Origin of the sequence: Halobacterium sp. GSL-19 (assembly GCF_016917855.1) — an archaeon.
Lineage (GTDB): Archaea > Halobacteriota > Halobacteria > Halobacteriales > Halobacteriaceae > Halobacterium > Halobacterium salinarum.
This window is the reverse complement of record NZ_CP070377.1, coordinates 1-224,310: the sequence shown is the minus strand read 5'-3', so window position 1 is coordinate 224,310 and position 224,310 is coordinate 1. Positions and strand designations below refer to the sequence as shown.

222 protein-coding genes, 7 tRNA genes and 1 pseudogene are annotated in these 224,310 nt (G+C 67.5%); 119 read left to right on the top strand and 111 right to left on the bottom strand.

What is annotated here, in order from left to right; genetic code table 11:
- Positions 1–37: 37 nt before the first annotated feature.
- Positions 38–940: a hypothetical protein gene (locus JT689_RS02815; protein ID WP_010902219.1), complete on the bottom strand. Its 903-nt coding sequence runs from the start codon at positions 938–940 to the stop codon at positions 38–40.
- A gap of 90 nt (positions 941–1,030) precedes the next feature.
- On the opposite strand from JT689_RS02815, the gene JT689_RS02810 reads away from it, so the two are divergent.
- Positions 1,031–1,312, top strand: coding sequence for a DUF5789 family protein (locus tag JT689_RS02810; protein ID WP_012289142.1), 282 nt, complete (start codon positions 1,031–1,033; stop codon positions 1,310–1,312).
- An 80-nt stretch (positions 1,313–1,392) separates the two neighbouring features.
- Complete coding sequence (gene mpcT / locus JT689_RS02805; RefSeq protein ID WP_205251453.1) at positions 1,393–3,276, top strand: chemotaxis signal transducer protein MpcT; 1,884 nt, start codon at positions 1,393–1,395, stop codon at positions 3,274–3,276.
- A 12-nt stretch (positions 3,277–3,288) separates the two neighbouring features.
- On the opposite strand, the gene JT689_RS02800 is transcribed toward mpcT, so the two are convergent.
- The 4 genes from JT689_RS02800 to JT689_RS02785 all read right to left on the bottom strand — a co-directional run bounded on the left by JT689_RS02800 (position 3,289) and on the right by JT689_RS02785 (position 8,271).
- A complete protein-coding gene (locus JT689_RS02800) occupies positions 3,289–4,059 on the bottom strand; it encodes a type II CAAX endopeptidase family protein (RefSeq protein WP_205251452.1) in 771 nt (256 codons plus the stop codon).
- A gap of 38 nt (positions 4,060–4,097) precedes the next feature.
- Positions 4,098–4,316 carry a hypothetical protein gene (locus JT689_RS02795; protein ID WP_010902215.1) on the bottom strand — a complete coding sequence of 73 codons (219 nt, stop codon included), beginning with the start codon at positions 4,314–4,316 and terminating at the stop codon, positions 4,098–4,100.
- A 33-nt stretch (positions 4,317–4,349) separates the two neighbouring features.
- Complete coding sequence (gene nreA / locus JT689_RS02790; RefSeq protein ID WP_012289141.1) at positions 4,350–5,618, bottom strand: DNA repair protein NreA; 1,269 nt, start codon at positions 5,616–5,618, stop codon at positions 4,350–4,352.
- Between the two features lie 160 nt (positions 5,619–5,778).
- Positions 5,779–8,271: a DNA topoisomerase I gene (locus tag JT689_RS02785; protein WP_205251451.1), complete on the bottom strand. Its 2,493-nt coding sequence runs from the start codon at positions 8,269–8,271 to the stop codon at positions 5,779–5,781.
- Positions 8,272–8,493: 222 nt separating this feature from the next.
- Here JT689_RS02785 and JT689_RS02780 point away from each other — a divergent pair, with 222 nt between their 5' ends.
- Together JT689_RS02780 and JT689_RS02775 are read left to right on the top strand one after the other, a co-directional pair.
- Positions 8,494–8,874, top strand: a complete 381-nt coding sequence (locus tag JT689_RS02780; RefSeq protein ID WP_229373391.1) for a hypothetical protein — start codon at positions 8,494–8,496, stop codon at positions 8,872–8,874.
- A gap of 58 nt (positions 8,875–8,932) precedes the next feature.
- The gene (locus tag JT689_RS02775) at positions 8,933–9,325 is read left to right on the top strand and encodes a hypothetical protein (protein WP_205251449.1); all 393 of its coding nucleotides are present in this window, start codon (positions 8,933–8,935) and stop codon (positions 9,323–9,325) included.
- A gap of 45 nt (positions 9,326–9,370) precedes the next feature.
- On the opposite strand, the gene gatB is transcribed toward JT689_RS02775, so the two are convergent.
- Complete coding sequence (gene gatB, locus JT689_RS02770) at positions 9,371–10,858, bottom strand: Asp-tRNA(Asn)/Glu-tRNA(Gln) amidotransferase subunit GatB (RefSeq protein ID WP_205251448.1); 1,488 nt, start codon at positions 10,856–10,858, stop codon at positions 9,371–9,373.
- Between the two features lie 129 nt (positions 10,859–10,987).
- Between gatB and JT689_RS02765 the strand changes: the two genes are divergently transcribed.
- The 3 genes from JT689_RS02765 to JT689_RS02755 are packed head-to-tail and all read left to right on the top strand — an operon-like array spanning position 10,988 to position 15,719.
- Entirely contained in the window at positions 10,988–11,272 is a 285-nt protein-coding gene (locus tag JT689_RS02765; protein ID WP_205251447.1) for a hypothetical protein, read from the top strand.
- 21 nt (positions 11,273–11,293) lie between these two features.
- The gene (gene smc / locus JT689_RS02760) at positions 11,294–14,866 is read left to right on the top strand and encodes a chromosome segregation protein SMC (RefSeq protein ID WP_205251446.1); all 3,573 of its coding nucleotides are present in this window, start codon (positions 11,294–11,296) and stop codon (positions 14,864–14,866) included.
- A complete protein-coding gene (locus JT689_RS02755; protein ID WP_205251445.1) occupies positions 14,859–15,719 on the top strand; it encodes a ScpA family protein in 861 nt (286 codons plus the stop codon). Before smc ends, JT689_RS02755 begins: the two co-directional genes overlap by 8 nt.
- 4 nt (positions 15,720–15,723) lie before the next feature.
- On the opposite strand, the gene JT689_RS02750 is transcribed toward JT689_RS02755, so the two are convergent.
- From JT689_RS02750 to JT689_RS02740, 3 genes are all read right to left on the bottom strand, one after another.
- Positions 15,724–16,425, bottom strand: a complete 702-nt coding sequence (locus JT689_RS02750) for a hypothetical protein (protein ID WP_010902206.1) — start codon at positions 16,423–16,425, stop codon at positions 15,724–15,726.
- A gap of 72 nt (positions 16,426–16,497) precedes the next feature.
- Complete coding sequence (gene mtnP, locus JT689_RS02745) at positions 16,498–17,352, bottom strand: S-methyl-5'-thioadenosine phosphorylase (protein WP_205251444.1); 855 nt, start codon at positions 17,350–17,352, stop codon at positions 16,498–16,500.
- A 54-nt stretch (positions 17,353–17,406) separates the two neighbouring features.
- Positions 17,407–18,099: a phosphoribosyltransferase gene (locus tag JT689_RS02740; protein ID WP_010902203.1), complete on the bottom strand. Its 693-nt coding sequence runs from the start codon at positions 18,097–18,099 to the stop codon at positions 17,407–17,409.
- A 125-nt stretch (positions 18,100–18,224) separates the two neighbouring features.
- On the opposite strand from JT689_RS02740, the gene JT689_RS02735 reads away from it, so the two are divergent.
- Positions 18,225–18,377 (top strand): hypothetical protein, encoded by a 153-nt coding sequence (locus tag JT689_RS02735; protein ID WP_205251443.1) that lies wholly within the window; start codon positions 18,225–18,227, stop codon positions 18,375–18,377.
- Positions 18,374–19,279, top strand: coding sequence for a PhzF family phenazine biosynthesis protein (locus JT689_RS02730; protein ID WP_205251442.1), 906 nt, complete (start codon positions 18,374–18,376; stop codon positions 19,277–19,279). The genes JT689_RS02735 and JT689_RS02730 overlap by 4 nt, the downstream gene beginning before the upstream one ends.
- Here JT689_RS02730 and JT689_RS02725 read toward each other — a convergent pair whose 3' ends face one another.
- Complete coding sequence (locus JT689_RS02725) at positions 19,280–19,669, bottom strand: hypothetical protein (protein ID WP_010902201.1); 390 nt, start codon at positions 19,667–19,669, stop codon at positions 19,280–19,282.
- A 133-nt stretch (positions 19,670–19,802) separates the two neighbouring features.
- On the opposite strand from JT689_RS02725, the gene ppsA reads away from it, so the two are divergent.
- The 9 genes from ppsA to JT689_RS02680 all read left to right on the top strand — a co-directional run bounded on the left by ppsA (position 19,803) and on the right by JT689_RS02680 (position 31,088).
- Entirely contained in the window at positions 19,803–22,067 is a 2,265-nt protein-coding gene (gene ppsA / locus JT689_RS02720) for a pyruvate, water dikinase (RefSeq protein WP_205251441.1), read from the top strand.
- Positions 22,068–22,106: 39 nt separating this feature from the next.
- Positions 22,107–23,393, top strand: a complete 1,287-nt coding sequence (locus JT689_RS02715) for a M48 family metallopeptidase (protein ID WP_205251440.1) — start codon at positions 22,107–22,109, stop codon at positions 23,391–23,393.
- Positions 23,394–23,418: 25 nt separating this feature from the next.
- Entirely contained in the window at positions 23,419–24,486 is a 1,068-nt protein-coding gene (gene mfnA, locus JT689_RS02710) for a tyrosine decarboxylase MfnA (protein WP_205251439.1), read from the top strand.
- A gap of 60 nt (positions 24,487–24,546) precedes the next feature.
- Positions 24,547–26,616: a methionine--tRNA ligase gene (gene metG / locus JT689_RS02705; RefSeq protein ID WP_205251438.1), complete on the top strand. Its 2,070-nt coding sequence runs from the start codon at positions 24,547–24,549 to the stop codon at positions 26,614–26,616.
- An 88-nt stretch (positions 26,617–26,704) separates the two neighbouring features.
- Complete coding sequence (gene pyk, locus JT689_RS02700) at positions 26,705–28,444, top strand: pyruvate kinase (protein WP_010902196.1); 1,740 nt, start codon at positions 26,705–26,707, stop codon at positions 28,442–28,444.
- 37 nt (positions 28,445–28,481) lie between these two features.
- Positions 28,482–28,658, top strand: a complete 177-nt coding sequence (locus tag JT689_RS02695; protein ID WP_010902195.1) for a hypothetical protein — start codon at positions 28,482–28,484, stop codon at positions 28,656–28,658.
- A gap of 32 nt (positions 28,659–28,690) precedes the next feature.
- Complete coding sequence (locus JT689_RS02690; protein ID WP_010902194.1) at positions 28,691–29,200, top strand: NfeD family protein; 510 nt, start codon at positions 28,691–28,693, stop codon at positions 29,198–29,200.
- Between the two features lie 39 nt (positions 29,201–29,239).
- Complete coding sequence (locus tag JT689_RS02685) at positions 29,240–30,418, top strand: SPFH domain-containing protein (protein ID WP_010902193.1); 1,179 nt, start codon at positions 29,240–29,242, stop codon at positions 30,416–30,418.
- Between the two features lie 55 nt (positions 30,419–30,473).
- Positions 30,474–31,088, top strand: coding sequence for a winged helix-turn-helix transcriptional regulator (locus JT689_RS02680; RefSeq protein ID WP_205251437.1), 615 nt, complete (start codon positions 30,474–30,476; stop codon positions 31,086–31,088).
- A gap of 9 nt (positions 31,089–31,097) precedes the next feature.
- Here JT689_RS02680 and JT689_RS02675 read toward each other — a convergent pair whose 3' ends face one another.
- On the bottom strand, positions 31,098–31,340 hold the full coding sequence (locus JT689_RS02675) for a hypothetical protein (RefSeq protein WP_010902191.1): 243 nt from the start codon (positions 31,338–31,340) through the stop codon (positions 31,098–31,100).
- Positions 31,341–31,543: 203 nt separating this feature from the next.
- Between JT689_RS02675 and JT689_RS02670 the strand changes: the two genes are divergently transcribed.
- A complete protein-coding gene (locus JT689_RS02670; protein ID WP_205251436.1) occupies positions 31,544–33,388 on the top strand; it encodes a flippase-like domain-containing protein in 1,845 nt (614 codons plus the stop codon).
- A 1-nt stretch (position 33,389) separates the two neighbouring features.
- Here the strand turns inward: JT689_RS02670 and JT689_RS02665 are convergent, their stop codons facing one another.
- Positions 33,390–34,103: a cobalamin-binding protein gene (locus JT689_RS02665; RefSeq protein WP_205251435.1), complete on the bottom strand. Its 714-nt coding sequence runs from the start codon at positions 34,101–34,103 to the stop codon at positions 33,390–33,392.
- Positions 34,104–34,393: 290 nt separating this feature from the next.
- Here JT689_RS02665 and JT689_RS02660 point away from each other — a divergent pair, with 290 nt between their 5' ends.
- The 3 genes from JT689_RS02660 to JT689_RS02650 are packed head-to-tail and all read left to right on the top strand — an operon-like array spanning position 34,394 to position 36,552.
- A complete protein-coding gene (locus tag JT689_RS02660; RefSeq protein WP_010902188.1) occupies positions 34,394–35,353 on the top strand; it encodes a transcription initiation factor IIB in 960 nt (319 codons plus the stop codon).
- A gap of 60 nt (positions 35,354–35,413) precedes the next feature.
- Complete coding sequence (locus tag JT689_RS02655) at positions 35,414–36,094, top strand: type I 3-dehydroquinate dehydratase (protein WP_012289139.1); 681 nt, start codon at positions 35,414–35,416, stop codon at positions 36,092–36,094.
- A 47-nt stretch (positions 36,095–36,141) separates the two neighbouring features.
- Positions 36,142–36,552 carry a zinc ribbon domain-containing protein gene (locus JT689_RS02650; protein ID WP_012289138.1) on the top strand — a complete coding sequence of 137 codons (411 nt, stop codon included), beginning with the start codon at positions 36,142–36,144 and terminating at the stop codon, positions 36,550–36,552.
- Positions 36,553–36,558: 6 nt separating this feature from the next.
- Here the strand turns inward: JT689_RS02650 and JT689_RS02645 are convergent, their stop codons facing one another.
- Positions 36,559–37,722: a 3-dehydroquinate synthase II gene (locus tag JT689_RS02645; RefSeq protein ID WP_010902185.1), complete on the bottom strand. Its 1,164-nt coding sequence runs from the start codon at positions 37,720–37,722 to the stop codon at positions 36,559–36,561.
- Positions 37,723–37,824: 102 nt separating this feature from the next.
- On the opposite strand from JT689_RS02645, the gene JT689_RS02640 reads away from it, so the two are divergent.
- Entirely contained in the window at positions 37,825–38,130 is a 306-nt protein-coding gene (locus JT689_RS02640) for a hypothetical protein (protein ID WP_012289137.1), read from the top strand.
- Here the strand turns inward: JT689_RS02640 and JT689_RS02635 are convergent.
- Genes JT689_RS02635 through trpC form a run of 4 tightly spaced genes read right to left on the bottom strand, consistent with a single transcriptional unit; the run spans position 38,127 to position 41,820 of the window.
- Entirely contained in the window at positions 38,127–38,924 is a 798-nt protein-coding gene (locus JT689_RS02635; protein WP_010902183.1) for a 2-amino-3,7-dideoxy-D-threo-hept-6-ulosonate synthase, read from the bottom strand. The genes JT689_RS02640 and JT689_RS02635 overlap by 4 nt on opposite strands.
- Before the next feature lie 24 nt (positions 38,925–38,948).
- Positions 38,949–39,779, bottom strand: coding sequence for a tryptophan synthase subunit alpha (gene trpA, locus JT689_RS02630; protein WP_205251434.1), 831 nt, complete (start codon positions 39,777–39,779; stop codon positions 38,949–38,951).
- Complete coding sequence (trpB, locus tag JT689_RS02625) at positions 39,776–41,068, bottom strand: tryptophan synthase subunit beta (protein ID WP_205251433.1); 1,293 nt, start codon at positions 41,066–41,068, stop codon at positions 39,776–39,778. The genes trpA and trpB overlap by 4 nt, the downstream gene beginning before the upstream one ends.
- Entirely contained in the window at positions 41,065–41,820 is a 756-nt protein-coding gene (trpC, locus tag JT689_RS02620) for an indole-3-glycerol phosphate synthase (protein WP_205251432.1), read from the bottom strand. The genes trpB and trpC overlap by 4 nt, the downstream gene beginning before the upstream one ends.
- A gap of 81 nt (positions 41,821–41,901) precedes the next feature.
- Between trpC and JT689_RS02615 the strand changes: the two genes are divergently transcribed.
- Positions 41,902–42,357, top strand: a complete 456-nt coding sequence (locus JT689_RS02615; protein WP_205251431.1) for an MGMT family protein — start codon at positions 41,902–41,904, stop codon at positions 42,355–42,357.
- A 156-nt stretch (positions 42,358–42,513) separates the two neighbouring features.
- On the opposite strand, the gene lonB is transcribed toward JT689_RS02615, so the two are convergent.
- Complete coding sequence (gene lonB, locus JT689_RS02610) at positions 42,514–44,622, bottom strand: ATP-dependent protease LonB (RefSeq protein ID WP_010902178.1); 2,109 nt, start codon at positions 44,620–44,622, stop codon at positions 42,514–42,516.
- A gap of 176 nt (positions 44,623–44,798) precedes the next feature.
- Here lonB and JT689_RS02605 point away from each other — a divergent pair, with 176 nt between their 5' ends.
- The 4 genes from JT689_RS02605 to JT689_RS02590 all read left to right on the top strand — a co-directional run bounded on the left by JT689_RS02605 (position 44,799) and on the right by JT689_RS02590 (position 47,657).
- Complete coding sequence (locus JT689_RS02605; protein WP_205251430.1) at positions 44,799–45,332, top strand: nicotinamide-nucleotide adenylyltransferase; 534 nt, start codon at positions 44,799–44,801, stop codon at positions 45,330–45,332.
- A 50-nt stretch (positions 45,333–45,382) separates the two neighbouring features.
- Positions 45,383–46,147, top strand: coding sequence for an S-adenosyl-l-methionine hydroxide adenosyltransferase family protein (locus JT689_RS02600; protein WP_205251429.1), 765 nt, complete (start codon positions 45,383–45,385; stop codon positions 46,145–46,147).
- 14 nt (positions 46,148–46,161) lie between these two features.
- Positions 46,162–46,767: a TRIC cation channel family protein gene (locus JT689_RS02595; RefSeq protein ID WP_010902175.1), complete on the top strand. Its 606-nt coding sequence runs from the start codon at positions 46,162–46,164 to the stop codon at positions 46,765–46,767.
- A gap of 71 nt (positions 46,768–46,838) precedes the next feature.
- Entirely contained in the window at positions 46,839–47,657 is an 819-nt protein-coding gene (locus tag JT689_RS02590) for an amidohydrolase family protein (RefSeq protein WP_010902174.1), read from the top strand.
- Here JT689_RS02590 and JT689_RS02585 read toward each other — a convergent pair.
- Together JT689_RS02585 and JT689_RS02580 are read right to left on the bottom strand one after the other, a co-directional pair.
- Positions 47,654–48,571: a glycosyltransferase gene (locus JT689_RS02585; protein ID WP_010902173.1), complete on the bottom strand. Its 918-nt coding sequence runs from the start codon at positions 48,569–48,571 to the stop codon at positions 47,654–47,656. The two genes, JT689_RS02590 and JT689_RS02585, sit on opposite strands and share 4 nt — an antisense overlap.
- 52 nt (positions 48,572–48,623) lie before the next feature.
- Entirely contained in the window at positions 48,624–49,328 is a 705-nt protein-coding gene (locus JT689_RS02580; RefSeq protein WP_012289133.1) for a class I SAM-dependent methyltransferase, read from the bottom strand.
- 184 nt (positions 49,329–49,512) lie between these two features.
- Here JT689_RS02580 and JT689_RS02575 point away from each other — a divergent pair, with 184 nt between their 5' ends.
- The 4 genes from JT689_RS02575 (at position 49,513) to JT689_RS02560 (ending at position 51,815) form a co-directional block, all read left to right on the top strand.
- Positions 49,513–49,782 (top strand): helix-turn-helix domain-containing protein, encoded by a 270-nt coding sequence (locus tag JT689_RS02575; protein WP_010902171.1) that lies wholly within the window; start codon positions 49,513–49,515, stop codon positions 49,780–49,782.
- A 37-nt stretch (positions 49,783–49,819) separates the two neighbouring features.
- Positions 49,820–50,602: an MBL fold metallo-hydrolase gene (locus JT689_RS02570; protein WP_205251428.1), complete on the top strand. Its 783-nt coding sequence runs from the start codon at positions 49,820–49,822 to the stop codon at positions 50,600–50,602.
- A 45-nt stretch (positions 50,603–50,647) separates the two neighbouring features.
- On the top strand, positions 50,648–51,310 hold the full coding sequence (locus tag JT689_RS02565; RefSeq protein ID WP_010902169.1) for a YkgJ family cysteine cluster protein: 663 nt from the start codon (positions 50,648–50,650) through the stop codon (positions 51,308–51,310).
- Positions 51,311–51,386: 76 nt separating this feature from the next.
- Positions 51,387–51,815 (top strand): TRAM domain-containing protein, encoded by a 429-nt coding sequence (locus JT689_RS02560; protein WP_010902168.1) that lies wholly within the window; start codon positions 51,387–51,389, stop codon positions 51,813–51,815.
- Positions 51,816–51,867: 52 nt separating this feature from the next.
- Here JT689_RS02560 and JT689_RS02555 read toward each other — a convergent pair whose 3' ends face one another.
- From JT689_RS02555 to JT689_RS02540, 4 genes are all read right to left on the bottom strand, one after another.
- Positions 51,868–53,022: an RNA-guided endonuclease TnpB family protein gene (locus tag JT689_RS02555; RefSeq protein WP_010902167.1), complete on the bottom strand. Its 1,155-nt coding sequence runs from the start codon at positions 53,020–53,022 to the stop codon at positions 51,868–51,870.
- A gap of 1 nt (position 53,023) precedes the next feature.
- The gene (gene tnpA / locus JT689_RS02550) at positions 53,024–53,413 is read right to left on the bottom strand and encodes an IS200/IS605-like element ISH22 family transposase (RefSeq protein ID WP_205251427.1); all 390 of its coding nucleotides are present in this window, start codon (positions 53,411–53,413) and stop codon (positions 53,024–53,026) included.
- Positions 53,414–53,635: 222 nt separating this feature from the next.
- Positions 53,636–55,330, bottom strand: a complete 1,695-nt coding sequence (locus tag JT689_RS02545) for a radical SAM protein (RefSeq protein WP_136361084.1) — start codon at positions 55,328–55,330, stop codon at positions 53,636–53,638.
- A 35-nt stretch (positions 55,331–55,365) separates the two neighbouring features.
- Positions 55,366–56,193 (bottom strand): DUF429 domain-containing protein, encoded by an 828-nt coding sequence (locus tag JT689_RS02540; RefSeq protein WP_205251426.1) that lies wholly within the window; start codon positions 56,191–56,193, stop codon positions 55,366–55,368.
- A gap of 92 nt (positions 56,194–56,285) precedes the next feature.
- On the opposite strand from JT689_RS02540, the gene JT689_RS02535 reads away from it, so the two are divergent.
- Both JT689_RS02535 and JT689_RS02530 read left to right on the top strand, forming a co-directional pair.
- Positions 56,286–56,444, top strand: coding sequence for a hypothetical protein (locus tag JT689_RS02535; RefSeq protein ID WP_010902164.1), 159 nt, complete (start codon positions 56,286–56,288; stop codon positions 56,442–56,444).
- Complete coding sequence (locus JT689_RS02530; RefSeq protein WP_010902163.1) at positions 56,441–56,875, top strand: Hsp20/alpha crystallin family protein; 435 nt, start codon at positions 56,441–56,443, stop codon at positions 56,873–56,875. The genes JT689_RS02535 and JT689_RS02530 overlap by 4 nt, the downstream gene beginning before the upstream one ends.
- A gap of 1 nt (position 56,876) precedes the next feature.
- On the opposite strand, the gene JT689_RS02525 is transcribed toward JT689_RS02530, so the two are convergent.
- Positions 56,877–57,998 carry an FAD-binding oxidoreductase gene (locus JT689_RS02525; protein WP_205251425.1) on the bottom strand — a complete coding sequence of 374 codons (1,122 nt, stop codon included), beginning with the start codon at positions 57,996–57,998 and terminating at the stop codon, positions 56,877–56,879.
- 116 nt (positions 57,999–58,114) lie between these two features.
- Here JT689_RS02525 and JT689_RS02520 point away from each other — a divergent pair, with 116 nt between their 5' ends.
- Positions 58,115–58,285 (top strand): hypothetical protein, encoded by a 171-nt coding sequence (locus JT689_RS02520; RefSeq protein ID WP_157849916.1) that lies wholly within the window; start codon positions 58,115–58,117, stop codon positions 58,283–58,285.
- Here JT689_RS02520 and JT689_RS02515 read toward each other — a convergent pair.
- From JT689_RS02515 to JT689_RS02475, 9 genes are all read right to left on the bottom strand, one after another.
- Positions 58,272–59,072 carry an LLM class flavin-dependent oxidoreductase gene (locus tag JT689_RS02515; protein ID WP_136361672.1) on the bottom strand — a complete coding sequence of 267 codons (801 nt, stop codon included), beginning with the start codon at positions 59,070–59,072 and terminating at the stop codon, positions 58,272–58,274. The two genes, JT689_RS02520 and JT689_RS02515, sit on opposite strands and share 14 nt — an antisense overlap.
- 118 nt (positions 59,073–59,190) lie before the next feature.
- Positions 59,191–60,816, bottom strand: a complete 1,626-nt coding sequence (locus JT689_RS02510; protein WP_205251424.1) for an FAD-dependent oxidoreductase — start codon at positions 60,814–60,816, stop codon at positions 59,191–59,193.
- A 38-nt stretch (positions 60,817–60,854) separates the two neighbouring features.
- Entirely contained in the window at positions 60,855–61,460 is a 606-nt protein-coding gene (locus JT689_RS02505) for a CoA pyrophosphatase (RefSeq protein WP_205251423.1), read from the bottom strand.
- Positions 61,461–61,515: 55 nt separating this feature from the next.
- Complete coding sequence (locus JT689_RS02500; protein WP_205251422.1) at positions 61,516–61,983, bottom strand: hypothetical protein; 468 nt, start codon at positions 61,981–61,983, stop codon at positions 61,516–61,518.
- 27 nt (positions 61,984–62,010) lie between these two features.
- Positions 62,011–63,105: a glycosyl transferase family 2 gene (locus tag JT689_RS02495; RefSeq protein WP_205251421.1), complete on the bottom strand. Its 1,095-nt coding sequence runs from the start codon at positions 63,103–63,105 to the stop codon at positions 62,011–62,013.
- 27 nt (positions 63,106–63,132) lie between these two features.
- Positions 63,133–64,335 (bottom strand): MFS transporter, encoded by a 1,203-nt coding sequence (locus tag JT689_RS02490; protein WP_012289129.1) that lies wholly within the window; start codon positions 64,333–64,335, stop codon positions 63,133–63,135.
- Between the two features lie 59 nt (positions 64,336–64,394).
- A complete protein-coding gene (locus JT689_RS02485; protein WP_205251420.1) occupies positions 64,395–65,483 on the bottom strand; it encodes an aldo/keto reductase in 1,089 nt (362 codons plus the stop codon).
- Positions 65,484–65,503: 20 nt separating this feature from the next.
- Entirely contained in the window at positions 65,504–66,397 is an 894-nt protein-coding gene (locus JT689_RS02480; RefSeq protein WP_205251419.1) for an SDR family oxidoreductase, read from the bottom strand.
- Positions 66,397–66,828, bottom strand: coding sequence for a DUF5791 family protein (locus tag JT689_RS02475; protein ID WP_205251418.1), 432 nt, complete (start codon positions 66,826–66,828; stop codon positions 66,397–66,399). Before JT689_RS02475 ends, JT689_RS02480 begins: the two co-directional genes overlap by 1 nt.
- A gap of 121 nt (positions 66,829–66,949) precedes the next feature.
- Between JT689_RS02475 and JT689_RS02470 the strand changes: the two genes are divergently transcribed.
- Positions 66,950–68,023 carry a tubulin/FtsZ family protein gene (locus JT689_RS02470; RefSeq protein ID WP_010902152.1) on the top strand — a complete coding sequence of 358 codons (1,074 nt, stop codon included), beginning with the start codon at positions 66,950–66,952 and terminating at the stop codon, positions 68,021–68,023.
- A gap of 16 nt (positions 68,024–68,039) precedes the next feature.
- Here JT689_RS02470 and JT689_RS02465 read toward each other — a convergent pair whose 3' ends face one another.
- The 3 genes from JT689_RS02465 to JT689_RS02455 form a co-directional block, all read right to left on the bottom strand.
- Positions 68,040–69,398 (bottom strand): alkaline phosphatase family protein, encoded by a 1,359-nt coding sequence (locus tag JT689_RS02465; protein ID WP_010902151.1) that lies wholly within the window; start codon positions 69,396–69,398, stop codon positions 68,040–68,042.
- Between the two features lie 55 nt (positions 69,399–69,453).
- Positions 69,454–70,569, bottom strand: a complete 1,116-nt coding sequence (locus JT689_RS02460; RefSeq protein WP_205251417.1) for a bifunctional oligoribonuclease/PAP phosphatase NrnA — start codon at positions 70,567–70,569, stop codon at positions 69,454–69,456.
- Positions 70,570–70,830: 261 nt separating this feature from the next.
- On the bottom strand, positions 70,831–71,364 hold the full coding sequence (locus tag JT689_RS02455) for an inorganic diphosphatase (protein ID WP_010902148.1): 534 nt from the start codon (positions 71,362–71,364) through the stop codon (positions 70,831–70,833).
- Between the two features lie 111 nt (positions 71,365–71,475).
- On the opposite strand from JT689_RS02455, the gene JT689_RS02450 reads away from it, so the two are divergent.
- Positions 71,476–71,826, top strand: coding sequence for a PadR family transcriptional regulator (locus JT689_RS02450; RefSeq protein ID WP_205251416.1), 351 nt, complete (start codon positions 71,476–71,478; stop codon positions 71,824–71,826).
- Positions 71,827–71,882: 56 nt separating this feature from the next.
- On the opposite strand, the gene JT689_RS02445 is transcribed toward JT689_RS02450, so the two are convergent.
- Both JT689_RS02445 and rnhA read right to left on the bottom strand, forming a co-directional pair.
- Positions 71,883–72,434, bottom strand: coding sequence for a rnhA operon protein (locus JT689_RS02445; protein WP_205251415.1), 552 nt, complete (start codon positions 72,432–72,434; stop codon positions 71,883–71,885).
- Positions 72,427–73,026: a ribonuclease HI gene (gene rnhA / locus JT689_RS02440; RefSeq protein WP_205251414.1), complete on the bottom strand. Its 600-nt coding sequence runs from the start codon at positions 73,024–73,026 to the stop codon at positions 72,427–72,429. The genes JT689_RS02445 and rnhA overlap by 8 nt, the downstream gene beginning before the upstream one ends.
- A gap of 181 nt (positions 73,027–73,207) precedes the next feature.
- On the opposite strand from rnhA, the gene JT689_RS02435 reads away from it, so the two are divergent.
- From JT689_RS02435 to JT689_RS02410, 6 genes are all read left to right on the top strand, one after another.
- On the top strand, positions 73,208–74,179 hold the full coding sequence (locus tag JT689_RS02435) for a transcription initiation factor IIB (protein WP_010902144.1): 972 nt from the start codon (positions 73,208–73,210) through the stop codon (positions 74,177–74,179).
- 101 nt (positions 74,180–74,280) lie between these two features.
- A complete protein-coding gene (locus JT689_RS02430) occupies positions 74,281–74,991 on the top strand; it encodes a phosphoglycerol geranylgeranyltransferase (protein WP_205251413.1) in 711 nt (236 codons plus the stop codon).
- A gap of 55 nt (positions 74,992–75,046) precedes the next feature.
- Positions 75,047–75,886 (top strand): sugar kinase, encoded by an 840-nt coding sequence (locus tag JT689_RS02425; protein ID WP_205251412.1) that lies wholly within the window; start codon positions 75,047–75,049, stop codon positions 75,884–75,886.
- A 39-nt stretch (positions 75,887–75,925) separates the two neighbouring features.
- Entirely contained in the window at positions 75,926–76,675 is a 750-nt protein-coding gene (locus tag JT689_RS02420) for a 4-phosphopantoate--beta-alanine ligase (protein ID WP_205251411.1), read from the top strand.
- Between the two features lie 81 nt (positions 76,676–76,756).
- A complete protein-coding gene (locus tag JT689_RS02415) occupies positions 76,757–79,189 on the top strand; it encodes a DUF5059 domain-containing protein (RefSeq protein WP_205251410.1) in 2,433 nt (810 codons plus the stop codon).
- A 2-nt stretch (positions 79,190–79,191) separates the two neighbouring features.
- The gene (locus JT689_RS02410) at positions 79,192–79,956 is read left to right on the top strand and encodes a hypothetical protein (protein ID WP_010902139.1); all 765 of its coding nucleotides are present in this window, start codon (positions 79,192–79,194) and stop codon (positions 79,954–79,956) included.
- Here the strand turns inward: JT689_RS02410 and JT689_RS02405 are convergent.
- Genes JT689_RS02405 through JT689_RS02395 form a run of 3 tightly spaced genes read right to left on the bottom strand, consistent with a single transcriptional unit; the run spans position 79,948 to position 82,088 of the window.
- Positions 79,948–80,856, bottom strand: a complete 909-nt coding sequence (locus JT689_RS02405) for a thiamine-phosphate synthase family protein (protein WP_010902138.1) — start codon at positions 80,854–80,856, stop codon at positions 79,948–79,950. The genes JT689_RS02410 and JT689_RS02405 overlap by 9 nt on opposite strands.
- Entirely contained in the window at positions 80,853–81,440 is a 588-nt protein-coding gene (gene dcd / locus JT689_RS02400) for a dCTP deaminase (RefSeq protein WP_010902137.1), read from the bottom strand. The genes JT689_RS02405 and dcd overlap by 4 nt, the downstream gene beginning before the upstream one ends.
- Positions 81,441–81,473: 33 nt before the next feature.
- Entirely contained in the window at positions 81,474–82,088 is a 615-nt protein-coding gene (locus tag JT689_RS02395) for a YIP1 family protein (protein WP_205251409.1), read from the bottom strand.
- Between the two features lie 83 nt (positions 82,089–82,171).
- On the opposite strand from JT689_RS02395, the gene pth2 reads away from it, so the two are divergent.
- From pth2 to JT689_RS02350, 9 genes are all read left to right on the top strand, one after another.
- Positions 82,172–82,510 carry a peptidyl-tRNA hydrolase Pth2 gene (pth2, locus tag JT689_RS02390; protein WP_205251408.1) on the top strand — a complete coding sequence of 113 codons (339 nt, stop codon included), beginning with the start codon at positions 82,172–82,174 and terminating at the stop codon, positions 82,508–82,510.
- Entirely contained in the window at positions 82,510–83,814 is a 1,305-nt protein-coding gene (truD, locus tag JT689_RS02385) for a tRNA pseudouridine(13) synthase TruD (protein WP_205251407.1), read from the top strand. The genes pth2 and truD overlap by 1 nt, the downstream gene beginning before the upstream one ends.
- Before the next feature lie 52 nt (positions 83,815–83,866).
- Positions 83,867–84,589: a DUF2103 domain-containing protein gene (locus tag JT689_RS02380; RefSeq protein ID WP_205251406.1), complete on the top strand. Its 723-nt coding sequence runs from the start codon at positions 83,867–83,869 to the stop codon at positions 84,587–84,589.
- Positions 84,590–84,672: 83 nt separating this feature from the next.
- Positions 84,673–84,876: a hypothetical protein gene (locus tag JT689_RS02375; RefSeq protein ID WP_205251405.1), complete on the top strand. Its 204-nt coding sequence runs from the start codon at positions 84,673–84,675 to the stop codon at positions 84,874–84,876.
- Positions 84,877–85,013: 137 nt separating this feature from the next.
- Entirely contained in the window at positions 85,014–85,301 is a 288-nt protein-coding gene (locus JT689_RS02370; protein ID WP_012289127.1) for a 50S ribosomal protein L37ae, read from the top strand.
- An 8-nt stretch (positions 85,302–85,309) separates the two neighbouring features.
- Positions 85,310–85,444, top strand: a complete 135-nt coding sequence (locus tag JT689_RS02365) for a DNA-directed RNA polymerase subunit P (RefSeq protein WP_010902130.1) — start codon at positions 85,310–85,312, stop codon at positions 85,442–85,444.
- 5 nt (positions 85,445–85,449) lie between these two features.
- Positions 85,450–85,707, top strand: a complete 258-nt coding sequence (locus JT689_RS02360; protein ID WP_012289126.1) for a KEOPS complex subunit Pcc1 — start codon at positions 85,450–85,452, stop codon at positions 85,705–85,707.
- Between the two features lie 123 nt (positions 85,708–85,830).
- Complete coding sequence (locus JT689_RS02355; protein WP_010902129.1) at positions 85,831–86,208, top strand: prefoldin subunit beta; 378 nt, start codon at positions 85,831–85,833, stop codon at positions 86,206–86,208.
- Between the two features lie 6 nt (positions 86,209–86,214).
- On the top strand, positions 86,215–86,454 hold the full coding sequence (locus JT689_RS02350; protein ID WP_010902128.1) for a DUF3194 domain-containing protein: 240 nt from the start codon (positions 86,215–86,217) through the stop codon (positions 86,452–86,454).
- Positions 86,455–86,511: 57 nt separating this feature from the next.
- On the opposite strand, the gene JT689_RS02345 is transcribed toward JT689_RS02350, so the two are convergent.
- Genes JT689_RS02345 through JT689_RS02335 form a run of 3 tightly spaced genes read right to left on the bottom strand, consistent with a single transcriptional unit; the run spans position 86,512 to position 89,670 of the window.
- Complete coding sequence (locus JT689_RS02345; protein ID WP_205251404.1) at positions 86,512–87,195, bottom strand: MBL fold metallo-hydrolase; 684 nt, start codon at positions 87,193–87,195, stop codon at positions 86,512–86,514.
- Between the two features lie 42 nt (positions 87,196–87,237).
- Positions 87,238–89,112 carry a DUF2070 family protein gene (locus JT689_RS02340; protein ID WP_205251403.1) on the bottom strand — a complete coding sequence of 625 codons (1,875 nt, stop codon included), beginning with the start codon at positions 89,110–89,112 and terminating at the stop codon, positions 87,238–87,240.
- Positions 89,113–89,118: 6 nt separating this feature from the next.
- A complete protein-coding gene (locus tag JT689_RS02335; protein WP_010902125.1) occupies positions 89,119–89,670 on the bottom strand; it encodes a GMP synthase subunit A in 552 nt (183 codons plus the stop codon).
- A 91-nt stretch (positions 89,671–89,761) separates the two neighbouring features.
- Between JT689_RS02335 and JT689_RS02330 the strand changes: the two genes are divergently transcribed.
- Positions 89,762–90,124: a DUF192 domain-containing protein gene (locus JT689_RS02330; protein ID WP_205251402.1), complete on the top strand. Its 363-nt coding sequence runs from the start codon at positions 89,762–89,764 to the stop codon at positions 90,122–90,124.
- Here the strand turns inward: JT689_RS02330 and JT689_RS02325 are convergent.
- Positions 90,116–91,186 carry a trypsin-like peptidase domain-containing protein gene (locus JT689_RS02325; RefSeq protein WP_205251401.1) on the bottom strand — a complete coding sequence of 357 codons (1,071 nt, stop codon included), beginning with the start codon at positions 91,184–91,186 and terminating at the stop codon, positions 90,116–90,118. The two genes, JT689_RS02330 and JT689_RS02325, sit on opposite strands and share 9 nt — an antisense overlap.
- 113 nt (positions 91,187–91,299) lie before the next feature.
- Positions 91,300–91,384, bottom strand: a tRNA-Ser gene (locus JT689_RS02320).
- Positions 91,385–91,486: 102 nt separating this feature from the next.
- On the opposite strand from JT689_RS02320, the gene JT689_RS02315 reads away from it, so the two are divergent.
- Positions 91,487–92,443, top strand: coding sequence for an AAA family ATPase (locus JT689_RS02315; RefSeq protein WP_205251400.1), 957 nt, complete (start codon positions 91,487–91,489; stop codon positions 92,441–92,443).
- Here the strand turns inward: JT689_RS02315 and JT689_RS02310 are convergent.
- The 4 genes from JT689_RS02310 to JT689_RS12355 are packed head-to-tail and all read right to left on the bottom strand — an operon-like array spanning position 92,440 to position 95,733.
- The gene (locus tag JT689_RS02310) at positions 92,440–92,934 is read right to left on the bottom strand and encodes a hypothetical protein (protein ID WP_205251399.1); all 495 of its coding nucleotides are present in this window, start codon (positions 92,932–92,934) and stop codon (positions 92,440–92,442) included. The genes JT689_RS02315 and JT689_RS02310 overlap by 4 nt on opposite strands.
- Positions 92,931–94,193, bottom strand: a complete 1,263-nt coding sequence (locus tag JT689_RS02305) for a DUF58 domain-containing protein (protein ID WP_205251398.1) — start codon at positions 94,191–94,193, stop codon at positions 92,931–92,933. Before JT689_RS02305 ends, JT689_RS02310 begins: the two co-directional genes overlap by 4 nt.
- A complete protein-coding gene (locus JT689_RS02300) occupies positions 94,193–94,765 on the bottom strand; it encodes a hypothetical protein (RefSeq protein WP_205251397.1) in 573 nt (190 codons plus the stop codon). Before JT689_RS02300 ends, JT689_RS02305 begins: the two co-directional genes overlap by 1 nt.
- The gene (locus tag JT689_RS12355) at positions 94,765–95,733 is read right to left on the bottom strand and encodes a DUF4129 domain-containing protein (RefSeq protein WP_229373390.1); all 969 of its coding nucleotides are present in this window, start codon (positions 95,731–95,733) and stop codon (positions 94,765–94,767) included. Before JT689_RS12355 ends, JT689_RS02300 begins: the two co-directional genes overlap by 1 nt.
- Before the next feature lie 131 nt (positions 95,734–95,864).
- On the opposite strand from JT689_RS12355, the gene JT689_RS02290 reads away from it, so the two are divergent.
- The 9 genes from JT689_RS02290 (at position 95,865) to JT689_RS02250 (ending at position 104,686) form a co-directional block, all read left to right on the top strand.
- Positions 95,865–98,009 (top strand): type II/IV secretion system ATPase subunit, encoded by a 2,145-nt coding sequence (locus JT689_RS02290; protein WP_205251396.1) that lies wholly within the window; start codon positions 95,865–95,867, stop codon positions 98,007–98,009.
- Positions 98,006–99,838, top strand: a complete 1,833-nt coding sequence (locus JT689_RS02285) for a type II secretion system F family protein (RefSeq protein WP_205251395.1) — start codon at positions 98,006–98,008, stop codon at positions 99,836–99,838. The genes JT689_RS02290 and JT689_RS02285 overlap by 4 nt, the downstream gene beginning before the upstream one ends.
- Positions 99,835–100,557 (top strand): archaellin/type IV pilin N-terminal domain-containing protein, encoded by a 723-nt coding sequence (locus JT689_RS02280; RefSeq protein ID WP_205251394.1) that lies wholly within the window; start codon positions 99,835–99,837, stop codon positions 100,555–100,557. The genes JT689_RS02285 and JT689_RS02280 overlap by 4 nt, the downstream gene beginning before the upstream one ends.
- On the top strand, positions 100,554–101,057 hold the full coding sequence (locus JT689_RS02275; RefSeq protein ID WP_012289120.1) for a hypothetical protein: 504 nt from the start codon (positions 100,554–100,556) through the stop codon (positions 101,055–101,057). Before JT689_RS02280 ends, JT689_RS02275 begins: the two co-directional genes overlap by 4 nt.
- Positions 101,057–101,734: a hypothetical protein gene (locus JT689_RS02270; protein ID WP_205251393.1), complete on the top strand. Its 678-nt coding sequence runs from the start codon at positions 101,057–101,059 to the stop codon at positions 101,732–101,734. The genes JT689_RS02275 and JT689_RS02270 overlap by 1 nt, the downstream gene beginning before the upstream one ends.
- Entirely contained in the window at positions 101,727–102,095 is a 369-nt protein-coding gene (locus JT689_RS02265) for a hypothetical protein (RefSeq protein WP_205251392.1), read from the top strand. The genes JT689_RS02270 and JT689_RS02265 overlap by 8 nt, the downstream gene beginning before the upstream one ends.
- On the top strand, positions 102,092–102,760 hold the full coding sequence (locus JT689_RS02260) for a hypothetical protein (protein WP_205251391.1): 669 nt from the start codon (positions 102,092–102,094) through the stop codon (positions 102,758–102,760). The genes JT689_RS02265 and JT689_RS02260 overlap by 4 nt, the downstream gene beginning before the upstream one ends.
- Positions 102,761–103,268: 508 nt before the next feature.
- Positions 103,269–104,297 carry a lysylphosphatidylglycerol synthase transmembrane domain-containing protein gene (locus JT689_RS02255; protein ID WP_205251390.1) on the top strand — a complete coding sequence of 343 codons (1,029 nt, stop codon included), beginning with the start codon at positions 103,269–103,271 and terminating at the stop codon, positions 104,295–104,297.
- 128 nt (positions 104,298–104,425) lie between these two features.
- On the top strand, positions 104,426–104,686 hold the full coding sequence (locus JT689_RS02250; protein ID WP_205251389.1) for a hypothetical protein: 261 nt from the start codon (positions 104,426–104,428) through the stop codon (positions 104,684–104,686).
- Between the two features lie 405 nt (positions 104,687–105,091).
- On the opposite strand, the gene JT689_RS02245 is transcribed toward JT689_RS02250, so the two are convergent.
- Positions 105,092–105,165 (bottom strand) — tRNA-Tyr (locus JT689_RS02245).
- Positions 105,166–105,280: 115 nt separating this feature from the next.
- Here JT689_RS02245 and JT689_RS02240 point away from each other — a divergent pair.
- The 3 genes from JT689_RS02240 (at position 105,281) to ftsZ (ending at position 107,328) form a co-directional block, all read left to right on the top strand.
- Positions 105,281–105,799: a zinc-ribbon domain-containing protein gene (locus JT689_RS02240; RefSeq protein WP_205251388.1), complete on the top strand. Its 519-nt coding sequence runs from the start codon at positions 105,281–105,283 to the stop codon at positions 105,797–105,799.
- A gap of 177 nt (positions 105,800–105,976) precedes the next feature.
- The gene (locus JT689_RS02235) at positions 105,977–106,144 is read left to right on the top strand and encodes a ribbon-helix-helix domain-containing protein (RefSeq protein ID WP_010902100.1); all 168 of its coding nucleotides are present in this window, start codon (positions 105,977–105,979) and stop codon (positions 106,142–106,144) included.
- 2 nt (positions 106,145–106,146) lie between these two features.
- Positions 106,147–107,328, top strand: a complete 1,182-nt coding sequence (gene ftsZ / locus JT689_RS02230; protein ID WP_012289116.1) for a cell division protein FtsZ — start codon at positions 106,147–106,149, stop codon at positions 107,326–107,328.
- Positions 107,329–107,366: 38 nt separating this feature from the next.
- Here ftsZ and JT689_RS02225 read toward each other — a convergent pair whose 3' ends face one another.
- The 3 genes from JT689_RS02225 to JT689_RS02215 all read right to left on the bottom strand — a co-directional run bounded on the left by JT689_RS02225 (position 107,367) and on the right by JT689_RS02215 (position 111,273).
- Entirely contained in the window at positions 107,367–108,329 is a 963-nt protein-coding gene (locus tag JT689_RS02225; protein WP_010902098.1) for a TIGR00269 family protein, read from the bottom strand.
- Positions 108,330–108,384: 55 nt separating this feature from the next.
- A complete protein-coding gene (locus tag JT689_RS02220) occupies positions 108,385–109,824 on the bottom strand; it encodes an HD domain-containing protein (protein WP_010902097.1) in 1,440 nt (479 codons plus the stop codon).
- A 69-nt stretch (positions 109,825–109,893) separates the two neighbouring features.
- Positions 109,894–111,273, bottom strand: a complete 1,380-nt coding sequence (locus JT689_RS02215; RefSeq protein ID WP_205251387.1) for an MFS transporter — start codon at positions 111,271–111,273, stop codon at positions 109,894–109,896.
- A 95-nt stretch (positions 111,274–111,368) separates the two neighbouring features.
- Here JT689_RS02215 and JT689_RS02210 point away from each other — a divergent pair, with 95 nt between their 5' ends.
- Positions 111,369–112,016 (top strand): hypothetical protein, encoded by a 648-nt coding sequence (locus JT689_RS02210; RefSeq protein ID WP_012289115.1) that lies wholly within the window; start codon positions 111,369–111,371, stop codon positions 112,014–112,016.
- Between the two features lie 30 nt (positions 112,017–112,046).
- Here the strand turns inward: JT689_RS02210 and JT689_RS02205 are convergent, their stop codons facing one another.
- The 4 genes from JT689_RS02205 to JT689_RS02190 all read right to left on the bottom strand — a co-directional run bounded on the left by JT689_RS02205 (position 112,047) and on the right by JT689_RS02190 (position 115,867).
- Positions 112,047–113,138, bottom strand: a complete 1,092-nt coding sequence (locus tag JT689_RS02205; protein ID WP_205251386.1) for an aminopeptidase — start codon at positions 113,136–113,138, stop codon at positions 112,047–112,049.
- Between the two features lie 49 nt (positions 113,139–113,187).
- Entirely contained in the window at positions 113,188–114,000 is an 813-nt protein-coding gene (locus JT689_RS02200; protein ID WP_012289114.1) for a class I SAM-dependent methyltransferase, read from the bottom strand.
- 171 nt (positions 114,001–114,171) lie between these two features.
- Entirely contained in the window at positions 114,172–114,999 is an 828-nt protein-coding gene (locus JT689_RS02195; RefSeq protein ID WP_010902092.1) for a deoxyribonuclease IV, read from the bottom strand.
- 49 nt (positions 115,000–115,048) lie between these two features.
- Entirely contained in the window at positions 115,049–115,867 is an 819-nt protein-coding gene (locus JT689_RS02190) for a biotin/lipoate A/B protein ligase family protein (protein WP_010902091.1), read from the bottom strand.
- A 107-nt stretch (positions 115,868–115,974) separates the two neighbouring features.
- On the opposite strand from JT689_RS02190, the gene hop reads away from it, so the two are divergent.
- From hop to JT689_RS02165, 5 genes are all read left to right on the top strand, one after another.
- Positions 115,975–116,799, top strand: coding sequence for a halorhodopsin (gene hop, locus JT689_RS02185; protein ID WP_010902090.1), 825 nt, complete (start codon positions 115,975–115,977; stop codon positions 116,797–116,799).
- Positions 116,800–116,883: 84 nt separating this feature from the next.
- Positions 116,884–117,786 carry an RIO1 family regulatory kinase/ATPase gene (locus JT689_RS02180; protein ID WP_010902089.1) on the top strand — a complete coding sequence of 301 codons (903 nt, stop codon included), beginning with the start codon at positions 116,884–116,886 and terminating at the stop codon, positions 117,784–117,786.
- Between the two features lie 223 nt (positions 117,787–118,009).
- A complete protein-coding gene (locus JT689_RS02175) occupies positions 118,010–118,990 on the top strand; it encodes a restriction endonuclease (protein WP_010902088.1) in 981 nt (326 codons plus the stop codon).
- A gap of 132 nt (positions 118,991–119,122) precedes the next feature.
- The gene (locus JT689_RS02170; protein ID WP_010902087.1) at positions 119,123–119,713 is read left to right on the top strand and encodes a 50S ribosomal protein L15e; all 591 of its coding nucleotides are present in this window, start codon (positions 119,123–119,125) and stop codon (positions 119,711–119,713) included.
- A gap of 151 nt (positions 119,714–119,864) precedes the next feature.
- Positions 119,865–120,605, top strand: a complete 741-nt coding sequence (locus tag JT689_RS02165; protein ID WP_010902086.1) for a GNAT family N-acetyltransferase — start codon at positions 119,865–119,867, stop codon at positions 120,603–120,605.
- Positions 120,606–120,619: 14 nt separating this feature from the next.
- Here the strand turns inward: JT689_RS02165 and JT689_RS02160 are convergent, their stop codons facing one another.
- On the bottom strand, positions 120,620–121,306 hold the full coding sequence (locus JT689_RS02160; RefSeq protein WP_205251385.1) for a TrkA family potassium uptake protein: 687 nt from the start codon (positions 121,304–121,306) through the stop codon (positions 120,620–120,622).
- 5 nt (positions 121,307–121,311) lie between these two features.
- Positions 121,312–123,708: an amino acid permease gene (locus JT689_RS02155; protein ID WP_229373389.1), complete on the bottom strand. Its 2,397-nt coding sequence runs from the start codon at positions 123,706–123,708 to the stop codon at positions 121,312–121,314.
- Between the two features lie 285 nt (positions 123,709–123,993).
- On the opposite strand from JT689_RS02155, the gene mutS (JT689_RS02150) reads away from it, so the two are divergent.
- Positions 123,994–126,585 (top strand): DNA mismatch repair protein MutS, encoded by a 2,592-nt coding sequence (gene mutS, locus JT689_RS02150; RefSeq protein WP_205251383.1) that lies wholly within the window; start codon positions 123,994–123,996, stop codon positions 126,583–126,585.
- Here the strand turns inward: mutS (JT689_RS02150) and nucS are convergent.
- Positions 126,557–127,279, bottom strand: a complete 723-nt coding sequence (gene nucS / locus JT689_RS02145; RefSeq protein WP_205251382.1) for an endonuclease NucS — start codon at positions 127,277–127,279, stop codon at positions 126,557–126,559. The genes mutS (JT689_RS02150) and nucS overlap by 29 nt on opposite strands.
- Positions 127,280–127,480: 201 nt before the next feature.
- Here nucS and JT689_RS02140 point away from each other — a divergent pair, with 201 nt between their 5' ends.
- Positions 127,481–128,110: a DsbA family protein gene (locus JT689_RS02140; RefSeq protein ID WP_010902081.1), complete on the top strand. Its 630-nt coding sequence runs from the start codon at positions 127,481–127,483 to the stop codon at positions 128,108–128,110.
- Between the two features lie 151 nt (positions 128,111–128,261).
- Complete coding sequence (locus JT689_RS02135; protein WP_205251381.1) at positions 128,262–128,966, top strand: DNA-directed RNA polymerase subunit epsilon; 705 nt, start codon at positions 128,262–128,264, stop codon at positions 128,964–128,966.
- Here the strand turns inward: JT689_RS02135 and JT689_RS02130 are convergent, their stop codons facing one another.
- On the bottom strand, positions 128,967–129,299 hold the full coding sequence (locus JT689_RS02130; protein ID WP_205251380.1) for a thioredoxin family protein: 333 nt from the start codon (positions 129,297–129,299) through the stop codon (positions 128,967–128,969). It abuts the gene before it with no gap.
- A 68-nt stretch (positions 129,300–129,367) separates the two neighbouring features.
- Positions 129,368–130,129, bottom strand: coding sequence for an archaeal proteasome endopeptidase complex subunit alpha (gene psmA, locus JT689_RS02125; protein WP_205251379.1), 762 nt, complete (start codon positions 130,127–130,129; stop codon positions 129,368–129,370).
- 134 nt (positions 130,130–130,263) lie between these two features.
- Between psmA and JT689_RS02120 the strand changes: the two genes are divergently transcribed.
- On the top strand, positions 130,264–131,283 hold the full coding sequence (locus JT689_RS02120) for an AIR synthase-related protein (RefSeq protein ID WP_205251378.1): 1,020 nt from the start codon (positions 130,264–130,266) through the stop codon (positions 131,281–131,283).
- Positions 131,284–131,354: 71 nt separating this feature from the next.
- Complete coding sequence (gene mutS / locus JT689_RS02115) at positions 131,355–133,970, top strand: DNA mismatch repair protein MutS (protein ID WP_205251377.1); 2,616 nt, start codon at positions 131,355–131,357, stop codon at positions 133,968–133,970.
- Between the two features lie 15 nt (positions 133,971–133,985).
- On the opposite strand, the gene JT689_RS02110 is transcribed toward mutS (JT689_RS02115), so the two are convergent.
- The 4 genes from JT689_RS02110 to JT689_RS02095 all read right to left on the bottom strand — a co-directional run bounded on the left by JT689_RS02110 (position 133,986) and on the right by JT689_RS02095 (position 139,649).
- On the bottom strand, positions 133,986–135,602 hold the full coding sequence (locus tag JT689_RS02110) for an AMP-binding protein (protein ID WP_205251376.1): 1,617 nt from the start codon (positions 135,600–135,602) through the stop codon (positions 133,986–133,988).
- A gap of 68 nt (positions 135,603–135,670) precedes the next feature.
- Positions 135,671–136,960: a glutamate dehydrogenase GdhB gene (gdhB, locus tag JT689_RS02105; RefSeq protein WP_205251375.1), complete on the bottom strand. Its 1,290-nt coding sequence runs from the start codon at positions 136,958–136,960 to the stop codon at positions 135,671–135,673.
- Between the two features lie 3 nt (positions 136,961–136,963).
- Complete coding sequence (locus JT689_RS02100; RefSeq protein WP_012289109.1) at positions 136,964–137,110, bottom strand: rubrerythrin-like domain-containing protein; 147 nt, start codon at positions 137,108–137,110, stop codon at positions 136,964–136,966.
- A 76-nt stretch (positions 137,111–137,186) separates the two neighbouring features.
- The gene (locus tag JT689_RS02095; RefSeq protein ID WP_205251374.1) at positions 137,187–139,649 is read right to left on the bottom strand and encodes a bacterio-opsin activator domain-containing protein; all 2,463 of its coding nucleotides are present in this window, start codon (positions 139,647–139,649) and stop codon (positions 137,187–137,189) included.
- 117 nt (positions 139,650–139,766) lie between these two features.
- On the opposite strand from JT689_RS02095, the gene mutL reads away from it, so the two are divergent.
- Both mutL and kdgK1 read left to right on the top strand, forming a co-directional pair.
- Positions 139,767–141,749 carry a DNA mismatch repair endonuclease MutL gene (mutL, locus tag JT689_RS02090; protein ID WP_205251373.1) on the top strand — a complete coding sequence of 661 codons (1,983 nt, stop codon included), beginning with the start codon at positions 139,767–139,769 and terminating at the stop codon, positions 141,747–141,749.
- Positions 141,750–141,772: 23 nt separating this feature from the next.
- Positions 141,773–142,729, top strand: coding sequence for a bifunctional 2-dehydro-3-deoxygluconokinase/2-dehydro-3-deoxygalactonokinase (gene kdgK1 / locus JT689_RS02085; RefSeq protein ID WP_205251372.1), 957 nt, complete (start codon positions 141,773–141,775; stop codon positions 142,727–142,729).
- Positions 142,730–142,749: 20 nt separating this feature from the next.
- Here kdgK1 and JT689_RS02080 read toward each other — a convergent pair whose 3' ends face one another.
- Positions 142,750–143,982 carry an MFS transporter gene (locus JT689_RS02080; RefSeq protein WP_205251371.1) on the bottom strand — a complete coding sequence of 411 codons (1,233 nt, stop codon included), beginning with the start codon at positions 143,980–143,982 and terminating at the stop codon, positions 142,750–142,752.
- A gap of 93 nt (positions 143,983–144,075) precedes the next feature.
- Positions 144,076–144,774, bottom strand: a complete 699-nt coding sequence (locus JT689_RS02075; protein ID WP_010902069.1) for a helix-turn-helix domain-containing protein — start codon at positions 144,772–144,774, stop codon at positions 144,076–144,078.
- A 115-nt stretch (positions 144,775–144,889) separates the two neighbouring features.
- On the opposite strand from JT689_RS02075, the gene JT689_RS02070 reads away from it, so the two are divergent.
- From JT689_RS02070 to JT689_RS02050, 5 genes are all read left to right on the top strand, one after another.
- Positions 144,890–146,287, top strand: coding sequence for an NAD(P)/FAD-dependent oxidoreductase (locus JT689_RS02070; RefSeq protein WP_205251370.1), 1,398 nt, complete (start codon positions 144,890–144,892; stop codon positions 146,285–146,287).
- Between the two features lie 78 nt (positions 146,288–146,365).
- A complete protein-coding gene (locus tag JT689_RS02065) occupies positions 146,366–147,454 on the top strand; it encodes a rod shape-determining protein (RefSeq protein ID WP_010902067.1) in 1,089 nt (362 codons plus the stop codon).
- A 255-nt stretch (positions 147,455–147,709) separates the two neighbouring features.
- Positions 147,710–148,378, top strand: coding sequence for an SCO family protein (locus JT689_RS02060; RefSeq protein WP_010902066.1), 669 nt, complete (start codon positions 147,710–147,712; stop codon positions 148,376–148,378).
- Positions 148,375–148,908, top strand: a complete 534-nt coding sequence (locus JT689_RS02055) for a TlpA disulfide reductase family protein (protein ID WP_205251369.1) — start codon at positions 148,375–148,377, stop codon at positions 148,906–148,908. The genes JT689_RS02060 and JT689_RS02055 overlap by 4 nt, the downstream gene beginning before the upstream one ends.
- On the top strand, positions 148,905–149,576 hold the full coding sequence (locus JT689_RS02050; RefSeq protein WP_205251368.1) for a cytochrome c biogenesis protein CcdA: 672 nt from the start codon (positions 148,905–148,907) through the stop codon (positions 149,574–149,576). Before JT689_RS02055 ends, JT689_RS02050 begins: the two co-directional genes overlap by 4 nt.
- 14 nt (positions 149,577–149,590) lie before the next feature.
- Here JT689_RS02050 and JT689_RS02045 read toward each other — a convergent pair whose 3' ends face one another.
- A complete protein-coding gene (locus JT689_RS02045; protein ID WP_205251367.1) occupies positions 149,591–151,864 on the bottom strand; it encodes a cation-translocating P-type ATPase in 2,274 nt (757 codons plus the stop codon).
- 144 nt (positions 151,865–152,008) lie between these two features.
- Between JT689_RS02045 and JT689_RS02040 the strand changes: the two genes are divergently transcribed.
- Both JT689_RS02040 and JT689_RS02035 read left to right on the top strand, forming a co-directional pair.
- Entirely contained in the window at positions 152,009–152,212 is a 204-nt protein-coding gene (locus tag JT689_RS02040; protein WP_205251366.1) for a hypothetical protein, read from the top strand.
- 66 nt (positions 152,213–152,278) lie between these two features.
- The gene (locus tag JT689_RS02035) at positions 152,279–152,707 is read left to right on the top strand and encodes a CopG family ribbon-helix-helix protein (protein ID WP_012289104.1); all 429 of its coding nucleotides are present in this window, start codon (positions 152,279–152,281) and stop codon (positions 152,705–152,707) included.
- Positions 152,708–152,711: 4 nt separating this feature from the next.
- Here the strand turns inward: JT689_RS02035 and JT689_RS02030 are convergent, their stop codons facing one another.
- Together JT689_RS02030 and JT689_RS02025 are read right to left on the bottom strand one after the other, a co-directional pair.
- Positions 152,712–152,948 carry a hypothetical protein gene (locus JT689_RS02030; protein ID WP_010902060.1) on the bottom strand — a complete coding sequence of 79 codons (237 nt, stop codon included), beginning with the start codon at positions 152,946–152,948 and terminating at the stop codon, positions 152,712–152,714.
- Between the two features lie 465 nt (positions 152,949–153,413).
- A complete protein-coding gene (locus JT689_RS02025; protein ID WP_205251365.1) occupies positions 153,414–153,851 on the bottom strand; it encodes a DUF302 domain-containing protein in 438 nt (145 codons plus the stop codon).
- A 343-nt stretch (positions 153,852–154,194) separates the two neighbouring features.
- Here JT689_RS02025 and JT689_RS02020 point away from each other — a divergent pair, with 343 nt between their 5' ends.
- Positions 154,195–154,599 (top strand): helix-turn-helix domain-containing protein, encoded by a 405-nt coding sequence (locus tag JT689_RS02020; RefSeq protein ID WP_205251364.1) that lies wholly within the window; start codon positions 154,195–154,197, stop codon positions 154,597–154,599.
- Between the two features lie 149 nt (positions 154,600–154,748).
- Positions 154,749–155,159, top strand: a complete 411-nt coding sequence (locus tag JT689_RS02015; RefSeq protein WP_229373387.1) for a hypothetical protein — start codon at positions 154,749–154,751, stop codon at positions 155,157–155,159.
- A gap of 480 nt (positions 155,160–155,639) precedes the next feature.
- Here JT689_RS02015 and JT689_RS02010 read toward each other — a convergent pair whose 3' ends face one another.
- From JT689_RS02010 to JT689_RS01990, 5 genes are all read right to left on the bottom strand, one after another.
- Positions 155,640–156,083 (bottom strand): hypothetical protein, encoded by a 444-nt coding sequence (locus tag JT689_RS02010; protein ID WP_205251363.1) that lies wholly within the window; start codon positions 156,081–156,083, stop codon positions 155,640–155,642.
- Complete coding sequence (locus tag JT689_RS02005) at positions 156,083–157,813, bottom strand: ABC transporter ATP-binding protein (protein WP_205251362.1); 1,731 nt, start codon at positions 157,811–157,813, stop codon at positions 156,083–156,085. The genes JT689_RS02010 and JT689_RS02005 overlap by 1 nt, the downstream gene beginning before the upstream one ends.
- Positions 157,814–158,266 (bottom strand): hypothetical protein, encoded by a 453-nt coding sequence (locus JT689_RS02000; protein WP_205251361.1) that lies wholly within the window; start codon positions 158,264–158,266, stop codon positions 157,814–157,816.
- 295 nt (positions 158,267–158,561) lie between these two features.
- A tRNA-Ile gene (locus JT689_RS01995) sits at positions 158,562–158,670 on the bottom strand.
- Between the two features lie 89 nt (positions 158,671–158,759).
- Positions 158,760–158,832: transfer RNA gene (locus tag JT689_RS01990), tRNA-Asn, on the bottom strand.
- A 102-nt stretch (positions 158,833–158,934) separates the two neighbouring features.
- On the opposite strand from JT689_RS01990, the gene cca reads away from it, so the two are divergent.
- Positions 158,935–160,293, top strand: a complete 1,359-nt coding sequence (gene cca / locus JT689_RS01985; RefSeq protein ID WP_205251360.1) for a CCA tRNA nucleotidyltransferase — start codon at positions 158,935–158,937, stop codon at positions 160,291–160,293.
- On the opposite strand, the gene JT689_RS01980 is transcribed toward cca, so the two are convergent.
- From JT689_RS01980 to JT689_RS01970, 3 genes are read right to left on the bottom strand one after another with little or no spacing between them, the layout of a single operon-like run.
- A complete protein-coding gene (locus JT689_RS01980) occupies positions 160,272–161,288 on the bottom strand; it encodes a histone deacetylase (protein ID WP_010902051.1) in 1,017 nt (338 codons plus the stop codon). The two genes, cca and JT689_RS01980, sit on opposite strands and share 22 nt — an antisense overlap.
- Positions 161,285–161,737: a histone family protein gene (locus tag JT689_RS12470; protein WP_205251359.1), complete on the bottom strand. Its 453-nt coding sequence runs from the start codon at positions 161,735–161,737 to the stop codon at positions 161,285–161,287. Before JT689_RS12470 ends, JT689_RS01980 begins: the two co-directional genes overlap by 4 nt.
- A 53-nt stretch (positions 161,738–161,790) precedes the next feature.
- Complete coding sequence (locus JT689_RS01970; protein ID WP_205251358.1) at positions 161,791–163,218, bottom strand: single-stranded DNA binding protein; 1,428 nt, start codon at positions 163,216–163,218, stop codon at positions 161,791–161,793.
- A 150-nt stretch (positions 163,219–163,368) separates the two neighbouring features.
- Between JT689_RS01970 and JT689_RS01965 the strand changes: the two genes are divergently transcribed.
- A tRNA-Arg gene (locus JT689_RS01965) sits at positions 163,369–163,441 on the top strand.
- An 838-nt stretch (positions 163,442–164,279) separates the two neighbouring features.
- On the opposite strand, the gene JT689_RS01960 is transcribed toward JT689_RS01965, so the two are convergent.
- Positions 164,280–165,353 carry a hypothetical protein gene (locus JT689_RS01960; RefSeq protein ID WP_205251357.1) on the bottom strand — a complete coding sequence of 358 codons (1,074 nt, stop codon included), beginning with the start codon at positions 165,351–165,353 and terminating at the stop codon, positions 164,280–164,282.
- Positions 165,354–165,826: 473 nt separating this feature from the next.
- On the opposite strand from JT689_RS01960, the gene JT689_RS01955 reads away from it, so the two are divergent.
- Positions 165,827–166,441, top strand: coding sequence for a hypothetical protein (locus tag JT689_RS01955; RefSeq protein WP_205251356.1), 615 nt, complete (start codon positions 165,827–165,829; stop codon positions 166,439–166,441).
- 2 nt (positions 166,442–166,443) lie between these two features.
- Here JT689_RS01955 and JT689_RS01950 read toward each other — a convergent pair whose 3' ends face one another.
- Positions 166,444–166,707 carry a hypothetical protein gene (locus JT689_RS01950; RefSeq protein WP_229373386.1) on the bottom strand — a complete coding sequence of 88 codons (264 nt, stop codon included), beginning with the start codon at positions 166,705–166,707 and terminating at the stop codon, positions 166,444–166,446.
- Positions 166,708–166,711: 4 nt separating this feature from the next.
- Positions 166,712–167,581 carry a M48 family metalloprotease gene (locus JT689_RS01945; RefSeq protein ID WP_010902046.1) on the bottom strand — a complete coding sequence of 290 codons (870 nt, stop codon included), beginning with the start codon at positions 167,579–167,581 and terminating at the stop codon, positions 166,712–166,714.
- A gap of 249 nt (positions 167,582–167,830) precedes the next feature.
- Here JT689_RS01945 and JT689_RS01940 point away from each other — a divergent pair, with 249 nt between their 5' ends.
- Entirely contained in the window at positions 167,831–168,538 is a 708-nt protein-coding gene (locus tag JT689_RS01940) for a hypothetical protein (protein ID WP_205251355.1), read from the top strand.
- A 575-nt stretch (positions 168,539–169,113) separates the two neighbouring features.
- On the opposite strand, the gene azf is transcribed toward JT689_RS01940, so the two are convergent.
- The gene (gene azf, locus JT689_RS01935; RefSeq protein ID WP_205251354.1) at positions 169,114–169,881 is read right to left on the bottom strand and encodes an NAD-dependent glucose-6-phosphate dehydrogenase Azf; all 768 of its coding nucleotides are present in this window, start codon (positions 169,879–169,881) and stop codon (positions 169,114–169,116) included.
- A 98-nt stretch (positions 169,882–169,979) separates the two neighbouring features.
- On the opposite strand from azf, the gene JT689_RS01930 reads away from it, so the two are divergent.
- Together JT689_RS01930 and JT689_RS01925 are read left to right on the top strand one after the other, a co-directional pair.
- The gene (locus JT689_RS01930; RefSeq protein WP_205251353.1) at positions 169,980–170,309 is read left to right on the top strand and encodes a dihydroneopterin aldolase family protein; all 330 of its coding nucleotides are present in this window, start codon (positions 169,980–169,982) and stop codon (positions 170,307–170,309) included.
- Positions 170,310–170,352: 43 nt separating this feature from the next.
- Positions 170,353–170,739: a DUF5790 family protein gene (locus JT689_RS01925; RefSeq protein ID WP_136361073.1), complete on the top strand. Its 387-nt coding sequence runs from the start codon at positions 170,353–170,355 to the stop codon at positions 170,737–170,739.
- 11 nt (positions 170,740–170,750) lie between these two features.
- Here the strand turns inward: JT689_RS01925 and JT689_RS01920 are convergent, their stop codons facing one another.
- The 3 genes from JT689_RS01920 to JT689_RS01910 all read right to left on the bottom strand — a co-directional run bounded on the left by JT689_RS01920 (position 170,751) and on the right by JT689_RS01910 (position 174,025).
- Positions 170,751–171,494, bottom strand: a complete 744-nt coding sequence (locus JT689_RS01920) for a creatininase family protein (RefSeq protein WP_136361072.1) — start codon at positions 171,492–171,494, stop codon at positions 170,751–170,753.
- 46 nt (positions 171,495–171,540) lie between these two features.
- On the bottom strand, positions 171,541–173,466 hold the full coding sequence (locus tag JT689_RS01915) for an ABC transporter ATP-binding protein (protein ID WP_205251352.1): 1,926 nt from the start codon (positions 173,464–173,466) through the stop codon (positions 171,541–171,543).
- 67 nt (positions 173,467–173,533) lie between these two features.
- Positions 173,534–174,025, bottom strand: a complete 492-nt coding sequence (locus JT689_RS01910; protein ID WP_205251351.1) for a DUF192 domain-containing protein — start codon at positions 174,023–174,025, stop codon at positions 173,534–173,536.
- Between the two features lie 82 nt (positions 174,026–174,107).
- On the opposite strand from JT689_RS01910, the gene JT689_RS01905 reads away from it, so the two are divergent.
- A tRNA-Val gene (locus tag JT689_RS01905) sits at positions 174,108–174,181 on the top strand.
- A 435-nt stretch (positions 174,182–174,616) separates the two neighbouring features.
- Here the strand turns inward: JT689_RS01905 and JT689_RS01900 are convergent.
- The 3 genes from JT689_RS01900 to JT689_RS12350 all read right to left on the bottom strand — a co-directional run bounded on the left by JT689_RS01900 (position 174,617) and on the right by JT689_RS12350 (position 176,614).
- Positions 174,617–175,399 (bottom strand): SDR family oxidoreductase, encoded by a 783-nt coding sequence (locus JT689_RS01900; protein ID WP_010902034.1) that lies wholly within the window; start codon positions 175,397–175,399, stop codon positions 174,617–174,619.
- A 104-nt stretch (positions 175,400–175,503) separates the two neighbouring features.
- On the bottom strand, positions 175,504–176,181 hold the full coding sequence (locus JT689_RS01895; protein ID WP_205251350.1) for a helix-turn-helix domain-containing protein: 678 nt from the start codon (positions 176,179–176,181) through the stop codon (positions 175,504–175,506).
- 64 nt (positions 176,182–176,245) lie between these two features.
- Entirely contained in the window at positions 176,246–176,614 is a 369-nt protein-coding gene (locus JT689_RS12350) for a type IV pilin N-terminal domain-containing protein (RefSeq protein WP_229373385.1), read from the bottom strand.
- Positions 176,615–176,921: 307 nt separating this feature from the next.
- On the opposite strand from JT689_RS12350, the gene JT689_RS01885 reads away from it, so the two are divergent.
- Positions 176,922–176,995 (top strand) — tRNA-Phe (locus JT689_RS01885).
- Positions 176,996–177,276: 281 nt separating this feature from the next.
- On the opposite strand, the gene JT689_RS01880 is transcribed toward JT689_RS01885, so the two are convergent.
- The 3 genes from JT689_RS01880 to JT689_RS01870 all read right to left on the bottom strand — a co-directional run bounded on the left by JT689_RS01880 (position 177,277) and on the right by JT689_RS01870 (position 180,207).
- Positions 177,277–177,525, bottom strand: a complete 249-nt coding sequence (locus tag JT689_RS01880; protein WP_205251349.1) for a hypothetical protein — start codon at positions 177,523–177,525, stop codon at positions 177,277–177,279.
- A gap of 778 nt (positions 177,526–178,303) precedes the next feature.
- Positions 178,304–179,221: a hypothetical protein gene (locus JT689_RS01875; RefSeq protein ID WP_205251348.1), complete on the bottom strand. Its 918-nt coding sequence runs from the start codon at positions 179,219–179,221 to the stop codon at positions 178,304–178,306.
- A gap of 650 nt (positions 179,222–179,871) precedes the next feature.
- A complete protein-coding gene (locus JT689_RS01870) occupies positions 179,872–180,207 on the bottom strand; it encodes a tyrosine-type recombinase/integrase (protein WP_205251347.1) in 336 nt (111 codons plus the stop codon).
- A 214-nt stretch (positions 180,208–180,421) separates the two neighbouring features.
- On the opposite strand from JT689_RS01870, the gene JT689_RS01865 reads away from it, so the two are divergent.
- The 6 genes from JT689_RS01865 (at position 180,422) to JT689_RS01840 (ending at position 184,652) form a co-directional block, all read left to right on the top strand.
- Entirely contained in the window at positions 180,422–180,850 is a 429-nt protein-coding gene (locus JT689_RS01865) for a hypothetical protein (protein ID WP_229373384.1), read from the top strand.
- Positions 180,851–180,972: 122 nt separating this feature from the next.
- A complete protein-coding gene (locus JT689_RS01860; protein ID WP_205251346.1) occupies positions 180,973–181,944 on the top strand; it encodes a C-terminal binding protein in 972 nt (323 codons plus the stop codon).
- Positions 181,945–182,000: 56 nt separating this feature from the next.
- A complete protein-coding gene (locus tag JT689_RS01855) occupies positions 182,001–182,657 on the top strand; it encodes an HAD family hydrolase (protein WP_010902025.1) in 657 nt (218 codons plus the stop codon).
- A gap of 115 nt (positions 182,658–182,772) precedes the next feature.
- Positions 182,773–182,967 carry a cold-shock protein gene (locus tag JT689_RS01850; RefSeq protein WP_012289092.1) on the top strand — a complete coding sequence of 65 codons (195 nt, stop codon included), beginning with the start codon at positions 182,773–182,775 and terminating at the stop codon, positions 182,965–182,967.
- 201 nt (positions 182,968–183,168) lie between these two features.
- The gene (locus JT689_RS01845) at positions 183,169–183,699 is read left to right on the top strand and encodes a 50S ribosomal protein L16 (protein WP_010902023.1); all 531 of its coding nucleotides are present in this window, start codon (positions 183,169–183,171) and stop codon (positions 183,697–183,699) included.
- A 95-nt stretch (positions 183,700–183,794) separates the two neighbouring features.
- A complete protein-coding gene (locus JT689_RS01840; protein WP_010902022.1) occupies positions 183,795–184,652 on the top strand; it encodes a RimK family alpha-L-glutamate ligase in 858 nt (285 codons plus the stop codon).
- A gap of 5 nt (positions 184,653–184,657) precedes the next feature.
- Here JT689_RS01840 and JT689_RS01835 read toward each other — a convergent pair whose 3' ends face one another.
- Together JT689_RS01835 and JT689_RS01830 are read right to left on the bottom strand one after the other, a co-directional pair.
- Positions 184,658–185,044 (bottom strand): Hsp20/alpha crystallin family protein, encoded by a 387-nt coding sequence (locus JT689_RS01835; protein ID WP_010902021.1) that lies wholly within the window; start codon positions 185,042–185,044, stop codon positions 184,658–184,660.
- Between the two features lie 80 nt (positions 185,045–185,124).
- On the bottom strand, positions 185,125–186,132 hold the full coding sequence (locus tag JT689_RS01830) for a type II glyceraldehyde-3-phosphate dehydrogenase (RefSeq protein WP_205251345.1): 1,008 nt from the start codon (positions 186,130–186,132) through the stop codon (positions 185,125–185,127).
- Between the two features lie 123 nt (positions 186,133–186,255).
- On the opposite strand from JT689_RS01830, the gene JT689_RS01825 reads away from it, so the two are divergent.
- The 6 genes from JT689_RS01825 (at position 186,256) to JT689_RS01800 (ending at position 192,832) form a co-directional block, all read left to right on the top strand.
- Entirely contained in the window at positions 186,256–187,197 is a 942-nt protein-coding gene (locus tag JT689_RS01825; protein WP_205251344.1) for an aminopeptidase, read from the top strand.
- Between the two features lie 59 nt (positions 187,198–187,256).
- Positions 187,257–187,922, top strand: coding sequence for an HVO_0476 family zinc finger protein (locus JT689_RS01820; protein ID WP_010902018.1), 666 nt, complete (start codon positions 187,257–187,259; stop codon positions 187,920–187,922).
- 64 nt (positions 187,923–187,986) lie between these two features.
- Complete coding sequence (locus JT689_RS01815) at positions 187,987–188,901, top strand: hypothetical protein (RefSeq protein ID WP_136361063.1); 915 nt, start codon at positions 187,987–187,989, stop codon at positions 188,899–188,901.
- A 22-nt stretch (positions 188,902–188,923) separates the two neighbouring features.
- A complete protein-coding gene (locus JT689_RS01810; RefSeq protein ID WP_205251343.1) occupies positions 188,924–189,661 on the top strand; it encodes a protein-L-isoaspartate O-methyltransferase in 738 nt (245 codons plus the stop codon).
- Positions 189,662–189,716: 55 nt separating this feature from the next.
- Positions 189,717–190,940 carry a gephyrin-like molybdotransferase Glp gene (glp, locus tag JT689_RS01805; RefSeq protein ID WP_205251342.1) on the top strand — a complete coding sequence of 408 codons (1,224 nt, stop codon included), beginning with the start codon at positions 189,717–189,719 and terminating at the stop codon, positions 190,938–190,940.
- Positions 190,937–192,832, top strand: coding sequence for a molybdopterin biosynthesis protein (locus tag JT689_RS01800; RefSeq protein ID WP_136361060.1), 1,896 nt, complete (start codon positions 190,937–190,939; stop codon positions 192,830–192,832). The genes glp and JT689_RS01800 overlap by 4 nt, the downstream gene beginning before the upstream one ends.
- Positions 192,833–192,841: 9 nt before the next feature.
- Here JT689_RS01800 and moaA read toward each other — a convergent pair whose 3' ends face one another.
- Positions 192,842–193,915 carry a GTP 3',8-cyclase MoaA gene (gene moaA, locus JT689_RS01795; RefSeq protein ID WP_205251341.1) on the bottom strand — a complete coding sequence of 358 codons (1,074 nt, stop codon included), beginning with the start codon at positions 193,913–193,915 and terminating at the stop codon, positions 192,842–192,844.
- A 124-nt stretch (positions 193,916–194,039) separates the two neighbouring features.
- Between moaA and moeB the strand changes: the two genes are divergently transcribed.
- Entirely contained in the window at positions 194,040–194,876 is an 837-nt protein-coding gene (gene moeB, locus JT689_RS01790) for a molybdopterin-synthase adenylyltransferase MoeB (RefSeq protein ID WP_010902012.1), read from the top strand.
- A 3-nt stretch (positions 194,877–194,879) separates the two neighbouring features.
- Here moeB and JT689_RS01785 read toward each other — a convergent pair whose 3' ends face one another.
- The 7 genes from JT689_RS01785 to JT689_RS01755 all read right to left on the bottom strand — a co-directional run bounded on the left by JT689_RS01785 (position 194,880) and on the right by JT689_RS01755 (position 201,538).
- On the bottom strand, positions 194,880–195,671 hold the full coding sequence (locus tag JT689_RS01785) for a molybdopterin synthase (protein ID WP_205251340.1): 792 nt from the start codon (positions 195,669–195,671) through the stop codon (positions 194,880–194,882).
- Between the two features lie 165 nt (positions 195,672–195,836).
- Positions 195,837–196,268, bottom strand: a complete 432-nt coding sequence (locus JT689_RS01780; protein WP_136361057.1) for a VanZ family protein — start codon at positions 196,266–196,268, stop codon at positions 195,837–195,839.
- Positions 196,269–196,309: 41 nt separating this feature from the next.
- Positions 196,310–196,726, bottom strand: coding sequence for a hypothetical protein (locus JT689_RS01775; protein WP_136361056.1), 417 nt, complete (start codon positions 196,724–196,726; stop codon positions 196,310–196,312).
- A 59-nt stretch (positions 196,727–196,785) separates the two neighbouring features.
- Complete coding sequence (locus JT689_RS01770) at positions 196,786–197,880, bottom strand: DUF4330 family protein (protein ID WP_136361055.1); 1,095 nt, start codon at positions 197,878–197,880, stop codon at positions 196,786–196,788.
- A gap of 81 nt (positions 197,881–197,961) precedes the next feature.
- On the bottom strand, positions 197,962–198,891 hold the full coding sequence (locus tag JT689_RS01765) for an SDR family oxidoreductase (RefSeq protein ID WP_205251339.1): 930 nt from the start codon (positions 198,889–198,891) through the stop codon (positions 197,962–197,964).
- 553 nt (positions 198,892–199,444) lie between these two features.
- Positions 199,445–200,260 (bottom strand): glycosyltransferase, encoded by an 816-nt coding sequence (locus tag JT689_RS01760; protein WP_205251338.1) that lies wholly within the window; start codon positions 200,258–200,260, stop codon positions 199,445–199,447.
- A 102-nt stretch (positions 200,261–200,362) separates the two neighbouring features.
- Positions 200,363–201,538 (bottom strand): glycosyltransferase family 4 protein, encoded by a 1,176-nt coding sequence (locus JT689_RS01755; RefSeq protein WP_205251337.1) that lies wholly within the window; start codon positions 201,536–201,538, stop codon positions 200,363–200,365.
- A 175-nt stretch (positions 201,539–201,713) separates the two neighbouring features.
- Between JT689_RS01755 and JT689_RS01750 the strand changes: the two genes are divergently transcribed.
- The gene (locus JT689_RS01750; RefSeq protein ID WP_205251336.1) at positions 201,714–201,866 is read left to right on the top strand and encodes a hypothetical protein; all 153 of its coding nucleotides are present in this window, start codon (positions 201,714–201,716) and stop codon (positions 201,864–201,866) included.
- A 275-nt stretch (positions 201,867–202,141) separates the two neighbouring features.
- The gene (locus JT689_RS01745; protein ID WP_205251335.1) at positions 202,142–203,437 is read left to right on the top strand and encodes an O-antigen ligase family protein; all 1,296 of its coding nucleotides are present in this window, start codon (positions 202,142–202,144) and stop codon (positions 203,435–203,437) included.
- Positions 203,438–203,514: 77 nt separating this feature from the next.
- On the opposite strand, the pseudogene JT689_RS01740 reads toward JT689_RS01745, so the two are convergent.
- Positions 203,515–204,894, bottom strand: a pseudogene (locus JT689_RS01740) (sulfatase); the annotation flags it as partial.
- 231 nt (positions 204,895–205,125) lie between these two features.
- Between JT689_RS01740 and JT689_RS01735 the strand changes: the two are divergent.
- The 5 genes from JT689_RS01735 (at position 205,126) to JT689_RS01715 (ending at position 211,356) form a co-directional block, all read left to right on the top strand.
- Complete coding sequence (locus JT689_RS01735) at positions 205,126–206,448, top strand: sulfatase-like hydrolase/transferase (protein WP_205251333.1); 1,323 nt, start codon at positions 205,126–205,128, stop codon at positions 206,446–206,448.
- A 117-nt stretch (positions 206,449–206,565) separates the two neighbouring features.
- Complete coding sequence (locus JT689_RS01730; RefSeq protein ID WP_205251332.1) at positions 206,566–207,618, top strand: glycosyltransferase family 4 protein; 1,053 nt, start codon at positions 206,566–206,568, stop codon at positions 207,616–207,618.
- Positions 207,619–207,745: 127 nt separating this feature from the next.
- Positions 207,746–208,597 carry an FkbM family methyltransferase gene (locus JT689_RS01725; RefSeq protein ID WP_205251331.1) on the top strand — a complete coding sequence of 284 codons (852 nt, stop codon included), beginning with the start codon at positions 207,746–207,748 and terminating at the stop codon, positions 208,595–208,597.
- A 199-nt stretch (positions 208,598–208,796) separates the two neighbouring features.
- On the top strand, positions 208,797–209,831 hold the full coding sequence (locus tag JT689_RS01720; RefSeq protein WP_205251330.1) for a hypothetical protein: 1,035 nt from the start codon (positions 208,797–208,799) through the stop codon (positions 209,829–209,831).
- 19 nt (positions 209,832–209,850) lie between these two features.
- Entirely contained in the window at positions 209,851–211,356 is a 1,506-nt protein-coding gene (locus JT689_RS01715) for a flippase (protein WP_205251329.1), read from the top strand.
- A 1,102-nt stretch (positions 211,357–212,458) separates the two neighbouring features.
- On the opposite strand, the gene JT689_RS01710 is transcribed toward JT689_RS01715, so the two are convergent.
- Together JT689_RS01710 and JT689_RS01705 are read right to left on the bottom strand one after the other, a co-directional pair.
- Entirely contained in the window at positions 212,459–212,650 is a 192-nt protein-coding gene (locus JT689_RS01710; protein ID WP_205251328.1) for a hypothetical protein, read from the bottom strand.
- A 247-nt stretch (positions 212,651–212,897) separates the two neighbouring features.
- Positions 212,898–214,331, bottom strand: a complete 1,434-nt coding sequence (locus JT689_RS01705; protein ID WP_205251327.1) for a sugar transferase — start codon at positions 214,329–214,331, stop codon at positions 212,898–212,900.
- Between the two features lie 119 nt (positions 214,332–214,450).
- Between JT689_RS01705 and glmU (JT689_RS01700) the strand changes: the two genes are divergently transcribed.
- The 3 genes from glmU (JT689_RS01700) to glmS are packed head-to-tail and all read left to right on the top strand — an operon-like array spanning position 214,451 to position 218,665.
- A complete protein-coding gene (glmU, locus tag JT689_RS01700) occupies positions 214,451–215,656 on the top strand; it encodes a bifunctional sugar-1-phosphate nucleotidylyltransferase/acetyltransferase (RefSeq protein ID WP_205251326.1) in 1,206 nt (401 codons plus the stop codon).
- A 13-nt stretch (positions 215,657–215,669) separates the two neighbouring features.
- Entirely contained in the window at positions 215,670–216,857 is a 1,188-nt protein-coding gene (gene glmU, locus JT689_RS01695; protein ID WP_205251325.1) for a bifunctional sugar-1-phosphate nucleotidylyltransferase/acetyltransferase, read from the top strand.
- Between the two features lie 2 nt (positions 216,858–216,859).
- Positions 216,860–218,665, top strand: coding sequence for a glutamine--fructose-6-phosphate transaminase (isomerizing) (glmS, locus tag JT689_RS01690; RefSeq protein WP_205251324.1), 1,806 nt, complete (start codon positions 216,860–216,862; stop codon positions 218,663–218,665).
- A 2-nt stretch (positions 218,666–218,667) separates the two neighbouring features.
- On the opposite strand, the gene JT689_RS01685 is transcribed toward glmS, so the two are convergent.
- From JT689_RS01685 to JT689_RS01670, 4 genes are all read right to left on the bottom strand, one after another.
- Positions 218,668–220,989 carry an STT3 domain-containing protein gene (locus JT689_RS01685; RefSeq protein WP_205251323.1) on the bottom strand — a complete coding sequence of 774 codons (2,322 nt, stop codon included), beginning with the start codon at positions 220,987–220,989 and terminating at the stop codon, positions 218,668–218,670.
- Positions 220,990–221,056: 67 nt separating this feature from the next.
- Positions 221,057–222,166: an ABC transporter permease gene (locus JT689_RS01680; protein ID WP_205251872.1), complete on the bottom strand. Its 1,110-nt coding sequence runs from the start codon at positions 222,164–222,166 to the stop codon at positions 221,057–221,059.
- 29 nt (positions 222,167–222,195) lie between these two features.
- Positions 222,196–222,861 carry an ABC transporter ATP-binding protein gene (locus tag JT689_RS01675; RefSeq protein ID WP_010901944.1) on the bottom strand — a complete coding sequence of 222 codons (666 nt, stop codon included), beginning with the start codon at positions 222,859–222,861 and terminating at the stop codon, positions 222,196–222,198.
- The gene (locus JT689_RS01670; RefSeq protein ID WP_205251322.1) at positions 222,858–224,063 is read right to left on the bottom strand and encodes a COG1361 S-layer family protein; all 1,206 of its coding nucleotides are present in this window, start codon (positions 224,061–224,063) and stop codon (positions 222,858–222,860) included. The genes JT689_RS01675 and JT689_RS01670 overlap by 4 nt, the downstream gene beginning before the upstream one ends.
- Positions 224,064–224,310: the final 247 nt, after the last annotated feature.

Below are 224,310 nucleotides of genomic sequence, written 5' to 3'. Positions count from 1 at the left end.
CGGTGTGGCGTTCTCGGGCCGCCCCCACGGGGGGCTGTCAGTCGCTGTTTTGCTCCCACCACTCGCAGGCCTCCATGTCGTCCATGCGCTCGTCGTAGAGGCCACAGTACGGCTGCATGCCGTCCTCCGTGTCGACGTAGTCGAAGTGCGTGCAGTTGCCACAGTATTCGTCCGGCCCCGGACCGTCACGGGAGTCCGAGCCGTCGAGCGGCGAGGAGATGTCGGTCTCGGTCGCGCCGCCGTCAGAGACCGACGCTCCCCCGGGCGGGGAGGGTTGCGAGCGCGGGGTCGACTGCGCGCTGGGTTTCGGCTCGGAGGCGTTGGCGCGGGTCTCCTGGGCGGGGTCTTCGACGCCGCCGAACACGCCGACCCCGCCGAACCCCTCGGCGTCGAGGGCTTCCCGGGCGGTTTCGACGTCCGTCGTTGGCACCTCGACGGTGCGCGTTTCGCCGTTCTGTTCGACGGTCATGGTCACGGTGCCGCCCGGATCGTTGCGGGTTTTGAACGTCGCGACCGCGGTGAACAGACACCAGAAGGTGGTGATGATGCCGGCCGCGTAGACGACGATGAACGCCAGCGTCTCGGTGCTGGCGGCCCCGGCGTCGTACCACTTGTAGGGGTAGGCGATGCGGAACAGCATCACGCCGAGAACGGTCAGCCCGGAGCCGAGAGCGGCGGCCGCGCGCTGGAGGCGGTTGGCGGGCAACACCGTGAAGATCCCCACGAAGACGGCGGGGATGCCGAGCCCGCCGAGCACGCCCGCGATCTCACGGCTCTCATAGGTTCCGAACCCCCGCGATAACAGGAGTTCGGTCGCGCCCGCGAGGATTCCTCCGGCCACGAGCAGCGCGCCCGCAGCGAACAGTCCCATGCCGAGATACACCCGGCGGGTGCTCGCTTCGCCGCCACGGCTGTCGTACGCTTCCCCGAGGCTCGTCATGCATTCGCCTTGTCGTCGCAAGGTAAAAACACTACGTCAGACGCGGCCCGCTTCGAAAGCTTGAATCCGAGGCCTCCCGAAGCCGCGGACATGAGCGATGACAACGACGAGGACGCACCCGCCGTCGAACTCGGGGAGGGGGCGCGCGTCGCTGGGGCACCGATCGCGCGCGTGGCGTCCCGGCTGACGTGGGCGCTCCAGAAGAGCGAGGTCGTCCGTAAGGAGGGAGACACGGTGGTTCGGACGCCCGACGGTCCCCGGGATCTGGACGCCGTGCTCGAAGACGTATCGACGCCGTATTTCGAGACGCGCCGCGAGTTCGAGCGCGACGTGCGTGCCGCGATGGGTGCCGGCCCGGTGCCGACTGAGTAACGGCACGAGACGGGACGCTGGTTCCCACCCCACGGGAACCACAGGATAACCATTTTGTCGGGGGACATAGACGATTAGGCATGAACATAACACAGGCATACAAGCGCTCGCTGTGGTGGTCGATGGACGTGGTGGGGGCGACCGGCAGCGTCGAGCGGAAGATGCTGACCGCCGTTGGGCTGCAGTTCCTCGCAGCCGGCGGGATGGCGTTCCTGACCGTGTTCACCGCCGGCACCGTGCAACTGATCGGTGTCGGTGGGATGCTCGCGTTGTCCGTCGTGGCGTTCTACAACACCTACCTCATCGCCGAGGCGGACTTCGTGGAGCCCCTGGTTGCCCTGGAGGACGCCGCCGACGACATCGCGGCCGGGGAGTTCGAGCGCGCGGACATCCCGTCCTCGAAGCGCGACGACGAGATCGCGAGCCTGGTCGCGTCCTTCGATGGGATGCAGTCGAACCTCGAAGTGGCCTCCCGGCAGGCCGACGCACTGGCGCGCCAGGCGTTCGACGACCCCGCACTCGACGAGTCGGTGCCGGGGGCGTTCGGGGAGAGCATCACGGAGATGGCCGACAGCCTCGAAGCGTACACCGCAGAACTGGAGGATAAAACCGCCGAGTTGGAACACCAGCAGGCGGAACTAGAGCGCCAATCCGAGCAGCTGCGGGCGCTGGTGGATGCGCTGTCGGAGGCGACCGACGCCGCGCGCGCCGGGGACTTGACCGCGACCGTGGACGCGGCCGCGCTGGACGTCACCGACGACCATCGGGCGGCGGTTGAGGACTTCAACCAGTTGCTGGAAACGCTTGCGGACACCATCAGTGACATCCAGTCGTTCTCGGACGCGGTGCTTGCGGTGTCACGGACGACCGACGAGCGCGTCGACGCGGTGGCGGACAGGAGCGCGGCCGTGAGCGAGAGCGTCACCGAGATCGCGGACGGCGCGAACCAGCAGACCAACCAGTTGAACAACATCGCCGCCGAGATGGACACCGTCTCCGCGACCGTCGAGGAGATCGCGGCCAGCGCCAACGACGTGGCGAAGACCGCGCAGGCGGCGGCGGACCGCGGCGAGGACGGCCGCGGCGAGGTCGAGGAGACCATCGAGGCGTTGCGCGCGCTGCGCGAGCAGAGCCAGGCCGTCGCGGAGACCGTCGAGTCACTGGCTGCGGAGGTCGAACGCATCGACGGCATCACGGCGCTCATCGAGGACATCGCCGAGGAGACGAACATGCTGGCGTTGAACGCCTCCATCGAGGCCGCCCGCACTGGCTCCGACGGCGACGGGTTCGCGGTCGTCGCCGACGAGGTCAAGGACCTCGCCGAGGAGACCCGCGAGCAGGCGGCCGACATCTCCGAGATCGTCGATGCCGTGACCGAGAAGGCCGAAGACGCCTCGATCGCCATCGGGGAGGTCGACGCCGAGGTCGAGCGCAAGATCACGAAAGCGGAGGGCGTGTTGCGGGATTTCGAGGCGATCGTCGACGAGGTGGCGAACGTCAACCACGCAGTCCAGGAGATTTCGGACGCCACCGACCAGGGCGCGCAGTCGGTCACTGATGTCGTGGGGATGGTCGAGGAGGTCGCGTCGGTCAGCGAGGAGACGGCCGCCGAGTCGGATACGGTGGCGGACAACGCCGCCGAGCAGACGGACGCCACCGACGAGGTCGCCGACCAGATGGACGAGCTGGCCGAGCAGACCGCGGCGCTGGCGGGGATGCTGGATGACTTCACGGTGCCTGCGGACGCGGGCACGGCCGACCAGTCGGTGGCTGATGACAGCCCGACTGCACAGCCTCCGGCGGCGGACGACGAGCCGGCTGCCGCCGTTGTTGACCAGCCACAGCCGGCGAGCGACGCCGAGGACGAGGAGGGGGTTCCGGATTCGGGTGGCGAGTCGGTCGCCGTCAGCGACGGCGGCTGGGCGGACGACAGGTCGTCGTTCACGTGGGCGGACAGCCAGTAGCGGCCCCGCCAGTCAGAAGAGGTGGATGAGTTCGGGTGCGTCGACAGTGGTCGAGAGGTAGGTCAGCCCGAACAGAGTGCCGTTGTAGAGGCCGTGTGTGAGTGCGGGGACAGCGAGGTTGCCGGTTTTCTCGTAGAGCACGCCGAAGACGATGCTCGGCACGAACAGGATGGCGATCGTGGCGGCCGCCGCCGGGAGGCCACCGGAGAGCGCAAGGATGTGTATCGGTGCGAACATCATCGACGCCAGCAGGATCGCCGGCCCGGCGCTGAACCGCTCGCGCAGCGAGCCCTGAATGATGCCGCGGAACAGCAGCTCCTCGCCGGGGCCGACGAGCAGGAACTGGCAGACCACGAGGAGGGGGATGATGCCGGGGTTTTGGGCTGCCGTTTCGCCGACGGAGTTCGGCGCCGTCTCGACGGAGAGCGCGGTGAGCACGATGCTGATGATGAACAGACCCGTGAACGACGCCAAGAACCCGCCGAGGGCGTAGCCGATGTCGCGCAGTGACGGCACCGAGACGTTCAGCAGCGACCAGCCGTCACCCCGCCACCGGAGGTACGCCCACGCGACCAGCGGGAACGACAGCCCTTGGAGTGCGATCAGGGAGACGCCGATCTCGACGATCGGGCCGACGTTCCCCGTGGCTGCCGGGGTGAGCCGCATGTATCCGATCAAGAGTGAGACCGCTAGGATCGATCCGAGGGCGATGGCGACGATAGTGAGGAGGACCGCAATCCCGACCGCCCGAAGCTGTGGACGATACGAAGTGGCCGAGGTCATGCACCAGCGTTGGCGGCGGTGCTCAAAAAACCCCAGTGCTACGGCTCCTCGCGATTGCGGCGGTCCTCGCGCAGCGCCGCGACCTCTCCTTCGAGGTGCTCGACGCGGGCTTCGAGGTCGCTGCCCCCACGATCCGAAACGGCGCGGACGACCCAAACGGTGCCGTAGGCGACTGCTGCGATCAGAATCAGGAGGAAGGCCATGACTGCGAGCTCCATGCCACTCGGGACACCACCGATGAACACTGGGGGGACCATGTGGTCAGCGATGGACAGGGAACTAGATAAAGGTTAGGCGAACTCCGAGAGCGCGCTTTGGACGCCGGCAACCATGTCGGACTTACGGCGGAGGGCGGCCAGCGAGACCGGGAGGTGGTCGCTGATCTCCGCGACCGCGCCGTGGAAGGTCTCGGCCTCGCCCGGCTGACCGTCGAAGGCGTTGCGGACGCTCTCTCGGACCTGCCAGACGCCGACGGGTGCCCAGTAGTCGTCGCTGACCTCCCGGAGCACCAGCGCCTTCGCCTGCCGGCCGATGTCCGAGAGGTGTTCAAGGACGCCGAGGCGGGCGGCGTAGTACGCGCCCGCCGTCTCGTCGACGTAGCCGGTCCGGCCCTCGTAGCCCTCGCTGGCGGCCGCCATCCAGAGGTCCCCACCCGGGTCCGGGTTCCAGATGCTGCCCGGGGCTTTCATCTCCACGAGTTCGTGCTCCCAGCGGCCGGGCGCCAGCACCACCCAGTAGCGGTTCCCCATGTACTCGTTGACGTGGACGGTGACCTCATCGACGCTGGGTGCGTCCCGGATCGTTCCGCGGAGGTACTGGCCGACCGTGTCGTCGACGGCCGTGATCGACCACCGCGTGGGGACGAGGCGGCGGTGGTGGCCCTGCCCGAGCGCGCCCACCGAGAGCACGCGGTTGATCTGGTAGACGTCTAACCCCCGCCGGTAGAGGTACGTCATCGCGCCCTCGGCCGCCCAGTCGTCGTCGGCGAGGGTTTTCTCCACGTACCGCGGCACGTGGGGGTTCTCCCCGAGGGCGGCGGATTCGGCGCTTGCGTTCGGCCCCGACGGCGCGTTCGCCGCCGGGCTCGTGTACTCCTCGCGGTCGAACGTCGGGGCGTCCGACAGCCCGATTTCGACGTCCACCGGCCGGTCGGCCATCGCGACTTCGCGCTGCGTGCCGACGAAGCCGTCCCAAACGTCGTGGACGTTCACGTTCGCCGCCCGACGGGAGTTCAGCAGGCCGGTCCGGTACTGGAGGACGTTGTCGATGCCGAGGCCCTGCTGGTACCACTCGCCGCTCGTCGCGAACTCCGCGGGGTCGGCGTCCCCGGCGACCGGCGAGAGGATGCCCGCCGAGACGTCCGGGTACGCCGACCGCCCGACGAACACCGACGGCGCGGTCGCCCCAACGAGGGTGTCGCCCTGCAGCGCCTCGGTGACGCCCTGTTCGACGTCCGCGACGAAGTCCAGGATCTCGTAGGATTTCTCGGCAGCGAGTTGCTGGCGGCGCTGGTGCTCGCTGTCCGGCTGGAGGTCGTCGATGTACTCGTCGAGGTGCACGCCCGACCGTAGTGTGGCCATTCACTTGACCGCGGCGCTACTGGCGGCCCGTTCCGCCGCAACCAGAACACACCCATCACGGGGGCACGTAGGCGGCGATACGACACGCAATCCGTGTCGTATGTCACACGCTTGGCGGCCCGGATCGAGCGGGCGGCTGTCAGTCCGCCTGCGCTTGCCACTCTCGGATCGTGTCGGCGCTGACGCCCGAGACCGCGTCGGCGATCCCCTCCGGGTCGGCGTCGGCGAGCGCGCCGACGTCCTCGACCCCGGCCGATTCGAGTTTTGCAGCGGTTTTCGGACCGACGCCGTCCAGTGCTTCGAGTCCCTGCTGGCGCTGGCGGGCCTGGTACTCCTCGTAGTTGCAGATGGGGCAGCCGAGCTCCCAGGGGTCGTCGTCGTCCTCGCCGTCGTGGACGACGAGTTCGGGGAGGTCGTGCTCGTCGCAGTACGTCTCCGTGACCTCGATGTCGCCGCGTCGGGGCAGCGGCAGCGAGTACTCGCAGTCCGGGTAGCGGTCGCAGCCGACGAGCCGGCTGCCCGACTGGAGCTGCTTGATGGCGAGTTCGCCGCCGTGGGGTTCGCCGCAGTCCGGACACGGCCCGATGAGTCGGTCCTCGGACTCGTCGGCCGCCTCGGCCGCGCACAGCGGGCAGCCGTGGACGAACGTGTTCCGGCCGGCGAGCATCTTCACGTCGTGGAGGTCGTGATCCTCACAGACGGCGTCCATGACGAGTGGGTCGCCGGTCGACGGCAGCGGGAGGGTGAACTGGCACTCCGGGTAGCCATCGCAGCCCACGAAATGCGATCCGGTGCGGGACTGCCGGAGCAACAGCGTGTCGCCACACTCCGGACAGGGGCCGAGTGATTTGTCGGCCTTCAGTGACGTGCGGAGGTGGTCGCCGATCTCAGCCCGGGAAGCGGTGAGTTCGTCGAACACCCGGTCGAGCATCTCCCGGGACTCCGTGGTCACGTCGTCGAGTGTCGTTTCGCCGTCGGCGATGGCGGTCATGTCCGCCTCCAGTTGGCTGGTCATCTCCTCGCTGACCACGACATCGGCGTAGTCCTCGGCGGCCTCCACGACCGCCTCCGCGAGCGTCGTCGGCCGCGGGGGGTCGTTCTCGATGTAGCCGCGGTCGTAGAGCTTCTCGATGGTGTTGTGCCGCGTGGACTTCGTCCCGATGTCCATCGACTCCATCGTCTCGATGAGCCGGCTCTGCCCGTACCGGCGCGGTGGCTGGGTCTGTTTGGCGTCCAGTCGGGCGTCGGTGATGGCGAGCGTGTCGCCCTCCTCGACGGGCGGCACGTGGTTCTCGGAGCTGTCGTAGTACGGGTAGACCGCGTGGTAACCCGCCTCGACGAGGCGTTTCCCGTTGGCCTTCAGGGACTCGCCGTCGGCGTCCGCGGTGACGCGGAGATGCGCCCACTCGGCGGGCGCGGCGACCGTCGCGAAGAACCGCCGCACGACGAGTTCGTAGACCGCCCATTCGTCCTCGGAGAGCTGATTGCGGTCGGGGAAGTCCGTTGTCGGATGGATCGGCGGGTGGTCGGTGGTCTCCTCGTCGCCGCTGGTCGGCGAGAGGCGGTCCTGGTCGAGCAGCGAATCGGCGTCGTCGCCGAACACCGTCTGCTGGAAGGCTTCCAACAGGTCGCGCTCGTCGAGGTCGTCGGGGTAGACGGTGTTGTCGGTGCGGGGGTACGTGATGTAGCCCGCGGTGTAGAGGTCCTCGGCGATGCTCATCGCGCGGCCCGCCGAGTAGCCAAGCGAGCCCGCGGCGCGGATGAACTGCGTGGTATTGAACGGCGCGGGCGGATCGTCGGTGCGAGTCCGGCGGGACACGGAGTCGACGACCGCCTCGCCGGCCTGCCGGAGGGCGTCGAACGCGGCGTCGGCGTCGCCCTCGTTCCAGACGCGCTCGGCCTCGGTGCCGTCCGCGGGGTCCTCGTAGAAGTACTGCGCCTCGAAGGTCGTCTGGTCTTTCCGGAGGTCCGCGAACAGCTCCCAGTAGTCGTCGGGGTCGAACGCCTCGATCTCGCGTTCCTTGTCCACGATGAGCTTCAGCGTGGGCGACTGCACCCGGCCCACGGAGATGAAGTCCTCGCCCATCTGGCCCGCCGACAGCGACAGGAACCGGGTCAGCGACGCCCCCCACATCAGGTCGACGATCTGGCGGGCTTCGCCGGCGGCCGCGAGGTCGAAGTCGATGTCATCGGGGTCCGCGAACGCCGACCGCACCTCGGTGTCCGTGATCGAGGAGAACCGCACGCGGTTGACCGGTGCCTGCTCGTTCACCTCGCGGACGAGCTCGTAGGCCTCCTTCCCGATGAGCTCGCCCTCGCGGTCGTAGTCGGTCGCGATGACCACGTCGTCGGCCTCCCGAGCGAGCCGCTGGAGCGCGTTCACGATGTCCTCCTGGGTCGGGTCTTTCACCACGTCGGCGTGGATCAGTTCCGCGGGCTCGACGTCCCGCCAGTCGTTGTACTCCGGCGGGAAATCAACCCCGACGACGTGGCCGGACAGCCCGATGCAGCGCCGGCCACCCCACTCGTAGACGTTCACGCCCGCGGTCTGTGTCGTCGACGCCCCTCCCTCGGAGAGGATGTCGGCGATGCGCCGCGCGGCGTTGTTCTTCTCTGTGACGATGAGTTCCACGGTGTGCTACCTCCACCCCTGCGGGTGTCGTTGGGGACTGTACGCTGGGACTCCGGGTAAAGATTTCGTACGCGAGAACCGCAGGCAAGCGTCGGGACAAGGCGCGCTCGGGCGTTCGCGATGCCGGGTGGCCGTGGGTGCGCAGGCGAGTGCTCGCGCGGCCGCTCGCAGCGCCTGCGATCGCACGAAAGAACTACCCCCATGGGTTGTCTCACCACGCGTATGAACCGCTACCAGTACGCTCGCGTTCTCGGGCTCGTACTCGCCGTGCTCGGGGCGTGTGTCGTCGCCCTCTCGTACCCGCCGCCGAGCTGGCTCGCCGCAGAAGCCGTGCTTCTCATCGCCGCCGGTGTGCTCATGATACTCTCCGGGACGCCGAGCGCGCTCCGTGACCGCGTCGGTCCCCACCGACTGCTCGGCGCGGGGAACGCCGTACTCGGCGCGTGGCTGGTCGTCTCCAAGCTGGGTGACACCGGAACCGACGCCGAGCTCGCGTACGCCATCGCCGTCGGGCTGGGCGGCGCAAGCCTTGCGTTCGTCGGGCTGGCGTACGTCTTCCGGCCGGGCGACTTCGGCCTCGGGTCGGACGGCTTCCCCGAGTGATGTCGGTCGGGTCCAGAGGCACAGCAGAGTTATCCCGACGCCGGCTGTCGTCGCCACCGTGACGTGGAGCGAAGCGACACCGGTGTTCGGGGCGTTCCTGGTGTGTCTCGGGAGCGGGCTGCTCGCGGTGTCGGCCGTCTCGGGCCACCCAGCCGGACTCACCGAACAGTCGGGGCTGCTCGTCGCGGCCGGCGTCGCGTTCGTCCTCGCTGGCACCCCGGAGAGACGCCCCGAGTTCGTCGACGAACACTGGCTCGCGGGTGCGGGGTACACCACACTCGGCGTGGTCATGCTCATCTCCGGATACACCAAAACCGGGTTTGGAGCCACGCTGGCGGCGGGGACCGGCACCGGCTGGCTGCTCGCCGGCTGCCTCAGTGTCGCTCTCGGTGTCGTCACTGGTGTGCGGCCAGCAGTCGTCGGGTCCGACCGGACGGACGCAGGATCGTAGCCGCCAGCGGCGGCGAAGGCGAGCGATGAGAGGTCGCGGCGAGGGTTACGCCTGCGCCAGTTCGTCGCGCAGCAGTTCGTTGACCTGGCCGGGGTCGGCGCTGCCGCCGGTCTTCGCCATCACCTGTCCGACGAGGAAGTTCAGGGCGTCGCCCTCGCCGTCGTGGTAGTCCGCGACGGCGTCGGGGTTCTCCGCGATGGCCTCGGCGACGGCGTCCGCGACCGCGTCCCCCGAGGTCTTCCCGAGTCCCTCGGCATCGACGATCTCGTCCGGGGCTCGGTCCTCGTCGAGCATCGTGCGCAGCACGACTTCCTCGGCGTTCTTCGCCGTGATCTCGTCCTCGGCGACGAGTTCGACGAGGCGTTCGAACTCGTCGTCGCGGTCGGCCACGTCGTCCAGCGAGAGGTCGCGGTAGTTGAGTTCGCCCAGAACGTTGTCCGCGACCCACGTCGCGGCGAGGGCGGCGTCGTACTCGTCGGCGAGTTCCTCGAAGAGGTCCGCGACGGCTTTCCGGGAGGTGAGCTTCGACGCCGTCTCGTCGCCGACCCCGTACTCGGTCCGGAAGCGCTCGCGGCGCGCGTCCGGCAGTTCCGGGATCGGGATCTCGTCTTTCCAGTCAGAGACCTCCAGGGGCGGGATGTCGGCCTCCCGGAAGTACCGGTAATCTTTCTCCTCCTCCTTGGAGCGCATCGAGACGGTGACGCCGCGGGCCTCGTCCCAGTGGCGGGTCTCCTGGGCGACCGCCATCCCCCGTTCGAGCTGGTTGCGCTGGCGCGTGGTCTCGTAGGCAAGCGCCTTCTGGGCGGCGCGGTGACTGGAGATGTTTTTCACTTCGGTCCGGTTCGCGGCTTCGAGCACGTCGTCGCTGGGACCGCCCTCGCCGGCGAGTTCCGCGCTGTCCACCATCGAGATGTTGGCGTCGACGCGCAGGCTGCCGTCGCGTTCGGCGTCGAAGACGCCGAGATACTCCAGGACCGACGTGAGCTTCGCGAGGAACGACCGGACTTCCTCGGCGGCCCGGAAGTCCGGCCGGGTGACGATCTCCATCAGGGGCGTGCCGGCGCGGTTGTAGTCCACGAGCGTGTAGTCGGCGTCCTCGATGCTGCCGCCGACGTGCTGGAGGCTGCCGGGGTCCTCTTCGAGGTGCGCGCGCTCGATGCCGATGGCGCGCCGTTCGTCGGCGGTGCCGACCTCGAGTTCGCCGTCCTGGCAGATCGGGGCGTCGTACTGCGTGATCTGGAACCCCTTGGGGAGGTCGGGGTAGAAGTAGTTCTTCCGGTGGAAGCGCGTTCGCTCGGGGATGTCGGCGTCGATCGCTTTCCCGAGTTTCACGGCGGCTTCGACGGCCCCCTCGTTCAGTGTCGGGAGCGCCCCCGGAAGCCCGAGGCAGACCGGACAGGTGTGCGTGTTCGGGTCTGCGTCGTCGGTGTCCGTCGAACACCCACAGAAGATCTTGGTGTCCGTCTCCAGTTGCACGTGGACCTCCAGCCCGATGATGGCCGTGAGATCCCGTTCGGCTGCCTGCGCACTCATTACCAACGGATTCTCGGTGCGTCCGCTTAGGAGTAACGAAGCCCCGAACCCACAACCAGTAGGACCGCTAATAGGTGTCTGACGCACGTCCGATACATCCTTTTACGTATCGAGGCCGGTTCCCAGGATATGAGCGACGACGCCACCGACCTCGAAGACCGAGTCGCTGAACTGGAAGCGACCGTGCGCGGCCTCACCGAGGAGCTGGTCGATGCGGGCGAACGCATCCGGGCGCTCGAAGCCGAACTCGACCAGCCACCGTCAACCGACGCGCTCAGGCAGGCCCGCGACCAGTCCGCCATCGAGCCGGCCGACGACCAGCCAGCCGACGGGACGGACGCCGACGACACCGAGGACGACGCCGCCACCGACGACACCGACGACTCCGGGCTCGACGACATCATCGTCGCTTGAGGCTGGCCGCCCCCTTTGCACATGTACATAGAGGAACTCGTCGTTGAGAACTTCAAGAGCTTCGCAGGGACCACCCGAATCCCGTTCTACGAGGACTTCACGACGATCAGTGGTCCCAACGGCTCCGGGAAGTCGAACATCATCGACGCCATACTGTTCGCGCTTGGGTTGGCCCGCACCACCGGGATGCGCGCCGAAACGCTCACTGATCTCATCTACAACCCCGCTCACGAGGGCGCTGATGGAGCCGCGGGGCCGACGGAGGCCAGCGTCGAAGTCGTGTTGAACAACGACGCGGGCGTGGTCTCCCGGTCGCAGGTGACCACCGCCGCCGGCTCCGAGAACGTCGGCAGCGTGGACACCATCACGATCAAGCGCCGCGTCAAGCGCACCGACGACAGCCACTACTCGTACTACTACCTGAACGACCGGTCGGTGAACCTCGCGGACATCCAAGAGCTGCTCGCGCAGGCCGGGATCGCCCCGGAGGGATACAACGTGGTGATGCAGGGTGACGTCACTGGCATCATCAACATGACCGCCGGCGAGCGCCGCGAGATCATCGACGAGATCGCGGGTGTCGCGGAGTTCGACGCGAAGAAGCGCGACGCGTTCGAGGAGTTGGACGTCGTCGAGGAGCGCATCGGGGAGGCGGAGCTGAAGATCGACGAGAAGCGCGACCGCCTCGACCGCCTCGCTGACGAGCGCGAGACCGCCCTCGAATATCAGGACCTACAGGAGGAAAAACAGGAGTACGAGGGGTACGCCAAGGCCGCCGAGTTGGAGGAGAGGCGCGCCGACCTGTCGTCGACGCGGGCGGACATCGACGAACAGGAGCGCGAGTTGGAGGGGCTCACCGCCGAGTTGGACGAGCGCCGCGACACCGTGGGCCGCATCGAAGCGGATTTGGCGGCGTTGAACGCCGAGATCGAGCGCAAGGGTGAGGACGAACAGCTTGCGATCAAGCGCGAGATCGAGGAGATCAAAGGCGAGGTGTCGCGGCTCGAAGACACGGTCGCGGCCTGCGAGGATCGCGTCCAGGACGCGGACGCCGAGCGCCGAGAGGCGGTCGTCGAGATCGACCGCAAACGCGAGCGGATCGACGCCCTTGAGACCGACATCAGGGAGGTGAAAGTCCAGAAGGCGTCGGTGACCGCGGAGATCCAGGAGCGCCGCGACGAGCTCGCCGACATCGAAGCCGAGATCGAGTCCGTGGACACCGAGTTCGACGAGCTGAAAGCCGCGCTCGCGGACGAGAAGACCGCCCTGGAGGACGCCAAACGCGAGCGCAACGACCACCAGCGGGAGCAAGACCGACTGCTGGACGAGGCCAAACGCCGCAGCGAGGAGCTGGCCGACGCCGAGGCCGACTTGGAGGACGCCCGGGCCGAGCTCCCCGAGGTGGACGCCACGCTGGACGAGCTCGCGGACGAACTGGAGAAGGCAACGCGGAACCGCGAGCAGATCGTCGACGTGGTCGAGGACCTCAAACAGGAGAAACGCCAGCGCCAAGGGGACCTCGCGGCGGTCGAGGACGAGCTGTCGGCGGCCCAAGAGGAGTACGCGCGCCTGGAGGCGCAGGCCGACCAGTCGGGAGACTCCTCGTACGGGAAGGCGGTGACGACGGTGCTGAACGACGACCGGGACGGCGTGCACGGCACTGTCGGCCAGTTGGGTGGCGTGCGCGAGCAGTACGCGACCGCCTGCGAGACGGCTGCGGGCGGGCGGCTGGCGAACGTGGTGGTGGACGACGACGGCGTCGGGCAGCGCTGCATCGAGTACCTCAAGCAGCGCAACGCCGGCCGCGCGACGTTCCTCCCGATCACCGAGATGCAGCAGCGGTCGCTGCCGAGCGCGCCGGCGATGCCCGGCGTGGTGGACTTCGCGTACGACCTCGTGGACTTCGACGAGCGGTACGCGCCGGTGTTCTCGTACGTGTTGGGGAGTACGCTGGTCGTGGAGAACATGGAGACCGCACGCGACCTGATGGGCGAGTTCCGGCTCGTGACGCTGGCGGGCGATCTCGTCGAGAAATCCGGTGCGATGACCGGGGGGAGTCGGTCGGGGTCGCGGTATTCGTTTTCGAAATCCGGGAAGGGGCAGCTCGAACGGGTCGCCGAGCGCATCCAGGGTCTCGAAGACGACCGCGAGGACTGCCGCCAGGAGGTCCGCGAGATCGACCAGCGCCTGGATTCGGCGCGGGACCGCCGCCAGGACGCCACCGAGCAGGTGCGGACGATCCAGGCCGACATCGAGGCCGCCGAGGCCGACCGGGAGGCCGCCGTGGAGCGCATCGCGGACCTCGAAACGCGCATCGAGGAGCTGCAGGACGAGCGCGAGGCCGTCGACGCGGAGATGCAGACCGTCGACGCGGAGATCGACGCACAGCAGGAGACGATCGCAGCCATCGAGGCCGAGATCGAGTCGTTGGAGGCGGAGTTGGCGGAGTCGAGGATCCCCGAGCTCACCGCCGAAAAGGAAGACATCGAGGCGACCGTCGCGGACCTAGAGGGTCGTGTCGACGAGCTCGATGGCGAGCTGAACAGCCTCACGCTCGAAAAAGAGTACGCCGAGGACGCCGTCGAGGACCTCCAGGCTGACGTGGCCGACGCCGAGAGCCGGAAAGCCGACGAGCAGGCGCGAATCGAGGCGTTGAACGGCGACATCGAGGCCAAGCAGGCGGAGCTCGCTGAGAAGGAGGCGGCGGTTGAGGACCTCGAAGCCGAGCTGGCGGACCTGAAACGCGACCGCGAGGAGCGCAAGGCCGACCTCAGTGAGGCCGAAGACGCCCGCGACGAGCAGGCGGCCGCGGTCGAGGACGCACGACACCGCCTGGAGCGCCTGCAGGCGGCAGCGCAGACGCTCAGCGAGGAGGTCGCGGAGCTGGACGACGCCGTCGGGGAGTACGATCCGGCGGAGATTCCGGACGCCGACGTGGTCGCCGAGAACGTCGAGCGCCTCGGCGCGCGCATGGAGGCGTTGGAGCCGGTGAACATGCTCGCGATCGACGAGTACGAGTCGGTCGCCGACACCCTCGATAGCCTGGAGGCGCAGCGAGCGACGCTCACCGAGGAGGCCGACGGGATTCGGGAGCGCATCGCGCGCTACGACGAGCAGAAGAAGTCGACGTTCATGGCGGCGTTCGAGGCGATCAACGACCACTTCCAGCGCATCTTCTCGCGGTTGTCAGCCGGCACCGGTGGGCTCGAACTCGAAACCCCCGACGACCCCTTCGACGGGGGGTTGACGATGAAGGCACAGCCCGGGGACAAACCCGTCCAGCGGTTGGACGCGATGAGCGGCGGCGAGAAGTCGCTGACCGCGCTGGCGTTCATTTTCGCCATTCAGCGCCACACCCCCGCGCCGTTCTACGCGCTGGATGAGGTGGACGCGTTCCTCGACGCGGTGAACGCGGATCGCGTCGGCGAGCTCGTGGACGAGCTTGCGGGCGACGCGCAGTTCGTCGTGGTCAGCCATCGGTCGGCGATGCTCGACCGCTCCGAGCGCGCCATCGGGGTGACGATGCAGGCTGACAACCGCAGCATCGTCACCGGCATCGACCTCTCGGCGCAGGGGGCGGTCACGGATGACTGATCGGGACGCGGTGCCGGTGGCCAGTCCCGGCCACGAGGAGCGGAGTGACGCCGACGGCGATGCGGTCGAGCCGGTGGCGGTGCTGGTGCGGTTGGCCGAGCGCGGCGAGATCGAGCCCTGGGACATCGACATCGTCGCGGTGACCGACAAGTTCCTGGCGGCACTCGACGAGGCTGATCTGCGGACGTCGGGGCGGGCGCTGTTCTACGCCAGCGTGCTGTTGCGGATGAAAAGCGAGGCGATGCTGGACGACGACGACGACGAGGACGCCGACGACGGTGACGACGAGCGCGCGCCCTGGGAGCCGCCGGACGGGGACGACGCACAGCCGGCGTCGGATCCGGTGGCGTCCCTGGAGGCCGAAATGGAGCGGCGCCTGGACCGCAAGCAGGCGCGGGGCAGCCCACGGACGCTGGACGAGCTCGTGCGCGAGCTCCGGGAGGCCGAGCGGGGGTCGTGGTGGAAGGAGTCCAGGGAGTACGACACCAGCGACAGCCCACAGGGGTTCCGGCGGGGCGTCAATGAGATGGAGTACCGCAGCGGTGACGCGGGCCGGATGGCTGACGAGCCAACCACCGCGGAGACGCTCGGGAACGCCCACGGGGAGGACATCGAGGCCACGATCACCGACGTCCGGGGGGCGCTCGCCGCGCAGTACGAGGCCGGCCGGGACGAGGTGTTGTACGCCGAGATCGCGGCTGCCGGGCCGTCCCGAGTGGAGACGTTTCTGGCGGTGTTGTTTCTCGCACACCGGGGCGCGGTCACGCTCGCCCAAGACGAGTTGTTCGGCGACCTCTGGGTGCAGGCGACCGAGGAGTTCCCCGCGCAGGCGGCGACAGTGCCGCCGGCGTGAGAGGCTACAGCTGGAACCAGCCGGTCTCCCGGCCGGAGCTGTGGAGGTGCCAGCGCTGGCGGGCGTGTTGGCCGGCCGTCGTTTCGATCTCGACGGTCGCGTCGAACAGCGGCTCGATGGTTCCGAGCACGTCGTCGTCGGCCGACGCCGAGACGTGGACGTGGCCCATGCCGTCGACGCGCCGGATCGCGCCACAGAGCAAGTGTAGGAACCGGAACAGCTCGGTTTCCGCGATGGTGCCGGCGGTGGTGGCGTCGATGTAGGTGTCGAGGCGGTCGAGGCAGACGCGGAGCTCACCCGGGCCGTCGGCGTCCGCAGCCACCCGGTCGATGGCGGCCTTGGTTGTGGTGTAGACGGCCTCCAGATCCAGGTGATCGGGGGCGCGCTCGTACCACTCCGTGGTGGCAGTCGGGCCGGTGGGGGCGGCGCTGGTCGTCGTGGTTGTGCTTCGCGTGTCGGAAGTGGCGTCGACGACGGCGAACGATCCGGGATCCGTGCGTCGTGGGCGGTGGCGCGTGAGGATCGTCGGAACGTCGACTGCTGTCGAGAGGAAGACGTGGCTGCGGTCGAGCTCGGGAGCGCCGAGCAGGCGCTCGCAGGCGGTGCCGTGGCCGGGCGCGTCACTGGCGACAAGCAGTGTACAGCCGCCGCGTTTCAACTCGGCGAGCTCCGCCGAGAACGCCTGTGCATCCACGTCACCCTGCATATACACTAACGAAGTCGGCTCACGTATTTACATTTTATGTCTACGGATTCGAATCTTAGTGTATTGTGACCGCTATATGTGGTCGCCGAGCAGCGGCGCGACGCGGTCGCGGGTCTCCTCGGGGATGGCCTCCGGGGGCGTGTTGACCGTGCCGTCGAGGCTGTGGCCGCAGTCGCAGTCGCGCTCGTCGGGCAGCGTCTCGATGGCGCGCTCGACGGTCGCCTTGATGGCGTCCTCGTTGGCGGCGGCGTTGGCGAGCACTTCGTCGAGCGTGACTTCGCTGTCCGCTTTCCAGACGTCGTAGTCGGTGACGCCGGCGACCGTCGCGTAACACATCTCCGCCTCCCGCGCGAGCTTCGCCTCGGGGATGGCGGTCATGCCGACGAGGTCCCAGCCCTGGGCCTTGTAGAACTCCGACTCGGCGCGCGTCGAGTACTGGGGGCCTTCGATGCAGACGTACGTGCCGCCCTGCTGGGTGTCGGCGTCGGTGGCGTCGGTGGCGGCGTCGTGGAGGTGCTCGACCATGTGCGGACAGTAGGGGTCCGCGAACGGCTGGTGGACGACGACGCCGTCACCGAAGAACGTCGCGTCGCGGTGGTTCGTCCGGTCGAAGATCTGGTCCGGGACGACCAGCGTCTGGGGGGACAGCTCGTCTCTGAGGCTGCCGACGGCGTTGGACGCGAGGATGCGCTCGACGCCGAGCTGCTTGAACGCGTAGATGTTGGCGCGGTACGGGAGGTTCGTCGGCGACCGCTGGTGGTCGGAGCCGTGGCGCGGCAGGAACGCCACCTCGGTGCCGGTGTCGCCGAACTCGCCGATGGTCACCGGCGCGCTCGGGTCGCCGTACGGCGTCGAAACGGCTGTTTCCCGGACGTCGTTCAGTGGCAGTGCGTCGTAGATGCCGGAACCGCCGATGAAGCCGATCACACCAGGATGTGAGCGGGCCCCACACCTAAACGATGCGGTGGCGGCCGGCGGGCGTCACACGAGCGCCCAGCGGTCGGCGTCGGTGGCGGCGAGCACGTCCCGGCGCACCATCTCGGAGCGGACTTCAGTGAGGCGGTCAGGCTGTGCGATCTCCATCTGGATGCGGTCGACGTCGTGGTAGTCCGCGAGCAGGTCGCGGATGCCGGCCGTGGTGTAGGGGCCGTCGTCGTCGGTGGCCATCACGCCGGCGATGATGTCGATCATGTCCTCGATGAAGTTCCAGGGGTAGACGATCCACGCCCACTCGTCGAGGCGTTCGCCCACGTAGTCGGGCTCGAAGGCGCTGGTCTGCAGCAACTGGAGGGTTGCCGTTCGGACCGCGTTGGCGTCCCGGTCTTGGACGTACTCGTGGGCGTGTTCGATGGAGCCGCCGGTGTCGGCGATGTCGTCGATGATGAGCACGTCCTTGTCTTCGACGGAGCCCTCCGGCATCGGGTACCGGACTTCGGGCTCGGCGGATTTCTCCGCGGTGCCGACGTAGTGCTCCATTTTCAGGCTCGTGAGGTCGTTCAGGCCGAGGAAGTCACAGAGACACCGGCCCGCGAACCAGCCGCCGCGGGCGAGCGCGACGACCACGTCGGGCTCGAAGTCGGCGGCTTTGACCTGGTCGCTGACGTCCCGGCAGAGTCCGTAAATATACTCCCAGTTGGTGATCGTGCAGTTGAAATCGTCCGGGAGGTCACTCATTGCGTGTCAGCACTCGCTCGCGTCGCTACTTAACGGTTTACAGGCCGGCCGAGCGGACCCTGGGCCCGAACCGAGCGCGCTCGGGCCCAGGAACGCAGAAGTGGCCTCCACCCGGGAGCGGGCGTATGACGGCACCACGACGGACCGCCTGCGGAGATCAGTCGGCGGCGGTCGTCGCGGCACTCGCAGGCTGGCTGGATCGGAGTGACGCCGCGGGGGGCCGGAGCGACGCGAGGAGGAAAACAGGCAAGCCCGAGGACCCCGAATCGGGGCCATGACCGAGACGCGAGCGCTGCTCGTGGACGCGTTCACCGACGACTCGTGTGCGGGCAACGCCGCGGGTGTGGTGCCGGACGCCGGGGGACTGACCGACGACCAGATGCAGGCGATCGCGGCCGAGCTCGGCGCCAGCGAGACGGCGTTTCTGCGGCCGAGCGACGCGGCCGACCGCCGACTCCGGTATTTCACACCGACCACTGAGGTCGACCTCTGTGGGCACGCGACCATCGCGAGTCACGCGCACCTGTACGACGACGGCGCGCTCGCCGCCGGCGAGCACACCCTGGAGACGAACGTCGGGGTGCTCGACATCGAGGTGGCCGAGGACGGGACCGTGTGGATGGCCCAGAACCCGCCGACGGTCCGCGAGGTGGAGCTGTCCTACGAGCGGGTCGCGGAGGCGACCGGGACCGAGGCGGCCGCGCTGCGGGGTGCCAGCGACGACATCCCGCTTGCGGTCGCCGACACCGGGCTGCCGTTCCTGATCGTGCCCATCACGTACCTCTCGGATCTCGGCGACGCCGACCCCGATTTCGATGCCGTCGAGGCGCTCGCCGACGACGTGGGCGCGGCGGGCGTCTACATGTTCTCGTTCGACGCGCTCGACCGGGCGTCGACGGCGCATGGGCGGGCGTGGGTGCCTGGTGTGGGCGTCGATGAGGACCCCGTGACGGGCACCGCGAGCGGGGCGGCGGGCGCGTATCTGGCGCGGTTCGGGGCGTTCGACGGGGACGCGCCGGCCGAGATGGTGTTCGAGCAGGGGCATTTCGTGGATCGGCCGGGGCGGGTTCGGGTGCGGGTCGCTGGCGATGCGCCGATGGTCGGCGGGCGTGGCGTGTCGACGCTCGACGGGACGCTGGCGGTGCCGGCCGAGACCGAGGAGGAGATCCTGGAGGCGTAGTCAGTCGTCGTCGCGCTTGAGCTCGCGGAGTTCGCGGTTGGCCGACTGGAGGTCGGTCTGCATGTCCGAGAGGCGGTCGTCGAGCACGCTGACGATGTCGGATTTCACGCGTGCGGTGTCGAGGGTGTCGTCGAGTGCGTCCTCGTGGGCGGCAGTGAGCGTCGTGTACAGCGCCCAGGATGCGCCGAACCGGTAGATGACGACGCCGGCGGCCGCGAGCGCGAGCCCGGGAACGGCGTCAGCGAGGTGGGGGCCGGATGGGAGACCGTGTTCGAACGCGGGCTGTGCGAGGACCCCGCCGTAGCCGATGAGCGCGAGCGCGACGATGCCGAGGATCGTCGTGGCGAGGAAGTATTTGCTTGAGTGTGTGGCGGCGCGTTTCGCGTCCATGCGCGGTCTCACGGAGTGCGCCGGGTAAAACCCATCGAGTAGAAACGACAACTCGGTTCCGAGTACCATATGTCAGTTCTCCAGAGGGGTTCGGAATATTCATAGGGGCATTGCGTGACTGTACAGACGCCACATGGCTGTACGCTGGCTGGAAGACGTACGCGCCGACGACATCGACAGTGTCGGCGGCAAAGGGGCATCACTCGGCGAACTCACGGATGCCGGGCTCCCAGTCCCACCGGGCTTCGTCGTGACCGCCGGCACCTACCGGACGTTCATCGAGGAGGCAGGGATCGACCAGGAGCTGTTCGACGCGGTGGGCGTCGACGCCGAGGACTCCGACGCGCTCGCCGACGCCGCGGCGCACGCGAGCGACCTCATCCTGAACACCGACTTCCCGGCGAGTCTCCGCGAGGACATCCTCTCGTCGTACGACGCCCTCGACGACGGGGCGGCGTTCGTCGCGGTCCGGTCCTCGGCGACCGCCGAGGACCTCCCGGACGCGAGCTTCGCCGGCCAACAGGAGACGTTTCTCAACATCACGCGTGAGGCGCTGCTCGACCACGTGAAACGCTGCTGGGCGAGCCTGTTCACGGAGCGCGCGATCTACTACCGACAGGAACAGGGCTTCGATCACGACCGCGTGAACATCGCCGTCGTCGTCCAGCGCATGGTCGACGCGGAGAAATCCGGGGTGTTGTTCACCAGCCACCCCTCGACGGGCGCACACGAGGCCATCGTCGAGGCCGCCTGGGGGCTCGGCGAAGCGGTCGTCTCCGGGGCGGTGTCGCCGGACAACTACGTCGTCGACCGCGACACGGACACCGTCGAGGAGGCGACGGTCGCCGACAAGAAGGTGATGCACGTCAAGGACGACGACACCGGCGAGACCGTGTCCCGCGACGTGCCCGACCGGAAGCGCACCCAGCGCGTCCTCGACGACGCCGAGATCAGCGACCTGGTCACCATCGGGGAGCGCGTCGAAGCCCACTACGACGCCCCACAGGACGTGGAGTGGGCGATCGTCGACGGCGACGTGTACATGCTGCAGTCCCGGCCGATCACGACCATCGAGGACGACACCGACGGGGCGGTAGCGAACACCGACGGTGGTGGCGGCGACGGCGACGCCGTCGTCACCGGACTGGGCGCGAGCCCGGGTGTCGCGTCGGGGCCGGCACGCGTCGTCACGAGCCTCGACGAGCTCGACAAGATCGGCGAGGGCGACATCATCGCCACCGAGATGACGACCCCCGACATGGTGCCGGCGATGAAGCGGGCGGCGGGCATCGTCACCGACGAGGGCGGGATGACCAGTCACGCCGCCATCGTCTCCCGCGAACTCGGCTGTCCGGCGGTCGTCGGCGCGACGGACGCCACGGCCACGCTGTGCGACGATCAGGCGGTCACGCTCGACGGTGACCGTGGCGTCGTCCGCGACGGCCGCGAGGAGACCACCACCGAGCACGACCCCATCGAGGACGCGCGACCGACGACGCCGGTGAAGCCGATGACCGCCACCGAAGTCAAGGTCAACGTCTCCATCCCGGAGGCCGCCGAGCGCGCCGCCGCGACCGGTGCCGACGGGGTCGGGCTGCTCCGCATGGAGCACATGATCCTGTCCACGAACAAGACGCCCAAGCGGTATATCGACGACCACGGCGAGGACGCCTACGTCCAGGAGCTCGTCGACGGCATCCGGGGCGTCGCCGAGGAGTTCTACCCGCGGCCGGTGCGGGTTCGCACGCTCGACGCACCGACCGACGAGTTCCGGCAACTCGAAGGCGGCAACGACGAGCCCCACGAGCACAACCCGATGCTCGGCTACCGCGGGGTTCGGCGCAGCCTCGACCGCCCGGACGTGTTCAAACACGAGCTGTCGGCGTTCCGGCGGCTCTACGAGATGGGGTACGACAACGTGGAAGTGATGTTCCCCCTGGTCAACGACGCCCAGGACGTTGCGCGGGCCCGAGACCTGATGGCGGACGCCGGCATCGACGTCGAGAAGCGATCGTGGGGCGTCATGATCGAGACGCCGGCGGCCGCGCTCGCCATCGAGGAGATCGCACAGGAGGGCGTGGACTTCGCGAGCTTCGGTACGAACGACTTGACCCAGTACACGCTGGCCGTCGACCGCAACAACGGCAGCGTCGCCGACCGGTTCGACGAACTCCACCCGTCGGTGTTGACGCTCATCGAACGCACCATCGACGCCTGCCGCGAGCACGACGTCGCCACCAGCATCTGCGGGCAGGCCGGCTCGAAACCCGAGATGGTGGATTTCCTGGTGGAGACCGGCGTGTCCTCGATCTCCGCGAACATCGACGCCGTTCGCGACGTCCAACACGAGGTCAAGCGCGTCGAGCAGCGACTCCTGCTCGAGTCGGCCCGTGAGTGACCGCCGGGATTAGGGAGGCGCGGAACCGACACTGAGGGGATGCTCGTCCACCACGTCGTCTTCCTCGCGCTCGTCGCCGGGACGACGCTGTTGTTCGCGTCGCTGGCGGCACTGAACGTCCGGTACGCGGAGCGCACAGTCCGCGAGCGCAGCGCCTGGCTGGCCACGCATATCGGCGTCGACGACCCCGGGGAGCTGCTGGCGTACCACCGACTCGGGACGGCGGTGAGCCAACTCCGGTCGGTCGTGCTGGCCGGCGCTGTGTTGGGTGTCCTATACACCGGCGCGTTCGGGGCCGCCGTGGCGTTCGTCTACGACGCCGTCGGCAGCGACGTGCTGGCCGGCGTCGCGCTGCTCGTGGGGGCGACGGTCGCCATGCAGGTGGCGCGCGTGCCGTTCGACGCCGTCGAGACGTTCGGCGTCGAGTCGGCGTTCGGGTTCAACGAGCAGTCGCCGGCGCTGTTCGCCCGGGACGCGCTGTTGAGCGCCGGGCTGGCGGGCGTGTTCGTCGCAGTGCTTGGCGGGGCCGTCCTGGTGGCTGTGGCGGCGCTCCCCGAGTGGTGGTTCGTCGCCGCGACCGGGATCGTGGGGGTGTTCCTGCTGGCCACGCAGGTGCTGGTGCCCCGGGTGGTGATGCCGTTGTTCTACGACTTCGACCCCGTCGACGAGGGCGGACTGCGGGACGCCATCGAGGACGTCTTCGACCGCGCGGGGTTCGCCTGCGAGCAGGTGTACGTCATGAACGCCTCGTCGCGGTCGGGGCACTCGAACGCGTTTTTCACGGGGTTCGGCGCGACCAAGCGGGTGGTGTTGTTCGACACGCTCATCGACCAGATGGGCGAAACGGAGCTTCAAGCCGTGCTTGCCCACGAGCTCGCCCACTGGAAGAACGGCCACATCTGGCAGACCATCGGGGCGGCCACGCTGCAGGCTGGGGTGGTGTTGTTCGTGGCGTCCCGGCTGCTCGATGCCGGCTGGCTGTACGGCATGTTCGGGGTGCCCGAGCAGCCCGCGGCCGGGCTGTTGCTTGCGGGGGTGTGGTTGCAGCCGCTGAGCCGGCTCACCGCGCCGCTACAGAACAGACTCTGGCTGGCAAACGAGCGGGAGGCCGACGCGTTCGCCGTGGACGTGATGGGGGACGGTGAACCGCTCGCGGACGCCCTGGGGGCGCTCACGAGCCAGAACCTCGGCAACCCGTTCCCGCATCCCTACTACGAGGCGTTCCACTACCAGCATCCGCCGGTGCCCGAGCGCATCCGGTATCTGACCGCGGCCGACAGCGGGGCCGCTGCGGAGCGGTCGGCGTGCCGAGAGCGGAACCGCTAAACGGCTGCTGTCGTTGCATGCGGGTATGACGCGTGGGGAAGCGCGGCGGCCGCCACAGGAGTTCGACCGGGTGCTGTCCTCGATGTGCACGACGCCGCATCCCGCGGCCCGCGAGGCTGCACAGGCGTTTCTGGCGACCAACCCGGGCGACCCGGAGACGTATCCGGCGGTGGCCGAACGCGAGCGCGACGCCGTTGCACTGCTCGGAGAGATCGTGGGGTTGTCGTCGCCACACGGCTACATCGCTGCCGGCGGCACGGAGGCGAACCTCCAGGCCGTCCGGGCCGCGCGCAACCGCGCCGACGCCGACGCCGTGAACGTGGTTGCGCCGGCGAGCGCGCATTTCAGCTTCCAGAAGGCCGCTGACGTGCTCGGCGTGGAGTTGCGGCTCGCGCCCACTGACGGGGATCACCGGGCGGACGTGGCTGCAGTGGCGGACCTCGTGGACGGCGACACCGCCGTGGTGGTCGGGGTGGCCGGAACGACCGAGTACGGGCGGGTGGACCCGATCCCGGCGCTGGCGGACATCGCAGCCGGGGTGGACGCGAACCTCCACGTCGACGCGGCCTGGGGTGGGTTCGTGTTGCCGTTCACCGACCACGACTGGAGCTTCGCCGACGCGCCGGTGGACACGATGGCCATCGACCCACACAAGATGGGGCAGGCACCGGTTCCCGCAGGGGGGTTTCTAGCGCGGGATCCCGAGACGCTGGACGCGCTCGCCATCGAGACGCCGTATTTGGAGTCCGACACCCAGCCGACGCTGGGCGGGACGCGGTCGGGGGCCGGCGTCGCGGGCGCGCTCGCCAGCCTGCGGGCGCTGTGGCCGGACGGCTACCGCGAGCAGTACGAGCGCACGCAGGGCAACGCTGAGTACCTCGCCGCGGAGCTCGCCGCCCGCGGATACGACGTCGTCGACCCCGAGTTGCCGCTGGTCGCTGCCGACATGCCCGACGCCGAGTTCCAGGCGCTGCGCGAAGAGGGGTGGCGGATCTCCCGGACGGCGTCGGACGCGCTGCGCGTGGTCTGTATGCCCCACGTCACGCGGGAGATGCTGGCGGCGTTCCTGGACGACGTCGACGCGCTGGCGTGACCCTGGTGGGCAGTGACGCAATCAGCGGGCTTTAGGCCCGCGGCACGGCAACAGGGACACATGACAGACGAGGACTACCCCACGGACGATCCGGCGGTGGTGACCTGTGGGCTCCCCTATCCGACCGGGGACTTGCACATCGGCCACCTGCGGACGTACGTGAGCGGCGACGCGTTCAGTCGCGCGCTCCGAAAGCTCGGCCAGGAGACGGTGTTCGTCTCGGGGACGGACATGCACGGGACGCCGATCGCCGTCCAGGCCATCGAGGCCGGGGTTGGGCCGCTCGACCTCGGGCTGGAGCGCCACGAGCAGTACGCCGACACGTTCGAGGAGTTCAGCGTCGCGTTCGACACCTACGGCCACACCGACGAGGAGACCAACGTCGAGCTCACCAGGGAGTTCGTGGGGGCGTGGGAGGACAACGACCACGTCTACGAGACGGAGATCCAGGTGGCGTACGACCCCGACGCCGACCAGTGGCTGCCCGACCGGTACGTCGAGGGGACGTGTCCGTACTGCGGGGAGCACGCGCGCGGCGACGAGTGCGACGAGGGCTGCCAGCGCCACCTCGAACCGGGGGAGATCGAGGCGCCGGTGAGCACCATCACGGGCAACAGCGCGGAGTACCACGAGCGCGCGCACAAGTTCCTCCGGCTGTCGGACTTCCAGGAGTATCTGGAGGGGTTCATCAACAGGATGGAAGGGACGAACAACGCGAAAAACCAGCCCCGCGAGTGGATCGAGGGCGGGCTGGAGGATTTCTGCATCACGCGGGACCTCGACTGGGGGATCGACTACCCCGGGGAGGGTGGCGACGACCTCGTGTTGTACGTCTGGGTCGACGCCCCCATCGAGTACGTCGCCGCCACGAAGCAGTACTCCGAGCGCGTGGGCACCGAGGAGTTCGACTGGGCGTCCGTCTGGAAGGACGGCGACGGCGAGATCATCCACGTCATCGGCCGCGACATCATCCAGCACCACACCGTGTTCTGGCCGTCGATGCTGGCGGGCGCGGACTACGCCGAGCCGCGGGCGGTGTGTGCGACCGGGTTCGTGAACATCGACGGGCGGGGGTTGTCGACGTCGAAGAACCGCGCCATCTGGGCGGCGGAGTACCTCGATGCGGGGTTCCATCCGGACCTGCTGCGGTATTACCTGGCGACCGCGAGCGGCTTCGAGCGCGACGTGAACTTCTCCTGGGAAGAGTTCGCGCAGCGCGTGAACACGGAGCTCGCGGACGCCGTGGGGAACTTCGCGTACCGGGCGCTGTTGTTCGCGAACCGGAACTTCGACGGCACCCCCCAGGAGGTCAGCCTCACGGACGACGTCGAGACGGAGATCGCGCAGGCGATGGACGACTACGAGGACGCGCTGAACGAGTACGATCTGCGGACCGCCGGCGAGCGCGCGGTGGCGCTGGCGCGGTTCGGCAACGAGTACATCCAGCACAACGAGCCGTGGAACCTCGACAGCGAGGCGGCCGCGCCGGTGATGCGGGACTGCGTGCAGCTCGTGAAGGCGGTTGCAGTGCTCCTGCAGCCGTTCCTGCCGGAGAAGACCGAGACCCTCTGGGCGCAGCTCGGTGAGGACGGGCGTGTGAGTGACGCGACGATCGCGGACTGCCTGCAGGCGCCGCCCGCGGAGTTCGGGGAGCCCGCGGAGCTGTTCGAGAAGATCGAGGACGACCGGGTCACCGAGCTCGACGAGGCGCTGGCCGCGAAGATCGAAGCTGCTAGTAGCGAGGACGCCGATGGGGAGGGTATGGCCGACGAGACAGCCGACGACGGGATCGAGCTCGAACCGCTTGCCGAGGACGATATCAGCTTCGAGGAGTTCCAGGCGCTGGATCTGCGGGTGGGGGAGGTCGTCGAGGCCGAGGGCATCGAGGGCGCTGACGATCTGGCGCGCCTCGAAGTCGACATCGGCCACGAGGTGCGCCAGATCGTCGCCGGCATCAAGCAGCTCCACGACCTCGACGCGCTGCCGGGGACGCGGGTGGTGGTGGTGGCGAACATGGAGCCGTCGGAGCTGTTCGGCGTGGAATCCAACGGGATGGTGTTGGCGGCCGGGGAGGACGCCGACCTGCTGACGACCCACGAGGACAGCGAGCCCGGCACGAAGGTGATGTAGGGCGGGCGGCCACCGCCCCGCACGCGAATGGAACTCAGTATCGAGTAAAGAGCGTGGGTTTTTGCCGGGCGGCGGTGTACCGTCGCGTATGAGAAACGCGAAGATCGTCTGTACGCTCGGCCCCGCGACCAACGACGACGCGTCGGTGCGGGCGCTCGCGGACGCCGGCATGACGGTAGCACGGATCAACGCCAGCCACGGCGACGCGGCCGCGCGCCGGGAGCTCATCGAGACCACGCGGGCCGTCGACGCCCAGACCGACAAGCCGCTTGCGGTGATGCTCGACACCCAAGGCCCGGAGGTCAGGACCGCACCGATCGACGACGACGGCACCATCCACATCGAAACCGGCAGCGACGTGGCGTTCGTCGAGGGCGACACCGCGACCCCCGATCGGATCGGGATCTCCACCAGCATCGCGGCCGCCGAACCCGGTGACACGGTGTTGCTCGACGACGGCCGCATCGAGGCCGACGTCGACCGCGTCGCCGGCGACACGGTGCACGCCACCGTGGTGTCCGGCGGGAGCCTCGGCAGCCGGAAGGGCGTCAACGTGCCGGGCGTCGAGCTGGACGTGGACGTCGTCACCGAGAAGGACCGCCGCGATCTGGCGTTGGCCGCCGAGCTGGACGTCGATTACGTGGCGGCGAGCTTCGTCCGGGACGCCGACGACGTGTTGGCCGTCAACCGCGTCCTGGAGTCCCACGGTGCCGACATCCCCATCGTGGCGAAGATCGAGCGGGCGGGTGCCGTGGAGAACCTGGACGGCATCATCGACGCCGCCCAGGGCGTGATGGTGGCGCGCGGCGATCTCGGCGTGGAGTGTCCGATGGAGGACGTGCCGATGATCCAAAAGCGCATCATCGCGCAGTGCCGGGACGCGGGGGTGCCGGTGATCACCGCGACCGAGATGCTGGACTCGATGGTGCACGCCCGGCGTCCGACGCGCGCGGAGGCCAGCGACGTGGCCAACGCGGTCCTGGACGGCACCGACGGCGTGATGTTGTCCGCGGAGACCGCAGTGGGGGACAACCCCACGCGGGTTGTCGAGACGATGGACCGCATCGTGCGGGAGGTCGAAGGCAGCGCGGAGTACAGCGAGCGCCAGGAGCAGGCGGTGCCGACGGCCGACGGGACGGCGAAGACGGACGCGTTGGCGCGGTCGGCGCGGTATCTGGCCCGCGACATCGACGCCAGCGCGGTGGTGGTGGCCTCCGAGTCGGGGTACACCGCCCGGAAGGCCGCGAAGTTCCGGCCCAGCGTCCCGGTGGTCTGTGCGACGCCGTCCCACGACGTGCGCCGGCAGCTCGCGCTCAACTGGGGGGTCCACGCCAACTACGCGGCGGTCGCGGAGGGCGACGCGACGACGGTCGTCGAGCGCGCGGTGCAGGCGGCCGTCGACTCCGGCGTGGTGGCGAGCGGCGACACCGTGGTGGTGCTCGTGGGCATGATGACGGAGCTTGAGGGCGCATCGACGACGAACACGCTGAAAGTGCACGTGGCCGCGGAGACGCTCTCGACCGGGCGGGCGGTCGTCGACGGGCGGACGACCGGCCGGACGTACCGTGCCGACAGCGGGGATCTCAGCGACGCCCCGGAGAACGCGGTGGTGCTGTTGGCGCACGGGTTCGACGGCGAGTTCGACGGCGATCTCTCGAAGATCGGGGCGATCGTGAGCGCGGACGCCGGGCTGACCGGGTATCCGGCGGTGATCGCGCGCGAACTCGACGTGCCGATGGTCGGCGATGTCGACGTGGACGCGGTGCCGGCTGGCGATCTGGTGACCGTGGACGGCGAGCGCGGCGTCGTCTACGAGGCCGATCAGTGACCCCGATGCTTTTGGCCGTTGACGGCCAACCCGGGGTATGAGTCAGACGGACGACGACCGCGAGTGGCGGTTCACGCTGAACGAGGTGGGCGAGGACGCCACCACCAGCCCGGAGACGATCGAAGCGGGGTCGCCGGCCGCGGAGAACGTGGCGTTTTTCGTGCTCGGCGTCGCCACGATGGTGGGCGCGATCGGCCTGCTGTTGTTCGGGTAACGGTTTTCACTGCGGTAGCCTAACGCACGGGTATGGAGGGCGTGTTCGGTCAGTCGCTGTCGTTCGTGCTCGTGGTGATCGGGGCGGTGTTATGCATCGCCGAGGCGTTGGCACCCGGCGCGCACCTCATCGTGTTGGGCGTGGCGTTGCTCGCCGCCGGGCTGGCCGGGATGTTCGTGTTGTCCGGCGCGACGGCGTTCCAGCTCGCCGGCCTGGTGTTAGTGGTGGGGATGGTGGCGCTGTACGTCTACCGCTACTACGAGATCTACGAGGGCACGGGTAGCGGGCAGACCCAGTCCTCAAGCGACCTGCGCGGAAAGCGCGGGTACGTCGTCGACCCCGTGACTCCGCGTGAGGGGCGCGTCGACCTCGAACACGGCGGCTTCGATTCGTCGTACGCGGCGCGCACGACGACCGGCACGATTCCAGCGGACACCGAGGTCGTGGTGGTGGATCCGGGCGGCGGGAACGTGGTGACCGTCGAGCCGGTCGCTGACGCCGCAGCCGCGGGCAACGACGCCGAAGACGGGGTCCCGGGCTGAGGCGAACACTTATTGTGTAGTCGCCGGACGGTTGAGACGATGTATACAGCACTCAGTGTCGGCACCGCTGGCGCGGCGGCCGCCGACGCGCTCCCGGCAGCGATCTTCGGCGGATCGTTGACGACGGTGGTCGGGCTGTTGTTGCTCGTGTTACTCGCGGTGGTCGTCTACGAGACGGTGCAGATCGTCGACGCCTACGAGAAGCAGGCGCTGACGGTGTTCGGCGAATACCGGGGGTTGCTCGAACCCGGGATCAACGTCATTCCGCCGTTCGTCTCCCGGACGTACACCTTCGACATGCGCACGCAGACGATCGACGTGCCCCGCCAGGAAGCCATCACGCGGGACAACTCCCCGGTGACCGCGGACGCGGTCGTGTACATCCGGGTTCGGGACGCCAAGCGCGCGTTCCTGGAGGTCGACGACTACAAGACCGCCGTGTCGAACCTCGCGCAGACGACGCTGCGGGCGGTGCTGGGTGACATGGAGCTCGACGACACGCTGAACAAGCGCCAGGAGATCAACTCCCGGATCCGCACGGAGCTCGACGAGCCCACCGACGAGTGGGGGATCCGCGTCGAGAGCGTGGAGGTCCGTGAGGTCAATCCGAGCCAGGAGGTCCAGCAGGCCATGGAGCAACAGACCAGCGCGGAGCGTCGCCGCCGCGCGATGATCCTGGAGGCCCAGGGTGAACGGCAGTCCGCCATCGAGAACGCGCAGGGTGACAAGCAGTCGAACATCATCCGGGCGCAGGGGGAAAAGCAGTCCCAGATCCTCGAAGCCCAGGGGGACGCCATTTCGACGGTGCTCCGTGCGAAGTCCGCGGAGTCGATGGGCGAGCGCGCCATCATCGAGAAAGGAATGGAGACCCTGGAGGGGATCGGCGAGGGCGAGTCCAACACGTTCGTGCTCCCCCAGGAGGTCACGAGCCTCGTCGGCCGGTACGGCAAACACCTCGCGGGCAGCGATGTCGGCGACGGTGGCTCCGATCTGGAGAGCATGGCCTTCGACGAGGAGACGCGCGAACTCATCGGCCTGGACAACATCGACGAGATCCTGAACCAGATCACCGAGGAGGCGGACGTCGACCCCGCGGACTTGGAGGAGAAGGCCGAGGCGGTGCAGCGCGGCGAGGACGCGGGACTGCAGGACGCCGGCGAGGTGATCGAAGAGATGGACGCGGAACTCGACGACGGCACCGAAGACACCGGCGCGTAGCGCGGCGCTGGCGGTACGGAACACTTTTGTTCACAGCTATCATACAGCGATTTGAATGGGTGTCGACGAGGACAAGCGCGCGACCCTGCGTCGGTTCGCGGCGGTGGGTGCGGCGGGGCCACTGGCGCGACTGGCGGGCGGTGATTCCGACGACGACGACGGGGCGTCGGGAAGTGACGTCCGGGACGCGATCACGGGCTACCTGGCGCGGACGCCGGGCGCACACTTCTCGAAGCTCCGGGACGATCTCCAACTGGGGACGGGGGAAACCCAACACCACCTGCGGCGGCTGTGTGCGGACGGCGTCGTCGAAAGCGTCCGCGACGGGGAGTACAAGCGGTTCTACCCCGCCGGCCGGTTCTCGGCGTTCGAGCGGCGCGCGCTGGGGTATCTGCGCCGGGAGACCGCGCGCGGGATGATCCGTGAGTTGCTGTCGAACCCTGACGCGTCGGCGGGCGCTGTCGCCGATGCGCTGGACGTGTCACCCGCGACGGTGAGCAAGTACGGCGCCGAGTTAGAGGCGGCGGGCGTGCTTTCGCGGGCGGACGGCTACGAGATCCAGGAGCCGGAGACGCTCGTTGTGTTGCTCGTGCGGTACGCCGACTCCTTCGACGCGGCGACGGTGGCGTTCGCCAGTGAGGCCGCGTCGATGGTCAGCTACGATCCGTAGCGCGCGGAGCTACGCGCTGGCGACTTTCCACGTGGTCGAGGAGGAGTACCCCCACCGCTCCACGTCGAGGTCGTGATCGGCGTCCTCGATGGCGGGCATGTTCGCACCGACTTCTTTCGCCGAGAGATCGAGTTCGTCGCCGATGAGCCGCGATTTGAAGTACGTGCGCTCGTCGGCGTGGTCCTGCAGGTACGAGAGGATGCGGTGCTGTTTCGGGGTGAGTGTCCGGCTCGCCGCCGTGGTCGCGCTCATGAGTGGGTAGACGGTGTGTCGACCCAAGAGGGATTTGGTACGGCTGGTAAAACCCGTCGCCGTCCTGCGATTCTGCGGGGTCCAGTGGGGGCGCACGACCGGGAAAACCGCCGGCGTTGGTAGACACTGGAAAGGACGCGTCCCGGGCTGTGAGCGCGTGGATACAGAAGGTACTTACAGTGAGCTAGCCGACAGTGCTGGCAATGAGCGAGACGGCCGTCGAGGTGAGTGTCGTGCTGCCGGCGTACAACGAGGCCGACACCATCGACGCGACGGTGCACACCACGGTGGAGACGCTCGCCGGGTTTCTGCCCGCGGGCAGCTTCGAGGTCATCGTGGCCGAGGACGGCTGCGACGACGACACGCCGGCGCGTGCCGAGGCGCTGGCCGCCGAGCAGCCCGCGGTGCGACACCTACACAGCGAACAGCGGTTGGGGCGTGGCGGGGCGTTGAACGCCGCGTTCGACGTGGCGGACGGCGACACGCTGGTGTATTTCGATACGGATCTGGCGACGGACATGCGCCACCTCGAAACGCTCGTGGAGCGCGTGCGTACGGGATCGGCCGACGTCGCCACCGGGTCGCGGTGGATGCCCGGCGAGACCGCCGACCGGCCGGCGAAGCGCGGCATCCCCTCCCGGGTGTTCAACGGGGCGGTGCGGACGCTGCTGGGGTCGACGGTTCGGGACCACCAGTGTGGGTTCAAGGCGCTCAGCCGGTCGGCGTTCGAGGCGCTGGTCGACGACGTGGCCGACGAGCATTGGTTCTGGGACACGGAGCTGCTCGTCCGGGCGCAGCGCCAGGGGTTCGACGTCGAGGAGTTCGCCGTCGACTGGACGCCGAAAGGCGACTCGAAAGTCGATCTGGTGCGCGACGTCTTCGGCATGGGGAGCCAGATCCTGCGGTGTTTCTGGGAGTTCTCCGTGCGTCCGTACGCCAACCGGCGGACGGGGTTGGCGGTGGGCAGCCTGCTGTCGGTGGTCGCGTTCGCGTTGATGTTCGTCTACATCGACGTGGAGGCGTTCGTCGACGCGGTGGCGAACGCCGATCCGGTGTTCGTTGCGGCGGGCGCGGTCGTGTACGCGCTGTCGTGGCCGCTGCGGGGGCGTCGCTACGGCGACATCCTGGCGGAGCTCGGCTACCGCGAGGACGTGTGGTTTCTCACGGGCGCGGTGTTCATCAGTCAGACCGGGAACCTCGTGATCCCCGCGCGGGCGGGTGACGCCATCCGCGCCTACGTCGTGAAAGCGCGGCGCAGCGTGCCCTACACCACGGGGTTCGCGTCGTTGGCGGTCGAACGGGTGTTCGACTTGCTGACGATCACCGTGCTTGCGGGGGGTGTGCTGGTCGCGCTGTCGGCGTTCGCGCCGTCGACGGTGACCGAGTTGGCCGCGACCGCAACCGGAGACAGCCTCAGCGGGCCGGCGTCGGCGGCCGTCCAGCAGGCGACCGTGGTGTCGACGGTCGTCGGCGCGGTCGCGGTGAGCACGGTCGCCGTGATCGTGTGGTCGGCGCGGACCGACACCAACTACGCGCGCCGCGTGGTGGCGTGGACCAGCGACGACTCCTACGTGGAGCTCGTGGCGAGCGTCGTCGAGCAGTTCGTCGGCGACATCCAGCAGGTCGCGGTGAACGGCCGGGCGTTCGCGTGGATCGGCGTCTCGAGCGTCGTCATCTGGACGATCGACGTGGCGACGGCGTTGCTGGTGTTCGTGGCCTTCGGGCTCGACCTCTCGGCGGTGGGGCTGGTCGCGGTCGGGTTCTTCGCCGTGAGCGTCGGCAACCTCTCGAAGGTGATCCCGGGGCCGCCCGGCGGGGTCGGCGTCTACGAGGCCGCGTTCGCCGCCATCGTGTCGACGCTGTTGCCGGTGTCGTTCGGGACGGCGGTGGGGATCGCCATCGTGGATCACATCGTGAAAAACGTCGTGACCGTGGCGGGCGGCGCGGTGTCCATGATGACGCTGAACGTGTCGCTGACCGAGGCCGTGGACGGGCGTGATGCCGACCTCGGCGCGGACCGGGAGTCGGCGGTGGGCGTCGACGACTGAGTCAGGTGGCGTGGAGCTGGTCGGCGAGCAGTTCGATGCCGTCGATCAGCCGGGGGCTCGGCTGGTTCAGGAGGCTGTCGTCGACGACGTGGACGGCGGCGTCGAGGTCCCAGCGTGTGACCGGGTCGGCGTCGGTCTGCCGGCCGGCACCACAGATGTGGACCACAACGTGGTCGGGAGCGGCGGCGCGCACAGCCGCGGCGTCGACCTCGTGGGAGCGGGCACCGGCATCGACGAACGGGTAGTGCCCGCCGGCCGCGTCGACGGCGTCGGGCACCCAGTTGCCGGCTGCCATCGGCGGGTCCGCCCACTCCTCGCAGTAGACGGTCGGCCCGTCCGCCGGGGTGGCGTCACGGACGCCGGCGAGGCGTCGCCGACAGTCGGCGGCGAGCGCGTCGCCGGCGTCGGGCCGCCCGACGGCGTCGCCGATGTCGGCGAACGACGCGAGCACGTCGTCGAGTGTCGCTGGTGCGGTGTGGTGGACGTCGAACCCGCGGCTCCGGAGGGCGTCCCGGATCTCGGCCTGGAGGGCGTCGCTGGTCAGGACGACGTCCGGGTCGAGGTCGACGACGCGGTCGTAGTCGGGGGTCAGCCAGCCCCCGACGGCCGGCGTGTCGGGGGCGTCGCAGTGGGTTGTCGTGCCGACCAGGCGGTCGGACGCGCCCAGGGCAGTGACGACGGCGGTGGCGCTGGGTGCAAGCGAGACGACGCGCATACGTGGGTGTGGCGTGGCGGGCGGAAAACGCTCGTGGTGGCGGTTCCCGGGGCGGCGTGTGATCGGTCAAACGAAACCCTATAATAATAGTTCCTAAACAATACGTTAGTTCCGGCGCGGCGCTGGCGAACAGATCGAGCACCGCCGCGCCCGCATGCGGCTGTGTCTGTCGGCCTAGCGGCCGTGTTGTCTCATCCCGGACCGCGACCGAATACACAACTGTTAAGAGGGAACTGGGTAAATAACTTGGCTACGACTCATCCGGGTTTTTCCGGGGGGCTGTACGCTACATGACAGACGCACGAATGCGTTCCCGAGAGCAGGAGCGCACGGACGAGACGGAATCGGAATCGACGGACGGCTGCCCAGAGTGCGGTGGCCTCGTGGTCAACGACGAGGAGCACGGCGAGTCGGTGTGTGCCGACTGTGGGCTGGTCGTCGAGGAGGACGGCATCGACCGCGGCCCCGAGTGGCGCGCGTTCGACTCCAAGGAGAAAGACGAGAAATCCCGCGTCGGTGCCCCGACCACGAACACGATGCACGACAAGGGGCTGTCGACGAACATCGACTGGCGGGACAAGGACGCCTACGGGAACAGTCTCTCCAGCAACCAGCGCCAGAAGATGCAGCGCCTGCGCAAGTGGAACGAGCGCTTCCGCACCCGGGACGCCAAAGAGCGCAACCTCAAGCAGGCGCTCGGCGAGATCGACCGGATGGCCTCCGCGCTCGGGCTGCCGGACAACGTCCGGGAGACCGCCTCGGTGATCTACCGCCGCGCGCTTGAGGACGACCTGCTGCCCGGGCGCTCCATCGAGGGCGTCGCCACGTCCTGCGTGTACGCCGCCGCGCGCCAGGCCGGCGTTCCCCGCAGCCTCGACGAGATCGCCGACGTGTCCCGCGTCGAGAAGGCCGAGATCGCGCGCACGTACCGCTACGTCGTCCGCGAGCTCGGCCTGGAGGTCGCGCCCGCCGACCCCGAGAGCTACGTGCCGCGGTTCGCAAGCGACCTCGGGCTCAGCGACGAGGCCTCCCACCGCGCCCGCGAGCTCCTGAAGACGGCCAAAGACAAGGGCGTCCACTCCGGCAAGTCGCCGGTCGGGCTCGCGGCCGCGGCGGTGTACGCCGCGGCGCTGCTGACGAACGAGAAGACGACGCAGGCGAAAGTCTCGGAGGTCGCGGACATCTCCGAGGTCACCATCCGCAACCGCTACCACGAGCTGCTGGAGGCCGAAGACACCATTCCGGTGTAGACGTCACACCCCGCTCGGAGGTGTCCCACCTTTTTGCCACTGGCCGCGTGTGAGCCGGGTATGGAGTTCCAGGATTTTCTGCTCGCCGCGTCAACCGGCGATCTCGGCGCCGCGCCAGCGGCCCCCGAACACGTCGACCTCGTCGAGTTCCGCATGGACCTGGCGGCCGACCCGCTGGCGGCCCTCGACGACTACGACGGGGTGTTGCCGGTGTTGGCGACCAACCGCGCCGACTGGGAGGGCGGGGCTGCGGCCGACGGCGGCGACCGGATCGACGCCCTCGCGGAGGCCGCAAGGACCGACTGCGTCGCAGCCGTCGACATCGAGCGTAGTGCGCTCGTGGACGACGACACCGCCGACGGCGCGGAGGCGCTTGCGGCGGCGCGTTCGACGGACACCACAACGGTGGTGTCGGCCCACGACTTCGACGGGACGCCGTCGCTGTCCGCGATGGCGGATCTGCTCGGGGAGGCGTGCTCGCTGGGCGACGTGGGGAAGCTGGCGGTGACCCCCCAGGACCGCGGTGACGCGCTGGACGTGATCCGTGTGACACACGAGTACAGCGCCGCGGGGATGACCGTGGCGACCATGGGCATGGGCGATCTGGGCCGACACACGCGGGCCGTAACCCCGCTGTACGGGTCGAAGCTCGGATACGCGCCGGTTGCCGACGGGGAGACGACCGCGCCCGGGCAGTACGCGCCGGCGGCGCTACAGGCGCTGATCGCCGACCTACAGTAGGTGGCCGCGTTCGGTGGGTTTACCATTGGGGCCGACAGACATCCACTGTGGCTAACAGACGTGGACTGCTGGCTGGTGTGCTGGCGTTCGTCTACCCGGGGCTCGGACACATCTATCTGCGGGCGTGGGTGCGGGCCATCGCGTGGTTCGGGCTGTCGATGGCGGTTGCCGCGCTGGTCATCCCGGATGCCGCATACCAGGCGATCGAGGCGCGTGGGGTACAAGGTGCGATCGACGCGGGCGCGACCATCGGACCGAGAGTGATGGTGAGCCTGCTTGCCGTACGGGTGTTCTGCACGCTTGACGCGTACATCCTGGCGGTCAAGGAGTCGTCGCCGGCGGCGGCGACCGACGACGACGCGGCTGTGTGTCCGGCCTGTGGGAACGAACTCGACGAGGAGCTGGAGTTCTGTCCGTGGTGTACGCAGCGCCTGGAGCGTCCCGGGGAGCTGGACTGACCGCGGTTACTGCTCGATGATGCGCTCGTCGATGGCCTCCCCGAAGTGGCGGCCGCCGTCCTGAAGGAAGACGTGGAGGTCGTCGCCGACGGACAGGTCCGTGACGGCCGTGCGGCCGTTGGGGGTTGCGACCTTGATCGTTTCGGCGTTCTGCAGGAGGGTTTCGATGCGGTCGCCGTCGTCGGTTTCGGCTTCCACGCGGAACATCGGCCGTTTCTCGATTTTCGCGCGCCCGACGACCGCCGAGCGGGTGCGCCCGTCGCCGTCGACGACCTGGACTTCGTCGCCGCTGCCGAGCTCCGCGAGGTATTTGGTGCCGCCGTCGGGCGTCCGCACGTAGGCGTGGACCGCGCCCGCGTTCACGCGGAACGGCCGCGCGGCGACGTACGGCGACTGGGCGGTTTCGGCGTGCACGAAGAACAGCCCGCGGCTCATCGAGCCGACGAGCATCCCCTCGTCGTCGGCCAGCAGGCTGCCCGTGTCCACGCAGACGCGGTCGGCGCTGCCGGCCTCCTCGATGGTGGTGATGGTGGCCGTCGAGAGGGCGAGGTGTTCGCGGTCGGCGGCGTCCCGCACGGACACCGTGCGCCGGATCTCGTCGGGATCGTCGCTGTCGAGGAGGACGGCGTCCGCGCCGATGTCGAGCGTCTCGAAGGCGGTTTCGGCTTCCGCGGCGGATTCGACGCCGGCGACGAGCGTGGTTTCCTCGCCGATGCGCGCGATGAGGTTCTCCAGGGGGATGATCGTCCAGTCGTCGCCGACGACGATGGTGTGGTCGGCGACCTCGGCGGCGGCCTGCGCGAACGGCTCGTACTCCTCGTCGCGGATGCGGACGTACGCCGTGTCGGCGTGCCCGCGGCGGAGCGCCGAGAGGTCGGCGCTCCCCGAGAAGTCAGCGGGGAGATCGACGGTGCCGTCGCCTTCGCCGTCCTTCCCGGCGACGTAGGCGTCGGGGTCGGCGTCGGTGCCTTCGGCGTCCTCGATGACGTTCGCGTCGTCGGTGGAGAACGCGGCGACGTTCACCGAGCCGAGTTCGCGGACGCGGGCGACGTCCGCGCGGTCGACGAGCACCCAGTCGACGCCGGCCTCCAGGCCGGCGGTGATGCGGCGTTTGCGGGTCTCCCAGTCGCCGACTTCGTCGTCGGCTTTCAGCCAAACGGACCGTGTCATTGCCGGATGGAGGCGGCACGCGGCCTAAAGCGTACCGGAGCGGCTGACGCGTGGCATACCAGAAGCGGGCGATTTATTCGTCGGTGGCGTCGTAGCTGCGGTATGGCAACCCGCGAAGGGGAACAGAGCTTCCTTGCTGATCGGATGCCGCTTCCCGTGGACGCTGCACAGTCGCTGAGCTGGGCGCTTGGCAGCGAGATCGCGGCGGAGAAGCCCGAGTGTGCGCGCCTCGAACACGCCGACTGGAGCTGCTCGGTGACGGTGTTCGAGGCGACACCGAACACCGTGATCGCGCGGTTCCGGACGGCCGTCGGCCGGGAGTCGTTTTTCGGGCTGGCGAGGGCGGACGTCGAGGACGTGCTCGCGCGTGCGCCGGGCGGGTGGCAGGTGACTGACGCCGAGCGTTAGGCGTCGACGACGAGACCGGCCCGGGCGAGCGCCGCTTCGGGGTCGGCGTCGTCGTGGACGACCGCCGAGATGGCGGCGGTCATCGCGCCGGGGGTGGCGTGTTGGAAGACGGTGCGGCCAGTGGAGACGCCGGCCGCGCCGGCGTCCATGGCGTCCCGGATGCCCTGCAGTGTTTCGCGGTCGCCGGCGGGGTCGCCGCCGGCGATGATGACCGGCTTGGCGGTGGCATCAACGACGCGCTGGAAGCTCTCGGTGCTGCCCGAGTAGGCGGTTTTGATGACGTCCGCGCCGACTTCCTCGGCGAGGCGGACGGCGTGGCCGAGGTTCGCGGCGTCGTGTTCGTCGACGCCGGGGCCGCGGGCGTACGCCATCGCGAGCACGGGAACGCCGAGGCGGTCGGCGTCGGCGGCGACGTCCGCGAGCGCGGTGATCTGGTCGGGTTCGTGGTCGCTGCCGACGTTGATGTGGAAGGAGACGGCGTCCGCGCCGGCGCGGACCGCGTCTTCGACGGTGCCGGTGCGGCGTTTGTCCGTCTGGTCGGGGCCGAGGGTCGTTGAGGCGTTGAGGTGGACGATGTAGCCGGCGTCGCCCTTGTTGGGGTGGACGCGGGGGGCGATGCCCGGCTGGGTGAGGACGGCGTCGGCGCCGTTGGCTGTGACCTCACGGATGGTGGCTTCGATGTCCACGAGGCCGTCGATCGCGCCGAGGGTGATGCCGTGATCCATCGGGATCGTGAGGAGTCTGTCGTCGGTGCTGATGCGGTTGAGTCGTGCGGTTTTCCCGGCGTCAGTCATTGGTACTGGCTAGCAAACGTTGGGCTATTTGTGTTCCGGTTCCGGCACGCCCCGAGCGGCGCCGGCCTTCAGCTCGGCGGCGAGGTCCCGCAGGCGATCGGCGACCACGCTGGGGGGGTCGTCGTCGGCAACACCGTCGGCGACCGTGTCGACGTACGCGCTCCCCACGATGACGCCGTCAGCACCGCTGGCCGTGATCTCGCGGGCCTGCTCGCCCGAGGAGACGCCGAACCCCACGGCCTTCGGGATGTCCGTGTGCTGGAGGGCCGCGAGCGCGTCCGGCGTCGCCGCGCTGACTTCCTCACGGGCACCCGTCGTGCCGACCCGGCCCTGCACGTAGACGAACCCCGTGGTCAGATCGAGCATGCGCTCGCGGCGGTCGGCGGTGGTCGTCGGCGCAACGACGAACACGAGATCGAGGCCGTGGGCGCGACACGCCTCCCGGAGCGGGCCGGACTCGTCGACGGGCAGATCCGGAACCACGAACCCGGAGACGCCCGCCTCGGCCGCCGCGGAGACGAACGCCGCGGGCCCGGCGCGGTCGCCGTACTGGAACAGGAGGTTGTAGTAGGTCATACAGACAACCGGCACGTCGGCGTCGATGCGCGCCACGAGATCCAGGTAGGCGTCGGGCGTCATGTCGGCATCGAGCGCGCGCTTGATCGCGTTCTGGATGGTCGTCCCCTCCGCGACGGGTTCGCTGAACGGCAGCCCGAGTTCGATCACGTCCGTGCCGCCGTCCACGAGCGCGTCGATGTACTCGGCGGTCGCGGCGGGCGTCGGATCGCCCGCGACCACGTACGACACCAGCGCCGGGTCGTCGTCGAAGGCCGCGGCGAGGTCGCTGCGGGTCACTGCTCGAACACCTCCATGTCCGGCGCGGCGTCGATGTCGTTGGCCGCCGACGCCTCGATGACGGTGTCCAGATCCTTGTCCCCCCGGCCGGAGACGTTCACCACCACGGGACCGTCGCCGTCGTACTGGTCGAGGGCGGCGACCGCGTGGCTCGTTTCGAGGGCGGGGATCACGCCCTCGTCGCGCGACAGCCGGTGGAACGCCGCGAGCGCGGCGTCGTCGTCGACGTTGGTGGGTGTGATGCGGCCGGTGTCGACGAGGTGTGCCAGCTCCGGGCCGACCCCCGCGTAGTCGAGGCCGGCGGACACGGAGTGTGATTCCACGATCTGGCCGGTCCCCGTCTGAAGGAGTTTCGTGCGCGCGCCGTGCAGGACGCCCTCGGTGCCCGTCGAGAGGCTAGCGGAGTTCGGCGCGTACCCCGCGTCGTCGTCGACGCCGAGGCGCGAGCCGCCGGCTTCGACGGCCAGCAGGTCCACGTCGGGGGCCGGCTCGTGCGTGCCCGCCGGAGCCCCCGGCAGGCTGGCGCTCCCGACGAACGCGCCGAACGCACCCATGGTGTTCGAGCCGCCGCCGGCGCACGCGATGACGGCGGCCGGGAGTTCGCCGAGCTGCTCGCGGGACTGCGCGCGCAGCTCCTCGCTGATGATCGCCTGGAAGTCCCGCACCATCGACGGGAACGGGTGTGGGCCGACGACGGAGCCGATGACGTAGTGGGTGTCCGCGACGTTCGTCGCCCAGTCGCGCATCGTCTCGTTGATGGCTTCTTTCAGCGTCCCCGAGCCGACGGTCACCGGGTTCACGTCGGCGTCGTGCAGCCGCATCCGGAAGACGTTGGGGCGCTGGCGGTTCACGTCGGTGCGCCCCATGTAGATCTCGCATGGCATCTCCAGGGCGGCACAGGCCATCGCGGTTGCGGTGCCGTGCTGGCCGGCCCCGGTCTCCGCGACGATGCGGTCTTTGCCCATGTATTTGGCGAGCAACACCTGCCCCAGGGCGTTGTTGAGTTTGTGCGCGCCGCCGTGCAGGAGGTCCTCGCGTTTGAGGTAGACGTCGACGCCGTGGCGCTGGCTGAGCGTCGGGGCGTGGGTCAGCGGCGTGGGCCGCCCGCCGAACGAGCGGATGCGCTGGCGGAAGTCGTCCACGAAGCCGTCCTCGTTGTCCAGGACGTACCGCTCGTAGGCGTCGGTCAGCTCCTCGACTGCGGGCATCAGTACCTCGGGGACGTACTGGCCGCCGTAGTCCCCGAACGTTCCGTCCGTCCGTGTCGTGTCGTCGGTGTTCGTGCTCATGCAGTGACAAGCCTCCGTGTGGTGTCGCGTACCGGGCCGTCCATGATCGCGCTCCCGACGAGCAGTCCGTCCGCGCCCGCCGCCCGCATCGTGCGGGCGTCGGTGGGCGTCGCGATCCCGGATTCGGCGACGAGCGTAACGTCAGCCGGGGCCTCGGGGGCGACGGCACCGAACGTGTCGAGGTCAACCGTGAGGGCGGTGAGGTCGCGGTTGTTCACGCCGATGATGTCCGCGCCGGCGTCGACGGCGCGCGCCAGCTCCCGGCGGCTGTGGACTTCGACGAGCGCCTGGAAGCCGCGGTCGCGGGCGGCCGCGAGCATGTCGCCGAGGTCGTCGCCGAGGAACCGCGCGATGAGCAACACGGCGTCGGCCGCGACGGCGTCCAGTTGGGGTTCGGTCAACAGGAAGTCCTTGCGCAACACGGGCACGTCGACGGCGTCCCGGATCGCGCGCAGCGCGTCCGTGCTGCCGTCGAAGTGGTGTGGCTCGGTGAGCACGGAGACGGCTGCCGCGCCGCCGGCGACCATCTCGCGGGCGAGCTCTGCGGGGTCGCCGCTGTGTTCGGTGTCGGTGGTCGGGCTGGTGGGTTTCACCTCGGCGATGATCGGCGTGCGGCCGTCGGCGGCCGCGCTGTGGAGGGCGGCGGGCAGCGAGCGCGCCGAGACGGTGCACCGCCGTGCCGGCGGGTCGCGACGGCGGGCGGCCGCCAGGATCGACTGGACCGGGGACGCCAACGACGAACTGTCGTCCATTGTTGTACATCAATGCATTACTCTGTACATAAAGCTTGCGTCGGTCGGGAGGCTCAAGGCCGGGGCCCGCGACCACAGACTATGAGCGCCGCCGGCATCTACGCACGCGAGTTCGACAGCCTGGACTGCTTCGTACAGCTCGGCGTCGCGGGTGATCGCGTCATCAGCGTCTCCTTCCCCCGCGAACGTCCGAACGACGCCGGCACCGACCACGAACTCCTCGACCGCGTCGGCGCGTACCTCGACGGCACCGAGAACGACTTCGACGACGTGACCGTCGGACTCACGCTGCCGACAGACCAGCGCCGCGTCCTCGAAGCCATCCGGAACGTGCCCTTCGGCGAGACGGTCGACGTCGAGCTCGCGGCCCGGATGACGCCGGACCTCGACCACGACAGCAACGAGGGCCGTCGGACAGTCCGGGACGCCCTCGCGGCGAACCCCGTGCCCCTGTTCGTACCCGACCACCGCGTGCGAGGTGCGCCGAGCGGCGCGCCGGACCGCGTCGTCCGCGCCCTCCGCGACCTCGAAGAGTAACAGTCAGCGCGCGTTGACACCGAACCCCGCCGCGTTCACGACGGCTGCGGCGAGCGGGACGGTCTTCGCGTAGCTTTTTGCGATGTGGGGTCCCGCAGGGATTGAGCGCCAGCGGCGCGAACGATCCAGGAAACCCGCCGAAGTAAAAAGATCCGACTACTGCGGGCTCGGATTGCCGCCCGTGGTGCCGGAGTCGGACGCGCTGTCGAGCGCCTTCCCGGTGATTGACTTGAGGCGGTCGACCAGCGAATCCTTCTCGGGTTCGCCGACCAGCGCCACATCGAGCACTTCGCTGATGTGCGTCACCGGAATGATCTCGATCTGCTCCTCGTACTCGTCCTCGATCATCACGTCGTCCTCGTTGGCCTTCGGGATGATGACCCGCTCGCAGCCGGCCTTGGCGGCGGCCTCGATCTTGTGTGTGACGCCGCCGACCGGCAACACGTCACCGCGGACCGAGAGGCTGCCAGTCATCGCCAGCTCCTGGGCGACGGGGATGTCCTCCAGGGCGCTGATGACGGCGGTGGCGACCGTGATCGACGCCGAATCGCCGTCGACCCCGCCCTCACCGGCCTGCACGAACTGAATGTGCGTGTCCTTCTCGGACATGTTCTCGTCGCTGAACTTCTTGATGATCGCCGAGACGTTCTCGACGGCCTCCTCGGCCATCTCTTTGAGCTGGCCGGTGGCGTAGATGCGGCCCTCCTCCTGGCTCTGTGCGGGCGTGATCTCCGCCATCACCGGCAGCATGATGCCGGAGTCACCACCCATCACCGCGAGCCCGTTGACCCGGCCGACGGCCTCCTCGCTGGTGGTGCCGAGCTCGTAGTCCTTGCGGCGCTGGATGTAGTTGTCCACGAACTGCTGTTCGATGGAGCGCGAGCGCTTCTTGGCTTCGAGGACGTCCGACCGCTGCGTGAGGTCGTGGCCCTCCGAACGCGCGATGTCGCCGGCAACCCGGACCAGCCCGCCGAGATCGCGCAGCTTCAGCGTGAGGCTGTCCTTGCGGCCGGCGCGGCGCTTGGCCTCCAGGATGAGCTCGCGGATCGCGTCGGGGGCGAAATGCGGGAGGTTCCCGTCCTTCTCGACCTCCTGGGCGACGAACCGCGCGTACTTGCGCCGCATGTCGGGGGTGTCCTCGATGGTGTCGTCCATGTACACCTCGTAGCCGTACCCCTTGATGCGGGAGCGCAGCGCCGGGTGCATGTTCTCCATGGCGTCCATGTTCCCGGCCGCGACCATGATGAAGTCACACGGCACCGCCTCGGTCTGGACCATCGCCCCCGAGGAGCGCTCGCTCTGTCCCGTGATCGAGAACTCGCCCTCCTGGATGGCGGTCATCAGCTTCTGCTGGGACCGCACGTCCAGCGTGTTGATCTCGTCGATGAACAACACGCCCTTGTTGGCTTTCTGGATGGAGCCGGCTTCGACACGCTCGTGGCTCGGCGTCGCCATCCCGCCGGACTGGAAGGGGTCGTGGCGAACGTCGCCGAGCATCGCGCCGGCGTGTGCGCCGGTCGCGTCCTCGAAGGGCGCGACCTGTCTGTCGGCGTTGTTGATGAGGAGCTTCGGCACCATCGCGTCGCTGCCGCGGTTGGTGTACCGGAACAGGAGATAGATGCCGGCTGCCGAGAGCAGCGCCAGCAGCGGGCGCGCCGGCGTCGCGATCAACAGCGCGTAGCCGACCGCGAGCAGGATCATGATCCACATGAGGAACGACCGCATCTGGTTGCGCTTGCGGGCTTCCTCCTTGTGGGCGTCAACGATTTGCTCACCCTTCCCGGCCGGGACGGTCCTGACTTTCGGCTCGTTGGAGTCGTCGGGGTTGTGGTAGACGAGCACGTCCTGCAGGCTCTCTTTCGGGAGCAGCCGGCTCATCGCTTTGGCCAGCAGGGACTTGCCCGTACCCGGCGACCCGATCATCATGACGTGGCGGTGCTGTTTGGCCGCACGCTTGACGATCTCGCGGGCCGCCTCCTGCCCGATGACCTGGTCGACGAGCCGATCCGGAACTGTGATGTCCGACGTGTCGTCGATGCGCAGGCCGCCAAGCAAGTCGTCCTCGGCGTTGTCTTCGTCGATAGACACATCACCCTCAACGCCCACGTCGCTCCCGAGGTTCTCCAGGTCGTCGACCTCCCCAGCGTCGTCCACGCTGTCGGCGGGGTCGTCCTGGAGCCCGTCGGTGTCGTCGTGATCGACGGACGGCTCGGGGTCGTCGGGGTCGTCGTCGGGCGGCGCGTCGTTCGTCGATTCGTTGCTCATAGAAGTTGGTTCGACACGAAAAAACACGGGTGGGCAACTGATATACTTTCTCCCTTGAAACGCCGTCTAATCGGCCGTATTCTCCGCGTTTCGGGGCCATACTACGGGTTCCGCGATTCGTATCGAGGCGAACTCGCCATTCTTATGGTCGCCGACCAGATTCGTCTACGCGAGAGATGACTCGCGGGTTCTATATCGGTCGCTTCCAGCCGTTCCACACCGGCCACCGCCGCGTTATCGAACAGATCGCGACTGAGGTCGACGAGCTGGTGGTGGGGATCGGGAGTGCGGGGGACTCCCACTCGGCCAGAAACCCGTTTACGGCCGGCGAACGGATCATGATGATCACGAAGGCGCTGGTCGAGTTCGACCTCGTGACGTATGCGGTCCCCATCGAGGACCTCGAACGCAACGCCGTCTGGGTGAGCCACGTGCGGTCGATGTGCCCGAAGTTCGAGGTCGCGTACTCGAACAACCCGCTGGTGATTCGGCTGTTCAACGAGGCCGCCGTCGAGGTGCGCCAGCCGCCGATGTACGACCGGGACGTCCTGGAGGGGGCGGAGATCCGTCGCCGCATGGCCGACGGCGACGACTGGGAGAGCCTGGTGCCCGACGCCGTCGCGGATGTCGTCGCGGAGATCGACGGCGTCGAGCGCATCCAGCACGTGGCCGACACCGACGCCAACGGCCACGACTCGGGGCTGCGGTAGCCCGCCCGGGACAACGGGCGTTTTTGTGCACGCCGGACGACACGGAGACCGTGATCACGCTGAGCTCTGACTTCGGCTCGCCGTACCCGGCAGCGATGAAAGGCGTGGTGTTGCAGACGACTGACGCCAGGCTCGTGGACATCGCCCACGACCTCCCCCGCCAGGACGTCCGCGCGGCGGCGTTCTGGCTGCGGGAGGTGGTGCCGTACTTCCCGCCGGCCGTCCACCTGGCGGTCGTCGATCCCGGCGTCGGAACGGACCGCAGCGCCGTCGTGGTGCGGGCGGGAAGCCACGCCATCGTCGCGCCGGACAACGGCGTGGCGGTGCCGGCCGCGCGCCGCATCGCAGGCGACGCCGCCGACATCGACGTGTTCGAGATCGACGTCGAAGACCCCGCGAGCGCGACGTTCCACGGGCGGGACGTGTTCGCGCCGGCGGCCGCCGACATCCACGAGCGTGGCGTCGACACGTTCGACCAGTACCCCGAGTACGAGCCGACCGCCGACTACGAGCGCGTGTCGTTTCCCGCGCCGGCGGTCACCGACGGCGGGGCGGCCGGCACGGTCATCGCCGTGGACGGGTTCGGGAACGCCATCACGAACCTCCCGGGGGAAATCGTCGCCGACCGGGTCGGGGACACCGTCGAGGTCGACGGCGTCGCCACGCCGGTGCGGCGGTCGTACGCCCACACCGACCCCGGGAAACGCCTCCTCACCGTGGGCAGCCACGGGAACGTCGAGTTGGCGGTGAACCGCGGCCGGGGCGACGACGCGTTCGGCGTGAGCGCCGGCGATGAGGTGACAGTGGTGTGGTGACGGCGTTCGGCGTGATGAACGCGGTCGGCCTGGTGGCGTTCGCCACCGTCGGCTCGCTGAAGGCGATCGACGCCGACTTCGACGTGCTCGGGGTCGCGGTGCTCGGCGTGCTGACGGCCCTGGGCGGCGGCGCAACCCGTGACGTGCTCGTCGGGTCGGTGCCGGCGATGTTGCAGTCCACCACCGACGTGGGGTTCGCGCTGGCGGGCGTGGTGGTGGCGGTCGTGGTGGCGCGACGCGTCGGCACCGAGGTGCTTGCCCACCCGGTCGTGGACGTCCCGGACGCCGTCGGGCTGGCGGCGTTCGCGGCGTCGGGCGCGCTGGTCGGCGTCGGGGCGGACGTGTCGCCGTTCGGGGTGGTCGTGCTCGGCACCACCACGGGAGTCGGCGGGGGGCTGGTGTCCGACGTGCTGTTGCAGCGCGTGCCGTTCGTGCTCACGGAGGACCTGTACGCGACGTGCGCGATCGCCGGGAGCACCGTGTTGTGGGTCGCCACCGCGTCGGGGCTGGGGGCCACGATCGCGGCGGCGGCGGGCGCGGGGGTCACGCTCGCGGTGCGGCTGCTCGCGATCCGCTTCGAGTGGGCGCTGCCGACGGTCCGGCTCAACGCCCCGGCGTGACGGCGTGGCCCGGCCGGCGGGCGGGCGCGCGCACCGCCAGACCGAAATAGCCAGCCGGCAAGCACTCCAGCATGCTGGAGTTGGAGCACGGGTTCCGGGTCGTGGACTGTCACGCACGGCTCCACGCCGGCCCGGGGCGTCCCAGCCGCGGCCGCACCATCGAGGGGGAGGCCTTCGAGCGCGAGATGCATCAGGCGGGCATCGTGCGCGCCGTGGTGTTCCCCGGCCCGCGGAAGGGCGAGCAGGGATATCTGCGCGCGAACAACGCCGTCGCCAGGGAGGCAGTCAAGCGCCCGTTCGTGGCGTTCGCGCGCATCGACGGCCCCCGGGATCCCGGCCGGGGCGCGGTCGCGGCGGTGCGGAACGTCGCCGCGTCACGGGACGACTGGCAGACCACCCCCGAGGACATCGAGCAGTACGCGTACGACGACCGCTTCCACGGATTCAAACTCGACCCCGCACAGGACGGGCTGCCGGATGCGGATGTGCTGGACGTGTTGGACGACGTTGGACTGCCGGTGCTCGTCGACGGTGGCCGCCAGTTCACGCCGGCCGCGCTGGCGGAGACGCTGCTGGATCGCGAGTTCCCCGTCGTGCTGGGGCATTTCGGGGGCCATCCACTGGATCGTGAGTTGATGACGGCCGCGGTGGAGCTGTTGGAGTCGCACGAGTCGCTGTACGTGGACACTGCGGGCGTCCGGTACCGGGAGATCCTGGAGCGCGCGATCAGGGAACACCCCGACCGGGTGGTGTTCGGGTCCGGCGCGCCCGCGACACACCCGAACGTCTCGCTGATGGAGGTGTTGACCCTCGATGTCACCGAGGACGCCATGGCGAAGGTGCTCGGCCAGAACCTCGCGCGGATCCTGCCGGCGGCCGCCAGCGGCTAGTCGTGGCGGGCGTGCACGCGGTCCATGCGGGTCGACACGCCGTTGGGATTGCGGGTGGTGGTGCGGTCGGCGACGCGCGCCGACAGGCCGGCCTGGCTGCCCCGCCAGAGCCCGGGGAGGACGGCCAGCCCCGCGCCCACCCACGTCGAGAGGTCGGCGTCGCCGCGCAGGACAGCGCCGCCGACGCTGGCGGCGTCGCCGACCGCGTGGCGCAGAACGCGGGCGGTGATGGCGGCGGTTGCGCCGTAGTTCTTCGTGAGGCGGTAGGCGAGCGCGCGGTATTTCAACCCGCGGGCGGAGCTGTCGGCGTCCTCGGGCAGCCGGTGGATGACGTCGTCGGCGTCGGTGCGGAGCACGCAGGCGTTGGGGGCCCACGCCACCCGGCGGTCCATGCCCGCCAGCCGGTGTGCGGCGTCGCGGGCGGCACCCGTCTGGAGCGCCTCGTCGAAGCCGTCGAGTGCGCGCAGCGCTCGGCGGGTGATGGCGACGTTTGCGCCGTCGAAAAACGTCACGTCGCGGCCCGAGACCGTCGCCTCGTCGACCGATTCGGTGGTGACGCCGCCTTCGACAGTGCGGTGGACGGGGCCGGTGACGGCGTCGGCGCCGTCGGCGATGGCGTCGGCGACGGCGTTCGTCCACCCCGGCTGGATGTGTGTGTCCTGGCCGATGAACGCCACGACGGTGCCGTTGGTGGCGGCGATGCCGGCGTTCCGGGCGGCGTTGAGGTTGCGCTCGGAGAGCTCAAGCAGCGTGTCGACGGCGTCGTGGTCGCGCACCGTGCCGGAGGTGCCGTCGACCGACGGGCCGTTCGCGACGACGACCTCGGCGGCGGGTGCGTGGGCTGCGAGCGCGTCGAGCGCGTCGAGGAGGGCGTCGCGCGCGTTCAGGGTGGGCACCACCACCGAGAGGTCCATACGGTGTCAGTTCGGAGCCGGCGGTAAAAACACCCCGCCTCGCTGGCGCGGGTCAGAGGCGAACGTCCCAGTAGGAGACCGACGCCAGCGGCTCGCCGAGCGGCGTGTCACCGAGCGTCACGTCGGCGTTCCGGAAGGGGCGCGCGATCCAGTCCGGAACCTCCCGGTAGAAGCCGTAGGGGGCGATGAAGTCGTGGTCGGCGTCGGCCAGCGTGAGGCCGGCACCCGACACCAGCGCGCGCACCTCACGCGAGCCGTACAGCCGCGACCCCATGGGGAGCAGCCAGTTGTACAGCGACCGCGTGCTGAACCGGTTGAACGTGTCGAAAAACACCTGTTGCTTGGAGACACGCGCCATCTCGCGGAGATACGTCGCCGGGGAGTCCGCGAGGTGGAAAAACCGCATCGCGAAGACGCTGTCGAAGTGGTTGTCGGGGAACGGCAGCCGGCCGGCGTCCCCGCGCATGAACTCGATGGTGTCCGCGACTCCCGCCTGTGCGGCCTTCTGGCGGCCTTCCTGGAGCATCGGCCCGGAGATGTCGAGCCCGGTGATGTCCGCGCCGCGCTCCGCGAGCATCACGGTGAACCGACCGGTGCCGCAGGCGATTTCGAGGACGCGGTCGCCGTCCACGCGTCCGAGCGCGTCAAGTACTGCCCGCTTCTCGCGGCGGTCGATGTAGCGGCCGCCCCGAGAGAATCGCTTCTCGTCGTACTCTTCGGCGACCTCGGTGGCCTGGTACCACTCCTGTCCCTTCACGCTTATACGGCCACGTCGTGGGCGGGGATGTAAAACCGTACTGGAACGCCGCGGGACTCGTGGCGGGTCCGTGAGTCGGCGACTGCGGGGTGCTGAACGGCGGCGGGCCGGCCATAATATAATATAAGGTGTTTAGTTGCACGGGGGGACAACACTTACCTGCGACGGTGTGTCACGTCCTGACATGAGCGCGTCCGCGACCGAAGACAAGCCGGCCCCTGTCGACGACGAGGAGTTCCGGAGTCGACTGCAGGAGCTCCCGCCGAGCGCGAAACTCGTTGCGAAGGTCCTCGAAATCGACTCCCCGCTGTCCCAGGGCGAGCTCGCCGACGAATCGCTGTTGCCCGACCGCACAGTCAGGTACGCGCTCAACCGGCTCGACGAACAACACCTGGTTGACTCCCGGTACAGCTTCGAAGACGCCCGCAAGCAGGTGTACTATCTCGCCGGCTGACCCAGGGTTTTCCTCGCTGCCGCCCGTGAACGCGAGCATGATCGAGCGGTACCCAGTAGACGGTGCCACTCGTGCACCCCACGGCACGACCAACGCGTACCTCGTAGACGGCCAGGCCCGCGTGCTCGTCGACCCCGCCGGGCGGACGGCCGCCCTCGATGCAGCCGTCTCGCGGGGAGTGGATCACATCGTCGTTACGCACGCCCACCCCGACCACGTCGGTGCCGTGGACGCGTACGCGGCCGCGACCGACGCCACCGTGTGGGCGCACGCCGCGTTCACAGCGCGCTTCGAGCGCGAAACCGGCGTGGCACCCGACCGCGTGTTCCGCCCGGGGGACACGATTGGCGACACGGCGCTCACCGTCACGGACACCCCGGGCCACGCTCCCGACCACGTGGCGGTGCTCGCCACCGTGGACGGCGAGTGCAACGCCATCAGCGGGGACCTCGTGTTCGCCGACAGCAGCGTCTTCGTGGGTGCCGTCGACGGCGACATGCGCGCGTATCTCGCGTCCCTGCGCCGGCTCGCAGCCGGCGCGCCGCCCCGACTCCAGCCCGGACACGGCCCCACGATCGAGCAGCCGGCCGATCGCCTGCACGCGCTGTACGCACACCGCCGCGACCGCGAGCGCCGCGTCCTCGACGCGGTCGCCGCGGGCTGTGAGACGGTCGACGCCATCCTCGATGCGGCCTACGACAAGGACCTGGCGGGCGTCCGCGACCTCGCCGGGCAGACCGTGCGCGCGCACCTCGACAAGCTCGCCCGCGAGCAGCGCATCGACTGGAACGGGTCCCGCGCGACCCACCAGCCTGCGTGAGCCGCGGGCGCGTGACTTTTGCGCGTCGGTGCCCTGGACGCGAGCATGCAGGACCTCGAAGCCGAACTGGAGCGCGCACGCGAACTCGACGTGGCCACGCTGGCGGACGCCATCGAGACCATCGGCTTCGAATGCACGCGGTGTGGGGCGTGCTGCAAGAGCGAGGCCGACGACCCCCACACGGCGACCGTCTTCCCCGACGAAGTCCGAGACGTGCAGGCCGCCGCCGGTGCTGAAACGGACCGCGACTGGCGGGACGTCGCGCGCCCGATGCCGTACGGCCTCGACGAGGACGGCGCGGGTGAAACCTTCGAGTGGGCGCTGCAGGCGGACTCCTGTGGCGACTGCACGTTCTACCGGGAGGACGACGACGGCACCGGCGCGTGTTCGGTGCACGGCAGCCGCCCGCTCATCTGCCAGACGTACCCGTTCAGCGTGGCCCTCGGCGGAACGAGCCAGCCCATGGGCGAGGCCGTCGACGAGGCGGGGATGGTGCGCGCACACGAGTGTGAGGGGCTTGGCCGCGACATCTCGCGGGCGGACGCCGAAGAGCTCGCCGGCGCGCTCAAAGCGCGTGCGATCCGCGAGCTCGAGGAGGCAATCGACGTGCGGGAGGCGTACGCGCCGGCGAACCCGGAGCCCGGCGCGACGGTGGTGCACGATTCGGAGGGCGCAAAACGGCCGGACGGGTCGGCGTACCCCAACTGAACACCCCCGTGCGTCGCCGTCGCTGTGACAACGACTAAGTGGCGAGGGGGTGACACACCGATGGAGGTATTCGACATTGGAGATATCTGACGAACTGCTCTGTCTGTTCAACGCCGAGGTAACGGTCAAAGACGACGAGTACGTGGTTGAAGTGCCCAAAAGCGAGATCGAGACGGGATCCGTCGATCCGGGCGACGTCTACCGTGTCGCGCTCATCGAACGCCATGGCGACGCGGACAACACCTCGACGACGTCTTCGGCGTCGTCGTCGTCATCCTCGACGTCGACTGGGGCGTCGTCGGAACCCCAGCCGCCGGTCGAGGAGGGTGAGATCCGCTACGTCGAGATCGAGGACATCGGCAAGCAAGGCGACGGGATCGCGCGCGTCGAGCGCGGATACGTCATCATCGTGCCGGACGCCGAGATCGGCGAGCGCGTCAAAGTCGAAGTGACGGAAGTGAAGTCGAACTTCGCGGTCGGCGAGATCATCGACGAGGAGTACTGACCGCGGACGCCACGCGTCCCTCTCGACATCCGCGTCTGACATCCTCCCACGGCTAAAGCCGTGGGGTTCCCCCACTGGGGGTTGAATCCACGGAAACGGAGAGGTTCGCAGGTTCGTCGTCACGGTGGACGATGACCTGCGTTTCGGGCTGTGCCAGTACAGCCCCCGCCTCGGACAGCGGTTTCGAGAACTTGCCCAAGGCTCGTTTGCCGATGTTCAGCGCACCGTTCTTGTCTGCGTTATCATCCAGTCCGCACTCGGGACACTCGAAGCGTCCCTGCGTTGCTCGGACTCCCTCGCAGGCACAGCGGTTGCACGTCTTCGACGTGTCGTACTCGTTGACCAGCTGCACGTCGATACCCGCGTCGTGGGCCTTGTACTCGATACAGTTGAGCAGGCGGGCGAACGGCATCTTGTGGGTCTTGTCGTTGACGTACCGCCCCTTGTCGTTGTCCTTGCGAATCCCACCGAGGTCGCCCACGACGATAACCGCGTTCCGCTCCTCGGCATCCTCTACGATTTGCCGAGCAATCTTGTGGAGCCGGTCGTCCACTTTCCGTGCCTCGGCGTCACCGATACGCTCGACCACCTGCTGTCCTTGTCGGGGTTTCGCCTTCCCGATAGACTTCCGCAGTTGTTTGTAGTGTTCGCGGATGCGGCGAACTTCCTCGCCGTAGAACGTGGTTGTGCGGTCGGAGAGGAACGCGCAGGTGGCGACCCATCGTGCGCCCATGTCGATAGCCAGTACGTCGTCGTACTCGTCGGCCACGGTCACAGACCGTTTGACGACGAGATGGACATACCAGTCACCGTCACGGCGCACTAACTCGCTGTCCCGAACATCGCCCTCACGGACGAGTTGTTCGTCCTTCCGGGGGATGTGGGCAGGACACCAAATTGAGTTCCCCCGTCCCCGTTCGGGATCGTAGACGGGGACGTTGACCCACCACGACGAGAGAACAGTGTCCTCGTCGTGAGACACGTCGAACACGTCGTTGCGGAGAACGACAGGCTGTTCAGTGCCGGGATTCGGGTCTTTTTGTCGCTGAACTTTCGACGCCTGCTGGTCGGTCGCAGAGTAGAGGTCGGCGTCTCCGTCGTGAACCTCAGTCTGGAACGCCTCGTACTCGCGGGCGAGAAGGTCGGCTTTCCTGTTGGTCAGCGAGTGGAGTTTGACCCGCACCGTGGTTGAGACGTTCCGCTGCATACTACTCACCTGCTTGGGCGTCGATGTACTCCTCGATGACCTCGCTGGACACGTCACCCGCACTTGATACGAAATACGAGCGCGTCCACAGTGACGGCAAGCCGAAGTCGAACTCATCACGCAGGTGGCGCGAGGAGTAGCCCTTGATCTGTTGCATGATCTTGTTCGGAGCGAGCGTTGGATCGCCCGTGATGAACAGGTGTACGTGGTCGGGTCGAATCGCCAACTCCAGTATCTCTACACCGAGTTCGTCGGCTTTCTCCTTGATGAGTTCTTCGAGCCGGTCGCGTACCTCGCCCGTTAGTACCGATTTGCGGTACTTCGGACACCAGATGAAGTGGTACTGGAGTTTATCGACGTTGGTACGTTCCCTGTCGAACCCACGAGGCATCGTCAGTATATAGAATAGCTTCACCTAAAGATATTACGCAAACATCCAACCCCAGCCGTGGCTACGGGCGTGTATAGATTCCCAGTTGTCGGCTTCATCCCACCCGTAAACGGGTGGGCTTTCGCCTTGCTACCGCTGTCACTGTGTCGGAGCCACGCGTACGACGACCCGAGTCGTCCGTCCTGTGGGTCGTATTCTCCGGGCTGACGCGGTGGCGCTCGCCTACTGCGTGAACTTCGCGAGGTCCGCGTCGGCAACGGTCGGCGCGGAGTCGTGTGGGCGGGCGACCAGGATGTCGCCGGCAGTGCTGGAGCCGATGCCGGGGATCGCAGTGAGTTCGTCCATCGACGCGTCGTTCAGGTCGAGCGGGTGCGGGACGCCCGTGACGGAGCGGTAGCCGTGGTCCGTGATGGCGACGTCGATGGTCTGTCCGAGTTCGCGCTCGCCCGGGATCGCGACCAGCAGCGAGTACGTGCCGAGCTGGCGGCCGAACGTCTTGCCGTCCTGGTGGTATTCGAGGGTGACGTCTTTCAGCACCGTGCCCGGCGGGACGACGCGCTGGAGCATCGCGTTGTCGATGGTCTCGCGCACGTCGGTCTTGTACTGTTTGAACAGCTGTTTGTGGTTCTGCGCGAGGTCGACGCCGGTGTCGGCCATCTCGGTGCCCTCGAAGGCCATGACCTGCCGGATGTTGATGCGCCGCACCATCAGCCCCTCGTCGAGCAGGGAGTGGAGGAACTGCTTGTTGTGCTCGAAGGTTTCGGCGCGCTCGCCGGTGAGGCCGTGGAGGAGGTTGATGCCCGGCAGCAGCTTCGGGAGCCGGTCGGGCGACCCCTCGCCCCACGACGGCGCGTCGGCGGGGGATTCGCCGGGCCGCCACCCGCCCACCTCGTTGACGATGCGGACCGCCTCCAGGCATTCCTCGGCGCTCACCAGGAGGTGGTTCTCCTCTTGGACCAGCGGGTCCGCGGACTCCAGGCCGAAGGCCGCGGTGTCGCCGGGCGTGTTGTGCTCGGCGATAACGCGGATCGCGTCCCGTGATTTCTCGGGGTAGTCCACGATCGTCACCGGGTTCATGTTGTCGAGGTGCAGCGTCCCCAACTCGGGGGCGACCTCTCGGATGCCGCCGTAGAGGTCGCGGAGCGCGTCCGGGTTGGGTGCCTCGCCGTCGCCGCCGAACGCGAGAATGTCGGCCTGCCTGCCGAGCCGGAAATGCCGGGCGCCGTGGGCGTAGAGTTCGCCGACCTCCGTGACGACGGCGTCCGCCGACCGGAACGAGGGGTCGCCGTACATCGGCTCGGTGCAAAACGAGCACCGGTACGCACAGCCCCGCGAGGTCTCCATCTCGCAGATGAGGTATTCGGGGTAGTTGGGGTGTTGTTCGACGACGAACGCGCCCTTCGCGGCCCAGCGGTTGATCTCCTGGTTGTCCCGGTAGCGGTCCTCGAACCCCTCCAGTCCGTTGTCCACGAGGTCGTAGGCGGCCGCCTCGATGTCCGCCATCGCGAGGAAGTCGAAATCCAGGTCCGAGCGCTCCATCTCCTGTGCGCCGGCGTTCTCCTCGCCGACGCCGAACCGGACGGGGCCGCCCATCACGCTCGTGCCGTCGGCCAGCCACGCCAGCTCGCGGACTTCGTCGGGTTCGGCGGGCGTTCCGCCGACGTACTTGCCGGGCACGGTCATCCCGCCCACGTAGACGAACAGGTCGGCGTCGGCAACGTCGTTGAACTTGGCGGTGTCGCCGCGGAGTTCGTCGATGGTGTGGTAGGTGACGTTGGCGGGGTCGACGCCCGCGTCGACGAGCGCGCCGGCGGTGTACCGGGGGTACGTCGAGATGTACGGCGGCACCCCGAAGTGGGCCGGCTCGTCGACGTAGCCGTCCACGAGCGTCACGTCGAGGTCCTCGGGGGCGATCATACACCGGGGTTCGGTGTCGATCCGTAAGAACGTGACTACACGTAGATGTGGCCGGTCAGTGAGGACGGCTCGTGGCCCCAGGCGTCGCGGCACCCGGAGACACCCAGCGCCGCCAGCAGGCTGTCGAGGGCGTCGCCGCCGGTGTCGTCGCGGTAGGTCGCCCGGATGGCGTCCGGGACCGCCACGCTGGACTGGTCGGCGAGACCGTCGAGGATGCGCACGCGGCGCTGTGTGTGGGCCTGCCCGGTGCCCTTGTACTCCGTTCGGGGGAGGCCACGCGCGTCCAGCACGCCCGCCGGATACGTTTCCGCGACCACCGGACCGCCGGCGGCGGGCGGGTCGAACGGAACGATCCGGGCAGCATCGTCAAGCGGCGCAAGCACGCTGGCGATGCCGTGGTAGGTCTGGTGTGCGACGAAGAAGTGGTACGGGGAGAGGGCGTCGTGTTCGCGGTCGGTCGCCCGCCGCAGGTAGGTCGCGCCGTCGGCGTTGGCGGTCGCCCACTCGACGCACGTCGCGGCGAAGTCGTCCCCGTCGTCGTGGGCGGCGACCGCGGCGACGACCGCCCGGTGGGTGGTCGCGCCGAGGGCGTCGGTGGCGATGGCACGCGGAACCGCAAACGGGAAATCGAGGCCGAAGACGGCGTCGGGATGGCTGCGGATGAACGAGACGAGCGCGGCCAGCGTCGGCGCCCGGTCGGTCGTCGGGGGGCCGTCGTAGTGGGCGGCCAGGAAGTCATCGGCGCGCGCGCAGTCCCGGACGCGGAGCGTGCCGGCGTCGGCGTGCGCGCTGGTCACCCAGATGGTTCGGCCCGCGGTCGCGGCGCCGCTGAAATCCACGCCGTAGCAGGTGTGGGCAGCCACAGCGCCCGCTTCGGGCTGGCGCGGCGTAGCTGTTGTGGGCCGGAGCCGCCGCAGCCATCCCCTTTTTGGCTTCGACCGCCCAACGTGGAGGCATGCCCGCTACGTTGGAGGTTCGCTGCGACAACGGCGACTGCGAGATGGACATGTTCGAGTTACACTACACGTACGACATGCCTGACAGCGTCGGGGTGTCGGATTTCTCGTGTCCGTACTGTGGGACGACCGAGGAGCTCGCGGAGATCCAGCTATGAACGGTCGGGAGTTCGCGGACTGCGTGGGCGCCGGGCTCTTAGAGCGGGCGGGGCGCGCCGCCGGCCGGGTCCAGGAGAACGCGCCGCTGCCCGTCGACGTGCTGGAGAGCGACGACGAGTACCTGCTGGTGTTCGATACGCCCGGCGCGGACGCAAGCGACATCGACGTGACCTACGAGGGCGACAGCGTCCACGTTCGGGTGGATCGGTTCCGCGAGTTCGACGCGGACTTCGAGGTGGTGTTCCCGGGGCGCGGGCTCACCCTGGAGGGGCACGCGACGCTGCCCGCGAACGCCGTGGTGAACGCCGACGCGGGGCGCGCGGAGCTGAACGAGGACGGCACGCTGCACGTGTTCCTGCCGAAACACGGCACCGCCGAGGCGGACATCCACGTCACGGCGACCGACGACAGCGACGACGAGTCGGCGTAGGTCACTCGACGACCATGCCTTCGGCGATGGCGAACTGTTCGGTGCCGTCGAAGCGCGTCGGGTCGAACGCGGGAACGCCGTCGCCGCCCAGGACGTCGTCGGCGAGCGCCGCTCCGGTCGCGGGGGCGCGCATGAACCCGTGGCCCTGCCAGCCGGCGGCGACGTAGAGGCCGTCGCGGAGCTCGCCGAGCAGCGGGTCGCGGTCGGGTGTGGCGGTGCAGAGGCCCGCCCACGAGCGCTCGACGGCGGGCTCGTAGCCGGGGAACCGATCCCGGAGCCGGTCGTCCATCGCGTCGACGAACCAGTCGTCGCCGTCCCGGCCGTAGTCGTCGGGGTCGGCCTCGACCGGTTCGGTGCCGTCGCCGGCGAGCACACCCTCTGGGTGGGGGCGGACGTAGTAGCCGGCCGTGGCGTCGTAGACCGTCGGCAGCTCTGCGGCGGGCGCATCGGCGGTCAGCGCCTGCACACGGTAGGGTTTCAGCGGCACCGGGACGCCGGCGTCGGCGAGCACGCGGGCGGTGTGCGCGCCGGCCGCGACCACCACGTCGTCGTACGCGGTGTCGTTGACTCGAACCGGATCGGTGGCGACGCTGGCCGGTTCGTGTGTGCGGATCTCGACACCGCGGTCGCGTGCGCGGTCGGCGATCAGGCGGGCGTACGCGGTCGTGTCCACGACCGCGGCGTCCCGCGCGATCGCGGCCGCGACGATGTCCGTGGTGTGGAGCGCGGGGACCGCCGCCGCGAGCGCGTCGGCGTCGGCGTGCTCGACCGCGCGCCCGTGGCGCTGCATGGCGGCCACCTGCTCGCGGATGGCGTCGGCGGTCGCGCCGGGTTCGGTGGCGAACCAGACGTACGGCGTCTCCGCGACGGTGAACGCACCGTGGCCGGAGAGCTCGCGGAACCGCTCGATGGCGCGGGCCGCCACGCGGGCGTCGACGGCGTCGGCGAACGCGTCGTAGCAGATGCCGGCCGCGCGCCCGGTGCTTGCGGCGGCGACGGTGTCGCGCTCGTAGACGGTCACATCGACGCCGCGCTCGGCGAGGTCGTGGGCAGCCGTCAACCCGACTGCGCCGGCTCCGATCACGGCGACGCGGCGATCCGACGCAGCGTCGGTGCGTGTCATACTCGCGGGTGGACACCCGACCCCGATAACTGTCGGGGAGGCGGCAACCCGGCCGGCGGTTTCACTTTCACCGTGGACGGCTGAGGTTGAAGCATGTCGGGGCTGCATCCACGAGCATGCCAGTCCAGACGCGCCACGCACGCCCGGAGGCAGCGACCAGCGGCCGCCGCGTCGAGGTGTCGGCGATGACGACCGCCGGTGTCGCAGCGTACGCGGCCACCCACCGCACCGAGCACACCTACATCGAGCGCCGTGGCGGCCGCACGTACGTGGTCACGCGCGAGTGAAGGCGTCGAGTCCGCGGGCTGGGTACGCGACCACGTGGTCGGCGCCCGCCGCGCGCAGTCCGGCGACGCGCTCGCGGACCGTCTCCGAGTCCCCCACCAGCGCGAAGTCCCGGACGGCCGCCGACAACACCTCGCGAGCGCGGCCGGTGGCGGTGGCGTCGGTGGCGGCGTCCTCGGGGAGCGCGCGCCGCACCGGCCCCCGGCGGGCGGTGTACGCTCCGACCGCGTCCAGAATGGCGTCCTCGTCGTCGGTCAGCACGGTGGGCGCGTACACCGCGATGTCGCCGTCGAAGCCCGCGGCGCGCAGGCCGTCGAGGTCGCGCTGGGTGCCCCGGGAGAGGAGTTCGAACTGCGTCCCCCCGGTCGCCAGGGCGGCGCGCTCGACGCCCTCGGTGCCCACCCAGGGGTCGCCATCGAGGGCGTCGACGGCGGCACCGAGGCGGGGCGCGACGGCGCGCTCGGCGGCGTCGTCGGAGAGGTATGCGCCGTGGCCGGCGACCAGAACCCGGCCGAGCTCGGGGGGCATGTCGGCGGCCAACGAGTCGTCGCCCAGTGGGTCGAAGCCGTCGACCCGGACGGGCGTCGTCACGCGGATGGCGCGGCCGTCGTCGACGCACGCGGCGAGCGCGTCGAGGTCGGGCATGTGGGCGTGGCCCTCGTAGTCGACGGTGACGGTGCTGACCCCCGCCACGAGGTCGGTGATGCGCCGCCAGTCGTGTTCGGCGGGTTTCACTGCGACTGCGTCAATGCCGGCGACCGCGGCGTGGGCGTCGCTGCTGGAACTCAGCACGACGACCCACCCCCGGCCGCGAGACAGAGTGTAGTACTAGAACAGTGCCGGAACTCGATCCATCGTCTCTGCGACCATACCCGCCGTACCACGCCCGCGGGCAAAAGGGTTGCTGTCAGGGACGGAGTGTGCGCGCGAACGCCCAGGCGTCGTGGCCCACCTCGCCGGGATGGGGCAGCCCGAGCTTGAACCGCATGCGGTCCTGGCGTTTCAGGGGGTCGAACGCGCGTGGCTCGGACAACCCCCAGACGTCCACGCGGGGCGCTGCCGCGCCGGCGGCGTCGAGCACCGCGTTGGCGGCGCGCCGCCCCGCCTCGTTGGCGGCTTCCATCGTCGCGAGATCCGTCTCGACGCGGGCGTAGTCGCCGGCGACCGCGAGGTTCGGCGCGTCCGTGTCCGGCCGCGGGCGGTGTTGGAGGCTGCCGACGGTGTTGATCACGAGCGGGGCGTCGTTGCGCAGCCCGTCGTCGGTTTCGGCGAGCTCGGGGTCCAGGAAGTGCGCGACGCGGGCCTCGTCGGGCAGCGTGTCCGCGCCGAGGTGGGCCTGGAGTTGCGCCCAGATCTCCGCGACGGCTTCCTCGCGGGTGCACTCCCGGCCGGGCTTGTCGTAGAGCACGCCGGGCGTGTCCCAGTCGGAGGCGATGACCGACACCACGCCCTGCACGTCGCCGTCAGAGCGCGCGCCGAGGTCGTGGTCGGTCCAGAACTGGCGCTGGCTCACCGACGTGATCGCCCACGGCGAGTCGGCGTAGACGGCGTGCCCGTTGACGATGGGGATGTCCCGGTCGAGGTAGAACTGGACGCCGTTCATCCACGCCGTTCGGATGCGGTCGACGCCGCGCAGCGAGGGGGCGGCGCGCCGTAGCGCGGGCGTGAGGAGGGCGGGCAGCACGTCCACGGGGAGCGCGGCCACGTAGTGGTCGGCGGTCACTGACTCGCCGTCGATCACAGCCCCGGTGACGCGGTGGCCGTCGCTGTGGAGTTCGGTCACGGGGCTGTCGAGGCGGACGTCGACGCCTTGGGCGTCGAGGTAGTCGTGCCAGTGATCGAGCCACACCTCGCTGGTGGGGCCGTCGAGGACGCGCTCGGCTGGCGCGCCCGGGTCGAGCTGGCCGAACAGCAACTGCAGGTAGATGGTGCCGACGGTGCGCGCGCTGCCGATCTCGGGGCGAAGCGCCACCAGCGCCTGCGTGGACTGCGCGAGGTGTTTCCGGTACGCCGGCGACATCGCGTCGGCGTCGATGAACTCCCACCACGACTGGTGTTCGAACGCCTGCTCGCGGCGGTCCTCACAGCTGGTCAACAGCACCGCCAGCCGGGAGACGAAATGCGCGAGTTCCCGCCGGGGGACCTCCCCGCCGGCGATCTGGGGCTGGATGGCGGACACCCACTCGCGGGGGGTGTCGGGGGACTCCGTGGACGCCACCGCGCCGTCACCGTCGGCGCTCGCGATCAGGGTTTCGCTGGTCGACACCAGGTGGTCGGCGACGGAGCCGCCGGTGCCGTCCGGGATGCGCGCCATCGTCTTCACGACGTTCGTGTAGTACGCCGGGAAGAACCGGAAGCCGTGCTCGCCGAGCAGGCCGTCGGAGCCGTCGACGGGTATCGAGCGCGCTTTCCCGCCGAGGCGGTCGTTGGCCTCGTAGACGGTCACGTCGAGGCCGCGCTCGGCGAGCTCCTGGGCCGCGGTCAGTCCTGCGATGCCACCACCAAGCACGGCCACGCGCTGGGACGCTGTCATGGCCGTCTAGTGGGCCTACCCGGACTTCAGGCTACCCCTCACGAGGTCTCCGGGTAGTCGGGGTCCAGCTCCACGACCGTCGGGTCGCGGTCCGGGGGCGTCCAGCCCGCGGCGAGATCGAGGAACTGCACGAGGATGCGCGCCGTTGCCCCCCAGACGGTGTATCCATCAACGTGGAAGAAATGCACCAACGCCGTCCCGTACTCGGGGTGGATGCGTTTTTCGAGGTCGTAGTTCGACGGGTCGGTCAGCGCCGAAACCGACAGCACGGCGACCTCATCGACTTCGCGCTCGTCGGGGTCGAACTGGCGGTCCGGGACCCGGCCGACGAACGGCGTCACCGCGTACTCGGTGATGGTGGCGATGTCGTCCAGTTGGCCGGCGAACGCGACCTCGTCGCGGCCCAGGCCGATCTCCTCGTTGGCCTCGCGGGCGGCGGTGCTGCGGCAGTCGGGGTCGCGGGGTTCGCAGCCGCCGCCCGGGAAGCTCATCTGACCCGGGTGGTCGCTGAGGTCGGCGGCGCGCTTCGTGAACACGAGCGCCGCCCCGTCGGCGGCGTCGACGACCGGCACGAGCACGGCGGCGGCGCGGTCCTGGTCGGTGACCCGGACCGGCCGGTGTGCAGCCACCCCGGAGAGGTCCATGGTCGACGCCACGGCTGCGACGAACTTAACTCACGCGCCCGCGGCGGCGGCCGGTTCAGGCGTCCTCGGAGGGGCCACCGGTGTGGTCGGTGAGGGTGTTCCGGACGCCGGACAGATCAACGGCCACCCAGGCTTCGGCGTCGTACGTGACGTCGACGAGCCTGCGGGCGTGCTCGCTGCCCGGGTCGGCGTCGGCGGCCGCCGCGGTGAGGCGCTGGCGGACGGCGTCGGCGCGGGCGGCTGCGGGGACCGTGCGGCGCTCGGTGTCCGCCAAGATGTGTGGCAGGTCCTCGGCTCCCGCAGGCGGCTCGGGAAACGCTGTCGGCCCGGGGACCAGCACTGTCGTTCCGTCGTGGGCGACCGCGAGCAGTTCGTAGGCGTTCTGTGCCGCGTCGATGGCGTCGTCCGGGTGTTCGGTTCCGTCGCCGTGCCGGCCCGCGTGCTCGCGGACCGCAGTGCTGAGTTCGGCCCGCGTGAGGCCGCCGAACAACGCCACGATGCCGGCCAGTGCGTCACCGTCCATGTGTCACGGTGGCTGCCCGAAGACGGGTCACTCTTCGGTGTCGGCGGCGTCGGCCCGCGCCGCCGCCGCCACGTCGCCGGGGGTGAGCGAGACCGTCGACCACGCGGGCAGTCGGGTGTCAGCGCCGGGCGGCTGTACCGCCTGTGCGTACGTCGTGATCTGGTCGCGCTCGCGCTCGGCGTCGTAGCTGAGATCGTTGAACGCGGCGTCGGCGCTGTAGGCGTCCACGAGGCGGGTGGCGTGCTCGCGGTAGCGCTCCCGGACGGTGTCGTAGGCGATGTCGACGCCGGTGTCCGCGACGGCGCGCAGCAGCGCCGCGCCAACCCCCCGGCTCATCTCCGAGAGCCCCGTCGGGCCGGAGACCGCGCGGTGGTCGTGCTCGTACCGCCCCAGGTCGACCTGTGCGACGCCGGCCGCGCCCGCCAGCCGGAACGCCTCGCCGAGGGTGCCGACCTCCAGGCCCCACTCGCGTTGCACCCGCAGTCCGCGCGCAGCCTCGCTGGTGAGCCCACACTCGCCGGCCAGCGCGTACCGGAACGACCCGAGGAAATCGAGCACGTCGTGGTCGTGGGTGTCCTCAAGCGCCGCCACCAGCGGCGTGTAGAACAGCCGGAACAACCGCCCGTACAGCCGGTCGTTCTCCACGCGAGCGTAGTAGCCCTTCGAGAACTCGAAGCCGTCGGCGAGCGGGAACAGCAGCTTGTTGACGTCCCGGGCCTCGTAGGTGTCCGTGTCCGCGTCGTGGAGCACGACGAAGTCGTGGCGGGCCGCGACGCCCAGCGCCAGCCAGACGTCACGCCCCTTGCCTCGGGGGCCGTCGAGACCGGCGTCGGCGAGCAGTCCCTCGACCCGGGGGCCGTCGCACCACAGCAGGGTGAGATCGAGGTCGAAGCCGGCCAGCCACTCTCGGAACGCCGGCACGCGCTCTGCGGGCGCGCGCAACGGCACGACGACGGCTGCGGGGTCGACGCGCTCAAGCTCCGAGAAGACGCGCTCGGTCGCGAGGCTGGCGTACTCGCGGTCGGTCATCGGGACGACGACCGCGGCACGGCCTGCCGGGGCGGGCGGGTCGGCGTCGCCGTAGTCGTGGAGCGTCGCCACGCGCTCCTGGGTGTAGTCCATACGTCGACGGCAGTGGCGGCAGGGGAATTAGCTTGCGCCCTGCGGCAAGCGCCCCGCCCACTGCAGTGCCACGAGGCAGACCGCGAGTACGCCCAGGCCGGCGGCGCCGGTGCGGAAGATGGTGTCGTAGGCGAACCCGGTCCCGCGAAGCGTGCCCACGACGACGCTGCCGAGCGCCTGCACGAGCATCATCGACGCGCTGTAGCCGGCGTACGCCGACCCGCGGTCGCTGTCGGGGAGGCTGTCCAGCAGGAAGGTGTCGATGGCGGGAAAGAGGCTGTGGATGGCGTACCCCAGGCAGAGCGAGACGGCGGCGACAGCGAGCGTGGCGTTGACGACCGTGATCGCGAACAGCGTGACGACGAACGACCCGAGGATGGCGAGCATCAGCGGGACGTGGCGGAACCGGTCGGCGAGCCGGCCCGTGTACCAGAACGCCGGCACGCCAGCGGCGAACACGACCGTCAGGAGGAGGTTGGCGGTGCGCTTGGTGACGCCTTTCGTCTCGATGAGGTATTTCGGGTAGAAGTTGAAAAAGCCGTTCCAGACGAGGCCGGTAATGCCGACGGTGACGACGCCGAGCGCGACGATGCGGTACTGGCGGCGGACGGACCCGAGGAGGTCGCGGTCGGCTCCAGCGGCGTCGGGCAGGTCGGCGCGCTCGGCGGTGACGTACAACACGACCGTGACGACGGCGGCGGCCGCCGACAGCAGGTAGAACGGCGCACGCCACGTGTAGCGGACGAGCAGCACGCGGACGACCAGCAGCGGCGCGACCGCGGCCGCGAGCTGCGAGGCCGTGCCGTGGATGCCGATGACGCGACCGACGCGATCGGGGAACAGCTCACTCACGAGGGGGCTCGCGGCGACGAAGTAGACGCCCGACGCCAGCCCGACGAACAGCGCGCCGACCATCACCAGCTCGATCGTCGGCGCAAGCGTCATCCCCCCCGAGGCGACAGTGAGCAGGCCGCCAGTCCCGAGGACGACCCGATGGCGGGCGACTCGCGTGAGGAGGTAGCCGGCCGGGAGCCGGGGGAGCGCGCTGCCCAGCCACGCCAGCGTCGCCACCAGCCCGACTGCGGCGTTGCTCGTCCCGACGAAGAACTCCTGGAGCGGCACCACGAGGGGCGCGAACACGACCCGGCCGAAGTTCACGAGGAAGACGAGCGCGCACAGCGAGCCGAACAGGGGGAGCCGACGCGCGCCGCTGTCGCTGGATGGGGCCACACGGCGGCTTCTCGGCGGGCAGCAACAACCCTTCGGGTTCCGGCGACCGACGCGCGCCGCTACTCGAAGATGGCGTCGAAGGCGTTCGCGCCCAGCGGCTCGAACGTGCCGGCGTCGGCGTTCTCCGTGACGTGGTCGGCGTCGGTGGTGCCGGCCAGCGCGCTGGTCACGCCGGGCGCGCTGCGCGCGAAGTTCACCCCGCGCTGGGCGGGCGTCTCCCCCGCCAGTTGGGTGTCGACCGCCGAGGGGATGCCGGACACCACCTCGCCCTGCCCCAGGCTCGCCGACGTGAACACGTTCAGGCCGGCCTCGTGGGCGTACCAGAGCACGCTCTGGGGGCCGTCGGGGCCCTCCTGGGCGGCGACGGTGAACGCGTCGGCCATGTAGACGTTGAACGGCACCTGGATGGCGCGCAGGTGGGTGGCCGTGTTCCCGACGGTCTTCGCCGCGGCGCGCGCCCGCGAGATTATCTCGCCGAGGTCCAGGTAGTGGTCGTGATCGGCGGGCACCCGGAACGCCTCCCAGGTCGCCACCCCGTAGTGGGTGATGTCGCCGGCCGCCACGCGCTGTTCGAGGCGCTCGAAGGTGGCTTCCAGGTGGTCGTAGACCGCCGACGCGGGGCGCTCGTCGAGTTGGGTTTCGGGGTTGTGGACGTAGTAGAGGTCGATGGTGTCCACGCCGAGGTTCGACAGCGACCGGTCGACCATGGCGTCGATGTACCCGGGCGCGATGCTGTGGCTGCCGGCCGCGAGGTCGTCGCCGTCGACGACGCCGCGATCGACGAACTCGCGGCGAACGTACTCGCCGGGGGCGTCGGGCTGCGCGCCGTCGAACGGCACGAACCCGCCCTTGGTCGCGAGGAACACGGCGTCGCGGGAGATCTCGCTGTCCCGGATCGCGCGCCCGACGACGCGCTCGCTGCGCTGGTGGCGGTAGTTCACGGCCGTGTCGATGACGTTCACGCCGGCCGTGAGACCGGCGCGCACCGTCTCGTAGAGCGCGTTGTCGACGGCGGCCGTCGGCGCGCCGAGGTACGTGCCGAGGCCAACGCTGGAGACCGCACAGTCGCCCACGCGCCGGAAGTAGGTGCGGGCGGTCGCGTCGCCGAATCGCTGCTTGTACTGGAAGGTCGCGTCGGCGGTGGCCATGCCGGCAGTTCGGCCGGGCGTTACTTGTACTCGCCGCGTTCGTGCGCCCGGATGGCGGCCTGATACCCCGACCGGAACGTCGGATGCGCGAACGAATACCCCAGCTCGGTGAGGCGGTCGTTCGAGCAGCGCTTGCTCGTGCGCAGTCGGCGCTCGGCGGGCGTCGAGAGGTCGCCGGCGGCGATGCGCTCGGCGACGGTCTGCTTGGCGGGCTGCGGGACGCCCGCCTCGTCGGCGAGCCAGTCGGCGAACGCCCACTTCGAGACGGGGTCGTCGTCGACCGCCAACAGCACGTCCGCGTCGGCGTCGGTGAGCGCGAACGCCACCACGCCGGCGGCGTCGTCCCGGTGAATCATGTTCAGGTAGCCCTCCGTCACCGGGCCGTCGAGGTACCGGGTCAGTCGATACCGGTCCGGGCCGTAGAGGCCGGCGAACCGCACCACCGTGGGGTCCAGGCCGTGCTCGGGGGCGTCGGTGAGCGCGACGCGCTCGGCGTCCACCAGCGCCGCGGTCTTCTCGGTGGTCGGGTCGAGGGGTGTCTCCTCGTCCACCCAGTCGCCGTCGTGGTCGCCGTAGACGCCCGTGCTGGACGTGTAAACGAGCTGCTCTGGGGGGTCGTCGCGGCCGCCGAACTGCTCGACGACGGTCCGCAGGCCGTCGACGTACACCTCGCGGGCGGCGTCGGCCCCCCGACCGCCGGACGACACCGCGAACACCACCGCGTCGGCGTCCGGGACCGCGGCCAGCGACGCGGCGTCGGTGACGTCGGCGCGCACCGCGGTCGCGCCGGTCTCCCGGACCGCGTCGAGGCTGTCCGGGGAGCGACACACGCCGACAACGTCGTGGCCGGCGGCGAGCAGGCGGCGCGCGAGCGCGCACCCAACGTAGCCACAGCCCAGGATTGCGACCCGCATCAGTAGGGGTTCTGGGCGGCGACGTAGCGGTGGATGCGCGCGTACTCCGCGAGGGTCATGGGCTGGCGGCCCTCCAGTTTCTGCTGGAGGGGTTTGGCGTCGTGGTCGCCGTCGAGGCCGCGCGCCAGCGCGTCCACGTCGAGCACGGCGGAACTCATCTGCAACATCACGTGGTCCTGGAGTTCGGCCTGGAGGGTGTCCGCGGGCGGGTAGTCGTCGCTGGCGGCCAGGATGTCGGCCGCCTCGGTGACCGTCAGCGTGGGCGAATCGCCGGCTGCGAGCGCGGCGATCGTGTCGGCGTCGATGTCGGCGTGGGCGGCGACGGCGTCCGAGCCGACGGTTTCGATGACGTCGGCGAGCGTTGCCTCGTACTGCGCCCGGACCGCGTCGGCGGTCGTCTCCGCGGGCGTCTGGATCTCGTCGGTGAACACGCACGCCGGTACGACCCCGAGGGTCAAGGACACTGCGCTCCCGGTGTCAGGTCGTGTGTTGCGGCCACACATGTCACCTGCGGGCACAACGTTGATACGGATGCCGTGAATCCCGTGACATATGAAGGCCGCCCTCATCGGCGTCGGTCAGGCCGGCGGTAAGGTGACCGAAGCCCTCCTCGCCGAGGACCAGCGCGCGGAGTACGGTGCCGTTCGCGGAACGCTCGCCGTCAACACCGCGAAGACGGATCTGGAAGGGCTGGACATCGACACGATGCTGATCGGTCAGGAGCGCGTCAAAGGACACGGCGTCGGTGCCGACAACGAACTCGGCGCGGAGGTGATGACCAACGACGTCCGGGAGGTCATGGGCGGGCTGGACGGGGTCGTTGATCCACACACCGAAGCGATCTTCGTGATCGCGGGGCTGGGCGGCGGCACCGGATCGGGGGGCGCGCCGGTGTTGGTGAAAGAACTCCAGCGCGTCTACGAGATCCCCGTCTACGCGCTGGGGATCCTGCCCGGCCGTGACGAGGGCGGCATCTATCAGGCGAACGCCGGCCGGTCGCTGAAGACGCTCGTCAGGGAGGCCGACTCCACGCTGCTCGTGGACAACGACGCGTGGCGGTCGACCGGGGACAGCGTCACCGAGGCGTTCGACGAGATCAACAGCCGGATCGCCAGACGCGTGGGCATCCTGCTGGCGGCCGGGGAGAACATCGAGGGCGTCGGCGAGAGCGTCGTGGACTCCAGTGAGGTGATCAACACGCTGCAGTCCGGGGAGATGTCCGCGATCGGGTTCGCGTCCGCCGAGGCGGCCGCCGACGCCGGGGAGAACATCAACACCATCACCTCGACGGCGCGCAAGGCCTTGCTGTCGGGAATGAGCGTGCCACAGACCACGGAGGCCGGCGCGGCGCTGGTGGTCGCCGCGGGGGAAAGCGAGCGCGTCTCCCGGAAGGGCGTCGAGAAGGCGCGGACGTGGGTCGAAGACGAGACCCGCAGCATGCAAGTGCGGGGCGGTGATTTCCCCTTGGACTCGGATAAGATCGCGGTGCTGGTGTTGCTCGCGGGGATCTCCCGGAGCCAGCGCCTCCAGGAGTTCATGGACCGGGCCAAGGAGGCAAGCAAGGAGGTCGAGGCCGAACAGGAGACGGAGAACTTCCAGGCGGACGAACTCGACGACCTGATCTGATCGCGGACAGCGACGGTCAGTCGTCGGCAGTCACGAGGGTGTCGCCGTCGAACTCGCGGCTGTCGTACTGGACGTCCATGAGGTCAAGCAGCGTCGGCGCGATGTCGTAGAGGTTCGTCGACGACGGGATCGACACGTCGGGGGCGTCGGTGACCAGCGTCGCGTTCTCGAAGGAGTGCATGCCGTTGCGGGGGCCGTGGCGGAACACGTCGCCGGGCGTCGAGAACCCGGCTTTGAGGTCGAAGCCGTGGTTCGGGATGGCGACCAGGTCCGGCGCGATGGCGTCGTGGTCGCCGTCGAAGACGGCGTCGCCCTCGACGACACGATCGACGACCTGCCGGCCGTCCGGCGATTCGAGCGCGGTCAGCGCGTCGCTGACTTCCGCAAGCACCGCGTCGGCGTCGTCGGCGGCGACGCTCCCGCGGGGCTCGCGGCCCTCGCGGTTGAGGTAGAACCGCCCGGGGATGAACGAGTACACCTGCGTGTCGTCGCTGATGTCGCCGAGCCCCTCCGGATCGGGGCTGTCGAAGGACAGCCAGCCCTGGTCGGCGAGCCACGAGTTCAAGTGGACTTCGTAGTCCTCGCTGGTGAACCCGTGATCGGAGGCGACCACGAGGGTCACGTCGTCGGCGATCGCCGCCCGGATCTCGCCGATGTAGCGGTCCACTTTCTCGTAGAACTCGAAGAACGCCGCCTCGTTGTCGCCGTGTTCCTCGTAGTCCTTGAACAGGAAGTGGTTGACGCGGTCCGTGGACATGAACACGCCGAAAAAGAGGTCCCAGTCGTCGGCGTCGATGTACTCCAGGAACGCCTCCTGGCGGGCGTCGATGGTCTCGTGGGCGTCCTCGATGAACGCGGCTTTGTCGTCGTCGTGGCCGAGTTTCGCGTTCACGTCGATGCGGTAGTCGGTGGCTTCGAGGGCGTCCGCGAACTCGGGGGGGTGGGCGGCCTTCTCGATGTCCGGGGAGAGGAACCCCGAGCTCATGCGCTGGACGTTGCGCTGGGGCGGGAACGTCACCGGGACGTTCATCACGGTGGCGTCGCGGCCGGCGTCGGTGACGCGATCCCAGACGCGGGTCGCCTGCACGTCCTGTCCCATGGGGACGTACGTCTCGTAGCTCCCGGTTTCGCGGTCTTGGAAGCCGTAGACGCCGGTTTCGCCGGGGTTGACGCCGGTCGTCAGCGAGGGCCAGCAGGCGCTGGACTCCGGGGGAACGATGCTCTCGATAGCGCCGCCCGACCCCGCGGCCATCGCGTCGTGGAGGTTCGGGAACGTATCGGGATGATCGCGGATGAGGCTGAACGGCACGCCGTCGATACCAACGAACGCAACCCGGCCAGCGTCGCTTCCGCGAAGTCGGTCGAACAGACCCATACCGAACCGTCTCCGCTCCGCCACTAAAACGTTGGTTTCCAGGGACGAACGGCGGCTACGCGTGTTCGAACGCCGAGAACAACGCTTTCCGGGTGCTGGCGTCGATGAGGTCGTCGAGGGTCGCCCTGCGGTCGGCGCTGACGCGACTGAACAGGCCGAGTGGGACGCGCGCGGTGGCGGTGTCGGTGTCCCCGCCGAGGCCCTCGGGGTGGTCGAACGCCGACGCCAACACGTCCATGGCGCTCGTGCGCACGTCGTCGGCGCGACACGCCGTCACGACGGTGTCCTCGTGGACGCCGAAGGCGGCCGCCGACGACACGCCGTCGAGGCGCAACAGGGTGTCGGCGGCCTCCTCGAGGGCGCTGACTGCGGGGACGGACCCGACGTTCGTGACCGCGAAGCTGGCGCGGCGTTCGCGGTTCTCGATGGCCGCCCCGATCACGTCGAAGGTCTCCCCGCTCATGCCGGGGGCGCGCAGCGTGTCGATGGTGCCCTGGTCGACGAACTCTTCGAGGAACGTCGCCGCCCGAAAGTCGTCGGCCGACCGGACGCGGCGGAACTCCCGGGTGGCGGCTCGGATGCCGTGCTGGAGGGCGGTTGCGACGTCCTGGTCGGGGGTGTGGTTGGCGCGCTCGAAGAACCGGGAGACGATGGTCGCGGTCGCACCGGCGTCGCTGCCGGTGATGACGAGTGGGTGGTCGACGGCCGCGGGGCGGTGGCGGATCACCGCGACGACCGGCGGCTGGTTGGCGAACGACGGAACGGTGCCGCCGCCGCCGACCGCGACGGCGCCGTCGTAGTCGTCGAGTGGGTCGTCGGCGATGCCGAGCGTGAGGTCGAAGAGGTTGCAGAAGGCTTTGGCGTCGTCGCTGGTGACGTCGCCTTCGGCGAACACGCGTCCCGTGACACCCCATTCTTCGCAGAGGTCACAGAGCCCGGTTGCGGCGGCGAGCGCGTCGACGCTGGGGTTCTCGGGGACGACGAACGCGACGGATTCGACGGAGGCGATGGCGTCGCGGAGCCGCGCGTAGTCGTCGTTGGTGGTGGTGGCCGCCCGCCGGCGGCGGATCAGGAGACGGACGACGTATGCGCCGGTCCCGCCGACGGCGGCGGCGACGCCGGCGAGCACTGCCAGGGAGCGTGGCGCGAGGAGGCCCACCTCAGGGAGCATGTGGGCGAGAGTCACCGCGAACCGTTAAGTAGCTTATCCCGGGTCAGTGGGTGTGATCGGTGTCCGCGTCGGCGTCGGCGGTGTCCGCGGCGTCAGCGTCGAAGTTCAGTGGGACGACCGTGGGATGGTCGACGCCGACCGTGGGAGTGTCAGTGCTCATTGCGACTGAACGTACGGCTGCACGCCTCAAGTAATCGTCCATGCGCTTGACAAATCCGCGCTGGGAGGGAGATGCGCCGGAATAATACGCCGGGGGTGGCGTTACGCGAACTGCTCGTCGTAGAGGTCTTGAGCGTGCTCGATGGCGTCTTTGGCGGCCTGCGCGTCGCCCCAACCGAGCACCGCCGTCTCCTTGTCCGCTTCGAGGTTCTTGTACGTCTCGAAGAACTCCGCGATCTCGGCTTTCTGCTGGTCGGTGAGGTCGTCGACGTCCTCGACATCGTCGTAGCGGGGGTCCTCCTCGGGGACGGCGATGACCTTGTCGTCCTGCTCGCCGTCGTCGTCCATCTCCATCAGCGCGACCGGGCGCGCTTCGATGACGCAGCCGGGGAACGTCTGGTCTTCGACGAGCACGAGCACGTCGAAGGGATCGCCGTCGTCGTAGTACGACTGCGGGATGAACCCGTAATCCGACGGGTAATGGACGTTCGAGTGCAGCACGCGGTCAAGCACCACGCCCGGGATGTCTTTGTCGTATTCGTATTTGTTCCGCTCGCCTTTGAGACACTCCACGACGGCGTAGATGACGTCCGGAGCGTCGGGTCCGGTTTCGAGGTCTTCCCAGAGGTTTGCCATGCTGTTGGAGGTGTGGGGCGCGCCGAAAAAGGGTTTTCGTATCGCCGTTCGGCCGCGAAACGGGGAGTCAGGTGAGAAGTGTTTAAATGTCCGGGCCACTTCACTTCAGCTATGTCAGAGGCGCAACCCGATACACGGAGTGACGCACGTGACCTGACCGCGTTCCAGAAGAACATCCTGACCGTCCTCGGCGAGGAAGCCCGATACGGTCTCGCAATCAAGCGCGAACTCGAAGAGTACTACGGCGAGGAGGTCAACCACGGCCGTCTGTACCCGAACCTCGACGATCTCGTCAACAAGGGCCTCGTCGAGAAGTCCGAGTTGGACAAACGGACCAACGAGTACGCGCTCACCAACGAGGGCTTCGACGCGGTCGTCGACGACCTCGAATGGACGCTCTCGAAGTTCGTCGCCGACGCCGACCGCCGCGAGCGCGTCGAGACCATCGTCGCCGACGACTGAGGACTGGGCATCCCCAGGCAGTTTTTCCAGCACACACCACACCCCCAGCAGCGGCGTTACGGCGTGTCCTCGTCGGTGGTGGCTGCGATGTCGTCGATGATCGCAAGCGACGCCTCGATGGCGTCGCGCTGATCGGCGCTGGGCCACGCGTTCCGGGGGAAGAACTCCTCGCGGAACCGCGTGCGCTCCGCGTCGGTCGCGGTGTCCATGGGGCGCGCATAGTGGTTGTTCATGAACGCCGCGAACGCGGCCGCGTTCTGGGCGTGCACGTCGTCGTGGGCGGCCGCAACGCGGTCGACGATGGCGGCGTTGCGGGCGGCGGCGTGCTCGTAGTCGCCCTGTTCGCCGCCGCCGGCGAGCGAGCGTTCGACGGCGCGGTCGGGGTCGTCGATGTCGCCGGGGTGGACGGTGCCGTCGGTGAGCCAGTCGGTGGGATAGCAGACCAGCGTCGCGTCGGCGTCACGGACCCGCGCGAGGAAGCCGTGGTCGGCGAGCAGTTCGTCGCGGCGGTCGCGGTAGGCGTCGGCGGCGGCGGGGTCGGTGGCGTCGCGGGCGAGCCGCGTGAGTCGCTGTGCCTCGGCGGCCGCGTCGGCTGGCAGCTCAGGCATCGTCGAGGGCCTCGTTGGCGAGGGCGTCGGCGCGCTCGTTGGTCGCCCGTGGCACGTGGGTGATCGACCAGTCGTCGAACCCCGTGAGGAGTTCGCGGGCGCGCACTCGTTTCCGCCTGAGGTCGGGGTCGTTGGTGTCCCACGCGCCGGTGAGCTGTTTCTCGACGAGCTGGGAGTCCCCCCGTAGTTCGATGTCGTCGAACCCGAAGTCGGCGGCGGCTTCCAGGGCGGCGATCAGGGCGTCGTATTCGGCCTGGTTGTTGGTAGCGCGGCCGATGGTGTCGCCGCCCTCGGCGACGATGCCGCCGGCGCCGGAGACGAGCACCCAGCCGACCGCGGCGGGGCCGGGGTTCCCGCGGCTTGCGCCGTCGAAGTAGGCGTGCACGCGGCCGCCGCGGTCGGGTTGGACGACGGCCGTGATGTCAGTGGGCGACCCCCCCTGGACGACGAGTTTGTCCGCGTAGGCGACGGCGTGGGCGTCCCCGAGGTCGGCGTGCCACAGTTCGTGCTCGGAGTTCCCGTCGCTGAACGATGCGCCGGCGTCGGCCAACGCCGCGCGGGCTGTCTGGATGTCGCACTCGACGACTGGCATTGAAGTCAGGTCACCCCGCGTCCCGTTTATGGGTTACTGTTCGGGGCGGCGTGCCTGGCGCGGGGAAACGCGGCTGAGCCGGTGGTTCTCGCCGACAACCGCGTGGTATTGTGTTGGATTGAAGACCGCTCAATACTGCCAATGGGTTTATGAGTGTGCGCGACACTAATATAAAAATGCGATGACACGGTCCACCCGCCAGCGGGAGCGAGAAACGGCGGCAAAGCAGGAGGAGGAGGAGGACTCCGAGGAGGGGGTGCGGGAGTGCCCGGAGTGTGGCTCGGATAACCTCGTGAAGAGTTCGGACCGCGCGGAATTGGTCTGCAACGACTGTGGCCTCGTCGTCGAAGAAGAGCAGATCGATCCCGGTCCGGAGTGGCGGGCGTTCAACCACCAGGAGCGACAGGAGAAGTCCCGCGTCGGCGCGCCGACGACCCAGACGATGCACGACAAGGGACTGACCACGACGATCGACTGGAAGGACAAGGACGCCTACGGCCGCTCTATCTCCTCGAAGAAACGTTCGCAGATGCACCGACTGCGGAAATGGCAGGAACGAATCCGAACGAAAGACGCCGGCGAGCGCAACCTCCAGTTCGCGCTCTCGGAGATCGACCGGATGGCGTCGGCGCTCGGCGTGCCCCGGTCGGTGCGGGAAGTCGCATCAGTCATCTACCGGCGCGCGCTCAAAGAGGACCTGATCCGGGGTCGATCCATCGAGGGCGTCGCCACGAGCGCGCTGTACGCGGCCTGCCGGAAGGAAGGCATTCCGCGCAGCCTCGAAGAGATCTCGGAGGTATCCCGGGTCGAGCGCAAGGAGATCGGGCGCACGTATCGGTATATCTCCCAGGAGCTCGGCCTGGAGATGAAGCCGGTCGATCCGAAGAAGTACGTGCCGCGGTTCTGTTCTGAACTCGAACTCACCGAGGAGGTCCAATCGAAAGCCAACGAGATCATCGAAACGACCGCCGAGGAGGGACTGCTCTCGGGGAAGTCACCCACCGGATACGCGGCCGCAGCCATCTACGCCGCGAGCCTGCTGTGCAACGAGAAGAAGACCCAACGCGAGGTCGCCGACGTCGCGCAGGTGACGGAGGTCACCATCCGGAACCGCTACCAGGAGCAGATCGAAGCGATGGGTATTCACGGCTGAGCCCTGGCCGTGGGCCGCCCACGTGGCCCCGTTTTCCGCCGTTTCGGAGGTGAATGGGCGCATCGAAGGGGTTTTGCGGACGCCACGGGAACGCCGTAGATATGACTGCGCCGTGGGCGGACTGGGATCACGTCCTCAAGATCGATCCGGACAAGTCGCTGGTGGACGGTGAGACGTTCGACGACGTCGCGCAGACGGGCACGGACGCGATCGAGATCGGCGGAACACTCGACGTGACCACCGAGAAGATGCGCCGCGTCATCGACGCGTGTCGGACACACGAGGTGCCGCTGTATCAGGAGCCGTCGAACCCCGCCGTCGTCGTCGAGGACGAGGCCCTGGACGGCTATCTCGTGCCGGTGGTGTTGAACGCCGGGGATCCGTTCTGGATCACGGGTGCGCACAAGGAGTGGGTGCGGATCGCGGACCTCGACTGGGAGCGCACCACGACGGAGGCGTACATCGTGATGAACCCCGACGCGAGCGTGGCCGAGTACACCGGCGCGGACTGCGGGTTGGACGCCGACGAGGTGGGGGCGTACGCCACCGTGGCTGAGCGGTTGCTCGGCCAGGAGGTCGTGTACGTGGAGTATTCGGGGACGCTGGGGGATCCGGCGGTGGTCGAGGCGGCCGCCGGCGGGGTCGACGACGCGGCCGTGTTCTATGGTGGTGGGATCGACGGCTACGACGCGGCGTACCGGATGGGCGCACACGCGGACACGATCGTGGTCGGGGATCTGGTACACGAGGCCGGGGTGGACGCCGTCAGAGAGACCGTATCGGGGGTTCGGGACGCGCAGGCCGAGGAGTGAGGGGCGCGTGCCGAGACTGTAATGCTTACAGTGCCGCGTCGCCGAGAGCGGTGCAATGAGCGACGGTGAGTCGGCGGTCGCGTTCGCGCCGGGGCACGTGACGGGGTTTTTCAGCGTGGACGCGGGCGCGACCGAGGCGGCGGTCGCGTCGGGGTCTCGGGGTGCGGGAGTCGCGCTCTCTGCGGGCGTCACCGTCACGGTGACGCGGGCCGAGAACACGGGCGTGGTGTTGAACGGAACGCCGACGGAGATCGCGAGCGTGCGGGGCGTCCTCGATGCGCTTGGCGTGACCGCGCGCGTGACCGCGGAGACGCCGCTGCCGCTGGGTGCGGGGTTCGGCGTGTCGGGTGCGACCGCGCTGGCGGCGGCGTTGGCGGCCAACGAGGTGTTCGGGTGTGGGTGCTCGGAGAACGAGTTGGTGCAGGTGGCCCACGTGGCCGACGCCGAGGCGGGCACGGGGCTCGGCGACGTGGTGGCGCAGGCGCGCGGTGGGCTTCCCGTTCGGGTGGAGCCGGGAGCGCCGCCCCACGGCAGCCTGGACGGGGTGCCGGCGAGCGGGCGCATCGAGTACGTGTCGTTCGGCGGGCTGTCGACCAGTGACGTGATCGGTGGGGAGACGGACGCGCTGTCGGCGGCCGGTGCGGACGCGCTGGCGGCCCTGCGCGCGGATCCGACGGTGGCCGAGTTCGTCGCGGCGTCGCGGCGGTTCGCGCGGGCGGCGGGGTTGGTGGATGCGGCGGTCGCGGACGCCATCGCGGCGGTCCAGGCGGCTGGCGGTGAGGCCGCGATGGCGATGCTCGGGCGGACGGTGTTCGCGCTCGGAACGGGGTTGAGCGACGCGGGGTACGACGCGGCGTCGTGTGCGATCCATCACGGCGGCGCGTCGCTGCGGTGAGAGCGGGCGATTTTTGCCCGCCAACGGTGTTGGTGGGGTATGACCGAGATTCCCGAGGACCACCCGCGACACGACTCGCTGGTGACCCGCCACCGGATCGAGGACGGGGTGGACGACGGTATCACGAGCCGACAGGGGTTGATCGCGCAGGGCCGCGGGGAGGCGTACGACTACCTGTTGGGCGAGGAAACGATCCCCAGCGCGGACGCCGCCGAGCGGGCGGCCGCCGCGCAGTTGTTGACTGCGGACCACCCGGTGGTGTCGGTCAACGGGAACGTGGCCGCGCTCGTGCCCGACGCGCTCGTGGCGTTGGCGGCGGCGACCGGCGCGGATCTGGCGGTGAACCTGTTCAATCGGACCGAGGAGCGCGTCGAGCGGATCGCGGACCACTTGCGCGAGCACGGCGCGAGTGGGGTGTTGGGGACGAAGGCGGACGCGCGGATCCCGGGGTTGGACCACGAGCGCGCGACCGTCGACAGCGACGGGATCTACGACGCCGACGTGGTGTTGGTGCCCTTGGAGGACGGGGATCGGGCGGCGGCGCTGGCCGAGATGGGGAAGACGGAGCTGGTGATCGACCTGAACCCGCTGTCGCGGTCCGCGCAGGCGGCGTCGGTGCCGATCATCGACAACGTGGTGCGGGCGGTGCCGAACATCACAGCACACGCGCGTGATCTGTCAGCAGCGGAGGGTGATGCCCGTGAGGAGTGCATCCAAGAGTTCGACCGGGAGGCCGCCCTACGGGCGGCAGAGGAGCGAATCAGGGGCGGTATGAGTGGTGGCGCGTAGGGTGAGAGCGCGCTGACGTACACTATTTTTGGTGAGCCGAAAACCGAACGTCTTTTGAATCTTTAGGTTGCCCTAAACCCTATGCAGCGACGACGAGAATTCCTACAGGCAACGGGGGCAGCACTCGCCGCAGTCGGACTCGCCGGCTGCAGCGACTCGGGAGGCACGACCGACGGCGACGCGACGACGGCGGCCGACGCCGGCAGCGGTAACGACGGAGGCGACGACGTCGGCGTCGACGCCGCCGTGGCCGCCCAGTGGAACGTCTACCGCGCGCGCCTCGCGGACGCCGCCGCGCTGGGCGCACACGGCGCGTCCGACGTGGGCGCACAGCTCGCCGCCACCACGTTCGAACAGGACTTCGAGAACGCCGGCGGCGAACACGGTGCCCACGAAACCCTCGAAACGACCAGCGAGAGCGCCTACGAGGGCTTCGAGCAGGCCGCGATCGGCGTCCGGGACGCGCTCAGGGAGGGAGACAGCGCCAGTGCGATCGAGCAGGCCGAATCCGCCGCCGCGAACCTGCGGGACGCCCAACAGCGCCTCGTCGGGGAGACCGCGATGCACGCCCTGGACGCGCTGGCGTTCGCCGACCACGCCGCGACCGCGCGCGCGCTCGCCGCCGCCGGTCAGGCCGACGCCGCCGCGGTCGCCGCCAACACCGCCCTCTCGGCGTTCGAAACCGCGCCCGCCCACGAGGCCATGGAGTCCGCAGCCACGGACGCCTACGAGTCCTTCGAGAGCGGGCTCGGGGACACCCTGTCGGCCGGACAGCGCGGCAACGCCGACGACGCGAACTCCGCCGCCGCCACCGCCGTGTCGGCGGCCGTCGACGGTGCGTACGCGATCGCCGACACCGCCGGCACCGAAGCGGGCCACATCGCTAGCCTCCAGTCCCGCGCGTACGACGCCGCCGCGCTCAACGCGATGGGTGGCCCGTCGTCGGACTTCGGGCACGCCGCCGTGCTGTCGGCGTACCGGGCGCGCGCCCAGGACGCCGCGTGGGTCGCCGACGCCGGCGCGTCGGACGCGGCCGCATCGATGGCGATCAGCGTGCTCGAAGACTTCGAAGGCGCGGCCGCCCACGAACCCCTCGAAGAGACCGACCACGACGCCTACGAGGGCTTCGAGGGCGGCGTGGAAGCGCTCCAGGAAGCGATCACCGCCGGCAGCGGCGTTTCGGATGCGCTCTCGCAGGTCGACACCAACCTGGTCGCCGGCATCAAGGCGCTGACCACGGACACCGAAGCGGTCATCCTGGAGACCGGGTTCCTCCGCGCGCTGCTCGGCGACGCCCGCGAGCAGTACCAGCGCGGCAACGCCGAGCGCGCCGCCGCGAGCGTCGAAGCCATGTTCAAGCGCTTCGAGCGCGACGAGCTGGGCGCACACGAGACCCTCGAATCCACCAGCGAATCCCTCTACGAGACGTTCGAGGACGAACACGTGGGCGCGCTGCCGGCGGCGATGCGGAACGGCAACGACGACGCAGTGACGACGCACCTCGACGGCGCGCGATCCGCGCTCGCGGAGTTCGCGGCGCAGATCGCGCCGACCGCGCGGGTTGCAGGCGGCGAATCGGTCACCATCACCGCCCGCGCGTTCGACGCCGCCGGCGTGGCGGCGCTGGACGACCGGACGCGCGCGGCGACGATCGCCGACGACGCGATGGCCTACTTCGAGGGCGGCGCGGGCGGGTTCCACGAGGCCGTCGAAGCCAGCAACGAGGAAACCTACCACGCCTTCGAGGAGGCGCTGGTGGGCGTGTCCTCGACGGCGAGCGACGGCGGGAGCGTGTTCGACGCCGCGACCGGCTTCGGCGCGCAGTCCAGGACCGCGGTCTACGACGTGATCGGGAACGCGGGCGGCGACCTCACGGCGGCGGCGGCGGCCGTGGCTCGGGGCGCGCTCCGTGACTTCGAGGGAGCGCGCGCACACGAACCGCTGGAGGAGGCCGACCACGACGCCTACGAGGCGTTCGAGTCGTCGTTCGAAACGTACGCCAGCGGCCTGGAGTCCGGGACCGGCGACGTCTCCGTGGTGCGGCGGGCGTCCCTGCGGGCGCAGTTCGCGGTGGCGGGCGACGCCAGCGCGGCCCCGGTCGGCGACGCCGCATCCAGTAGCGAAGGCGACTCCCAGCCCGAGCTGAGCGGCGGGCCGAACGTCGTCTCCGGCGTCCCCGATGACGCCGACCACGTGATCGACATGAACGCGGTCGCGTACGATCCCGCGGAACTCACCGTGTCCGCCGGGGACACCGTCGCGTGGACACACGCCGACGGCGAGGCGCACTCGGTCACGGCCTACGAGGACGACATCCCTGCGGACGCAACGTACTGGGCGTCCGGCGGCTTCGACAGCCAGGACGCGGCCAAGACCGGCTGGGCGAACGGCAAGGGCGCGGTCACCGAGGGCGAATCGTACGTCCACACGTTCGAAACCACCGGCGAGCACGAGTACTACTGCATCCCCCACAAGAACCTCGGGATGGAAGGCACGATCGTCGTCGAGGAGTGACAATGGTTGGAACCGACCTCGCTACCATCCGCGACCGGCTGGAAGGCCTCGCGGAGTCGGACGGCAGATTCGTCGTTGCGTGTGCGCGGACCGGCGAGCAACCGTTCCCCGTGGCGGGGCTTCGGTTCGCCGACCGCGACACGGCAGCCGACGCGCTCTCGCTGGCGACCGCGTACCGGGAGACGCTGGCGCGATACGACCCCTGGGCCCCCCAATACGACCTGGTCGTCCACGGCGCGCCCGTGCCGTCGCCGACCGACGGCCCGGACCGCTCGGACATCTGCCACGACATCGTCGGCGCGGTGTTCGAGGCGCTGTCAGCGGCCGACCGCGACGCCGCCGAGCGCGCCGTGCTCGACGGGTATTTCGCCGCCGCGGAGGCGACCACCGACGTCGACGATCTCTCGATGGTGTTGTTGTCCTGTGCCGCCGACGCCCTGGACGAACACCTCGCGCCGGCGGCCCAGGAGGCGATCCTCAGCGACGCCGCCGACCGCGTCGACTTCGTGACCACCGACGCCACGCCGGGCGAAGCGCTTGCGACCGTCGCCGCCGCGGACCTCGCCAGTAGCATCACGTGCACCGACGGCGGGTGGCGGTTCGCCGCCGAATCCACGGGTGACCGCGGCGCAGTGACCCTTCCGGTTGCGGTTGCGCTGCTCGCCACCCACGCCGTCGACGCGCCCGCGTTCGCGCCGATCGGCGACCGCATCGACGTGCAGCCGTCCGGCGGTCCGGCGGGGCTCGCGACGGCGGCCTCAGAGTAGGCCGCGGGCCATCCGCACCGCGTCCGGCGCGTTCTCCGCGAGCACGTAGACGATCGGTTCGACGCCGTAGCCACCGGTCTGATAGAGCACGTCCACGGCGTCGGCGTCCCGGACCGCGTCCCGGATGTGGTGGTCGTCGGTCGTCGACTCTCCCTCCGGCTCGAACTCGACCACGGCGTAGCCTGCGTCCGCGAGCGCGGCGACCGTGTCCGCACTGTACGCGATGTTGAGCGCGGCGTGGGCGTCCACACCGGCGGCGCGCGCGTCCAACAACACCGTTGCGACGTACGCGCTCACGCCGAACTCGGGCTCCGCTGGGATCTCGGTGCGTCCCATCACGTCCAGCACCCGGCCCGGCACGCCGGCCACGTCCTCGACGGTGTCCGCCTCGGGCGTACACTCCACGAGGTTCGCGCCGACCGCCGGGATCTGGGTGGCGAAGCCGCTGGTGCGTTCGAGCATGCGCACCCCACGGCGCACCGACGACAACACGTGCTCGCGCACCCGCACCTCGCTGTCCGCGTCGTGAACGGTGAAGTCGCCGTCGTAGTCGGCCAGCGCGGGATTGGCGGCCTCATGGCGCTCGGCCAGGATGTCGCTGCTCGTGGACAGCTCCCGCACGAGAACCTCGGCCTCCACGAGCGCCTGCACCTGGGAGACGTTGCCGGTTGCGAGCCCGCTGCCGGTGCGCTCGACGAGTTCCTGGACGCGGTCGTCGGCGGCGATCTCGTCGTCGGTGGTCACGTCGCCGTGGGCGTATTTCGAGACCGCTGACTGGCTGACCCCGAGCAGTTCAGCGACCTCGTGTTGGGTGAGCCCGCGCTCCCGCAGGTCGGCCGCCAGCAGCGACCGGAACGTCGGCAGGAACTCCTCGACGACGACCTCCTCGATGAACTTCATTGTGTCCCCCCGAACTCGCGGTCCCCCCGGATGCGGGAGGCCTGTGGGCCGTCCTGGTCCTGGTATTTCGACCCGCGCTCGTCGCCGTACGGCCGGTCGGCGGGGCTGGTGAGTTCCGTGAACACGAGCTGGCTGATGCGCATCTCGGGGGTGAGTGCCACCGGCACCTTCCCGAGGTTCGAGAGTTCAAGCGTCACCCGCCCGTTGAACCCGGGGTCGATGAAACCGGCCGTGGCGTGGACCACCACGGCGAGGCGGCCCAACGAGGACCGCCCCTCGACCTGCGCAACCAGGTCCCGGGGCACCTCCACGCGCTCTTTGGTGGTGCCGAGCACGAAATCCCCGGGGTGGAGGATGAACTCGTCGCCGTCCTCGACGACGGTCTCGGTGACGTACTCATCGACTTCGTCCTCGCGGTTCGGATGGATGCAGGGGACGTTGGCGCGCTCGAACTCCAGGAACCGCCGGCCAAGACGGACGTCGACGCTCGCCGGCTGCACCTGGAGGTCGACGTCCTCCAGGGGCTCGATGGCGAGGTCACCGTCCGCCAGGCGTGCGAGAATGTCCTGGTCGGAGAGTATCATACCCGAACAGTGTGCTCGGGATGCCTAAAGGTTTCAGAACAGGGTCAACAGCCAGCTGCCGTAGGCGATCACGCCGCCCGCCAGCCACGGTGCTTCCGAGTCGTCGTCGAAGGCCACCGCGAGACCGTGGGCGTAGAGGTACGTCTGCCAGCCCGCCACCGCGAACGAGATCGCGGTCCGGACGGCGCTGGTCCGCTGGAGGGTCGCCTGGAACTGTTCGAGGAACAGCGCCGGCGAGGACACGGTTGCGCCGTCGACGGCGACCGCGAGCGCCACGAACAGTGCCAGTCCGGTCAGCGCCGTCGGCGCGGTCCCCCACCCCACGATCGCAAACGTCTCCGTGAACCGGCCGTCGTGGCCGACGACAGCGCGCGCGAACACGTGGAGGACGCCCGCGATCAGCACCCACCCCACCGCCAGCGCCAACACGAGGCCGACGATGGACGCCCCGACGAGGGGCCAGATGGTGCTGGCGGCGTCGGCTCCGCCGGCGGCGGCGAGTTTGTTCGAGAGCAGGACGCCGAAGCCGATGAGCACGAGCGCGAGCGAGAGCGCCGCGACGCCGGCGACGACGGCCGCCGGCCGCAGGTCGAAGCCGTGCTGGTTGAAATACTCGCGGGGGTGGAGGAAGGGCGTGCGGGGAGCCATGCCGAATGCTGCAGGGTGGACCGACGTAGTGGTTTCGGCCGCGAGTAGCCAGGGCTATGCCGGAGCCGGCCGTCCGTCCGGCCATGAAACAGGTCATCGCCGCCCGCACGGACATCGGAATGGGGCAGGGAAAGCTCGCCGCGCAGGTCGCCCACGCCTCGCTGAACGCCTACGAGTACACCGACGATCGCGCCGTCCGCCGGTGGAAAGACGAGGGGCAGACGAAGGTCGTGGTGAAAGTCGGCAGCGAGCGCGAGCTCTACGAGCGCTCCGAGGAAGCCAAGCGCGCCGGGCTGCCCACGGGGCTCATCTCGGACGCCGGCCGCACCCAACTGGAGCCGGGGACGCCGACGGCGCTCGCCATCGGGCCCGCGCCCGACGCCGACGTCGACCGGATCACGGGCGACCTCTCGTTGTTCTGATGCGCGAGGCACACCCCATCGAGCGCGCCGTCGGGATGGCGTACTACGCGAGCGACAGCGACGGCACTGGCGGCCGGCTGCGGGACTCCCCGGCGGACTTCCGCGTGCGCGAACTCGAAGCGTTCGACACCCAGCCGGCGGACGCGCCGACCGGCGACTACCCGTGGCTCGTGGTGCGTGCGACCCTCCACGAGTGGGACACCAACGACTTCGCCCGCGAACTCGCCAACACCGTCGGGATGAGCCGCGAGCGCGTGCGGTGGGCGGGCACCAAGGACCGCCACGCGGTCACCACTCAGCTGTTCGCCGTCCGCGATCTGGACGCCGCCCAGGTGCCGGAGATCCGGAACGCCGACATCGAGGTCGTCGGGCGGGCGGGCCGCGGCCTGGAGTTCGGGGATCTCGCCGGCAACGCCTTCGAGATCGTGGTGCGGGACCCCGACGCCCCCGAGCGGGCCGCCGCCGTCGCCGACGAGTTGGCGGCGTTCGGCGGCGGAACCGTCGGCACGCCCAACTACTTCGGCCAACAGCGCTTCGGGAGCAAGCGCCCGGTCACCCACGAGGTCGGGCTCGCCATCCTGCGCGACGACTGGGAGGCGGCCGCCATGGCGTACCTGGGCGCGCCCACCGAGCACGAACCCGCGGACTCCCAGCGCGCCCGCGAGTACGTCGCGGAAACGCGGGACTGGACGGGTGCGCTCGCGGAGTTCCCACAGCGCCTGCGCTACGAGCGCACCATGCTGCACGAGCTGGCCGACGGCGGGAGCTTCCGGGACGCCGTCGAGACGTTCCCGTCGAACCTCCAGCAGCTGTTCGTGCACGCCGCCCAGTCGTACGTCTTCAACCGAATCGTCTCGGAGCGCATGGCGCGCGGGCTGCCGTTCGGCGAGCCGGTCGCGGGCGACGTGGTGTGGTTCGCGGACAGCGACGCCGACGCCGCCGTCGCCCAGCCCGACGCCGCACGCCAGCAGCGGGTCACCGACTCCCGGGTGGACGTGATGGCGCGGCACTGCGAGCGCGGCCGCGCGTTCGTCACCGCGCCGCTCGTGGGCACCGACACCGAGTTCGCGGACGGCGACCCCGGGGAGATCACTCGGGGTGTCCTCGACGACCTCGACCTCGCGCCCGAGGACTTCGACCTACCCGGCGAGTTCGACTCGGCGGGCAGTCGCCGCGCGATACTCCTCCGGCCGGATCTCACGGTCAGCCACGACCCGCTGGCCTTCGAGTTCGCGCTGCCCTCCGGCAGCTACGCCACGGTCGTCCTGCGGGAGTTCCTGAAACCCAGCCCGCTGGCCCTCTGAGCGGGGTGGCTGAAACACCGGGTTTTTGCGGTCGCGCCGCGTCCCATCGGGCATGGACTGTTCGCGGTGTGGCACGCCACTGGATAAACCGGGCGACTACTGCCTGGTGTGCCGGACCGAGAACTGCGACGCGGTGGTGGCTGACTGCGGGCGCGACCGGGCGACGCTGACGTTTCTGACCGACGAGGACGTCGTCGGCCGCACCGACATCACGACCGTGCCCGAGGACGGCGACGAGACCGGCGTCATCGAGCTGCGGAACTTCGCCGGACGCATCGCGGACGAGATCCGCAGGAAGCGCCCGGAGGACGTCTTCGTCGCGGGCGCTCACGAGGTGATCCGGGCGGTGCGCGCGGATCTCCACCACGACGTCTACCGCGTCGAGCCCGACGACCCCGTGGCGTCGGTGCTGGATCGCCGCGGTGACCGCGCCCTGGACGTCGTCGAGAAGCCCGTCCGGGAGAAGATCGGTGGCCGCCACTCGACGCTCATCGGCGACCGCGACGGCCAGCAAGCCATCCGCACGGTTGCGGGCCACCCGAACGTCAAGAAGGTCATTCCCGGCCCCATCGACGCCGGCGGCTCGGGCTCCCGCACTGGCGTCCGCGCGAAGGTCACGCGCGCCGACACCAACGGCAACCTCCGGCTGCTCGTGCGGGACGGCTCAAGCGTCCAGGAGAACCGCGTGGTCACCACGGCGATGAGCCGCGACACCGGCGAGCGCGTTCGCACCGATCTCAACGACGCGCTCGAAGACGAATCACTCCGCGAGTGAGGACGGAGGTCGGTCCTGCCGACGCGGGTGGCCGACGAAACCGGAAACAGTTTGTGCGCTCCGGCAGACCGGCTGTTGTCCCCATGATCGACTCGAAGACAATCCAGCTGACGACGCTCTGGTTCGTCGTCATGATATTCATCCAGACGATGAGCGCCGACAATCCGCCGATAAATGCAATTGGCTTCCTCGCATTGCTCCTCGTGTTGGTTCTCCCGGTCGTGATTCTCGGTCGACTCGCGGCGACCGTGTTCGCGGACCGGGGCTGGTCGCTCCGCGCTCGTTGAGTCAGTGTCCTCCCTTCGGTCGGACACGCGACTGACGGCTCACGGGTCGCTACGCTCCCCGCTCGCGTTCCTGTGCCCTCGACTCGGGCACACAACTCGTAGCGTTTATGTACGCGACGGCGGTAGACGCTGGCACTATGGCTAACCAGAGCTCCACCGGGAGCGCCGGCCGGTTCGGTGCGCGCTACGGGCGCGTCTCGCGCCGCCGCGTCTCCGACATCGAGGGCACGATGAACGAAGACCACGCCTGCCCGGACTGTGGGTCCGAGGCCGTCTCCCGCGAGGGGACCGGCATCTGGCAGTGCGGGAAATGCGGCTACAAGTACGCCGGCGGTGCCTACCAGCCCCAGACGCCCAGCGGCAAGACGGTCACGCGCTCGATCCGGACCGCCCTGGGTGAAACCGGCGACAGCAACAGCGAGTAACAGTTCAGATGTCGTATAAGTGTTCGCGGTGCAAGCGCGACGTCGAACTCGACGAATACGGCGGCGTGCGGTGCCCGTACTGCGGGCACCGTGTGCTGTTGAAAGAGCGCAGCCGGGACGTGAAGGAAGTCAGCGTCCAGTAACCGACGTGCCGTCGCACTCGACGGAGCTCGTTTTCCGGTACGATTCGACGGCGGTTGCGTCCATCGTCGCCAGCAGCGTCGCCGTGTCGGCGGGCGACATCGACGGCGAGCGCAGCCGGGCGACGGTCAGCCGCGACGGCGCGACGGTGACCGTGGTCGTCGACGCCACCGACCTGACGGCGCTGCGTGCCGGCCAGAACACGTGGCTGACGCTCGTCGAGGTGGCCGAACGAGCGGCCGCTCCGTCCGCGGCCGGACCCTGATTCGGGGCGTAGCGTGGGACCCGCGAACCCCATCCGATCCGGCGGCTCGGGCTGTCACACCCCCAGGTCCGGTGTGCAACCACAAAGCGGGGGTTTTTCCGTTGGGCGCGCAACCGGATACGTATGCAGGGTAACCTACCACCGGAAGCGCAGGAGAAACTCGAGCAGCTCCAGGATCTGCAGGAGAAAGCGCAGAACGTCGCCACGCAGAAACAGCAGGCCGAACAGCAGCTGTCCGAGGCCGAAACGGCCCTGGACGCGCTCGGCGACATCGAGGAGTCGACCACGATGTACCGTGAGGTCGGCGAGTTGCTCGTGGAAACGGAGTACGACAACGCCCACGACGACCTCGACGAGAAGGTCAGCGACCTGGAAGTGCGCGTCGAAACCCTCCAGAAGCAGGAGGACCGCGTGCAGGAGCAGTTCGAGAGCCTCCAGGAGGAGCTGCAGGACATGCTCGGCGGTGCGGGCGGCGCGATGGGCGGCGGTCCGGGCGCGTAACGACCGATGCCGAACGATGAGGAGGTCGTGGAGACGGCCGCCGAAGCCGCCGAGGGGCTCGTCCTCGACCGGCTGCGGACCAGCGACGTGGACGACCTCGATATCACGGTGACGTTCGAGGACGGCGTCCTGGACGTGGACATCTACGTCCGGGCACCGGACGCCGACGCGGACGTCGAGCAGGTCGCGGACGACGGCGCGCTCGCCGCGCAAGCAGCCGTCGACGACCTGTTCGCCGACGAGTAGGCGGGGAGAACTTCTCGCCGTTCGCCACGCCAGCCAGCGGCGGCGCTCGGCTAGCGCTCACGGGAGTGTCTCGGCGAGCCGGTCGTCGCCGTCGGGGAGCGGCGGTCCGTGTCCGGGACACGCGTACTCGAAGGCGGGCGCACGACGACACAGCGACCGCACACTGGACTCAACCGCGGCGGCGTCGTGGCTCGTGAGCCAGCCAGTGGGCTTCAGCCTGTCGCCGAGTCCATAGGCGAGGTCACCGAGGAACGCGACGGACAGGTCCTCGTGGACGTAGGCGACGTGTCCGGGCGTGTGACCGGGGGTGTGGTACGCGTGGAAGCCGCCGACGTCGTCCCCGTCAACGACGGCTCGAATCGGGAGATCCGGCAGGTCGAGCCGGCGATAGTAGAGCCGGTGGAGCGCCCCGATGCCGTTCCGAGCAGTCCACGGCGGCAGTCGGTCGCCGGCGACGTACGGCGCGTCCCGCTCGTGGACGTACACCGGGGCGTCCAGTGCCGGCGTGAGTCGCGCGAGCGTGCCGACGTGGTCGGCGTCGTAGTGGGTCACCAGCACGCGGTCGATGTCGCCGGGTTCGACGCCGGCAGTGCGCAGGCCGTCTCGGACGGTCTGCTCGTCTCCCGGCCACCCGGCGTCCACGAGCGTCGTCTCGTTGTCGTCGACGACGACGTAGGCGTTCGGCATGTCCAGAGTCGAACAGTCGACGTGCGTCACGCCGGGTGGCAACTGCGCCGTCATTGCCGGAACTGCCAGACGGAGTGCGATGAGTGTTTCGGCGGGCTACGTGAGGAAGAAGACGAGGACGCTGATGGTGACCGTGGCGAGAACGGCGAGTCCCGCGACGGCGCCACCCATCGCGATGACGGCGTTGGCGTGGCTGGCAAGCGTCTCGGTGCGGTCGTTGCCGAAGACGGTGACTTCCGCGCGCTCGGTGGCCACGCCGGCCTCGACGGGGTCGAGGTCGTCCGTGGCGGCTTCAGTGAGCGCGACGACCACGTCGGTGAGGGCACCCCAGTCGATGGCGGCACCGACCTGGTTCGAGGACTCGACGGTGTTGACGATGTGCGTGTCCGTGGTCATGACTTCGGCGTGGTCGATGCCGAGGCCGCCGACGGCGTCCAGGAGGCGCTCGCGGAGCCCCGGTTCCATGTTGTTCCCGTCGATGAGCACGTAGGCGGTGCGCGTGGTGCCGGTTTCGACGACCGCGACGCGGACGCCGAGGGGGCCGATGCCGTCGCATGGCTGCCAGTCAGTGGGGTCCCAGGCGACACCCATGCGGAGCGCGTGCTCGGGTGCGTCGGCGAGGTCGCGGGCGGCGCTGCCGGCGGCCTGGATCAGCTGGAACGAGCGCTCGCTGCCGGGGTAGATGTGGCCGAGGTCGTCGCCGTCGAGGCCGTTGTTGCAGTTGTGCGCGTCCGCCAGCAACACCGTCTCCAGTCCCGCGACGCGGGCTTCGGCGGCCGCCGACAGGCCGACGGCGTACGAGATGTCGTCGGCGAAGTTGGGGGCGTACGTCGAGACGAGGAACGCGTCGTCGTCGAAGGCCTGCCCGAAAAGCGTGGCCTCGCCGTCGGTGGCCCGCACCGGCGCGGTCGCGGTGTCGGTGTACGCGATGCGGTCGTGGGCGTCGGCAGCGGCGTCGACGAGCGTGTCGACCTCGCGCTCGGTGACGAGGTTGAAGTCGTGGCCGGCGGTTGCGTGGGGCGGGAACGCCAGCCCGTCCGTGGCGTCGGCGACCCGCTGGGGGAGGTTGCCGCCGCCGATCTCGCCCATCGGCCCCGGGTGGATCATCGGCAATACGAACCGCGCTTTCTCGGTTTCGTCGCTCGTGCGGCGGAACGACAGCACAGTCACGGGGACGACGGCCTCCTCGCCGATCTGCTCGAAGAAGTCCTCGAGCTCCCGAGTGCCCTCGGCGATGTGGCCGATGAACCCGCCGATGAAGTCGAGCACGCTCACGCCGAGGCTGCGCTGCCACGGGCGGTCGATGACGACGACGAACCCGTAGGCCACAGAGCCGTACAGCGCGGTCATCGCAACCAACAACAGGAAATCCCGGGGGGCGAACGCGTACTGGATCTCGGGGGGTGCATGCGAGGGCCGCGCGAGGAACGCGCCCAGCAGCGACCCGCCGCCGGACGTGACGTAGTTCAGTGTGCCGCCGTAGACGAACAACAACACGCCGGCGGTGGCGGTTTGGATGCTGGCCGGCAGCACCGACACTGCCAGCGTGTTCCGCGACACCGCCAGGACGACCAGAAACCGGACAGCGAACACGAGCGCGAGCGCCGCGATGAGCGCGTCGAACACGAAGTTCTGGCTGAGCCGCGGTGTGAGGATGGCGGCGACGCCGGCGGCGACCAGCACGGTGACGACGACGATCTCGCAGGCAACGGCGAGCAGCGAGGAGCGGTTGTACGTGAGCTGGCCGCCGAAATACCGGTCGACGGCCGTCGTTGCCATGCTCGCGACGGCCGTGGGGACGCCGATGAAGAACACGCCCTGCCAGGCGTCCTCCAGGACGTACTGGCTGTCGAAGGCCGCAACCCCCGCCAGCGCCGCGATGACCAGCGAGAGCGCGACGCTGGAATACCAGCGGGGAGCACGGAAGATGTACTTCGAGAGGCTGGCCAGTTCGCCCTGGGTTTCGGTCATGCGGCGTTACTCGCAGATGGCCACGAAGTTCTCGAAGACCGCCTCGCCCTCCTCGGTGTGTGCGACTTCGGGATGCCACTGCACGCCGTAGAGGTCGCGGTCGGTGTCGCCCATCGCTTCGACGCCGCAGATGTCGCTTTCGGCGGTGATCGTGAAGCCGTCGGGGACGGCGACGACTTCGTCGGCGTGGCTCGCCCACACGCGCGTGTCCGGGGCGAGCGACCCCACGAGGGGGTCGTCGGCGTCGCTGATCGAAACCGTGACGTCGGCGTAGCCGCCGTAGTCGCCGGCTTCGATGCGGCCGCCGAGCTCGTCGGCGATCAGCTGGTGGCCGAGGCACACCCCCAGAATCGGAACGTCGAGTGTGAGGTACTCCCGGCAGTGGCCGATGTCCGCCATGGTGGGGCCACCGGAGAGCACGAGGCCGTCGGCGTCGATGTCGGCCGGCGGGGTGGTGTTGTCGGTCAGGTCGACGGTCACGCCATCCATGTCACGGAGCAACCGGTGCTCTAGGTGCGTGAACTGGCCGTGGTTGTCGACGACGAGGATGTGCGTCATTGCCGGCGGGTAGGCAACACCGGCGTAAAAACCCACTCGTTCGCCGGGCGGCCGGGAGAACGCTTTTCGGGCGCGCCGTCCGACTGCGACTGTGCACGTCCGCCACGATCCCGACGACGGCGACGGCGCGCGAACGCTCGCCAACACCGTCGAGACGGCCGAGTCGTTCCTCTCGCAGGCCCGCGGGCTGATGTTCCGCACGTCGATCCCCGACGACTACGCGCTCGTGTTCCCGTTCGGCGACCCCGAGGTGCGGGACGCCCACATGGTGTGTGTGCCGTTCGACATCGACGCCATCTGGGTGGTCGACGAGGAGGTCCAACACGTCGAGACCATGGCCGCGTGGACGGGGCGGGCGAGCGCGGACTGTGACACGCTGATCGAGTTGCCGGCGGGCGCTGCGAGCGGCGTCGGCGTCGGCGACCGCGTCCGGGTGACCGAGGAGTCAGCCTGAGGGGCGCGCGCCGAGTTCCACGTCGACGGTTCGGCGGTCGCCGTCCCGAAGCAGCCTGACGCTGACGGTGTCGCCGGGACTGGTGTGTAACGCCAGCAGGCTCAACACGTCTTCGAGCGTGTGGACGCGGGTGCCGTTCACCGCGAGCACGATGTCGCCGCCGACGCGAACGGCACCGCCGTCGACGATGGTCGTGGCATCGCTGCCCACCAGCCGGCCGGCGGACGGTCCCGAAGGGTCGACGGACATCACGAGGAGGCCGCGGGACTCCGTGAGCCCGTTGGCGTCCGCGACGTTGGGGGTGACCGGGGTGAACGACACCCCGAGGTAGGCGTGCTCGTAGTCGCCGGTGTCGATGAGGCTGGGAACGACCCGGTCGGTGAGCGCGGCGGAGATGCCGAACGCGATGTTGTCCCCGCCCCCGGAGTTCACGACCGCGACGACGTCGCCGTCGAGCGACACCAGGGGGCCGCCGCTGTTCCCGGGGTTCACCGCGGCGTCGGTCTGGACGGCGTCCGGAATGCGGTAGCCGGTCGGCGCCGGGATGGCGCGGTTCGTGCCGCTGATGATGCCCGTTGTCACAGTGCCGTTGAGCGCGAACGGGTTGCCGATGGCGACGACCTCCGTGCCGGCGACCGGCGACGCGGTGCGCAACGCCAGCGGGGTGGCGGCGGCCGGGGTGTCGGTGACGGTGACGGCCGCGAGGTCGCTGTTCGGGTCCGTCCCCCGCACCCGGCCGGTCTCCCAGGTGCCGTCGTTGAACCGGACGTTGACCGTCTCCGAGCGCCCCACGACGTGGGCGTTGGTGACGAGTGTCGTGTCGTTGTACAGCCAGCCCGTCCCCTGCCCGGACTGCGTGCGGATCATGACGACGGAGTCGATAACGTCCCGATAGACCGCCGTGTACGGGCTCTCGGAGCGCGAGTCGGTCGTCGTCTCTCGGGTGGTCGTGGCCGCCGTCTCGGCCGCGGCCACACGGTTCGGTGCTGTGTCGGTGCAGCCAGCGGTGCCTGCGGCCAGCACTCCGGCTCCGAGCCGGAGCACGTCGCGTCGACTCGGCATCGGATCAGTCACGAACGGATCGTACGCGTGAGCGACACGAATAGCTTGTGGGCAGCCCCCTGGCGGCGCGGGGCGAGACGGGGGCACCGCTGTCGGCGTGGTGGTCCGAGAAGCGCCGAGGAGGAGATTTGAACTCCTGAGTCCGTGTGGACAGTTGCTCTCGAAGCAACCGCCTTGGCCAGGCTAGGCTACCTCGGCTCGTTCGATACGATGCCGGCCGCGAGTTTAGTGGTTTCGGTTCGGCGAGCGGGTGGCGTGTGACCGGTACGCATAACCCACCAGCGGGGGAGGTCGTGTGGTATGGACGCCAGCAGTGTGCGGGATGGCTGCAGTGCCGTTGTGGACGAGGTGGCGGCGGCGGTCATCGCCGACCGTGAGTTCCTCGAAACGGTTCTCGTCGGGTTCCTGGCTGACGGGCACGTGCTCCTCGAAGACGTCCCGGGAACGGGCAAGACGCTGACTGCGCGCAGCGTCGCGACAGCGCTCGGTCTCGAATTCAGCCGGGTGCAGTTCACGCCGGACCTGTTGCCAACGGACGTGTTGGGGACCCACGTGTTCAACGAGCGGAGCCGGGAGTTCGAGTTCCGGCCCGGCCCGGTGTTCGCGAACGTCGTGTTGGCCGACGAGATCAACCGCGCACCCCCGAAGACGCAGGCAGCGTTGCTGGAGGCGATGGAGGAAGGACAGGTGACGATCGACGGCGAGACGATGGCCCTGCCCGAGCCGTTTTTCGTCATCGCGACCCAGAACCCCGTCGACCAGGAGGGGACGTTTCCCCTGCCGGAGGCGCAACTCGACCGGTTCGTCGTGTCGGCGGCCATCGGCTACCCCGACGCGGCCGGCGAGCGCGAGCTGTTGGCGCGGCGTGCCAGCCGGGACGCCCGGAGTCCGACCGTCGACGCCGTGCTCGACGACGAGCGCGTGCGGGCCCTGCGGCGCGCCTCCGAGGACGTGCGCGTCGGCAGCGACCTCCGCGAGTACATGCTGGCGGTGGCACGCGCGACCCGCGAGCACCCCCGCGTCGAGGTGGGCGTCAGCCCGCGGGGCACCCAGCGGCTGTTCGAGGCGGCGCGCGCTCGCGCGGTCGTGGCGGGCCGCGAGTACGTCGTGCCGGCGGACGTGAAGGGGCTGGCGGGGAGCGTGCTCGCACACCGGCTCGTGTTGACGCCGGACGCGGCCGTCGAGAACGTCGCCAAAGGCGGGATCGTCGAGGGCGTGCTCGACGAGGTGCCGGTGCCCACCGTCGACGCGGCTTAGGCCCGGAGGGCGGCGGCCAACAGCACCCCGCCGAACAGCAACGCGAGCAGCGCCGCCACCGGGCGCGTGCTCGGGCCGAGCGTGTAGGCGGCCAGCGCGACGACCGCGGCCGTCAGTGCCAGCGCCGTCGTCGAAAGCACGTGGACGACGACGGACTGCGTGACGCGGGCGTGCCGGCCGACATCGACCCCGAGTCCGACGGCGTGCTCGGCGGCGTCGTACGCGACCACAGTGCCGACGCCACCGACGAGCGCGTACCCCGGGTCGATGCCGGTCGCCGCGCCGAGGACGACCCCGACGGCGAGTGTCGCTGCGCCGGCCGAGACGAACAGCCGTCTCCCACGGAGGCCGCCGCCGACGACGAGCAGTGCGCCGGAGGCCCCGACAGCGAGGCCGACGCCCGAGCTGAGCGCCGGAACCAGTGCGAGGACTGCGGCGAGAGCCGCAGGAACGACCGCGCGAGCCGGCGGGCGCGCGTCGAACTCGCTCACGCGAACCACCCGCGTTCGGCGTCGGCGACCGCCACCGCCAGCGAGTCGCCCGCCTGCCAGTCGATGACGCGGACGCTCGCCGCGCGCAGCGATCGGACGCGGACAGCGCGCGCCACGCCCGCGAACCGCTGGCCGAGCGTCTCTGCCCCCGTGACGTCGGGCGACACCACCGTGACCGGGTGGCCGCTGGCTTCCAGCCGGCGGACGTACTCGGCGGCGGTGTCATCGACCAGCGGCGAGCAGAAGACCACCTGTGCGTCGTCGGGGAGGTGTGTGCGGAGCCGGCGGAACACGAGCGCACTGAGGAACCGCCGGTCGGGCGGCGACACCGAGAAGCCGCGGTCGCGCGCGAGCAGTGCTTCGAGGCGAGCGCGGTGCTCGCGGCCGAGCCCGGGCGCGAGCCACGCCCAGTGTGGGCCCAGCGACGCCACGCCGACCTGGTTGCCGGCGTCGAGGAGTGCTGACGCGACCCCGCCCGCGGCTTCGACGCCGTACTCGACGGCGTTCGTGCCGTCGGCGTCACTGACGTGGGCGACGCGCCGGGTGTCGACGACGGCGACGGCGGTGGCGGCTCGCTCCGCCCGGAACTGGACGGTGGCGAGTTCGCCGTCGCGGGCGAGGCGCGTCCAGTCCACTCTGCTCAGCGGGTCGCCCGAGCGGTACTCGCGGGTGGCGTGGAACGCCACGCCCGAGCCGCCGGTCGGCGTTGGGGTGGGGCCGGCGCGCTGGGTGGGCTGTCGGCGCAGCGGGAACGCGGCCAGACGGGGGAGGTCGGGGACGCAGGTGAGCGTCGTCGCGGCGGGGACGGTGGTGCGCGTCTCGTGGCTGCCGGAGATGTCGCGGGCGATCACCGCAACCGGGTCGAACTCGTGGTCGCCCCGGGTGGCTTCCACGGTGTACGTGACGGTCGCCGACTTGCCGGCCCGGAGCGCGGTCGCCAGCCGGGGCGTCCCGTCGGCGACCGCCAGCGTATCGGGAACGCCGTCGATGAGGCGGAGGTCGGGCAGAAACGACCCGTCGTTGGTCACCGTCAGCGTCACGTCGACCTCGTCGCCGGCGGCGGGGGCGTCCTCGGACACCGACCGTTCGACGGACAGCGACGGCGCTGGGGGCGCGAACAGGGTCGCGTAGCCCGCACCGGCGACGCCGAGCACGCCGAGCACGAGGACGGCGGGTACGCGTGTCGTCGCGCCGGCGGCGATCACGGCGAGCGAGAGCGCGACCGCGCCCCGCCAGCGGTGGGTGCGTTCGGCCACCATCAGTGCGCACCGCCCTCGATCCCGGTGAGCCGCTGGAGTTCCGCGACGACGTGGCGGGCCTGGCGCTCGCGGGCCGGGTCGGCGCTGACGACTGTCGTGATGACAGCGGGTGCGGGCGGGTCCACGTCCTCGGCGAAGAACGCCGCCGCAGTCCGGTCGTCGGTCCACGTCCCCTCGTCGAGTCGGCGTTCCGCTTCCGCCGGGGCGATCCCGTGGGCGTCGGCGAGCGCGCGCACGGTCACGGTCCGAAGGCGGGCGCTGAACTGCGGGCCGCCAGCGCCGGCGTCCCGGCGGTCCGCGCGCTCGTGGCGCCGGGCGTCGATGTCCGCCCCCGGTCGCGGCGCTTCGATCCGGGGTTCGAGCGTCTCGTTGCGCGCCTCGTCGGCGGTCCGGAACGCGGTGTGATGGCGGTCGATTCCCCTGGTGAGCGCGAACACGGCCGCCAGTCCGGCGACAGCAGTCGTCGGGGTGGGTGGGAGCCCGAGGACGGCAGCCACGCCCGGCTCGACCGTGACTGCGAACCCGGCGGCGGCGAACAGCAGCCCGGCCAGCAGCAGGAAGCGCCGCAGCATCACTGGCCACCGTCCGTGTAGCGCGCTTCGATCGCACGCAGCGCGTCGACGGCGCGCGCCTCGCGGGCGGGCGACGGGTCGGCGTCGCCGTACCGGACTGCGCGGAACAGCGCGGTGAGCGCGTCGACGTGGCGGGCGTCCATGCCGGCGTCGCGGGCGGCGGCGGCGAACTCCCGGGGCGTGCTCGCCTCGGGGTTCGAGACGTCGACGTGCGCGGCCATCTCCCGCCACGCGCGGTAGACCTCGTTGTCGACGTCGGCCACGGTCTCGATGCGGGCAGCCGCCTGGCCGGCGGCGGCACCGACGGCCGCCAGCCGGGGTTGGGCCGCGGGCTCGCGTGTCGCCGGGTCGGGCGACCGGTCAGTGGCGGTGTCGTCGCCGGTGGCGTGGTAGGCGAGCACGACGAACAGCACGGCGACGACGGCGAGCACGCCGACGGCCAACGACGGGGAGACGAGTTGGGTGACCGGCTGTCCGCCGGCGGTGCCGCCGCCCACGCTGCCGTTTGCAGGGGGAGACTGCGCGGAGCCGGCGGCCCCGGCGTGCTGCGGTGACATGCTGGCGGGCGCTCGGCAGTCCGTGAGTGCGCCGTACGAGAGCACGAGAAACGGCACCACCGGGATCACGACGGCGAGCGCGTAGGCAAGGGGGGTGCGGCGTGCCAGCAGCCAGACCGCGCCGACGAGCGCGACCCCGATGCCGATCAGGACGGCGGGGGACTGCAGGACCGGGACACAGAGCGCGTCGAAGGGCGTGGGGGTCGTGGCGGTCGCTCCGGACTGGCCGCCGGTTGCGGACGCCGCGGCGCCACTGGTGTGGCTTGGAGCGGCTCCGCCGGACTGGGTGTTCCCGCCGGTGCCGGGGCCAGCGCCGGACTGGGGGCGCGGCGCAACGAGCGTGGACGCCGCCAGGGAGATGGCAAGCACACACAGCACTGCGATGACCGGACCGCGCGCGTTTCGACCCACGCGCCAGGGGTTGACAACTCGAATCCATAGGTGTTGCGAACAGGCATCGCGGTACGCGATGGCACGATACTGGCGTCGTGGAGTGGCCCCCGCCCCCAGCTTTAAATCCGGGAGCGAGGCAGCCGGGCGTAATGGCCCCCTTCGTTCCCCCGCCAACGCCGCCCGGCAGCGACGCGGCGTGGTACGCCCCGGCTGTCACCGCCCAGTACACCGTCCATCCCGGCATTGTGGCCACCGTCACCGCGCGCGACGGGGCGCGCCCGACCTACGAGCTGCGACGGCCGCAGCTCTCCGCGCGGGACGCAGACGCGCTGGCGGACGTGTGCGAGCAGTTCGCCGACGCGACGCTCCCACCGCCGCTGACGCGCGCCGACGCCCGGGACCGCCTGGCGGCCGGGTTCGAGGCCAAACACCGGCGGGTGATCGCGGCGCTCACCGACGCCACGCCGGCCGCACGCCGCCGCATCACGGTGCACGCGCTGTGCGAGGCGCGCTGCCTGGGGGACCTGGCCGGGGTGGCGGCCGACGACCGCGTGACCGCGGCTGTCGCCGACGACGAGACGGTGGTCGTGCACACCGACGCGCAGCCGCCCGCTGCCACCGGGTTGCCCGCGAACACGCCGGCCCACGACCGGCTTCGTGCCACACGGATCGCGGCGTACACGGTGCCGTTCCGCGGGTTCGACGTGCCCGTGCGGATCTACCGGACGCCCGCGGACGACGCGGACGCGTTCACCACGACGTACGCCGTCCGGGAGCCCGACCGGCTGCCCGGCGACGACGCCCGCATCGCCGCCTGCAAGGACCGCATCTGGACCAACGGCGTCGCGACGGGCGACAGCGACGCCGGCGACGACCACGCCGCGGCGATCGCTGACCGCGCCCGCAGTCTGCTTGCGCGCCGCCACACGGCGCCGAAAACGCGGCACTGGTGTGGCGCTGTCGCCGACCGGGTCCGGGAAGCGGTGGCCGACCGCGGCCCCGCGGTGCCGCCGGTCGGCGACGACCACGTCGCGGATCTGGCGTACTACGTGGTGCGTGATCTCGTCGGCGACGCCGAGCTCACGATCCCGATCCGCGACCCCAACCTCGAAGACGTGGAGGCGAACCGGGTGGGCGAGCGCGTGAAAGTGGTGGCCCGCGACCGCGTGCACGCGGCCGACGACCGCATCCCCACGAACCTCGTGCTCGACGACGAACAGCGGTTCGTGGACCTCGTGACGGGGCTGGCCGCCCAGGACGGCGTGGAGCTGAACGCCGCCACGCCGTCGGCGAAGGTGAACCTCGAACCGGACGGGGTCGCCGACGACGTGACCATCCGGTGTGCGGTCGCGCTCCCCGCGATCAGCGAGGGCGGCCCCCACGTCTCCATCCGGAAGCAGGCCGCCGACGCGCTCACGCCGGTCGACTTGCTCCGGCAGGGCAGCCTCACGGCGGGCATCGTGGCGCTGCTGTGGCTGGCGTACGAACACCACCGCGTGGTGCTGTTCTCCGGCCCGACGGGCGTGGGGAAGACCACGCTCATGAACGCCCACATGCCGTTCGTGCCGTTCGACGACCGCCCGGTGAGCATCGACGAGGGCAGCCGGGAGGTCCGGCTGCCCCACGAGACCGGCGTCTCGCTGAGCACCCGCGAGCACGAACAGGCGTTCAAGCGCGTGTCGATGGCCGACCTGATGACCGCGACCAACTACCTCAACCCGGACATCGAGGTGATCGCGGAGATCAACACGCGGGCCAGCTTCGAGAGCTTCGCGCAGATCCTCAACACCGGCCACGGGGTCGTGGGCACCACGCACGCCGCGGGCGTCGACCCGCTGGTGAACCGCGCCGTCGAACAGGGCGTTCCGGCGCACCTGCTCCGAGAGATCGACCTCGTGGTCTTCCCGCGACGCACCGACGGCGACCGGTACGTGGGCGAGGTCGTGGAGTTCGTCGACGACGCCGGCCCGGCGACGACGGCCGTCGAAACGGACGCCACGACGGTCCACGTGCGCCGCATCGCCACCCGCGGCCCGGCGGCCGCCGACGAAGGACTGCACTCCAGCGGCGAGTACGCCGTCCGGGACGCCGAGGACGTGCAGTTCTTCGACGCGGTGGCGGCGCGCACGGACCGCGCACCGGCGGCGGTTCGCCGCGAGTTCGCGCGCAAACGCCGGTACGTTCGGGCGCTGGATCGCGCCGGCGTCACCGACTTCGAGGCGCTGTTCGAGCGGGTGGCGGCCCGACGCAGGACGGCGTCCAGTGCTGAGCCGGACGGGGGCGGGCCGGCGTGACCCTGGGCGTCGTCGACCGCACGCTGTGCGCGCTGTTCGCCCGCCACGCCGACCGCGACCGCCACACCACCACCCGCACGCGGTACCGGGAGGCGCGGCCCGGTGTCGGGTTCGGTGCGTTCGTCGCGCGGGTGTACGCAGTGTCGTGGCTCGCGTGTGCGGCCGTCGGGGCCGCGGTCAGTGTCGGCGGCGTCGCGTCCGGGGTGCGCGTGCCGGTGCTGAACGAGGGCCAGCAGGTGGCGGGCTGGCTGGCCTGTGGGGCGCTCGTCGGCGCGGCGGCGAAGCGCGCAACTGTCCGGGCGGGCGACCGGTATCTGGCCTGGCGGGCGGGCCTGCGGCGGGCCGCGATCCGCGCCACGCTCCCGGGCGCGGTCCGGTATCTGTCGGTGTTGGCGTCGGGCACCCCCAGCGAGCGCGATCTGCTGGCGCGTGCCGCGGCCCGAACCGGGGCCTACGGGGAGACGGCGGCGGCGTTTCGCGGCGTGCTCGCCACCGCGGACCTCACCGGCAGCGTCGACCGCGGACTCCGCGTTGCGGCCCGCGACACGCCCAGCCAGGCGCTGCTCGCGCCGTTTCTCGTGAAATTCCGGGAGCACGCCGCCCAGGGACCGGACGCACTCAGGCAGTATCTCGACATGGAGGCGCGGATGCTCGCTGACAGCCGCGAGCGCGCCCAAGAGCGCGCCGCAAGCGCCCTGGAGTTGGTCGCAGAGCTGTTCGTGGTGGTGTTGGTGCTCCCGGTGTTGGTGGCGATCATCACGACCGTGGTGGGCGTGCTCGCGCCGGGGTTCAGCGCGCCGGTCGCGGTCCCGCACACCGCCCACACCACGACGGTGCGGGCGCTGCTCGTGTACGGCAGCGCGGCGTTCGTCCTGGGTGTGGGCGCGCTGGCGGCGTGGCTGGTCGGTGCGCTGCGGCCGCGCGGGCTCACCTGGAACGCGCACCGACGGTCGCGGGGGGTCGCCGTGCTCACGAACGCGCCCCGGAACCCGGCGGACACGGCGGTCGTCGCCGCGCTGCCGAGCGTCGGGGTCGCGTGCTGGCTGGCGGCCCACGAACTGGGCGCGGTGAACGCAGTTCTGATGGGGTACGTGGCGTTCGCGCTCCCGGTCGGGGCGGTGGCCGCCCGGCGCGCCCGCATCGACGACGCGAAAGACCGCGAGCTGCAGGCGTTCGTGCACGCGGTCGCGGGCCACGTCGGCCTCGGTCGGCCGTTCGGCGGCGCCGTCTCGCGGGTCGCCCGCGGCGTCGACCTGGGGGCGCTGAACCCCGACGTCGACGACCTCGCGGTCGCGCTCGCAGCGACCACGACGCCGCGGGCCGGCGGGGTCAGGCGCGCCGCGCTCGCGGGGTTCGTCGAGCGCGTCGACACCCAGCTTGCGGCCCAGACGGTCGGCCTCGTTTCGGGGGCCCTCGACGCGGGCAGCGACGCCGACGCCACGTTCGAAGCGCTCCAGTCGGAGGTGGGGCGGCTCTACCACGAGAAGCGGTCGGTGCGCTCGCGGCTGCTCGTGTACGTCGCCGTCGGCTGGACGACCGCGCTGCTGGTCGTCGGCATCACTGTCGCCGTCAGCCACACCGTGCTGGGGAGTTTCACGCAGCTGTCGGCGGTGTCGGACGCCGCCAGCGCGGGCGGGCTGTCGATCGACCCGCGCGCCGTGGACGTGGCCCGCGACCGGTTCCGGTTCTACGTCGTCACGCAGGCCACGATGCTGGCCTGTGGCTGGTTCGCGGGCGCAGCCAGCCGTGGGCGGTACAGCGCGGTGCTGCATTCGGGGGTGCTCGTCGCGGTCGCGTACGCCGTCTTCACCGGGGTGGGGCTGGGATGACGCGCGGACAGTCGGCGGTCGTCGGCGTTGCCGTGTTGGTGGCTGCGACCGTGGTCGCGGTGGCCGCGCTCACGGCGAGCGTCGGCACCGTCGTGACCGAGCACGCCGCGGCGGCCGACAGCCGCCGTGTCGCCGCCGACCTGCGGACGGCGCTCCACCCGGCGCGGACGACCGGACCCACGACCGGTCGCGTCGCGTTCGCGCGCGGCCGGCTGGCGCTCCAACCCCGGGACGTGCGCGTCCTGAACGAGACGGGGCCGGTCGCGACAGTGCACGCGAACGCGCTCCGGTTCTCGACGGGACGCCACACCGTCACCTATCTCGCCGGCGGTGTGCTCACGTCGGCCACGGCGCGGACGACCTGGGACGCCCCGGTGGCAGTGCGTGCGGACGCCGACAGCCTGGTGGTTGGCGTGCCCGCGCTCCGCGGGTCGGTCTCGATCGCCGCCGGCCGCACAGCCCGTGGGGGCGGCGCTGCCCGGTGGACGTTGCGGTCGACGGTCACCCACCGCCGCCGCCGGCTCGGCGCTGGCCGCTACCGGATCGCGATCGAAACCACGCACACCGACGCCGTCAGCGCCCGGCTGGCGGCGGCCGGCGCGACCGCGACGACGGTCCGGGCGCTCGACGACGACGGCGTTCCGAGCGTCGTCGCCGCGATCCCGGGACGACCGACGGGCACGCTGCTCGTGCACGAAACGACGGTGAGCGTCTCGTGACCCGGCATCGCGCGAGCGCACCGGTCGTGGGCAAGGCCGCGGAAGCGGGCATCGGGGTGCTGGTGATCGCGGTGTTCACCACCACGCTGTGCGGTGGCGTGGTGCCGGACGCGCGGACCGCGGCGGCCAGCGCGGTGGCGGACCGGGCGCTCGAACACGCCGCCGCCGGCGTCGAGGCGAGCGTGCCGCCGCCGCGGGAACACGCGCGTGTTGTGCGCCGCGTGTCGGTGCCGGCGACGATCCGCCATCGCGGGTACACGATCACCGCGACGAACCGGACGCTGCGCCTCCGCCACCCCACGCCGGGCGTCGGCGGCACCACGCCGCTGGTGCTCCCGGCGCGCGTGGACCGCGTGCGTGGCGACTGGCAGCCCGGCCACCGCGCCAACACCACCTGGGTTGTGCGCGTGTGCACGCCGGAGTCCGGCGGCGACCTGGTCGTTGTGCTGGCGTCGCGCCGGGCCGGCGACGCGGGAACGAGGCCGGGGTGTTCGGCGTGATGCAGCGCGGGCAAGCGAACCTGGTGGCGCTTGTGGTGGGCGTTCTGCTCGTCGGCGCGGCTGTGACGCTGGCGGTGGGGGCCGGAGCAGACGCGTTCGCGCGCGCCGACAGATCGCCCGCGGAGGCACGGCTGGCCGCATCGCTCGCCGACCGCCTGGTGTCGCCGCGTGGACCGCTGGCGGCGCGCGAGAACGTCCTGCGCGCGGACGCAGTGGCGAACGCGACGGGCGACGTCTGTCCGGCGACCACGGCCTGTCGAGTCACCGTCGGCGACACGACAGTGGCTGCAGCGGGGACGCCCGCGGGCGGCACAACGGTGCGACGCATCGTCGTTGTCGCCGACACGCACTCCCAAACGCGCACTGGCAGGGCGACGCGACTGTCCGGTGGCGGCCCCGCGCTGTCGCTTCCCCGTGGGACGACCACAGGGTCGCTTACGATCCGTGCGCCGGACTGTGCGCGCGTGCGGACCGTTCGCGCCGGCGGCCGCGTCATCCTGCACGCGCCGCGTGGGCTCAACGGAACCTACCGGGTGTCCCCGCCGGGGGGCGAGGGCACGGCGCTCTCGTTCACCGGCCGGGACTGCCAGCCGCCCCAGCCGGTCGCGGCTGTGGTGCGCGTCGAAGCCGTGAGGATCACCGAGCCCGCAGTCATGGCGGTGACAGTCGATGCCTGAACGGGGCCGTCGCGGCCAGGCGTCGCTGCCGGCCGTCGAGGCGGCGATCGGTGTGCTCGTGATCCTCGCCGTGGCGGCCACGTTCACGGTTGGCGTCCCCGGCGACGGCGGGCACACGCGGACGGCGCAGCTGGATCGGTACGCCGCCGACGCCGCGACGATCATCGAGACGACGCCGCCACACGAGAGTGGGTCCCGGATCGACGACCGCCTGAGACGACTGCTGCCGGCGTCCGTGCTGTTCAGTGTGGACACCACCAGCGGGCGGCTCGGACGGCAGCCACCGCGGACAGCACCGACGGGGCGCGCCACCGTCCACAGGGCCAACGGCACGGTCACGCTGCGGGTGTGGGACGCATGACCCAGCGCGGCCAGTTCGTGCTCGCGGGGGCTGCGGTCGCGGCGCTCGCGCTCGCATCGGTGGCGGTCGCGTACCTCCAGTTCGGATACGCCCCGTCGGTGGCGACGCCACGGCCGACCCCGAGCAGCCAGGCAGCCACCACGGTTGAGCGCGCTGTGGCGGCGGCGGCCACCGACGCAACCGGCATGCCGTGGGCGCAGCGGCGGCAAACCCTCACCCGCGTGCAGGGAGCGCTCGCTCAGCCGCCGCCGGCCACCGCCGGGGGCGCGGCCGCCGTCGAGGTGACTGGGAACGCGACCGCGGCGGCCGGCGTCGACTGTCCGACCGGCCGCGGCCGTCGGTTCGGGGGCTGCGTCCGTGCGGGCGGGGTTGTCGTGCAGCGGCGGGCCGCCGAGGCGGTGGTGGTGGCGGTGGCGTACGACATCCGCGTGAGGACAGTGACCACGAGCACGGAGTGGACGCGGGTACAGCGGCCGGGGTGTTGGCTGCCGGACGGCTGTCAGTCGGGGGCATCGCCGTCGTCGGCCGGCGGCGACGAGCGGAGGGCGGCCGCCACGGTCCAGGCGTCGGTGGGAAGCGATGCGAGGCGCGCGTCGGCGTCGCTGCGGGCGTCCTCGATCGCGTCGTCGGGCGCGCCAAAGGTGTGGGTTCGGCACTGCTCGTAGAGGGCCGTGACCGACTGGTGGTACGCTGCGGTGGTGCGGGCCTGCGCGACCGCCTCCCGGATCGACTCCGGGGCCGCCTCTCGCGGCGGCGGGCACTCGATGTCGCCGGCTGGCGTCCCCGCGCCGACCACGACCGCTGCCGGCGGGGCGGCGTCCCGGATCGCCGTGACGACGGCCTGGGGGTCGGCAACTGCGGGCGCATCGACGACCACCACGGCGGGGTCGTGGGCGGCGATGGCGTCGGTGAGTGCAGCCGTGGTGGCTGTCGCTGTTGGCCCATCCAGGACGTCGCACAGTGCAGACGGTGTGTCGTCTGCAACCACTAGCGTCACGGCCGACTGGTTCGGGTCACGCACGGGAATATTTTTGGATTTCACTGGTGAAAAGAGTGGGACGGAACGCCGATAGCGCTGCGGTGGCGGGTGGAAACGCGTCGCGGTGGACCCACGCGCTAATCGACGGGCAAAAGGCAACCGGCGGCGTGTGCCCCCACAGAGGAGAGTCCCCGATGAACGCAGCCCGCGTCTGGTCAACGGTGGTCGGGTTCGGTGCCGCAGCGGTGGTGTTCGCGGTGTTGTTCTGGCTGATCGGCATCCAGGAGATCATCACCGCGCTGGGGCGGGCGCGCATCCCGCTGGTGGTGGTTGCGGGCGCGCTGATGCTGGGGTGGATCGTCCTCCAGGGCACGGCGCTGTGGATCGTCTGGCGGATCCTGGACATCACCGTGTCGGTTCGGTCGGCGATCCTGGTGTTCGCGGGCACGTCGTTCGCGAACAACATCACGCCGTTCGGGCAGGCCGGCGGGGAACCGGTCGCCGCGCTGCTCACGACGAACGTCTCGGACGCCGACTACGAGACCGCGCTGGCCGCGATCGCCGGTGCCGACGCGCTGAACTTCGTGCCCTCGATCGGGCTTGCGCTCACCGGAACGGCCGCCTACGCGATCGTGAACACGGTCTCGCCGCGGCTCCGGTCGGTCGTCGGGATCGTCGGCGCGTTCGTCCTGATCGTGGGGGGGCTGGCGGTCGCCGGGTGGCGGCTGCGGACCACCATCCAAGCCGCGGTGGTGCGGGTCGCAACGCCGGCGCTGCGGTGGCTGGCACGCGTGCTCCCGCGAGTCCCCGTGCCGTCGCCCGAACGCATTGAGGCCGGGATCGAAGAGTTCGTCGCGTCCGTCGAGCGCCTGGCCGCGGATCGGACGGGCGTCCTGAAGGTGATCGGGCTCGCGACCGCCGCGTTGCTGTGTCAAGCGATCGCGATGTGGGTGGTGTTCATCGCATTGGGGTCGCCGATCCCGATCTACGTGCCGCTGTTCGTCGTGCCCGTCGGGACCATGGCCGGCATCGGCCCGACGCCGGGCGGCCTCGGCGGCATCGAATCCGTTCACGTGGCGCTGCTGACCGCGCTCACCAGCGCCGCCGCGCCGCTGGTCGCCGCCGCCGTCGTCATCCACCGCATCGGCGGGTTCTGGCTGACGATGACGGTCGGCGGCGGGTCGCTGGCGGTCCTGCGAGCCGGCGGCAGCGACGCCGACTGAGCGCCGACGCCACCCGGCGGTGGCGGCAGCTCCCCCACGACAAAAATGGGTATGTCCGGGATGTCGCTGCTTCAATTCAGGACCGAATTCGAGCGCGCTCGAGGGATGTGGATTATCTGGATGGAGTGATGACCCGGCGAATCGCCATCGAACCCCACATCGTCAGCAAAGCCAGCGACTACGTCGAGAACGTCTCCGGCCTGACCGAGACAATCTTCACCGAACACGGAAGCCACGAGAACGAAGCCGCACTCCTCAATGAGATTCGTAAACGCGACAAGACGATTTTCCGGATGCTCAAGGAAGTCGGCGTGCTGGATGACCCGGAGAGTCAGAAAGCGGATGCGCTCGAATCGTGGCGTTCCTTCGTAGAGGAAGAGGATTCCTGAGATTCACTGAGCGCGGCGAGAAAGCGATGGAGTAGCGAGCAATCGTCTTCTGCTCGATAGTTCTGGAATCGCCTGAGAGGAGCGAAGGGGAGCGAGAGGGATAGCTGGATGATGACTCCCATCTCGGAGTGGGAGTGACCCATCAAACCCTACGGGAGTCTCTCGTACCTGAGCCGGCGTTGCTGAATTCCCGTATTCCGAGTTTCAGACGAACCCCGATTTTGGAACCACGACACGACTCATCTACTACGCTAAGGTCTAAGCGCGTTCCCCTCTTCGGCCACGATGAACCACCAGATGGCTACGACCGGACTTGCTGATCAAGTGAACCCCGAGGCGTTTTCGGGGCAGTATAGCGCCGAATCGGGGCGTTATCCTGTGAATCTGGAAATCAGGGTGAGAAAATCCGCCCTCCCCGATTTGAACGGGGGGCAAGTCGATCTACAGTCGACTGCTCTACCAGTCTGAGCTAAGGGCGGACGCACTCGTATGTAGGCTGTGGCCGAAATTTAAGGGTTGTCATTCGCGGTGGGTGGATGCCGCCCCCATGCCCAAAGCTTATCCCGGAACCGTTCAGTGATGTAGCTAGTTGCAATGTCGAAAGTCACGTTCCGCGCGGACGACGACCTCGTTGCCGCGGTCGAAGACCTCGACGCCTCGAAAAGCGAGGTGATGCGCAACGCGCTCCGTGCGTACCTCACCACCCACGCTGCGGCCGACGACGTCCCCGTAGAGGGCGTAAACACGCCAGTGCGTGGGGCTGCGACCGACGCTCAAAAGGACGTAAACGTCACGATTCGCGTGTCGTCCCCGTCGGCGGTTGAGGAGGTGCGAACAACCCCGGCCAGCGGGGGGCGCGCGGACGCCGAGGAACCCGGTGACGACGGCGAGACCGACGCGGAGCACGCCGACACATCGGCGACGGGCGACGAGAGCGTGTGCAGTCAGTGCGGGGCGGAGCTGTCAGCCGACCACGTCTACTGTCCGAACTGCGGTGGGAAGGCAACGCATCGCGTGTTCTGCGAGTGCGGCGACGAGATCCGGGCGGATTGGGCGTTCTGTCCGCGGTGTGGCCGCCGAACGGTGTCCGGGGACGCCCTCGACAGCGCATAGTAAGACATCTGTTTACACCGCCGTTAATTATTTATTCTAAGCTCCTGTGTGTTCTCGTACGTGAGACGGTCGTCTTACACAGAACCACCGGACTGCGCTGCCCCTTGGCGTCAGAACGGCCGTGTAAGACACGGAGACGGGAAACCGGGTCCGTCTTACCAACACGGGGATACAACAATGGAGCGTGTGACACTCCGGATTCCGGAACAACAGATCGACGAGGTGGAACAGATGGTCGAACGCGGGAAGTTCCCTAATCGGAGCGAGGCGATTCGCTCCGCTGTTCGAGAGATGATTGATGAACACACCGACAAGACTGGTGCAAAGAGCTGGGCGAAAGTTTAACCATGCAAGATATCGTCCAGGACGCACTTGACAACGCCGAGGCGGAACAGCGCGAAATGGATGGCGACGGCGATGGTGACGAGTTCGGAGACCCCCGGATCGTCATTGTTGGCTGTGGCGGCGCAGGCAACAATACGGTCAACCGACTGTACAACATCGGCGTCGAAGGCGCGGACACGGTAGCGATCAACACTGACAAACAGCACCTGAAGATGATCAAAGCCGACACGAAGATCCTCGTCGGCAAGTCCCTGACCAACGGCCTCGGTGCGGGTGGCGACCCCTCGATGGGCGAGCGCGCCACCGAGATGGCCCAGGGAACGATCAAAGAGGTGCTCGGGGACGCGGACTTGGTGTTCGTCACCGCCGGCATGGGCGGTGGCACGGGGACCGGTGCAGCGCCGGTCGTCTCGAAGATCGCCAAAGAGCAGGGCGCAATCGTCGTTGGGATGGTGTCGACGCCGTTCAACGTCGAGCGCGCTCGCACGGTCAAAGCCGAGGAAGGCTTGGAGAAGCTGCGCGAGAAAGCCGACTCGATTATCGTCCTCGACAACAACCGGCTGCTGGATTACGTCCCGAACCTCCCGATCGGGAAGGCGTTCTCCGTGATGGACCAGATCATCGCGGAAACCGTCAAGGGGATCAGCGAGACGATCACCCAACCCAGCCTCATCAACCTCGACTACGCCGACATGACTGCGATCATGAACCAGGGCGGCGTCGCGGTGATGCTCGTCGGGGAGACCCAGGACAAAAACAAGACCAACGAGGTCGTCAAAGACGCGATGAACCACCCGCTGTTGGACGTCGATTACCGGGGTGCCAGCGGCGGCCTCGTCCACATCACTGGTGGGCCGGACCTCACGCTGAAGGAGGCCGAGGGCATCGCGGACAACATCACCGAGCGGTTGGACGCGAGCGCGAACGTCATCTGGGGGGCGCGGATCCAGGAGAGCTACAAGGGCAAGGTGCGCGTCATGGCGATCATGACCGGCGTGCAGTCCGCGCAGGTGCTCGGCCCGAGCACGCAGAAGCAGGCGGACAAGTCCCGCCGCGAGCTGCAGGACGTCGACTCCAAGCAGCGCGCGGCCGACGACGCCGGAGCCGGCGGGTTCGGTGGCGCACACTCGGACGGCGGCCAGGACGAAGTCGAGCAGGAAAACGGCCTCGACGTCATCCGATAACGGACCGTGGGGCCGTCGACCGGTTCTTTTCGCGCGTGTTAGACGGACGTGACGGCGTCGACGAGCGTGCATTTCCGGCAGCGGTCGCGGGTGGTCGGCGCGCCACAGTCGCTGCACTCGCCGACGTCAGCGTCGTCAGTGTTGTATTCGTCGGCAGCGATGCCGGCGAGTTCCTCGTAGCCGGCCATGATCGAGTGACGGGTGCCGGGGCGGCGGTCTTCGAGTTCGAGGAGGACCTCCTGGAGGTCGCTGCGGAAGGACTCACTGGCGTGTGGGCATTCCGCCATGTGCACGGGGAGATCCCGCAGCTGGGCGTACAGCGCCACCTCTTTTTCCGGGATGTCTCGGAGGGGTTTCGCGCGCGGGATCATGGCGTCGAGTTCCGCACGGTCGTCGAAGGAGCCGAGGCTGGCGTCGAAGTGGGTGGCGATCTGTGTGACGTTGCCTTCGAGGATGTTCATGAGCGCGGTTTCGGCTTCGTCGTCGAGGTTGTGGCCGGTGAGGAGTTTGTCCGCGTCGTACTCGTCGGCGTATTTCGCGAGGAGGTCCCGGCGGAAGACCCCACAGTACGCACAGGGCGCCATGTCGAGGGGGTCGTCGTCGGCCACGTCGTCCATGGCGACGTCGAACTCCTCGCGGTAGGTGACGAGCTCGTGGCGGATGTCGCGGTCGGCGGCCAGCGTCGTGCAGGCGTCGAGGCTCTCGTCGCGGTAGCCCGCGATGCCCTCGTGGATCGTGAGCGCGATCAGCTCGACGCGGGGGTCGTCGCGGAACGTCTCCTCGATGAGGTCCGTGAGCACCGCGCTGTCCTTGCCGCCCGAAAGCCCGATCACCCACGTCTCGGGGTCGTCGGGAGTGGTGTCCGGGGAGAGCATGTTGTCGGTGCGGATGCGGCGACGCACCCGGCGCTCGACGCTGTCGAGGAAGTGTGGTTCACAGAGGTGCGCGCCTGAGTACGCCGCGTGCATCACCGCGTCGCGGTCGCACTTCGTGCAGTCCATCGGTGCGGGGTAGCGGCGGCCGTTGTTTCACGGTTTCGAACGGCCGGTGTCGCAGTCAGGCCGTCGACTCGGCGTGGAACCACGCCGACAGCGTGGTGATCGCCTGCGTTTCGACGCCGTGGGGGACGAAAACGAAGGGGATGGGAGAGTCGAACGCGCGGTCCCCGTACAGCCCCCAGTCGCCGACCGATCGCGTGGTGCCGCCGTAGGCGATGGGGATGTCTTCGAGGGCTTGTGGCTCGTATTCGGGGACGTAGGAGTGTTCGATCCAGACTTCGTGGACCGGCACCCCGAGGGCGTCCGCGAGGCGGGGTTCGAGGCGATCGGCGTTCCCGGTGAGCCAGTCACTGAACGCGTCGATGTCGGCGTCCGTGGCACGTGGAGGGTCGTCGGCGGGCGCGGAGGCCGACGCCGTGGTGTCGCCGACGTCCACGCGGGCGGCGTACGCGACCCGGTGTTTCCAGCAGGTCTCGGGGAACTCGCGGCTGCGAAACCGCTCGTACAGCGTGGCAAGCGTCGAGTCGGGGTTGTCGCGGGCGGCGACCCGGAGGCGTTCGAGGATGGTGTTGTCGTCGATGCCGCGATCGAGCACGGCGTCGATGGTGATCGGTGGGGTGTCCCGCATGGCCGCGAGCGCTGCCAGGAGTTCGCGGAGGAGCGCGTGGGCGAACACCGACTTGTGGTGTTGGGTCACCCACATGTAGAGGGCGATCCGGCCTTCGAGGTAGTTCCCGATGGTCGAGAGGGCTTTGTCCGACAGCGCCAGCCCCTCGTCGGGGTGGGCGGTGTAGGAGGCGACCATGCGGGCGGTGTCGAAGCTCAGCACGTCCGCGCCGGTCATCTGGTTGTCCCGCGTGATGTAGTCGAGGCGGTCGACGTCGATGGGGCTGTGGAGGATCTGGGCGGCGACGCCGTGTTGCCAGCGCCCGCCGCGCTCGTAGGCCAGGCTGTACCCGAGGATGTGCGCGCACACTGCGTGCGGGTCGACATCCATGGCCGTGATGGCGTCGGCGAACTCCCGGCAGACGAACAGGCAGCCGAACAGTTCGTGGGGGCTGGCTTCCCGCAGCGGCGCGTTCCCGACGCCGGCGTCCGCGAACGTCGCGTGGAGGCCGTGGTCGGCGAGGCGATCGAGGATGGCGCTGCGGTCGAGGTAGCGCTCGCCGAGGTGGGAGAACGGCGGGTGGCCGACGTCGTGGAGGAGGGCAGCACACTCGAGCGTGCGCTGGATGGCGTCGAGTTCGGTGGTGGTGGCGTCCTGGTGGAAGTACGGTTGTGTGCGGAGGTTCTCGAAGACGGTTTTCGCGAGGTGGTAGACGCCCAGCGAGTGCTCGAAGCGGGTGTGGTTTGCGCCCGGATAGACGAGGGTGGTCGCGGACAACTGCCGGACGTGGCGCAGCCGCTGGAACGGTTTGCGGTCGATGAGCCCATCGACGAGGGCGGCGTCCAGTTCGATGTAGCCGTGGACTGGGTCTTTGAGTTGCGTGGGTGGCATGGTGACAGAGCGGGTGGCCCGCTGAGAGAGTATTGGACCAACGGCGGGCAGCCGCGTCCGTGTTTCGGTTCAGGCGTAGGCGTCGAACTCGCGGCCGAACACGGCGAAGTACGCGACGCCGAGCAGCCCGGTCACTGTCGCGAGCGTGAACGAGAGTTCGGGGCCAGCGACCAGGACGGCATCCAGGAGTGGCACGGGGACCGCCCAGTCGCCGCCGTACAGCAGGCCGCCGACGGCCGCACTCGGGATGACGATCGTGTTCCGGACGAGATAGTAGGTCCCGGTGATACGACCGCCGGCGTCCTGTTCGGCGGGCCCGACGATGAGCGCCTTGTGCGCGGGGAGGCCGGCGAACCGCAGCCCGGAGAACGCGAACAGCGCGACGAGCACCCACTGGTCGGCGGGCGCGTTGATGAGCAACACGGGGAACACCGCGTACACGAGGAAGCCGAGGCCGACAACGGGCTTCAGCCCGGTTCGTTCGGCGAGCTTCGAGACAGGGACCTTCGTGAGGATGGCGACGACCATCTCGACGGCGAGCAGAACGCCGAAAAAGGCTTCCGGGGAGAGTGAGACGCCGAAGCCGGTGAATCCGACGCCCAGGTATCGTGTAACGACGACGACGAAGAAGACGTAGACCAGTCCGTTCGCGAACCGGATCAGGGTGTCCGCGATCAGCAGCGGGCGCAGGGTCTCCGGCATCGCCGCCAGATCCGCTCGGATGGTGTCGAGCCCCTCGAAGGAGTCGCCGACGGTGTCCTCGGACGCGTCGTAGAGGTACTGCTGGGCGACCGTGGCGACGGCCGCAAACCCGGCCGCGAGCAGGAGAACGTACCGGAAGCCGACCTGGAACTCGGTGGCGGCGAGCACGGCGGCGGCGATGGCGGGGCCGAGCAGGAACCCCACCCGGCGGAAGATTTCCGTGCTCGCGAACCCCATGGCGAGCCTGCTTGGATCGGTGGCTTGTTTCACGATGGCGAACGTCGCGCCGAGCCCGAACGACTTCCAGGCCTGGGTGAGAAAGAGCCCGACGAACACCCACAGCCACGCGCCGACCGCCCAGCCACCGAGATCCAGTGGCCCCAGTGCGATCTCGGGGACGACGACGCCGGGCAGCGACGGGGCGGCCGCCCACACCAGGAAGCCGGCGGTGGTGACGACGGCGAACGCGGTGAGCGCGACGCGAGAGCCCACGCGGTCCGAGAGCGCGCCACCCGGGTAGGGGTAGACCGCCGAGATGAGGTTGCCGAGGCTGCCGTAGAGGCCGACGATCGCGCCGCCAGCGCCGAGCGTGTAGATGTACTCGGGGACGTACCGGGTGGTCATCTGGAAGGCGAGGCTGAACACCAGCATCGCCGCCGACAACACGAGCACGTCGGGCTGTAGCGCGAAGAACTGGCGATAGGAGTCGAGGGCGTCGACGCCGTCGGTGGTGGTGTCGTCGGACATACGCGATGGCAGGCGCGCCACCCACGAAACTCCCGGGGTGTGGGCGGCAGTCGGCGTCCCGGAACGGTTTTTCACGCGCGACGGGTATCCAGGGCATGGACCGCGAGGCCGCCGTCGACCGCGTCGAGGCACTGCTCGATACGGTTATCGACGAGGAGATGCCCGTGCCCGTCCGAGAAGTGTGGGCGTACGGCGACGTGGCGCTCGGGCTCGATCCCGTCGACAGGCTCGACGTCTACCTCACGAAAGACGTGTTGTTGCGGGGCGACGACGCCGACCGCGCCGACGAGTTCGAGCGCGAGTACGGGGTGGCGGGCGTCGGGAAGACGGTGCGGGCGTCCTGGGCGGACGCCCACCCCGAGCACGTGCGCGCAAACGACAGCGGGCACGTCGCGCCCGAGCGCTGTCTCGGTGCGCACCTCGTGGGCGACGACGAACCCATCCACCTGGAGGTCTGCAACGCCGGCTTCGAGGACAACGTCACGCAACGCCTGGAGGGCGCGCTGGCCACCGAGACCTACGAGCACGTCCTCGATCCCAGGGGAGTGTGCGTGTACGCCGACGGACGCCGCGGCACCGACGCCATGGCGAAGCTCCGGGCCGGCGAACTCGTCTTCCCGACGCTCGCGGAGGCCCTGGAGATGCTGGGCGCTGACGAGGCGGACGCCGAACTCGCCGCCGACGCGGTGGACGCGCGCCGGGATCGCGCGACGGGCGCGACGGTGCGCGGCGACGTGGTGTGAGCGCCGGGGGGCCGGCACTGACACGTCCGCTTATGCCTCGAAGCCGTCCTCGAAGACGAACGTGCCGTTGCGCTGGACGATCTCGCCGTCGATCTCGATGAACGAGTCCTCGCTCATGTCCACGATCATGTCCGTGTGGACCGCGGAGTCGTTGAACTCGCAGTCTTCGGGCACACACTCGTCGATCGCGGCGCCGACGGCGAGGTGAACGGTGTCACCCATCTTCTCGTCGAACAGCATGTTGTACGTGAACCGGTCGATGCCGCGGTTCATCCCGATCCCCAGCTCGCCCAGCCGCCGCGCGCCCGCATCAGTGTTCAGGATGCCCGCAAGCACGTCCTCGTTCTGCTCGGCGCTGAACGACACGACGTCACCGTCCTCGAAGGTCAGCGCTGCGCCCCGAATCTCGTTGCCCTGGCGCATCAGCGGCTTGTCGAAGTACACCTCGCCCGCCACGGAGTCCGGAACGGGGGCGGTGAACACCTCGCCCGCGGGCATGTTGTGGTCGCCGTCGTCGTTGCACGCTCGCATTCCGTCGACGCGCATCGTGATGTCGGTGGTGTCCCCGGAGACGATGTGCACCGTCTCAGCGGGGTCGAGGATCTCCACCAGTTGGGACTGGAACTCGCTTTGCGCGGCCCAGTCCTTGTTCACGGCGTCGTAGACGAACTCCTCGTAGGTTGCCGTGCTCATCCCGGCCCGCTGGGCCCCCGCGGCAGTGGGGTGCGTGGTGATGACCCACCGCGTGTCCAGTCGCTGCTCGGAGATCGGTTTGTGGGCGCGGCTGCCCGCCTGCGACATCTCTGGGGGGACGTCACTGGTTTCGAACGCGTTTGGGCCGCCGCCGATCAGGAACACCACGTCGGTCTCCTCCATGGCGGCGAGCTCGTGGTCTTTGGTCGTGTAGTCGGCTTCGTCCATCGCCCGTGCGTACGCCCTGGTGGCCCGCGGGAGCGACCACGACAGCGACGGCCGGGCGCCCCGCTGGCCGAGCGCCTCGTAGAGCGCGACGACCAACGCCTCGGCCTGCCGGCTCGCCCTGATGGTCACCATGTCGCCGCGGCGCACGTCCGCGCACTGGTCGACGAGCACCTCGGCGTGGCGGCGCACTCGTGTGTCCATGCGCCCGGCGATGCTGGCCCGCAAGGTAGTGCTTTCGGAAGCCCGACGGCTACGCGGTGTCGTCGTCGGGAAGGCGGCCAACGGTCACGTAGAACGGCACGGTTTCCCGTCGGACGTACTCGCCGGCCTGCATCTGGGCCACGACATCGCGGCCCATCTCGCGCCACGCCGCCCGCAGCTCGTCGTAGGCGCTGTCGGCAAGCCCGCCGGCGGCGAGCTCGGGGCGCTGGTCGGCCAGCCGGTCGGCGGTGGCCTTCCGGGCGGCCGCGTCCAGGTCGCCGTCGTCGTAGGGCGGCTCGGTGACGCGCACGTGTTCGTGGCGCGTCGTGGACACGTCCCGGAGGCCGGCGTCGGCCAGCACGTCGGCGGCGTCGGCGCCGAGCGTGACATCCGTGTGGACGCCGTCGACGTAGAACTCGCGGGCGCGCGCCGACAGCGCCGACTCCGCCGCGACAGTCGACGCCACGGTGACGGCGCTGTTGTCGGGTTCGATGACGGCGACCAGCTCCGAGGAGACGCGCGCGAACTCCTCGACGGCGGCCGCCGGCTCCGGGAGGTTGATCAGCAGCGCCTGGCAGGCAACGAGGTCGCAGGCGTCGTCACGGACCGGCAGCCGGGTGGCGTCGCCGGCGACCCGGTGGGCGGCACCGTCGGCCGTGTGCCCCAGCAGCGTGGTGTCGGCGTCCAGGGCGACCACCGGCGCTGACGACTCGGCGGCCAGGACGCGCGCGAACTCGCCGGTGCCCGCACCGACATCGAGGATGCGTGACCGGTCGGACAGGCGCAGGTCGGCGAGCGCGTCGCGGTCACGCCACATGCCGCGGCGCGTCTCGGTGAGGTAGTCGGCGCTGAACTCGCGCACGCTCGCCCCGATGTCGTGTGGCGGCGAAAAACTGACGGGTCATCGTCCGCCGCGCACTCCCGGAAGACGGGACCGGCCGGGAGTGGGGGATGGCAGGCGGACGCACCTGATCCAACGACCCACGATGACTTAGTTCCGGCTGAGACTGAAACGCGGGTTTGACCGACTGGGTTACGCCCGGAGGTCGCGGACGCGGTCGATGTTCCACGCGAAGCCTCTGCCGTCCTCGTGGGGTGTCTCCAGCACCAGCGGAACGTCGGCGATGGCGTCGTGGTTGATGAACGCGCGCATGCCCGCCTCGCCGATGTGTCCCTCGCCGATGTGGGCGTGTTCGTCCTTGTTCGTGCCGCAGGCGTGCTTGGAGTCGTTGAGATGGACGTACTGCAGGTGGTCGAGGCCGACCACGTCGTCGAACGCCGCGAGGGTGTCGTTGACCGCCGCCTCGGTGGAGAGGTCGTAGCCCGCGGCGAAGGCGTGGGCGGTGTCGATGCAGACGTCGAGGTCCTGGTCGGAGCGAGTCAACACCTCGTGGAGGTGCTCGAAGTCACCGCCGAGCTTCGTGCCGGAGCCGGCGTCGCTCTCGATGAGGACGGTCACGTCGTCGGGGATGTCGAGCTCGTCGAGGGCGGACGCGGCGTTGTCGAGACCGTCGTCCACGCCGGCGCCCGTGTGTGCGCCGAGGTGGACGTTGACGTATGGGATGCCGAGTGTGTGTGCGGCATCGACCTCCGCCTGCATGCTGTCGATGGATTTCGCGCGGAGGTCGTCTTTGGGCGTGCAGAGGTTCACGAGATACGACGAGTGGATGACCCAGGGGCCATCGAGGTCCGCCGCGGTGCCCTCGCGGAACGCCGCCGCTTCGTCGGCACCGATGTTCGGGTCCTGCCAGACCTGCGGGGAGTGCGTGAAGATCTGCCCGCAGTTCCCGCCGACGTCGAGCTCGTTCGTGACGGCGTTATCAACACCACCCGCGATGGAGACGTGTGCACCGACGCGCATACACGTAGTCTGCCGCCGCCCGGACTTAGCGGCTTCGGAGACGGTGGGGTTATGCGTCGCCGGGCGCGGTTCGATCCCGCACCCACGCGTCGGCGGCGTACTTCTCGGCGGCGAGGTCCCGGGCGCGCGCCAGTTCCGCGTCGGTCCACTCCCCCTCGTCGGCGTCCGCCCACTCGCCGAGCGCCCGCTCGACGGCCGTGACTGCGTCGGCCCGGTCGACGCCGGCCTGGGCTTCGATCGTGGTCACGTGCTCGCGGAACGCCGCGGGCGTGGTGTCGGGGTCCGAGAACACCGAGAGGTGGCGCTCGGCGTCGAGCGCGAAGCTGAGCGAGCCGTGCTGGATGACCGCGTCCGCCCGGCGGTACTGGGCGTTCCCGCTGATCTTGCGGCCGGGATCGCCGGCGACGATGTCGTGGGCGGGGTTGAGTGCGCGGAGGTAACAGGCCGGCTGGTGGAGCGCCGGCTGTTCGGTGTCGGTGAACCGGGCGTCGATGCCGAGCCGGTCGAAGGCGTCGAAGACGGGGGTACAGAGCAGTTCGTAGGTGTCCATGAGGTCCCCGGGGAGTTCGTCGGCGGGCGCGACGATGGAGTAAGAGATGTCGGCGTGTGCGTCGTGGTAGATGCCGCCGCCGCCGGTCTGGCGGCGCGTCACGTCGATGCCGGCGTCCGCGGCGGCCGCCCAGTCGACGGAGTCGGTGGCCTGGCGGTACCCCATCGAGAGCGTGTCCGGCGTCCAGGTGTAGACGCGGACCGTGCGGGGGCCGCCGTCGGCGGCCGTCTGGGCGGCGATCTCGTCGAGGGCCATCTGCATCGGCCCGGGGCGGGTGTCCTCGCGAATCAACCGCCAGTCGCGGTCGGCCAAGTCCATGCGCGTGCTTTCCGGGGGAGCAAGAAAAGCGGTTCGTCACCCTGGGGCCGGGGCGTCTCGTGAGTTGGGGGAGGTTATTTAATGGCGTGCCGTGTCCTTCCGAACACATGTCAATCACGAGTGTACCCGGTGTGGTCGATGCGGGGGTGCTGGGCGCGCAATCGGCGGCCGCGGTCCGCGAGAACGCGCTGTTGAGTTCGTCGCTGTGGGTGAACGTCGCGCTCGCGGGGATCGCGATCCTCGTGTTCGTGTATATGGGACGCACCATCAGACCGGGACGACCGCGGCTCATCTGGGGGGCGACGCTGATGATCCCGCTGGTGTCGATCTCCAGCTACCTCGGGCTGCTGTCGGGGCTCACCGTGGGGATGATCGAGATGCCCGCCGGGCACGCGCTGGCCGGCGAGATGGTGCGCAGTCAGTGGGGGCGGTATCTCACGTGGGCGCTGTCGACGCCGATGATACTGCTGGCGCTGGGGCTGCTGGCGGACGTCGATCTCGGCAGCCTGTTTACCGTGATCGCGGCCGACATCGGGATGTGCGTGACGGGGTTGGCGGCGGCGATGACCACGTCGGCGCTGCTCTTCCGGTGGGCGTTTTACGCGATCAGTTGCGCGTTCTTCGTGGTGGTGTTGTCCGCCCTAGTGACCGACTGGGCGGCGTCGGCGTCGAGCGCCGGCACCGCGGAGATCTTCGACACGCTGCGCGTGCTCACGGTGGTGCTCTGGCTCGGATACCCCATCGTGTGGGCGGTCGGCGTGGAGGGGCTGGCGCTCGTGCAGTCCGTGGGAGTCACGTCCTGGGCGTACTCGGTGCTTGACGTCTTCGCGAAGTACGTCTTCGCGTTCATCCTGTTGCGGTGGGTGGCGAACAACGAGCGGACCGTGGCGGTCGCCGGCCAGACGCTTGGCACCATGTCAAGCGACGACTGAGCGCCGCCAGGACGGCGGCCGGCTGATCGCGGCGGCTGTGCGCTTCAGGAGGCTTATACCCGGTGGCCGACTACGCGTGAGTGAATGGTGCGGAACGTCGCCGACGAGATCGCTGCCCTCGACCCGGAGGACTTCCACCTGCTGTCGGGCGTCGAGCACGGGATGCGGTTCTCGGAGTGGGTGAGCCGCGAGAAGCTGCCGGAGTTCTCGCGACTCACGCCCCAGGAGGTCGACTACCGGCTCGACCGGATGCTCGACCGGGAGTTCCTCGAACGGAAGACCATCCAGTACGAGGGCGTCCAGCTCACGTTCGCGGGCTACGACGTGCTGGCGTTGCACACGTTCGCCGAGCGGGACAGCGTCGAGGGGTTCGGCGCGCCCCTCGGCGTCGGCAAGGAGAGCGACGTCTACGAGGTGCAGTCGTTTCGGCCGATGGCGCTGAAGTTCCACCGCGAGGGGTACACGCAGTTCCGGGAGGTCCACCGGGGCCGGGATTACACCAGCGAGAAAGAACACACGTCGTGGCAGTACACCGCACGGAAGGCCGCCGAGCGCGAGTACGACGCCTTGGAGGCGCTGTACCCGACCGTGAACGTGCCGCGGCCGGTCGATCACAACCGCCACGCCATCGTGATGGAGAAGGTCAGCGGCACCGAGCTGTCGAACGCGAAGCTGAACCCCGAGCAGGCGAGCGGCGTGTTGGATCTGATCCTGCGGGAGGTCGCGGCGGCGTACCGCGAGGGGTACGTCCACGCCGACGTCAGCGAGTACAACGTGTTCGTGGATTCGGACGGCGTCGTGTTGTTCGATTGGCCCCAGGCGACGCCGACCGACCACGAGAACGCCCGCGAGTTGCTGGCGCGGGACGTGGAGAACATCGTCCAGTATTTCCGCCAGAAATACCCCAGTGACGTGCCGGCAGTCGACCACGACGCCGTCGTTGGGGCGGTCGCCGACGACGCGTTCGCGTCGGTCACCGAGCACTGAACGCGAGCGCCCACCACCGCCGGGTGCGGCGCGGGACGTGACGTGTGACCGACAGACACCCGCGTATTTATACCGCGGGCGCGGCAACGGCGTTCCAACGCGGAGTTTCACTCATGGACCGAATTGGGCCAGCAGCCACGACGCGGCGGGCCGGGTGCGGTGGCGACACCGAGACAGCAAGCGGGCGTGGCTGGACCACCAACGCAGGCATGGAGGCATCGTAATGTTCGATGAGATGCAGGCGTCGGCGTTCCCCGAGTTCCTGGCCGCGTTCTGGGCGGAGAAGGGCTGGGAGACGTCGGTGACCGAAAACGACGACGGCACGTACCTGGTGGCCGGGGACAAGGACTCGGGGACGCGCGGGCTCATGGGCGTGCGCCCGGACGACGGAACGGAAGTCGACGCCTCGGAGGTCGAGGATTTCCTCGCGTTCTGCGACAAGCAGGGCGTCGACGTCCGGGTGATGGCGACGCTGGGGCGGTTCACGACGGGCGCGCGGACGGCCGCCGACTCCGAGGACATCCACCTCCTCGACCCGAACGAGTTGGCGAACTCGGTGCGGGAGGAGGGCGTCGAAGAGATGGTGACGGAGTACACGGGCGGTGGCGGCGGTGGGGGCGGTCGCTTGCCGTCGCTGCCGGTGTCGGTGCCGACCGGGGTGCCGGTGATCCCGATCCTGGTGGCGGCCCTGGTCGTGGCGGCGGCGGTGTTCGTGGGGCCGACGCTGCTCGGGTCGGTGCCGTTCGTCGACGAGTTGCGGGCCGGCTCGGCGAGCGGACAGCCGATCACGGCGCTGTCGTTGTCCGACGCGGACGCCCCGACGGCGACGGTGCGGTGGACGGCACAACCCCGGGGTGAGATCAGGAACTACACCGCGCCGGCGGGCCAGACGTTCGTGGTGGTGGCCTTCGAAGCGACGGCGACCGGCAGCGAGCCCGTGACGATCCGGGACGAGACGGTGGCGCTCGCGGCCAACGGGACGTTCCGGTCGCCGCAGTCGTTCACCAACGCGTCCACGGCGTTCCGGGCGGCACAGCTCCCCAAGCAGGTGCCGGCGAACGGCACGGCGCGTGGGATCGTGGTGTTCCAGGCGCCCGCCGACTTCGACGGAGCGACGCTGGTTGAGCGGTACGGCGGGCCGGGGCTGCGCTTCCAGCGTGCCGACGACCTCAGCACGGACGTGGCGTCGTTCCGAAGTTCTTAACCCCGCCGGTGGAGTACCGAACAGTAACTCGCTGGTGGCGGGCTCCAGCGGGCGCCTGACGACGCGTCGGGCCGGGATGTGATTCTCGGCGCGCCGGGAATTGAACCACACAACGCCCGCGGACACAGAACAATGGCACGAAGTTTCTATTCGCACATCAAGGAAGCGTGGGAGGATCCCGACGACGGGAAGCTCGCCGAGCTGCAGTGGCAGCGCAAGCAGGACTGGCGCAAGGAGGGCGCGATCGAACGGGTCGACCGCCCGACGCGCCTCGACAAGGCCCGCGAGCTGGGCTACAAGGCCAAGCAGGGCGTCGTCGTGGTGCGCGTGAGCGTGCGCAAGGGGACCGCCCGGAAGTCCCGGTTCAAGGCGGGTCGCCGCACGAAGCGCCAGGGCGTCAACCGCATCGGTCGCGCGAAGAACCTCCAGCGCATCGCCGAGGAGCGCGCCAGCCGGAAGTACGTGAACCTCCGGACGCTGAACTCCTACTGGGTCGGTGAGGACGGCTCCCAGAAGTGGTTCGAAGCGATCCTCCTGGACCCGGAGCACGGCGCGATCCAGAACGACGACGATCTGAACTGGATCTGCGACGACAGCCACAAGAACCGCGTGTTCCGTGGGAAGACGAGCGCGGGACGACGCGCGCGTGGCCTCCAGAACCGCGGCAAGGGCACCGAGGGCCTGCGCCCGTCGACGAACGCCGACAAGCGCAACAAGTCGTAGCGCGAGCGGGCGGCCGATTTCTGCGGTGTGTCGCGGGCCAGCAGTCGCGGTCCCGCGGCGTGAGTACGGAACGTGGCCGTGTCCCAGCCACCGGGCATGCCATGTGAAGACACGACAAACCACTAAGTGGTCGGACTGCGTACACGAACGTATGAGCGACACCGCCGAGACGGAGCTCGCGTTCGACCACGACGACCAGAAGCGCCTCTACAACTACGTCGAGCGCCACGGCGAGTGCACGTACGACGACCTCGAAGCGGCGATGCCGTTGTCCCCGCGGGGCATCCGCCACCACGTCGCCATCCTCCAGCGGGACGGGTTCCTGCGCGTGGACGACGAGGCCGTCACCGTCGCCTTCGACGCCGACGTGGCGGCCGAGACCCACCGCAGCGACGGCATCGAGGTGGTCGTTCGCCCGGCGCGACAGGGGGATCTGTCCGGGCTCGTTGGGGCGATACGGCAGGTCGCCGACGACCGCACGTACATCGAGGCCGAATCCGTCGCCGACATCGTCGACCACGAGGAAGTGTTGTTGCGGCACAACGACGTTGAGGAACGCATGTTCTTCGTCGCGACCGTCGACGAGGCGGTCGTTGGGTGGGTGCACCTGGTCGGCTCCGAGCTGGCGAAGCTCGCACACACCGCCACCCTCACCGTCGGCGTGATCGACGCCCACCAAGGCCACGGGATCGGCGGCTACCTGCTGGAGCGTGGGCTGGAATGGGCCGCCAGCCGGGGCTACGAGAAACTCTACAACAGCGTGCCGGCGACGAACGACGCCGCCATCGGGTTCCTCGAATCCCGTGGCTGGGAGCGCGAAGCCCGCCGCGCCGACCACTACCAGCTTGACGAGGCGTACGTCGACGAGGTGATGATGGCCTACCGGCTGTAGCCACGCGCCCGGGGCTATCCGGTGGCGTCCTCGTTGTGTCCAAAGGCATCCGTGACCGACGGGTTCGCGCCCACCCCGGAGTACACCGTGAGGAGGTCGCCGGCCTGAATGACGGTGTCCCCGCGGGGCGTGATGGGGTCGCCGTCACCGTCGCGCTCGATGGCAACGACCAGCACGTCGTCGGGGAGCGCGCCCGTGTTCGCGGCCTCCTGGAGGGTCGCGCCGGCGACGGGTGCCGAGTCGGTGACGCTGATCTCGAAGACCTCGGCGTGGTCGCCGATGCGCATGTAATCGACGATCGCGGGACGCGTCACGGCCCGGTAGAGGTATTCGGCGATGAGCTGCTGGGGGTTTTCCATCGTGCTCACGCCGATGCGCTCGAAGACCCCCATGTGTTCGGGGTTGTGGACCACCGAGAGGATCGCGGGGATGTCGAACTCCGCGGCCAGCAGGCACACCATGATGTTGGTGGCGTCCTGGTCGGTGGTGGAGATGATGGCGTCGGCGCGCCCGGCGCCGGCGTCGGCCAGCGTGTCTTTGATCGTGGCGTCGTCGTGCAACACGAGGCAGTCGTAGTCGTCTGCCGCCCGGGCGGCGCGGCTGTCGTCGCGCTCGATGACTGCGACCTCGTTGCCCGACCGGGTGGCGACGTCGATGAGCGGAGTGCCGATGTCGCCGGCACCCACGATGATGAGATACATGCGAGCTATCCCCCGAACCGTCGTGTGATCGCGTCACGTACTGACATTGGTGTGTTGTCCGGGCCGCGCGCCATGACGACGGTTTGATCGACGCCCGCACCGACGGCCTCCGGGATCGAGCCGAAGACGGCCTGGGACACCGGTCCCGAGCGCGTTGCGCCGGCGTAAACCATATCGAAGTCGGCGGCGGCGTCGATGACGGCGGCCTCGGTGTCCGTCGAGACGACTACTTCGGTGTCATAGGTCATATATTTGATGCCAGCGCGCTCCGCGAGGGCGTCGATGACCGCCGCCCCACGCTCGGTGGCCGACGCGTCGGCGTCGTCGTCCGCGGGCGGCTGCACGTTCAGCAGCGTCAGCGACGCGTCCGTCTCGTCGGCGGCGACGAATTCGGCCGCACGGCGCGCGGCAACCGGCGCGTGTGGGCCCTCCCCGGCGAGCACCATGATGTCGCTGGCGTCGCCGGCGGCGGCCGGCCCGAGGCGCACGAGCGTGGCGTCACAGGACGCGTGGCCGACCACGGGGTCGATGGTCGACCCCAGGACGTGGTCACGGCGACGCGTGCCCCCCCAGCCGAGCAACACGTGATCGGCGGCCGTGTCCTCGATGACGTCGAGGATGGCGGCCCCGGTGTCGTGGCTGGCGACGGCGCGCGTCCGCAGGCGCACGTCCAGGTCGGCGGCGGCCGCGCTGGCGGCGTCGAGCAGCTCCTGTTGGCGCTCGACGCGCTCCTCTTCGAAGGCGAGGTCCTGGGACAGCGACGTCTGGCGGGGGACCTCGATGACGTTCACCGCGATGACTTCGGCGTGCGCGTCGGTGTGAGCGTGCGCGCTCGCGGCCGCCATGCGCAGGAGGTCGTGTTCCGTGTCCGGGTTCGCAACCGGCACCACGACGGTGTAGGTGTCGGGTGTGTCCGTGTCCGGCGACGAGGACGGCGCGAGTGCGTCGCCGACGAGGCTCTGGCTCGGCGCGCGGGCGCGGGCATAGCAGTAGTACCACGCGATCCCGAACGCCACCAGGACGGTGCCGATCGCGCCGACCGGCGTCGGCGTCACCGGCAGCACGACCGCGACGGACGCCACCCCGATCGTCATGGGGGAGAACGTCACGGACATCTGGACGAGGACCGCGACGCACGCCGCCGCGCCGAGCACCGGCACCACCGGGTACAGCACCGCGGGGATGCGGAACGCCGGGTCGTAGGTGTCGGGGTTCGCGCGCCGCAACACGACCACGGAGACGTGCACGAGGGCGTACGTGACGAGGTACATGAAACTCGCCACCTCGGCCAGCGTGCCGACGCCGACGCCGATCCCGATCAACAGCAGCGTGATGACGCCCGTCGCGGCGATCGCGCGGTACGGCGTGCGGAATCGGTCGTGGACTTCGTTGAGCCAGTTGACGAGGATCTTGTCCCGCCCCATCGCGAAGTTCACGCGCGCCGCCGACAGGATGCTCGCGTTGGCGCTGGAGACGGTCGCGAGCACCGCGCCGACGATCATTGCGAGCGCGCCGACCGAGCCGGCGGTGGCGGGCTGAACGGAGACGAACGGGAGCCAGGAGACCGCGCCGGCAAGCGGCTGGAAGATCTCGCGGGCGACCAGCGCGACCGGAACGTCGGAGCCCGCGAGCACGGGGATGTCGATCGTGCCGGTGGAGACGAACATCACGCCGACGTACATCAGGGTGGGCGTGACGACGGCGGCGATCATCGCCAGCGGGAGGTTCCGGCTGGGGTTTTTGATCTCCTCGGCGCTGGTGGCGATCACCTCGAAGCCGATGAACGTCACGTAGACGGTGCCGATGGTCGCGGCGACCGCCGGCCAGCCGTTGGGGTTGAACTCCGTGATCGTCGGGCCGGTGACCGCGCCGAGCCCGAGGAACGCGAGCACGAGTCCGACCAGCGTGAGCACGATGACGTTCTGGAGCGCGCTGGTTTCTTTGACGCCGTAGTAGTTGACGGCGGTCAGAAGCGCGGCCATCGCGAGCGCGGCAACGGTGATCCCGAGATCCCCCCAGCCGGCGAGGACGCCGACGTACTCGCCCAGTCCCGGCAGGAGGTATTGGCCGAACCCGATCATGTAGAACGCCGACGCGAACGTCAGCCCGGCCCACATCCCCCAGCCGACGATGCTGCCGAAAAACGGCCCCAGCGCGCGGTTGACGTAGTAGTAGCTGCCGCCGGCTTTCGGCATGCCGGTGGCGAGCTCGGACAACGAGAGCGCGGCGAACAGCGACACCATGCCGCCGACGAAAAACGACACCATGCTGGCGGGGCCGGCCTGTTCGGCGGCGATCTTCGGGAGCACGAAGATGCCGGCCCCGATCATCGTGCCGAGACCGATGGTGTAGGCTTCGAGGAAGCCGAGGTCGCGGGCGAGCTCCTGGTCGGTGTTGCTCACGACCCCCACCCCCCGGGCGGGTGGGCGACGACGAGGCGGCGGTGGGCTGTGGACGCGGACGGTGCGACGGGGTGTGTGGTGTGATCGCTCATACTGGTGTGGTGGGTCGCAGCGGGTGCACTGTGGCTCGGCGGGAGATGCGTCAGTGTCGAACCGACAGGAGTGACGGATCCGTGTGGCGGGAGCGCAGCGGAGCGCATGTGCGTTTCGGATTCGCGTGGTGGGCGGCACCGTGGGTCCCCGCGATCGGTGGGCATAACGGCGTCGCGGTGCTGGCTCCCGTGCATGGACGCGGCGCTTGGACCCCCCGACGCGATGGCTGCCAGCGAGGGCGACCTGACGCCGATGATGAGCCAGTATTTCGAGCTCACGCGGCGCTACGACGACGCGCTGGTGTTGTTCCAGGTCGGGGATTTCTACGAGTTGTTCTGTGCGGCCGCGGAGACGGCGGCCCGCATCTGTGAAGTGACGCTGACGGCGCGCGAGGACTCCACGGGCCAGTATCCGATGGCGGGCGTGCCCATCGACACCGCCGAGCCGTACATCGAGGCGCTGCTGGACGCCGGCTATCGGGTGGCGGTTGCCGACCAGGTCCAGGACCCGGACGAGGTGAGCGGCGTGGTGGATCGGGCCGTGACACGGGTGGTGACGCCGGGCACCGTCACCGAGGACGAACTGCTCGGGGGCGCGGACAACAACTTCGTGGCGGCGCTGGCCGGCGGCCGGGACGCCGACGCCGGGTTCGGGCTCGCGCTGCTCGACGTGTCGACCGGCGACTGTTATGCCACACGGCTCGGCGACGAGGCGCGCGTGCGGGACGAACTGGGGCGGTTCACGCCCGCCGAACTCGTCGTCGGACCGGGGGTCGACGCCGACCGGTTCGCCGACGAGGCGTTCGTCGCCGCGTACGACGACGACGCCTTCGAGCCCGCGGCCGCCCGGGAGCGGGTGGCCGACTACTTCGGCGGCGAGGACGTGCTGCCGACGACCGCCGAACTGCGGGCGTGTGGGGCGTTGTTGTCGTACGCCGAGTACACGCGGGGCGGAGCCGGCGACAGCCAGCGTCTCACGTACTTGAACCACGTGACGCGGTACAGTCCCACGGAGCACCTCCAGATGGACGCCGTGGCGTTGCGCAGCCTCGAACTGTTCGAGCAGCGCAGCGTCCACGGGACCGACGGCACGGCGCTGGTGGACGTGCTCGACGAGACGGCGTGCGCGCTGGGCCGCCGGAAGCTCACCGACTGGCTGCGCCGGCCGCTGGTGGATTCGGACGCCATCGCGGCGCGCCACGACGCCGTCGGGGAGCTCGTCGCGGACCCCCTGTCTCGGGAGGAACTCCACGAGCACCTGCGGGACGTCTACGACATCGAGCGGTTGGTGTCGCGGGTGTCCCGAGGGCGGGCGAACGCCCGGGATCTGCGGGCGCTTGCGGACACCCTGGCGGTGGTGCCGGAGGTCCGGGGGTTGCTGGCGGACGCCGACGCCCGGAAGCTGCAGTCGCTTCGGGAAGCCCTCGATGACCTCCCCGAGATCCGGGGGCTGCTCGACCGCGCGATCGTGGCGGATCCGCCACAGGAGCTGACCGACGGGGGCGTGATCCGGGACGGCTACGACGAGCGCCTCGACGACCTGCGGGCGACCGAGCGCGCGGGCAAACAGTGGGTCGACGACCTCGAAGCAGGCGAGCGCGAGCGCACGGGCGTCGACTCGCTGAAGGTGGGCCAGAACTCCGTGCACGGCTACTACATCGAGGTGACGAAGGCGAACATGGACGCGGTGCCCGAGGACTACCAGCGCCGCCAGACGCTGAAGAACGCCGAGCGCTACGTCACGCCGGAGCTGAAAGAACGCGAGGAGGAGATCGTGCGCGCCGAGCAGCGCGCCCAGGACCTGGAGTACGAGCTGTTCGTCGGGATCCGGGAGCGGGTGGCGGAGGCGGCCGAGCGGATGCAGGCCGTGGCGCGCGCGCTCGCGGCGGTGGACGCGCTGGCGTCGTTTGCGGCCGTGGCGGCCGCCCACGACTACACCAAGCCGGTGATGGGCGGCGACGGCATCCACATCGAGGGGGGTCGCCATCCGGTGGTCGAGCGCACCGAGTCCGGGTTCGTGCCGAACGACACGACCCTGAACGACGACCGCCGGGTTGCGGTCATCACCGGGCCGAACATGAGCGGGAAATCGACGTACATGCGCCAGGTCGCGGTGATCGTGGTGTTGGCGCAGGCGGGCTGTTTCGTGCCGGCGGCGGCCGCCGAGTTGCGGGTGGTGGATCGCGTGTTCACGCGGGTCGGTGCCAGCGACGACATCGCGGGCGGGCGGTCGACGTTCATGGTGGAGATGACCGAGTTGGCGTCGATCCTGCGCGCGGCGACCGACGAGTCGCTGGTGTTGCTCGACGAGGTGGGCCGCGGGACCGCGACGACCGACGGGCTCGCGATCGCGCGCGCGGTGACCGAGCACATCCACGACGCCGTGGGGGCGACGACGCTGTTCGCGACCCACCACCACGAACTCACGGCGGACGCCGACCGCCTGCCGGACGCGCTGAACCTGCATTTCGCGGCGACCCGGGGGGACGACGGGGTCGCCTTCGAGCACGCGGTGCGGGCGGGCGCTGCGACTGCCTCCTACGGGGTGGAGGTCGCGCGCACCGCCGGCGTCCCCGAGCCAGTCGTGGACCGCGCCCGGGAGCTGCTCGATGCGCCTGCGACGGCCGACGGGGGCGACGGCGGGACGACCCCCACAGCGGACGCGAACGGCCAGCGCGGGGCGGCCGCCGGGATCGTCGCGGAGCTGCGTGACGTGAGTGTCGCGGAGCTGACGCCCATCGAGGCGTTGAACGTGCTCAACGATCTCGCGAGCCGGGTGGACTGACCGGCGAGAACGTCAGCCCGCGGTCGGCCAGCAGCCGCCTGGTTTTCGCGGTGACGGCGGGCGCGACGAGGATGCCCCGCACGGTGGCGTCGGCGTGGAGGGTGCGACGGAGCGCGGCCACGTACCGTTGGAGCTGCGAGGCCGCCGCCGGGCCCGCGCGCACGTTTTTCAGCTCGACGGCGGTCACGGTGCCGTCGGCGTCCCGGCCGTAGATGTCGATGGGGCCGGCGGGCGTGTCGCGCTCGGTGGCCAGCGGCTGGAACCCGGGCTCGACGAGATCCGGGGTGTCGAGCACGTGGTCTTTGAGCGCGGCCTCCGTTCCGGACACCGTGGTGGCGTCCGCGCCGGCGGCGTCGAACGCTGTCGCTGTGTGCACGGCGTCGAAGCGGACGCGCAGCGCGCCGGCGGTGTGGCCGCCGTCGCAGGCGACGGTGAGACCGTCGGCGGCGTCGACGGTGACCGGGCCACCGGACGCCCACGCGTCGGGGTCGCGGCCGCTGGCACCGTGGACCACCACGGTGTCGTCGGGTTTCCAGAGGAGGGTGCGCACGCCGGCCGCGAGGTCGCGCTGCGAGCGCCCGGTGAGCGTGGCCACGCAGGAGCCGATCAGGGAGACGGTGAGGCCGTCGGCGGCGGCGTCGGTGGCGAACGCGGCCGCACGGTCGGCGGTGGGGTCCGTGAGCGTTCGCGGCATGGGCGGGGGTTTGCCTGCGGGGTGGAAAAACGACCGGGTGCAGCCCGCCGTCGTTTAAGTGTCTCTGGCGACAAGGAGTAGATACGAGCGGCGACGCGCGGTGTTCTGTGGTCCATCCGATGCCCGGCAGCGACGGTCACGCCGTCGGCACACACCCCCGGAGTCGGCGTGTTCTTTTGTTGCGCCGTCGTACGGAGCGGTGTGACGGGATCAATCACGGTGTATTCGGACTACGTCTGTCCGTTCTGCTATCTCGGGCGGCAGTCACTCGAAACCTACCGGGAGGCGCGCGACGACGCGGCACCCGCCCTCGAAATCGACTGGCAGCCGTTCGACCTGCGCAGCCGGCAGCGGCGGCCGGACGGCACGCTCGACGAGAGTGTCGACTCCGGGAAGGACGAGGCGTACTACGAGGAGGCGCGGCAGAACGTCGAGCGGCTGCGCGAGGAGTACGGTGCCGACGAGATGAGCACCGACCTCGTCGGCGACGTCGACGGCTTCCGGGCGCAAGTCGCCTCCCTGTACGTCAAGGAGACGTTCCCGGAGCAGTGGCTCGCCTTCGACGAGGGCGTGTTCGCGGCGCTCTGGGCGGACGACCGCGACGTGGGCGACGCCGACGTGCTGGCCGACATCGCCGACGGCGTCGGGCTGGACGGCGAGGAGATCCGGACGGTCGTCGACGACGAGGCGTGGCGGGATCGCCTGCGCGACGAGTTCGCGGACGCCCGCGAGGCCGGCATCACGGGCGTGCCGACGTTCGTCTACGACGGCCACGGCGCTCGCGGCGCGGTGCCCCCGAGCCAGCTCGAACGGCTGGTGGAAGGCGTCTAGGGCCGGCGAGCCCGCGGGCGGCGCATCGCGTCGTCGTTTAAGTGGTTCTGGCGACAAGGAGTAGATACGAGCGAGGATTCTCGGCGTCCCACACCCGGCAGCCGTGGCTCCGGGCCGAGGATTTATTCCCCGGAAGCACCCAGCAGGGAGTATGCCAGCAGACGCGGGGCAGCGACTCCAGTGGACGGACCCGGACGACGGCGACCGCGCTGTCGACGCACGCGCAGGGTCGGGGTCGCTGTCCCGCGCGGAAGCCCGCCGCGACTCGACGGTGCGCCAGTGGGGTGTTGTCTCCCCGAGCGCGACCGTCATCGGCCGCCCGGAGTCCCCGGACGGCGACCTCTCGGACAGCGTGCGCCGGCTCCACGAGGGCCGCCACCACGCCACCGACGGCACCAGCCAGCGCGCCCACCGACTGGACCGCCTGCGGACGACCCAGGCGCTGTGCACGGCGATCGGCGTGACGCCCTGGCAACGCGACGTGGCCCTGGGCGTGATGGACACCATCGACCTCACAGCGTTCGGCAGCCAGCGCGCCATCGAGAAGGTGGCGCTGGTGGCCATCCGCCACGTCGTCGACGTCGACCGCCGCCAGTACCTCGGGCTGGACGACCTCGACGGGGCGGAGCTCACGCAGGGCCGGATGGCGGAGCTGTTCGACCGCTACAAACGCCACGACATCACCGACGAGCCCGCGTTCCAGCGGCTCGCGGACCACCACCACCTCGACCAGACGAGTCTCAACCGACTGCGGCGCGTGCTCACCGACCAGCTCACCGACGGGCTGCCGGCGTACGGCCGGACCCCACACCGCGACCCCCACCTGCCGTCGCCGGCCGACGACGACGCGGCGTGACTACGCGTGGTCGGCGATGAACGCCTCGATGGCGTCCCCGCCCTGGAACCCGTCGGCGAGCCGCCCGACCTCGGTGCCGTCCTCGACGAGCACGAGCGTGGGCACGCTTCTGATCGCCCACTCGTCGACGAGCCCGATGTCGTCGCCGGGGTTGACCATCACCACCGGCACGCCGGTGTCGCGGGCGACGTTCCCGACGACGGGTTCGATTGCCTGGCACAACGAACACCCGGTCGTGTAGAACAACACGAGAACACGGTCAGCGCCCGCGATCGCGGCGTCGAGGTCGTCGCCGTCGGCGACGCGATCGGGGCGGCGGTGCTGTACAGTCACGACTCCCGGTACGGTGCGGGCACGCAAAAGAACTGGTTCCGGTGGGGGATGCTGCCGGGACGACGGCGTTACTCCTCGTCGTCGTCGTCGTCGCTGTCGTCGGCGGCGTCCTCGATGTCGCCGATGTACGACTGGGACTCGTCGGCCGCGAGCTCGCGGTAGGTCCCGGTGTCGGCGTCCACGATCCCGACACCCACGCCATCACCGCTGAGGGCGTCCTCGCGGCCCTCGTTGAGGGCGCGCAGCGCGAGGTCGATGCCGTCGTCGACCGAGAGGTCGGCGTCGTATTCGTCTTCGAGGAACTCCTGGATGTCCCCGCGGTTGGAGCCGATGGCGACGGCCTTCCACTCGTTGGACGTGCCGGACGGATCGGTCTCGAAGAGGCGGGGTTCGCCGCCCTCGACGCCAGCGATGAGGAGCGCAACGCCGAACGGGCGCGCGCCGCCGACCTGGGTGTACTGCTGGATGTGGTCGGTGACGCTCTTCGTGAGCGTGCGCACGCCGATGGGCTCGTCGTAGCGCACGCGCTCGACCTGGGACTGCTGGCGTGCGAAGTCCACGAGCTGGCGGGCGTCGGCGACGTGGCCGGCGCTGGCAGCGCCCACGTGGTCGTCGATCTTGTGGAGTTTCTCGACGCTGGAGCCTTCGAGCAGCGGCGAACGGGTCTGCTTGTCGACGACGAGAACGACACCCTCGGGGGTGCGCACGCCGATGCTGGCCGTCCCTCGTTTCACTGCTTCCCGCGCGTATTCCACCTGATAGAGCCGGCCGTCAGGGGAGAAAATGGTGATTCCCCGGTCGTAGGCCTGCTGCTGGTTCTGACCCTGCATGGTTTCCTTGGGTTCGTGTTGTGCCCCGCAACGTAAAGGGCTTTGACTTTCGGTAGTCGATCGCCGGAACAATATCGGATCGACCCGCGGGGCGTCACGCCGGGGTTCTTGTGGCGCGGCACCGAAGCGCGGCCATGGACGATGGGAAGGCCGGCCGGGGGTTCTTCGACGACCACATCGCGGGCCGGACGGGCGCGGACCGCGACGACGTCCGCCTCGGGCCGACGTACGGTGCCGACTTCGGGGTGGTTGCGGTCGCCGACAGCGTGGTGGCGATGGCGACCGATCCCGTCTTCGTGTTGCGGGCGCTGGGGATCGAGCGCGCGGCGTGGTTCGCGTTCCACATCTGCGTGAGCGACGTGGCGCTGTCGGGGCTGTCGCCCGCGCATCTGGCCGTCGATCTGAACCTACCCCCGGACACCGCAACGGAGACGTTCGACGCGATCTGGGAGGTGTTCGACCGCGAAGCGCGCGCGCTGGGCGTGAGCCTGACGACCGGGCACACGGGCACCTACGAGGGGTGTTCGTTCCCGACGGTCGGCGGCGCGACGGCGCTGGCGGTCGGTGCCGCCGAGGACGTGGTGACGCCCACGGGGGCGCAGCCCGGCGACCGCGTGGTGGTCACGAAGGGCCCGGCGGTCGAGACGACGGGCATGCTCGGCGTGCTGTTCGGGGACCGCCTCCCGATCAGCGCGGCCGCCGCGGCGGCGGCCCGCGACCGGTTCGCGGACGCCACGCCGGTGCGTGACGCCGCGACGATGGCGGCGGCGGGCGAGGTCACAGCCATGCACGACGCCACCGAGCGCGGGCTCGCCAACGGCCTCCACGAGCTGGCGGCCGCAAGCGGTGTCGGGCTGTCGGTCGCGCGGGACGCCGTCCCCGTGCTGCCGGGGGTGCGGGCGGTCTGCGAGCAGTTCGGGATGGACGCGTGGGCGGCGTCCAGTGAGGGCACGGTGATCGCCGCCGTCGATCCCGGGAGCGTCGACGCGGTGCTCGGGGCGCTGGGCGACGAGGGCATCCCGGCTGCCGACGTTGGCGTCGTCGAGGCCGGGGGCGGCGTCACCGTGGACGGCGACCCGCTGGCGGAGCCGGCGGCCGACCCGCTGTGGCCGGCCTACCGGACCGCACGCAGCCGGTACGGCGACGACGCGTAGGCGGCGACCACACCGCAAGCCTTCTTGGCGGTGGCTGCGACCATCCACGTGATGCCAACGGAGGCGCTGGGATGGGGATCGTAGACGAGTTCCAGGCGTTGAAAGCCGAGACCGACGCGGACCTGCTGGCGATGCAGGTGGGGGATTTCTACGAGTTCTTCGCGGCGGACGCGCGAACGGTCGCGTCGGTGCTTGACCTGCAGGTGTCGGAGAAGTCCAACCACGGGTCGTCGTATCCGATGGCGGGCGTGCCCGTCGACGACCTGACGCCGTATCTGGCGGCGCTCGTGGAACGGGGCTACCGGGTCGCGGTCGCCGAGCAGTCCGAGACCGACGCGGGCGACATCGAGCGCGAGATCGAGCGCGTAGTGACGCCCGGCACCCTGCTGGCGTCGACGGACGCCGACCCCCGGTATCTGGCGGCGGTCGTGCGCGAGGCCGGCGGCGACTGGGGGCTGGCGTTCGTGGACGTGACGACCGGGCAGTTCCGCGTGACCCGTGGCGCCGACCGCGCGGACGCGGTCACGGAGCTGTACCGGTTCGCGCCCGCGGAGGTGTTGCCCGGGCCGGCGCTGCGCGGCGACGACGAGTTCCTGGGCGTGCTCCGGGAGCGCACGGACGCGACGCTGACGCTGCACGACGCCGGCGCGTTCGACGCCGGGCGGGCGACACACCGGGTGCGCGAGCAGTTCGGCGACGGCGTGATCGAGAGCCTGGGCGTGGCCGCCGACGGGCCGGTGGTGCGGGCGGCGGGCGCGGCGGTGGGCTACATCGCGGCCGCCGACGAGGGCGTGCTGGCGTCGGTGTCCCGCATCCAGCCGTTCGGCGGCGGCGACCACGTGGAGCTGGATGCGACGACCCAGCGCAACCTCGAACTGACCGAGACGATGACCGGCGGCAGCGACGGCTCGCTGCTGGCGACCATCGACCACACCGCGTCGGCGGCGGGGGGCCGCCGGCTCGCGGCGTGGGTGACACGCCCCACCCGGGACCGCGCGGAGCTGGACCGCCGGCAGGCCGCGGTGGGCGCGCTGGCGGACGCCGCGCTCGCGCGAGACGCGCTGGGTGACGTGCTGGGTGAGATCTACGATCTCGAACGGCTGGCCAGTCGCGCCGCCAGCGGGCGCGCCGACGCCACCGATCTGCTGCGGGTGCGGGACACGCTGGCGGCGCTGCCGGACGTGGCGGACGCGCTCACGACGACCCCCGAGTTGGCGGAGTCGCCGGCCCGAGACGTGCTGGCGCGGGTCGACCGAGCGGCCGCCGCCGACGTGCGAGCGGAGCTTGCGGACGCACTGGCGGACGACCCGCCGAAGACGCTCTCGGAGGGCGGCCTGCTCCAGGCGGGGTACGACGAGGCGCTCGACGAGCTGCTGGCGGCCCACGACGAGCACCGGGCGTGGCTGGACGGGCTTGCCGACCGGGAGAAAGACCGCCTGGGCGTCACCCACCTGCAGGTCGACCGGAACAAGACCGACGGCTACTACATCCAGGTGGGGAACAGCGAAACCGACGCCGTGCCCGACGGCGAGGACGGCGCGTACCGCCGGATCAAGCAGTTGAAGAACGCCACCCGGTACACCACGGCGGAGCTCGACAGCCACGAGCGCGAGGTGTTGCGCATCGAGGCCGAGCGCGCGGAGCTCGAACGGGAGTTGTTCGCGGCGCTTCGTGAACGGGTGGGGGAGCGCGCGGCGGTGCTGCAGGACGTGGGGCGGGCGCTCGCGGAGGTGGACGCGCTCGTGAGTTTGGCCGAGCACGCCGCCGCGAACCAGTGGGTGCGCCCCGAGTTGGTGGCCGGCGACGGCCTCGACATCGACGCGGGCCGCCATCCGGTGGTCGAGCAGACGACGTCGTTCGTCCCGAACGACGCACGGTTCGATGCGAGCCGGCGCTTCCAGGTCGTCACCGGGCCGAACATGAGCGGGAAGTCGACGTACATGCGCCAGGTCGCGGTGATCGTGTTGCTCGCGCAGGTCGGGAGCTTCGTGCCGGCGGACGCCGCCCGCATCGGGCTGGTGGACGGGATTTACACGCGGGTGGGCGCGCTCGACGAGCTGGCTGGCGGGCGGTCGACGTTCATGGTCGAGATGGAAGAGCTGTCCCGCATCCTGCACGCCGCCACCAGCGACTCGCTGGTGGTCTTAGACGAGGTGGGGCGGGGAACGGCGACCTACGACGGCATCTCCATCGCGTGGGCGGCGACCGAGTACCTCCACAACGAGGTGCGCGCCACCACCCTGTTCGCGACCCACTACCACGAGCTGACGGCGCTTGCCGACCACCTCGACGCGGTCGTGAACGTCCACGTGGCCGCCGAGGAGCGCGACGGCGCGGTGACGTTCCTGCGGACGGTTCGGGACGGCGCGACCGACCGATCGTACGGCGTGCACGTGGCAGCCCTCGCGGGCGTCCCGGAGCCGGTCGTGGACCGCGCGCGCGGCGTGCTCGATCGGCTCCGGGAGGAGAACGCGGTGGAAGCCAAGGGGTCGGCCGGCGAGTCGGTGCAGGCCGTCTTCGACGTGGACAGCGGCGGGTTCGTCGACGACGCGGGCGACGACGGCGAGGCGGACGACCCCGAGGCGGCGGCCGTCCTGGACGAGCTCCGGACCGTGGAGCTGGCCGAAACGTCGCCGGTCGAGCTGCTCGGGACGGTGCAGGCCTGGCAGGACCGACTGGAGGACTGAGGCACCGCCGCCGGGTTACCCCTGGCCGACCAGCGACTCCTCGTCGGCGAACTCCGCGGCGCGCAGCTCGTACTTCTGGACTTTGCCGGTGGCCGTGGTGGGGAGTTCGTCGACGAACTCGACCCGCCGCACCGTCTTGAACGACGCCAGCTCCGCCCGGGTGTACTCGACGAGCGCGGTGGCCGTGACGCCGGGGTTGTTGGGGTCCCCGGAGGTAGGGACGACGAACGCCTTCGGTGTTTCACCCCAGTCGTCGTGGGGGGAGGGTACGACGGCGACCTCGCCGACGGCGTCGTGCTCGAAGAGCGTGTCCTCCAGTTCGATGGAGGAGATGTTCTCGCCGCCGGAGATGATGATGTCCTTTTTGCGGTCCAGGATCGAGACGAAGCCGGTGTCGTCGACCACCGCGAAATCACCCATGTGGAAGTAGCCGTCAACGCGATCAGTGAACGCCCGCTCGGTGGCGTCGGGCTTGTTCCAGTAGCGGTCCATCACCTGGTTGCCGGAGACGACGATCTCGCCGATGGTCTCGTTGTCGCGGGGGACGTCGTTGCCGTGCTCGTCGACGACGCGCAGTTCGGTGCCCAACAGGCCGATGCCCTGGCGTTTCTGCATCGCGGCGCGGCTGCCGTCCCCGGCGGCGAGCAGTCGGTCGGCGTCGGAGGTGGCGATCAGAGGGCCGGTTTCGGTGGCCCCGTAGACGTGCATGAGCGACCAGTCGAGCGCCGATTCGACGGCGCGGATCGTCGCCTCCGGGGGCGCGCTGCCGGCGGTGGCGACCCGCACGTCGGCGTCGCCAGTGGCCGCGACATCGTGGGCCTCGTGGTAGTCCAGGAGCATGTTCAGGACGGTCGGGGCGGCACACAGGTACGACACGGCTTCGGCCTGGATGGTATCGAAGACGCTGGCGGCGTCGACGCCCCGCGTGCAGACGTGGGTGGCACCAGCGCCCGTGATGGCGAAGATGTGCCCCCAGCCGTTGGCGTGGAACATCGGCAGCGTCCAGAGGTAGGTGTCGGTGTCCGTGATGGTGTGGTGGGTGGACAACAACAGCGCGTGCACCACTTCGTTGCGGTGGGTGCGACAGACGCCCTTGGGGTCCCCGGTGGTGCCGGACGTGTAGTTGATGGTGATCACGTCGTCCTCGGCCATATCGGGGCGGTCGTAGTCGTCGGGATCGGCGTCGACCAGCAGGGCGTCGGCGTCCTGCCAGTCGCCGTCGACGGCGGCGGGGTCGTCGGTGATGAACGTGGTCGTCGGGATCCGGTCGCGGACCGCGTCGACGCGGTCGGCGTACGCGGCGTCGGCGTAGATGGCGTCCGCGCCGGCGTCGGCGAGGATGTACGCGTAGTCGTCGGGCGTGAGCCGGTAGTTCAGTGGCGTGTGGATGGCCCCCAGCTGCATCGCGCCGTAGGCGGCTTCGAGGTGGTAGTGGGTGTTCGGGTCGAGGACGGCGACGCGGTCGCCGCTGTCGATGCCGGCCGCCTGGAGGACCGCCGAAAAGCGGTCGGCGCGGTCGGCGAGCTCGCTGTACGTGTACCGCCGGCCGGTGGTGGCGACGACGGCGGTTTCGTCGCCGTAGTAGGTGCGCGCGCGGTCGATGAAGTCGGTGACGAGGAGGGGTCGATGCATGATACCACTATCATCACAAACGTCCGTGATAGTTGTTTGGGGTGTGGGCACACCCAACGCCGTGCAGATCAGGGCCAGAGCCCACGGGCTTCCTTCGCACGGCCGATGCGCTGCAGCGCGACAACGTAGGCAGCGTCCCGCCAGCTCAGGTCTCCGTCGTCCACCTCGCTGCGCACGGAGTTCCATGCGGACAGCATCTCGGATTCGAGTTCGTCGCGAACACGCTCCGGCGACCACGTCCGGCGGTTGATGTCCTGGAGCCACTCGAAGTACGACACCGTAACCCCGCCGGCGTTCGCGAGGATGTCCGGGATCACGGGCACGGCGCGCTCCTCGAGGATTCGGTCGGCGGCCGATGTCGTCGGGCCGTTGGCCCCCTCAACGACGATGTCGGCCTGAATGCGGTCGGCGTTGGCAGCGGTGATTACGTTTCCGACAGCAGCCGGGATCACCACATCGACGTCTAGTTCGAGGAGCTCCTCGTTGGTGAGTGTGTTCGGCGCGTCGTGTCGCATCACCGCCGCCGGCTGGTTCCCGTGCGACGGAATCGCGTGTGTATCGAGGCCATCAGTGTCGAGGACGCCACCGTTGACATCGCTGACGGCGACGACGCGTGCCCCCCAGTCATCGAGCAGCAGTGCAGCGTTCGCTCCGACGCTCCCGTATCCCTGGACGGCGACGGTCGCGTCGTCGATGGGGATGTCGTAGTAGTTGATCGCTTCCCTGGTGGCGATGGCGACGCTCCGGCCGGGTGCCTCCGCGCGGCCGTGGCTCCCACCGGCAACTGGCGGCTTCCCGGTGACGACGCCCGGGACAGTCTCGCCCTGTTGCATGCTGTAGGCGTCCATGAACCAGGCCATCGTCTGTGCGTCGGTTCCCATGTCCGGCGCGGGGATGTCCTGGCTGGGACCGACCTCGTCGCGGAGCTCCGCCGCGAACCGCCGTGTCAGTCGCTCGTGTTCGTCGGCGCTGAGGGTCTTCGGATCGACAACGACGCCGCCTTTCGCGCCGCCGAACGGCAGGTCCATGACGGCACACTTCCAAGTCATCCACATCGAGAGGCCGACGCATTCCTCGGCGCTCACACCGGGGTGGTAGCGGAGCCCACCTTTGTATGGACCGCGTACGTCGTCGTGTTGGGCACGGTACCCGTCGTATACCGTGACGGTGCCGTCGTCGCGCTCGACCGGCACCGATACCTGGACCACGCGCGTAGGGTGGGTGAGTCGCTCGATCACGCCGTCAGCGATGTCGACGTGCTCGGCAGCCGCCTGCAGCTGGCGGCGTGCGGTCTCCAGGGCGGTCTCGGGCTCGCTGTCGGTGGAGGGCGCGGACTCCGGCGGTGGTGTCTGGGCCATCGGTCACTCCAGTGGTGTTGCCCGGTTGCGCATGGTTGTCCCGCAGTCCGGACACGCCCCCGGATGGGTGTCCGAGGTGGTGGTTTCTCCACAGATGTGACACTCGTAAGCGGCCTGTGCGTTCGGATCGGTGGGTGCGTCTCGTCCCATCGCATCTCCGTAGTGGCCGTCCACCAATAGCTATGCTAGCTGAATAGTCACCCGTCCTGCGCCGAGTCATGGTGGACTATTCAACCCAACTGCAGCCGGGGTCGTCGAACACCGCGTCGAAGACTTTCGATTCGATGCGGTTGACGTGGTCGTAGAACGCGGTGTTCGAGATCCCCAGCGTCTCCGCGACGACCGCCCCACTGACGGCGTGTGAGGGATCGAAGAAGCCGCTGTGGTAGGCGACCTGTGCGACCTCCACCTGCCGCTCGGTCAGCGACGGACCCTGCGCGTCGTCGGCGCTCGATTGCTGGCGGCGGCGGGCCGTAACGTCCACCGACGCGAACGCGTCCGCGAGCAGGCTGTCGGCAGCGCGTGCCGTTGCGGCGTCGGGCGCGGCTGCCACGAGGGTCCCCGACTCGGGAGTGGCCGTTAGTTGGCGTCGGGTTACCCCCTGGGCGGCGAGCGCGCGCGATCGCAACCCCGTCCGGAGGGAGAGGCTCACCACGCCACTATCGCCGGTAGCTTGGACGACATCACCGCTGATCACGTCCACAAGAGCCGTTGCCCCGGCGACCACGGCGTCCGGATCCGCACCGTCAACGCTGACCACCACGCGGGTGTCTCCCGTGCTCCCGGCCACCTCGCTTTCAACGGTGAGCTGGCAGTCGAAGTCGGCGGCCAGTCGGCCGAGCAGCCAGGATTGGTCGCGGACTGCGTACGTCACCACCACGGTGGTATCGCCGTCAAGCGCGGCCTTGCGCTGTGCGGAGCTGATCGCCGCCCCGACGGTTTGTCCGAGTTCCGCGAACACCGCTCGCACCGTCTCGCTGAACGCGTTCGGGGCCGTGTCATAGACCGTGACAGTGCCGAACAGTACGTCGTCTGAAACTAAGGGCACGGACAACACCGAGTTGAACCCGTGAGCGAGCGCGGCCGCCGGCCAGTCGGCGTCCCGGCGGCGGTCGGCAACGTTCGGCACTAGCGTCACTGAGCGGTCGGCGGCCGTTCGAACGGCTGGCTCGGAGACGCCTGACGCAGTCGGTGACAACGCCGCTTCGTCGAGGTAGCTGGATGCATCGCCCGCCCACGCCCGTGGCGTGACGTGGTCGTTGTGCGCGGTTGCGTCACCAACCCACGCGAAGGCAAAGCGGTCGCCGGCAGTGAGCCGCTCGCAGACCGCGGTTTCGATGTCCGCTCGGGAGTCAGCGTCCACGAGCGCGCCGTCAACCTCTCGGATGATCTCGTTCACCTGGTTGATCTCGGAGAGGCGGCGGTTCTGTGCCTGCAAGCGCTGGTCGCGCTCCCGGAGCTCGGCCTCCCGGTCGAGGCGGTCCAGTGCCGCCTCAAGCGTGGCCGCCAGGAGGCGCGCGATCTCGATCCCGACAGCACCCAACGCGTCGTCGGAACGCCCACGATCCGTCCCCGCGAGCACCACGCCGTGGTCGCCGATCGGGAGGGCCGTCCACTCGGCCAACCCGGCAGCCACCCCCGCATCCCACTCCCCCTCGGCACCGGAGTCGACCACGCGGTCCGCGACGAACGCCGTGCCGACAGGAGAACGGTCATCGAGTCGCAACTCGCCGGCGTCTTCGACAGCAGCCGCCAGGTTGTCGGCGGCCGCAACCGGGTACAGTCGGTTTTCGTGGCGATCGAACCGGTAGACCGCGATGCCACCGGCGGGTAGCGCCGCCGTCCCGTCGTCGACGACCCGAGTCGCCGCCTCGGTGGCGGTCCCGGCATACAGCAGATCGCGGCTCGTCTCCTGGAGTTGCGCGAGTGCGTCCTCCCGTTGTTTCCGTGTCGTCACATCCCGGCAGCTGTACAGTCGCGTCCCACCCTGAATGGAGACTTCACGGACGTTCACGAGTAGCGTGTGTTGGTCGCCGTTCGCGTCCGTTGCCGTACACTCGACGTTCGTCACGACGCCGTTCCGGGACAGCGAGTCACCGCCCACGGGATCGCACCCGAGGAGCTCGTCGATGGTTCCGAACGCACGGATTTCCTCGGCCGTGTAGCCGAAAATGTAGTGCGCGTTCGGGCAGACGTACGTGAACGTTCCGTCGTCATCAGTCACGAGGACGGTGTCGGTCATGTTGTTCAACGTGACGCGGTGGAGTTCCTCGGACGCCCGCAGTTCTTCGGCGAGCTGCTCGCGTTCCCGGCGCACGTCGCCCTGAACGACAAGCCGGTCGTCGTTTGGGACCGGCTGCACGCGGAACGCCCACTGAACGGACGGCTCGGCGTCGCGGCCGCTGGCAGCGGGCGTGCGTTGCGTCTCGAAGGCGGCGTCAAAGCTCGCGTACTCGTCGTTAGCGGCGGCACGAACGGCACGCTGGACCTCGTGGCGGGTGGCAGCGGGGTTCGCCCATGGCAGCCCCCAGAGTCGGCGTCCCTGGAGTGCTGCGGCGGGGGTGGTGGCCGCGTCCGCCGCAGCGTCGTTCGCCGAAAGCACCACGCCGTCGGCGTCCACCACGGCGACAAAGCGATCCGGATCGTTGAACACCGGCGCGGAAACCGGCTGGTGGTCGTCGGACACCATCACTGTGGGCCAGCAGCCACGGGCCGAAAAGTCTAGCTGCCGACGCGGCATTGATACGGCAGCCGCGCGTGCGGCCGGATATGAGGATCGAGCGCGCGAACGACCGCGGGAGCGTCGATGACTGACCGCATCCGAGCGCTCGACGACGCGACGGTCGCGCGGATCGCGGCCGGCGAGGTGGTCGAGCGGCCGGCCAGCGTCGTCAAGGAGTTGGTGGAGAACAGCCTCGACGCGGGCGCAGCAAGCGTGGACGTGAGCGTTGACGCCGGCGGCACCGACCGGATCGTCGTGGCCGACGACGGCCGCGGGATGACCGGCGACGACCTCCGGATGGCGGTCCGCCAGCACACCACGAGCAAACTCGACGACGCCAGCGGGCTGGACGGCGTGGGGACGCTGGGGTTCCGGGGGGAGGCGTTGTACACCATCGGCTCGGTGGCGGAGCTGACCGTGACGACGCGACCCCGGAACGCCGGCGATACGGGCGCGCGCATCACCGTCGACCACGGCGACGCGGGAAGCGTGGCGCCGGCCGGCCACCCCGCAGGCACGACCGTCGAGGTGACCGACCTGTTCGGGGAGACCCCCGCCCGTCGGAAATACCTCAAGCGCGCCGCGACCGAGTTCGGGCACGTGAACCGCGCGGTCACCCGGTACGCGCTGGCGAACCCGGACGTGGCGGTGTCGCTGACCCACGACGGCCGGGAGGTGTTTGCGACCACGGGCACCGGTGACGTGCAGGACGCCGCGCTCGCCGTCTACGGCCGGGAGGTCGCGCAGTCGCTGCGCACCGTGGACGCCGCCCCAGCGGCGGACAGCGTCGAGCGCGTCCACGGCTACGTCTCGGACCCGGAGGTCACGCGCTCGACCCGGGAGTACCTCGCGACGTTCGTGAACGGGCGCGCGGTCACGGACGCCGTGCTCCGGGAGGCAGTCCTCGACGGCTACGGCGACCAGCTCGCGCCCGACCGTTACCCGTTTGCGGTGCTGTTCGTGGACTGCGAGGGCGTCGACGCGAACGTCCACCCCCGGAAGCTGGAAGTCCGCTTCGAGGACGAGGCCGGCGTGAAAGCCGCCGTCGAGGCGGGGGTTCGGGACGCCCTGTTGGACGCGGGACTCGTGCGGGCGGGCGCGCCCCGGGGCGCGTCGAAGCCCGGCGACGCCGAGATTTCGCCCGAACACTCGCCGACCGACAGAGACGCTGGGGCCGCCGGGGGTGGGAACGCTGCGGGCCGGAGCGACGGAAACGGGCAGAGGACAGCGGCGTCCGGTGCGACCAGCGAGTCGCCGGCGTCCGCGTTCGAAACCGGCGGCAGCGGCGACGAGGCGGCCGATAGCGCCGCGTCGACGGACGGCACACGCGAGCGACCGGGTTCCGGCAGCGAGTCCCGGACGGGGCGCTTCGACGCGCCCGCCGAGAACGCCCGGCTGCCGACCGGAGCAGGCGGGGCGGGGGCGGACGACGGGGACACGCCCCCGGAGCGCGACAGCCTCCCGGACCTGCGCGTGCTCGGGCAGCTCCACGACACGTACGTCGTCGCCGAGGCCGGCGACGGCCTCGTCCTCGTCGACCAGCACGCGGCCGACGAACGCGTGCACTACGAGCGCCTACAGGCCCGCGTTGACGGCGCGTCGCAGGCGCTCGTCGCGCCGGCCGAACTGGAGCTGACGGCCGGCGAGGCAGCCGTCTTCGAGGCGGCGCTCGGCGGCCTCCGCGAACTTGGCTTCGACGCCGAGCTCGCCGGGCGGATGGCGCGCGTGACCGCGGTGCCGGCGGTCCTCGCGGACGCGCTCGACGCCGAGCTCGCGCGGGACGCGCTCTCGTCGTTCCTCGCGGACGCCGACGGGACGCCGGTCGCGGACGCCGCCGACGCCGTGCTGGCTGATCTGGCGTGCTCGCCCGCGATCAAGGGCAACACGTCACTGGCCGAGGGGTCGGTCGTGGCGTTGCTGGACGCGCTGGACGCCTGCGAGAACCCCTACGCGTGCCCGCACGGCCGGCCGACGATCGTCGAGGTCGACGGCGACGAGCTCGCCGCGCGCTTCGAGCGCGACTACCCCGGGCACGCCGGCCGGCGGCGCGAGGACGCCGGGAACTAAGCCCCGGCGCGCGTACGCCGCGTATGGACGTGGTGACGTTCGGAGAGACGATGCTGCGGCTGTCGCCGCCGGGCCACGAGCGCATCGAGGCGGCCGACCGGATGGACGTGCGCGTGGCGGGCGCGGAGAGCAACGTCGCCGTGACCGCCGGCCGCCTCGGCGCGGAGACGGCGTGGCTGTCGAAGCTCCCGGCGTCGCCGCTCGGGCGGAAGGTGGCGGCGACGCTGCGCGCGCAGGGTACCACGCCGGAGGTCACGTGGACCGACCGCGACGACCTCCGCCAGGGGCTGTACTTCCTCGAACAGGGCGGGGAGCCACGCGGGACGAGCGTACACTACGACCGCCGGGACGCCGCCGTGACGACGGCGACCGCCGACGAACTGGCACCCGCGTTCGTCGAGCGCGCCGGCTACCTCCACACGTCGGGCATCACGCCCGCGCTCTCCGAAACACTCGCGGCGACGACCGCGGACCTGCTCGAACTCGCCCAGGAGACAGGGACGACCGCAACCCTCGACGTGAACTACCGGCGTGGGCTCTGGAGCCACGAGGAAGCCCGCGACACGCTGGAGGGGCTGTTCCCGGACGTGGACGTGCTGTTCGTCGCCGAGCGCGACGCCCGCGGCGTGCTGGACAGAACGGGGGACGCCGACGCCATCGCCAGGGGGTTGGCCGACGAGTTCGCGTTCGGCACTGTCGTCCTCACGCGCGGCGAGGCCGGCGCGCTGGCGGTGCGCAACGCCACCACGGTCACGCAGCCCGTCTTCGAGACGGAGACCTACGACCCGATCGGCACCGGGGACGCGTTCGTCGGCGGCTACCTCGCCGCGCGCGTCGACGGCGGGGACGTCGAGGACGCGCTGGCGTGGGGGGCCGCGACGGCCGCGCTGAAGCGCACGATCCCCGGCGACGTGGCGCTCGTCACGCGCGCGGACGTCGAATCGGTGCTGGCCGACGAGCACGGCGGAATCGACCGGTAGCGGTGGCTGTCGCCGCCGCGTCACCCGTTCGGCGGCGACAGCAGGAGGGTCGCCCCGCCCGCGACGGCGGCGAGGACGCCACCGAGCAGGAACGTCTCGGTCCAGCCGAGCGAGCCGACGAGCGCGCCCGTGACAGTGCCGCCGAAGACGCCACCCCACACCTTCCCCGAGTACAGGAGGGCGTAGTTCGCGCTGGAGTGCTGTTCGCCGTAGTAGTCGCCGACGACGCTCGGGAACAGCGTGTACTGGGGGCTCCAGAAGAACGTCGCGGCGACGACGGCCACGACGAACCCCACGCCGTCGCCGCGGACGCCGAAGAACGCGACGGCGAACAGGCCGACGCCGACGGCCGTGAACGTCGCCGCCATCGCGGTCGTGCGGTCGACGCGGTCGCTGACGCCCCCGACGACGAGGCGGCCGACGCCCCCAGCAAGCGGCAGCAGTGTGGCGGCGGCGGTGGCGATGCCGCCGGCCAGCCCGAGGTGGGTGGCGTAGGAGACGACCTTCTCGGTGAGCATCAGGCCGGCCCCGGAGACGGCGACGAACACGACGTACATGAGCCAGAACTGCCACGTGTGGATCAGCTCCCGCCAGCTGAACTGGGGGCCGGTGTGGGCGGCGGTGTCGCCGGCCGACCGCCACCCCGCCGGCGGATCGCGGAGCACGAGCGCGCCGCCGAGCACGACGACGAACACCAGCACGCCGAGCGTCCGGAGGACGCCGACGTAGGCGTCCGCGGGCAGCGCGGGGCCGGTGTTCGCACGGACGTAGGGGACGAGGGCGGCGCTGCCGGCGGCGAACGCCATCGTGCCGGCGCCGGCGGTGAGCCCGCGGCGGTCCGGGAACCACTTGAGCGCGGTGTTGACGGCGACGGTGTAGACGATGCCGACGCCCAGCGCGCCCAGCGCGTACGCGAGGTAGAGCTGCCAGACGGTTCGGGCGACGGACAGCCCGAGGTAGCCGCCGCCGGCGAGGAACGCGGCGACGACGGCGACCCCGCGGGGGCCGTGGCGGTCGCGCCACCAGCCGACCGGGAACTGGCTGCCGGCCTGCACGACGACGAACAGCGTGAACACCGTCGAGAGCGCGGCCGCCTCGATGCCGAGGTGGCGAGCCACCGGCTCGCGGAGGCTGCTCCAGACGTACTGGTAGGGGCCGACGACCGCCATCATGGCGGCCGCCGCGAGCACGAGCCACCACCGGGAGAACCCGAGGTGGGCGCGCGCCCGGGCGGCGTGATCAGCGTCGGGCATTCGGCGTCACCGGCTGGCGGCTGGGCTGCGCGGGCGGGTGCATGCTGGACCGAACAGCGGGCGCACCGGTATGCCTGCTGATTCCGGGGCGTGTCAGTGGCCGCGGGCTGCGAGGTGCGCGCCCACTTCGGCCATCACCGTTTCCTCGGCGCGCGAGAGGTGCTCCCAGGTGGTGGTGTCGGCGAGCCCGATCTCGTCGGCGATGTCCGCGACGCGCACGGTCGCCGCTTCGTCGTAGTAGCCCATGCGCGTGGCGAGCGCGAGGACCTCCCGCTGGCGGTCGGTGAGCGCGTCCAACATCCGGGAGACCGCGAAGTGCTCGCCGCCGGCACCCGCTTCGACGCTGGCCGCGGCGACGAGTTCGGCGTCGCTGCCGGCGGCTTCGATCGCCGCCACGGCCTCCGTGGGGTCGGGATCGCCGTCCGGAAGGTACAGCGTCCAGTGTTCCCAGCCGGCGCGAACGACCGAGCCGCCGCGGTGGTGGATGCCGTGGTCGGCGAGGTGGGCCGTGACGGACCGCCAGTCGGTGGTGTCGTGGGTGACTGCGACGAAGACGTGGTCGGCGTCGCGGCCGGACCACGCGTCGACCGAGCGCACCGGGTCGGCGGCGGCGACTGTGTCCAGGAACCCCTGGACGTGGTCCCCGGGGCCGCGAACGGCCAGGATGCGGCTGCGGTCGCCGTCGCTGCCGGGCAGCGAGGAGACCGCGCGCACCGTCACCGCGGGGTAGTCGGCGCTCACGTCGCTTGCCGGCGCGCCGTGGTTGCGCACCCGCAGGGTCACGTCACGCATCCTATGTGTATAGCTGGCCCAGTGACTTACAGTTAGTGACGGTGTGCTGACGGTGATGCCGGCGAGCGCCGCGCGGGGGCCAACCCCTTTGGGTGCGGCCCGGTGATGTACGGGTATGACTACCGAGCAACCACACGTCGTGATCGTCGGCGCGTACGGCAGCGCGGGCGTGGCTGCCGCCGAGGAACTGGTCGACGAGGACGTCACCTTGACGCTGATCGACGACGGCGAGCCGGGCGGTGGGCTCTGCATCCTCCGGGGGTGTATGCCGTCGAAGGAAGTGTTGTCGGCGGGCGCACACCGCTACCAGGCGCGCCACGACGACCGCCTCACGGGTGCAGTGCCGGACGTCGACTTGGACGCGGTCGTGGACACCAAAGACGACCACGTGTTGGGGTTCGCGGAGCACCGGCGGGCGGCCGTCCACGACATGGCCGAGCGCGAGCACGTCACGTTCCACCACGACACCGCACGGTTCGTCGACGACCGCACGCTGGTCGTCGACGGCGAGCGCATCGAGGCCGACTACGTCGTGCTCGGCACGGGGTCGGCGCTGAACGTGCCCGATCTGCCCGGGATCGCGGACACCGACTGGATGGGCAGCCGGGACGTGCTCGACGCCACCGAGTTCCCTGATTCGGGCGTCGTCATGGGGTTCGGGTACGTGGGCGTGGAGCTGGTGCCGTACCTCTCGGAGGCCGCCGATATGGACCTCACCGTGATCGAACACGACGACCGCCCCCTGGACTCGTTCCATCCGGTGTTCGGCGAGGAGATCCTCGCCCAGTACCGCGAGGAGTTCGACGTCGACATCCGCACCGAGGTCAGGGAGGAGGCCGTCGAGGAGACCGACGACGGCGGCGTGCGGGTCCGCCTCGACGACGGGACGACCGCGGCGGGCGAGCAGCTGTTCCTGTTCACCGGGCGGACGCCGTCGTATCCGGCGGGGATCGAGGAGACACGCCTCACCCCAGATCCGGAGTGGGTGGATCCGGCGACGATGCAGGCCCGCGACGACGACCACGTGTTCGTGGTGGGTGACGCCATGGGCGAGCGCATGCTGCTGCACAACGCCAAAGAGGAGGGGTACGCGGCCGGCCGGAACGCGCTGGCCGTCGAGCGTGGGGGTGACTTGGAGACGTACGACCCGTTCTCACACCAGGTGATGTTTTCGGGGCTGGGCGTGTTCCCGTTCGCGTCGCTGGGGTTGACCGCCGAGGCGGCACGGGCCGCCGGGCACGACGTGGTGACGAGTCAGCGCGACGCGTCAAGCGACGGCGTGTTCAAGACCAAAGACGCCGCGCGCGGCGCGGCGCGCCTCGTGGTCGACGCCGACGACGGGACCGTCCTGGGATACCACGGCCTGCATTATCACGCCGACGTGATGGCGAAGACCATGCAGGTGGTGTTGGCCGCCGGGATGGACGTGCGTGAGATCCCGGATCGCGCGTATCACCCGACGACGCCGGAGGTGCTCGACGGGCTGTTCGGGGACGCCGCGGCCGAGCTGTAGCCGGGAGCCGACGCGTTGATTGCAGGCGTCAGACGGGGAGGAACAAGAGTTTTCACCCGGCCCATTCAACGGGCCTACATGTCCGACGATACCGAGGACGACAGCGGCGGGGAGTCGACGGCCGACATGGAGTTCGGCGAGCAGCCAGCGCCGCTCGGTGTCAAAGTCGGGAGCACGCGCACCGTGGTCGCCGAGGACGACGCCGACAGTCCGTCCGTGACACAGACGTTGACCTGTCTGGCGACCTACGACGACGCGCTCACCGGCGAGGAACACGTCATCTACGGGGCGGAAGCCGCCACGGAGTATCCCGACCGCGTCCGGTTCATGTTGCGCTCGGGGCTGCCCGAGGACGAGGAGACCACGGGTCTGGCCAAGCGGTTCTTCGAGGAGTTCGCGTCAGCGAACGGCCTGGACACGGATTCGGTGGTGGTGTACGCGATCCCCACCATCGACAACGAGGCGGGCCTCGACCGGCTCGCGGAGATCATCGAGGACGGGCCGGTGGGCGAGCGCCGCATCGCGTCGTACCCCGAAAGCCTGTGCGGGGCCGTGCCCGCGCTGGGCGACGGCCTCGACGCCATCGAGGACACGTTCGTCGCGATCAACATGGGGTCGACGAACCTGGAGGCGTGCGCGTACCGCCGCGGCGAGCAGCTCGCGCCGTTCTCGACGGGCGCGATCACGGGCACCGAGGTCGACCGCCGGATCGCCAACTACGTCGAGGAGGAAACCCAGGGGCGCGTGAACATCGACCTCACGACGGCCCGGGAGTACAAGGAGCAACACGCCGATTTCAACGACTACGAGCCGTTCAGCGACATCATCCAGCAGCCCGGCGGCGGCACCTACGAGTTCACCATCGAGGACGCCGTGATGGACGCCGTCGACGAGTTCGTGGACGCGGCCGTCGACGAGGTGGCGAACGTCTTCCTGCCGGATCTCGCCAGCGACTACGTGAAGATCTACCAGCAGGCGCTTGACAACCCGATCGTGCTGACCGGCGGGATGGGCTGCATTCCGGGCATCGTCTCGGAGTTCGAGACCCGGCTGGGCGAGGAGATCGACCGCGAGGTCGAGGCGACGACCGCCGACGAGCCGGAGACCGCGGCGGCGCGCGGCGCACACCGGATCGCCGAGCGATTGGTCGATCTCGGGGAGTACTAGCGCGGTCGCTGGGACTGGCGTCGGCGGGCGCAAAAAACTCGGGTACCCCTACCCGGCGGTTCTGCCTGTGTTCCCGGCGGATAAATGTCTTGTCAGACTGTCGCCGGTCGTCCACCGGAACCGTGTCTGAGACTCCCCCGCACGGATCGGGGTCCATAACAACGTGGCGGCCGAAGTCCGGACAGACAGCCCCGAGTGTGTCAGAGCGCCCGGGGCGTGCCCGCAGCGTGGCCCCACAGCCACTGACACGCACCAATGCGCCGACGCACCTACCTGTCGCTGGTCGGGAGTGCCGCGGCCGCCGGAACCGCCGGCTGCCTCGGTGTCCTGGGCGGCGACGACACACCGACCGTACTGCCCGAGCCCGACCACGAGTACGACGCCAGCGCGCTCCCGTATCCCGCCTGGGGCGAGCGCGTCCCCGACGCCACGGTTCCGGCGGCGCTCGGGGACGCCACGGTGTCGACCCGGGAGACCGAGACCCCGGCGTTGTACACGTTCTTCTACAGCCACTGCCAGACCGTCTGTCCGGTGTTGGTGTCGACGCTCCGGAACATCCAGACCCACGCCGCGAACAACGGCTACGCCGACGACATCGCGTTGCGGCCTGTGACCTTCGACCCCGAGCGCGACACCGCCGACCGCCTGGCGTCGTACGGCGAGCGGATGCACGTCGACACCGACGCCGACAACTGGACGTTCCTGCGGCCGGCGGGCGTCGACCGCGCGAAAGCCGTGGTGACCGACGACTTCGGCGTGACGTTCAAGCGCACACACCCAGAGGACATGGCGCAGTACATGTTCTCACACGCGGCGCTGACCGTGCTCGTTAACGCCGACGGCTACGTGGAGCGGACGTACCGGTCGAAGTCGCCGGACGAGCAGCAGCTCATCGCGGACCTGGAGACGGTGAGGCAAGCGTGAACCGGCGGCGGGTGCTGGCCGCGCTGGCGGGCAGTGGGTTGACCGGCGCCAGCGTCTGGGTGGCCCGCAACGGCGTCCCCTCGCCCGGCGACGAAGACGCCGCCAGCGGCGGTCTTCCGCGAACAGTCGAGACCCTGGACGCGCCGGGATCGACGGCGGGGACAGCGCAGGTCCCCAGCCCGGACGCCCCGACGGTCGTGGACCTGTTCGCAACGTGGTGTGCGCGGTGTGACGAACAGCTCGCGGCGATGCGCGCGGTTCGGGGCGACTACCCGGACGTGTCGTTCGTGTCGGTGACCAACGAGCGCGTCGGCGACACGCTCACCCGCGGCGATCTGGCCGACTGGTGGACTGCCAACGGCGGCGAGTGGACGCTCGGCGTCGACCCCGGGAGCGGCGTGCTCGCCGCCTTCGGCGCGAACGCCCTGCCGTTCGTCGCCATCACCGACGCCGACGGCGAGATCGTCGCCACGCACAGCGGGGTCGCGTCCGCGGCCACGCTGCGCGAGCGCCTCGACACAGTCACATGAGTGCGCTCCCGTTGGGCGGCGCGGCGGCGTTCGCCGCGGGCGCGGGCGTCACGACGTTCTTTGCGCCCTGCGCGTTCCCCCTGCTGCCGGGGTACGTCGGCTACTACGTGACCGAGCGCGACAGCGACATCGCGGTGGTGGCGGCCGCCGCCGCCGCCGCCGTGGGCGCGATCACCACGCTTGGAGCTGTCGCCGGCGTGGTGCTCGCGGCCGGTCAGCCGGTCAAGGCGGCGCTGCCCGCAGTCGAGCCCCTGATCGGACTGGGGCTGGTGGTGGTCGGCGTGCTCACAGCGGCCGGGCGCGGCCCCCGGATCACCGTCGTGCTCCCCGAGCGTCCCGCGTCGGTGGTCGGGTTCGGCGTGTTCGGTGGCGTGTACGCGCTGGCCGCGGCGGGCTGTGTGGTGCCGGTGTTCATCGGCGTCATCGGGCAGGCAGTCGAACACCCGCTGCCCGGCGCGGTGACCGTGCTCGGCGTGTACGCCGCGGGCGTGGCCGCGCCCCTGGTCGGCGTGACGCTGCTTGCGGGCGCGGGTGTCGACGCGTGGCGCGAGCTCGGCGCGTACACCGAATCCATCGAGCGCGCCGCGGGCGTGGTCATGGTGGCCGCGGGGGTGGGCCAGATCGTCGTTGGGCTCGGGCAGGTGTCGGCGGTCGGCATCGGCCTGTAGCGCTGGGCCGGCGGCTACGGCGAGATGCGGCCCAGCCGGAGGGCGTTGCCGGTGACCCCAAGCGTCATGCCGGCGTCGCCAGCGAGCACCGCCAGCCAGATCGGCACCAGGCCGAACGGCACCCCAACCGCGAGCGCGGCTTTCAGGCCGAGGCTCGCCCAGATGTTCTGGCGGATGACCGTGTTCGTGTCCCCGGCCAGCTCGTAGAGGTACGGCAGCGTCGTGATGGCGTCCCCCAGCAGCGCCACGTCCGCCGTCTCGATCGCGGTGTCGGTGCCCGCCGCCCCCATGGCGATGCCGACTGTGGCAGCCGCCAGCGCGGGCGCGTCGTTGATGCCGTCGCCGACCATCGCCACGTCGCCGTGTTCGTCCTGGAGGTCCGCAACGACGCTGGCTTTCTCCGCGGGGAGGCAGTCGGCGTACACCGCGTCGACGCCGACCTCGTCGCCGACGGCGCGCGCGGTGCGCTCGTTGTCCCCGGTCAGCATCACGGTCCGAGCGACGCCGTGCTCGCGGAGCCTGGAGACGGTGTCGGCTGCGCCCGCCCGCACCGTGTCACCGACCGCGATCACGCCGAGCAACGCGTCCGCGGTGCCCACCAACACCACCGTCTTGCCGGCGGCCTGGAGGTCGGGGATCGTGTCGGCCCGGAGATCCAGGCAGTCGGCGTGCTCGCAGTCGGGCTGGGCCGCCCGCAGGCCGCCGTCAGTGGTCGCGTGCACGTGGGACAGGTCGACGCCGTGTTCCTCGAACAGCGCGGGCTTCCCGGCGAAATGCGGTTGGCCGTCGAGCGTGGCGCGCACCCCCTGGCCGGTGACGCTGTCGAAGTCCGTGACCGACGGCGCGTCGACGCCGGCTTCGTCGGCGGCGTCCACGATGGCGTCCGCGATGGGGTGTTCGCTGCGGGCTTCCAGGCCGCGAGCGCACGCCAGCACGTCGCGCTCGCGGTGCCCGTTGAGCCCGCGGACGTCGGTGACCGCAAGGTCGCCCGCGGTCAGCGTGCCGGTCTTATCGAAGGCGACGACGTCGACGTCGGCCATGGCTTCGAGGTGGGTGCCGCCCTTGACGAGCACGCCGTGGTTGGCCGCGCTCGTGATGGCCGACACGACTGACACCGGCGTCGAGATGACGAACGCACACGGGCACGCGAGCACGAGCAGCGTCAGCCCGTGGACGACCGCAGTCGGCCAGGACACACCGAGCACGAACGGCGATCCAAGCGTCGTGAGCACCGCGAGCGCGACGACGGCAGGCGTGTACTTGGCGGCGAAGCGTTCGACGAACTGCTCGCGGTCGGTCTGATTCGACTGGGCGTCTTCGACGAGTTCGACGATGCGGGACAGCGTGTCGTCGCCCGGGGCGGCGGTGACTTCGACTTCGAGATACCCCGTCTCGTTGACGGTGCCGGCGTACACCTCGTCGCCCGGCTGCTTGCTTTCGGGGACGGATTCACCAGTCACGGGCGACTGGTCGACGGCGCTGTCCCCGTCAACGACGACGCCGTCGGCCGGGATCTTTTCGCCCGGCCGCACCGCGACGCGGTCGCCGATCGAAACCGTGTCGGCCGGGACCGTCGTCTCGGTGCCGTCGGGATCGATGATCGTCGCTTCGTCGGGAGACAGCGCCATGAGCTCGCGCAGCGACTGGCGGGCGCGGTCCATGGCGTACCCCTCAAGCAGTTCCGCGATGCTGAACAGGACCGCGAGCGTCGCGGCCTCGAAGTACAGCGGCTTTCCGAACGCGAAGCTGGCGGTGAGCGCGCCGAGGATGGCGATCGACATCAGGAAGTCGATGTCCATGCGGCGGTCGCGGGCCGAGCGCGCGCCGTTGCGAAGCGTCTCGAAGCCACCGGCCGCGACCGCGACGAGGAACGCGACGTCGGCGGCGTGCAGGCTGGTGCCGGCGACCACCCCCAACACGACGTTCGCGTCACCGACGAAGAACCGCAACGCCAGTCCGGCGAGCAGGAACACGCCGCCGACCGCGGTTTGGAGGGCGCGAGGGCTGGTCCAGACGTCCGCCCGGGAGGTGTCTCGGTCGCCGTCGGTTCCGGTGACGTCGTAGCCGGCGGCCTCAACGGCGGCCACGACGTCCGGCGTGGTGGCCGTGCTTTCGTCGAGCGTGACGACGACGGAGCCCGTCGTCGGCTGTTCTTCGTGGGCGGTGACGCCGGCGGTGGCGTCGAGGGCGTCCGCGACGCTGCCGGCGCACGACGAGCAGTCCATCCCGGGCACGTCGAGGCGCAACTCGACCAGGCCGTCGCCGGGCGGGTGATCGCGTGAAGACATTGCGAACTGGTACGTTCCGGACGGTTATGAACGCTACTGCTATCTACCCGGGTTGAGTTAATCAGAGTTAACAGAAAAATCCGATTGAGTTATTAATTAGGAGGTTGAGCCGCGGCGGCACGGGGATCACCGGCCGCCACCAGCGTGCCCACATGGCGGCGTTCATCGCGGGGAACCGAGCGCAACGGACGCATCGAGGGGCGACAGGAGCGCTTCGACACCGCCGACTGCGTGGCGATGACCCGCCCGATCCGTGACATCGCGAACGAGAGCGGACGTTCCGCGGCCGCGGTCGGATACGCGCTGTTCGCGTGCGACGCCCACGTTCGTTCGGGCACGCTGTGTTAGCAACGTGGACCGTCAAACGCGGCTTGAATGGTATTTTTTAATACTGAGTGCGGACTGGGTTGTTATATGAGCGTTGTCAGCGTCTCGATGCCCGAAGAGCTGCTCGAGCGACTCGACGACTTCGCGGACGATCACGGATACACCGGTCGCAGCGAGGTCGTCCGGGAGGCCAGCCGAAACCTGCTCGGCGAGTTCGAGGACAAGAAACTGGAGGGGCGGGAGCTGATGGGCGTGGTCACTGTGGTCTTCGATTACGAGACGACGACCGTCGAGGAGAAGATGATGCACCTGCGCCACGAACACGAGGGGTTGGTGGCGTCGAACTTCCACAGCCACGTCGGCGGTCACCACTGCATGGAGCTGTTCGTGCTGGAGGGGTCACTGGAGTCCATCTCGACGTTCGTCGGGAAGATCCGCGCGACCAAGGACACACTGACCATCGATTACTCCGTGCTTCCGGTTGACGAGTTCGGGGGGCTGGCTGACGTGAGCTGACGCGCTACGTGTGTTGGGCGATCCAGCGCCCGTCTTCCTCAGCGACCAAGCCGTTGTCCTGGAGGTCCGGGAGGACACGAAGGAGCGTGAGCAACGGCAACTCGAGGTCGGCTTTGAGGTCGTCCAACGTTGCCCCACCCTGGGTCGCGAGATAGAGGTAGACGAGCTTCCGACGGTTCGAGTCGATGGCACGAACCGATGACACGACGCCAGCTGACTGCTCGTCACGTTGCGTGCTCATATCCGACGGCAGTACTTCGACGATAATAAAACTGGCCTACCACGTCTGTCGAAATCGGTGGGCGACAGGAACCGCCACAAGCGAAGCGACACGCTGGGCCGTCGACAACGGCTGTGGAACTGCGTGGAGCGACGGCCACAGCAATGCCGTAACTCCTTACGCGTGGAGGGCCGACGGGGCGTCAACTGACGGCATCGTGCTCGCGGGCCCAACCGCGAGCACGTCACCACCGCTGCACCGCTGCAGCGTGTGAAGGGTGGAGGGAGAGAGGAGAGACTGTGAGACCGAACGCTGCGATGTGGATTGCCGACACCCCCACTGCACGCACGTTCGAAGCCTCACGATCGACACGAGCACGGGAAGCCACATAAATCAGTGTCGGCGTTCTCTGGCGCTGCAAGTGCCCCGGAACGCACAGGGCAGTCGAACGCCGATCCACGGACCGGCTGACCGCCGGCCGGGATGTTACAACCGGTCGAACGCTTCGTCCACCATCTCCCCCGTGGTGGCGACGATGTCCTGCATCTCGCTGTCGTCGGTAGCCATCCCGAGGAGTCGCGCGATGCGCATGATCGAGACGTGATAGACCCGCTGGCGGCCGGGCGATTCTGCCCAGATCACCACGTTACACGGCATCAACGCGCCCAAGCGGTTGTCGGTCGCGTCGAGGGCGCGATCGGCCACGTCGGGGTGACACGCGCCCAGCACGTAGTAGGGGTCGCGGTCGGCGTCGATCTTCTCGTTGAGTAGTTCCGCGGGCGAAAACTCCACGGGGACACCGAAGCCGGCATCCGTGAATACGTCCCGGACGTGCTCGATGGCGTCCTCGTGGGACAGCTCCAGTGTCGCCTGCTGTTCGCCGATGTCAGCGGGGTCGATGGCGGCCGGGTCGATGGGAAGCATTCCGTGTGGTGTATCGACCAGGCCGGACAAAACGGTGGCGAGAACAAGCACCGCGCGCCCGACACCTCAGCGAGCGAAACAACCGACTCACACCAGCCGAGAATATTGTCTCCATAGCGCACACCCGGGGCGGCGGGTAGCGCCGCGGCGACACCGCGCCAGGCGAACGGGTACGGCGGTACAGCACGCCGACTGGAGCCGGCGAGTCGAGACACCCGGACGGAGCCAGTGCCGGACGGCTACAGCCCCGATCGCGGGGTTGTGTGCGCCGGCCCGCGCCGGGAATTGTATAGAGTTTACACAAATCTTTTGGTGTCGAACCGGCTAGAGGAACCCAACGCCAATGCCAGATTCGATGGCTGAACAACTCCGCCACGACATGACCTGTGACGGGCTCTTGGAGTGTTTCCACGGCCTCAAACAGCTCGATAAGGGCGTGTTCCAAGCGCTCGTCACCACGAGCGACGCACTGACAGTCGACGACATCGCCGAACGCGTGGACCGCGAGCGCTCGACGGCCTACCGCGCGGTTCAACGCCTCCTCAGCGCGGGACTCATCCAGAAAGAACAGATCAACTACGACCAAGGCGGCTACTATCACGTCTACGAGCCGACCGATCCCGCCGAGATCGCGGACGACATGCAGCGACTGCTCAACGACTGGTACGCCAAAATGGGCCAGCTCATCCAAGAGTTCGAAACCAAATACGACCGCACGGACGCCGGCGTGCAGTCCATCGAAGGCTGAGCGCGCCCCACCAGTGGCTGCGCTGCCGCCCGATCGTGAACTGATTGCCGCCCCGCGACGAACTGCTGGCGTGGGCTGATCGAGTGCCCCGGAACCACAGATCGACCACCACCACAAGCGTTATTTTGCCGGTTGGTGATGGATAGATTATGAGTTCTGGCTTCTCCACAGGCGAGCGGCGATACCTCGCGATCGGTCTCGGTGTTGTCTCTGCGGTCGCGTGCATCGCCGGGATTCTGGTGTCCGATGTCTCCATCACGTTCAAGCAGCCGGTCTATCTCGTCGCCACGCTCGTCGCGTTCGGGCTCGGAGCCGGGACTACCGTGGGTCTCTCGTGTTATCTGTTCATCGACCAGTCAGTGTTAACGCCGATGCTCGGCGCTAGCTACGTCGTGGCGGTGGTGATCGGGCTGTTCCTCGGCGCCCAATCGTCGGACCCGCTGTTGGCCGTGTTCCCCGCTCTTGGGTTCTTCACGATCATCGCGGGAAGCATCGAGTACGTGGTCCGGTCCCTGATCGGGGAGTTCGTCGGGATGATCGCGCCGCGACCGCTCGTGTGAGCGGTCCTGGCAGCGACCGGAGTCGGCAGTGTGGCTCGAATACCGGGAGTCAACGAGGGGACCCAAACGGCGTCGCCTGGGTTGGGCTCCGTGTCGCCCGACTGCTTGAAACGAGCGTGTAGGCGTGGGACCAATCTTGTCTCGAAGCGTGGAGGCGGTCGCTCGGCCCTCGGTCGTCGTAAACAGTGGCTGACGGTCGTACTCGTCTATCTGCGTCTATCGACGTAACTCGATGTGGTCACCGACCACCTACACAACGGACTCAGTGAGCGCAACCTATCGCTCGCCGTTGTCATCGTTCTTCAGCGGACAGTCCTCGTTCGGTTAGTGAACAGTATGCATTCCGAGATCGTCACAGTCGGGATCCAAATCGCCAAGATTCACACCGCACCGTCCGTCCATGCCACAGCGGAAACCGTCCCTGAAGAGAGATCTCACAGATATCCTGACGGGGCAGACGCAAAGTATTATTGCGTCATCCTACACTTGTGACTGCTCTGTTTCCTCTTTCGCCTCTTGCACAACCTCGTCTTCGACGATTTCCGACCCGGAGCGGTCCTTGTCGGATTCAGCGATGCCCAGAATCGTCTGAGCTCGAAGGCTAAACCCGGGATCTAACTTATTGAGTCCGCGTTTGAGCCCATCTGCTACTTTCTCGCCAGAGTTTGTGAGTCGAAAGATGTGCATCCGGTCGTCCTCTTCCAGCTCCGCGAGGTCAAGATCATCTAGTGACTGCATGATCTCTGTGAATCCTGGATCGGTTGGGCCCCAGCGTTCCCTCGCAAATCCCCAGTCTTCTTCTTCGAGTGCGTTCACTCGATACTTGTAAAGAATCTTCTGGTACTTCAGTTCCCCATCAATTTCTCCATCGAACTCATTGAGCATGAGGAGGTGTGGATGGTGCTTCGCCTCTTCGTCTTTCATTATGCGTACCTCCCGAGAGATGCCTGAATCTGCTGCCGAGTTAGCTGTCCCGTCTTCGGGAATTCCTCCAACATCTCTTCCCTGGAGGAGGTGCAGATGAACTGCTCGTCGCACGTCTGGACAAAATCAAGGAGATTCTCCCGGCCTTCCGTGTCGAGGTTCGAGAAGGGTTCGTCGCAAACGATTATCGACCACTCAGTCGCTCCAGCCTCCCGGACAAAGCGATTGTACGCAACTGCAAACGAGATGTTCATGAAGAAGATTTCTGCGTCGCTTAGGTCTCCTGCGCGATCGTACTTTCGAGGTCCTTCAGATCCAGGAATCTCGATTTCCCCATCCTGTGTCATCTGGATTTCCAGTCCGATCTCACCGGCCATTTCCTCGAAAACCGCCTGCCACTCATCGGAGAACTCGTTTATCTCGGCATTAATGCTCTCTCTCCGCATTTCTTCAACCTCGTCCTGAGCCTCTTGCAGACGCTCCTCCGAAGACTCCAATTCGTTTTCTAGTTCCTCAATCTCGGTTTCTCGCTCTGAGATTGTCTCCTCGGCTTCCTCAATGCCCGTCTGATAGCGCTCTAGCTCCCTTTCGGTTTCTTCAACGATACTGGAGAGGTCGTACTCGTTATTCCGGATGACTCGTTCAATCCGGCCGTCAATGTCGCCAAGCTCAGGTTGCTGTTCCCGAATGTCGGCGATGTCTTCGTTGACCTCTTCAAGCTCAGATTTGATCTGCTCCAGGGCGCCCTCAATTTCTTCCAACTCTTCCTCAGAGTGGCTAATTTTCTCATCAACATCTGCCTCTATGTCATCATGGCGCCCGTCAACGGCACAGAATGGGCACCGATACCCCAAGCGTTTCTTAGCCAATTCCGGATCGACATGGCCGCTACAGGCAGGGCAAACGAAGTCGTTGACCGCTTCAGCGATGATCTCATTCCGCTCCGATTCTCGGTAACGTTCCCACTGTCTTTTATTTTTCTGCTTACTTCTCTTCTTTTGCTGAAGAAAATCTTGCTTCTTCGATATTTTCGAGAGGTTTTCTTGAAGTGCTTCGTCGGACTCTATTATTTCAATGATGTCTTCAAGCTCACCTGACTCTGCAAGTTCTCCTATTCGCTGGTACTTCTCTAATTGATTTTCGCTGCTACGAAGGTTGTTCTCACGCTCGGCCATATCTTCACGTTTCCGACGCAAACTCCCCTCAATCTCTGTAATCCGTTCCTCCAGTTGGGAAATTTCTTTTTCAGTCTCCTCAATGCTCTCCTGGGTATCTTGGTCAACCGCAGACCGGACGTGGTTTAGCCTATCATCTTCCGAAAGCCGAGAAAGGGGCATTCGGTCGATATGGGTATGGACGAAATGGGTTTTAATTAGATCCGTACTCGTGACCTCCGTAGACAGATCTTCCGCTAGCCACTCCGCAAGTTCTTCCTGTGCTTCGTCGTCACTCTTTTCGATATCGCCGTCTCTGAACCTCGCACCCAACTTGCCTCGGCGGAACTCAACGCCGTCGGTGAATTCAAGACTCACGTTATTGTTCCGTCCAGTGGACAGGTCAATCGTCTCTTGTGCGCCGAGAAGATTGTATAGAATTGCGTTGAATGTTAGGGTCTTCCCGGTTCGATTACCGCCTTGAATTAGCAGATTTTCTCCCGCAATATTCGTGTGCTCGAATCCTTTGTACTCATCTTTTGCAAACTCCCGAGAGTGAAGTTCGTTTAATTTCATCTAGTCAAACATTACTGGAGTCATTAGAATAATCTTTCTGATTTTTATAGCTGGTAACACACATAGTACTGCAGCAGAGAGGGCAGCGGCTGCGAGCAGGCCGAGTGTTTCCCGTTGCCCTACTAACAGAATTGCATGGACCACGAGTGCAATGGTAACAATCACCCCAGAATAAAATATGCAGGTGTATTGGAAGACTTGGCGGTCAAACTTGTCGAAATGGTCTTTCTTATCCTCATTGTCAAAATAGAACTGCCCTTGACTATTCTTTTCCTCAATGTCTCTCTTCGCACGGAGAATAAATGGAAACGAGATAAATGCTATTGCCTGCTTGCTGAGCAAGTTCAATATGAGCGCAAATAGGAATCCGAAAACCGCTGCTGCCAGCACTAACTCGTTTCTGGCAATATCCGGAAACCAGTAATTTCCAATCAAGTAGCTAAGGATCGTCACGACGGTCCCGCCAGGCCCGGCCTGTGTTATGATTCGGATTAGAGACACACTATCCGAGTTCTATGTTTGCCAGTTTATTATTCCTGTCCGAGAGCACGCTCATCAGCTTCTAAGTATTTCTCAGAGAACCGCAGGGAGTTTCACGCGCTCAGAATTTGATTCCAAGATGTGCACACGGATCGGCGACCCTCGTGTCCATATATCACCGGTCGCGTGTCCGGCGAGCTGGTCGAGGCTGCGGCGAGCAGGTAGATCACGCCCGATTCCCAGCGAATCACCCCGTCGGGGAAATGGATGGGCCCTGGCGGATTTGAACCACCGCTCACCCGGTGTCCCACAGCGCCGCCGCATGCGACGGCACTGGTATGAGCCGGGGGCTTTGAACCGGACTAAGCTAAGGGCCCGCTGGCGATGGCTACCACCGGGAGTGTCTTTAGGGTATCGAACACTAGTCGGCGTACGAGCTGGCTGGCACGGATCGAAGAGGAAGTGACGCCGCCACCAGGGCTCGAACCTGGGACAACGTGGGTAACAACCACGTGCTCTACCAACTGAGCTATGGCGGCTCGCACCCTATCGTAACCCGGGGATTTTGAAATGGCTTTCGTTTCCCGGGCGGGGAGTCCGGGCATCGACACGGCTTAGACGCGGAGCGCCGAACGAGGCGTATGACCGACGCCGCAGCAGTCATCGAGCGCGTGCGCCAGCGCGTCGATCCGACGCCCGCCGAGCGGCGCGCGCTCGCGGCGGCTGCCAGCCGGCTCACCGAGCGCGCCGAGGCCGCGATCGCGGAGCTACCCGTGGCCGCCGACGTGGTACAGGTCGGCAGCACCGCCCGTGGCACGTGGGTTGCGGGGGACCGAGACATCGACCTGTTCGTGCGGTTCCCCAGCGACCTCCCCCGCGAACAGCTAGAGACCTACGGCACGACCGTGGGCGCGGCGGTGCTGCCGGACGGCCACGAGGAGTACGCCGAACACCCCTACGTGACCGGGACGTTCGAGGGCTACGCGGTGGATCTGGTGCCGTGTTACGACGTGGCGGCGGCGACCGAGATCAAGTCCGCGGTGGATCGGACGCCGTTCCACACCACCTACCTCCAGGAGCGCCTCGACGACGACCTCGCCGCCGACGTGCGGCTGTGCAAGCAGTTCCTGAAAGGGATCGGCGTGTACGGCAGCGACCTCCGCACGCAGGGGTTCTCGGGGTATCTCTGCGAGCTGCTGGTCGTCGAATACGGTGGCTTCCAGGCGATGCTGGCGGCCATCGAGGACTGGCAGCCGCCCGTGGTGATCGACCCCGCAGCCCACCAGCAGGCGTCGTTCGACGATCCGCTGGTGGTCGTGGACCCCACCGATCCGGAGCGCAACGTCGCCGCCGTCGTGTCGGCAGCGAACGTCGCCACCGTCCAGCACCACGCCCGCCGGTTCCGCGCCACCCCCAGCGAGGACGCGTTCACGCCGGCGTCCCCGGCTCCCCTGGATGCGGCGGCGCTGCGCTCGCACATCGACCGCCGCGACACGACCCCGCTGGCGGTGGTGTTGGACGCCCCGGACGTGGTCGCCGACCAGCTCTACCCGCAGCTCTATCGGTCCCGTGATGGGGTCGTGCGCGGGCTCCGCGAGCACGGCTTCGACGTGGTGCGGGCGGCCGCGTGGGCCGACGAGCGCGCGGTGGTGTTCGTGGGGCTTGCGAGCGCCGAGCTGCCGGCCGTTGAGCGCCACGTCGGCCCGCCGGTCTCCGTGGGCACCCACGCCGAGCGGTTCTACGAAACGTACGCCGACGATGACGGCGTCTACGGGCCGTTCGTCGACGACGACGGGCGGTACGTCGTGGAGCGCGACCGGGACGTGCGGACCGCCGGTGGGTTCGCGCGCACCGAACTGGGGACGGTTGCGCTGGGCGCGCGGATCGAGTCCCGGGTGGCCAGCGGCGACTACGACGTGTACGTCGGCGATGCCGTTGTGGAGGCGTTGCTGCCGGAGTTCGAGAGTGAGCTGGCGGCCTACGTCGACCCGAAGGCCTGATGCGTGTCCCGGACGCGCTCGAAGAGGTCGCGCACGCTGTCACTGACGTCGTCCTCGGGCTCGGTTGGGTCGCGCCCGTCGAAGGTCTCGTGGACCGTGCTGACGCCGTCGGCGAGCGTGTCGAGGCTGTACCCGCCTTCGAGGACGAACGCCAGCGGGGCGTCCGTCCGGGCGCTGATGCGGCGCACACGGTCGGTGAGCATCGCGTACCCCTCCGTCGAGAGGTGGAGGCGTGAGATCGGGTCGTGGTGGTGGGCGTCGAAGCCCGCGCTCACCACGAACAGATCCGGGTCGAACGCCCGGATCGCGGGCGCGATGAAGTCGTCGACGGCGGCCGCGTAGTCGGCGTCCCCGGCCCCGGTCGGGAACGGGAGGTTCAGCGTCGTGCCCGCGCCGTCGCAGTCGCCGGTCTGTGCGACCGACCCGGTGCCCGGGTAGAGGCCGTCCTCGTGGATGGACGTGTAGAAGACGTCACCGCGGTCGTAGAAGATGTCCTGGGTGCCGTTGCCGTGGTGGACGTCCCAGTCGAAGATCGCGACCCGATCCAGCCCGTGGGCGTCGAGAGCGTGCTGGGCGGCGACGGCGGCGTTGTTCACGAAGCAAAACCCCATTGCGTCGTCGGTGATCGCGTGGTGGCCGGGGGGCCGCCCCAGCGAGAACGGCGTGTCGCGGCCGTCAGCGCCGTCCAGGGCGGCGTCTATGGCGTCCATCGCGAGGCCTGCGCTGGCGCGGATGGCCGGCCACGTGGACTCGGTGGCGGCGGTGTCGGGGTCCCAGCTGCCGCCGCCGCGCTCGCAGAACGACCGCACCTCGGTCGCGTAGTCGGGATCGTGGACGGCCGTGATGTCCGATAGGTCGGCGTCCGGGGCGTCCTCGTAGGTGACGCCGTGGCGCTTCTGGAGGCCACGCTTGATCGCCCGGAGGCGGTCGGGGCTCTCGGGATGCCGCACCCCCGGGTCGTGTTCGAGACACGCCTCGCTGAATCCGAATCTCATTCCACGAGCGTGACGTACGTCTGTATGTCTTCGGCTTGGACGGTGCGGCGGCCGGCGTGCTCGGCGAGCACCGCTGCGCCGTCAGCGATGTCGGCGGCGTACGCCTCGAGCACGCCCGCGAGCGCGACGCGTGCGTCCTCGGACACCCGGAACCGGTCGTCGATCTCCAGGCGGGCGATGCGGTCGACGGGGGCAACTGGGAGTGCGAGGTCGCCGCGGCGGTCCGGTGCCGTGTCGTCGCGCGGGCGCACGACCCCCTCGAAGTCGGACGCCATCAGGGTTTTTCGGCCGTCCTCGCGTGCGGCGGCGGCTGCGTCCACGGCGAGGATCGCCCCATGACGCTGGATGCGGCGCGCGAGTTCCTCGGCCGCGCCAGCGCTCACTCGCAAGTCACCCGCGTGCCCCCGGATGAGTGAATCCACCGGGGCGAACGGGAGTTCGACGCTCATGCGTCACATCGTGGCGCTCGCACGCTTAATTGTTTCCGTTACCTCGACGCGAGTCACGACTCCGTGACGTCGTCGGCGTGGAGCCGGCCGTCGTCGAGCGAGCCGCGGACGGTGACCTCCTGGCCGAGAGTCACGTCGGCGTCGGTGGTGACACTCATCGTCTCCTCGCCGTCGTCCAGAATCAGCGGGTCCTGGGCCTGCACGACGACGCCGGTGAACTCCACGGGCGTGTCGCTGTGTGGAGTCTGTGTGTCGGCCGCGTCGTCGGTGGCGGCGGGCTCGTCGTCGCTGTCGGCACCGAACGCCGCCAGCCCGCGGTCGGGGCCGTCGCTGCCGGCGGCGGCGTCGTCCTGGGTGCTGTCCGACAGCGGGATCACCGACGCCTGCCAGCCGGCCGACGCCTCGATGTCGTCCTGCCAGCCGTCCTGGATCTCCACGTCGAGGGCCGCCACTTCGTCGCCCGGGCCGACGTCCAGATCGGCCTTTTCGCCCCACAACGCAACCCGAATGTCGCCGGTGTCGTCCTGCAGGCGGACGTTGCGTACCTGGCCCTCGCTGCCGTCGTCGCGGTCGAACGTGCGCGTGGGGTCGACCGACCGAACGACGCCCGCGATGTCCGCGGTGTTGTCCTGTTCGAGGCTGTCGATGGACGTGGTGTCCGGAACGAACGACACGTCGGCGTCCGGGACCGGCGTGACCGCGCCGGTGTCCCCGACGTGGAGTTCGAGGCTGCCCTCTCGCTCGCGGACGTATCCGTCCACGATCTCGACGACGGCCCCGGCGTCGAGATCCGTCGCGGTGTCGGCCTGGTCGTCCCACAGGGTCACTCGCACTCGGCCGGTCTCGTCGCCCACCACGAGATTCGACACACGACCCTCGCTGCCGTCGTCACGGTCGAACGTCCGGACGGCCTCGGTGTCCAGGACCTCCCCGACGAGGGTCACGTCCGAAACCCCCAACGAGAGGTCGGCGGCGTCGTATTCGTCCTGGATCTGGACGTCGATCTGCTCGTCGGCGTCGAGTTCGACCTCGTCGGCGCTGACCTCCAGGCCGTTGTAGCCGTCCGTCGGCCGCCCCTTGATGCGGAGCACGTCCCCGGGGGCGAGGTCGTCGGCGGCCGCGGTGGCCTGTTCGTCCCACAGCGAGACCCGGACGTCGTCCGTTTCGTCGGCCACCGTGACGTTCACCACCCGCCCCTCGGCGGCCGCATCGTCGTCGTCGTCGGCGTCCTCGCGGTCGAACGTGCGGACGTCACCCACGCGGGTGACTTTCGCGATGAACTTCACCTCGTCCATCTCGGAGTCGATGTCCGCGACGCCGTTCACCTCGCCGTCGTCGATCCCGTGGGCGATGAGCATCGCCGCCGTCTCCTCGTCGGCGAGCCCCCCCATCTGTTCGACCTTCGACTCGACGGCCTCCCGGAACTCCTCGATAGACACGTCGGTGTCGAGGTCAGCGTACACGTCCTCAATCGCGCCCATTGTCGGTTCAGGCCAAGGCGACGGCCACCATAAGCGTTTACGGTGTCCCGATGGGTGCAGCGCGTGCGCTCGCCCACCACCATGAAAACGACTGTCATCGGGCGGCACGATCGTAACCGCTTTACGTAGCCCCGGGCTACACCTGAGTGAGTCCGGATAGGGTAGTGGACTATCCTCTTGGCTTGCGGAGCCAGGGACCGGCGTTCAAATCGCCGTCCGGACGTACCACCTTTCTGCTGTCTGGCGGTTTCCTCTGTCTCCGACGATGGAGACAACGTATGATCGGAGCCAACGAGGGAGCGCCAGGCAAGCAACCCCGGGGCTGTCGGGGGGTCCCGTTCATTCATGAGCCACGGTAGCACAGCTCGCAGAACGAGAAATTACGGACTACGCGGAGCATCGGCGCGCATACATCAAGTGTGTCCTGGACTTTAGCAAGGACCCTGGATCGGAAGGGGACTACGCGAAGTCAACTGCTCTGATTTGTTTTTCCCGCACTGACCAGTTTTACCGGCGTGTGGGAGCAAGAAGGACGCTACACAACTGCCGTAACACACGAACACAAAGGTGATGGCCGAGAATAGCAATGAGTTCAATCCTACTACAGAGGATCTATCGGTGCAGCACTCGGCTTTGCTGCCCTCTACTGATACGTGACACTGAACGAAGCCACAGATCCTCGGCTGAGTTCTTCCATTCTAATTCTGTGACGAACGGGCAGATATGGCCTTGGTGAAGCAACTCCACAACGATGCAAGAGTGACCAGCAGATGATGGACGATTGTGTCCACGCCTCTGGTTGAATACGTCGGAAGTGGGATGAGATACGCACCTCTGACGGAGCCAGTTTGGGGAGATGATCATCCGGAAGGTCTGTCGAACGAACAGCGCGACGTTCCGAGGGAGGTGCGTGAAGAGAGAGGACAGACGTTCGAAAATACTAGCATTTGACACACAGCACCTGTGTTATCTCTGATCATCAGCAGATCCACATGAGGTGGAGAGGATGTGCAATGATACCCATTCAGATCTTGTGCATAATCCCATGTTAATTAAGGATCTCAAAAACAGAACGCGCCATTGAAATAAAGAGAAACAATTTGCAAAATAATTGGTATTATGGCCGAAACACTGGCTTCCCAGATTTTATCTGCATCTATCGGGTAGGTTTTCGTTTCTCTAACCCTCTGTAAATTTATATACTTTTGAATGTATTTCAATGACTCATTTGAGTCGCTAGTAGTAGTATATGGGAAGAATTCATCATCAGAACCAAGAGAACGAACCTCCTGTGATATTTCATCCAATTTATCCTGCTTCTCTTTGTACATATGACGATGTAGGATCCATATCGACAAGAGGAACAAAAACATGCCCGCGATCCACGATATTACGAAAAATCCGATAGAAAAGTTCCCTGGGCCTGTTGGTGCCGCTCTAATTCCGGTAATTGGGCCGATAATGGTAGTCCCTGTCCACAGAGTCAATCCCGCGAAGTAAAGAGAAGTTGAAGAGATGGCTAAATCTCCTACACATCCCATCCCACCGAGATTGTTTAGATCTGAGAAATCTAACGGTACGTTTTGGCGACTAATTGAGATCGACACGAAAAATATTCCATGTAAATAAACAACAAAGAATTCCGATATTACTGGAAGATAAAACAAAGGTACCAGTAACAACCATTTAATTCCGCCGATGAACTGTCCTTCAGTACGTAGAAATTGGGGCAGGCGTGCAATTAGAAATACAGCATATGCGATTAGTGATAAGATGTATATACTGATCCGAAGATATTTAATAGTAGGCACGGGCAGATTAAAGTTGGTCTTGCCGACATGTCTTGCTGCATGCAAATATTTTTCGCGGATTCGATTGATTCCGTACACTCCAATTAGTAATCCAACCGGCACGAAGATCCACCACGGATAGTCAATCAACGGATGAACAGTTTCACCATTGTTGAGTATATACCCTATTGTTGACAATACTGGAGCATCAATGATAACGACAAGCGTGACGAAAAGGTACGGAGCATACTCATCAGTTCCGAGTAACTTCGTGGACAGGGAATTAACTCGTAAACGAGAGGGGGCCTTCTCAACCCACAGAGAGTATGGTTCCAGACCCGGCATATTAAGCAAGTATAACACGTATTCGGTTAAAAACCTGGGCGATCCTGCTGTCTTCTACCCCTCCAGGCAATTCTATGACAATCGGGTGACTTCCGACCAGCAAGGGTCAGGGGATACGATCAGTGAATCCACGGACAATCTGCAGAGCCCATACGGCTTATGACATTCCTGAAATATTTCCGGGGTCAAAGTGACCCGTTCTGAGAGGAGGGAAAGAAAGCACGATATACAAACGACGCTCGAAAGAGTCGATGACAAAACTATGCTCGGGCGAGACGGGGGAACCCGGCGGACGACGGTAGGATTCACCAGTGGCTTCGTTGTGCTTTCGTGGCTTGCGGAGCCAGGGACCGGCGTTCAAATCGCCGTCCGGACGTTCTCACAGTGCTCACCCGGCGAGCGCCGGCTGTGCGCTGTCGGCGTGATCGGCCGTGGGCGCGGCGCTTTTTCCACGTGGCCGCCAACGCAGCGGTATGGATGCGCCACTGCGTGCCGGGATCGCCGTCTACAACGCCGGCCACCACCGGGCGGCCCGCGACGCCCTGGCGGACGGCTGGTTGGCTCGTTGCCGGGACGACGACGCCGAGCGCCACTGCACAGCAGCCCTACGGGCGTTCGCCGCCGCGGTCGTTGCGGCCCACGATCACGACCCACAGGCGGTGCGCGCGCACTGCCGACACGCCCGCGAACAGTTCGCGTGCTGCCCTGAGGATGCGGGCGTCGACGTCGGGGCAGCGGACGCGGCGCTCGACGCGCTCGCCGACGACCCGGACCGCGTCACCGACGCTGGAGCACCGCCGCTGGTCGTGTCTGGGACCGCGATCACGCCGTCCGCGCTCGGCCCACCGGCGGCCGTGGAGGCCGCGGTGGTGCTGGCCGACGCCGCCGGCTACCAAGCGGACGAGTTCAAGGCCGGCGTAGAGTACGCACGTGAGGAGCTTGCCGACGGCGATTACGGCGCCATCACGGGGTTGCTGTGTGACTTCGCGGCGGACGCCGACCACCGAGCGATGATCGCGACGCGACTCCGACAACACGTCCGCCGGAAGCAACGCCGGGAGGCGGACGTCGCCGGACTGTTCGACTGATCTCAGACGGCGTGGACGGCGATCACAGCCGCGACACCGAGCACGACGATGCCGACGGCGCGAACCACCCACTGCATCCAGCCGGGGATCAGTTCGGTGCCGCCCGCGGGGCCGTCGTGTCTGCGCCGCCGGGTCGACCCGAGGAACACCGACAGGCGTGCCACCGTCGTCGGGGCGGCGACCATCGCAACGCCGAGCACACCCCCGAGGACGACGGCGAGCAGCTCGCGGAGGCCAGCACCACTGTCACCGACGATCTCGATCACAGCGCTACGAACGGAGGCGCTGGATGCGCTTCTCCGTTGGCGGGTGCGTCGACACGAGTTTCTGGAGGACGCTCGTGTCCGGACTGGAGATGCACAGCGCGCTCACCTGCTGGTCGAGCCCGTCGTCGTTGCGCTGGCCGCGCTGGCGCCGCCCCCGCCCGCGGGAGGTGCGCTGGCGCTGCTGTTGGGCGGCCTGCTCGTTGCCCTGGCTGATCTTTTCGAGGGCGCGCGCGAGGGGTTCGCCGGTCCCGATGGCGCGGCGCGCGTCCGCGTCGGCGACGTACTCGCGGTAGCGACTGATCGCGAGCACGAACAGCGTCACGAGGAACTGCACGAGGTTCCCCACGACGATCGCGAGGAAGAAGTCCGCGAGGTCGTTGTCGCCGGAGAACAACACGATGTACTGGGCGACGATCCCGACGATCGACGCGATGCCCTGCCCGAGCTGCATGGTCACCACGTCGCGGTTGGCGATGTGCGAGAGTTCGTGGGCGAGCACGCCGTCGAGCTCCTCGTGTTCGAGGATGTCGATGAGCTCACGCGACACCACGACGGTGCCGTTGCCCTTTCGGCCGACGGCGAACGCGTTGGGGACGCCCATGTTCGCGACTTTGAGCGTCGGTTTCTTGATCCCCATGTCGCGTGACAGCGACTCCACGCGGCGGTGGATCCGGGGGAACTCCTGTTCGTCCATGTCCTCGGCGCCGACGCTGCGCAGCGCCATCCACTTCCCGACTTTGTACTGGACGCCAACGAGCACCACGCTCCCCACGATGGCGATCGCGAGGATGGTCTGGTTCTGACCGAAGAAAAACCACGCGGCAGCGATCGCGACCGAGTAGAACGCAAAGAGGATGGTGCCGACGATGGCCATCCGTATCTTGAGGCCGGTATTTCTCATACGAGCCACACTAGTTCGTCATGGCATATAAATCCAGTTGGGGATAGTGAGCCACGCACCGTCACGGCCGCGTGGGCGATCCGAACACACGGACGAGTGCACCCACCACGAACTCCGTCGAAACAGCGCCCGATGGAGGACCAAGGGCGTATGATTTATCCCGTGACCAGATCCAGGGAGTGACGTGATGAATGCTCAGGAGAGTAAAGCTGAGGTGGCTCAATGCTAGAGATACTTCTGGTGTATGTTATCGTTAACCTCATTATCGCGACTGTGGTCTCGTTTCACGCCGCAAAGCGTGGGAAATCAGGATATTTCTGGATAGTGTTCTTCCTCGGGATTATCGGCGTCTTGTTATATGTGGCTGATATGTCGGGAGCCGATACTAGTGAGCGAGGAGCGAACAGTGCAGCATATAGTGGCGGATCACACGAGACGAAATCCATCAGAGAGAAAGGTGAACGTGATTCTCTGTCGGCGGTCTACGACGAGCTGCAGGCAGTAGGAGAGGCCGACGCCGAACACTTCATCGAACACGTCTACCCAGTCTACCCCGCCGGGTATGGGTCCGGAGAAAAATGGTGGCAGGAGTTCGTTTCCAGGGAGCTGGGTTCGTTCTCCGGTGTTGAACCGCCAACCCAGCATCAAGTGACCTGGATTCATCGACCAACAGTCAATCAGCGACGCGGCTCCGGCTCTGCGAGGAGCGCGTCCACACCCGACAGCTGGCAGACCCATCCGGATGCGGAGTTCATGCATCGGGAGATCGGGAGTAGAGCGAGGGGATTGTACGTCGAGGTGTCGGATGGCGATCGGACGGGGAAGTTCTTCGTGGATGGGACTGTGCGAGCTGAATCACCGCAGTTGAAATCGGACCACGGAGAAGACTGGGTGAGTGAGGCCAGGTCCTACCTGAGAAGCGCCTATTAGCAGGGTGGCCGCCTGTCGGTCAGGCGATGTCAGCGCGGGCGAACGAGAGATAGCCGAGTACAGGCGGGACGAGATCCACGAGACCAGTACGGCGACGCCACAGGTCGGTTCGAGTGGCGCAATTGCGTGTCCCTTTGCGCGAGAGTCCCGACAGGGGACGGTAACTCGGTCAGCTTCAACCGTCACGTCTGAGATATTATCGAGGTGCGCCACCGGCTGCGGGTGGACCGGCAGGTCGGCGACCGTCTCGTCAGTCCACTGCGTTCTGAGGGTGGTGGTTTCGTCCACCGACGCCGTCTTGCCGGCCTGCATCACACCCACGCGGTCGCTGACTGCCTCAACCATCAGACGACAGCCGAGAGGGGGAGCGAACAGCGACTGGCTAGAGGGTGCTGGACAAAGTACGCGAACGCTGTGATGGCGCTCGGTGCTGTCGGGGTTGTCTTCAGCGCGCCCCACACCAACCACCGACGGTCCCGCCACGCGTGCTCCTTGGCGACGTGTTTCCCGAGGAGACGATCGACGGTAGTGAGCGCACGGAACGCTGCTGAAGACGCGGGGGTCACAGCGCGCTGTTACCTGCTGTCAGCCGTCTTCTCGTCGCCGTCCCACTCGGCGGAGTTGTCACGGGGCTCGTAGCCGAGCGCGTCTTTGGCACGCGCCAGCGAGTAGTATTTGCGGTCGTTGTCCGAGATGCCGTAGACCACCTCGTAGTCGTAGTCCGCGCTGAGACAGCGATCAATGAGGTGCGCGCAGTCCCGGGGGGACAGCCACATCGCTTGGCCGCGCTCGTAGTCGATGGGCGGGTGGCCCGCGGTGAGGTTGCCGATGCGAACGGCGGCGAACGTGAGGCCGTGCTCGTCGTGGTAATACCGGCCGAGCGTTTCGCCGGCGGCCTTCGAGACGCCGTAGAGGTTCCCCGGACGGGGGCGTTCGGTGCCGTCCAACCGGAAGTCGTCGTCGCTGCGGTAGAGGTCGGGTTTGCGGTCCGTCTCGTAGTGGCCGACGGCGTGGTTCGAGGACGCGAACACGACGCGGTCGACACCGGCGGCCAGGGCGGCGTCGAGGACCGTCCGCGTGCCATCGATGTTGTTCCGCAACACGCTCTCCCAGGGGGCTTCGGGGCGGGGGTCGCCGGCCAGGTGGACGATCGCGCCCACGTCGCTGGCGGCCTCACGCACCGCTGTTTCGTCGGTGATGTCGGCCACCACGAACTCGTGGTCGGGGTCGTCGGTGGGCGGCTCGCGGTCGAACAGCCGCCACGTGTAGTCGTCGCCGATGCCGCCGAGGATGGCTTGCCCGACGCGCCCGGAAGCGCCCGTGAGGAGGACCGGCTCGTCCATTCGAGTAGTCATCCGCCCGACTGGGGCATCAATGGTACGGTTCGGTCCGTCGGGCCGGATGCCAACAGTGCTTAGGCGTGGCCGCCCCCAGCCGGGGTATGGCGACTGACGCTCAGCAAGCCTGTTTCGAGGCCGGAATCAAGTTCGGCGCGCTCTACCACCAGTTCGCGGGCACGCCGGTGAGTCGGGCGAGCGCGCCGAGCCTGGAGACCGCGATCGAGGAATCAATCCGAAACCAGCCGTTCTGCGAGGGCGTCGCCGTCGACATCAAGACCGACCGCTTGGACGTCGAACACGGCTACACGGAGCTCACGGGCGAGTACATGGACGTCGAGTTGCGCATCGACTACGAGGGCACGACGGTCGCCGCCGAGATGGCGATGGACGACGGGTATCCGTTGATGCGGCTGGCGGAGATCGACCCGTAGCGCGGGCGTGCTTTTAACCCAGCGGCGGCCGAACGCCGGGAGTATGAGCCAGTCATCGCTGGACGACGACGAACTGTTCGGGGAGGCCGCCGAGGAGATGCGGGCCGAGGTGGAAGGCCACATCGAGGCCGCCCGGGACGCGCTTCCGGACGACGACGCTCTCTGGGAAGTCGACGACGGAGGCAACACGCTCGGGGTGCTGAACACGCTCAAAACGGCGCTCAACACCGAGGAGGTGGCGTCCCACGTGCGCGACGCGAAGAAGGCGTTCGTGATCGGGCAGCGCGCGGACGCGTTCGACGGCGACGACCTCGCCGACGACTTGGCGGCCATCGAGGACGTGCTTGCGGACCTCGAAGCCGCCAGCGAGCACGCGGGCGCGCTGGCGGAGACGCTGCCGGAGCTGCGAGGCGCGCTTCCCGACGAGTAACCACGCGCCGGTTATCGGTGTGGCAGTGGAGCCGTCGTGTCGCGGTCCGCGACGGCGGCGAGCAGGGCACACAGCGACTCGGTCGCGGCGTCCAGCAGCGCCGCCCCGCGATCCGCGTCGCCCGCACGGGGGTCGCCGACAACGCCGTTGTCGGTGAACGCCGCGGCGTCGGCGGCGAGGTTGGCGTGTGACACCCACTCCCCCCAGGCGTCGGCGCCGTCCTCGGCGGCCGCCTGGACGCGGTCCTCGCGGATCAACTCGGGGTCGGTGTGCCTGAGAAACGCCGTCTCCAGGGGGCCGGCGTGGCCCATGTCGCTGCTGTGGTCGCCGACGGCGTCGAACCACGTGAACGGCACCGCGTACGCGTCGTCCTGGCGCGTGATCGTGGCACAGACTTCGCCCAGCGCGGCGGTGTTGCCGCCGTGCCCGTTGACCACGACGACGCGATCCCAGCCGTGGCTCGCGAGGCTCCCCACCACGTCACGGACGGTGGCGCGGAACGTGTCCGGGGCCACCCACAGCGTCCCTGTGAACTGGCGGTGTTCCGCCGACACCCCGACGGTGATCGGCGGCGCAACGATCACCTCGCCGTCCGAGTAGGCGTCCGCGCCGGCCGCCGCGACCGCGTGAGCGGTGATGTGATCGGTGCCCAGCGGCGCGTGTGGGCCGTGCTGTTCCGTGCTGCCGACGGGCAGCACCGCGAGATCCGTGTCGACGCCGTCGGCGTCCGTCCAGGTTGCGTCTGCGAGCCGCATACGCGACGGCACGCGCCCCCGGCGCTTGTAGGCTGCCATCCACCGGCTAGTCGTCGTCCTGGTCGTCGACGGTCGCCTGGCGTTTGGCCGCGCGCTCGATGAACTCGTCGGGCAGCTCGTCGATCTCGCCGGCCTGCACCCCCCAGAGGTTCGCGTACAACCCCTCGTCGCCGAGCAGGTCGGCGTGGGTTCCGCGCTCGACGATCTCGCCGTCCTCCAGGACGACGATCTGGTCGGCGTCCTTGATCGTGGACAGCCGGTGGGCGATCGAGAACGTCGTGCGGTCCTCCGTGAGGCGGTCGAGGCTGCGCTGGATGAGCATCTCCGTCTCCGTGTCCACGTCGCTGGTGGCCTCGTCGAGCACGAGGATCTCGGGGTCTTTGAGGATGGCCCGCGCGATGTCGATGCGCTGGCGCTGCCCCCCCGAGAGCTTCACGCCGCGCTCCCCGACCTCGGTGTCGTAGCCGTCCGGGAGGTTCTGGATGAACTCGTGGGCTTCCGCGGCCTTCGCGGCGTCCACGACGGCCTCGCGGTCGGCGTCGAAGGTGCCGTACGTGATGTTCTCCTCGACGGTGCCGTAGAACAGGAACGTGTCCTGGCTGACGTAGCCGACGTGCCGGCGCAGGCTGGGCAGCGTCACCCCGGAGATGTCCTGGCCATCGACACGGACCGCGCCCGCATCGACGTCGTACATCCGCAACAGGAGCTTCAATACCGTGGATTTCCCCGCGCCCGTCGGGCCAACGAGCGCCAGCGTGTCCCCGCCGTCAACCTGGAAGTCGATGTGCTCGACGATGGCGTCGTCGTCGTAGCCGAAGCGCACGTCGTCGTAGACGACGCCGCCGTCGTCAACGACGAGCTCGTCGGCGTCCGGGTTCTCCTCGATGCGGGAGGGCTCGTTCATCAGCCCGAAGATGCGCTCGCTGGACGCGCGCGCCCGCTGGTACATGTTGATGATCTGGCCGAACTGCGCCATCGGCCAGATGAACTGCTGGCTGAGCAGGATGAACGTCACGAACTCCCCGGGGTCGAGCGTTCCGGAGAAGAACATCGGCGGGCCGGTGGCGACCCAGATGCCGCCGATCACGAACGTCAACACGAACCCCACGCCGGAGATGATGCGCAGCGCCGGGAAGAACTTGATGCGGATGGTGATCGCCCCCCAGTTGGCGTCGAAATACCCCTGTGAAACGTCGTCAACGCGGTCCGACTCGTAGCGCTCGGTGTTCGACGTCTTGATCACTTGGATCCCGCCGAGGTTGTTCTCCAGTCGGGAGTTCAGATGCCCGACTGACGACCGCACGTCGGCGTACTTCGGCTGGATGGCGTTCACGAACCGGTAGGTGAACAGCGCGATGATGGGCACCGGCAACATCGTGAGAACGGCGAGTTGCCAGTTCACGACGAAGAGGTAGACGCCGATCGCCAGCACCATCACGGACAGCCGGAACGCCGAGTTCAAGCCGTCGTTGAGGAATCGCTCCAGGCGGTTCACGTCGTTCGAGAGGATGGACATCATCTCGCCGGTCTGCTTGGTGGCGAAGAAATCCATGTTCAGGCGCTGCATCTTGTCGTAGGTGTCGGTCCGAACGCGGTGCTGGATGTGCTGGCTGAACGAGTTGAACCCCCAGTTGCGGATCCAGTGGAACGCCGCCCCCAACAGGAACGACCCCGCGATCAGTCCCCCCATGAACAACAGCCGGTCGGGCTTGCTGCTAGGCACGACTGACTGCGGGAGGAACGGCAGAAACGCCTTGTTCCCCTGGATGACGGAGTCGATGGCCAACCCGAGCAACACGGGCGGCGCGAGATCCAACACGCGCGCAAACACCGACGCCAGAACGGCGACAACTGCCTGAAAGCTGTGATCGCGCCCGTACTCGTCGAACAACTGCACCATGGCGTTGTCGACGTCCGCGCGCTGCTCCTCGAAGGGATCGTCGTCACCCTCGTTGTCCGGTGCAGTACTCATGTTCCTGACCGAACGTGAGCCCCCGGCAAAAGCGTTTCCTACGAATCGAAACACGCCGGTTGATTGGTTACTCGCCGGCCGCAGGGATCCGCACCCGATCCCCAACCGAGACGTTGTGCGCGGCCGTCCAGTTGAGCGACACCTCAAGCACCCACTTGCCGTGCCCCTCGTAGCGGGTCAACGGCCCGTCGCCGTCGGGGACCGTCGCGTGATGGATGCTCGTGATGTTGCGGTCGGCCCCCACGTAGATGATGTCGATCGGGAACGCCATCGACCGCATCACGTACGCGCGGCTGCCGGCCCGCTCGTGCACGAACAACATCCCCTCGTCGGCCGACAGCGACTCCCGAGTGCTGAGCCCGGTGTAGCGCTCGCCGCGCGTCGCTGCGACCGCGACCGCGACGCTGCCGTGTTCGACACCCGTGTCCGCGTCGACGACGGTGACCGTCGGCGCATCTCCGGACTCCGGGGTCGATGGGGGGTCCTGGGCGGCCATCGGCGGCCCACCACAGCCGGCACCGACGACGAACGCAGCGACAACGAGGACGGTCCACCTCATGCCGATGTGTACGCCAGCGGCGGCTTTGGTCGTTGCGGCGAAAGGAAACCGTTTTTGCGACCGAACGGCACGATACGGGTACGGGTTCGTGGTCTAGTTGGTCATGACGCGGCCTTTACAAGGCCGAGGTCGGTGGTTCGAATCCGCCCGAACCCACTCGTCTGCTGCAACGAACGAGCGTGGGAAGCGAGGGCGGTTCGGACCCTGGAAGACGAACGACGTGAGTCTTCATCTGGTTCGAATACCCCTCTCTCGCCCGCTAGTGGGCTTTCACCAAGTACTGCCGGAGGTAGTCCTCACGGAACATATCCAGCCTTCCCAGCCACCAAACTCCATCACCAGTCTCGGCTCAACCTCACGCTCATACAACAACGTCTCCCCGGTTCTCGATGTCGACGGTCGTTCCACTGCTGGCTGACTGGGCCACGTGCTGGCTGTCGAAACGGCTACGCAATGCGTGCACGTCCGGATTCTGCTGGGCGGTCACTCTACACTAGCCAGGAGTCAGTCACGACAGAACGGAGGGCAGCAGAACCGCTGGGAAAGCCCACATGGATGGGTGTTCGATAGCGATACGGCGGGGATGGCGGCCTACAGTTCCTGGCCGGTCGGGCGGATCAGGAGTTCGTTGACGTCCACGCGCTGTGGCTGGCTCGTCGCGTAGACGATGCCGCGCGCGATGTCATCGGGGTGCAGCATGGGCAGGTCCATCTCCGCGAAGCGTTCGAGGACTTGCTCGTCGGGCACGTGCGTGGAGAGTTCAGTGTCGACAGCCCCCGGTTCGATGATGGTGGTGCGGATGTCCTGGCTGGTGAGCTCCTGGCGGATCGCGTCGGTGAACGCGTTCACGCCGAACTTGGTGGCGTTGTAGCCGCTGGAGTCGGCGTCGGCCTGCCGGCCGGCGACCGAGGAGACGTTGACGACGTGGCCGGCGTCCTGGTCTTGCATGATCGGGACGACGGCGTGGGTGAGGTTCATGAGCCCGAGCAGGTTGACCTCCACCATCTGGCGGAGGTTCGAGCGGTCGGCCCGCTCCAGCGGTTCGAGCAGCATGACGCCGGCGTTGTTGACGAGGATGTCGATGCGGCCGTACTCGTCGACGGTCTCCGAAACGAGGTCGTCGATGGCGTCGTCGTCGGTGATGTCCGTGGGGACGACGAGCGCGTCACCGTCGGTGTCCTCGATGCGGTCGGCGAGCGCCGCCAGTTCGTCGGCGCGGCGGGCTGCGAGGACGACGTGGGCGCCCTCCGCGGCGAGTGCTTCGGCGGTGGCCTCGCCGATGCCCGAGGACGCGCCCGTGACGATTGCGACGTCACCGGCGAGTTCGTGGTCGTGTGCGGACTGCGCGTCTGTTGGGTCTGAGTCGGCTTCCATCACGTCGTCGTACGTGGTGCAACCACGAGCGTGCTGTGTTTACCAGTACGGGGATTTATATACGGGTAGTGTGTGCGGTGGGCAGGTCGGCAGTGGTGTGCACGTCACGGAGCATGCATCGGTCGGGCGTGCTCGGGGCCGACGGTTTCGCCGATGAGCTGGCGTTCCGCGCGGCGCAACAGGTCCGACGCCGCGGCGGCCGACACACCCAGCTCGGCGGCGAGCTCGCGGGTCGAGCATTGCCGCGGCGAGTCGTAGTATCCACGGGCGAACGCCGTCCGGATGGCGCGATACTGTTTGTCCGTGAGGCCGAACTGGTCGCGCTCACCGGGGTGTTCGGGGTCGGATGCGATGGCCACCAGCTCGAACGGGATGTCGTTGACCGCACACCGGTCGCGGAGCGTGGCCAGCGCGTCGTAGTCCGAGAACACCTTCTGTTCGTGGATGCCGTCGGCGGTCACGGTGGCCTCCAAGGCGACCCCTTCGAACTCTGCCGGATCGTGGGAGGCAACCAGGCCCGTGGTATCGGCGACGATGATCCGATAGAACCAGCCGTCGGCGGTCGCGCCGATCTCGGAGACGCTGGCGACCTGTGGGTGCGCGCGCGCCTCGTCCTCGAAGGTCGCCTGTGAGTCAGCGGCGACACGGATCGTGAACAGCAGCCGCCCGTCGTCGAGCGGGACGGAGTTCGAGATCGAGAGTTCCCCGCTGGGGATCGCGTCCGCGACGCTGACCAGTGGCAGGTCGGGATCTGCAAGCAGGATCTCAGCGACGATAGCCATGGGGCTGTCTCAGGATTCACGTCGGATAAACGAGCCGGCCCCAGGCCGGACTGTGGTCGCCGTCCTACAGCGTCCGGACGACTTGCGTGTCGTTCCCACTGGTGTAGGCAACAACACTCGCGTTCTCGCCGCAGCCAGTGAGTCGGTTGCCCACCGAAGTGACGTTTTTGTCGTACCCTTTGTCGCTGCAGTAGATGCCTTCGGTGTTGTCACCGAGTTTGGTGAGGGTGACATCGTAGGAGCCGTTGTCGAGCTGTTCGGCTGTGACGCCGGCTTGCGCGTTGCTCTGGAGGTTTCCGTCACCGAATCCAAGCACTGCGGTCGCGATGACCGCCGCGAGGATCACGGTGATAGCTACCATCAGAATCACGCCGATGACCGGCGACACAGCGCGTTCGTCCGCGTCCGTGTCGAAGAGGCTGAGGTCTGTCATTTGTGAACCCTGCCACGCCAACCACCGCTGGAACGATCTCCCCCGGAGGGTTCGCGTCACGCTGGTCGCTGCGTGTGGCTACGGACGGCTACATACCGGACGTACTTAAACCCACCTGACGGGTAGACCCCGACGATACCCGCTATGACGTGTGGGAACGACAAACTAGCCGGACGGCACGTCGGCGGACGGTGAACAAAAGTACCGGGGGAAAATGTAGGCCGACCAAAATACGGCGGCTCCGCGGGAGTGACAGCGCCGCGATTCGAAACCCTTTTTTCTGCACCCGGCATCAGTACGGACACGAGCCGCCTTAGCTCAGACTGGGAGAGCACTCGACTGAAGATCGAGCTGTCCCTGGTTCAAATCCGGGAGGCGGCATATTCTGAGAACGCAACCGCGAGCGTAGCGAGCCGTCCGTCGAAGAAACGACGCCGACCACGATTTGAACCGGACGAGTCGCGCGCAGCGAAGCGAGTACGTCTCGGCGGGGTTCAAATCCGGGAGGCGGCATATCCTTTTCACTCGGATAGTATTCACCAGACAGCAACGCGTTACAGCGATTATCTGCCTCGTTGCCCGAGTAGATTTGAACGTGGTTTCACTCGCGGCCCGACGCCTTCGGGCGCTTCGACTACATTTGACCCAGGAATCCCTTGTGGTTACTCGTGCTGCGTACTTTGATCATCCAGCTGTTTGTTCTCCCGAGCCCACGTCTGGGAGTGAGTGACCAAGGCGTTACCTTGCGCCTCGGTGAATTCATCGAGAACTTCCCGGAGAATTACGACCTGCTTCGGGGTGACGTTGACCTTCTCGGGAACCTCGTACTCTTCGAGTAGGTCATTGACTCGATTCCGCAACTGTTCGGTTTCTCTCGACCGCTCACTGGTTAATTCCGCCATATCACTCATTATAGAAGCCTACTGACAATTGGTGCCCGAAAGCGGGCAGTATGGCGTGTAACCGCCAATCAGTACGGAATCAAGGATGATTGGGACGGACCGCCGCCCTTTAGTTCACCTACAAGATCCGGCTGAGCGCCTCAATGATACCGAGGAGCAAAGCCAACCATTCCAAGTGGTCCCGGTAGGGTAGCTCGTCTTCGGGGTCTGGAACTGATTCGTCTTCGGCCTCGATCGATTTGCGTGATGTCATGGTTCTCACTCATGGTCTTCCGCAAACGCGAGGCCTGAGGCTAGGCGGGTCCATGCTCGCTGTACAGACCCGCCGGTAGCCGTAGGCACGCGTGCTTCAACACCTCAAGGTTTCGTCTGAAACTAGGACTCCAATCCCAAGATGGGATTCCGTCTCTGCCATGAACGTGTACTGCACCCGCTAACTTAGTCGCTTTGGAAAGAGAGAACCCAGACTATGATTCCCCTCGAATATTCACTTTGCTCTTACCGCACCCTCCTGATCTCTCAGCGGACTGTTCTCGCAGGTTGCGGAGAACATCAAAAATATTCGCAGGAATTATACCGAGTCTGGGCGGCTTAGAAGCCCAGATCCGCCTGTGAGAGATTATCGAGTCCTCGTGTGCATTATCCGGAATAACCGTCGGGAACTGGCATATTCCAATAGAGGGTATGCTATCATAGATTTCTACTCAGCAGTTACAATTTAGATTTGCAGAGACAACAAAAAGAAATTTAGTTTTGGTGCGTATGAGTTTAATAGTAAACCTACAACTCAGTAGATAGCAAGCGGTTCCATCTGAACGTCAGGATGGGAAAGTTCAAACTCCGACATACGAACTTCCCTATCGAGCATCTCGTCTGCCATATCTGCAACTTTACGTTTAATTTTCGTTTCTTCTCTTTTCTGATCTCTCGGATTATCTACTTTCTTCTCAGCAAGCTCGGCGAAGTTAATGAATGGGATAGAATCGCCCTTCTCAACTTTGGTCATAATTTTACCGATAACTACATACTCCTTTGAGGTGCTGGGAAAGTCTCTCGGACGATTGCGGAACTGCTGGTCTGGCAGCCCCATCACAAAGTCGGCTTCTGATGAGCTGCTTGTCCGATAGATATCGTCGTCTTGTGAGAGAGAGTCGAACATCTTCTTCGTTCCGCTAATGGCATAACCAAGACTTTCGATATCGTCTTGCATCTGTTCAATGTCCTCCATCTGTTCGTCATCAAGCAGTCCAGATTTTGCTAAGTCAGCGAAACCTTCGCCGAGTAAGTCTAACTCCTCGGTAACATCAAACTGGTTTTTGATTTCCCCGATCGGGATACGAACCAGCGGCGCGGTAATCATAATCGGTGCATCTGTAGCGAGGTTATCCCTATCGCTGGCGTCAAAGTTCGAATCTATTTCAGTTGCTCCAGAGGCATCAAAGACTTCCAGTAGTAGAGCAAACTTTGCGACTTCATCAGTCAGATCATATACGAATTCCTTCTCTTTCCCCCGCTGATAATCCGCAGATATAGCGCCTTTCAATCGAGCGAGTAGCCCGGTTGGTTCACCCGCTTGCCCTTCAACGCTACCACCGACACTCACGTCTCTACTCATCCGCTGGATTGTCTCCTCAAGTTTACCCCCGTGGTGAGTAATAAGTTCCTCGTTTACCGCATCTTCATCCAAGTAGATGAGATTTTCCATGATGCTGGTAATGTACTATGTTCGTAAAAGCGTCACCCCACCAAAGAGAAAATAGATGCGAAGCCTTGTTTGTTCGTAGTAGTTGAATCAATACGTCCTTGTGGAATCACGGAGAATATGCAGACCTATTCTATGGGCGAGATAGACAGTATAAGCGCAGTGAATATTCATTCAGCAAATGCTGTGAATTCTATCGCGCCGCTAAGAACGTGATTTAGCCCGCTTAGGATCAATCCAGACCCAAAGGCAAAGACCAGAGACGAGATTCGACCGAAGAAAAGGGAGGGCCGTCTATATATCGTTGGTGTAGCCTCGGCATTGTTCGACTTTCACTTCCTCGTCTCGCTTGTCGTAGTGCTTGTCCAAAACGTCTTGGCCGAGGTTCATCCGATCAGAGACCGCTTTCTCGGGAACGTCTTTGGTCAGGAGGTGAGTGATAGATCCTCGCCGAATGTCATGAGGGGAGGCATTCACTGCCACTTGCTATATCCGCCATGCTCGGCGACCTCACAATCGTCCGGATCGCACCCTTCGGGAAAATCCTCGCAGTGATAGCAGGGACGAGTGACCATGTAGGCCACATCGCGGATGCTCGACCGATTCATGCGCCCGTTCCGACTCGTGAGAAGGGGGCTCTCAGCATGCTCATCCTATACGTAATGGTGGTTATAGTCTCGCCAGCCTTCGATTGAGCGGCAGACTTCGGTGCTTAGAGCGGCGATACGCTCTCTTTCCGCCGTGTTCCTGAGCGGCGTCTCCTCCTCTGGCCGATGACGAAGGGTGAGCCGGTCCTCGTCCTCGTCATAGTCGTCGAGGTCCAGCGCGTGTAGGGCCCCGAGTCGAATTCTGGTGTGCCATAGAATCTCGATGATGACGTGGGGACGAGAGGCGTGTTCAAACTTGTGCTGGTATTCGAGCAGAGCCTCCGCTTTGTCGGTATCGAGGATGCTCTCGCTTTGCTTGTCGGTCTTGTCGAGTTTCAGCATGAGAGCACCGAACTTCTCGTGTAGGCCCGTCTCGACCGCGTCAATGGACCCATACCAGCGGATGAAGATTCGGAGGGCGTCGGGTTGCCCCTCCAGAGAGATGGATTCTAGGTCGCCGCCGTCGCACGGCTGGGCGGTCGTAGCCGCCGGTGGGCGTATGGCGGCGCGGGTGGTAGGGTCGGGTATGCGTGTCGGCCCGCGATCGAGACGGGACGTGTTCGCACCGTCGGCCAGACACAGCTACTACGTCACCGAGCCGGGTGACGTGGCGGGCGTGCCGGGCTGGGATCGTGACGTGGTGTACGCGGCGGTGCAGACAGCCGACGGCATCGATGACGGCTGTGTGGTGGTCGCGTACGACCGCCACGCGTTGTACGTGGCGACACAGTCGGCCGTGACCTACCACCCACCGGGCCTGTTGGGTGTGAGGCGCTCGCCACGGCTGGCGGTCGCTGACGCCCACGAGTACCGGCCGGACAGCGCTGAGACGGTGGGGGTCGGTGCGGTGACCGTCGAGGACGCGTTCGACGTGCTGGTGCCGGCGTTCGACTGGACGACGCTGACCGACGACGACGTGCCGCCGGCCGTGCCGCGCCGGCGCACACACGCGCCGTCGAAAACGGGAGCGGGAACGCGGACGTAGGATCGCGGCGGGCGGACCCGAAGCCGGGACGCGGCGACACAGTGTAGTCCCAGTACCAAATTCCCAGGGGATGGTGTCCGGGGGAAGGCATTCACTGGGGCGCTGCGAAGCGTGCGTATCGCATGTTCACCGTACTGGTAAGCGACGGAATGGGGATGTTGGGAGCGCTCCCGGACGCGGTGGCCGACCGGGCGACCCGGGACGTGGCGTTCGAGCACCGGCGGGTGGAGACGGGTGAGGGGCTCGTGGCTGCGGTCGACGACACCGGGGCTGACGTGGTCGTCGGCGGTCCCGAGACACCGGTGCCGGCGGAGACCATCGCGGAGATCGACGGCGACGTGGCCGCGATCGTGCGGGCGGGCGTCGGCGTGGACGCGATCGACTGTGCGGCGGCCGCCGACCACGGCGTCGCAGTGGCGAACGCGCCGTCGTACTGCACCCGGGAGGTCGGCGAGCACGCGCTGTCGCTGGTGTTCGGGGCTGCCCGCCGGCTCCACGAGTACGACCGGCAGACGCGCCGCGGCGGGTGGGCGTGGAACGACGCGCCGGCTCCGCTGCGGCTGGCGGACGCGACAGTGGGGTTCGTCGGGTTCGGGGAGATCGCTCGCGGGGTGGCGGACACAGCGACGACGGTGGCGGAGTCGGTGATCGCCTACGACCCGTACGTGGACGCGGCGACCGCCGAGCGCCACGGCGTGGCGATGGCGGAGTTCGAGGCGGTCTGCGCGCAGTCGGACGTCCTGGTGGTGTTTGCGCCGTTGACCGAGGAGACGCGGGGGCTCGTCGACGAGGCGGCGTGCAGCCGACTCCCCGAGGGTGCCGTCGTGGTGAACGTCGGCCGCGGGGCCGTCGTGGACGACGCGGCCCTGGCAGGGGCGCTTGAGGACGGCCCCGTGTCGGCGGCGGCGCTTGACGTGTTGCCGACGGAGCCGCCCGTCGAGTCGCCGTTGGTGGGTCGCAGTGACGTGCTCGTGACGCCGCACTGCGGGTGGTATTCGGAGGCGGCGGCGGAGTCACTGGTGGCGTCGCTGGCGGGGACGGTGGCGGCGGTGGCTGACGGCGATGGGGTGCCCGAGCGAACGCGGGTGGCGTGAGTCGGCGCGGGTGGCGGTGATGAAACCCTTATGAGTCTGACGCCGCAACTGCCACCATGACCTACGACACCGTCGTGTTCGACAACGACGGGGTTCTCGTTGGCCGCACCCGGTACGACGTGCTGGAGCGGGCCACCGAGGAGACGTTCAGGCGGTTCAACGTGGACGACCCAGACCCCGAGGATGTCGAAGCGATGACGATCGGCGCGACCCCGAAGACAGTCGGCGACGTCTGCAGCCGGTACGGGATCTCCCCGAAGGACTTCTGGCCGGAGCGCGACCGGGCGCTCACGGAGGCCCAGCGCGACGAAGTCCGGGAGGGCCGCAAGACGCTGTACGACGACCTCGACACCCTCCATGACCTCAACGTGAACATGGGGATCGTGTCGTCGAACCAGCAGGCAACGGTGGATTTCGTGCTCGATCATTTCGGCGTTCGGGACCTCTTTGGCGCTGCGTACGGGCGCGAACCGACGATTCAGAGCCTGGAGCGCCGGAAGCCCAACAGCCATTACATCGACCGCGCGCTCGCGGACCTGGACGCCGACACCGCGTTGTTCGTCGGGGACAACGAAAGCGACATTCGGGCCGCGGAGAACGCGGGCATCGACTCGGCGTTCATTCGACGCCCCCACCGGGAGAGCTGGGAGTTGAACGCGTGGCCGACCTGGGACATCGACTGCCTCAGCGATCTGCACGACATCTGCGAGTAGCGCGTGCACCCGGAATCGCGGCGGACGCGGGCCCAACAGCCGCGGGACGCGGTGCGAGAGGGCGTCCCGCCAGGCCACAAGCGTTATGAGTGCGAGGCGTCACAGTACAGTTGCAATGGCGACAGGCGAAGTTGACTTCTTCAACGACACTGGCGGCTACGGTTTCATCGAGACTGAGGACGCGGACGAGGACGTTTTCTTCCACATGGAGGACGTCGGCGGTCCTGACCTGGAGGAAGGTCAGGAAGTCGAGTTCGACATCGAGCAGGCCGACAAAGGCCCGCGCGCAACGAACCTCACCCGTCTGTAATCGGGATTCCGTATAGACGAATCGTTTCCAGAGTGGCGTACTCCACCGACGGAGTACAACGGACGGGTGTGGCCTCACGGCCCACGCGCCGGTTTTCTGCGCGATGGCACGTCGAGGAGCGCCGGCTGCCTGCAGCGGGCGTGCTCGGCGACGCTTCGAAGCCTTTATTCGCGCGCTGACCCTGAGCCACGGGTAGTACCTATGTCCGAGAAGCCGGCTTCCATGTACCGGAAGATCGACAAGCCGTCGTACACGCGGCGGGACTACGTCACCGGCATCCCCGGTTCGAAGATCGCCCAGCACAAGATGGGCGACCTGCAGGCCGACGCCGACGACTATCCCGTACAGATCAGCCTTGTTCCCCAGGAAGAGTGCCAGCTCCGTCATGGCTCCCTGGAGGCCGCGCGGCTGTCAGCGAACCGCCACCTCATCAAGGAGCTCGGTGAGGGCAACTACAAGATGCAGCTGCGCAAGTTCCCCCACCAGATCATTCGGGAGAACAAGCAGGCGACCGGCGCGGGTGCCGACCGTGTCTCCGACGGGATGCGCCAGGCGTTCGGCGTCCCGGTGGGCACTGCCGCCCGCATCCAGCCCGGCGATCAGCTGTTCACGGCCTACTGCGAGGTCGAACAGGCTGCCGCCGTCAAGGAGGCGTTCCGGCGCGCGTACAACAAGATCACGCCGCCGTGCAAGATCAACGTCGAGCGCGGCGAGACGCTGCTCGTCCGGTAGCGAAGCGCGACGCCGAGACGCCGGGTTCTCGGTCCGGCTTGCTGTCACCCGTGGAGCCACGCCTTTTTTCCCGTGGACCGCCGACTGCCTGGCGTATGCTGGGGCTGGCGGTCGCCAACGACGCCGAGACGTTCGCGCGGATGCAGGAGCCACTTGCCGAGCGCGGGGTTCGCGCCGAACACGTCACGGTCACCGGTTCGGTGACGCGTCTCGACGCGCCGCCGGTTGACGCGGATCGCTTCGACGCGGGGTTCGTCTATCCGGGCCGGCTGATGGAGGGCGGTGTCGTGGACGCGTTCATCGACGTGCCGTGGGTGAACGGCCGCGAGGCCGTGTTGCGGTCGCGGAACAAGGCGGGGGCGCTGGCGCTGCTGTCGGACGCCGGCGTGCCGGTGCCTGAAACCGTCTACGTGTCGAACCCGGCCGACGAGGACGCGGTCAGAGGCGTGTTCGAGGCGTTGGAGCCGCCGGTGGTGGTGAAGCCGAACTCGGCCACGCGGGGCGTCGGGGTGACGAAGGTCTCGGACCCGGATTCGTTGGGTGGGGTGACTGACTACCTGGAGTTGGTCCACGACTACCGGGCGACCGGCGACAAGTCCTATCTGATCCAGGCGTTCGTTCCCGACGCCACCGATTACCGCGTGATGGTGCTCGACGGCCGGGTGGTCGGCGCGGTGCGGCGGGACAGCGCGGGCTGGAAGCACAACGTCCACCAGGGCGCGACCGCGGCGGGCGTGTCACTGCCGGATCGGCTGCGCGCGCTGGCGGTCGACGCGGCCGCCGCGCTCGACGTGTCGTTGCTCGGCGTGGACGTGCTGGCGACCGACGAGCGCGCGGTGGTCGTGGAGACGAACGCGCGGCCGACGATCGACGACACCGCGAAGTACGAGGCCGAGTTCTACGATCGGCTGGCGGCGTTGGTTCGGCGGACCGCCGGGGACGGGCGGGCGTGACGGCGTTACTGGACGTCGATGTTCGTGGAGGACTCCGTGCGGTCGAACGCGACTTCGAGGATGCCGTTGTTGTACGTGGCGGCCCCGGAGTGGGCGTCGACGCGCCCCGGGAGGTCAACGCGTTCGTCGTATTCGCGGTGGCCGGATTGGGCGCTGACGGTGACCGACGTGCCGTCGCATTGGATGGAGATGTCGTCTTTCTCGACCCCCGGGAGGTCGGCGATGACGCGGATCGCGTCCTCGGTTTCGTGAACGTCGACGTGGGTGCTGGAGGCGAACCCGGACTGGTCGCCGCGGTCGAGGCGCTGGCCGTCAGCCATCATGTCCTCCATCATGCGTTCAATCTCCCGGAAAATGTCATCAAACGGGTCATCCCGGTCGTCGCGTCTCATGGCCCGAGGTAAGTGTGGACTGTGGAAAAGGGTTCGGGCTGTGTCACTGTGTGCACAGCCAGCGCCGCCGCGGGAGCGCCTCAGATGCCGAGGGCGTCGTTGGTGGTGGCGATGGATTCGGCGGCGTCGGCGTCGCCGGCGATGGCGCGGACGGCGTCGACGTTCTCGGGAACGACGTCGGATTCCTGGTGGATGGCTTGGAAGCAGTAGAAGTCCCGGCCGTCCATGGTGACCGACTCCCCCCACAGGCAGTTCTCCCAGAGGTCGCCCCGGGGGCGGCCCATGTCCTGTGCGTACTCCTTGAGCGGGCCGGTGCCGTCGATGCCGAGGTCCTCATCGAGCAGCATGATGCGGGATTGGCCGGCGAGCACGTCCCGGACGTCGGCGGCGTCGGGGTCGCGTTCCAGGGTGACGTTGATGCTGTGCATATGCATCAGCGTCGCCGGCACTTTCATGCCGAGGGTGTCGATGTCGAGATCCGGGAAGATCGTGTTGACGTCCGGGCCGTGGTGGCTGGGGATGGTGATGGGGTCGGGGAGGATGTCGTTGATGGGGCCGCGGTCGGTCTGGCCGGGGTCGCCGCCGCGGCGCACGAGCGTGGCGCGCACCTTCTCGATGCCGTACTGTTCGCGCAGCGGCGCGAGCAGGCGGGAGAGGCCCGTGGTGTTACAGGAGACGACGCGCACGTGGTCGGCGTCGGCGGCCGCCTCGAAGTTCGCGCGGGCGTTGAACGAGACGTCGGCGACGCTGGCGTCCTCGCCGCCCTGGTAGATGGCGGGGGTGTCGTGGGCCGCGTAGCGGCTGCGGTTTTCCGCGCCGACGCCGGACGGTGTGGCGTCGACGACGACATCGCTGTCGGCGATGAGGTCGTCGACGGGGCCGGCGGTCTCGATGCCGGCTGCGGGGAACTGGTCGGCGCGGTCCTCGACGGCGGTGTAGAGGTCGAAGCCGCGTTTGCGGGCCTGTGTGGCTTCGAAGTTGGGGCTGGTTTTCGCGACGCCGGCGACGGTCATGTCGGGTTGGGCGGCGACGGCGTCCGCGACGCGCTTCCCGATGGTGCCGTAGCCGTTGATGCCAACGCGGATCATACGAGGGTGTCCCACGGGCCACCGGATAACCGTTTCGAGGCAGGGATTTACGAGAACCGGAGTGAACTGTGCGCGGGGGCGGGCAGCGAAAGCGCTAACCACCGGCCGGTCGATCCTACGAGTATGAGTCTGCGCGACGCCGCGGAGACCGCTGTCGAACAGTGCCTTGGCCTGCAACCCGAGGAGTCGTGTGTCGTCGTCACGGACGACAAGCGCGAGGAGATCGGGCGCGCCATCTACGAGGCCGCCCGCGACGTGAGCGACGCCACCACGATGCTCCAGTATCCGCCCGGCGACCAGCACGGCGAGGAGCCGCCCGCACCGGTTGCGGCGGCGATGGCCGACGCCGACGTGTTCGTGGCACCGACGACCAAGAGCCTGAGCCACACGCGCGCTCGCGGCGCGGCCAACGACGCCGGGGCGCGGGGCGCGACCCTGCCGGGGATCACCGCGGACGTGTTCACCACGGGGTTGGACGCCGACTACGAGACCATCGAAGCCCACTGCGAGGACGTGCTCGCGCAGGTCGCGGACGCCACGGAGGTCCGCGTGACCACGCCGCTGGGGACCGACATCACGTTCGAGGCGGGCGACCGCGCGTGGCGCGACGACACCGGCATCGTTCGTGAGGGCGGCGAGTTCTCGAATCTGCCCGCGGGCGAGGTGTTCGTGTCGCCGACGGACGCCAACGGCACGTACGTCGTTGACGGCACGATGATGCCCCACGGGAAACTCGACGACGAGGAGCTGCGCTTCGAGGTCGCGGACGGCGTCGTGACCGAGATCTCCGACGACCGGGTGCGCGAGCAAGTCGAGGCGGGCAGCGAGGAGGTCGGCGAGGACGCGTACAACCTGGCGGAGCTGGGCATCGGGACGAACGTCGCGGTCACCGAGCTCGTGGGCAGCGTCCTGCTGGACGAGAAGGCCGCCGGCACCGTCCACATCGCCATCGGCGACGACGCCGGGATCGGCGGCGACACCGACGCGCCGCTGCACCTCGACGGCATCATTCGGGAGCCCACCGTCTACGCGGACGGCGAGGAAGTCGAGTTGCCCCAGCCGTAGCCGAGCCCGGTGGGGCGTGACTCCGCGTGTTTTTACGTCCGCGCGGACAACGCGGCTGTATGAACCACGGAGTTGAGGCTGGCGAGCAGGTTGGGCTGTCGTGTCCGTCCTGTTCCCCGGATTTGGAGACGGTCCACGAGGTCGTGACGACCGGCGGGGGCCACGCGACAGTCGAGTGCGGGGCGTGCGGGCACGTGCACAAAGACCCGATCAAGACCGAGGACACCGAGGCGGTCGACGTGGTGGTGTCCCAGGACGGGGAGTCGTTCACCGGACAGACGTCGTTCGACCCCGAGGAGACGGTCTACGAGGGCGACGAGTTCATCGTGGAGACCGCCGAGACCATCGCGCAGGTGCGCGTGACGAGCATCGAGGTCGGTCCCGAGGACCGGACGACCCGGGCCGACGTCGAGGACATCGAGACCGTCTGGACGCGCGCCGTCGACAACGTCTCGGTGGACGTGACCGTCCACCCCAAGGAGGGCAGCGACGAGGGCAGCCGGAGTCTGGAGCTCCACGTGCCCGGTGACTTCGAGTTCGTCGTGGGGGAGACCGCGACGTTCGGCGACGAGGAGTTCACAGTGGAGGGCATCCACGTTCGGGAGTCCGCCACCGGCGAGTACAAGTTCCCGAAGCTCGGGAACGCCGGCGACACGGTGTTCGCGAAGGACGTGAAACGCGTCTACGGTGCCGACGAGTCGAGCGCCGCCTGGTCGGCCTGGTAGGCGGGCCGGCGCGCTGGGCTGCCGGAGCCGCCCTGTTTTTTCGCCCGGCCACCCACGGGCGTGTATGGAGGACTTCCGGACGCTGCTGGTGTTGCGAGCGGCCCGCGAGACCGGCGTACTGGATGCGCTCGTCGCCAGCGCTGACACGCCGGCGGCGGTCGCCGAGCAGGCGGGCGTGACCGAGCGCGCCGCCGAGGTCGTCGTGGCCGTGCTCGTGGATCGTGGGTTCCTGACGTGGGTGTCGGGGGCCGTGGAGCCGACCAACCGCATGCTGGGGTTCATCACGAAGACCGACGTGCGGTCGATCGGGTCGCTGCCGCACGCGCTCGACGTTGCGGACGCGCTCGTCGCGCTGCCGGCAGCGATGGAAGGCGACGACGTACCGGCGGGCGGCGACACCGACCGCGCGTTCCGCAACCGCCTGGGGGCAGCGGCGGCCCGCGACGACGCGGCCGTGCGGGCGGCGGTGACCGCGGCGGTCCACGAGCGGCCGGGCGCGGAGTCGGTGGTTGTCGTGGGCGACGACGCGGGGCACCACGCCGTGGAGTGCGCGCGGCGGGGGTTCGACGTGGCGGCACACCACGACGACCGGGTGGTGGACGCGATCCGGCCAGTGCTCGCGGCCGAACCCGTGGAGCTCGTTGGGGGTGGCGTGGCGGAGCCGGTGGACGCGGCCGCCGACCTCGCGGTGATCCCACACACGCTCTCGCGGCGGTCCCCGACGGCGGCCCAGGACGTAGTGAGGGCCGCAAGCGAGTCGGTCAGCGCGGCCGGCGGGACCGTCGCGGTCGTCGACACGTTCGGCAGCGCGCCCGGGCTGTCGGCGGCGCTGCTGGCGACGACGCCGGGGGGTGCGGTCCGGGACGCCGACCGGGTCGCGTCGTGGCTGGCGGACGCCGGGCTCACCGACGTGCGCACGAGCGACGTGCCGGGGACCGAGCACCGCGTGGTGGCCGGCCGCAGGCGCGCAGTTCAATAGGCTGGGCCGCGGATACCCGTGCATGGAGTTTGGGGCGTTGCGCGAGGAGATGGTCGACAGCCTCCTCGACGCGGGGACGGCGCTCGCGGACGCGCGGCCGGCGGACGCGGCGATGCGTGCGGTTCCCCGCCACGAGTTCGTCGACGCGGGGCATCGGGCGTACACCGATCAGGCGTTCGAACACCGCGGGACGCGCGTGCTCGCGCCGTCGACGGTCGCGCGGCTGATGGGAGCGCTGGAGCCACGGGCTGGCGACGACGTGCTCGTGGTCGGGGCCGGCGTCGGGTATACGGTGGCGGTGGTGGCCGAGATCGCCGGCCCGACACACGTGCACGCCGTGGACATCGACCGGCAGGTCGTGTACGACGCGCGCGGGAACCTCGCCGACGCCGGGTACGAGGACGTGCTCGTGGACTGCCGGGACGGCGCTGAGGGGCTGGCGGAGTACGCGCCGTTCGACCGCGTGCTCGTGGAGGCCGGGGCGGCCAGCGTGCCGGACGCGCTCGCCCGCCAGCTCGCGGCCGACGGGCGGCTGGTGTTCCCGGAGGGCGTCGGCGATCAGCGCCTGGTGTCCGTTCGGGACGGCGAGACGGTCGGCGTGCACGGGCCGGTGTCGTTCGCGCCGCTGCTGGTGGCCGGCGAGCAGGCCAGCGCCGTCGAGCGCAACCGCACCGTGCGCGAGGACCGCGAGCGCGTGCGCGAGGCGGCGCAGTCCCGCCCGGGCTGGGAGCGCGAGTGGATCGACTGGGAGGACGCGTAGCCGGGGGCGGCCGGCGTCGCGTGGGTTTTTGCGTGCTCGTTGCCATGCGTGGCGTATGACTGATGACCGCAAGACAGCCGGGTTCAAGGAGCGGACTCGGGTGACTGAGGCGCGCGAGCGCCTCCTGTCGGCTGTCGACCCGCTGGCGCGCACGGCGCGGGTGGCGCTCGGTGACGCCGACGGGCGCGTGCTCGCAGCGGACGTCGAGGCACCGCGCGCGGTGCCCCACTACGAGCGGGCGGCCATGGACGGGTTCGCGGTGCGCGCCGCGGACACGTTCGGGGCGGGTGATCGGTCGCCGGTCGTCCTGGACGTGGGCACCGGCAGCGTGGGACCGGGGGAGGCGGTGCGCGTGCACACGGGCAGCGAGCTGCCGGCGGGTGCCGACGCCGTGGTGATGATCGAGGACGCCGAGCGCCGTGGTGACCGGGTCGACGTGTTCGCGGCGGCGGCCGGCGGCGCGAACGTCGCGCCGGTCGGGGAGGACGTGAGCGACGGCCAACACCTCTACGACGCCGGCCACCGGCTGCGGCCGTCGGACCTCGGGCTGCTGAAATCCGCGGGCGTGGACGCCGTTGCGGTGTACGAGCGCCCGACGGTGGGCGTGCTCCCGACCGGCGAGGAGCTGGTGGCCGCCGACCCGGGACCGGGGGAGGTGGTCGAGACGAACGGCGGGACCGTCGCCCAGTACGTCTCGCGGTGGGGCGGCGTGCCGACCCGTCGCGGTGTCGTCACGGACGACGAGGCCGCCCTCCGGACGGCGATCCGCGAGGCCGTCGACAGCCACGACGTCGTGGTGACCACCGGCGGCTCCTCGGTGGGTGCGCGCGATCACGTACCCGAGGTGATCGCGGCCCTCGGGACGGTGCTCGTGCACGGAGTGGCGTTGCAGCCCGGGCACCCGGTGGCGTTGTGCGTCGTCGACGACACGCCGGTGGTGGCGCTGCCGGGGTATCCGGTGGCGGCCATCGTGAACGCCGTGCAGTTCCTCCGCCCGCTTCTCAAGGCGGTGGGCCACGCTCCCGCGACCGCTCACCCGACGACTGACGCCGTGCTCGCGCGGAAGATCGCGAGCGAGCCGGGGACGCGGTCGTTCGTGCGCGTGACCCGACACGGCGACGAGGACGGGCGGCCGACCGTGACGCCGACGCGCGCGGGCGGGTCGGGCGTGTTGTCGAGTGTCGCGCTGGCGGACGGCTGGGTGGTGGTGCCCGAGGACTGCGAGGGGTACGACGCGGGAACGACCGTGGCGGTCGAACAGTGGGAGTGGTCGGCGTGAGCGACGACCGCCGGGAGTTCCGGGATCTCGCGTCGCCGGCGCGCGCTCGGGAGGTGCTGGCCGCCCTGGACGTGACGCCGGCGCCCGAGACGGTGCCGCTGGCGGAGGCCCGGGGGCGCGTGCTCGCGGAGCGCGTGGACGCCACCATCGACGTGCCGGGGTTCGACCGCGCGAGCATGGACGGGTACGCGGTGCGGGCCGCGGACACGTTCGGCGCGAGCGAAGCCGATCCGGCGCGGCTGTCGGTCGCGGGCACGGTGCACGCCGGCGAGGAGCCCGCCGTCGAGGTGACAGCCGGGCGCGCCGTGGTGGTGTCGACGGGCGCGGTCATGCCGCCGGGGGCTGACGCGGTGGTGAAAGTGGAGGCGACGACCGAGGCTGACGGCGGCGACGCGGTCGACGTGCGGACGAGCGTCGCGCCCGGGACCGCGGTGATGTTGGCGGGCGCGGACATCGCTGCGGGGTCGCGGGCAATCGGCCCGGGGACGAAGCTGACCGCCCGGGAGATCGGCGTGCTGTCGGCGCTGGGCGTCGGGTCGGTGCGCGTTCGGGGCGCGCCCACCGTGGGCATCATCTCGACCGGCGACGAGCTGGTGCGGCCCGGCGACCCCCTGGACAGCGCGGCCGGCCAGATCCACGACGTGAACAGCCACACGATCGCGGCCGCCGTGGAGGCGGCGGGCGGCGAGCCGGTGGTGTACCCCCACGCGGGCGACGACTACGCGGAGATGGAGCGGCTGCTCGTGGAGAGCGCCGCCGACTGCGATCTCGTGTTGTCCTCGGGGTCGACGTCCGCGAGCGCGGTGGACGTCATCTACCGGGTGGCCGAGGAGCGCGGCGACCTGCTGTTGCATGGGGTCGCGGTGAAACCCGGCAAGCCCATGCTCGTCGGGGAGATCGAGGGGACGGCGTACGTCGGACTGCCGGGCTATCCGGTGTCGGCGCTGACCATCTTCCGGGTGTTCGTTGCGCCGGTCGTCCGCGAAGCCGCCGGCCGGGGCCAGCCCGAGCCGACGGTGGTGACCGGGGAGATGGCGCGCCAGGAGCGCTCCGCGGAGGGGCGGCGGCGGCTACTCCCGGTGGGGCTGGTCGAGGACGGCACCGGCGACCGCCTGGTGTACCCCGTGGACAAGGGCAGCGGCGCGACCACGAGCCTGGTGGACGCCGACGGCACCGTGACGGTGCCCGCCGACACCGCGTACGTGGCCGCCGGCGACTCCGTTGACGTGGCGCTGTTCGCGCCGGACGCGCGGGCCCCGCGAGTGTTGGCCGTCGGCGAGGACGACCCGCTGTTCTCGCGCGTGCTGGACGACGTTGCCCGGCCGCGGTTCCTGCCCGTGGGCACCCGTGAGGGGCTGCGGCGGCTCCGAGAGGGCGTCCCGGACGTGGTCGTGGTTGCCGGCCCGGCGACGCCCGACGGCGACGCTGTTTCCCTCGGCGGCTGGACCCGCGAGTGGGGGATAGTCGTGCCCGCCGGGAACCCCGCGGGCGTCGACTCGGTTGCGGATCTCGTCGACCGAGACCTGGGGCTGGTGAACCGCGCTCGTGGGTCGGGGCTGCGGCGGTGCTTCGACGACGCCATCGCGGCGCTGGCAGCCGAGCGTCCCGCGAGCCGCGGGGCGCTTACCGACGCCATCGACGGCTACGAGCTGACCACGACCGCCCACGAGAGCCCGGCGCGGAAGGTCGCGGCGGGCGACGCCGACGCGGGGCTCGGGCTGGCTGCGACGGCGGCCAGCCTCGATCTCGGGTTCGTCCCGCTGGGCACGCAGTCCGTGACCGTCGTGGCCGCCCCCGACCGCGTCGACAAGCCGGGGGTTCGTGATCTCGCGGCCGCCCTCGATGACTGCGGCGGGCTGGCGGCACCGCTGGAGGGCATCGACCCACAGTGAGCGCGGGCGCTACGCGGAGTCGTCGGCGGCGTACTCGTAGGGGTCGCGGTCGCCCTCGACGTCGAGGTAGTCGTCGTTGATCTCCCAGCCGCCGTCGTCGGTTCGGGTCATGTACTCGCCGTAGTACGGAACCCGGTTGGCGACGGTCTCCCGGAACGCCGCGCGCATCGACTGGGTGGTTTCGCCGATCCCGCGGAGGTCGTCGTTGCGGTTCAGACAGCCCTTGAGGTAGCCGTCGTGCGTGAGCCGAACGCGGTGGCAGTTCGCGCAGAACTGCGGGTTCTCGACGGGGTCGACGATTTCGACCATGCCCTGGTCGGGGTGGGCGCCGCCGTCCGGCGTGACCGACTGGGCGGCGTCGTCGGCCGTGGAGCCGGCGTCCTGGCTGGACACCCAGTAGCGGCGGCGGTCGTGCATCTCGCGGGTTTCGATGCGGTCGGCGCGGTCGGCCAGCCAGTCGTGGACGCGGTCGATGTCGATGGCCCACTCGGGGTGGCCGGCGAGCTCGGGCATGTACTCGATGAGCTGCAGCCGGAGGCCGTCCCGGGCGGCGACGTGATCGACCATCTCGGGGACGTAGCCCGCGGTCGGCTCGAACACGACCATGTTCAGTTTCACGGGTGCCAGTCCGGCGTCGAGCGCCGCCTCGACGCCCTCCAGGACGGCGTCGTAGGCGCCGCTCTGGGTGAGCTCCGCGAAGGCGTCGTTGTCCATGGCGTCCTGGGAGATGTTGACGCGTTCGAGGCCGGCGTCGACGAGGTCGGCGGCCCGGCCCGGCAGGAAGGTGCCGTTGGTCGTCATCGACACCGCCATGTCGTCGGGGGTGCGCCGAATGATGGCTTCGAGGTCGGAGCGCAGCATCGGCTCGCCGCCGGTGAGCTTCACGGCGTCGACGCCGAACTCGTGGGCGACGGAGAGGAACCGCACGACGCGGTCCGTGGACAGCTCGTTCTCGCGGGGGTCCATCGGGCCGCGGGTGTCGCCGAGCCCCTCGTTGTGGCAGTATACGCAGTCGAAATTGCAGCGGTCTGTCAGCGAGACGCGGACGCCGGACACGTCCCGCCCGAAGTCGTCCTCAAGCATCGTCTCGCTAGTGCCTGGCACCGGACGCATTTAAGCAGTGGCCACGCGGTGGCCCCGGCGGGTCCGGCTGCCCGCACGACAGCCCGCCCGGTGGGCTTTTGCCGCGGTCCACCCAAGCCGCCACATGAGCGGGCTGGAGTTGGACGCGACACAGCTGGACCGGTACTCCCGACACATCATCATGGACGACGTGGGGGCGACCGGACAGGCGGCGCTCCGCGAGGCGGCCGTGCTCGTGGTCGGCGCTGGCGGCCTCGGATCGCCGGTCATCCAGTACCTCGCGGCCGCCGGCGTCGGCACCATCGGCATCGCCGACGACGACGCCGTGGAGCTGTCGAACCTGCAGCGCCAGACCATCCACGGCACCGACGACGTGGGCGAGCAGAAGGTCGACAGCGCCGCGGCGTTCGTCGACACGCTGAACCCCGATGTCGACGTGCAGCGCCACGACCAGCGCGTCACCGCCGACACCGTCACCGACCTGATCGCGGCCTACGACGTCGTCGTGGACGCCTCGGACAACTTCCGGACGCGGTACCTCATCAACGACGCCTGCACGCTGGCTGGCGTGCCGTTCTCGCATGGCGCGATCTTCCAGTTCGAGGGCCAGGTCACGACGTTCACCGGCGGCGACGACGGGCCGTGTTATCGGTGCCTGTTCCCGGAAGCCCCGCCAGCCGGGACGGTCCCCGACTGCGCGACCGCGGGCGTCCTCGGCGTGCTCCCGGGAACGATCGGGTCGATCCAAGCCACCGAGACGGTGAAACACATCCTGGGCGTGGGCGACTCCTTGGACGGTCGGCTGCTGTTCTACGACGCCGCGGACATGTCCTTCGAGACGGTGGCGCTCGCACAGCGCCCGGAGTGCCCGATCTGTGGGGACAGTCCCGTGGTTGACTCCGTCCAGGAGGTCGCGTACACGGAGTCGTGTGCGGTCACCGGCGACGCCACCACGGAGTGACGGCTACTCGGGGGTGTCGTGGCGCCAAAAGGCGTCATCGACGGTGACCTCTTTTTTGAACAGCGGGACCTCGTCTTTGAGGCGGTCGATCCCGTCCGAGACCGCTCGGAACGCGTCGCCACGATGCCCGGCAAGCACCACCACGTGGACCACGTCGTCGCCCGCGGGCACGACGCCCGTACGGTGGTGCATGCGAACGTCGTAGACGCCGTCGCGCTCGCAGAGCTGCTCGCGGATGGTGGCCATGCGCTGCTCGGCGACGGTGTCGTAGCGCTCGAACTCAAGGTGTTGTGTCGGCGTGTCGTCGGGGTCGTCGCGTTCGCGCACGCGCCCCGTGAACGTCGCGATCGCGCCGGCGAACTCGCTGTCCTCGTGGGATTTGAGGCTCGCAACCAACGAGTCGAGCGTCTCCCGCACGGGGGCGTCCTCGACGGCCGCGAGGACCGCTTCGGTGTCGAGGGCGTCGGCGTTGGGGGCGGTCACGTCGGGGTCGGGGGCGTCGTGGTCGCCGAGCGCAACCGTCGGGAGGGCGGCGTCCGGGAACCCCTCAACGATGACGTAGTCGAACGCGGGCGCGAGGTCCGCAAGCACGTCGTCGAGCGTGCGATCCACGCCGCTGGCCGCCCACGCGCCGTGATCGCTGAGCGAAACCGAGCGCGCGGTCGACGCGGGCGTGGTGACTGTGTCGTCCCGTCGGACCGTCGCGACTCGCCCGCGTGGCCGGAGTGCATCAGCGACTGCGGCGGCGGCCGCGTCCGTGTCGGCAGCGGGGCCGACGACCGAGAGAGCCTTCATGCGCGTGCGTTGGCGGGCGGGCGTGATAAGGGTCGCCCGTTGGGCCGTAGGGACCACGGGGCCGCCGGCACGGGACCAGCAACGCGCCACGACCGGGACGCACCGGGACAGCGGAACGCAGTCGCCGCTCGCGGCCCCGGACGTGGGGCGAGCGACTGCCTGGCCCTACTGGCCGGCATCGATTGGATCCGTCGACTCGAGCGGGCGCACGTAGCGCACCCCCCGTTCGACGACGAACCAGGCGCTCGCGAGGAGCGCCCCGATGGTGTTGGCGAGTGCGTCGTTGAGGGAGGGATGGCGGCCTGGCTGGGTGGCCTGGAGGCCTTCGATGAGGAGGCCGTAGCCGACCGCGAGCACGAGCACGACGGCGATGCGCGTCAGGATCGTGTCGCGGCGGTGCGCGGTGGCGTACGCGAGCGCGAGGCCGAGGCAGAGATAGCCAAGCAAGTGGAGTTTCTTATCCCAGAGTGGGTCCGGCCTTGGGGGCGCGACTGGCGGCGGTGACAGCACCGAATAGTACAGTAGAACCCCGGCAACGGTGGCAGCACCGAGATAGCGCAGCCACTTGGGGACGAGGGGGAACGGGAATCGGCGCACGAGCCAAAGATCCGACGGGGGGCGTAAATTCGTAGTGGTCCTCACTCGGCGTCGCGATCCGGCGGCTCCCCCTCGGTCTGAGCGGCGGCAGCGTCATCGGCCGGTGGGGCTGGGGGTTCAAAGAGCGCGGCCAGCGCGCGCCCCGCCTGAGTGTCGGCGACCCACGCTAGCAACGCGCCGAGGGCGGTGACACCGTCCGCGAGGACGGACTCCCGGTAGATCGGCGCCAGCCACCCGACGACGCGTGTGAGGACGGTGATGAACGGGCCGACGGTGCGTGTGTCTCGCAGGTCGATGACGACCACGTCGGGGTCCGGTTCGGCGGTCAGCCAGCCGTAGAGAAACGACTCCGTGACGAACGCGGCGGCCGTCGAGGCGACCGTGCGGGCTGTGCGGGCGATCCGCGACCCACCCATTGCGGCCGTCGCTCGCTCCCGGAGCGTCGTTATGGATGTCATGCTGGTCGCACGCTCGGCCCGCTCCAAGTGGGTGGCTGTGCCGGTTCGTGTAGCATGTGTTATGAATTGACGTTCACGACAGTCGCTTCGACGGTGGTCGTGTCGAAGTTGAGGACGACCGTCGACCGCTGCTGGAGCGGGCGACCGTTGAACGTTGTCCCGGTCGTCGTCTCCCGCACCCGAAGCTCGGTGGTGAGCGTCACGTCGCGGTTGATCGGGTGATCGACGACGTTGACGCTGCCGTCGTCGCCCGTCGTGACGAGCGTCGACGGTTCGACAGCCACGTCGGTGACGGTGGCGATGGGGGTGCCGTTGGTGCGCTCGGTCATGCCCGCGTGGAACGTCCGGGCGAACTGCTCCCGGATCCCGCTGACCTCAAGCGTGACCGTTCGCGTTGCGGCTGTCCCCGGCTGTTCGAGGGTGCCGACGCGCTGAATCCGGCCGTCGAGATCGTACGCGTCGGGTGCAAGCGAGAGGGTGTTCCCGCGTCGCACCGGCGTTACGCCGAACCGCGTGGTGTCACCCTCGGTGATCGTGTCGAGGGTGAGCCCGACCACCACGCGCTGCCGGTTGGGGTCTCTAGTGGCGTGCGTGGTGACCGTCTCGACGGTGGCGACGGCCTGTCCACCCAGGCGAAGCTGGTCGCCGGTGGTCACCTCACTGGCGTCGACTGCCGGGAGCGTCGTCTCCAGTACCACGTCGGTCGTGTCGGTTTGGAGCGTTTCGCTCGCACCGACGGACTGGATCGCGCCACTGACCTTGTACCGGCTGGTGGCGATGTCGAGGGTTCTGCCGAGGCGAAGCGGCGCGCCCGCGTACATTGTGCTGTTGTCGTCGCCGGGCGTCCCCTGCAGTTCTGCGCGGGCGATGACGCGTGTCTGGCCGTCGTCCGGCGCCCGATAGACGTCGGTGATCGTCAGCTCGCTGTTCCCGCTCGCGTCCGTGGTGTCACCGACGGTGATCTCCGTGGCGATATGGGTCGGGTGCGAGCCGAGATCCAGGGTCACGTGCGTCGAGGACTGTTCGGGCGCCGGCGTCGGCTGGAGCGCAAAGGCCGCGCCGGCAGCCACGACCGCGAGCACGAAGAGCACGACGAGCGCGTCGACGACGTTGACGACGCCGAAGAGGTTGCCGTCGTCGTCAAGGAGTTCCATAGAAACCACCGATCATGTTGGTTCGGGGTAGTTAGGGGAGTGAGAAAACGGTTCCGGAAGCAATCGTCAGTGTAACGGCCGTTAGCTGTAGGACGGGACCGTCCGACCGAGTCCCGTCGCGAAGTCGACGGTCGGCTCGTAGTCGAGGTGCGCACGCGCCTTCGAGATGTCCGCATGCGAGTGGCGCACGTCACCCGGCCGGGGATCGTCGTAGATCGGATCGAGATCCGTGCCGAGGTGGTCGTTGAGCGCGTCCACGAGCTCGTTGACGGTGATGCGGCCGCCCGTCCCAACGTTGAACGCCTCACCGGTGGCGTCGCCCTCGGCGGCACAGATGTTCGCCTGAACGGCGTTCTCGATGAACGTGAAATCACGGGACTGCTCGCCATCCCCGTAGATGACGGGACGTTCGCCGTCCAGCATCAACGAGATGAATTTGGGGATGACGGCAGCGTAGTCGCCGTTGGGGTCCTGGCGCGGGCCGAAAATGTTGAAATAGCGGAGCGCGGCCGTATCGATGTCGTAGAGGTCGCTGGCCTGGAGCGCGAGCTTCTCCGTGTAATGCTTCGAGAGCGCATACGGCGATTCGGGCTGTTCGATCATCGACTCGACTTTCGGGAGTCGCTCTGTCGAGCCATAGACGGACGAAGAGGACGCGACGACGACGGTGTCGACATCCGCCTTGCGGGCGGCCTCAAGCACGGTTGCCGTTCCGGTGCAGTTGACGTCACTCGTCGTAACCGGGTTGTCGATACTGCGCGGAACAGATGAATCTGCAGCCTGATGGAACACGTAGTCGGCGCCTTGGGAGACATCAGCCATTGTGTCGGCATCTCGAATGTCAGCCTCGTAGAATACGAAGTTGTCGTTGGGGCGGAGGGAATTGAGGTTCTGTTCGCGACCAGTCGCAAAGTTATCAACGCCGTGGACATCGTAACCGCGGTGAAGCAGGGCTTTGGCGAGGTGTGACCCAATGAACCCCGCGACACCAGTAACGAGTGCAGTGGGCATGCGTTGGAATTCTCGTGAAAAGTCATGGGTCTGTCGGCTTCTCGGAACTAAGAACGAGCAGGACGAGTTACGTCGGTGGCGATGCCATCCTCCACCTCCCACCTCCGATTTTAGTGTATTTGAGAGTTATTAGATAGTGTTTAGAGTACGGAAGACAAAGTGATCATAATCGACTCATCAAAAAGAGATCTCTATCAAGTGGATTCTCCAGCAACAGTGCCCAGAACGATCCAAGTGACATCATCCCCGGGGCACTCAAAGATTGCTCCGCAACGTTAGCTACAAACGACGACCTCCATCATGAAACCGTGAAGAATTGTTACGAGGACGTGATGCCCTTCGGCTAGCTCAGGCTGAAAATCTGAACCTGGAGGAGTTATTATCATGTTTAAGGCCGGTTTTTCCTCTCAGCCTGCCAGGTTATTTAATCCTATCAGAGCAGATTAAAACTCGGTGCGCGAACTAACTGATTAGATATTAGGAGTTAGAGAGACTCGTCCCCCATGTGACCCACACAAAGAAGCAATTTAATATAAATAATTTTGTTGTGGAATTAAGATCGTAGCAGATTTTTGTATATACTCTTTAGAGCCGGTTTTGGAAGTAGACGAGCAGGTATTCTAATACTGAGGTTTACAAATGCGGTTCCCCACCCATAGAACCCCGATTGAACGATGGCACGTTGTAACTGGACCTCACGATATACAATTTCGCGGCCTTGCCGTCGTGCCATCAAACCAGTAGCCCGAGCTTTGACTAGTACTTCAGGTATGTTAGCTATTTCTAGGTCATTCTCTAATAATCGGCAGCAAAGCTCGTAGTCCTCTCCGTACTCCATCATTCGATAATTCCCCACTTCAAGTACGGAATCGCGTCGAAACATAATTGTCGGATGGTTAATTGGACAGCGATAATGTGCCACCTTCTGAATCTTGCCCATATTTTCCGGCACCTCACGAACGGAGATGATCTCGTTAGGATCCGTTTCGAACTCTCCAATATAGCCACCAACAACGTCGGTGGATGGATTAGCTTCGAAATATTCTAACTGTCTACTCAGCCGGTTTTGACATGCTATATCATCAGCATCAATTATAGCGATAAATTTGGAAGTCGCTCTTTCCACACCAACCATTCGGGCATGTCCCCTTCCTTTCTCATCAACACTAATATCATAAACAGAAAAATTAGAATCTAGTTTGAATTTATCTATTACTTTAACCATATCCGAAGGGAGATTATATCCTCGTACAATGATCACCTCGTCGGGTTGTCGATCCTGTTGTAATAAGCTATTAAAACACGCTCGTAACTCGTATTTGTCATCACCATCATATGTAGTCATGACTACAGAAACAGTCGAGTCCATATTCCGTTGGTTGGGCTCACTACGTACTTAATTCTGGTAGTTACACTCAGATGCAAATGCTTGAATTGCCTACAGTAGTCAGATATAGTCGATTTTAGAATGTTATCTATTATCCGCCAAGTCAAAGCATAGAGACTCGTACACCCCTCGTGTGCTATGAGCGATCGATTTCCAACTCGGGATCGATTCAACCAGATCTCCGACGTTCTTGCTCATCTGCTCAGCCAGTTCAGGATCGGTTACCACGCGATCCATCGCGTCAGCAAGTGCCGAAGGGGAGTCCGGTGGAACAAGGAATCCGTGTTCTCCGTCAGTCAACACCTCTGCGAACCCGGCGATTCTAGTCGCCACGATGGGAGTCTCGTACTGGACAGCAGTTAGGAGGGAGCCACTCTGGTCAATATCGTCGTACGGGAACACGACGAGGTCGGCAGCGTCAAAAAGCACGGGGACTTCCGGGTCTGGGACGAACCGCAGGTCCCAGCGAACCGACGATTGGATACCTAGGTCCGCCGCCTGGCGGTGGAGGGGTTCGACATCCATTTTAGGGTTGCCGGCGACAAGTAGCTCCGTTGTCGCACGCGTCTCCGACGGCAGCAACGCGAAAGCTTCCAACAGCACATCTATCCTTTTGTAAGGTTTTATCGTTCCAAAAAATAGAATTGTCTGACTGTCATCTTCGTTGGCGCCGGCGCTCCTCTCATTCCGCCCACTTGCGGCAGTCTCGTCCGGATATTCCAAAACTCCGTGCGGGATGACCGAAATGTCGTCTGGTGAAATCCCTTGGTCAACCAGTTCATCTCGGGAGCCCTCAGTGTGGACGATCAGCTGGTCGGCCTCGTCGTATACCACGTCTGCATCCAGAAGCTGGAGGACCGACGTACTTGCATCATGAAACGGGGTGGTATCGTGGACGGTGAACACCAGCGGTGCGATCTGTGCGAGTGCCCGAAAGAACCACCGGTCAACGACCGGCACCGGCGCCCACTGGACGTGGACTACATCGGGGTCACAAGCCCGCGCCTTGCGGACGAATCGCGTCATGTCCACGAGGTGCTCCAATCCCTTGACAGCGGCTCTTCCCGGCATTCCGTCGCGATCCCTGTAGAGCGCGTCTGTGTGCCGGTAAAAGTATTCTACCCGGTCGTACGGCGTATCGCCGTCCCACAAGTAGTAGTCCGCACGGGTCGAATAAAGAGTGAGGTCACAGCCGACCGTTGTCAGCCCGCGGCAGAGGTGATGGTCGTATGGCGGGGTGAACGCCGACGGATCAATCATCAGGACCTGCATCCAGTGATCGAATTGAGGATGACAGCCTTTCACCTTTCGATGTGTTTCAATCGCCAACGAGCGGCAGCTGTGATAAATTCAAATAGAATCGTATATGAGTTGGGAAATAACTGAGTGTCTGGACGTCATCCTACTACGATCAGCCGTTGATGGAACGAGTTAGATGGGGGAGCGGATGCTGGAGGCAAAGCTAGTCAGGACCTACGATAGGTCGATGGATGAGCCGACATCAACCGAGTTCTTCGGACCAGATGACGACCCGCACGAGGCCAAGAAACTGTACAGAGACAACAGCCAGCAGACAGAGGCTATGTAGTCCACGATGAATGGACAATTTCATGCGTTAGGATTGTATCTGCGAGAGAGTTCGATGCGCGCCCGTTAGGATGAGTGAGGTGCTGCAGTGGACGAGGCGGCTGTGGAGGAACGGCTGGGGGCTTGAGTACAAGAGCTGATCAGTATTCATGTTCCAATCAGACACTGTTCCCTTGCTGCCACGAACTACAATCTCTGGTTGATCCGTAACCGAGATCAGTCCAAGAGGAAGTTTCAATAGGCAAGGTGGGACTAATCGAGATATCGTTACCGTCCATGGAGACACACAAATTCACCGGCCGTGACCTGGCTCTTCTGCTCCCGCTTTTCTTGATACTCATCGCCGCGACACTTCAGCGAAGCACAGCTGGACTTACCCTGCTGGAATTGGGACTACTCGTGGGAATACCTGGGTTAGGAGTGTGGACTTTTCTTATCTGGCGATGGACATCAAGTGGGACAAAAGCTATTATCCCACGGTCAGTAGTCTGGCTTCTACTTATCGGTGTATGGTCAATAGGATCAATTTTTCCTGCTATCGCAAACGGCGTTGATGTCATCAGTTGGGGCCGGCGACTGTTTCCCATCATCGTGCTGGTGACAGTGACTCTCATCACATTCTTCACAATCCGCTCGCGTGGGCACCTCACATTCCTTTACTTGTCTCTCGTTGGAATTGAAATTATAGCTGTCCTCATTCCCCTTCTTGGGTTGGCTTCTATTGACATTTCTACGATCAGCAATCTACAATATCTTCGAGACTTCGGTCGTGGCCAGCATGCTGGGTTTCTCATGGCACTGCTGCTTCCAGCCTTTGTCGGGTACCAGCGCCTCAATAGAGTTCAGCAGACCGCTGCCGTGATTGGATTTGTTATCTCGGGGGTTGGTCTTTTTATTTCATTTTCACGAACGATGTGGATTGCGACTGCTGCGGCAATCGGATTCACTACTGTCGTATGCCTACATCAACATCGTTTGAGCTTAGAAACCCTTATTTTCGGGACTTTAGGCGCCCTATTTGCGACTACATTCACGTCCCTCGTAACCCCGGGCAGACTTCTAATCTTTTTAGTTGAAAGAATGCGTTCGATTCCAAATGCGCTTCAGAACGCCTCGTTTCGAGACCGGGTTTTTGAGCTACAAGGACTGCTTACGGACGCGGTTACAAACCCACTGATGCTGTTCGTTGGTCACGGCTGGGGAGCGGAGTACACGTTTTATTCGGTTAACCGGTATTCGTGGGGTGGCATCGGCTGGACCTCAAACGCGTACTCGCATAATTACTATGCATATCTGCTGTGGTCAGTCGGCGTCGTTGGCCTCATCTTTTTCGTCTTCTACTGGAAACTAGTTTTTCGCGACGCACTACGAGTACTACTTAACGATGAACTTGATCGCGATGGACTCTATTTGCTTGGGTGTATGGCTACCACGGTTAGTCTGCTCGTTTCATCTCTCACTGCTCCGTTACTGAATGACGTGAAGTGGTGCGTCATTTTTGGAGTTATTAGCGGAATACTGATTTACATCGTTCACGATCGGCCGAACGAGAACGCGATCATTGATAACTAGGCGAATATACATCAACCGTGTTCCCGAAGGTAACCCACCCTCGCCGTGGCAATGTGGAACGCTAGCCGACACTGGTATCAAATGTATCCGAGATCAGACAGCCGCTCTTTCATCTCCTCGGTGAACTCGGAGTCTTTGGCCCCGCCGCTCCGATCCGGAAGATTCGCCAACAGGCTTTCCAGTTCCGTCGCCATCTCTCGTTCCGTCTGTGGGTTGGGCTCCCTGACCGGATGCTCCTCGTCCGGCAGTTCGAAGAGGAGACGTTTCTCGCCGCCCTCGAAGTATTTGAACTGATGTGACCGAAGGCAGTTGATTGTCGACTCAAAGAACCGTGACGTATCGAACTCCGTGTTGTATTCGGTGTAACTTCCGAGATCAGCTGTCCCCCGCTGCATTAGGCAGTAATCCCGACTCTCTTCGGTCAGGTCGGCCCCCTGGAACTGGTTAGTGGCACAGCCCACGTACTCACCAATCGTCCGTGTGACATCAATGTGCTGGACGAGGTCGTCCGACCCTGCGTGTAGGTCGGGGATCCCGTACAGGACCAGCGGGACGTTCGTGACCGCATCGTGTAGCGCTAGATTATGGCCGAGTAGCCCGAGTTCGCCGAAAAATTCTCCATGGTCGCCGGTCACGACGAAGATCGTGTCACGGTCCAGCTCCGTAACGTGATCAAACAGTTCTCCGACGTACCTGTCAGCGTCCCGGATCTCTGCGTCGTACATTGCCTTGATCCCGTCCCACTCGTCGGAAGAGAACTCGCACCCGTTGGCGATGTGTTCGTTGAGACTCTCCGTTGAGTCGAACACGTCCATCACGAGGTCCATCGCCTCTTCGGAGGCCATTGAAATCTCGTCGGTGTATTCCTCAATCCAGCGGTTACACGGCGTATATGGGTGATGAGGATTTGGCATGTGAAGGTAGAGGAAAGACGGATTTTGGCGACTCAGTTCCGTGATCCATTTTTTTGCCATTTCCGTCATTATAAACGACAAGTTGTGTCGTCGATAGTTCAGAGTGAATCCAGGGCCATCGGATCTCACACCAAGAGCGTACTTAATCAGCGACATCGGATCGGCCGCGTTGAGCAGCCGCTTGGCCGAGAGGCGGGTAAACCGATCGAATCCCCGGTCAAGCCCTGTTGCCTCGCTGATGTAGGGGGACGGAGAAAGACACGCCGTCGCGTATCCTTCTTCGGATAGGAGTTCAGGCAGGGTGTCGAGGCCGGCAGGAATCTTTTCGCCCGCCGACCCGTCCATCCCCAGGCCGTGAGACGACATGTAAGTCCCCGTCAGGATCGACGCGCTGCACGGAGGTGTCCAGAGCGAGTGCGAAAAGCAATGTGAGAAGCTGGTTGCACGTGATTTTGCAGCAATGTTCGCGATATTTGGAGTGGTATCGGAATCGTACCCACCGACACTCGTATGATCCTGTCTAACGCTTTCCAAAGTTATCCAGACGACATTAGGGTTTTAGTCATCTTTGCTACGACCCCCTATTTATTAAAAGTATATAGGAGCAACGCAATCCAGTCAAAACGCTTTGATTGATATCTCAGTGCCTGTTTCCGCAGTTTCCTTTCGGACGCCGCGCATTCTGGTTCTGAACCAGATTTACCCACTATACCTACGATTCAATCTGCGGGACTAGGAAAGGTTTTATTCAGGGTATCATCCTATACACGTACCATGGAATTCGGTCTCCGAGATATTGGTTCTCATATTCTGCCAGATATTATCAAAGACCGTACCTACTACACCTATCACGAGAAACTGGCTGATTTGAAACACGACCAGATTTCCAGTTCGAAGGCTCGACGCTCAGGTGCGCCCAACCATGTTCTGATTGTTGTCATCGACGCTCTCCGGCCAGATCTCGTTCCGGACCTTCCGCTTGACTTCGGTCACGCGATTGCACCCGCCACATGGACGTTCCCCTCTGTGACGAGCCTCCACACCGGGCTTCGCCCGAGCGATCACGGTGCGGTCGCACACACTCACCCGAACGACGACGAGTATGCGATGCCTGAGCAGACCGGGTCATATCCCTACTTCCCTCACGATCTCGAGGCAGCAGGCTACGAGACGTACGCTGGCTGTGGATTCGCCACCCCCTTTCTAACTCTCCGCGGTTGGTACCAGACACACCGGTACCACGCGGACGACCCCGCTGAAGAGGTTCTGTCGGGCTACCGGTCATGGCGACAGGGACGCAGTCGAACCGCTGCATACCTTCATCTGGGTGATCTTCATGCCCCGGTTGCTCCGCCGGCTGAGTATGTGGCCCAGCGTGGCGTAAATATTGATCTCCCGAATCTAGGTCATATCCACCGGTACAAGACAGATTTTAACGAGTCTGACCCAGATAACCGACGGTATAGGGAGAACAAACTCCGTCTGCACCGGGCCGCGCTTGACTACGTATCAGATCAAGTGCGGCCCCTCCTTGACGAGGTGCTGGACGACACGCTCGTGGTCGTAACTGGCGACCACGGCGAAGGACTATGGGAGCACCAAGAGATTGACAGTCAAATAACTGACTCCCGGCCGAACTACTGCTTTGGGCACGGTGGGACGCCATTCGATGTGATCGCCCGCGTTCCCATGGCTATCAGCGCACCGAATGATACCGTGGTCCCCCGTGGCGGCTGGGCCTCGTTGCGCGATGTTCCCGCCACTTTACTTGACTCCTGTGTCAAGGACAGACAAGACCCCGGGCACAGCTGGCACGATCCGATCCCGACGGATCGCTCCGTGATTTGTGAAGCGACCAGGTACGGCGTCGAACGGAAAGCCGCGTATCGAGAGGAGTATAAGCTCATTCGTTCCTCAAGTGACGACGTGACCTTGGCTGCTGAGCTGACGGAAGAGAGTGAGGTATTCGGTGGCATCCCAGACTCGATTGAAGAAGACCTTCTTGATGCACTCCCAGAGGAATGGGACGACATGGACACCAAAGCCACCGTTTCCGAGAGAACTCAGGAGCGGCTAGAGGCGCTAGGATACGACTAAGAACAAATTTCGTTGGAATGCGCGAATACCCCTCCGTTTCTGCCCTTCTACAATCCCAGCTCCGACGCGTCTGTAAATGGATATATACAAATCCGTTCCCCTCGATTGGTCGACTGAATGAGGATTGCAGGGTTGAACAGACGGCTTGGGAAGCCTGGCGGTGCGGAGGAGTCGATGCGGACCTTGTTCGAGAACTTAGCAGAGGACCATCGGACCGTCATGTTTGGACATGCGAACCGGGAGCTGGGCCGGGACGGAATGGTCACTCGACGGGTGTTCACCGCGGACCTAGACCTCCATCCAATCGTTCGCCTCCCAGCGGCGTACCTGGAGTTCTATCTCCGATTCAGACGCGACCTGGAACAGTTCCGTCCGTCGCTCATCTTCGCACAACACGAGCTTGCCTTACTGGGAGCGAGGCAAGAGGCCCCGCAGGTCTTGTTCCTGCGGGATGAGTCGCTGTTGCACTCAGAGGCATCCGAGCACGGGACCGGGAGGGCCGTGTGCGCTGCCCAGCGACGCCTGTTCGCTAAAATAATTTATGGTTCCGACCTGCTCGTCGCGAACAGCAAGCACACTGCGAAAAAGTATGCTCAGCAATGGAATGTCGCTCCGAAGGTGGTATACCCGTTCGTCCGCGTTTCGGAGTTCGAAGTCAAACCGATAGGAGAGAAGATCCTCCATGTAACGCCAACTATTCAAAAGGGGATTGATGTGACACTGGATGTCGCGGACCGGCGTCCGAACGAAGAGTTCCTTGTCGTCGGGCAGGAGCCCCGAAAAAGCGTTCGTGAGCGCATCCGGAGCAGTCCGAACGTGGAGTATCGAGGGTATGTAGACGACATGCAGGACGTATATCGGGAAACGAAGCTACTGTTGATGCCCTCTCGATGGGAGGAACCATTCGGGCGGGTTCCGCTAGAAAGCGGAATTAGCGGTATTCCGGTGCTCTGTTCGGGTAGCGGAGGTCTCGTGGAGGCCGTTGGCGACGAAGACCTAATCGTTGGTTCCAACGACCCGGCAGCGTACGTGCAGGCCATCGAGTCAGTGCTGGCCGACTACGAAACGTACGCCGAACGAGTACGACGAAACGCGGTGGCAAAAAGCGCGCCAAAGCAAATAACCAAACTGAAAGATATTGTAAAGAGGCAGTTGGACGTAGAATTATAGTCACTTAGTAGGGGAGAAAGTGAGAGTGAAAAAACGATACGCCTGTTGCAGGGATGCTCTGCAACACCGGATTCTAGCGCAGACACCAGAACAGATATCTGAATCCGCCAGTAACGCAAACTCAATTATGACCTCCCTCGTCGATCGTGGTATCTCCGTCTATCGGGAACATGGAATGTTCACCTTACTCAAAAAAACCCTGAAGAAGGTTCGACTTGAGACTGACTGCAGACTAGCATCAGCTCTCGGCCAGTACTCACTAACCCTTAATAATCAAGAAGTTATGTTTTCTGCGCCTACCTCAAAGCTAGTGCAACGGAACCGACAGCGATTCAGATCAGAGTCCAAGGAACTCTGTGAATTTCTCGGAGAAATTAGACAGGACGATGTTATTTACGATATTGGGGCGAATACCGGGCTCTACTCACTGTTCGCAGCAAAGATGTGCCCACAAGGAACAGTGGCCGCATTTGAGCCGTACCCGCCGAACGTCAGGATCCTCCAACAAGATATTACACGCAACAATCTAGAAAATGTTGAAGTAATCGAGTTCGCGCTCTCTAACTCAGTGGGAGAGATTGAGTTCAGCCAACCCGAAAGTGATGACATCGGATACGGGTCTTCATCGATTGACACTGATGGTACCGAGGGAGGAATAACGATTCCTACGACAACAGGAAATGCCTTGGTGGCTAGCGGAGAGATTCCCTCTCCAAACATAGTGAAAATCGACGTTGAGGGAGCTGAATCACTCGTGTTAGAAGGCTTAGAAGAGATTATTTCTCCATCTAGTTGCCGAGCGATTTATTGTGAAGTTCATTTGCCGGGTGTATCGAAACGACCCGCTGTTCAGGACTTCGGAAGCTCTTTACAGGAGGTTGAATCCCAGCTAGAAGAATGTGGATTCTCAGTATATCGACTACAGACAGAGAGAGATTCAGAAGTAACAATTAAGGCAGAAAGTGAGCCATATACTTAATGTAATGATAGTCCCCGAGATATAGAGATCGGAGCCCATAGTGGTGGTGTTGGTATTAATAAATAGAAATATTCTCATAGGTAGAGTATAAACTACACTAAAATATCACGCCGCCTATTCAGACTATACTACAATAAATATTAAAATAGAAATAAAATCGAGTCTAAATTAAAACGAGATAAAATCACTAGTAACCACATTGAGAGACAGGGAAACGAAATACATCGTCAAAGCTAAGAAGCAAAGTGGCTTTGGAAAACAGAAAGAGAAGATGCCCCAGTTAAAGAAGCTTTCTCAGAACTTTTATCGCCCAAAATGGTGGAGTGATACGGCTATTCCCTATCTAAGGAGAGAAGTGGACCGAAGAGTTTCTCAAGCCACGTATTCACCCCAGAAAGACCCTGTCAATCTTATGGACGAAGATTGGGACAACCTTCTTCTGCTTGATGCGTGTCGACACGATCTTTTCGAGGAGGCGAATACGCTATCTGGAGTTCTTGACTATCGGATTTCTCGTGGTTCAGGGACGCCTGAATTTCTAACAGAGAACTTCTCTGAGAGAACATTCAATGATACCGTCTACGTTACAGCAAATCCAATGTATCGGACGAGAAGTTTGGGAGAAACCTTCCACGAGGTAATTGACGTATGGAGCGACGAGTGGAACGAGAATCTTCAGACAGTTACTCCAAGGGCGATGGCTGAAGCCACAGTGAAGGCTTATAAAGAATATCCAAAAAAGCGAATTTTATCCCATTTTATGCAGCCCCACTATCCGTTCATCGGTGACTCATCAGAAGAGATCGGGAATCACTCGGGGTTCGAATATACGTACCGAAAAGTGACGGAAGAGCAAGCAAATCGTGACAATCCTACTGTTTGGGAATTACTAGAAGAGGGACAAGTATCAGAGGAACTCGTGTGGAAAGCGTACAAAGAGAATCTCCAGGTAGCCCTCCCATATGTGAAAAAAGTATTAAGCCACTTTGAGGAACGGACTATAGTTACCTCCGATCATGGAAACGCATTTGGGGAACGCCCTTACTTGTTCGGAAGACGGATGTATGGACATCCCCTTGGTATTCGACACGATTCTGTTTGTAAAGTCCCATGGTTGGTTATTGATAAGGGGTCTCGTAAGACTCTCGTAGCAGAAGAGAATGGAGACAAGAGTGCAAATCAGTCCGACGCAGTTCAAAGACGACTGTCTAATCTTGGTTACGTCGATGTGTAGTGTTTTTAGATTAATTTAAATGGTTAATAGTACCGCTAACGAAGAAGAAGAGGGACTAACGTCTATAACGCGCGGAGCGTCGTTATTTTTTATTGGAAGAGTATCAAGTAACGGGCTAAAGTTCGTTCTGAACCTGATACTGACGAGGGGACTTGGATCAAGTCTCTATGGAATCTACGCCTACGCAACGGCAATAATCTCGATTCTTGTAATATTGTCCCGATTTGGGACTGGAAAGTCCCTTCTCCGGTACATACCGTCCTATGAAGGAAATCTTGAACAGCGAAATAGGGTTGCAGGGTTAGCATACATCACTGGTTTCATCGGGAGTACTATCGTCGGGGGCAGTCTCTATCTTTTCGCTCCACAGATTTCGGCATGGACATTAGATAATTCATTGTTTGTTACTGCACTCCGAGCATTCGCGGTTGTTCTCCCGTTTAACGCAATCATACAATTGACAAATGCAGTATTTCGGAGTCTGGAAGCGCTAGAGTACCAGGTGCTTGTTTCCGATCTAATTGAACCAGTAGTGAAGCTCCTCCTAGTTGGGATTGCGCTGCTCGTCGGGTATTCTCTCATTGGCGTCATCGCAGCAATCGCAATCGGACTCGTCCTAGTCTGTGGACTCTCTTTCTCTATACTGTACCTGCGAACATCAATCCGACCTCGCCTCAAGTTTGGCTCAAGCAGGGAGGAATTGCTTGATTTCTACAACTATTCTATCCCCCTCACGTTGAAAGACATCGGGTCTGTTCTATACACCCGCGTTGACATTCTCATGGTTGGGTTTTTGCTCGCAGAGGCTGACGTTGGTGTCTATCGGATCGTAGTACTCGTAGCATCGATGCTAACGCTACCGCTAGCCGCGTTCAACCAACTGTTTCCACCAGTTGCGTCTCGGTTATATTCTAACGACCAGGTATCAGAACTAGAATTAGTCTACGCGACAATCACTCGATGGATATTAACTGTCGTACTCGTACCAGCTCTTGTCGCTATCGTATACAGTTCTGAGTTGCTTGCGGTCTTCGGCTCGGATTTCAGAGCTGGTGCGATAGTTCTGATTGTTTTCACAGTCGGCCAGTTAACGAACTGTGCAGTCGGCCCAAGTGGCTTCCTCCTGATGATGACCGATCACCAGTATCTGAACCTACTAAATCAGTGGGTATTAGGTATTCTCAACGTCGTACTTAACTACTTCCTGATTCTTGAATATGGCATAAGTGGAGCCGCAATCGCGACCGCGATTACGCTCACAGTTATCAATCTTCTGCGAGTCTTTGAGGTGTGGTACACGGAAGGTTTGACACCGTACTCACGCCAGTTCTGGAAGCCGCTCGTGGCAGGAGGGATTGGAGGGATTGGAATCTACATCGCTAAAATTTTCTTTAGCGGATTCGTACTACTCATTGTTGGCTCCACGGCTGGGCTCATATGTTTTGCCGTCGCCTTGCTCGCATTCGGTATCAGCCCACGTGACAAAACACTCCTGAGAAAAATAGTCTCCGAAAAAGATCTATAGGAATGACACCGCGCTATAGGCAGGTCTGCTGCAATAGTTCAATCTATTCCGTCTGCCATTCACTTTGTCCATTGTTTATCGAGGGATAGTGCTAAAACCCGGCAAATCTCGTTCGTTGGATGTCTCGTTAAAAGCCGATCAACCAAAACAGACCTACGTATCTCACAGCCTGTCTTAGGTGATTGACTAGTGTAGTCAACATCATGCCATAATAGGGTGAATTCCTCAAGCCGCCAACTACGTTTTCAACGGTCCTAATCCCCTGCGGGAGAGATATAATGTCGGTTCACATCATACTAATTAGACGATGTTGTCGCTGAGCCACAGATCAATCTGAGATTCTCGATGAACAGCCGTGTGTACACCTTGATAATAGAAGTCGACGGTTTCCGGCCCCATTCGTTAACCCAAATACCCATTAAATAAATATGATAGTCGAATGTCTGTGTTCCCCTGCACTGTGTAGGAGGAAGTACGGATTTATATTATCTAAACACGTTTTACCCACAACAATCTGTAATAAATTTTTATTGGAAGCATGTCTTAATTTATTAGGGATTGTATGTTATGAGGCTGAAATTCGCGGACTTCTCCCGTTCTCCCTACCGGTCATTAGGGGAGTTAGCGTCAACACTCCACCCCTCCAAACCGACCACATCAATCTTCTGTCTTTCTGGGTCAACAGATTGATGGGGTCCAGTATCTTGTACTCCCCGCAGTTCGGCGGCTACACAAAATGACACGTGTGGAAGATAGCAGGACCAAACGTATAGAAGCCGGAGTTATGCATGTTCGCGAGTTTAACCGCGTCATATGGTGTGTAATAGGTTTCACGTTAGTAGAGAGTATCGTGAACGCAGGGATCAAGATTCTCTTGGGTCTTTTGATCATTAGTAATGAGCAAACCCTCAACTTTCGTGTCCTCAAGATTCCACCGGAAGCAGTTACGTATCCCGTAGGGGAGATCGTCGCGGTCACCAATCACGTCAACATTGTCAAGAACAGCGAGAGTGGTTCCACCAAGCGCTTCAACTTCTGGGTAGAGCTACTTGAACACGGACCGTTTGGGGTAGTGCGTGGAACTGATTTCAGCGCCGGGCGGTCAAAGCTTGTTCACGGGTTCGGCGGCAACATGGTACGGTGAGCGGAGCGTCTTGCAGTTCAGGTGGATGATCAAGAGAGTGACGTTGTCATGGGCTTCAACGTCAATCTGGAGTTGGTTGAGCCGGTGGTCTGTGACTGCGGCTTTCCCGAGGCCGGTGATGCTCAGTGTCTCCACGACGGCGTAGTTCATCAGAACGGTCGTCGGGAGCGCGCTGTATTCCCCTCTGTTCCTGGTACTCGTCGTAAGCACGGGCAAACCGGACTACTCAGGAGCGCGGCCGGTATCACTCCCCCCGAATTCGCCTTCAAAAGGCACACACAAGAATTAGAGGCAACAGCCAAGACATGTCGCGGCGCATGTGTTCACATGACTAGTAACAACTATTTATCTGTCTAGGAGCAGGACAAAATTATAGGGTTGGTGCCAACGAATTGATTCAGTGACGAAGCGTCTCGGCGGTGTCCATACCGACTTTCCAGACCTGCCGGACGACGACTTTCATGTCGAACCAGAACGACTGTTTTTTCACGTACTGGAGGTCGTAGCGGAGCTTCTCCGCAGGCTCAGCACCAGTCACGTCATTCACTTGCGCGAGGCCCGTCAGCCCGGGTTTCACGAACCAGCGTTTGCGCCAATTGACCACGCCAGTCTGGATGTCAGAATCCAACTCTGGACGCTCGGGCCGTGGCCCGACGACGCTCATATCGCCCTTCAGGACCGCCCACAACTGTGGAATCTCGTCGAGGTGGGTCTGCCGTAGCACACGACCCACGCGGGTAACACGGGGGTCAACGCCGCCCGCGTCCTCGTCACTGATTGTCGCGCCAGTCGCATCTTCGGCGTTCTCGACCATCGACCGGAACTTGTACACCTCAAAGGTCTCGCCGAACGCCGCCGTGCGTTCCTGATTGTATAGGACGGCACCACCGTCATCCAGCTTGATCGCGCCCGTGGTCGCGAGAATAACGGGGCTCAACAGTAGTAAGCCGGCCGCGGAGAAGGCGATGTCGAAGCCGCGTTTGAGGACGTAGTCCTGGACGTCCCAGGGTTCGACGTCGACGGTGGCGAGCGTGCCGACGTCGTCGTCGGCGGTGAGGACGCGGTCGGCGTGGTCGCGGTGGACTTTGGCCGCGACGCCGTGCTCGTAGCAGGCGTCCAGTGCGCCGAAGAACTCGGCGCGGTCGGTGCGTTCGAACGCGAGCACGACCGTGTCGATGTCGTGGGCGACGAGCACGTCTTCGATCCGGGAGAGGCCACCGAGGCGGTCGTGGTCGCTGAGCGTATGTGCGTCGCTGCCGCCGTCCGCGACGGCGGGGTGTGGGGGGGCGGCGTCCGGGGTGCGTGGGACGACCGTGGGGCAGACGTAGCCGTAGAGTGGGTGGTCGATGTCGGCGACGAGGCGCTCGATTTCGTCGAGCGTGTCGCCGACGACGATGGTGCGGGCTGCCGTCGTCGGGGTAGGACGGCGGCGGATCCAGACGAACAGCGCGGGCACTGCAACGAGAAGGACTGGTGTGACCGCGAGCAGCGTCGTTCTGGGGAGGCGGTACGTGTAGTCGAAGTAGCCGATGGCAGCGAGCGCGAACAGGGCGACGACGACGCGTTTCTGCGCGAGCACCACGACGTCGAGGACGCGACGAGGGCGTGGTTTGTACAGGGGGAGGCAGGCCACGGCGACGACGCAGACCGTGGTACTGACTTCGAGCAGTCCTTCAGCGACGCCCGGCGGGTCGGCCGCGAGCTGGGCGAACACCGGGAGCGCCCCGATGAGTGCTTGGCCGGTAGGGCTGTTGGCGACCCCGACCGCGAGCGCGGTGAGCAGGCAGACCCCCGCAATACTCCCGAGTCGGTACCGCCACCCGCCAAGCATCGTCTATCACTGAGTGGTGGGCGGGGCGAGCGGTTAAGCACTCCGACTTCGCCCGGGGAGTGCACGCCAGTAGCGAGTTCCTGTGGACTTAAGCGCCCGAGCGGCGACAGTGGAACGTGATGCAGGCAATCGTCGTGGCGGCGGGGCGCGGAACGCGCATGGGACCGCTGACGGAGACGCGGCCGAAGCCACTGGTACCGGTGGCGGGCGCAACACTGCTTGAGCACGTGTTGGATGCGGCGGCCGGGGTCGTCGACGAGTACGTGATCGTGGTGGGGTATCGGGGCGACCAGATCCGGGAGCGGATCGGCGCGTCGTACGCCGGGACGCCGGTGGTGTACGCCGAGCAGGACACCCAAGAGGGGACCGCGCACGCCGTCGGCTGTGCGGAGCCACACGTCGAGGGGCCCTGTCTGGTGTTGAACGGGGACGTCTACGTGACGAGCGCGCTGGTTGAGGCGTTGGCCGGCGCGGACGGGACGGCGATGTCGGTGATGCCGGTTGCGGACCCACAGTCGTATGGGGTGGTGGAGCGCGGCGACGACGGCCGGGTGACCAATGTCGTCGAGAAGCCGACGGACCCACCGACGGATCTCGCGAACCTCGGGCTGTACCGGTTCACGCCACGAGTGTTCGAGTACATCGACACCGTCGAGCGCAGCGAGCGCGGCGAGTACGAGCTGACGGACGCGCTCGCGCAGGCGATCGACCGCGAGGACGGCGGCGTGACGGCGGTGTCCTACGACGGCCCGTGGTTGGACGTGGGGCGGCCCTGGGAGTTGCTCGCGGCCAACAGCGCGCTCCTGGCGGAACAGGAGCGCGAGATCAACGGAACCGTGGCGGACGGCGCGACGCTGACGGGACGCGTCGTCGTCGAGGACGGCGCGCGGGTTCGCGATGGCGCATACATCGAAGGGCCGGTCGTCATCCAGTCGGGTGCGGATGTCGGGCCGAACGCCTACGTTCGCGGCGCGACCGTTGTCGGACCAGACGTCCGGGTTGGGAACGCCGTGGAGGTGAAGAACTCGATTCTGATGGCTGACACGGCGGTGGGCCATCACGCGTACGTCGGGGACAGCGTGCTCGGGGCGAACGTGAACTTCGGTGCGGGCACGAAGGTCGCGAACCTCCGCCACGACGACGCCCCCGTTCAGGTGCAGGTGAACGGCGAGCTGGTCGACACGGGCCGCCGGAAGTTCGGGGTCGTCGTCGGGGACGACACCAAGACCGGGATCAACACGAGCCTGAACGCGGGCGTGACGCTGGGAACGGGGACGCGAACCACGCTCGGGGCGGTCGTGACAACTGATAAGGGCCGTGACTGAGAGAACACAGTCAATGCAGGCTGTTGTGCTGGCGGCGGGGAAGGGAGAGCGGCTCTGGCCGCTGACGGAGAACCGGCCGAAGCCGATGGTGCCGGTTGCCAACCAGCCCATCCTGGAGCATATCGTGGACGCGTTGGTGTCGGCGGGCGTCACGAGGGTGGTGTTGGTCGTGGGGTCGAACCGGGAGCGCGTCCAGCGGCACTTCGAGGACGGCTCGCGGTGGGGGATCGAGATCTCCTACGTGGTCCAGGACCGACAGCTCGGCACGGGCCACGCGCTCGCGCAGGCGGAGTCCGTGGTGGGGGAGTCGTTTGTCGCGCTGAACGGCGACCGCGTCATCGACGCGTCGCTGGTCGAGGACGTTTGGGAGTGCCACCGCGAGAGCGGCGACCCCGCAATGGGCGTGACACAAGCCGAGACGCCGAGCGCGTACGGCGTGGTCGATCTCGACGGCGGGGCCGTCGCCGGCATCGACGAGCAGCCGGTGCCCGAGCTGGTGGCGTCGGAGTACATCAACGCCGGCGTGTACGCGTTCGACCCGAGCGTGTTCGCGGCGATCCGGCGGACCGACAGCTACGGCGAGCTGGCGCTCACGGACGCCCTCGACGAACAGCTCGCGGACCACGAGCTGCGGGCCGTGCGGTACGACGGCCGGTGGCTCGACGTCTCCGAGCCGTGGGATCTGGTTGCGGCCAACAGCGCGCTCATCACGGACCGGCGCTTCGACCCGCCGGTGGAGCGGCGCAAGCCCCGAGGGAGCGTGCCGGGCGACGATCAGCAGGCACCGGTTGGCGGAGGGACCGTCTGTGGCGAGGGCGTTATCGTGCACCCGCAGGCAGTGGTCCGGAACGGCGTTGCGCTCGGCGACAACGTGACCGTCGGTGCGAACGCAGTGATCGAACAGTCGATACTGTTACCTGACTCGACGGTCAACCCAGGCGCAGTAGTGAACGACAGCATCGTCGGCGCGAACGCGACCATCGGCCCGAACACGACCGTGGAGGGCGGTCAAACAGACGTGGTGCTTGGTGACACGGTCCACCAGGGGGTTCGGTTCGGGGCGTTGGTGGGCGACAACGCCGAGGTCGGCGCGGGTGTGACGGTCGCACCCGGGTCGATCGTCGGGAACAGCGCGGTCGTCGACAGCGCCACGGTCGTCACCGGGCGCGTCGACGACCAGGCGCACGTTACGAGAGGCTGACTATGTGTGGAATCACGGGCTACATCGGCACCGATCCGACGGGACGCATCGTCCACGAGGGACTGCAGAACCTCGAATACCGCGGCTATGACTCCGCCGGCATCGCGCTCGCCGGCGGCGGTTCGCTGTCGGTACACAAAACCGGCGGCGAGGTCGGCGACCTTCCAGTGCCGTCCCGCGAGGACGGGACGCGTGGCATCGGGCACACGCGCTGGAGCACCCACGGCGAGCCGACGCGGGAGAACGCCCACCCGCATACGGACTGCACGGGCGACGTGGCCGTGGTGCACAACGGCATCATCGAGAACTACGCCGCGCTCGCCGACGAACTGCGGGCCGACCACGTCTTCCACAGTGACACTGACACCGAGGTTGTCCCACACCTCATCGAAACCCATCTCGCCGACGGCGTGTCGCTGCTGACGGCCGTGCAGCGCACGACCGAGCGCCTCACCGGGAGTTACGCGCTCGCGATCACCGCCGCCGGCCACGACGGCATCGTGGTGGCGCGGTCGGACAGCCCGCTGTTGCTCGGGCACGGCGACACCGGCACGTTCGTCGCCAGCGACGCCACCGCGTTCATCGAGCACACCAACCGGGTCACGTACCTCCGGAACGGCGACATCGCACACCTCACCGAGACCGAGTGGACGGTGTACAACGACGGCGCGCGCGTCTCACGGGACATCGAAGCGCTCGACTGGAGCGCCGACGCGGCGGGGAAAAGCGGCTACGACCACTACATGCTCAAGGAGATCCACGAGCAGCCACGCGCGCTCCGGCAGGCGATCTCCGGCCGCATCAGCGATCTCGGGACGGACGTGACACTCGACATGGAGCTGTCCACGGAGACACTGCAGAACGTCGCGGAGCTCCAGATCGTTGCCTGCGGCACGTCGTATCACGCCGGCTTGTACGCCAAAGAGCTCCTGGAGACCCACGCCGACCTGCCGGTGACCGTGCACGTGGCAAGTGAGTACGAGCTTCGGGGCGGCCGCAGCCCCGAGGACACGCTCGTGGTGGCGATCACCCAAAGCGGGGAGACAGCGGACACGCTGGCCGCGCTCCGGAGCGCGGCCCAGAAGGGAGCACCCACGCTCGCGTTGACGAACACGCTCGGCAGCACGGTCACGCGGGAGGCCGACGACGCGCTGTTCATTCGCGCCGGCCCCGAGATCGGCGTCGCTGCCACGAAGACGTTCGTCTCACAGGTGGCGACCGCCGCACTGCTGACCATGCACATCGGGCGCGCCCGCAACGCCATCAGCACGAGCGACGCCGCCGCGCTCCGGGACGCGATCCGCGACCTGCCGGGGGCGGTCCAGCAGGTCCTCGATCAAGCCCCCGAGATCGCGTCGATCGCCCGCGAGTACGCCGACAGCGACGCGTTCTTCTACGTCGGGCGGCGGGCCGGCCGACCAGTGGCCTTGGAGAGCGCGCTCAAGCTCAAGGAGATCTCCTACGACCACGCCGAGGGGTTCAGTGCGGGCGAGCTCAAACACGGCCCGCTCGCGCTCGTCACGGACAACACACCCGTGGTGGCAGTGTTGACCGAGTACGCGGCACCGGAGAGAACCGCGAACAACGTCAAAGAGGTGCAGTCCCGGGGCGCGGACGTCATCGGGCTCGCGAGCGACGCCGGGACCGCGCGCCACGCCGACGTCACGATCACGCTCCCGGCGTGTGGCCCCCTGGAGCCGGTCGTGGCGAACGTTGCACTCCAGTTGTTCGCGTACCACATCGCCAACGAGAAGGGGCGTCCCATCGACAAGCCCCGGAACCTCGCGAAGAGCGTGACCGTCGAGTAGCGCTACGCGGTGACTGTCGTGCCGTTGCCCACGGCGGCCGCCGGCACGGTGACTGTGCCGCCGGTCGAAACCGAGTACGCGCCGGGGTACGCCACTGTCACGGTGTAGGTCCCGTTGGCCGCGGCGGTCGTGGTCCGAGTGTACGTGACCGCCTGCCCGGAGACCGTGCCCTCGTGTGTCAGCGTGACCGACGCGTTCGACGCGGCGGTGCCGGTGACCGTCGCCCCCGGGACGACGCGGTAGACAGTTTTTGCGTCGCCAGCCCAGACCGCGCGGTAGTGCGCCAGCCCCGACCCCCAGGCGGTGAGTGCCGAGCCGATCGTCCCGGTGGCACCGTCGGGGACGGAGTTGGTGTCGAAGACGACGAACGCGGCGCGATCTTGGAGCCGGTCGTTCCACTTCCCCGGGGTCGTGGAGCGGAGGAAGTCGTCGTAGTTCGATCGAGCGTACCAGTAGCTACGGCTGTTCCCGGATCCGAACCAGTTGTACAGCCGGTTTCGGGACCACCGGCTGAACACGTACGTGGTGTCGTCGGTCCAGTCAGGCGCGTTGAGCGCCGCTTCGACGTGCGTGGCCGCGTGGTACGCGTCGTCGCTTTGCACCAGCGTGTTCGTGCGCAGCGGCGTCATGACTGCGCCGAGCCCGCCGACGAGCAGGAACGCAACCCCGATGCGGAGCGCGCGCGAGCGGGTGGGGATCGCAAGCGAGCGCACGCGCTCGCGATCCGACGATCGGGCCGAGAAGTCAAGCGGCGGATCCGCGAGGTCGATCACCGAGAGGAAGTACACGAACGCGACCGCAGCGAAGACGGCGACGAACACGGACAGCTCCCCGGAGAATCGGACCTGTGCCACCGCGAACGCGAACAACACGGTGCCGTAACAGCCGGTGAGCAGCCATCGTGGCCGCGAGCGCGCCACGCCCGTGTACACCGCCCACGCACCCGCGGGCAGCGCGAACAGCAACGCCGTCCCGTAGAAGAAGATCGGCCCGGCGAACAGTCCGTACGTCGTGCTGAACAGCGATTTCGTCTCCACGATGGAGCTTCCCGACTGCCCGACGAATCGCGCCCCCTCCTGTTGGAGCTCCGCGACAAACGAGGGGTCGATCGTCGCGACGACGGCGAACGCGGCGACGCCGCTGGCTGTGGTGAGCACTGGGGCCGTCCACGATGGCACCCCCACGCGTCGGACGCCGGCCGCGATGAGGGCGGCAGCACCGACGCCGAGCCCGGCCAGCAGCGGCGGGGCAACGATTACGGGCGACTGCCACCCGAGCAGAACATGGCCGGCGACTGCGAGCACACCGCCGGCGGTGAGTGCAGCGGCGAGCGGGAGGTCTGCGAGCGGCGACTTGCCGTCGGCAAGCGCGGCGCTGCGCGCGACTGCGTACACGACGAGCGGAACGAACAGCAGCGGCGCGGCGTTCCAGGAGTGGGCTTGTGCGGCGACGCTGCCAGCGAGTACACAGCCCCACGGAAGGTGGCGTCGCCAGCCGGAGTCGTCGGAAACGGCGACACCCGCCCCCGGGAGTAGACGGACGGCCGCAAGCACGGTGAACGAGAGCCACACGAGATCAAGGGCGTGGTGGTCGCCGAACCCGAGTGCGGTCCGGTAGGCGTGCACGGGCAACACGGCCAAGACGAGTACGGCTGTGATCCCGACCCGGCGGTCGTGGGACAGCGTGGTCGCCAGCAGATAGCACGCCACCGCCGTCACGACTGCCGCCACCACGGGATACCAAGCAGTGACGTGTGCGGCGGCGCTCGCGGTCCCGCCGAGCAGCCGCGTGGCACCGACCAGCACCACCACCAGCAGTGGTTCGCCGCGAGTGATACGGGCCGGAACGTCCAGCAGCCCGGCCCCCGACTGCTGCATTGCCGACACCAGGTACCGGTAGTAGTAGGGATCGTTGCCGAGCAACACGACGTGTCCGGCCCGGAACACCCGCGGGAAGACGAACACACGCAGCGCAACGACGACCAACAAGCTGGCGGCGAGGAACCAGGCCGCACGCGAGGAGACCGACGGGCTGGGAACACGGTTGCGAAGCGAGACCGCGGCTCCGTCGGCGTCGGATGGGTCGGCGTCCGGGTCGCCGAGCGCCGCCCGGACGGCCTGCCGGTCGGCGAGCACGTAGCCGTCGCCGGACTCGACGACGATGCCGCGGCCCACGAGTTCGCCGAACACCCCGGAGTCGACTGGCGCGTCGTCGAACGTCCACGTGTCCTGGCTCCGATCGACCTCGACGAGCGTATCGAGGGCGTCGGCGAGCGCCGGACGGTCAGCGAGGAGGGCGGTGGTCGCCGCGCGCACGTCACTCATTCGTTTTTGTCACGCCAGCCAGCGGGCTAATGTGTTTCGACTCCGCGACGCCCACACGGGCGCGCGGTCATTCGCCGAGCGCCTCGACGGGCGGATCGTTGGCTGCTTTCCACGCCGGATAGAGCCCGCTGAGCAGGCTGGCGAAGACCGCGAACAGGAACCCGTAGACGAGGTATTTCGAACTCGGCCACACCAGCACGTCCATGGCGTTTTGCGTGATTTTGTCGAAGATGAACGCACCCACGCCGAGGGACGCAAGCGAGCCGACTAACCCACCGACAGCGCCCAGGAACATCGCCTCGGTGAGGATCATGCGGAGAACTTCTCCCCGACGGATGCCGACCGCGCGCAGCACGCCGATCTCGCCGCGGCGCTCGATCGTGCTCATCAGCATGACGTTGAGGATGGCCACACTCGCCACCAACAGTGAGATCGAGCCGATGCCGAGCAACCCCAGTTTGAGCGTTCTCATGAAGTTGTTCACGCCCTCACGGGCATCTGAAGTGCTCCGGATTTCGAGGATTTTCTCCTCGGTGCGGCCGTAGGAGTTGAACTCCGAGTCGAGGCGGTCAGCGATCCGGGCCGCATCAGAGCCCGAGTCGGCGTAGATATCGACGGTGTCGTACTCGTCCTGATCGGCCATCGCTGACAGCGGCACGACGAGCTCGGCGAACCCGCCGAACCGAGAGGTGGTGGTGATGATACCACGAATCCGGTACAGACTGCCGTCGTACTTGACGGGATCGCCGACCCCGAGACCGAGCGTCTCGGCGGTCTGGTTGGTGAGCAACGCGCCCGAGTGAAGGGTTTCGGGTGGATTCGCCGACGTAATGTTGTACGGCTCGGCCACCTCGGTCGCGGCGGTGACGGTGACCACGTCAACGGTGCCAGCGCGGGAAGAAAGCGACGTGGAATCGGATTTCTGCTCGACGACGGTGCCAGCGCTCACCAAGTCATCAATTCGTTCGACCTGCGCCTGCGTGATCCCGTACTCTTCGGCGTCCTCACCGGAGGTAACCGAGACTTTGTTGCCGAGATCACCGAGCTGGGCGGAGGCTTGCTGATTGATCGCGGCGCTCGCCATCCCCATCGATGCGATCGAGATCACACCGATCACGATCCCGAGCGCGGCCAGCGCAGTCCGCACGCGGTTCCGCCCGAGGTTCCGCCACGCCATCAACACGCTGGGGAACCGAGCGAGCACACTCACGTGTGTAACACCCCATCGACGAGGTTGACTGCGCGGTCGGAGAACTCCTCGAGTTGCGTGTCGTGAGTGATCGCAACCACGGCGATGTTCTCCTCCTCAGTGAGGCGCTGCATCTCGGTGAGAATCGTACCACCCGTCTCCTGGTCGAGATTGCCAGTTGGCTCGTCCGCTAGCAGAATCTCGGGTTCGTTGATCAGCGAGCGCGCGATCGCGACGCGCTGCTGTTGGCCACCGGAGAGCTCGCCCGGGGTGTGTGTAAGACGGTCCCCGAGCCCGACGCGCTCCAGGAGGTCGACCGCGCGGTCGTGGCGGTCAACGGAGGTGTCCCACATCGACGGCAGTTCCACGTTCTCCACCGCCGTCAACATCGGGAGCAGGTGAAACGACTGGAAGACGAACCCCAGTTCCGCGCGGCGCTCCTCGGTGCGCTCGTCCTCACTGAACCCGGTCACGTCCTGGCCGTCGAGGGTGACGCTGCCCGCCGTGGGCGAGTCAAGCAAGCCGATCATGTTCAGCATCGTGCTCTTGCCGGAGCCGGACGGCCCAACGACGGTCACCATCTCGCCGCGCGCCGCCGAGAAGTCAACGCCCTTCAGCGCCTCGACTGTCTCGGCACCGGTTTCGTACCGTTTGACCACGCCTTCGAGTTCGATGATGCTCATGGGTTCCGCCAGCGCCGAACAACGACGACGACGATCGCAATCACAGCGACAGCGCCCCCGATCTTGAACAGCGGCAACCCGCCACCGCTCGCGCCGTTGGACGGGCTGGGCGCGCGGTTCTGCTGTTGGCCCGGCGCGCGCTCGGGCGGGGTAGCGCTCCCGCTGGACGCGCCGCTCACGTCGACGGTCACGACGTCCGAGTAGCGCTGCCCGTCGGCGGAGTAGTTCACCGTTATCGGGATCTCGTCGACAGCCGAGTCCGCCTGCACAGTCATATCGAAGGTCGCGAACTCACTGGTTTCGATCTTTCCCACGAAGTACCCGCCGTTAGCGGACAGCCCATCACCGACGGCGTTGACGCGCACCGACGCAGCGTCCGCACTGCCGAGGTTCGCAGCGTCGCCGCTGATCGTGTACGTGGTCCCCCCACCTGATGCCTCAACACCAGTGAGCGCAACGTCTGCGGAGCGCTGTGGTTGGTAGGTGAGTGTCGTGTTCGTGGTGTGCGTGCTGTGTTCGTCGTCGAGGGTGTACTCGCCGCGGATCACTAACTCGCCGCTGGGGATCGACGCCCCATCGAAGGTAACGTTCGCACTGTCGCTTTCCGAAACGTTGGCGACTGGCGCCCGCTCGACGATGCGCCCATCGGACACGACCTGCAACTCGCCGGACTTGATCGGGATCGTTCCGTACTGCGTGATCGTGGCCTGGATGTCGGTCGACCCGTTGGTTGCTGTCGTGCGCGCGGAGACGCCCACGTCTGAACTACGATCGTCGACGGTAACGTACACGCTGCGCTGCACGTAGAAGACGCTGCCATCCGGGTTCAGCCCCCGTACGTGGACGCTCAACTGGTGGTCACCGGGCTCGGTGAACGTGCTCGACAACGGAACCTCAATGGAGTCACCCGCCCCAAGCCTCCCCAGGCTGTCTTCTGTTGCGAGAAGACCGTCGCCGCGGAGTGTGACCTCGTTGATGCGCGCGGACCCGCTTGCCGATCCGGAGTTGTTGATCGACGGGGTGATCAACACCTGCGTGCCCGTGGTTGGGTTCGCAGGCGAGACGTCCACGTCGCCGATGGTGACTGAGACCGCACCGCTGCCAGCGGACTGCGCCCCGGAAAGTGGGGCGACAGCCGACACCGCGGCCAGGGCCAGTACGACGACTGCGAGGCCGGCACCGACACGAGACCGCCGAGTCATCGGTATTCTGGCCGGCTGGCGGACGGTGGCTGGCGGCGTGATTCGACTGGCGTCGATGGAAGGAGAGTGGGATACTGCATTGGGACCGTTCCAGTATCGGGAACGTTCCAGAGACTGGTCGGCTGTGATATGACTCTTTTGGTGGCAGTGAGCACGCGGTGGCTGTCGCTGGTCGGTCGTCGGTAACAAAGAAAACGGCACCGCAAGTGACCGCGTACGCGCGGTCAGACGTGATTCAGTGGGTCGA

Coding starts and splice junctions, on each gene's coding strand:
- JT689_RS02815 (WP_010902219.1), bottom strand. CDS start 940: ATGACGAGCCTCGGGGAAGCGTACGACAGCCGTGGCGGCGAAGCGAGC.
- JT689_RS02810 (WP_012289142.1), top strand. CDS start 1,031: ATGAGCGATGACAACGACGAGGACGCACCCGCCGTCGAACTCGGGGAG.
- mpcT (WP_205251453.1), top strand. CDS start 1,393: ATGAACATAACACAGGCATACAAGCGCTCGCTGTGGTGGTCGATGGAC.
- JT689_RS02800 (WP_205251452.1), bottom strand. CDS start 4,059: ATGACCTCGGCCACTTCGTATCGTCCACAGCTTCGGGCGGTCGGGATT.
- JT689_RS02795 (WP_010902215.1), bottom strand. CDS start 4,316: ATGGTCCCCCCAGTGTTCATCGGTGGTGTCCCGAGTGGCATGGAGCTC.
- JT689_RS02780 (WP_229373391.1), top strand. CDS start 8,494: ATGAACCGCTACCAGTACGCTCGCGTTCTCGGGCTCGTACTCGCCGTG.
- gatB (WP_205251448.1), bottom strand. CDS start 10,858: ATGAGTGCGCAGGCAGCCGAACGGGATCTCACGGCCATCATCGGGCTG.
- JT689_RS02765 (WP_205251447.1), top strand. CDS start 10,988: ATGAGCGACGACGCCACCGACCTCGAAGACCGAGTCGCTGAACTGGAA.
- smc (WP_205251446.1), top strand. CDS start 11,294: ATGTACATAGAGGAACTCGTCGTTGAGAACTTCAAGAGCTTCGCAGGG.
- JT689_RS02755 (WP_205251445.1), top strand. CDS start 14,859: ATGACTGATCGGGACGCGGTGCCGGTGGCCAGTCCCGGCCACGAGGAG.
- JT689_RS02750 (WP_010902206.1), bottom strand. CDS start 16,425: ATGCAGGGTGACGTGGATGCACAGGCGTTCTCGGCGGAGCTCGCCGAG.
- JT689_RS02740 (WP_010902203.1), bottom strand. CDS start 18,099: ATGAGTGACCTCCCGGACGATTTCAACTGCACGATCACCAACTGGGAG.
- JT689_RS02735 (WP_205251443.1), top strand. CDS start 18,225: ATGACGGCACCACGACGGACCGCCTGCGGAGATCAGTCGGCGGCGGTC.
- JT689_RS02730 (WP_205251442.1), top strand. CDS start 18,374: ATGACCGAGACGCGAGCGCTGCTCGTGGACGCGTTCACCGACGACTCG.
- JT689_RS02725 (WP_010902201.1), bottom strand. CDS start 19,669: ATGGACGCGAAACGCGCCGCCACACACTCAAGCAAATACTTCCTCGCC.
- ppsA (WP_205251441.1), top strand. CDS start 19,803: ATGGCTGTACGCTGGCTGGAAGACGTACGCGCCGACGACATCGACAGT.
- JT689_RS02715 (WP_205251440.1), top strand. CDS start 22,107: ATGCTCGTCCACCACGTCGTCTTCCTCGCGCTCGTCGCCGGGACGACG.
- mfnA (WP_205251439.1), top strand. CDS start 23,419: ATGACGCGTGGGGAAGCGCGGCGGCCGCCACAGGAGTTCGACCGGGTG.
- metG (WP_205251438.1), top strand. CDS start 24,547: ATGACAGACGAGGACTACCCCACGGACGATCCGGCGGTGGTGACCTGT.
- pyk (WP_010902196.1), top strand. CDS start 26,705: ATGAGAAACGCGAAGATCGTCTGTACGCTCGGCCCCGCGACCAACGAC.
- JT689_RS02695 (WP_010902195.1), top strand. CDS start 28,482: ATGAGTCAGACGGACGACGACCGCGAGTGGCGGTTCACGCTGAACGAG.
- JT689_RS02690 (WP_010902194.1), top strand. CDS start 28,691: ATGGAGGGCGTGTTCGGTCAGTCGCTGTCGTTCGTGCTCGTGGTGATC.
- JT689_RS02685 (WP_010902193.1), top strand. CDS start 29,240: ATGTATACAGCACTCAGTGTCGGCACCGCTGGCGCGGCGGCCGCCGAC.
- JT689_RS02680 (WP_205251437.1), top strand. CDS start 30,474: ATGGGTGTCGACGAGGACAAGCGCGCGACCCTGCGTCGGTTCGCGGCG.
- JT689_RS02675 (WP_010902191.1), bottom strand. CDS start 31,340: ATGAGCGCGACCACGGCGGCGAGCCGGACACTCACCCCGAAACAGCAC.
- JT689_RS02670 (WP_205251436.1), top strand. CDS start 31,544: ATGAGCGAGACGGCCGTCGAGGTGAGTGTCGTGCTGCCGGCGTACAAC.
- JT689_RS02665 (WP_205251435.1), bottom strand. CDS start 34,103: ATGCGCGTCGTCTCGCTTGCACCCAGCGCCACCGCCGTCGTCACTGCC.
- JT689_RS02660 (WP_010902188.1), top strand. CDS start 34,394: ATGACAGACGCACGAATGCGTTCCCGAGAGCAGGAGCGCACGGACGAG.
- JT689_RS02655 (WP_012289139.1), top strand. CDS start 35,414: ATGGAGTTCCAGGATTTTCTGCTCGCCGCGTCAACCGGCGATCTCGGC.
- JT689_RS02645 (WP_010902185.1), bottom strand. CDS start 37,722: ATGACACGGTCCGTTTGGCTGAAAGCCGACGACGAAGTCGGCGACTGG.
- JT689_RS02640 (WP_012289137.1), top strand. CDS start 37,825: ATGGCAACCCGCGAAGGGGAACAGAGCTTCCTTGCTGATCGGATGCCG.
- JT689_RS02635 (WP_010902183.1), bottom strand. CDS start 38,924: ATGACTGACGCCGGGAAAACCGCACGACTCAACCGCATCAGCACCGAC.
- trpB (WP_205251433.1), bottom strand. CDS start 41,068: ATGAGCACGAACACCGACGACACGACACGGACGGACGGAACGTTCGGG.
- trpC (WP_205251432.1), bottom strand. CDS start 41,820: ATGGACGACAGTTCGTCGTTGGCGTCCCCGGTCCAGTCGATCCTGGCG.
- JT689_RS02615 (WP_205251431.1), top strand. CDS start 41,902: ATGAGCGCCGCCGGCATCTACGCACGCGAGTTCGACAGCCTGGACTGC.
- lonB (WP_010902178.1), bottom strand. CDS start 44,622: ATGAGCAACGAATCGACGAACGACGCGCCGCCCGACGACGACCCCGAC.
- JT689_RS02605 (WP_205251430.1), top strand. CDS start 44,799: ATGACTCGCGGGTTCTATATCGGTCGCTTCCAGCCGTTCCACACCGGC.
- JT689_RS02595 (WP_010902175.1), top strand. CDS start 46,162: ATGAACGCGGTCGGCCTGGTGGCGTTCGCCACCGTCGGCTCGCTGAAG.
- JT689_RS02590 (WP_010902174.1), top strand. CDS start 46,839: ATGCTGGAGTTGGAGCACGGGTTCCGGGTCGTGGACTGTCACGCACGG.
- JT689_RS02585 (WP_010902173.1), bottom strand. CDS start 48,571: ATGGACCTCTCGGTGGTGGTGCCCACCCTGAACGCGCGCGACGCCCTC.
- JT689_RS02575 (WP_010902171.1), top strand. CDS start 49,513: ATGAGCGCGTCCGCGACCGAAGACAAGCCGGCCCCTGTCGACGACGAG.
- JT689_RS02570 (WP_205251428.1), top strand. CDS start 49,820: ATGATCGAGCGGTACCCAGTAGACGGTGCCACTCGTGCACCCCACGGC.
- JT689_RS02565 (WP_010902169.1), top strand. CDS start 50,648: ATGCAGGACCTCGAAGCCGAACTGGAGCGCGCACGCGAACTCGACGTG.
- JT689_RS02555 (WP_010902167.1), bottom strand. CDS start 53,022: ATGCAGCGGAACGTCTCAACCACGGTGCGGGTCAAACTCCACTCGCTG.
- tnpA (WP_205251427.1), bottom strand. CDS start 53,413: ATGCCTCGTGGGTTCGACAGGGAACGTACCAACGTCGATAAACTCCAG.
- JT689_RS02545 (WP_136361084.1), bottom strand. CDS start 55,330: ATGATCGCCCCCGAGGACCTCGACGTGACGCTCGTGGACGGCTACGTC.
- JT689_RS02535 (WP_010902164.1), top strand. CDS start 56,286: ATGCCCGCTACGTTGGAGGTTCGCTGCGACAACGGCGACTGCGAGATG.
- JT689_RS02530 (WP_010902163.1), top strand. CDS start 56,441: ATGAACGGTCGGGAGTTCGCGGACTGCGTGGGCGCCGGGCTCTTAGAG.
- JT689_RS02525 (WP_205251425.1), bottom strand. CDS start 57,998: ATGACACGCACCGACGCTGCGTCGGATCGCCGCGTCGCCGTGATCGGA.
- JT689_RS02520 (WP_157849916.1), top strand. CDS start 58,115: ATGCCAGTCCAGACGCGCCACGCACGCCCGGAGGCAGCGACCAGCGGC.
- JT689_RS02510 (WP_205251424.1), bottom strand. CDS start 60,816: ATGACAGCGTCCCAGCGCGTGGCCGTGCTTGGTGGTGGCATCGCAGGA.
- JT689_RS02505 (WP_205251423.1), bottom strand. CDS start 61,460: ATGGACCTCTCCGGGGTGGCTGCACACCGGCCGGTCCGGGTCACCGAC.
- JT689_RS02500 (WP_205251422.1), bottom strand. CDS start 61,983: ATGGACGGTGACGCACTGGCCGGCATCGTGGCGTTGTTCGGCGGCCTC.
- JT689_RS02495 (WP_205251421.1), bottom strand. CDS start 63,105: ATGGACTACACCCAGGAGCGCGTGGCGACGCTCCACGACTACGGCGAC.
- JT689_RS02485 (WP_205251420.1), bottom strand. CDS start 65,483: ATGGCCACCGCCGACGCGACCTTCCAGTACAAGCAGCGATTCGGCGAC.
- JT689_RS02480 (WP_205251419.1), bottom strand. CDS start 66,397: ATGCGGGTCGCAATCCTGGGCTGTGGCTACGTTGGGTGCGCGCTCGCG.
- JT689_RS02470 (WP_010902152.1), top strand. CDS start 66,950: ATGAAGGCCGCCCTCATCGGCGTCGGTCAGGCCGGCGGTAAGGTGACC.
- JT689_RS02465 (WP_010902151.1), bottom strand. CDS start 69,398: ATGGGTCTGTTCGACCGACTTCGCGGAAGCGACGCTGGCCGGGTTGCG.
- JT689_RS02460 (WP_205251417.1), bottom strand. CDS start 70,569: ATGCTCCCTGAGGTGGGCCTCCTCGCGCCACGCTCCCTGGCAGTGCTC.
- JT689_RS02455 (WP_010902148.1), bottom strand. CDS start 71,364: ATGGCAAACCTCTGGGAAGACCTCGAAACCGGACCCGACGCTCCGGAC.
- JT689_RS02450 (WP_205251416.1), top strand. CDS start 71,476: ATGTCAGAGGCGCAACCCGATACACGGAGTGACGCACGTGACCTGACC.
- JT689_RS02445 (WP_205251415.1), bottom strand. CDS start 72,434: ATGCCTGAGCTGCCAGCCGACGCGGCCGCCGAGGCACAGCGACTCACG.
- rnhA (WP_205251414.1), bottom strand. CDS start 73,026: ATGCCAGTCGTCGAGTGCGACATCCAGACAGCCCGCGCGGCGTTGGCC.
- JT689_RS02435 (WP_010902144.1), top strand. CDS start 73,208: ATGACACGGTCCACCCGCCAGCGGGAGCGAGAAACGGCGGCAAAGCAG.
- JT689_RS02430 (WP_205251413.1), top strand. CDS start 74,281: ATGACTGCGCCGTGGGCGGACTGGGATCACGTCCTCAAGATCGATCCG.
- JT689_RS02425 (WP_205251412.1), top strand. CDS start 75,047: ATGAGCGACGGTGAGTCGGCGGTCGCGTTCGCGCCGGGGCACGTGACG.
- JT689_RS02420 (WP_205251411.1), top strand. CDS start 75,926: ATGACCGAGATTCCCGAGGACCACCCGCGACACGACTCGCTGGTGACC.
- JT689_RS02415 (WP_205251410.1), top strand. CDS start 76,757: ATGCAGCGACGACGAGAATTCCTACAGGCAACGGGGGCAGCACTCGCC.
- JT689_RS02410 (WP_010902139.1), top strand. CDS start 79,192: ATGGTTGGAACCGACCTCGCTACCATCCGCGACCGGCTGGAAGGCCTC.
- JT689_RS02405 (WP_010902138.1), bottom strand. CDS start 80,856: ATGAAGTTCATCGAGGAGGTCGTCGTCGAGGAGTTCCTGCCGACGTTC.
- dcd (WP_010902137.1), bottom strand. CDS start 81,440: ATGATACTCTCCGACCAGGACATTCTCGCACGCCTGGCGGACGGTGAC.
- JT689_RS02395 (WP_205251409.1), bottom strand. CDS start 82,088: ATGGCTCCCCGCACGCCCTTCCTCCACCCCCGCGAGTATTTCAACCAG.
- pth2 (WP_205251408.1), top strand. CDS start 82,172: ATGAAACAGGTCATCGCCGCCCGCACGGACATCGGAATGGGGCAGGGA.
- truD (WP_205251407.1), top strand. CDS start 82,510: ATGCGCGAGGCACACCCCATCGAGCGCGCCGTCGGGATGGCGTACTAC.
- JT689_RS02380 (WP_205251406.1), top strand. CDS start 83,867: ATGGACTGTTCGCGGTGTGGCACGCCACTGGATAAACCGGGCGACTAC.
- JT689_RS02375 (WP_205251405.1), top strand. CDS start 84,673: ATGATCGACTCGAAGACAATCCAGCTGACGACGCTCTGGTTCGTCGTC.
- JT689_RS02370 (WP_012289127.1), top strand. CDS start 85,014: ATGGCTAACCAGAGCTCCACCGGGAGCGCCGGCCGGTTCGGTGCGCGC.
- JT689_RS02365 (WP_010902130.1), top strand. CDS start 85,310: ATGTCGTATAAGTGTTCGCGGTGCAAGCGCGACGTCGAACTCGACGAA.
- JT689_RS02355 (WP_010902129.1), top strand. CDS start 85,831: ATGCAGGGTAACCTACCACCGGAAGCGCAGGAGAAACTCGAGCAGCTC.
- JT689_RS02350 (WP_010902128.1), top strand. CDS start 86,215: ATGCCGAACGATGAGGAGGTCGTGGAGACGGCCGCCGAAGCCGCCGAG.
- JT689_RS02345 (WP_205251404.1), bottom strand. CDS start 87,195: ATGACGGCGCAGTTGCCACCCGGCGTGACGCACGTCGACTGTTCGACT.
- JT689_RS02340 (WP_205251403.1), bottom strand. CDS start 89,112: ATGACCGAAACCCAGGGCGAACTGGCCAGCCTCTCGAAGTACATCTTC.
- JT689_RS02335 (WP_010902125.1), bottom strand. CDS start 89,670: ATGACGCACATCCTCGTCGTCGACAACCACGGCCAGTTCACGCACCTA.
- JT689_RS02325 (WP_205251401.1), bottom strand. CDS start 91,186: ATGCCGAGTCGACGCGACGTGCTCCGGCTCGGAGCCGGAGTGCTGGCC.
- JT689_RS02315 (WP_205251400.1), top strand. CDS start 91,487: ATGGACGCCAGCAGTGTGCGGGATGGCTGCAGTGCCGTTGTGGACGAG.
- JT689_RS02305 (WP_205251398.1), bottom strand. CDS start 94,193: ATGGTGGCCGAACGCACCCACCGCTGGCGGGGCGCGGTCGCGCTCTCG.
- JT689_RS02300 (WP_205251397.1), bottom strand. CDS start 94,765: ATGCTGCGGCGCTTCCTGCTGCTGGCCGGGCTGCTGTTCGCCGCCGCC.
- JT689_RS02290 (WP_205251396.1), top strand. CDS start 95,865: ATGGCCCCCTTCGTTCCCCCGCCAACGCCGCCCGGCAGCGACGCGGCG.
- JT689_RS02280 (WP_205251394.1), top strand. CDS start 99,835: ATGACGCGCGGACAGTCGGCGGTCGTCGGCGTTGCCGTGTTGGTGGCT.
- JT689_RS02270 (WP_205251393.1), top strand. CDS start 101,057: ATGCAGCGCGGGCAAGCGAACCTGGTGGCGCTTGTGGTGGGCGTTCTG.
- JT689_RS02265 (WP_205251392.1), top strand. CDS start 101,727: ATGCCTGAACGGGGCCGTCGCGGCCAGGCGTCGCTGCCGGCCGTCGAG.
- JT689_RS02260 (WP_205251391.1), top strand. CDS start 102,092: ATGACCCAGCGCGGCCAGTTCGTGCTCGCGGGGGCTGCGGTCGCGGCG.
- JT689_RS02255 (WP_205251390.1), top strand. CDS start 103,269: ATGAACGCAGCCCGCGTCTGGTCAACGGTGGTCGGGTTCGGTGCCGCA.
- JT689_RS02250 (WP_205251389.1), top strand. CDS start 104,426: ATGACCCGGCGAATCGCCATCGAACCCCACATCGTCAGCAAAGCCAGC.
- JT689_RS02240 (WP_205251388.1), top strand. CDS start 105,281: ATGTCGAAAGTCACGTTCCGCGCGGACGACGACCTCGTTGCCGCGGTC.
- JT689_RS02235 (WP_010902100.1), top strand. CDS start 105,977: ATGGAGCGTGTGACACTCCGGATTCCGGAACAACAGATCGACGAGGTG.
- ftsZ (WP_012289116.1), top strand. CDS start 106,147: ATGCAAGATATCGTCCAGGACGCACTTGACAACGCCGAGGCGGAACAG.
- JT689_RS02225 (WP_010902098.1), bottom strand. CDS start 108,329: ATGGACTGCACGAAGTGCGACCGCGACGCGGTGATGCACGCGGCGTAC.
- JT689_RS02220 (WP_010902097.1), bottom strand. CDS start 109,824: ATGCCACCCACGCAACTCAAAGACCCAGTCCACGGCTACATCGAACTG.
- JT689_RS02215 (WP_205251387.1), bottom strand. CDS start 111,273: ATGTCCGACGACACCACCACCGACGGCGTCGACGCCCTCGACTCCTAT.
- JT689_RS02210 (WP_012289115.1), top strand. CDS start 111,369: ATGGACCGCGAGGCCGCCGTCGACCGCGTCGAGGCACTGCTCGATACG.
- JT689_RS02205 (WP_205251386.1), bottom strand. CDS start 113,138: ATGGACACACGAGTGCGCCGCCACGCCGAGGTGCTCGTCGACCAGTGC.
- JT689_RS02195 (WP_010902092.1), bottom strand. CDS start 114,999: ATGCGCGTCGGTGCACACGTCTCCATCGCGGGTGGTGTTGATAACGCC.
- JT689_RS02190 (WP_010902091.1), bottom strand. CDS start 115,867: ATGGACTTGGCCGACCGCGACTGGCGGTTGATTCGCGAGGACACCCGC.
- hop (WP_010902090.1), top strand. CDS start 115,975: ATGTCAATCACGAGTGTACCCGGTGTGGTCGATGCGGGGGTGCTGGGC.
- JT689_RS02180 (WP_010902089.1), top strand. CDS start 116,884: ATGGTGCGGAACGTCGCCGACGAGATCGCTGCCCTCGACCCGGAGGAC.
- JT689_RS02175 (WP_010902088.1), top strand. CDS start 118,010: ATGTTCGATGAGATGCAGGCGTCGGCGTTCCCCGAGTTCCTGGCCGCG.
- JT689_RS02170 (WP_010902087.1), top strand. CDS start 119,123: ATGGCACGAAGTTTCTATTCGCACATCAAGGAAGCGTGGGAGGATCCC.
- JT689_RS02165 (WP_010902086.1), top strand. CDS start 119,865: ATGAGCGACACCGCCGAGACGGAGCTCGCGTTCGACCACGACGACCAG.
- JT689_RS02160 (WP_205251385.1), bottom strand. CDS start 121,306: ATGTATCTCATCATCGTGGGTGCCGGCGACATCGGCACTCCGCTCATC.
- mutS (WP_205251383.1), top strand. CDS start 123,994: ATGGACGCGGCGCTTGGACCCCCCGACGCGATGGCTGCCAGCGAGGGC.
- nucS (WP_205251382.1), bottom strand. CDS start 127,279: ATGCCGCGAACGCTCACGGACCCCACCGCCGACCGTGCGGCCGCGTTC.
- JT689_RS02135 (WP_205251381.1), top strand. CDS start 128,262: ATGCCAGCAGACGCGGGGCAGCGACTCCAGTGGACGGACCCGGACGAC.
- psmA (WP_205251379.1), bottom strand. CDS start 130,129: ATGCAGGGTCAGAACCAGCAGCAGGCCTACGACCGGGGAATCACCATT.
- JT689_RS02120 (WP_205251378.1), top strand. CDS start 130,264: ATGGACGATGGGAAGGCCGGCCGGGGGTTCTTCGACGACCACATCGCG.
- mutS (WP_205251377.1), top strand. CDS start 131,355: ATGGGGATCGTAGACGAGTTCCAGGCGTTGAAAGCCGAGACCGACGCG.
- JT689_RS02110 (WP_205251376.1), bottom strand. CDS start 135,602: ATGCATCGACCCCTCCTCGTCACCGACTTCATCGACCGCGCGCGCACC.
- gdhB (WP_205251375.1), bottom strand. CDS start 136,960: ATGGCCCAGACACCACCGCCGGAGTCCGCGCCCTCCACCGACAGCGAG.
- JT689_RS02100 (WP_012289109.1), bottom strand. CDS start 137,110: ATGGGACGAGACGCACCCACCGATCCGAACGCACAGGCCGCTTACGAG.
- JT689_RS02095 (WP_205251374.1), bottom strand. CDS start 139,649: ATGGTGTCCGACGACCACCAGCCGGTTTCCGCGCCGGTGTTCAACGAT.
- mutL (WP_205251373.1), top strand. CDS start 139,767: ATGACTGACCGCATCCGAGCGCTCGACGACGCGACGGTCGCGCGGATC.
- kdgK1 (WP_205251372.1), top strand. CDS start 141,773: ATGGACGTGGTGACGTTCGGAGAGACGATGCTGCGGCTGTCGCCGCCG.
- JT689_RS02080 (WP_205251371.1), bottom strand. CDS start 143,982: ATGCCCGACGCTGATCACGCCGCCCGGGCGCGCGCCCACCTCGGGTTC.
- JT689_RS02075 (WP_010902069.1), bottom strand. CDS start 144,774: ATGCGTGACGTGACCCTGCGGGTGCGCAACCACGGCGCGCCGGCAAGC.
- JT689_RS02070 (WP_205251370.1), top strand. CDS start 144,890: ATGACTACCGAGCAACCACACGTCGTGATCGTCGGCGCGTACGGCAGC.
- JT689_RS02065 (WP_010902067.1), top strand. CDS start 146,366: ATGTCCGACGATACCGAGGACGACAGCGGCGGGGAGTCGACGGCCGAC.
- JT689_RS02060 (WP_010902066.1), top strand. CDS start 147,710: ATGCGCCGACGCACCTACCTGTCGCTGGTCGGGAGTGCCGCGGCCGCC.
- JT689_RS02050 (WP_205251368.1), top strand. CDS start 148,905: ATGAGTGCGCTCCCGTTGGGCGGCGCGGCGGCGTTCGCCGCGGGCGCG.
- JT689_RS02045 (WP_205251367.1), bottom strand. CDS start 151,864: ATGTCTTCACGCGATCACCCGCCCGGCGACGGCCTGGTCGAGTTGCGC.
- JT689_RS02035 (WP_012289104.1), top strand. CDS start 152,279: ATGAGCGTTGTCAGCGTCTCGATGCCCGAAGAGCTGCTCGAGCGACTC.
- JT689_RS02030 (WP_010902060.1), bottom strand. CDS start 152,948: ATGAGCACGCAACGTGACGAGCAGTCAGCTGGCGTCGTGTCATCGGTT.
- JT689_RS02025 (WP_205251365.1), bottom strand. CDS start 153,851: ATGCTTCCCATCGACCCGGCCGCCATCGACCCCGCTGACATCGGCGAA.
- JT689_RS02020 (WP_205251364.1), top strand. CDS start 154,195: ATGCCAGATTCGATGGCTGAACAACTCCGCCACGACATGACCTGTGAC.
- JT689_RS02015 (WP_229373387.1), top strand. CDS start 154,749: ATGAGTTCTGGCTTCTCCACAGGCGAGCGGCGATACCTCGCGATCGGT.
- JT689_RS02010 (WP_205251363.1), bottom strand. CDS start 156,083: ATGAAAGACGAAGAGGCGAAGCACCATCCACACCTCCTCATGCTCAAT.
- JT689_RS02005 (WP_205251362.1), bottom strand. CDS start 157,813: ATGAAATTAAACGAACTTCACTCTCGGGAGTTTGCAAAAGATGAGTAC.
- cca (WP_205251360.1), top strand. CDS start 158,935: ATGACCGACGCCGCAGCAGTCATCGAGCGCGTGCGCCAGCGCGTCGAT.
- JT689_RS01980 (WP_010902051.1), bottom strand. CDS start 161,288: ATGAGATTCGGATTCAGCGAGGCGTGTCTCGAACACGACCCGGGGGTG.
- JT689_RS12470 (WP_205251359.1), bottom strand. CDS start 161,737: ATGAGCGTCGAACTCCCGTTCGCCCCGGTGGATTCACTCATCCGGGGG.
- JT689_RS01970 (WP_205251358.1), bottom strand. CDS start 163,218: ATGGGCGCGATTGAGGACGTGTACGCTGACCTCGACACCGACGTGTCT.
- JT689_RS01960 (WP_205251357.1), bottom strand. CDS start 165,353: ATGCCGGGTCTGGAACCATACTCTCTGTGGGTTGAGAAGGCCCCCTCT.
- JT689_RS01955 (WP_205251356.1), top strand. CDS start 165,827: ATGGATGCGCCACTGCGTGCCGGGATCGCCGTCTACAACGCCGGCCAC.
- JT689_RS01945 (WP_010902046.1), bottom strand. CDS start 167,581: ATGGCCATCGTCGGCACCATCCTCTTTGCGTTCTACTCGGTCGCGATC.
- JT689_RS01940 (WP_205251355.1), top strand. CDS start 167,831: ATGCTAGAGATACTTCTGGTGTATGTTATCGTTAACCTCATTATCGCG.
- azf (WP_205251354.1), bottom strand. CDS start 169,881: ATGGACGAGCCGGTCCTCCTCACGGGCGCTTCCGGGCGCGTCGGGCAA.
- JT689_RS01930 (WP_205251353.1), top strand. CDS start 169,980: ATGGCGACTGACGCTCAGCAAGCCTGTTTCGAGGCCGGAATCAAGTTC.
- JT689_RS01925 (WP_136361073.1), top strand. CDS start 170,353: ATGAGCCAGTCATCGCTGGACGACGACGAACTGTTCGGGGAGGCCGCC.
- JT689_RS01920 (WP_136361072.1), bottom strand. CDS start 171,494: ATGCGGCTCGCAGACGCAACCTGGACGGACGCCGACGGCGTCGACACG.
- JT689_RS01915 (WP_205251352.1), bottom strand. CDS start 173,466: ATGAGTACTGCACCGGACAACGAGGGTGACGACGATCCCTTCGAGGAG.
- JT689_RS01910 (WP_205251351.1), bottom strand. CDS start 174,025: ATGAGGTGGACCGTCCTCGTTGTCGCTGCGTTCGTCGTCGGTGCCGGC.
- JT689_RS01900 (WP_010902034.1), bottom strand. CDS start 175,399: ATGGAAGCCGACTCAGACCCAACAGACGCGCAGTCCGCACACGACCAC.
- JT689_RS01895 (WP_205251350.1), bottom strand. CDS start 176,181: ATGGCTATCGTCGCTGAGATCCTGCTTGCAGATCCCGACCTGCCACTG.
- JT689_RS12350 (WP_229373385.1), bottom strand. CDS start 176,614: ATGACAGACCTCAGCCTCTTCGACACGGACGCGGACGAACGCGCTGTG.
- JT689_RS01880 (WP_205251349.1), bottom strand. CDS start 177,525: ATGAGTGATATGGCGGAATTAACCAGTGAGCGGTCGAGAGAAACCGAA.
- JT689_RS01875 (WP_205251348.1), bottom strand. CDS start 179,221: ATGGAAAATCTCATCTACTTGGATGAAGATGCGGTAAACGAGGAACTT.
- JT689_RS01870 (WP_205251347.1), bottom strand. CDS start 180,207: ATGCTGAAACTCGACAAGACCGACAAGCAAAGCGAGAGCATCCTCGAT.
- JT689_RS01860 (WP_205251346.1), top strand. CDS start 180,973: ATGTTCACCGTACTGGTAAGCGACGGAATGGGGATGTTGGGAGCGCTC.
- JT689_RS01855 (WP_010902025.1), top strand. CDS start 182,001: ATGACCTACGACACCGTCGTGTTCGACAACGACGGGGTTCTCGTTGGC.
- JT689_RS01850 (WP_012289092.1), top strand. CDS start 182,773: ATGGCGACAGGCGAAGTTGACTTCTTCAACGACACTGGCGGCTACGGT.
- JT689_RS01845 (WP_010902023.1), top strand. CDS start 183,169: ATGTCCGAGAAGCCGGCTTCCATGTACCGGAAGATCGACAAGCCGTCG.
- JT689_RS01840 (WP_010902022.1), top strand. CDS start 183,795: ATGCTGGGGCTGGCGGTCGCCAACGACGCCGAGACGTTCGCGCGGATG.
- JT689_RS01835 (WP_010902021.1), bottom strand. CDS start 185,044: ATGAGACGCGACGACCGGGATGACCCGTTTGATGACATTTTCCGGGAG.
- JT689_RS01830 (WP_205251345.1), bottom strand. CDS start 186,132: ATGATCCGCGTTGGCATCAACGGCTACGGCACCATCGGGAAGCGCGTC.
- JT689_RS01825 (WP_205251344.1), top strand. CDS start 186,256: ATGAGTCTGCGCGACGCCGCGGAGACCGCTGTCGAACAGTGCCTTGGC.
- JT689_RS01820 (WP_010902018.1), top strand. CDS start 187,257: ATGAACCACGGAGTTGAGGCTGGCGAGCAGGTTGGGCTGTCGTGTCCG.
- JT689_RS01815 (WP_136361063.1), top strand. CDS start 187,987: ATGGAGGACTTCCGGACGCTGCTGGTGTTGCGAGCGGCCCGCGAGACC.
- JT689_RS01810 (WP_205251343.1), top strand. CDS start 188,924: ATGGAGTTTGGGGCGTTGCGCGAGGAGATGGTCGACAGCCTCCTCGAC.
- glp (WP_205251342.1), top strand. CDS start 189,717: ATGACTGATGACCGCAAGACAGCCGGGTTCAAGGAGCGGACTCGGGTG.
- moaA (WP_205251341.1), bottom strand. CDS start 193,915: ATGCTTGAGGACGACTTCGGGCGGGACGTGTCCGGCGTCCGCGTCTCG.
- moeB (WP_010902012.1), top strand. CDS start 194,040: ATGAGCGGGCTGGAGTTGGACGCGACACAGCTGGACCGGTACTCCCGA.
- JT689_RS01785 (WP_205251340.1), bottom strand. CDS start 195,671: ATGAAGGCTCTCTCGGTCGTCGGCCCCGCTGCCGACACGGACGCGGCC.
- JT689_RS01775 (WP_136361056.1), bottom strand. CDS start 196,726: ATGACATCCATAACGACGCTCCGGGAGCGAGCGACGGCCGCAATGGGT.
- JT689_RS01770 (WP_136361055.1), bottom strand. CDS start 197,880: ATGGAACTCCTTGACGACGACGGCAACCTCTTCGGCGTCGTCAACGTC.
- JT689_RS01765 (WP_205251339.1), bottom strand. CDS start 198,891: ATGCCCACTGCACTCGTTACTGGTGTCGCGGGGTTCATTGGGTCACAC.
- JT689_RS01760 (WP_205251338.1), bottom strand. CDS start 200,260: ATGGACTCGACTGTTTCTGTAGTCATGACTACATATGATGGTGATGAC.
- JT689_RS01755 (WP_205251337.1), bottom strand. CDS start 201,538: ATGATTGATCCGTCGGCGTTCACCCCGCCATACGACCATCACCTCTGC.
- JT689_RS01750 (WP_205251336.1), top strand. CDS start 201,714: ATGGGGGAGCGGATGCTGGAGGCAAAGCTAGTCAGGACCTACGATAGG.
- JT689_RS01745 (WP_205251335.1), top strand. CDS start 202,142: ATGGAGACACACAAATTCACCGGCCGTGACCTGGCTCTTCTGCTCCCG.
- JT689_RS01735 (WP_205251333.1), top strand. CDS start 205,126: ATGGAATTCGGTCTCCGAGATATTGGTTCTCATATTCTGCCAGATATT.
- JT689_RS01730 (WP_205251332.1), top strand. CDS start 206,566: ATGAGGATTGCAGGGTTGAACAGACGGCTTGGGAAGCCTGGCGGTGCG.
- JT689_RS01725 (WP_205251331.1), top strand. CDS start 207,746: ATGACCTCCCTCGTCGATCGTGGTATCTCCGTCTATCGGGAACATGGA.
- JT689_RS01715 (WP_205251329.1), top strand. CDS start 209,851: ATGGTTAATAGTACCGCTAACGAAGAAGAAGAGGGACTAACGTCTATA.
- JT689_RS01710 (WP_205251328.1), bottom strand. CDS start 212,650: ATGAACTACGCCGTCGTGGAGACACTGAGCATCACCGGCCTCGGGAAA.
- JT689_RS01705 (WP_205251327.1), bottom strand. CDS start 214,331: ATGCTTGGCGGGTGGCGGTACCGACTCGGGAGTATTGCGGGGGTCTGC.
- glmU (WP_205251326.1), top strand. CDS start 214,451: ATGCAGGCAATCGTCGTGGCGGCGGGGCGCGGAACGCGCATGGGACCG.
- glmU (WP_205251325.1), top strand. CDS start 215,670: ATGCAGGCTGTTGTGCTGGCGGCGGGGAAGGGAGAGCGGCTCTGGCCG.
- glmS (WP_205251324.1), top strand. CDS start 216,860: ATGTGTGGAATCACGGGCTACATCGGCACCGATCCGACGGGACGCATC.
- JT689_RS01685 (WP_205251323.1), bottom strand. CDS start 220,989: ATGAGTGACGTGCGCGCGGCGACCACCGCCCTCCTCGCTGACCGTCCG.
- JT689_RS01680 (WP_205251872.1), bottom strand. CDS start 222,166: ATGGCGTGGCGGAACCTCGGGCGGAACCGCGTGCGGACTGCGCTGGCC.
- JT689_RS01675 (WP_010901944.1), bottom strand. CDS start 222,861: ATGAGCATCATCGAACTCGAAGGCGTGGTCAAACGGTACGAAACCGGT.
- JT689_RS01670 (WP_205251322.1), bottom strand. CDS start 224,063: ATGACTCGGCGGTCTCGTGTCGGTGCCGGCCTCGCAGTCGTCGTACTG.